Genomic DNA, 222485 nt, shown 5'->3' with positions numbered 1-222485 from the left:
CCGCCAGCGGCATACCGCCGATCAGGATCGCGACATAGTTGAACAGGCGGTAGGCCCAGGCGAATTTGAAGAAGGTGTAGATGAAGATCAGGACCAGGCCGACGCACTTGATCTCCCAGAGGGCAGGGTGCGGACTGAGATCGACCGGAAAGGTCTTGAACACGGCCAGCGCGTCGCTGGTGGAGCGCACCAGTGCAAGCCCGCCGCCGATCGCGATCAGGCTCGAGGAGGCAAAGAAGGCGGTGCCGTTCTGCAGCGACGACATGATCTGCATGTCGACCATCCGCGCCTCGCGCTCGAGCAGGCGCCGGATCCAGACCTCGCGATAGGCATTCATGCGTGCCGACAGGCTGTTGCGCCCATAGGCCGTATGCTCCAGGGTGATCGCATAGACGACCCATTCCAGCGCGAAAAAAGATACCGCGACGATATCGACGGTATAGGAGCCCATCCTGTATTCCTCGTCATGACCGGCGCAGAGCCGCTGCAATGGAGACAGGTTCGGACATGACGTTGAAGCTCGTGATCGGCAACAAGAATTATTCCTCCTGGTCGATGAGGCCCTGGTTGGCGATGCGCGGCTGCAACATCGCTTTCGAGGAAATCTTCGTGCCGATCTATACCGACGACAAAGCCGACAAGGACCGCCTGTTGAGCTTCTCGCCGGCGGGAAAAGTGCCGATCCTGATCGATGGCGACATCACGGTGTGGGATTCGCTCGCGATCATCGAACATCTCGCCGAGCGTTTTCCGGATGCCGGCTTGTGGCCGCAGGGCATTGCAGAGCGCGCGCATGCGCGGGCGATCTCGGCCGAGATGCATTCCGGCTTCGTGCCGCTGCGCAGCGCGTGCGGAATGAATTTGCACCGCCCGGTGCGCGCCATCCAACTCTCGGACGAGGTGAAGGCTAATGTCGCGCGGATCGAGCAGATCTGGAGCGATTGCCGGGCGCAGTATGGGGCCCGCGGGCCGTATCTGTTCGGCGCGTTCTCGGCTGCCGACGCCATGTACGCGCCGGTCGTCCACCGCTTCCGCACCTATGCGATCGATGTCACGCCGCAGACGCGGGCCTATATGGACACGATGATGGCGATGCCGGCCTTCGCGGAATGGACCCGGGACGGGCTTGCGGAAACTCTGCTCATCGCGCGGTTCGAAGACGTCTGACCGCGTCCAGGCCGCGGCTGTCGAACTTTGGTCTGTCGTGTGGTCCTGTTATGATCCTGCTGAAGCGGATGGAGTAAACGGTCATGGGATTTCTCGACGAACTCAGAAACTCGTCAGCCTTTCAAGGCGCCTTGGGACAGCTCGAGGCCGCCGTGCTTCCGGTCGTCCTGAACGAGGTCTTCGGCCAAGGTGGGCAGGGCGGCCTGAACAATATCGTCGCCAAGCTGGAGCAGGCCGGGTTCGGGGCCCAGGTCAAATCCTGGCTCGGCAATGGCCAAAACCTGCCGATTTCGGCCGAGCAGCTGCGCGAGGTGCTTGGCAGCGACACGGTCAAGCAGCTGGCCGCCCGCTACAATATCCCGGTCGACCAGCTCTCCAAGGTGCTGGCCGAGCAGCTGCCGTTGGCCGTGGATCATGCGAGCCCCGACGGGAAGCTTCCCCATACCGCCTGATCCGAACATCCTGCCGGGCCGCTCAGAATGGGCGGAACTCGGGCCGGACGGCCCAGCATCGTGCTGAAAAGGCTACAAAATTGACGCATTCGCCATGGCGGCAATGACTGGCCAGGGCGCGCGCCGACATGCTATAGACGCCTCTATTAAAGAGAGAGCCGATCCACTGCAGCGGGGACCGTTGGCCAGGACCGGCGTTTGAGCAGGAGTGGGCGTTGAAGCACAAGTTTCCCGTCGGATCGACCGTCACCTTCACGGCGAGCAATATCTCACGTCCGGCCGCCACCGGTACCTACGAAATCATCCGCCAGCTCCCGACCGAAGGCGACGACTGCCAATACCGCATCAAGAGCTCGACCGAAGCCTTCGAACGCGTGGCCAGGGAAAGCCAGCTCGCGCAGTCCTAGGCGGCACCGTCTTGGCCGTCAGCGGACCGCAGGTTCCGCCACGAGGCGTCATCGAGCCCGTTGCATCTCGCGCTGCGGGCATGAGCGAGGGGGGAAGAACAGCAAACTGCCGCGATGCCTGCTCGCTCCGCCGCGGAGCGGGGTCTGCCGGATGGGGTGGGGATAGCTGCTCGTTTTGAGATACTCTTGCCGCGCACCGTGCGCGGAATCGGCCTATGGTCGGGCCCGCGGGGGCCATAGACTGAGGTGAGTATTTGGATTTGGCCATTGTTTATCGCTGATCGCGCCCCGCTATCCCGGGCGTAACACTCGCAATCGATCGCCGGCTCGTCTAAGGGACCGTTGCGCATGAACTTGACTCCGCCGACCTCGCTCGACCAGTTATTGAGCTCGCCGGCTTTCCCGATGTGGCTCACTTTGGCCGCAGCGGCGTTTTTCGGCCTGATCGTCCTGGTCACGCTGTTGCGCGCCGAGAAGTCGGTCGCCAATGGAGCGCTGAGCATCATCACTCTGCTCGCGGTCGGCATCGCGGTGGCCTCCACCATGAAAAGCCTGGATGAGAGTGGCCGCGGCGGAACCGGGGAAAATTCCAGCACCGCGTCGGCCGTTGCCATGCTGCCCGCGCTTGCCTGCGTCGAGGACCTCGCCGGCGATCTTGTGCTGTCGAACTGCGAGAAGAACCTGTTCGGGACCGCGGACGCCACCGCCGCTGCCGTGAGCTACGCCGGGTCCATGATCTCGCGCCTGATCGCCTACGGTGATGCCGCCGCTGCCAACAAGGCGATTACTCCCGAGCAGCTCGCGCTGCGGCGGGCGGTCGAACGCGACCGCTACGGCTTGATGGCCTATGTGTTGCTCACCCGCGACCGCTGCACGCCTGCTGACTGCTACGTGTTCCGGCTGTTGACGGATTCCCAGCAGATCGTCAGCAATATGGAGGCGCGCACCTATGAGGGCCTGGTGACGCGCTATGCGTCGCAATGGAACGCCCCCCCGCAAGCCCAGGCGCCGCAGGCGCAACCGGCTGCGTCAGGAGCCTTCGCCGGACTGGTGCCGTCGATGCCGACCGGCAAGCCGACCAACGCGGAGTTCCCAAGCGCGGCCTCGACGCCGCCGGTGAGCATCATGGCCCCCGAGCCGACCGCATCGACGTCGCGCTCTGCAGCGCCTGCAGCGGCCGCTCCGGCGCCGCGTGCGCCACCATCGCCTGCGGTCGCGGCAAGCCATGCCCAGGTGCCGGCGAAGAAGCCTGCGCCACCGAAGCCAAAGCCGCCGGCTGTGGCGCCCGCGCCGCAGGCCGCGCCCGAAGCGGCTGAGCCGTCTGGTAAAGAGTAAGCATCAAAGATCCCATGCCCCTGCATCTGATCAAGCTGGCCGTCGGCTGCGAGTCGGTCAAAGAGTTGAAGCAATGGATCGCCGAGCGGATGCAGGCGGCCAGGAAGAAGGGCCTGCCGGAGCACCACATCCACGTGACCCGGATGACGCCGAAACGGATCGAGGAGATCCTGGCGGGCGGCTCGCTCTATTGGGTGATCAAGGGCGAGATCGCCGCGCGCGAGAAGCTCATCGCGATCGAGCCGTTCCGTGATCGCGACGGCATCGGCCGGTGCCGGCTGGTGATGCAGCCGAAGGTGATGGCCGTGTCGCCGCGGCCGATGCGCCCGTTTCAGGGCTGGCGCTACCTGAAACCGGCCGATGCGCCGCCCGACCTCGGCAAGGCGAGCGCGGACAGCGTCGCGGCGATGCCGGAGCCGATGCGGCGCGAATTGCGCGATCTCGGGCTTCTATAACGGCGACGCCATATCGCGCCCTGCGTGCAGAGCGCAGTCTCAGACCCCGATATTGTCGATCAGCCGGGTCTTTCCGAGCTTGGCAGCCACCAGGATTCGCAACGGTCCATCCTTGAGTTCCTGCTTGGATCCATTCCTGGAGGAGGCGATGGGCGCGAGTGTCTCGGCATGCCGGACTTCGAGGTAGTCGAGCACGAAGCCGGCGTCGGTGATCAGCTCGGCGCCGCCCGCGACGGCCGCTTCGATCCTATTGCCGGCGCGGATCCTGCCCGCGATCTCCTTCATGGTCCGATAGAGCGTGGGCGCGACGCGGCGTTCCTCGGGGGACAGATAGACATTGCGCGATGACATCGCGAGGCCGTCGCGCTCGCGCACGGTGCGCGAGCCGATCACCCTGACGCCGAGGTCGAGGTCGCGGGAGAGCTGGGTCACCACCCGGAGCTGCTGAAAGTCCTTCTCCCCGAACACCGCGACGTCCGGCCGGCACTGGGTGAAGAGCTTGGCGACGACGGTTGCGACGCCTCCGAAGAAATGCGGGCGGAAGCGATCTTCGAGGCCGGCCGATGCCGCGCCCTCCGGGACGATACGGGTCGCGAAGCCGTCCGGATACATCGCCTTGGCGTCGGGGTGCCAGATCGCATCCACCTGCTCGGCGGCGAGCTTCGCCACGTCCTCCTTCCAGGTCCGCGGATAGGAACCGAAGTCCTCAGTTGGTGCGAACTGAGTCGGGTTGACGAAGATCGAGACGACGACCTTGTCGGCGCGCCGCTTCGCCAATCGGACCAGCGACACATGCCCGTCATGGAGCGCTCCCATCGTCGGGACCAATGCGAGGGTCGCTTTCCTCGCGCGCAAGCCGTCGAGTGCGCGACGCAGCGCAGGCATAGTACGGACGATCTGGGGGCTTCGTGACATTTTTGCTCTAATCCGCGGACTGAAGTTGTGAGCTCGTGTGTTCGGTCTTGACCGTTGGAACGCCGACCTTATCAAGGACAATGCAAAGCTACCAAGCGCACTTGAACACGTCTGCTCACTGTCGAACGCCTCTCGCGTCCGGAGACTGATCAGTTGTGGCCGAGATGCCGCGAGCCTCGCGCCTCGCGAGGCGAATTTACATTCCGCACGCATTTCACTTGACCGCGGGCAAGCGTGACTCGAAGATGATCGTGAGGGGTCGGAATATGCTGGTGCAGACGAGCCAGGGGCAATCGGGTTCGGCCCATGTGATTGTCCTCGGTAATGAGAAGGGCGGTTCAGGCAAGTCCACCACCGCTCTGCATATTGCCGTTGCCCTGATGAAGGCGGGCCAGCGCGTCGCCACCATCGATCTCGATTGCCGGCAGCAGAGCTTCACCCGCTACATCAATAACCGCAGCGCCTGGGCACGGCGCACCGGGCTGCCGCTTGAGCTCCCGACCCACTATTGCATCAAGCTCGGCCAGACGATGCAGATCGCCGACAACGAGAACACCGAGTTCCAGCAGTTCATCGAGGCGGTCGGCGCGGTCGAGCACAGCTTCGACTTCATCGTCATCGATACGCCGGGGACCGACAGCTATCTGATGCGGCTGGCGCACTCGATGGCCGACACGCTGGTCACCCCGATCAATGACAGCTTCCTGGATTTCGACGTGCTGGGCACCGTCGATCCCGCGACCTACGCGGTCACAGGTGAAAGCCACTACGCGGAGATGGTCCGCGACGTCAGACGCAAGCGGCGGCAGGTCGACGGCGCGACCACCGACTGGATCGTGGTGCGCAATCGCCTGTCGATGCTGGGATCGCGCAACAAGCAGCTGGTCGCCGAGGGGCTGAAGGAACTGTCGTTCCGGCTGGGCTTCCGCTCGATCGACGGTTTCGCCGAGCGGGTCGTCTACCGTGAGTTCTTTCCGCGCGGCCTGACCGCGCTCGACGATATCGACGAGGCCACGCTCGGGACCCGTCCGAATCTCGGCCATGTGACGGCCCGGGAGGAGGTGACGAGCCTGTTGCGGCAGCTGAAGCTGCCATTGGACGAGCGCGGCCGGCGGCGGGCCGCAAACCGGGCCGAATGGTTCGCCCAGGTCGACAAGCCGCTGGATGTCCACGACATCATCAGCGCCTGAGGGCCTGCTCGCTCTGTTCCTTTGCGTTTCTTGACCGCGAAAGACCGGTAATAATACGGGCCGGGCACCCATGCCTGAAAATTGGCCGATTTGTCGCACCTCAATGCCGGAACGCCAATTTACGTGTTTGGTTCTTTATGGAAAATTTTAGCGCCAGCTTGAACCTGAGCTTCAGATAAGGAACCTCAGAGAGGAGGGCGCGCGTGAATGCTGCACAGCAGTTAGCTGCAGCGCACAACGTTCAGGCGGCCGGGACACAACATTTAGTCTTTCTGTCACAGCGCTGTTGCATATATTAAACACAAGGGACGGCGACAGTAGATAGGGCTGTAGCCACTTCAGGTTGTGGATCCAGAGGGCGAACATGAAGCGTGGAATCATCGTTCTAGTCTCTGCCGGGGTTCTGGCCGTTGCCGGCTATGTGACCGCCAGCAAATGGGCGATCCGGCACGAGACGCTTCGCTTCCATGACGCATCCCGCGAAAACCGCCTGGTGGAGGTGGATATCGCGGTTCGACGCGACAAGGAAATGCAGGCCGACGCTGGAATGATCAAGCTGCCGGTCGCGATCCTCAATCACGGCAATACCGTCAAATTCACCGAATATTCCTTCCTCGCGAACGTCTTTGCCGCGCGAGGCTACATGGCGGTCAGCATCCAGCATGACCTGCCGAGCGATCCGCCGATGGTCACGAAAGTCGGCGAGCTCTATGTCGGCCGCCTGCCGCAGATCCAGCGCGGTGTCGCCAACATCAAATTCGCCGTGGAGCAGATGCGCGAGGTTCAGCCGAATGCCGACTACGACCATCTGACCATCGTCGGGCATTCGATGGGTGGCGATATTACGATGTACTTCGCCAAGCAGTATCCTGACGAGGTGCGCAAGGTGGTGACGCTCGACAATCTGCGCGTCCCCTTCATCACCAACGGCAAGTTCAAGATCCTCTCGTTCCGTTCGAGGGATCCGCAGTTCAAGACCGACCCCGGCGTGCTGCCGAGTGACGACGTCTGCGAGAAGGCCGGGATCACCGTCGTGAAGACCGACTTCCAGCACAACGACATGCGCGACACCGGTCCGGATGAGGCCAAGTCGTCGATCCAGGCCATGCTCGACAAGTTCCTGGCCGATGCCGACAGCTCAAGCGACCTCGCCCCGGTAAAAACCAAGTCGCCGCTGACCGATCCCGGCCCGGTGGCGCCCTATGCACCGACTGCACAAGCGCCGGCGAAACAGCTGACCCACTAGTCGGGGCATTCCGGAGCCCACAGCGCCGTGTTGAACGTCGTGGCGCGGCTGCCCACATTCTGTGCGCAGCTTCGCGAGCGATGATGACGACAGACCCTACCAAGATCCGCCCAGGCGACGTGGCCTCGTCCAATGCGAAGGCCGGTGAAGGCAGCTTGCCAGACCCAGCGCCGTCGAGCGCAGCCTCGATCGCCGATTTCGTCGCCAAGGTACGCGCGATGGCGCCGAATGCCGTGGGCGCGCGTGGCCGTCTCATCTTCGCGCTCGACGCCACGATGAGCCGGCAGCCGACCTGGGATATGGCTTGTGGGTTGCAGGCCGACATGTTTCGCGAGGCCGCCTCGCTTGGCAGCCTCGACATTCGCCTGATCTATTATCGCGGCTTCAACGAATGCCGCGCCACCCGCTGGATTTCCGACAGCGGCGAGCTTGCGCGCCTGATGACCAAGATCGATTGCCGCGGCGGCAATACCCAGATCGGAAAGGTGCTGAGCGAAGCGCGCCGCGACGCCACGGCCTCCGGCGTAAGGGCGCTGGTGTTTGTCGGCGATGCCATGGAAGAGAGCGTCGACGAGCTCTGCACCAAGGCCGGCGAGCTCGGCATCCTCAAAGTTCCGATTTTCATGTTCCAGGAAGGCACCGATGCCGGCGTTGAACAGGCGTTCCGCGAGATCGCGCGGCTGAGTGGCGGAGCCTGGTGCCGGTTCGATCCCGGCGCAGCGGCCCAGTTGCGCGAGCTGCTGCGCGCCGCTGCCGCCTATGCAGCCGGCGGCCGCGAAGCGCTGATGCGGCTCTCAGCGCGGCAGCCCAGCGCGGCGCACCTGCTCGAACAGATGAAATAGCACGCAGGCCCCTGATAGGACGAACGATGCTCGGTTGTGTGCCGGAGGTTCGCGCAATCTCCATCCTGCTTTTTGCCGCGCTGGCGATTATATTCAGTCCATGACCCTGGTCGCAGGCGCTGTCGCCGTCATCACCCTTTATTTGCTGCTGCAGATGTTTCGCGCGGCAAATCCTGCTGCGCTCGCCCGTGCGATCAAGCTCGTCGGCGGGATTCTGTGCCTGGCTGTCGCCGCCTTCACCGGTATTCGCGGTGAATTCGTTGTGGCCATTCCGATCGGGCTGTTCGGCGCCGGCCTGTTGGGCTGGACGCCTTCCGGTCTCGGCGGGTTCGGAAGCCTGTTCGGAATGGGGGCGTCCCGATCTGCAGGCAGCAACAGCTCGCGGGTGCGCTCACAGTTCATCGAGATGATGCTTGATCACGACAGCGGGCAGCTCGCCGGGCGATTCGTCGCCGGTCCGCATGCAGGCCGCTCGCTGGACGATTTCGATCTGCCGCAGCTCGCGGCGATCATCCCGACGCTCGACGTCGACAGCGTCGCGTTACTTGAAGGCTATCTGGACCGCCGGTTTCCCGCTTGGCGTCAACACGCGGAGCGAGATACGGCAGCGGGGCAGGGCCGCGCGGCGTCGAGCGGCAAAATGACGGACGAGGAGGCCTATCAGATCCTTGGCCTGCAGCCGGGGGCGGGACGGGACGAAATCGGGCGCGCCCACCGTGCGCTGATGAAGAAACTGCATCCCGATCAAGGGGGGTCGACGTATCTCGCCGCCAGGGTAAACGAGGCCAAGGATACTCTGCTTCGCACGCATCACGGCTGACTCCGGCAACGCCACTCACGCCACAAGACCGAAACTCCGCTTTCATCGCCTGCTCTGTCGACGCCAGCGGTCGCCCGCCGTTATCAGGCGTGCTCGATCCTTCATGGTGAAAAAGTTCTAGCTGCAATTTCTTGACGAGAGGTTTGCGCCGGCCTCTTGCAGGCGCTCTCGTGGAGAGGCCCAACAAAAAAGGCCCGTGCGTGTGGCGCACGGGCCTCATCAAGGAGATCCTGGTGATCTAGTTATGCACGGTCATGCAGGAGATGTCGGCACGCTTCAGTTTCTTGCAGACCGCTTCGGCCTGATCGCGGTCGAGACCGGCGAAGCGGGCGCGGATCAGGGTCTTGTCGCCCTTTGAGACCGTTTCGGTGAACGGATCGGCCTTGCTGAGCAGGCCCTGAGCCTGGCTGCGCGCGGCTTCGATCCGCTTCTGCGCCTCCGCTTCATTGTCGAGCGCGCCGACCTGAACGATCCAGCCATTGTGGGTCACGGCGGCCTTCGCAGCCACTTCCGGCGCCGGAGCCGCAGAGGCCTGCTGGATCGGTGCCGGGGCTTGCGGTGCGGGTGCGGGTGCGGCATAGGCCATGGCCTGCGACGAGGACGGCGGCAGGCTCGAGGCCGGCAGCACGCCGAGGATGCCGTTGCCGGTGCCGTGCCCAGGCGGCTGCGGTGGCAGGTCGGCACGCTGTGGTTCGGGACGATAGGCATCGCTTCGTGCCGGCTCGACCGCATCGTTGCGCGGCGTCGGCACGGGCGCGACCGGCTGCGGGGCCGCCGAGGCGAGCTTCACCGCACCGGCCTTGACCTGAACCGTCTTCACTCTGACCGGCTTCATCGGCTCCGTGGAGCCGGGAATGATCGACATCGGTTGGCTGTCGATCACGCCCGAAGTCATCGGAGCCGGTTCGGCCTTGGCTTCGGTGCGGACGTCGGCCTTGATGTCGGTCTTGGCCTTGTTGTCCCTGGGCTGCGCCGGCGGCAGGGCCGCGGTCGCCTCCGAGAGGGCTGAGATGATCTTGGTGGCACGGCTCGGGGCGGGAGCCGGCGCATCAGGGGTAGCCGAGGCGAGCTGCATGCCGCCTTGATCGGCGGTGTCGGTCGCGGCGTCGGATCCGCTGCGTTCCGTGACGGCCACAGCCGTCCGCTTGGTTGCAGCCTTGTCGAGGTTCTCGGCGAGCAGGCTGCGCATGATGGCGTCACGCGATCCGCCGCTGCGGCCGCCCAGCACGACGCCGATCAGGAATCGGTTGCCCCGATGCATCGAGGTGACGAGGTTGAAGCCGGAGGCGCGGGTGTAGCCGGTCTTGATGCCATCAACGCCTTCGACGCTGCCGAGGAGGTGATTGTGCCCGGTGATGGTGTGGCCGCGGAAGTTGAAGGCCGTCGTCGAGAAATAATGATAGTAGCGCGGGAAGCGGTCCTGCAGTGCACGGCCGAGGATCGATTGGTCGCGGGCCGAGGTGACCTGTTCGTCGTTCGGCAGGCCGGAGGCGTTGCGATAGACCGTGCGGCTCATGCCGAGCGCATGGGCCTTGCGAGTCATCATCCTGGCGAAATTGTCTTCGTCGCCGCCGATCGCCTCGGCGATCACGACCGCGGCGTCGTTCGCCGAACGCGTGATCAATCCCTTGATCGCATCTTCGACCCTGATGGTCTGGCCGGGCCGAAGACCGAGCTTGGTCGGATCTTGTTCTGAAGCGTGCTCGGAGACGGACATCTCGGTATCGAGCTTCATCTTGCCGGCATCGAGACGCTCGAACAACAGATAGAGCGTCATCATCTTGGTGAGCGAAGCTGGATGCCGCAGCCCGTCGGGATTGGTCGCCGTCAGTGTCGCTCCGGAATTGCCGTCGACGATGATGGAGGCGAAGGAAGGGCTGTAGCTGCCCTCATCATTGCGCGGCGAATGATGCGCAGTGTGATGACGCCGATGGTGCCGACGTGCTTCGGCGCTGTCGGTCGTGAAGACCGCAACGGTCGTGAGCGTGAGTAGCCCGTAGACGCCAACCCGCACCAGGCGCGAGGAAGCCAAGTTTTTGCGAAGCATGAAATCCCCGTCCAATTTCCGACTTGTTCACCGGCTCGTGAGGCGAAATTGTGCCGAACGCTCCCGTGACATTGAGCCTGTCCGGGCTGCCGATTGGCCGGTAAAGATGGCCAGAAATCGAAAGGCCGGACTGAAGTGTTGTTAAGGTGCTGTTTTGGAACAGCTTTGTAGACCTGCCGAACGCCGACAGGGCCATCGGGAAGGTTAGGGCGAGGGGGTTGCCAAAAGATTAAAGAAATCTTGCGGGGATCTCAGGAATATGGCCCCAATGCCCTGAATTGTGCATTGCACAAGAATCTTGCTTTTATTGTGCGCTGCAGGATATATGACAATGCGCCTCAGGAGAGCAAAAGCTTGTCTTGTGAGCGCTTCGGTCAGGGAAAGGGATGCCATGTTTAAGGTCGAAGACTTCCAGAACTACGGCAAGGAGCAGTTCGAAACCGTCGTGAACTCGGCGACGACCGTGCAGAACGGCCTGCATGCGATCGCCACCGCTTACGGCGACTACACCAAGAAATCGTTCGAGGACACCAAGTCCTTCGTCGAGAAACTCTCGGGCGTGAAGTCGCTCGACAAGGTGCTCGAAGCGCAGAGCGAATACGCCAAGTCGGCCTATGAGACCTTCGTCGCCGACTCGCAGAAGATCGCAGGCCTTTATTCGGATCTCGCCAAGCAGGCTTTCAAGCCGCTCGAAGGTTTGGCTGCCAAGTTTACCCCGCCGGCCGCCACGCACTAAGCCGCCCGCGTCATTCGGGGACACCAAAAAGCCCGGCGAATGCCGGGCTTTCTTTTGCCGGTTCTGTCGTGCTGACCGATGTCATGACGCGACACGCAGCTTTGAAATTTCCTCGACGGCGTTCCGCGTGCGTCTGCTGTCTGGATGAACTCGGCGATGATCCGGCAAGGTCGTTGCCGCTCGCGCCATCCTGCAGGAACTCCGCGGTCGTGTAGAGGTGCGAGAAGGGACCGGCCTTCTCGATGCCGGTGCGGTTCTGGGCATCGCAGTCTTTGTCGCGATCAGTGTGAGGCGAAGCCACGACGATGTGGCTGCTCAAGAGCACGGCGCCAAGTGGTCTGTTGTCTTGCAGGTGGTGAGTTGTCTTGAAGGCAAAGCAGGACCGGACCGGTGATGGAATCGGTCACGAGGTGCCCCCCGGGCAGAGGAAGCTGCCGAGATTTCGGGCTGCGCCGTTGGACGGATGGACAAGCCGCCCGAGCAGACTGCTGCGGCGAACCTCAGGAGTCGGCAACTTGCTCGCCAGAACAGGTTCCTCCTCAATTCCCACTGAATCCGCTTTGTAAAATCCGGACGAATTGTTTAACCTCATCGATCATCGCCGAGGTCGGAGAATCGGTACTGGCGGAAGCGCGTTCGATCGCGATGTGCGCTTGCAGCAGACCGGTAACTGACCCATATTCCTGATGTCGGACCGGTCGGCTGGGATAAGGCGATTTGGGAAGCAGGTCCGGGCTGCCAACGTGGCCCCGGCGGGACAAGGTGGGAACCTGTTAGGGATCCCGCAACGGTATCTAACGCGTGTGCCATGTCGCAGCTAACGTCCAGATTTGATCTGTCAAAGCCTCTCCCAGTGCCCAGGATGAGCAGCAACGAGAATCGGCCCAGCGGCAATAACGGCCCCGCCACCTCGGTCATCACCAAGGTCAAGCCGAAGACCAAACGCCCGAACCTTTATCGCGTCCTGATTCTCAACGACGATTACACGCCGATGGAATTCGTCGTTCACGTCTTGGAAAAGTTCTTCAACAAGGACGTTGAGGCGGCGACCAAGATCATGCTCCATGTCCACCATCACGGGATCGGCGAATGCGGTGTCTTCACCTACGAGATCGCTGAGACCAAAGTGACTCAGGTGATGGATTTCGCGCGCAAGCACCAGCATCCGCTGCAATGTGTGATGGAGAAGAAGTAGGAATATCTGGCCGAAATCGGCCCTATCTATCAGGCGACTGAAGCCGGACCAGGCTCAGCCGGCCAATCTCCGGATTTTTGCGGCCTTTTCTCGAGTCGGCCGCGCCTTCACGCCATCGTCTCGCACATGATCGCTCCACGAACGCAGCGGAAGAGCGAAATCTGCCGACGACAAGAGCGATTCAAATCGGCGTCTGCGCCCGCCGTCACACTCGGAACGGGTTTTGCATTAACGATCCGGTGAAAGGGCAATCGGGTGGCTCGACCGGTCTTTTGCCGCACTCGATTATAACTATATTTGACGAAGGTTGTTGTTGCCTGACCGGGCGGCGGCGATCATGATGCCAGGGGGCCATAGAGGACGCGCATGCCGACTTTTTCTCAAAGCCTTGAACAATCCCTGCATCGTGCGCTGGCGATTGCCAACGAGCGTCATCATCAATACGCGACACTGGAACACCTCTTGCTGTCCTTGATCGATGACTCCGATGCAGCGGCCGTGATGCGCGCATGCAGCGTCGATCTCGACAAGCTGCGCGGCAGTCTTGTCAACTATCTCGAAACCGAGTTCGAAAATCTGGTCACGGACGGCAGCGACGACGCCAAGCCGACCGCAGGCTTCCAGCGCGTAATCCAGCGCGCGGTGATTCACGTCCAGTCCTCCGGCCGCGAAGAGGTGACGGGCGCCAACGTGCTGATCGCGATCTTCGCGGAGCGCGAAAGTCATGCCGCGTATTTCCTGCAGGAGCAGGACATGACGCGCTACGACGCCGTCAACTATATCAGCCACGGCATCGCCAAGCGGCCGGGCGTCTCCGAGGCGCGCCCCGTGCGCGGCGTCGACGAGGAGACCGAGAACAAAGGCAGCGAGGACTCCAAGAAGAAGGGCGAGGCGCTGGAAACCTATTGCGTCAACCTCAACAAGAAAGCGCGTGACGGTAAGATCGACCCGGTCATCGGCCGGAACTCCGAGATCAACCGCGCCATCCAGGTGCTGTGCCGCCGCCAGAAGAACAACCCGCTGTTCGTGGGCGAGGCGGGCGTCGGCAAGACCGCGATCGCGGAAGGGCTTGCCAAGCGCATCGTCGACAGTGAAGTGCCGGAAGTGCTGGCGGCCGCGACGGTGTTCTCGCTCGACATGGGCACGCTGCTCGCCGGGACCCGCTATCGCGGCGACTTCGAGGAGCGCCTGAAGCAGGTGCTGAAGGAACTCGAGGCCCATCCGAACGCGATCCTGTTCATCGACGAAATCCACACCGTGATCGGCGCCGGCGCCACTTCTGGCGGCGCGATGGACGCGTCCAACCTGCTGAAGCCGGCGCTGGCCTCCGGCACGATCCGCTGCATGGGCTCCACGACCTACAAGGAGTACCGCCAGCACTTCGAGAAGGACCGCGCACTGGTGCGGCGCTTCCAGAAGATCGACGTCAACGAGCCGTCGGTCGAGGATGCAATCGCGATTCTGAAGGGGCTGAAGCCGTATTTCGAGGATTATCACCGGCTGAAATACACCAACGAGGCGATCGAGGCCGCGGTGCAGCTGTCGTCGCGCTACATCCACGACCGCAAGCTGCCGGACAAGGCGATCGACGTGATCGACGAATCCGGTGCGGCGCAGATGCTGGTGTCCGAGAGCAAGCGCAAGAAGACCATCGGCATCAAGGAAATCGAGACCACGATCGCATCGATGGCGCGGATCCCGCCGAAGAGCGTGTCGAAGGACGATGCCGAAGTGCTCAAGCACCTCGAGCAGACCTTAAAGCGCGTCGTGTTCGGCCAGGACCGAGCGATCGAGTCGCTCTCGGCCTCGATCAAGCTCGCCCGCGCGGGCTTGCGCGAACCCGAGAAGCCGATCGGCTGCTACCTGTTCTCGGGCCCGACCGGCGTCGGCAAGACCGAGGTCGCCAAGCAGCTCGCGGCCACCTTGGGTGTCGAGCTGTTGCGCTTCGACATGTCCGAATACATGGAGCGGCATACGGTGTCGCGCCTGATCGGCGCACCTCCCGGCTATGTCGGCTTTGACCAGGGTGGCCTGTTGACCGACGGCGTCGACCAGCATCCGCATTGCGTGGTGCTGCTCGACGAAATCGAGAAGGCCCATCCCGATCTGTACAATGTGCTGCTGCAGATCATGGATCATGGCCGGCTCACCGATCACAACGGCAAGCAGGTCAACTTCCGCAACGTGATCCTGATCATGACCACGAATGCGGGCGCCGCCGACATGGCCAAGCAGGCGTTCGGCTTCCATCGTTCCAAGCGGGAAGGCGACGACCACGAGGCGATCAACCGCCAGTTCGCGCCGGAATTCCGCAACCGGCTCGATGCGATCGTGTCGTTCGCGCATCTGTCGGTCGACGTGATCGGCATGGTGGTCGAGAAGTTCGTGCTGCAGCTGGAAGCTCAGCTCGCCGACCGCGACGTCACCATCGAGCTGTCGGAGCCGGCCAAGGCCTGGCTGATCCAGCATGGCTATGACGAGCAGATGGGTGCGCGTCCGATGGGCCGCGTGATCCAGGAGCACATCAAGAAGCCGCTGGCGGATGAGGTGCTGTTCGGCAAGCTGAAGGGTGGCGGGCACGTCCGTGTCGTCCTGGTCAAGGACGAGGCCAATCCGGAGCTCGAGAAGATCGGCTTCGAGTTCGTCGAAGGTCCGGTCACGCCGAAGTCGGAGGTGCCGGCGGCCCGCAAGCGGAAGCCGAAGTCCGGCGGATCCGGCGGCGGCTCCAAGGGCCCGGCGTCGAAGGGACCGCTGGTCAAGGTCTGAGCGGCGCCAAGCCCCAGAAGACATCGCACTGCAAGAGGCCGGCCATTGCGCCGGCCTTTTTTGCGTCCGGCGGGTCTATGCGCATTCGACAGGCCTGCCGAGTTGGATCGGTCGCAGCCTCCGCCGGCCGTCGTGTCTACTCGCCCTTCAGCCGCTGGCCCTCCCGCACGCGGACATGCTCGGCGCCCCTGGCACCGACGGGAGACAGGCGGAGCATGCTGAGCATGGCACCGAGCAGCGCGAAGCCCACGCCGGTGGCAAGCGACAGCCGCGTGCCCTCGATGGGACTGACCGCCAGGAACATCGCAACCAGCGCCGCGCCCATGGTCTGGCCCAACAGGCGCGCGGTGCCCAGCATGCCGCTCGCCCCACCAGAACGTTCGCGCGGCGCCGCCGCGATCATGGTGCGGTTGTTCGGGGTCTGGAACAGGCCGAAGCCGAACCCGGCCAGCGCCATGCGCCAGACCACGTCGACCACCGCGGGTTGCGCCGGCAACAGCGCCAGCGCGCCAAGGCCGCAGGCGAACAGAAACAGGCCGACACCGCCGAGTAGACCCGCCGGGAAGCGTTCGACCAGCCGCCCCGAGATCGGCGCGGCGAAGGCAACCGCAATCGGCCAAGGCGTGATCAACAGGCCGATCTGCACCGCGGAATAGCCAAAGTGGCTTTCGAGATAAAACGGGATCGCCACGAAGGCGAGCATCTGTCCGCAGAACGAAGCGATCGAGGTCGCGATCGACAGCGCAAAGATCGGGATGCGCAACAGGTCGAGCGGCAATAGCGGCGAGGCCATGTGGGTCTCGCGGTAGTACAGTGTCACCCCGGAGATGACTGCAACGGCGAACTGGATCGCGCAGGTCAGGAGCGCTTCGCCATGGCCGAGACTGTCGATCGCGGCGATGCCGAAGCCGAAGGTGAGCGCGCTCAAGGCCGCGCTCTGCCAGTCGAACATGTGGGGTGAACGCGGCGTGTGCGGCAGACAACGCGCGCCGAGCGCGAACGTCACAAAGCCGAGCGGCACGTTGATTGCGAACAGATAAGGCCAGGTCCCGACCGAGAGAATGCCGGCCGCGATGGTCGGGCCGACCGCAGCAGAGATCGCAACCACCATGGCATTGATGCCGATGCCGCGGCCCAGCAATGCGTGCGGATAGATGAAGCGCACCAGCGCCGAGTTGACGCTCAGAATGCCGGCCGCGCCAAAGCCCTGCAGGATACGAGCGAGCGTCAGCAACAGCAGCGTATGCGACAGCGCGCAAGCCGCCGAGGCGATGGTGAACAGCACGAGGCCAGCGAGATAGACCCGCCGATAGCCGATGATCTCGCCGAGCGAGGCCAGCGGCAGCAGCGAGATGGTGACGGCGAGTTGGTAGCCGTTGACGATCCAGATCGAGAAGGCCGGGCTCGCGTTGAGATCGCGCGCGATCGTCGGCAGCGCGACATTGGCGATCGCGCCGTCGACCACGGCCATGACGATGCCAAGCGCAATCGTGACGATCGCCCAGCTTCGCTGCGGCAGCGGAAGGCCATCGGGATATTCGAGGGCAGTGGCACTCATCCGTGAAAGGGCTCCAAGGCGCTTTGCCCCTGCGGTATCCGGTGCGGATCGCGACGGGCAACGGACCGAGCAGGCGTCAGTTCCCAGAGCGGGCCCGGCCTCGCGGGGTCATTTCGCCTTCGGCCGGACCTGGATGGCCTTGAGATAGTTGACCACCGCCTCGGCGTCGGCGCGATTGAATTGGAAGGTCGGCATGTCCGGGTGGATCGTCGACAGCCCGGCTTGCAGGCGCTCTGCAAAGTCTTCGTCGTAGAGTTTGTCGTCGCCAAAGCTGCGGAAGGGCGGGGCATCGGGGTGTGGGCTGGTCCCAGTCTGACCCACCGCATGGCATCGACTGCAAAGCGTTTGCAAGAGCGCTTTTCCTCGGCTCTGCTCGCCATCTAGCGCATGGCTGGCGCTGGACGTCATGGCCAGCAGCAAAACGGTGTATCCCGCTCGTCCTATCATGGTCTCATCCGCGTCAGGGCAAAGCGGCGCATCCGATCGATCCCGGCACCGGCCGAATTGTTCAAGGAATCGGCACTTGTCTGACTTTAGCGCGCCGGGCTGCTGCGCCGCCACTGGCGTGGCGACATGCCAAACTGTTCGCGAAAGACACGGCCGAAATGCGAGGCGTCGTTGAAGCCCCAGGCGAAGGCGATTTCGCTGATCTGCCGATGGGTCAGCGCCGGCGCGGCGAGGTCGCGCCGACACACTTTGAGCCGCTCCGACAGCAGGAAGCGCTGGAACGAGAGCTCCTCATCCGAGAACAGATCGTTGACGTAGCGCGCAGACAGCCCGAGCTCGCGCGCGACCACCGGCAGCGAAAGGTCGGGATCGGACAGGCGCGTGCGAACATGCGCCTTGATGCGATAGAGCAGCGCCGCGCGATGGCTGGAGACCGGCAGAGGCTGGGTTTGGAGCCGCTCGGCCAACGTCATGGCCAGCAGGTCGGCAGCCTGGTCGGACAATCGCTCGGCGTGCTCGGCGCCGATGTGATCGGCGCGCTCGCAGAGCCTGACGATGAAATCGTAGACAAGGGGCTGGAGCGGGCTGTCGGCGCCGAAGGTCATTGCCGTCACCGGCTCGGTGGGACCGATTCTGCGCTGCAGCATCTGACGCGGCAGCTTGAACACGATCTGCTTGAACGCGGCGTCGAACTGCAGCTCATAGGGGCGCGTCGTGTCGTAGATCGCGAACTCGCCGGGGCGGATCACCGTGTCGCGGCCATCCTGCACGACGCCGCCGATCCCCTCGCGCCCCAGCGCAACCAGCACGAAGTCTGCATCGGAGCGGGAAATCCGCTGATGGGTGCGGTGAACGCGCTGCTGGTCCGAGCACACTTCGGAACACACGGCCTCGCCGAAAGCCGCATAGGTCACGCTGCCCCGAAAGGCGCTGCCCAGATCGGACCTGCAGTCAAGGCCGACATAGACGTCGCAGACGATGTCTTGCCACATCGCCAGTCGGCGGTGAGCCGGGCTTTGGTCCGTGGTGAACAGGATCGGCATCGGTCCGTCTCCTCCTACACCTGTGTCGATTGGATATCCGGCAATGCAGCAAAACCCGGGCCGGCCGGGCGGTTGGCCGCGGTCGTAGTCGAATTTTCGTTCCCTGCGAGACGAGCGCGAATGACGGCCTGGGTCAATAGTGCGCGCGATCGTGGTGCGGCGGGATGCGCCGCAATTGGCAGCAGGAGCAGCGGCGATGGGTATCGTCTATCCGAAATACAAGGTGGCGGTGGTGCAGGCGGCGCCTGCCTGGCTCGACCTCGACGCCTCGATCCAGAAGACGATCGGGCTGATCGAGGAAGCGGCAGACAAGGGTGCCAAGCTGATCGCGTTCCCGGAGGTCTTCATCCCCGGCTATCCCTGGCACATCTGGATGGACTCGCCGGCCTGGTGCATCGGGCGCGGATTCGTGCAGCGCTATTTCGACAATTCGTTGTCCTATGACAGCCCGCAGGCGGAGGCCCTGCGTGTCGCGGTGCGCAAGGCGAAGCTGACGGCTGTGCTCGGCGTTTCCGAGCGCGACGGTGGCAGCCTCTACATCGCGCAGTGGCTCATCGGCCCTGATGGTGAGACCATTGCGAAGCGCCGCAAACTGCGGCCAACTCATGCCGAGCGCACCGTGTATGGCGAAGGCGACGGCAGCGATCTCGCCGTCCATGCGCGGCAAGACATCGGCCGGTTAGGCGCGCTGTGTTGCTGGGAGCATCTGCAGCCGCTGTCGAAATACGCGATGTATGCCCAGAACGAGCAGGTTCACGTCGCGGCATGGCCGAGTTTCTCGCTCTACGATCCGTTCGCGCCGGCGCTCGGCGCCGAGGTCAACAATGCAGCGTCGCGCATCTATGCGGTGGAAGGCTCGTGCTTCGTGCTGGCACCGTGTGCCACAGTCTCGCAGGCGATGATCGACGAGCTGTGCGATCGCCAGGACAAGCACGCGCTGCTGCATGTCGGCGGAGGTCATGCCGCGATCTTCGGTCCTGACGGCAGTTCGCTCGTCGAGAAGCTGCCGCCCGAGCAGGAAGGCCTGCTGATCGCCGAGATCGACCTCGGCATGATCGGCATCGCCAAGAACGCCGCCGATCCGGCCGGGCACTATTCGCGTCCCGACGTCACGCGGCTGCTGCTCAACAACAAGCCGTTCAGTCGCGTCGAGCATTTCGCGTTGCCGGGCGACCATGTGACGCCGGCCGCTCCGGCCGGCGAGGTTGCAGCCGCCCGGTCTGGCGAAGCCACTTGAGGGGAGGGGATCATGGAGTCCGCGATTCCTCCACATCTGATCACCCCGCGCCGTCGCCATCGCCGTGTGGATGACGATTACAAACCGCCTTACCCGTCGTTCGTCGCCCGCTACAAGCCAGGCGTTGCCCGCGTTGTAATGGCCTATTTCGGCCTGCAATATCGCGGCGAGGCGCCGCCGACGGCGGCCTCCTCGACGTCGGACTTCGTGAAGCTCGTATCGGAGGCGCACGGACCATCGCATTGGGACCATGCGCACTATGTCGATCAGGCCGGATTCGCGAACGAGGTCTTCGTCGCCTATTGGGACGACGTCGCGCGCTTCGACGCGTGGTTCGTGCCGGCGCGCGCCGCCTGGACCGGACCGGGCGTCGACGGTGTCGGCCGATTCATCGAAGTGCTGCGGCCGGCGGTCGACCGCTATGAGACGTTGTTCTCCTCGCTGGGCCGGCCCGAAGGCGTCGCGGTCATTGCCGGGGGGATGAGTGGGGAGGTGCTGGAGCATGCCTATTGGGGCGGAATGCGCGATCGCATCCCGCTGTCTCAGACCGATGAGATGAGGTCATCGGGCAAGCCGACCTTGCTACAGGACGGACCGCGCCTTCGCGTCCTGGCCGCGGACAATCTCTGCGTGATCCGCTCAGGCCAGGACTGGAGCGACACGGACACGGCCGAGCGCCGCATGTATCTGGAAGACGTCGAGCCGGTCCTGCGCGAGGGCATGGATTTCCTGCGCGACGATGGGATCTCGATCGGCTGCTACTCCAATCGTTATATGCGACTGCGGGGACCCGATGGCGCGCTGACCGAGAAGTCCTACGGGCAGAGCTGGTGGCAAAGTCTGTCCGCGCTGGAGCGCTGGGCGGAATCGCATCCGACCCACGTCAGGATCTTCGGAGCGGCGATGAAGTATCTGTCGTCACTCGGTCCGGCCGCGAAGCTTCGGCTCTATCATGAGGTGACGGTCGCGGCCGCTGATGAGCAGTTCTTCGAATATCGCGGCTGTCACCCGAAGACCGGGATGCTCGCCGCGGTCGGCTGACTGGCCAGGGCCGAGACGGAGTGCGCTACCACCGTCCGGTAACCTTTCCATGGACGTAAAGGACGGCGAGGCCGATCGTGACCAGGGTCGAGAAGATCAGGACGATGCGGTCCCAGCGCAGCGGCGTCTCGTCGTCCCTGCTGAAGGTCAGCAGCGCGAACAAGGCTTTGAGAGGTGCGCGGCGCATCGGACCCTTCTCCGTAGAGAATGTTCCAGGAGCGTGAACGCGCCGCGGCCCGGGACGTTCCGACGCGCGGCTTAACCCAGTCGCTGCGTCACGACTCGAACTGCAGATCGAGTCGAGCTTTCTGCCACCCTATCATTTCAACGGGCAGACGCGCGAGCGAGCCGCCGACGCCGTGGCAGCGCTTGCCCCTCAGGTGCCGGCTTCAGGCGCCGCCGCGGGAGGCCTGCGTTGCCGCGCTGGCCGCGCCGGGGCTGCGGCTCTGTGCGGCTGCAGCGTGACGATCACCGGGTTCGGCTTGTGATCGGTGGCCGCGCCGGTCGCGGCATCGACTCCCATCCCGATCAGGCCACCCGCGAGGATATTGCCGGCGAAGCCGGCCGCGCCTGCGGCCGGAATGTCCTTCGTCAGCGGCACGATCTGGGTCTCGTAACCTTCCTTGGCGATCGAGACCGAGATGTCGGCGTTTCGCTTGGCTACGAACGCACAAGGCGTCGTACACGTCATCGGCGCCTCAAGTCCCGAAACGGTCGCTTCCGCGCCGGATGGTGTCGAGGAGATACTGATTGTTTCCGTTGTCCCCCGCGTCACCGACGCACAGCCACCCACCATGGCGCAAAGCGCCAAGCACCACAAAACACGCATTAGTAGTCGTCCCCCAGAACCCCGCAGCAATCAACCGCAACCGAAGCGTGACGGCAAGGGGAAAAGCCCTGCGCTCATGTAGGTTCTTGGGAAAACCTGTTAGCTGTTGCTCTCGCGCAGTCCCTTCGCAATCACCTTCTGCGTATCGAACTCGGCGCGCCGCCGCGACAATTCCTCCGGGCTGAGCAGCGCCGGATTGCTGTAGTCGCGCTTCCAACTCGCGTCACTGCTCCAGCGCAGCGGCGACTGCATGGTGGTCTGCGGGCCGGGCGCGTTTTCCAACAGCTGCAACGCCAGCGCGAGCGTCAGGGCCTGCGAGCCGACATCGTGCGGCTTGCCCGCGGAATTGCCGAGCGGGAAATCCGAAAACAGAAAGCGCGGCACGGCGACATACTCGACGATGTCCTTGGCGCAGCCCATGACGACGGTCGCGATGCCGTTCGCTTCCAGATGCCGCGCCACCAGGCTTACGGTCTGGTGGCAGACCGGACAGTTCGGCACCAGCACGGCGGCATCCACGGCATCCGTCCGGCAGCGCGCCAGGATCTCCGGCGCATCGGTCTCGATGGTGGCACGATGGCTGCGATTGGTCGGTGCGCCGAAAAAGCGCGGTGCGACCTCGCCGACGCGACCCTCGCGCGCGAGCCGAACGAGTTGCGGCAGCGGGAACCAGGTGCCGGAATCCTGGGCGGAGGTGTGAATGCGGTCGTAGGCGATGTGGGAGATGCGCAGATCATGCGGCGCCGACGTATCGCCATCGTAGATGCAATAGAACTTGGCGGCGCCGTTGTACAAAGCGCCGGGTCCCTGATCGCCCTTGGCGGGATCGTAGGGCGCAGCCGTCGTGACGATGGTCACGCGGGATTCACGAAGCGGTTTCTTCAGGGTTTGAAATGGCGCGGATGTGTAGTGCGCCCAGCGATAGGGCGTGTCATAGCCGATCGCGAGGTAGTAGTCGCGGGTGCGCGCCATATAGGGCAGGGGCACATCGTCGTCCGGCGCGAAGCCGAACCGATCGTCGGCGGCGGTCATGCCTGACGTTCCTCCGTGATGTCTCGTCGGCTCGGGTGAAATTGCTGACCCCGGCCCCCGCGTGTCAAGCCGTCGCGTCGAGGAACTTGGGGCCTGCAATTGCTTTGAGGTGGGGAACGCCGACGGGGTTTCGAACCGGTAATTCGACCTTTGCAGATGTACAACGTGATCCGCGTCTTCTGTATCGGCCTTTATCTGGCGTTCATAGCGCCGGCAGACGTGTTTGCTGAAGACGTCGCCAAGCCGCCTGTGGCCGAGCCTCCGCCGTCTCTGTCTTCGCCGCCAGGCTCCGCCGAACCCGCCAAGGACGCAGCGAAACGGGATGCAGCGCAGCCAAAGCCCGGCGCAGCCGCGCCGGATAAGGAGGCCAAGCGTGACGATCCCAAGGAGAGCGATACGCGCGAGGCGATCTGCCTGATGATCGAATCTGCGGCCCGGGCCAACAACCTGCCGCTCGAATTCTTCGCCCGCGTGATCTGGCAGGAGAGCCGCTTCCAGCCGGACGCGGAGGGGCCGGTCACGCGCAGCGGCCGGCGCGCGCAGGGCATTGCGCAGTTCATGCCGGGCACCGCCGACGAGCGGCGGCTGCTCGATCCTTTCGATCCCGTGCAGGCGCTGCCGAAATCGGCCGAGTTCCTGGCCGAGCTGCGCGATCAGTTCGGCAATCTCGGGTTGGCCGCGGCGGCCTATAATGCCGGACCGCGCCGGGTGCAGGACTGGCTCTCGGGCAAGGGGCAGATGCCCTATGAGACCCGCAACTATGTCTCGGCCATCACCGGCGCGACCATCGATGATTGGGCCGCCGCAGGCAAGGGCGGCAAGACGCCGCCGAGCCCGCCGCCGACCTCGTGCCATCAATTGATGGCGCTGCTCAAGCGCGCGCCGAATCCGTTCGTCACCCAGCTCGAGCAGCACGTTGCGCTCGCCGCGGCCAAGCTCTGGGGCGTGCAGCTTGCTGCCGGCTTCGACCGCAACAGGGCGCTTGCGATGTATGCGCGTGCGATCAAGGGTCTTAGCGCGATCATCGGCAATCGCGATCCAAGCCTGCTTTCGTCGGTGATGCGCACGCGCGGCTTCCATCCGTTCTACCAGGTGCGGATCGGCGCCGACACGCGCGGTGAGGCCGACGACCTCTGCAACCGTATCCGCCGCGCCGGCGGAGCCTGCTTCGTGCTGCGCAACAGGGGCGTCTGACCAGCGATCGGTTCACCTGCGCTGACCCTTACGAGCATTGAAAAATAAGATGAATCGAGCGCCGGCGCTGAAATCGGCCAGATGGGCTTGTAAATAGGAGCGTATGCTCCTATTTTGTCCAGATACGAGCATATGCTCTTGAATGAAAAGGATCGTCATCATGAGTGAGGCTGAGTTTCTTGTGAGCGGTGCCACCGGACGCACCGGGGGAGCCGCCGTCGACGAACTGCTCAGGATGGGCAAGCGGGTGCGGGCCTATGTGCGCAAGGACGATGAAAAGGCCGCTGCTCTGCGGTCGCGCGGCGTCGACATCGCGGTCGGTGATTTCACCGATATCGACGACATCCGTGCGGCAATGGAAGGTATCCGGTCGGCCTACTTCCTTCATCCGATCGCGCCGGGAATTATCAGCGCCTCCGCCTATTTCGCGCAGGCTGCGAAGGAGGCAGGCGTCACCGCGATCGTCAACATGTCGCAGATCTCGGCGCGGCGGGAAGCGGCGAGCCATGCGGCGCAGGATCACTGGCTTGCCGAGCGGGTGTTCGATTGGTCGGGTGTCGCGACGACGCATCTGCGTCCCACCTTCTTTGCCGATTGGCTGGTCTATCCACATTGGGGTCGCGAAATCTGGGCCAAGAAGACGATCAGTTTCCCATTCGCAAACGGCCGTCACGCACCCATCGCGAGCGAGGACCAGGGGCGGGTCATCGCGCATATCCTGGCCTCTCCAACAGGTCACGAGGGCAAGATCTACACGCTCCATGGTCCGGTCGAGATGAACCATACGGAGATCGCCGCGGCCATGAGCGAGGTGTTGGGCGCCAAGATCGACTACGCGCCGAGCTCGATCGAGGAATTCAAGCAGAAGATGGAGCAGTCATACAAATTCCCGCCGTTCCTGGTGCAGCACTTGGTCGAAGTTGCCCAGAACTATCGGGATGGCATCTTCGCGGGTACGAACGACAATGTCGAAAGGATCACCGGGACCCCGGCGCTTTCGGTCCAGGCTTTCATCAAGAAGCATCGGAACGTATTCGCGTGATGTGCGCAGCGCGTTCGGACCGTTGACGGAAATCGAGAGGACAGAGAAATGCCGCTGGCCGACCAACCATTGAGGATCGATGCGTGCAACTGCAACGCGGTGAGAAAGGCGAGCCGGCAGATCACGCGATTCTATGATGCTCATCTGGAGCCGACCGGCCTGCGCATCACGCAGTTCCTCATCCTGGCTGCGCTGGCCGAGGTGGGGAGTGCTGCGATCAATCCTCTTGCCGAACGCCTCGACGTCGAACGGACGGCCATGGGCAAGATGGTCGGCCTGCTGGAACGCGACGGCGTAATCAGGCTTCGGCCGTCACCCACTGACGGCCGAAGTCGCCTGATCGAGCTCACTGAAAAAGGACGTCGTCTTCACGCCGAAGCATCGCCTCTCTGGCGTGAAGCCCAGCGGCAGTTCGAGCAACTGAACGGCGCCAGGAATGTCACGGAGCTCCGGCAGGGTTTGAGACAGATGGTCGTCGGCCCTTCCTGAGAGCCGGCGCATCTCTGGCTGACCTGAGCGCGCGGCGCCAGCCGGGACAGCTTTTCGCTTGCGGTGGGCCGGGGCTCGCTTGGTCCGCAGAGTGCCATCGGCATTGGCCGGGAGATTCGACAGGAACGTGGACAAGCGGCCGCCGACCGCCGCAAACCGCGTCGGATGCGATTACCGCAGGGCCGCAGGCGCCGCGCGACGGTTGACGGCACCCGCTCTCCCAGCCTTATGGAAGCATGCAATTGCTTCCCGCTCGCCCGTGACGCTTCCTCCGCTCGATTCCCAACAATGGCATGGCGCGATCCGCGCCTTCGGCTGGGGCTTGCGCGCGACATCGGCGACGATCCTGTCGATGGTGCTGTTCGTCACGTTCATTGGCATCGGCGCGCTCGCCCACGACACCCATTTCAGCATGCTCTGGGCGATCTTGAGCACGGTATTGGTCTGGGCAGGCCCGGCGCAGATCATTCTGGTGACGACGCTCGGATCGGGGCAGACCATCGTACAGTCGGCGATCGCCGTGACCATGAGCGCGATCCGCCTGTTTCCGATGGTGGTGGCGGTGATGCCATTGCTGCGCACGCCCGCGACCAAGCGGCGCCAGCTGGTGCTGGTGGCGCATTTCACGGCGGTGACGCTCTGGGTCGAATGCTACCGCTTCCTGCCGCATGTGCCGCGCGAGCGGCGGATCGCCTTTGTCCATGGCCTCGGCACGGGCTTGATCACGATCGGGCTCGTGGCCACCATCATCGGCTATCTGCTGGCGGCCAATCTCTCGCAGACCTTCGGCGCGGCGGTGCTGCTGCTGACCCCGCTGGCGTTCCTGTTTTCCACCGCGCGCAATTCCAGAGAGCTGGCCGATGTGCTCGCGCTGGCATTGGGGCTCGTCTTCTATCCGGTCGCGGCGCTGCTCAACAGCGGCGTCGACATTCTGGTCAGCGGCGTCGCCGCCGGCACCATCGCCTTCGGCGTCCACAAATGGCGGCAGCGCACGTGAGCGACTTTATCGGGGACTGGCATACGCTGGCGGTGCTGCTGGTCGCAGGCGTGATCCCAAACCAGATCTGGCGCATGCTGGGCCTCTGGCTCGGCGGTGGGCTCGACGAGGGCTCCGACCTGCTGGTCTGGGTCAAGGCCGTGGCAACCGCCATCCTCGCTGGCGTCATCGCGCAGATCCTGGTGCATCCACCGGGCGCGCTGGCAAGCGTGCCGTGGTTCCTCCGCTATGGTGCACTGGCCGCGGGCTTCGCAGCCTTCATGGCGACGCGGCGGTCGATCTTTGCCGGGGTGGTGTGCGGCGAGGTCGTCATGCTCGCGGGCAGATGGTGGCTCGGATAGAGCACGGCTTCCGACATCTCGGGGATAAAGGGCCTGCCAACACTCCTCGATTACAAACGTTCGCAATTGGACGTGCGGCGATATGATGTGAACTCGGAATCGGCGCACTGGGACCATCAGCGGAGTGGGTTCAGCAACGTGGACAAGAAACCGCAGAACACCGTGACATCGATGGATGCGATTACCGCTGATCTCGTGGCTGTGCTGGTCGCGGTGAGCGACGGCAATCCCAAGATCATGACGATCGCGCACGCGAGCGCCTTGCCGAGCGGGCCATTTCAGTTCGCGCACCGTTCGCTGCAGATGGGCCTGCGTGCCTGGGTCGAGGCCCAGACCGGCCGTCCCATCGGCTATGTCGAGCAGCTCTATACCTTCGCCGATCGCGGCCGCACCGGCGATTCCGACGCGCCGCACCGCATCTCGATCAGCTATCTCGGTCTCACCCGCGAGGAGCTGATGCACCACGGATCCGAGGCGCAGTGGTCCTCCTGGTACGATTATTTCCCGTGGGAGGATCACCGCGCCGGGGCGCCTGCACTAATCGCCAAGACCATCGCGCCGAAGCTGCGCACCTGGGCCAAATCGGAGGTCAATTCCGCGCTCCAGAAGCAGCGCTGGCGCCGCGCCGCCATCACCTTCGGGCTCGACAGCCACGACTGGAACGAGGAGCTGGCGCTGCAGCGCTATGAACTGCTGTACGAAGCCTCGCTGATCCCTGAGGCCGTACGGGACAAGGGGGACGGCGAGCCGGTGGTCCCCGGCCGCGCCATGACCGCCGACCACCGCCGGATCCTTGCCACCGGCATTGCCCGCCTGCGCGCCAAGATCAAATACCGGCCGGTCGTGTTCGAGCTGATGCCGGCCGACTTCACCCTGCTGCAACTGCAACGCAGCGTTGAGGCGCTTGCAGGACGGCTGGTGCACAAGCAGAATTTCCGCCGTCTCATCGAGCAGCAGGAACTCGTTGAAGAAACAGGCGCAATCGCCGCCGACACGATCGGCCGTCCGGCCAAGCTGTTCCGCTTCCGCCAGGGCGTGCTGGCCGAACGGGCCGTGATCGGAAGCAAGCTCCCGCTCTCCCGCTCTTGACTTGAATTATGCTCAGGATAAGTATAAGCCATAATATACTCAAGGAGAGTATAAATGGCCATGCTTGAATCAAACGCGCTTGCGCGCACTGCGCCGCTTTATGACCGCGTCAAACGCGTGATCCCGCCGCCGGAATGGGCGACCTTCGCTGATGATGTCGAGGCGATCCTCGCGCTCAAACGCAAGCGCAATGCGGTGGTGCTCGCCCACAACTACCAGACGCCGGAAATCTTTCATGGCGTGGCCGATATCGTCGGCGACAGCCTGTTGCTGGCGCGCGAAGCGACCAAGGTCGATGCCGACATCATCGTGCTCGCCGGCGTGCACTTCATGGCGGAGACGGCCAAGCTGCTCAATCCCGGGAAGAGGGTGCTGATCCCCGACCTCGAGGCCGGCTGCTCGCTGGCGGAATCCATCACCGCGCAGGACGTGCGGCTGATGCGCGAGCGCTATCCGGATGCGCCCGTGGTCGCCTATGTCAACACCTCCACCGCGGTGAAAGCAGAGGCCGACATCTGCTGCACCTCCGGCAACGCGCTTGCCGTCGTGGAGTCGCTCGGCACCGGTCACGTGATCATGCTGCCGGACGAATATCTCGCCCGCAACATCGCTGCGCAAACCAGAGTGAAAATCACGGCCTGGAAGGGCCATTGCGAGGTGCATGAGCGCTTCAACGCCGAGGATGTCCGTGCGCTTCGTGACAATCACCCAGGCATTACGGTGCTGGCGCATCCGGAATGTCCGCCGGAGGTGGTGGCGGAGGCCGATTTTTCCGGGTCAACAGCGGCGATGTCGAGCTTTGTCGACAACAAGCGGCCGGCGCGCGTCGTGCTGCTGACGGAATGCTCGATGAGCGACAACGTCGCAGTGCTGCACCCCGATGTCGAGTTCATCCGGCCCTGCAATCTGTGTCCGCATATGAAGCGGATCACGCTGAAGAACATTCGCCACGCGCTCGAGACCGATCAGCACGAGGTCACGATCGATCCTGAGATTGCCGATCGCGCCCGGCGCTCGGTGGAAAGGATGTTGGCCCTATGAGCATCGATCTCTCTGGGCTGGCTGGACAGCCCGTGATCATCGGCGGCGGTGCCGCCGGCCTGATGACCGCGCTGCAGCTTGCGCCCGAACCCGTGGTGCTGTTGTCGAAGTCGCCGCTCGGCGGGGAAGCCTCGAGCCTGTGGGCGCAAGGCGGCCTCGCCGCGGCCGTGGGTGCGGACGACGACCCTGCGCTGCATCTGCAGGACACGATCGCTGCTGGAGCCGGACTGTGCGACGAGGCTGCCGCCGCGACCATCGTCCAGGCTGCGCCGGCGGCGGTCGACCGCCTCGCGCAGCTCGGGGTCGCCTTCGATCGGCAGCCGGACGGCAGCTGGCGCTTGGGGCTGGAAGCCGCGCACAGCCGTAAGCGGATTGTGCATGCCACCGGCGACGGCACCGGCCGCGAGATCATGCGCGCGCTGATCGCGGCCGTGCGCCGCTGTCCGTCGATTACGCTGCTGGAAGGATTTGAGGCGCGCAGGCTGATCGTCGAGGACAAGGCGATCGCGGGTGTGCTGGCTGCGACGGTCGACGGCCCGGCGATGCTTGCCACCACGCGTGTGGTGATCGCGACCGGCGGCATTGGCGGCCTGTTCCTCGACAGCACCAACCCCAGTGGCTGTTTCGGCCAGGGCCTTGCGCTTGCGGCACGTGCGGGCGCTGAGCTGTCCGACCTCGAATTCGTGCAGTTTCACCCGACGGCTTTCGACGGACCGTCGCGGCCGATGCCGCTGCTGACGGAAGCGATCCGCGGCGACGGCGCGATCCTCATCGACGAAACCGGCGACCGCTTCATGGCGGACGAGCTAGGTGCCGAGCTTGCGCCGCGCGACGTCGTGGCGCGCGCAGTCTGGCGGCACCGCGCGCAAGGACATCGCGTGTTCCTCGATGCGCGCACCAATCCGGGCGCGGATTTCGCCGCGCGCTATCCGGTGATCAGCGCCTTCTGCAGGATGGCCGGCATCGACCCGGCGGTCGACCCGATCCCGGTGCGGCCGGCCGTGCATTACCACATGGGCGGCATCGCCGTGGATCGTGCGGGCCGCAGTACGGTCGAGGGTCTTTGGGCCTGCGGCGAGGTGAGCCGCACCGGGCTGCACGGAGCCAACCGGCTGGCCAGCAATTCGCTGATGGAAGCGATCGTCTGCGCGCAATGGGTGGCGGAGAGCGTCGCCGGCGCGCCGGGCAGCGCCAGCCTACTGCGTGAGTTTCTGGCGCTTCCTGCGGCGCCCGACCCCGTCGCGGTGCGGCCGCTGCTTGCAAAAGGCCTTGGTGTGTTGCGCGATCGCCAATCGATCGCAGACGCCATTCGCAGCCTGCTTCCGCTCGCGGAAGGCGCCGGCGTCGCGGCCGATCCGGCCCTGGTCGGGCTGATGATCGCGGTTGCCGCGCATGGGCGCGCGGAGAGCCGCGGCGCGCATTACCGGACCGATTTTCCGGACACGCTGGCCGTTGCTCGATCGTCCACCTTCACTCTTTCACAGGCGATGGATGCCGTACGGGACATCGTCGACGCCGAATATCCGCTCAGGAGTGTGCTGCCATGACCCTCAATCCGCTCTCACCCTTGCTCTATGAGCCGCTGGTGCGCATGGCTCTGCTCGAGGATCTCGGCCGGGCCGGTGACATCACCACGGATGCGATCGTCCCGGCCGAGCAGGGCGCGTCGCTCGGCTTGAGGGCGCGCCAGCACGGTGTGATCGCGGGGTTGGAGGTCGCGCGCTGCGCGTTTCAGCTGGTCTCACCCGCGGTGCGGATGGAGATCGAACGGCCCGACGGCAGCGTCGTGGCGCCGGGCGACACCATCGCAACCATCAGCGGCCCGGCCCGCGCGCTGCTGACGGGTGAGCGGACCGCGCTCAACTTTCTCTGCCGCCTGAGCGGCGTCGCCACCGCGACCGCCTCGCTTGTCGTGGCGGTGAAGGGAACGCGGGCGCAGATCGTTTGCACCCGCAAGACCACGCCGGGGCTGCGCGCGCTGGAGAAATACGCGGTGCGTGCCGGCGGCGGCGCCAATCATCGCTTTGGCCTCGACGATGCCGTCCTGATCAAGGACAACCATATCGCGGTGGCTGGCGGCATTGGGCCTGCGATCGCGCGCGCAAAGGCCCATGTCGGCCATCTCGTCAAGATCGAGGTCGAGGTCGACACGCTGGCGCAGCTCGAGGAGGCGCTGGCCCTCGGCATCGATGCCGTCCTGCTCGACAACATGACGATCGAGGATCTCAGGCAGGCCGTCGCGATGGTCGGCGGCAAGGCGATCACCGAGGCCTCCGGCCGCGTCACCGCGGCGACCGCGCCCGCGATCGCTGCGACCGGCGTCGACCTGATCTCGGCCGGCTGGATCACGCATTCCTCGGCCGCGCTGGATATCGGGCTGGATCACCTGTGAGGGGCAGCCTCCGAGGAATAAATCGTTTACCTCGTGATCCCCGGATGCCAACATTCGCTGACTTGCTTGCCGAATGGGAGCGAATGTTGGGGGATCACCAGGGTTCGCGCCTGTCTATGGGATCAGCTTCATGACAATCGATACCGATCTCCGTCCGGGCGAAGTGGCCATCGACGCGCCACCGCCGCGCGACGCACAGCTCTATTTCATCGGCCGCATCCGCACGCCCTGGACATCCAGGCTGGAGACGCCGCGGCAGGGCAGCCATGAGGGGCCGGTGTGCCGGCTCGAAATCTTCGAGCCGTGGGTGCCGGCGCTGAAGGGCGTCGATTTCTACACCCATCTCGAGGTGATCTACTGGCTGGACCGCTCGCGCCGCGACCTCGTGCTGCAGAGCCCGAAGCATCACGACGAGAAGACCCGCGGCACCTTCTCGCTGCGCTCGCCGGTGCGGCCCAATCCGATCGGGACCTCGACGGTCAGGTTCGTCGCACTGGAGGGCAATACGGTGCTGGTGCGCGGGCTCGACTGCCTCGACCAGACGCCGCTGTTGGACATCAAGCCGGACCGCTGCGTGTTCTCGCCGCTGTCGCAGCAGCAGGTGATTCGAGGCGAGACAGACTAATTGGCCAACATGCTGTTGCGATTTGTCTTGTTGCGCTCCCATCCCGATACAGGTGTTGAGGAGGGAATATTCCGCGCCGCATACGACCTTCGCGACATGCCAAACACGCATCCTCCAGATCGCGCCATCCCAGCGCGGGATCACCCCTTCAACGCTGCGGCCAATTTCGCCGCGTGCTCTTCCAGCACCTTAGGCTCTTCCTTGCGGCTCGCGGGCGGCAGCAGGGAATCGCCGGTATGGCGGGGCATCACATGCACATGCAGGTGAAACACCACCTGGCCGCCGGCGTGCTCGTTGAACTGCTGGATGGTGATGCCGTCGGCGCTGAACGCGGACTTGGCGGCCCGGGCGATCAGGCGCGTGGCGCGGCCGACGTGGAGATAGTCTTCCTCGGTGATGTCGAGGATGTTGCGGGCAGGGGCCTTCGGGATCACCAGCGTGTGACCGGGCACGCGCGGCATGATGTCGAGGAAGGCCAGTACATGGTCGTTCTCGTAGACCTTGTAGCTGGGGAATTCGCCGCGCAGGATTTTTGCGAACGGATTGTTGGGATCATAGGCGGTCATTGCTGCACCTCGGGGCTCCTCGGACCGGCGTTACTTTCATCGCCATCCGCCAAAGGTCAATAGCGGGTCAGGACGGCTCGTCGACGGCCTTGCGGAATGGTCCGGTTTCCGCGAGCTCGCGGCCGACCTCATCGACATAGGCGCGCTCGCGCTTCAGATAGTCGCCGATAGCCCGGCGCAGGCCACGGTCGGCGATGAAATGCGCGGAATAGGTGGTCTGTGGCAGGTAGCCGCGTGCGATCTTGTGCTCGCCCTGCGCGCCGGCTTCCACGATTCTGAGCCGGCGCTGGATGGCAAAATCGATCGCCTGATAGTAGCAGACCTCGAAATGCAGGAACGGGTGGTGCTCGATCGCACCCCAGTTGCGGCCGAACAGCGTGTCGGAGCCGATGAAGTTGATGGCGCCGGCGATCCAGCGGCCCTCGCGCTTGGCCATGACGAGCAGCACGTCGTCGGCCATGCTCTGGCTGATCAGCGAGAAGAACTTGCGGTTGAGATAGGGCCGGCCCCATTTGCGCGAGCCGGTGTCCATGTAGAAATCGAAGAAGGCGTCCCAGGCCTCTTCGGTGAGGTCCTTGCCGGTCAGCCAATGGATGGTGATGCCATTCGCGAGCGCATCGCGCCGCTCGCGCTTGATCGCCTTGCGATGGCGGGAATTCAAGGTCGCCAGGAAATCGTCGAAGCTCGAAAAACCCTGATTGTGCCAGTGGAACTGCTGGTCGGTGCGCTTGAGGAAACCTTGGCCGGCCAAAAGCTCCCATTCGTGCTCGCGGGCGAAGGTGACATGGACGGAGGAGGCCTCGCTGATCCCGCATAGCGCGATCAGCCCTTGCGCGAGCGTATTGCCGATTTGAGTCCGATCCTCTCCGGCGCGGATCAGGAGCCGTGGGCCGGTTGCCGGCGTGAAGGGAACCGAGACCTGCAGCTTCGGGTAATAGCGGCCACCGGCGCGCTCATAGGCGTCGGCCCAGCCGCGATCGAAGACATATTCGCCTTGCGAATGTGACTTCAGATAGCAGGGAACGACGCCGACGATCCGCTCGTCGACCTTGGCCACCAGATGGCGGGGCGCCCAGCCGGTACGGATGGTGGCGCAGCCGGAGGCTTCGGCCGCCGACAAAAACGCATGCGAAACGAAGGGGTTGTAGGTTTGGCTGAGCGCGCTGCACGAACTGGCCAGAGGCTCCGGTGCCAGCGGATTGGCGCAGGCGTTCCAATCGACCGCCGGGATCTCGCCAATTCCGGGCAGTGCTTCGAGCGTGATCTCAGATGATGCCATCGAACCCTTGGAAGAGGTGGAGGGAATGATCCCCGTCAGCCCCGCCTCCCTAAGATCGTGCATTGCAGCAGCGACTGCAAGGTCGCTCTCATGCTTCCGGCGTAAAGCCTTCGAAGATCATCTGATCCGCGTAGCGCCCGGCAGCCTGGCGCTGCTCCGGGGTGCGAACCGTCCAGGCTAGGAGCGGGCAGCCGAACACGTTGCGGGCGATCCAGGGCGCAGGTGCCGGCAGCTGGTTGACCCAGAAAGCAACGAAATGCGGCCTCGTTTGGAACCCGTGGCGGAGATGCAGCATACTGTCGCGCTGCGCGCGCGTCAGCTTCTCCCAGTAGCCGTCTTCGTAGGTCCGCTGGGCAACGATGCCGCGCGTCAGGTTCGGCATGGTCTCACGCAACGCCAGGACCTGATCGGGATCGAACGACATGCCGACGGCGGGACCGGGGTAGGACGAGAGCACCTCCGCCATCCGCTTCACCAGCCTGCGATCGCCGTTGAAATAGCTTTTCACCTCGATCACCAGCGGCACGCGGCCCGCGACGAGACCGCAGAGATCGGCGAGCGTCATCATCCGCTCATCGGTGTTCTTGAAGGACAGCGCCTTCAGCTCGGCCGCGGTCTTCTCGATGACGTAGCCGGAGCCCTCGGTAAGGCGGCCGAGCTCATGGTCGTGATGCACCATGGCCTCGCCATCGGCGGACAGTTGGATGTCGCATTCGATGGCGAAGTTGCCGGCGACCGCGGCACGCGCCGCGGCCGGCATGTTCTCGACCACGCCGCGAGCGATGTCATGCAGCCCGCGATGGGCGACAGGGCGGGCCGTCAGCCAGTCTGGTGCACGCATATGGCCCGTCCGGTCCCGCGAAGCTCAGGCGATCTCGAAGATGCCTTCGACTTCCACAGCGGCATCTGCCGGCAGCGCGGCCACGCCGACCGTGGTGCGGGCATGGCGGCCCTTATCGCCGAACACCGCGACCATCAGGTCGGAGGCGCCGTTGAGCACCTTCGGCCCATCCAGGAAATCCGGCGCCGAGTTGACGAAGCCGCCGAGCCGGACCACGCGGACGACCTTGTCGAGGTCGCCGATCGCGGCTTTCACCTGGGCCAGCAGGTTGATGGCGCAACCGCGCGCCGCCGCCGCACCGTCCTCGACCGAAACGCCGCCGCCGAGCTTGCCCTTGGCGATCAGCTTGCCGTCGGCGCCGAAGCAGACCTGGCCCGAGACAAACAGCAGATTGCCTGATCGGACGAAGGGGACGTAATTCGCCACCGGCGCCGTGGGCTGGGGCAAGGTGATGCCCTGAGCCACCAAATTCTGTTCAACCGTACCCGCCATGGATATCCCCGTCTGGTCATGAATGGCCGATCCGACGGTCGGATCGGCGGCTTTCTTTGGCGTATCGGACCGTCACTTGCAAGCCGGTGCGGGGAGGCCCCGCTCGGCCGAACGCAGCTGCTGAATTCTGCGGCAATCGCCGGGGTCCACCGGCCCATCTGCTTTGAGCGTTTGCACGTTTACGTGAGACGGCCCCAGTTGCGACGCAATGCCACGATCTCTAATGTGACGATTCTCCGATAGGCCTGGGAAAACTCACATGGCTCGTTCGTTTCGACCGGCGCTCCGTGCGCTCGCTGTTGCCGCAATCGCCATCGGCCCGGCACAGGTTGCGGCCGCAGCACCGTTCCTGCCGCATCAAGCCCTCTATGAGCTGAGCCTGGTCAAGTCGCGCGGATCGAGCCCGATCAACAGCGCGCGCGGCCGCATCCTCTACAATTTCACCGGCAATGCCTGCGAGGGCTACACGTCCGAATTCCGCCAGGTCTCGGAACTCGATGTCGGAGAAGGCAAGGTGACGTTGAGCGACCTGCGCTCGACAGCCTGGGAAGACGGCAGCGGCAAGAGCTACCGGTTCAAGATCGACTCGCGGATGAACGATACCGATTCCAACCCGGTCGACGGCATTGCCGAGCGCACCGGCGACCACATCACGGTCAAGCTGAAGCAGCCGGAGGCCAAGACGTTCACGCTCGACGGCTCGACAGTGTTTCCGACCGAGCAAATCCAGCGCATCATCGCTGCCGCGCGCGAAGGAAAGTCGCTGCTGGAGCTGTCGGTCTATGACGGATCGGACAACGGCGAGAAGGTCTACAACACGCTGACCGTGATCGGACAGCCGATTCACGACGACAAGACGGTCAGCGCCCCCGATCCTGCGACCGCGAGCGAGCAGATGAAGGGCCTGACCCGCTGGCCGGTCACGGTCAGCTATTACGACAGCGAGGCGAAGAAGACCGAAGGCGAGCAGACGCCGATCTATGCGATGTCCTTCGAGCTGTACGAGAACGGCGTCTCGCGTTCGCTCGTGCTCGACTACAATGATTTCGTCATCGCCGGCGCGCTCGGCAAGTTCGACGTCAAGGACGCGAAGGACGAGAAGCCCTGCGGTCATTAGTCCCGCAGCGGCGATCAAAGTCGTCCGGCCGATCACGCAATGCCGAGTTGTGTTCCTTGAAGATTGTTGCTTCGCGTGACGTTGAAGCGATGTGAGCCGTTGCTCTCCTTGTGCGCCGGCAGTCGCTGGCCATTTCCATTGATGAAGATCCGCGTCGTGCGGTCTTCTAAATGACATGGAGAGATGACATGGCAAGGCTCGAACTAATCGTGAGCACAGTGCTGGTCGGAGCTGCGCTCGCTGCGCCGGCAATGGCTCGCGAGCATCATGTGAGACCGTCTCACGCCATGACGGAGGTCCAGGCCAATACTGGCGTGATCCGTTTCCCCGACGGCCGCGTCTGCATCCCGGCGCCGCGGGTCGGGGCGTTTGCCACCGCGCCGTGGACCAACGACGTTCCCTGTGAGCCGTATGGCTACGGCAACTATGGCTACAATTACGGCTACTGACGCCGAGCCCATCAGGTGATGCGCGCCGAAACAGTCCACAACGACGGCTTGAGACTGTTTCGGGCGCGATCATTGCCTCATCGCGCGTCATCCGGCCTTCTCCGGCCCGTCATAGGCGATGCCGCGGATCACGGCGTCCTGGCCGAACTTCTTGCGCAGGGCATCCATGGCGCGCTCGGCTGAGGCCGAGCGGCGGTCGAGCATGTCGCTGTCACCGGCCTCGGACCCCGGGCGCAGCGCGCTGACGCCAGCCCCCATCAGACGGAATGCCGTGCCGTCGGTCTCGCGCGCCAGCATCTCGCGGCAGATCGCAAAGATCTTGCCGGCGAGCTGCGTCGGCGCGGCGATCGATTGCGAGCGGGTCCGTTGCCGGAAGTCCGCGGTCTTCAGCTTCAGCGTGACGGTGCAGCCCGCGAGATTGCTGGCCTTCAGCCGATACGAGACTTTCTCGGCAAGGCGCCACAGCAGCTTCTCCAAAGTGGCGTAATCGCGGATGTCGTCCTCGAACGTGGTCTCGCTGGAAATGCTCTTGGCGCCGCGATCGGCAATCACCTTGCGATCGTCGATGCCACGCGCGAGCCGCCAGAGCCTGCGGCCATCGCTCGGAAACTGCTTCATCAGCTCGATCTCGTCGGCCCGCTGCAGGTCGGCGATGGTGCGAAAGCCGCGTTGCGCCAGCCGCTCCTGCGTCGCCGGCCCCACGCCGAAGATGAAGCCGACCGGCTTGTCGGCGAGCAGCTCGCGGGCGTCCTCCTGGTCCAGCGTGGCAAAGCCGCGGGGCTTGTCGAGATCGGAGGCGATCTTGGCCAGGAATTTGTTGCAGGACAGTCCGACCGAGACCGTGATGCCGATGTTTGCTTCCACTTCGCGGGCAAAGCGCGCCAGCACCTTGGCGGCAATCATGCCGTGAACGCGTTCGGTGCCGGAGAGATCAAGGAACGCCTCGTCGATCGACAGCGGCTCGACCAGCGGCGTCAAAGCCTGCATGGCCTGCCGCACTTCGCGGCCGACCCGGACATATTTCGCCATATCGGGGCGGATCACCACGGCTGACGAGCAGAGCTCCAGCGCCTTGAACATCGGCATCGCCGAGCGCACGCCATAGGTGCGCGCGATGTAGCAGGCTGCGGAGACCACGCCGCGCTTGCCGCCGCCGATGATGACGGGCCGGTCGGCGACCTCAGGGTTGTCGCGCTTTTCCACCGTGGCGTAGAACGCGTCGCAATCGATATGGGCAAGCGCGAGCGCGGGCAGCGCGCGATGCCGGACCAGGCGCGGCGAGCCGCAGGCGGTGCAGCGCCTCGCCTTCGGATCCAGGTCGCTGAGGCAATCCCGGCAGAAGCAGGTCGGTCCGGTCGCCGCGCGCGGCCCTGCATCCGGCGGGGGGGCGCTCACGGCACGTCGCGCTCCCATTTACGGTCCCCCAATACCTCCCGTGCCGCCATGATATTGGTCGGGTGCAGTTTGGAGGCCTCGGCGAAAGCCTTAACGCTAGCGTCGTCTTTCAGGATGAAATCGAGCACATGAGCGAGGAAATTCGGGTCGGCAGCCGACGACCGGAGGGTCTCCGGGCCGATGCCGGTCTCGGCCAGAAAGCGCCCCAGACGCTCGGGGTCGCCGGCCAGGAAAGAAAGGGCCTGAATCGCAACGATTTCAGCAACTTCCCGGGGATTTCGAACAGGCTTTTTCAACGGCCGGTTTGCCTTTCCGTTAACTTCTGGGCTCTACTTTGGGGCAGCCATCATGCCCGAGTCTTCGAAATCTGTTCAAGCAACTGGAAACCATCTCGCCGAAGATGGAAGATCAACTTTAACGGCTTTACGCGAATCTAGGGCGAGTTTGAATTAGATGAAATCGGCGGGCAGGGGTCCGCCGGAGGGCAGTGGGTGTCAGTGATGAGGAGGGACGGATGGGAAAGACCGTCCTGATCGTGGAGGACAACGAGCTTAATATGAAGCTCTTTCGCGATCTGTTGGAAGCGCATGGATACCAGACGTCCGGGACCAGTTCCGGTGTCGAGGCGCTCGACATCGTACGCAAGACGCGCCCCGATCTGATCCTGATGGACATCCAGCTGCCCCAGGTCTCCGGGCTCGAGGTCACGCGCTGGATCAAGGATGACCCGGAATTGCGTTCGATTCCGGTGGTCGCCGTCACGGCATTTGCCATGAAGGGCGATGAGGAGCGTATCCGCGAAGGCGGATGCGAGGCGTATCTTTCAAAACCGATCTCGGTCGGAAAATTCATTGAAACCGTGCGACGCTTTATCGGGTAGGGGAGTTTTCGATGTCCGCGCGTATCCTTGTGGTCGACGACGTCCCGGCCAATGTGAAGCTGTTGGAAGCGCGGCTGTCTGCCGAATATTTCGACGTGCTGACGGCGTCCAACGGCGCGGAGGCGCTGCAGATGTGCCAGCGCGCTGAATGCGATATCATCCTGCTCGACGTGATGATGCCGGACATGGATGGCTTCGAGGTCTGCCGCCGGCTCAAGACGAATCCGGTGACCCATTACATTCCGGTGATCATGGTCACGGCGCTGGACAGTCCGGCGGATCGCGTCCGCGGATTGGAAGCCGGCGCCGACGACTTCCTGACCAAGCCGGTGTCGGACGTCGTGCTGATCGCGCGCGTCAGGTCGTTGACACGGCTGAAGATGATGACCGACGAGCTGCGGATGCGCGCGCTGACCTCGCTCGAGATCGGCGTGCAGGCGCCGGAGCGCGATGCGGTCGCCGATACCGGACGGGGCGGGCGCGTGCTCCTGGTCGACGACCGGCCGTCGTCCTATGAGCGGCTGGCGCCGCTGCTCGCGGCCGAGCATGCCGTCGACGTCGAGCCCAATCCGGCCGAGGCAGTGTTCAATGCAGCCGACGGCAATTACGACCTCGTCATCGTCTCGCTCGATCTCGACAATTTCGACGGCCTGAGGCTCTGCAGCCAGATCCGCTCCTTGGAGCGCACCAGGCATGTGCCGATCCTCGCGGTGACGGACGCCGACAACAACACGCGGCTGTTGCGTGGGCTCGAGATCGGCGTGAACGATTATCTGTTGCGTCCGGTCGACAGGAACGAGCTGCTGGCGCGGGCGCGCACCCAGATCCGTCGTCGCCGCTACACCGACCATCTGCGCGACAATGTGCAGAATTCGATCGAGATGGCGATCACCGATGCGCTGACCTCGCTGCACAATCGCCGCTACATGGAGACGCATCTCGCGACTTTGGCCGAGCAGGCCGCCAGCCGCGGCAAGCCGCTGGCGCTGATGATGCTCGACATCGACTTCTTCAAGGCCATCAACGACACCTATGGTCACGACGCCGGCGACGACGTGCTGCGCGAATTCGCCATGCGGGTGCGCCGGTCGATCCGCGGCATCGATCTCGCCTGCCGCTACGGCGGCGAAGAGTTCGTGATCGTGATGCCCGAGACCGACCTGCATGTCGCCGGCATGGTCGCGGAGCGCCTGCGGCGCTCGATCGCCAACGAACCCTTTTCGGTCCAGAAGGGCGAGACTCGCATCGAGGTCACGGTCTCGATCGGGCTTTCGACGCTCGAGCAGAAGGGCGAGCCGATCGGCGACGTGCTGAAGCGGGCGGACACCGCGCTCTATCGCGCCAAGCATGACGGCCGCAATCGCGTGGTCACGATCGCCCCGCCGAACCAGCCAAGCTTCCTGCCGCAGGTCGCCGGCCGCGGCCGCTGAGGGGCAGGGCGGCCCCAAGGGGCGGCCGCTGCCAGCTCTGTCGTTGATAAATGCGCGCATCTCTCTCCAGATCGTCATTCCGGGCTCGCGCTGCGCGCGCCCCGGAATGACAGTGAGTTTGTTGCACGATCCGCCACAGACATGACCATCCGTCCTCGCCACGCATCCTGCGTCCGAGCTTTGAAATTCATCGCCCATCGAAATGAAGGGCGCAGGGAAGGCCGGGAGCTCGCCGCTCCCATGGCCCGCCTGCAACAAGAAAAGCAGGCGGCAGTCACCACAGGCTCGGCCGAAACATCCCGGCCTTCCCTGCGCGATGGCTTTATGGCTTATACGTGATCTCCCCGGGGACCGGCTTGTTTGCCCCCGTCACCTGCGACACGCCATAAGCATCGTCGCAAGCTTGACACCAGCACCGGGATGCCAGGACCACACGATTTCGCCGTGCGTATCGGTGTTGTTCGCCCGCGCGAGTGATCACGCTGCAACCCGACACGCCCACCGCTTCCCACCCCCACGTTCGTGACGACCGCGATACGCCCCTCCAAGTGAAGCGGGATGCGCATCAGTAGCATGATTTCCGAAAAAGCGAAATAGAAAAATTGCCGAGCCGAAAGCGGGCGAGAGCGATCCGATTGAAAGGGTTTGAGAAATTAGTTTTTCGGTGCCGGAGGTCGACCATCGTCGCTATCTGGCGAACTGCAGACCTGATCGGGGCTCGGTCCGCGAACGGCCAAAAGCGGTTTCCTCAACACGCGATGCACAATGCTAGGGAGCTTGAGTGCCAGACGTGGTGACTGAGAGGGGGCGCTCACAAGGTTGCAATGGCTCGTTTCGTGCCCACCTAACGTCGGTCGAGACGACCGGGGACTCGAATGCCATTCGTCAAACATCGCGGCCAGCGGATTCACTACACCGTGGACGGCGACGGACCTTTGATCGTGCCGCAGCACGGCCTTCTCATGAGCGGCGAAAGTTGGAAACGTGGCGGGATTGTCGATGCGCTCACAGATCGATACCGCGTTGCCTGTGTGGACTCGCTCGGCCATGGAGAGAGCGACAAGCCGTACGAGGCGGCCCTCTATCACCAGAACCAACGCGCTGGCGACATTGTCGCCGTGCTCGACGACCTGGACTGCGAGCGCGTCCACTTGGTCGGGCACTCGATGGGTGCTTGGTTGGCAGTCGGTGTGGCCAAATATTATCCGGAACGCTTGTCTTCACTGGTGTTGGGTGGCTGGGATTTCGTGAACGGTCTTCCTCCGACCAGCAGAGGGCCACTCACCTTCGATGCTTTTATGAAGTTTGCCGGGCGCGTTGCACCTGAGTTGGTTCAGTGGGTTACACCGGCATGCGAGCCCGGCGTGCGCGCGTGTTTTGAAGCGCTCGGCCAACTCGATGATGCGCGCCAAGCCGTAGTGGGCGCGGGTGCCCCGGTGCTGATCTGGGAGGGGCGAGATGATCCCGCTCACGATCAGCGGAAGACGCTTGCTGAGGCTGCAGGACTAGCGTTTCTTTCAACGGCCGGCGATCACCTGGGCATGCTGCTTGTCCATGGGGCCGAGGCTGCGAAGAGTATACGAGCATTCGCGGCGCGCTACAGTCCGTAGGGGCGGATGAGCGAAGCGTGATCCGCCCCTACGATTGTAAAATGGCGGATGACGCTAGCGCCAATCCGACAGACGTGCTGCTAAGCTGCAACAACTCGCCTCCAGGATGCATCCACGCAAACATATCGCTTGATGTTGCGTGCCTGGCGTGGTAACTACATGCCCATGAGCAAATCGGTGCGCATCGTCAACTTCAACCACATGACCGGCTTCGGCTGGGACGTGGAGGGAGTCGTGCGCTAGGAGTTTGACGACACGATCTTCCACCAGGCCCCGCCGGCATCGGACGGGGCCTTTTATTTGGCCACGCTCCATGCCGGCACAACAGCAGGAGCAACCGATGCCACCTCACCAAGCTGACCTCGATGCCGCGACCTTGCGCAATTCAGCGGGGTTCGACGTCGACCTCGCGCCGTCGAAAGCCGCCACGGGCGAGGCTTTGGCGGCGGCGCCTTCCGATACGGCCATCGCGGCGCTGAGAGACGCGTCGTCGGAAAAGAGCGCCGCCGGGCCACCCAGCGCACCGGCGTGGAACGTGCTCAGCCTGCTCGCGCGATACTGGCGTGCGTTTTACGACCGCCGCCGACGCGAGAGATTGCGAGCGACCCTGTACGGCCTGAGTGAGAGGGAGTTGATGGATATCGGGCTGACGCCCGGCGACATCAACTACATCGTTGCTTACAGGGCTTTCGAGAAGCGGAGGGACGGCGCAACCGATCCATGGCTGTCCCGGGGTTTGATGTAGTCCGCAGGGTGGATCAGCTCGTAGCCGACGTCCTGCCGTCGACGCGGGTCCGAGGTTCGGCTTCTGCATCGAGCCTCGAGACCCGCGATCGACGCCCTTCAGCGCCGCCGCCCAACGCGATTGACGCCGCCATTTGCGTTGCCACCGACATTGTGGCGGACCGCAGCTCGCGCCACCGGACGAGGCCTGAGCACGACGCCAGGCCTCGCCACGCAGCCGACGGGGTAGCCGACATACGTGCAGTAGATCACGGCCTTAGCGGGTGCCGGGGTGAGGGTGGCACCTGCAAGCCCCAACAAAATGCTGACGGACATTCCCGCAATCGTTGCGGACTTGATGAAAGAGTCCGTTTGCTGATGCATCGTGATCCTCCTCGTCCCACTTGCGAATATGATTTGAGCCGCGTCGACACGGCCAAACCGAACCTGAGCGCCGCGGGTTGTCCGACGTTGATATGGATCAATGGTGAAGGGCGCCGCGAGGTCCCTTGATCTTGCGCGATCGCTGTGGTAACTAAGTAGCATGATCAACGTCGTGCGCATCGCCAACCGTAAACACATGACCCGCTTCCGCTGGGCCATGGAGGGAGTCGTGCGCTAGGAATTCGACGCAACGATCTTTTCACCAGGCCCCGCCGGCGTCGGACGGGGCCTTTTGTTTGGCCACGCTCCTGCCGGCACAACAGCAGGAGCATCCGATGCCACCCCACCAGCCGAACCTCACACCCGAGACCGGGCGCGATGCCGCACGGCTCGGCCTCGACCTCTCCATCGCGTTGGTGAAAGACGCCACGGATGACGCATTACCAGCGGCGCGCCCCGATGCGTCCATCGCAGCGTTGAGAGACGCTTTGTCCGAAAAAGATGCTGCTGGACCACCGGCCATATCGGCGCAGAGCATCTTGAGTTTGCTCAGGCGAATTTGGCGCGCGTTTCAGGAGCGGCGCCAACGCGAGAGCTTGCGAGCCTGCTTGTACCACCTGAACGACAGGGAACTGATGGATATCGGCCTGACGCGCGGCGAGATCGACTCCATCGGCCCTCACCGAGCGATCGAGAGGCTCAGAGACCGCATGACGTATCCATGGCTGTCCCGGGGCGTGATGTAGCTGACGGCGAGTCACCGCAAATTCTACATACGACAGTCAGAGGGCGGATCAGCGAAGCGTGATCCGCCGCTCTTCGAAGCCGGGTGCGACGTAAATAGACCAATTCCGCTTCTGGTTCAAAGCGAAGGTGGGACGTAGCCATGTTGATTGAGCATGAGGAATTTGACCTAGAGCGTGGACGCATAACGCGCGGCCAGCCGTAGCCGGATAGATGCGAATTCGACGAAGGCAAGGTAGTTTCCCGCAAGCCTGTCGAGGCGGCGAGAGTGACAAGAAGTGTCTTGTATATGCAGGAATTCTCCTTCCGATGTCTGGCTCGCGTCATGACCACGCCCGTCGCGTTCGTCGAATTGGTGTGAGTTACCCTCGCTCATCGGCCCAAGACGTCATCCGCTTTAGCTCGCACATTCGCGTAGCAAGGTCATGATCTTCGTATCGAGATCTCGGGCGACGGCAAGGGCTTCGGAGCTGCCATAGCGCAGCAGATAGCTCTCCATCTTGTCATAAGAGATGTGCACGCCATCGGGACGCTCATCGATCAGCACTGTGACTGGAGCATAGGAGCCAGCATCGGGCACGTGCTTGACCATTTCTTTCATGATCAGCGGATTGCCGATCACAATCCGTATGATCTTGGGTGTCTTGGAGCCGGTTTCGCGACGCAGAATGTCGCCCAAGTCAAATTCAGCGAAGCGCATCAGGCCCGTTCGGCCGAGGCCAGCATGTACGACGCGTTGCAAATCCGGGAAGGATTTCGTCGCCCTGGTCTCCTTGAAGAATTCGGCCATGTCGGGTTGCCCGACCGCCGACTTGAGCGCGGCCACAACTGCATCGAATGATTTTAAGCTCGTGAGGCTGAAACGCTCCACCTCGATTTTAGCGATTGTCATTGGTCCTCCGTAACTACCCTTATGGATCGAGTGCCTTTGATCGCGTCGGAGCGCGCCAGGATTCATGCCGCCGCGGGCTGCGCATCCAGGAAGGTCCGGACGTGGCTGACGAACATCTCGTGGTGCTGAAACAGCGCGCCATGCCCTGAATCGGGATAGAGGACCAACTGGGCGTTGCTTAGTTCCTTGAACATAGCGTAGGCGTTGTTGGCGGGCAGCATGGTGTCGTGGCTGCCGCTGACCACAAGAGCGGGTTGGCGGATGGCGTGCAGAATGGCATGCCCGGGATCAGATGTGGCGCACCAGGTGATCAGCGCCTTGGCCTGCGGATCGGTTACGGCGCTGCCGTTATCAGTGTCCCGATCGTCCTTACGCACTTTCGTCCGCTTCAAGAAGGCCAAGCCGGACGACCGGCTGGCGGACGAATTCGTGAAGAACAGCGGCAGGCGGGGGTCCGGCGCATCGGTTTGGGAAAACGCCTGCTGCAGAACCGCTAGCAGGTGTTCCTCTCCGCCTCTTGGCGCGGTGCCGACGAGGATGAGCTTGCGGACCAGCCGTTCGTGTTCGGCGGCGATCTGTTGGGCGACGCAGCCGCCGAGAGAAAAGCCCAGCAGGTCGACCTCGGAAAGGCCAAGCAGATTGATGAAGGCGACTGCATCCCTCGCCATCGCTGCAATATTGTCAGGCGTTTGGCCAGTCGAGCGACCGACCCCGGCATTGTCGAACGCGATGACCGGGCGATCGGTGGCGAGAGCGTTGACGACCGCGGGATCCCATGAGTCGATGTTGCCCGAGAAGTGCTGCAGGAGAATCAGCGGCGTTCCGGTCGCGGGACCGAGGCGGCGATAAGCGAAGCGAATGCCGTGGCCTTCGACGTAACGGGTCAGCGCCGTTTCCAGCGTAGCGATTTCTTTTCTGGCGATGTCGGGTTGCGTCATTTCATCCTCCGGATGCTTGGCATGAAATAATCGAGTGGGGGGATCAGTGCGGCACAGCGAGTGAGACTTCCGCGGTCCGATGTGTCTGCATTCTCTCGGCATGACCGCTCCCGGCACGAACACGCCGGGAGCGGTACCGTCACTTCGCGAGTGTGGCCTTTTCGATCACCGCCGCGACTGCATCGGCATGAACGACGAGCGAAGCATGACTGCCGGCGACTTCCGTCGTCTGCGCCTTCATCCTGGATGCGAAAAGCTTTTGGGCCTCGGGTGCGATGACCTTGTCCTTGGTGCTGATCACGTAGAACGTTGGCTTGTCGCGCCAGGCGGCCACGTCGACGGGGGCTTCGAACGCAACGTGGTTCAATGGAAGCTGCGAGTTGGCCAGGTGCTCAGCGATTTCCGGAGGAAGGTCAGCCGCGACGGCTGACGGAAAGACCTTCGGATCGATGTACAAATTGCCCTTCGCGTCGGGATGGATCGCATTGCCGCCTTCGGTGGGCGGGCCGGCCTTTGCCAGCGACGCCAGGGATTCACCTATCTCCGGCGCAAAGGCGGAAACATAGACCAGCGCCGACACCTTGGGATCGTTACCGGCTTCCGTGATGACCACGCCACCCCAGGAATGGCCGACGAGAACGGTCTTGCCGTCCTGCTTCGCGAGCGCCTGTTTGGTGGCATCGACGTCAGCAGCAAGAGAGGTGAGCGGATTTTCGACAAGCGTGACGTTGTAACCCTTCTTCGTGAGAATATCGGCAACGGGCTGCCAGCTCGTCTGATCCACGAAAGCGCCGTGCACGAGCACGATGTTGTGGGCCGCGCCCTTGGGCAATTCGGCGGAACGGACGGAGCTGACCAACGTCGTTCCGGCCAGAAGTACGGTGGCTAGTGAGAGGAAGTTATTTAGCATTGAATGTTCCTGTTGGCATGTCGGACGAATACAGTCCGGTGGAATGGACAGGCGTTTCCAGAGAGGTCGCGGTTCTTCCATCTGCTGTTCGCGAAATGGTTGCCGCTCATCGTCGGCCCGCCGAGCCATGACCTATTCCGCGGACCTTCCGGACGATAGAGATCAATCGTCCAGATGTTGTGTCCAATCGTCCACCGGTCTACTGTCGGCGACATGGACATACTCGCCCAAGTGCTCGATCGCATACGTCTCAGCGGGACGCTGCTCTTTCACTTCGAGCTGGGCCATCCCTGGCGTCTTGAGTTGCCGCAGCGTCCCTACGCTCTGTTTCACTATCTCAGCCAGGGCTCAGCGACCCTTGCGGTCGGGCAGGAGCAGGAAATCCAGATGACTGGGGGCGACTTTGTCGTCATCACGCGCGGAGAGCCCCATGTGTTTTATTCGGATCGCCGGGCCGAGCCTTTGCGGATCACGGATATCGATCGATTGTCGCCGCGTCTTGGCTTCGTTCGTCACGGCGGCCGTGCAAAGCCGCTCTCGACCATGCTCTGCGGCAATTTCACGGTGTCGCGGCCCTTGTTTGCCAGCGTGATGGAGTTACTTCCGCCCGTGCTCTTGCTGAAGCCAACGGCGGACAGGGGGTGGCTTGAAGCAATCCTGCGGCGCTTGATTAGCGAGTCCGCGACTGAACGTCCCGGTCAACGCGTCGCGCTTTCACGATTGACGGAAGTGCTCTTTGTCGAGGTGCTCCGAAGCTGGATTGCGTCTCTCAGTCCCGGACAAGGCGGCTGGCTTGGGGCCATCTCTGACCCACATATCGGACCGGCGCTCAAGCTCATTCACGAAAATCCGGAGCTTCCCTGGACCCTGAGCGATCTTGGCCAGCGCGTAGGGCTCGGCCGCTCGGTGTTTTCGGCGCGCTTTACCAAGCTCGTCGGCCAGTCCATGCACCGCTATGTGATCGAACGCCGAATGGCGGAAGCGGCGTTCTTGCTAGAAACCAGCGATGAGCCGATCGCACGTATCGCCAGCAAAGTTGGTTACGAGACAGCGGCGGCGTTTTCGAAGTTATTCCATCGACATCACGGCGTATCGCCTGGCCGGTACCGAATATCCCGTCGCTCTGACGGCGGCGAAAGGCAAGGGGACTTTCAGGGAGCAGCGCTCGCCGATTAGGTTTGTGGCGGCCATCACCGTGCTTTCCGATCCGGCTCGATTTGGCAGCATGCGCGGATGCACAGGCTGAATCGGGCCATGAGTTCAGTTTCCGATGGGCGCTCTTCTTTCCAAGTCAATCCCAGCAAGAACAGGACCCTTGCGACCTCTGCGGCCGTGCAGACGTTGCTTGATTTGAATTCACGGGATTGGGAAAGCGCCTTGGCAATCTTCGCCTGAAACGCGGCCTTGTATCCTTCGACGCCGGTGGCAGAGAGCCGATCGCCGGCCCCGATCACATCGAAGGACTCTGGTGCGAATGTCCTGAGGTGTCGGCCGAACCAGGCGTCCATCGCTCCCATGAGCCTGCCGTGGAGCGTCGCGCCGGGTCTTGCGAGTTCACGATCGACAAGCTCCAGGCCGTCGTCGAGGTATTTCTTCATCGCCTCGCGAAACACCTCTTCCTTGCTGGAGAAGTGCAGATAAAGGCCTTGCTTCGACAGGCCGGCAGCCGCCGCCAGTTCATCCACTGACGTCTTCCTGAAGCCGTAGCGCCCGAAAACGGGCATGACGGCAAGCAGGATCGCATCTCGCCGCAGTGTGGTCTCGGAAGAAGGGTCGCTCATTCCTCCAACTTGGCTGTTTGGCCAATTCAGTCAAGTTTGGTCCGAGGGCTCCCGGACTGACACACATGCCGTGAGCGCCCGCGGACATCCGACGTGGTACGACGGCACGGCCGGCGAGGTGAAGGCGGATGAAATCCGGATCGGAGGACGTCAGGTCGCGCAACCACAGGAGTGGAATCATGCAGGACGCGCCGGACGCGGAAAGCCCGCACATTCTCGCGTTTGCACGCAGCAGCGTCGGACTCGTGCAGGTCAGGGGCGCTCGCGAACGATGGATCGCGCCGGCGCTTCTGCATGATTGTTCGACGGGCATTGAAGAATCGACCTGGACGATCACGCCCGAGACAGTGATAGGCCTCCGTCTTCAGGGCGCGACCGTCGAGGATCACAATCGCAGGGCGGTCCGCACCAGCGGGCCGGGGCGGGATTTCACCCTTCAGCCCCGGGGCGCCCAGACGCGCTATCTGGCGCGCGGGCCCATCAAGTTCGGCCAGGTGTTCTTGCCCGATGCACTGCTCGACAGAGCAGCCGAGGCCGAGAACATGTCTGCGCTTCGCGGCCGGCTTCGCGATGATCTGTCGTTCGTCCCGGAGAAGACGCTGCACATTTTGACGTCCGACTATCTCCGGCGCGCGTTTGACTCGCGCATCCCCGCCACGTCGCTTGAGATGGAAGCTCGCGCGCTTCTACTGGTCGATTGGCTGCTGCGGTTGCATCACTCGCCACATGCCGGAGTGGCATTAGGCACGGGCGGCCTGTCGCCGCGACAGTTGCGCCAGACCTGCGAGTTCATTGTCAAGCAACTCGCGCAAGACATTTGTCTGGATGATCTCGCCGAGTTGACCGGATTGACAGCGAAGCATTTTGCTCGTGCATTCAAACAATCGATGGGCTTGCCGCCGCACCAATACCTGATCGCGCAGCGGATCGAAGCGGCCAAGCGCCATCTGATCAGCGGCGACACCAGTCTCGCCCAGATCGCGCTTGCATGCGGCTTCGCCGATCAAAGCCATTTTACCGCGACGTTTCGGAAAGTGGTCGGCGTCCCGCCCGGTACCTTTCGCCTTGACCACGCGAAATGACGGCTCATCGATCCGGCGGCGCCGCGCCGCACTCAGCCTGCCGTCGAAGATCCTGCGCGGATAATGCTCCACCTTCCGCGTGATCGCGTTCGTCCTCGCCGCCGCTGTTCTCGATTTTGCGTTCCGCGAAAGCAGTACCTGCCTGCAAGGGCGAAGCGTGATCAAAAGCTGCGCCTTTTTCAACAAAGCGGGCGAAATCCAAAAGCCTCCGCGTTTGCAATTCGAATAGCGTTGGGAGCCATGGCGGATCGGCGGAAGCGGCCGTTTGTTTTGGTCGTCGTCCCCGAAACGCCTTTCTCAAGCGAGCTTTCTGAAAGCCCGAGCAAAACCGATGCGCATAACGATGCTACTATCAACTCTTTTCCTTGGAGCAACGGCCATGACCGCGAGTGCAGGGACCAATGTCGCAACAGATCCCGCTCTTGATCCGCAGGTCAGAGCGTTCCTGGTGCAGATCAACAAGGATGCGAGCCCGTTCTGGGAACTGCCCCAGCCGAAGCCGCAGGAGATCCTGAGTGGGCTGCAGAGCCAGACGCCGGTCGACATGTCCGGCGTCACCACGACCGAGCGGACCATCACCCAGGATGGCCGGCGTGTTAAGCTCTACATCGTGACGCCCGCGCACATGACCGGCAAGCCCGGCGTGTTGCTCTTCATCCATGGCGGCGTCTGGATCGCCGGCAACTTCGATAACCACAAGCGGCTGCTGCGCGACCTGGTCGTCGGATCGGGACAGGTGAGCGTGTTCGTCGAGTATACGCCGCTGCCGGCCGCGGTCTATCCGACCCAGCTCGATGAAATCTATGCCGCCCTGGAATGGGTCGCCGCGCATGCCGGCGAGCTTGGCGCCGACGGCAGCCGGATCGCTGTCGCCGGCAATTCAGTGGGCGGCAACATGACCGCGGCGCTGACATTGATGACCAAGGACCGCAAGGGACCGAAGATCAGCTATCAGGTGCTGCTCATTCCGGCGACCGACGCCAGCGTCGATAGCCAATCCTATCTGAGCTATGGCAAGGACCGCTTCCTGGCGCGCGACTTCATGAAATACGGCTGGGATCGCTACGCGCCCGACGCCAAGACCCGGGAGAACCCCTACGTCTCGTCGCTGCGTGCCAGCCTCGCGCAACTGCAAGGCCTGCCGCCGGCGCTCGTCATCACGGCCGAGAATGATCCGCTGCGCGACGAAGGCGAAGCCTATGCGCGCAAGCTCAAGGAGGCCGGGGTGAGCGTCGACGCCGTGCGCTACAACGGCACGATCCACGACTTCGTCCTGCTCAACGCGCTGCGCAATATTCCTTCGACCGAGGCCGCGATCCGGCAAACGGCTGGGCATTCGCAACCATATCGCGGCTGACTGACCGCTGTGATGGGAGAGGGCTGGCGTCGAGCTGGCGTCAACCCTCGAGTCTACGAGAAACAGAAGTCGGGTCGCGTCCCGGCCGAGATGATGAAATCGCAAATGGCAGAAGCCGATCATCGCCTGCTTTGCCGAGGGCTCCAGCAAATCAGGCTGTTTCCACATTGCCGGATCTGTTGTCACTCGTCGCTCCGGCCGTCGCTTCGGGAAAGCGCAGGCTGGCGGTGGTGCCGCCGCCCGGTGTCGAGGTGATGGTGAACTCCCCGCCATGGGCCGCCATAATCTCCTGGACGATCGAGAGGCCGAGGCCGGCGCCGCCTTCGGCGGCGTTGCCGGTCTGGAACGGCTCGATCAATTGGCGCTCATCGCCCGGCGAGAATCCGGCTCCGTCATCGCTGATCGACACGCGGCCGCGGCCGAGCGTCGCCGTGACGCGTTTGGCGCCCCTCGCGTGGATCAAGGCATTGCCGACCAGGTTGGCCAGCGCGCTGCGGACGGCGGCTTCGACCCCTTGCACGACCGTGCCGTCCTCCTCCGATTGCTCCAGCGACAATTCGATCCCGGCATCCAGCGCCGACGGGCTGAAATCGGCAAGCACATCCCGCGTCACATCCGCAAGATCGATCGGCCCCTTTTCAATCGCATGATTTTGCAGCCGTGCCAGGTCCAGCATGGCCGAGACCAGTGACGTGAGCCGACGCATGTCGCGCACCAGCGCGATCCGCAATGGAGGATCGGCGACATCCTCGATCCTGGCACGCAGCAGCGTCAGCGGCGTCCGCAGCTGATGGGCTGCATTGCCGAGGAAGCGGCGCTGCATCTTGATGTAAGCGTTGATCTCGTCGAAGGCGCGGTTCAGCGCCTCGACCAGGGGCTTCAGCTCGATCGGGACCTCATCAAGCGAAATCGATCCCTGCGGTGCCGACGGGTCAATCGCGAGCGCGCGCCGCGTCACGCGATCGATCCCACGCCCCACGAACCGCCCCGACAACCATGCGCCGATCAATACCATCGACGCGAAGGCGAGGGCCACAAGAAACAGGGGGAAGATATTGCGACCGACGAACGACATCAGCATCTGGCCGAAGCGGACCTGCGCTCCACCAACCATCATCACCAGATCGGACGGGCCCCATGGGATCACGGCCAGGCAGAACGTGGAGTTCTGGTCGAGCGTGTTGAGGACCGAGAAGCCAATCGGGCCGCCATAGGGCAGCGAGAACGGCAGCGCCGGCCTGTGCTCACCGCCGAACTCGGTGATCTGCTTCTCGTAGGACACGACATACCAGAGATTGGGGCTGATCGACTTCAGCTGCTCGACGCCACGTGTGGAGCGAATGGTCAGCGCGTGGCCGGGATCGACGACCGCAGCGTCGTAGAGAACACCTGCAGCAACGCGGCACACCACCGGCTCATATTCGCGCAGCTGGGATTGCCAGACGGCAATGGTGATGGTGGCGAGAAAGAGGACCGTTGCGGCGAGGCCGAGCGAGAGCGTAAACGTCCGGGCGATCGATTTCATCGGCTCTGCGCCATCCTGAGCAGATAGCCGATGCCGCGCATGCTGCGGATCTCGACATTGCCGCCGAGCTCGGACAGCTTCTTGCGCAGACGCGAGACCTGCGCCTCCAGCGTGTTGGATTCGATCTCGTCGTCGAAGCCGTAGATCTCCTCGATCAGCGCCGCGCGGGTGACGACGCGGTCGCGCCGCGTCAACAATGTGGCGAGGATCAGGGCTTCGCGCCGTCGCAGCAAGACCTTCTGATCAGCCACGACGGCCTCGTTGCTGTCGAGATGAAGTTCGACGTTTCCGAACGACAATGCCGGCTGAACCCGGAGCCGCGGCCGTCGTAACACGGCCCGCACGCGGGCGATGAACTCATCGGGCTCGAATGGCTTGCCGAGATAGTCGTCCGCTCCGCCGTTGAGGCCCTCGATCACGTCTTCCTTCGCGTCTTTCGCGGTCAGCATGATGATCGCCGGCCGCTCCGGCAGCTGGCTCAATGCCGTGACGATCGCAAGTGCGTCGCCATCGGGCAGCATGCGGTCGACGATCGCCAGATCATATTTGAAGTTCTTCAATGCGTGCCGCGCGTCCGAAACCGATCCGACCGTATCGACCACGCCGTGCAATTGCGTCAGCAAACGACTGACATAGGCGCCGATCTGCGGTTCGTCTTCGATCACGAGGGAGCGCACGATGAGTCTTCCTTGCATCAGGCGATCAATAAAACCACGGCAATAAAACCAGGGATCGTGACACTTGCTCTTTGGCCCGATTGTGGCGCTGGGACTTGGCCGGACAGCTTTCCTTACGCAGCCGGATTAGCGAGCGCAAGCGACAGGCTGATTGGCCGTCTGTCCTGCAGAAAAAGCAATCGGCTTCGGCTCAGGCAATGTTCGGGCAATGTTTGGTGGCCGCGCGCTTGCGTCATTGCTGGACATTGCGGCGGGCAATCTTGGGGCAATATTGGCCGGCGATTTAGGGAGGGCTCGAATCCGTACCAGCTGGCCTCGCCCAAGAGGTCGGCCGTCAAAGGTCCCTTCAATGAAGCATAACGTCGAAGCCGTTCTCCGCATGCTCGCGAGCGGCGCGTGCCGAACTCTCCTCGCCGCAACCGTCAACGCGATGCTGGCCGCTTGTGACCGCGCATCGGCCCAGACCGCATTCACCTTGCCGGCGCCGCCTTTTGAGCTGCCGCTGCTACCGCCGGTGTCCGGCAACTGGACTGTCATGATCGGCGCGGAGGGCCGGTACGGGCCGGCTTTCGAAGGAGCCAACCACAGCCTGTTCAGCCCGGTCCCGATCTTCTCGATCCGGAGGGCGGGCTCGGTGGATCAGTTTCGCAGCCCGCGCGACAACGCAAGCATCGCCCTGATCGATTTCGGCAATCTGCGCGCGGGCCCTGCGGCCAAGTTCGTGCCGTCACGAAAGGCGGGCAACTACGCCGAGCTCAACGGTCTCGGCGATGTCAAGGCCGCGTTCGAGCTCGGCGGCTTCATCGAATATTTTCCTGTCGACTGGTTTCGCGTGCGCAACGAGACCCGTGGGGGCTTTGGCGGCCATCAGGGCGTCGTCGCCGATTTCTCTGCTGACTTCATCGTGCCGGTGACGCGGGCGATCACCGTGTCCGGCGGCCCGCGCTTCACATGGGAAAGCACCAAGGCGGTCTCGCCCTATTACAATGTCGATACCGTTCAAGCGATGGAGAGCGGACTTCCGGTGTTCGATGCCAAGGGCGGTGCACACTCGGTCGGCGCTGGCCTGCAGGTGAAATATCGCATCAATCCGCAGTGGGAGGTGCATTCCTACGTCGAATATGACCGGCTGCTCGGCGACGCCGCAAAAAGCCCGCTGGTGACGGCGCGCGGTTCGGTGAACCAGACCACGGTCGGCCTCGGCGCATCCTATGCCTTTGATTTCAGGATCAGGTGAGGGGACGCGATGCACACCGCCGGTCGATACGCTTGGATGGCGACGGTCATCCTGCTTTGTATGTCGCTCGCCATCCTTCTTGTCCTCGGCAGTGGTGCTCATGCGCTGTTTGAGACACGAGACGAGAAGCTCAAATCGGTCAAGACCGTGGGGATCGTTTCGGCGCTCGGAGATCAATTCACAATGACCAGGGCAGGGCTCACCGGCCTCAACAACAGCTCTCGAAGCGTGCCGATTGCGTCCTGGGGGCTCGATGACCTGATCGTACAACAGGTGGCGGAGGCGCTGAGCATCCGCTTCCAGGTGCAGCCGGTCACCTATTCGCGTGCCGCCTTCGCGGCGATCCAGGACTCGGTGATTCCTGCGGTTGATCTCGTTCGCCGCGATCCGTTCAAGCAGCTCGTTCAGACCGGGATATCTCCACAGAGACTCGACGCCTACATCGTCATCACCAAGGCCAAAGCCAATTTCGGCGGCGGCAACCGGAAGCTGGAGGGCGTGGGCCTGGCCACCTACAGCGCGGTTCTGGAATCGTTCAGCGTGCTCCACGCGCTTTATGAGATCAGAGTTGTCGACGGCAGGACGTTTGACATCATCGAGAAACGGGCAGCCGGGCCGTCCGACGATGCATCGAGTGTCCGCCTCACCGGCCCCAGCCTCGTGATCGATGCCAATGTCGATGAGCCAGACGAGAGGTTGCGTCGGGCGCTCGTTGATCTTCTCGTCCGCAGCCTTCCGAACACGCTGAGCGACATGCACCTGATTGATCAAAAGCGCTAGCGGTCCAGCGCCCACGCAGGCGCTTCAAAAGGCGCTCGGCATCGGTGAACGGCCCGCGCGGACCGTGACCCCCAATGCGTGCCGGGCGGATGCTGAGCACCGGCGCTCTCACCACGCCGTGAGATCACTGACGAGTTGCTTGTCCAGGGAAAGGCTTTCCATGCCACTCGAAAGCAAAACGCCGCTGCGGTCATGGTGTCCACTCCCAGGCAGGTTGCGCTTGTGGTGCAAGAAGTGACCGATCTCGTGCGCCATGACGCCAATGAACGCTTCGCCACGGTCGAACACGGGTGGATTGCCCTGGTCGACAACGACGAATACCTGCTCATCAGGCAGGTATTCCCCAGCCGCCTCATTCGCCATCGCATCATAGTCGCCGACGAGAAAGCACGTGAGATCGGCGCCGCGGCCCTTGAATGGCACGATGTCCTTCCGAAAAGCATCTCGCGAGATTTTTGGCCCCAGAGCTTTTTGGACCGTAATCCACGAGGCCTCGACCGGGGTGAAAAAGATGTTGGTCTGCGCCCCGAATGTCCAGTTCAGCCTGGTGAGGAACCAGGGCACGTCATCCGGCGTCCATTTCGTGGCGTTGATCACTTTGCCCGATTGATCGAGCTGCTTGAGGAATTTGAACGCGATCTTGAAGTCTTTGCGCGGCAGAATGGCAACGTCCAACCTGATCTCTGTGTTGCCGCGCGTCGCTTTGATTTGAGGAATACCGGTACCTTTGGCCGAAACCTTGAGGCCGCGCGCAGAGGCCTCCGGCGGTGCGGTGGCGTACAGCGCGGTACGCAGACGAAGCAACTGATCGTCGCGCTCCTGGCTTTTTTGCTCCCCATAGCGGGTTTTGATGTAGTCCTGTGCGACGCGTTCGACCTGATCGAGGCGCACGTCCTCAACCTGTAGCCGATCGCGATCATACGCCAGGTGGACATCCTTGCTGTCGCGGAGGCAGACCAGGTTGAAGCCTCCCCGCGGAACGGTCATGAAGCTTTGCGCAGCGTACACACCAGATTGCTGCAAGAACTGAACGAAGCTCGCCATGGCTTTCCCCAACCACAATCCACGATGGTGTCGCTCCCGGTCCGTCGCGCCGGAGATAACCACCCGTGACCATTGCTGTCCGGTAAAGCCAGCAGCATAGCGGAAGTCAGCTTTGCGAGCCAATGTGTGGCTCCAACGTGAGCCGACACAAAACAGCCGGCGCGGGAGCGATCCGGGCCGGCTGTCGATCTGTCCGGAGGGATGACGATTAGGCCGCGCGCACGCCCTTGAGGAATTTCTCGACCTCGGCCTTGAGACGGGTCGAGTCCTGCGAGAGCGAGTGGGCTGCGGTCAGCACCTGGGAGGATGCCTTGCCGGTCGCGCTCGCACCCTGGCTGACATCACCGATATTGGTGGCGACCCGCGCGGTGCCGGTGGCGACGTCCTGGACGTTGCGGGAGATCTGCCCGGTGGATGCGCCCTGCTGCTCCACCGCAGCCGCAATGCCGGCCGCGATCTCCGAGATCTGCTTGATGGTGCCGCCGATCCGCTTGATCGAGGCGACCGACGTCTGCGTTGCGCTCTGGATGCCTTCGATCTGCTGGCCGATCTCCTCGGTGGCCTTGGCCGTCTGCGAGGCCAGCGCCTTGACCTCGGAAGCGACCACCGCGAAGCCGCGGCCGGCATCGCCGGCGCGGGCCGCTTCGATGGTCGCGTTCAAGGCCAGAAGATTGGTCTGGGCGGCGATCGAGGTGATCAGCTTGAGCACGTCGCCGATGCGCTCGGCGGTGCGGGAGAGCTCGCTGATGCCGGCGTCGGTCTGCTCGATCTGACGCACCGCTTCCTCGGCAATCCCGGTCGATTCCGTGACCTGACGTCCGATCTCGTTGACGGAGGACGCCATCTCTTCGGTGGCGGAGGCCACGGACTGGACCTTGGTCGAGACCTCGGTCGAAGCGGACGCCACGCTGGTCGACAGCACCTGGGTGTTCTCCGCCGTCTTGCTCAAGGTCGTGGCGGACGCCTCGAGCTCATGCGAGGCCGTGGAGACCTTGTTGATGATCTGCCCGACGGTCGCCTCGAACTCGTCGGCCATCTTGCTGACCAGCTGATGCTGTTCCTGCTTGGCAGCGTCGACATACACCGAGATCGCAAGGTCCATGTCGAGCATGGCTGCGCGGGTGATGGCAGTCTGCAACTGCGCCTTCTTCTCCCGCGCGCCCTGTCCGGCGAACCAGCCCTTCGCCATTTCGGCTTCGATCGCCTTTTGCAGACCGGTCATGATCATCGAATAGCCGGCGATGTACCAGCGCGGTTCGATGCCGAGCCGTTCGTGGGTCTTGCCGATCCGTGTCACCGATTTCACGTAGACGTCGTCGAACTTCGCGCTCGCCAGCGAGGTCCAGTGGTCGATCTGCGCCTGCTTGGCGTGGCGGATCACCGCCTGGTTCGGAAACAGCTTGGCGAGCTGCGGGTATTTGGTGACGTGGGCATAGAACTGGTCGAGGATGCCCGGCAGCACCCGACCGATCAGCGGGCGCAGCTCGCGCAGCGCCTCACGGGTGGTGCGATCGATACCGATGAAATCAAGTCGGGATTGAAGAGTCGTTGCGTCGTTCATCGGGAGCGTCCATGCGGCCAAAGCAATCAGGGGAGCCCATTTCCCGGGCTGCCCATTTGGTACGCGCCAATTGCAAATGTTTGGTTTCCAGTTGGTTACGCGACCGCAGAACGCAGACGCGTCTGCTGCCTGCTGGGGTACCCCGCTCCGGTCCGAAAAACATGCGAAGGTGCCGTCGTCGTGCCTTGGCGCGCATCAATGCCCTCCATGTGACTGTCCATATCTTGGGCGCGGAGCTGCCCGTAATGTAGGCAATTGTCCTCGTGGCGGTTCTGCATCTTCTGAAAACTATTGGTTGCTCATAAGGTTGAATACTCGCTCAAGATGGCATGGATCTTGATTAACTCTTAGCGACAGCACGGAAAATCGCCAGCGCACTCCGGAAAGACCGGCCTGCCATGAGGCTTGTCGCTGCGCATATCGAGCAAACGGACTCTGGCTCCACCAAGCGCCGCGCCGGAACACCTGAGCTGTCTGCCCCAAGCCGAATTCCGCCGAAACACATCGCCCTTGCGGCGACATCGACAGGGTGCGCGGGCCGCCGATGGCCAGCACCGGCGCGCGGGAGACGCTGACGCAGCCAGGAACCGCCGAGAAAATTCGAGACCAAGAACGAGGGACAAGGAGGAAGCAATGACATCAGGAATATGCACGCGCGATCGGCGCGTGCCGCTGCTGGCAATCGTCATCGCGATCGTAGTGTTCGGGTTGCTGTTCACGGGCGTCGCATGGGCCGAGGACGCCGGTCCGCCGGCTTGCGGTGGCAAGATTCTCGAGAAGTGCACGCCAAATTCGGGCGACACCGCCTGGATGCTGACGTCGGTCGCGCTGGTACTGATGATGACGGTGCCCGGCCTCGGGCTGTTCTATGGCGGCATGGTGCGGAAGAAGAACGTCGGCGACACCGTGATGACCAGCTTCGCCGTCACCTGCCTGGTGACGATCATCTTCGCGGCGCTGACCTACAGCATGGCGTTCCGCGCCGGCTCGCCCTTCGTCGGGGGGCTGGACCGGATGTTCCTGAAGGACATCCTGAGCGACATCGGCAAGGGAGGCATCGGCAATCCCAATCCGCTCGCCGCGACGATTCCGGAGAGCGTGTACATCTGCTTCCAGATGACGTTCGCGATCATTACGCCTGCGCTGATCGCCGGCGCCTTCGCCGAGCGCATGAAGTTCTCGGCGATGTTGTGGTTCATCGGCCTGTGGGCGATCCTGGTCTACGCGCCGATCGCGCATTGGGTCTGGGGGCCAGACGGCATCTTCTCATCCGGCAACGACGCGGCCTGGGTGAAGGTGCTCGATTTCGCCGGCGGCACCGTCGTGCACATCAACGCCGGTGTGGCCGGGCTGATGTGCGCGATCATGCTCGGCAAGCGCAGCGACACCGGGCCGGCGCACAATATGGTGCTGACCTTCATCGGCGCCTCGCTGCTGTGGGTCGGCTGGTTCGGCTTCAACGCCGGCTCCGCGGTCACCGCGGGGATGCAGGCCGGCATGGCCATGCTGGTCACGCAGATTGCGACTGCCGTGGCCGGCTTCACCTGGATGCTGGTTGAATGGTCGCTGAAGGGCAAGCCGACGGTGGTCGGCATCTGCTCGGGTGCGGTGGCGGGGCTCGTCGCCATCACGCCGGCCTCCGGCTTCGTCGGTCCGGTGGGCGCCTTCGCGATCGGCGTTGCCGCGGGCGTGGTCTGCTACTGGGGCTGCACCGGGTTGAAGCACATGTTCAGCTATGACGACGCGCTGGACTGTTTCGGCGTGCACGCGGTCGGCGGCATCGTCGGGGCGCTGCTCACCGGCGTGTTTGCGGTCGAGCAGTATGGCGGCACGGCGGGCGCGCTCGAAGGCAATATCGGACAGTTCTTCAATCAGTGCATCGGCGTCGCCACGGTGTTCGTCTACGACGCCGTGATGAGCCTGATTATCCTGTTTGCGCTCAAGATCCTGGTCGGCCTCAGGGTGTCCCAGGACACCGAACGTGAGGGACTCGACCTCGCACTGCACGGGGAGGTGGTGCAATAGTTCGGCAAGGCAACCTGCGCCGACAACCAGGATGGCGGGCGGCGGCTGGTCGGCCGTCGCCCGCCCCAAAAGATCGAGAAGGGTGGAAGCTATCCAGGCACTGGCGCCGCAATGCGGGTGACCGGACAGAGGGAGATGGCGTGATGACCGAGATATTCGCACAAGGAGATCTGCTGCTCGAACGTGTGCCCGACGTGGTACCGTCGGGAACGATCGCGCAAAATGCCGAGGGCGCGGCATTGGTCCTGCTCGAAGGTGAGGCCACCGGCCATTGTCATGCCATCCGCGAGCGCGTGATGATGTTTCGCGACGAGAAGCTTGCGCGAGACATTCCGGCCGGGCTCTATCTCGGCCATGTTAGGATCGCTTCCGCCTATGCGCGGGTCACGCACGACGAGCACGCGCCGCTGACGCTGCCGCGGGGCACCTATCGGATTCGGCGGCAGCGCGAGCTTGGGCCGCGGGATGCGCGCGTCCTCGCCGATTGAGACGCTGAGCGCCGACCAGACGGCGATGCTCGGCCGCTACCGGGCGCGCTGGACCGCGATCCGGCGCTCGACGGAGGCCGCGGATCGCGACGCTGCGGAGGAGGGCGTTCGGCTTGCCTATCGCGCCGTCGGCCTTGAGCCGCCGGCGCACCTTATCTGGTGCGACGGCCCAGTCACCTTGCTCCGGGAGGCGCGGCGACCGTCGCGCGCCGATGGTCCTCACGTCGGCTCGTTCATCGTGGGCCAGCTTCGGCGGCAGACGCTGGCGCAGATCCGGTCGCGGATCGGACGCGGACTCCATGCCTGGATCGAGCGACAGGTGAACCCGGTCGACCCTCTGGTAGCGTCGGCGGTCGATGCCGTCATGCAAGAGACGACAACGGAGAGCGTCTCGTTGCTTGATCAGTTCCGCCGTTCCGAGCCGGTGTCGTTGACGCTCGCCCTTCGCGCACTGTTTAGCTGGCGAGAGGCGAGCGCGATCGGCCAGCAAGACCTCACCTGGCTCGGCCCTTGCGAATATGCCCGCAACGTTCTCGGACTGAGGGACGAGACCGCAGCATTGAGCGGGCTGTTGCAGGTGGCTGCGAATGCGGGCTGGCTGCAGCCGCACCGACAGACCTGCTGGCTCGCGGAGCGGCCGGCGCTGCTCAGGGGTGACGGGCAGGATCGTCTGCATGATGCCGCGGGGCCGGCGCTGCGCTATCCGGACGGCTGGTCGGTTTGGGCGTGGAAGGGTGTCGAGGTCCCCACTTGGATCATCATGCAGCCGGAGCGCATCACGCTGGCCGCGATCGACGAGGAAACCAACGTGCAGCGGCGGCGCTGCATGATCGAGATCATGACGCCGCGCCGCTACATCGCGCTCGGCGGCGCCGCGCGGATCGCCGAGGACGAGACCGGCGTGCTCTGGCGACGGATCTGGCCAGGGACCGATGCGTGGGCCGCGGTCGAGGTCGTCAATGCGACGCCCGAGGTCGACGGCACGCATCGGCACTTCTTCCTCCAGGTGCCGGCAACCATGCGCACGGCCCGCGAAGCGGTGGCCTGGACCTACGGCCTGCGGCCGAGCGCCTATGCGGGGCTCGTCGCACGCACCTAACTTTCGAACCCGGGCCGTCAGCTCCGATAAAATCGCCACATCCGCAGGAAGGTGCGATGGATCTCGTCCGGCGGCTGGTCGAACGGCTCGACGTTCACCCGCACCATGTTGTGATGGTTCATGCGCCAGGGTAGCCGCATCGCCAGCCGATAGGTGGGCTGCTTGCGCCAATCGACCACCAGCGCGCTGCGAAGCGGTGCGTTCAGCACGATCTGCAGCTCGTGCACGGTCGTGGCGCGCTCGGCGATTTCGATGAGGTCGATGCGCTCGATCGCGCGCCAGCGGATCAGGCCGAAGGCCTGGATGAAGATGCCATACTGGTTGGCCCCGATCGTGGGCCGCCCGGTCTCCAGCAGCGGAATGTTGTAGTAGGTGAAGGCGATCGCGCCTGCCGCCAGGAGCAGCCACCAGGTGGCGGCGGTCATCCATGCCGCGACGATGAAGATCGCCGCCAGCGCGGCCGTCATGTAGACCGGGAAATAAGCGTCGTCGCGCCCATAGGCGACCGAGTAACCACCGACATTGCCCTGGTCCAGATGTCCGGCCATTCGAACCTCAGGCCCGGTCCGCATGATCCGGTCAAGTGGACACGGCTTTACCGGAAAGCGCACGCTCAAACAATGAGCAGCGGGCGAGCGCTCGCTCGACAAATAAAAACGGGGCCCAAAGGGCCCCGCGAAAGTCGATAGCAGTCCCGCGTTTGACGCGATCTTCTTACTTGATCTTGGCTTCGCGGAATTCGACGTGCTTGCGCGCGACCGGGTCGTACTTCTTCTTGACCATCTTCTCGGTCATCGTGCGCGAGTTCTTCTTGGCAACATAGTAGAAACCGGTGTCGGCCGAGGACACGAGCTTGACCTTAATGGTGACCGCTTTGGCCATATCGTGAAAACCTTTGGATCGATGGGAGAGGGCGCCGGCCAAAGAGGGGGCGCAGTTGGCGCGCAACCTACCCGCCCAAGCCCCAAAGTCAAGGTTGGGGCGTCAGAATCTTACCCCTCAGCCCGCGAAAAATCGGTTTTTGGGCCGTGGCAGGCCGAGATTCTCCCGCAAAGTCCGTCCCTCATACTCTTTGCGGAAAATCCCCCGGCGCTGCAGTTCCGGCACCACCTTGTCCACGAAATCGGTCAGGCCCTGGGGCAGATACGGGAACATGATGTTGAAGCCGTCGCTGCCGCGGCTCGTCAGCCATTCCTCCATCTGGTCGGCGATGGTCTTGGGCGTGCCGACGAAGGACAGCCCGCCATAGCCGCCGACGCGCTGGGCCAATTGCCGCACCGTGAGGTTGTCGCGCGCGGCCACGTCGACGAGACGTTGGCGGCCGCTCTTGGAGGCATTGGTCTCCGGAATCGGCGGTAACGGTCCGTCCGGATCGAAGCCGGAGGCATCGGTGCCGAGAATCACCGAGAGCGAGGCAATCGCGCTGTCGTAATGGACCCTGCTGTCGAGCAGCGCGCGTTTCTCCTTGGCTTCCTCCACGCTGTCGCCGATCACGACGAAAGCGCCGGGCAGGATCTTCAGGTGCTCCGGATCGCGGCCGACCTTCTCCATCCGCCCCTTGATATCGGCATAGAGTTTCTGGCCGTCGGCCAGGCTGCCGCCACCGGTGAACACCGCCTCGGCGGTTTCGGCCGCAAGCTGCTTGCCGTCCTCGGATGCGCCGGCCTGCACGATCACCGGCCAGCCTTGGACGGGACGGGCGATGTTGAGGGGACCGCGGACCTTCAGATATTTGCCCTTGTGGTCGAGCACATGCATCTTCTCGGGATCGAAGAACAGGCCGCTTTCGACATCGCGCACGAAGGCGTCGTCGGCAAAGGAGTCCCACAGCCCGGTCACGACGTCGTAGAACTCACGCGCGCGCTTGTAGCGCTCGGCGTGCTCCATGTGATCGTCGAGACCGAAGTTCAGCGCGGCGTCCGGATTGGAGGTGGTGACGATATTCCACCCGGCGCGGCCGCCGGAGATGTGGTCGAGCGAGGCGAAGCGGCGGGCGACATGGTAGGGCTCGTCGAACGTGGTCGAGCCGGTCGCAATCAGCCCGATATTCTCGGTCACGGCCGACAACGCCGAGAGCAGCGTGAACGGCTCGAACGAGGTCACGGTGTGGCTCCGCTTGAGCGCATTGATCGGCATGTTCAGGACGGCCAGGTGATCGGCCATGAAGAAGGCGTCGAACTTGCCGGCCTCGAGCTTGCGGATCAGGTCCTTGAGGTGCTGAAAGTTGAAATTGGCGTCCGGCCAGGCTCCAGGATAGCGCCAGGCGGCGGTGTGGATCGAGACCGGGCGCATGAAAGCGCCGAGCTTGAGTTGACGTTGGGCCGATCGACTTGGGGCCATGGCTGTCATCCGCGTGGTTGCTGCCGCAAATAGATGGGAATTGCGCCGACATCAGCCAATCGCCAGGCCGGGTAAGAATTTTGCAATTTGATCGCCCGGCGAAGGAAGTTGTTCGTCGGCGCACGCGTCAGTGGGAATTGAAATGTCCGACAAGCTCACGATTTCGTCAGGCTATCCGTTCGAGGCCATTTTCGGTTATGCCCGCGCGGTTCGCGTCGGCGACCAGGTTTTCGTTTCGGGAACGACGGCACGCGGGGCAGATCTCGAGCGGGATGCCTATCATCAGGCCGCCGGGGCGCTCGCCATTGTCGCGGACGCGCTGACGCAGGCTGGGAGCGGCCTGCACCACGTGGTGCGCACGGTGGTCTACATCACCGACCGAGCCGACATCGACGCCGTCGCGCGGGCGCATGGCGAAGCTTTCGCGGCCATCAGGCCGGCGAGCACGTTGGTGATGGTTGCCGGTCTCACGCCGGCGACGGCGCGAGTCGAGATCGAAGCCACCGCGGTCATTCAGGACTGACCATGGCGTGGTGCTGGCCGCAGCTCCGGACGCAGGGACTCACTTGCCGCGCGCGTGCTCGTCGAATGCGGACAGCACGGCCAGCGTCATCGCGGTGACGCCGGTCTCGATGGTCGGCTTCGGCACCGGAGCGAACAGCGGCGAATGATTCGAGGGCAGCACCGGACCGGTGCCGTCGCGTGCCGAGGCGACACGCTCCGGCTCATAGACGCCGATATTGAAGAACATCGACGGCACGCCGGCGTTGACGAATTCCGAATAGTCCTCACTGGGCGTGCCCGGCGGTGAGGTTCTGAACTTGTCGCCAAAGGCCACCTTCAGCACCTTCTCGGCGGTGGCGACCACGCCCGCGTCGTTGATGACGGCCTTCGCACCTTCGGTGATCTTGATATCGGGCGCAGGCGCATCGGACATCGCCGCGACCGCCTTTGCGGTCCGCTCGATGCCGGCCAGCATCTTGGCGCGCACCTCCGGCTTGAAGGTCCTGATGGTGCCGAGCAGGGTGACGTCATCAGGAATGATGTTCTCGGCGGTGCCGCCATGGACAGCGCCGATGCTGACGACGCCGAATTCGGTCGGGTCCTTCTCACGGCTGATCACGCTCTGCACGTCGACGACGAAGCGGGCCGCCATCATGACCGGATCGATCGTCGCCTGCGGCGTCGCGCCATGCCCGCCGCGGCCGTGGAATTTCACAAACAGGCTGTCGGAGTTCGAGGAGCCGATGCCGACGCGATAGGAAATGCTGCCGAAAGCACCCGGGCCGTCATGCAGGGCGAAGCCGAAATCCGGTTTCGGGAAACGCGTGAACAGCCCGTCCGCGATCATCGCCTTTGCGCCCGATACGATCTCCTCGGCAGGCTGGGCAATGAACATCAAGGTGCCGTGCCATCTGTCCTTCAGCGCAACCAGCGTCTTTGCTGCGCCGGTCCAACTCGCCATGTGAATATCGTGGCCGCAGCTATGCGCGACAAAGGTTTCCCGTCCGCCCCAGATGGTCTTGTCATGGCTGGCATAGGGGAGCCCGGTCTTCTCCTCCATCGGCAGCGCGTCGAGCTCGGTGCGCACCATGATGGTCGGCCCGTCGCCATTCCTGTAGAGCGCGACGAGGCCCGTCTTGCCGACATTCTCGGTGACATCGAAGCCGATCGCGCGCATCTCGGCCGCGAGCTTCGCGGCTGTCTTCACCTCCTGGAAGGCGAGCTCGGGATGGGCGTGGATGTCCTTGTAGAGGGCGTCGAGCGACGGGTAGTCGCGCTCGACCGAGGCTTCGATCGTGGATTTGAGGCCGGCGACATCGAGCTCGGCGCTCGCCTGCGATGCAACGGTGGTGCACAGCGCGGCAGAGGCCAGCAGCGGCAAGAGGATTCGCGTCATGGAAGCGGACTCCGGATGGCAAGTCCATCCTAGTGGAGTATTCAGCCTTCGCCAGCCCTCCGTGAGTTCGCGCCGGTCGATCGGCTCCCTCTCCAAGCGCCCCCCTCGAAACACGACGTCCATGTCGAACCGATCCTGAGATCCGGACGACAAACTGCCTGATTTCAAGGAGGGCTTCATGGCAGGTGCAGCGACGGGTGACATTATTCGCGTAAGATTACCGATCCCTTTGCTGGGCCGGCTACTGGCGTTGCCGCTGATTGCGGCCGGCGCTTATCTGCTGTGGAACGTGGCGCTTGGTCTTAGCGAGGTGCTGGCAAGCCCTGGCGATGCCAGAGACGAGTGGGCGGGAATCGCCGTCTTTGCCGCTCTTGGGGTCGCCGTCATCATTCCGGGCCTCCTTGTTGCGACCTTTCGCGGCTTCGTCACCGCGTGCCCCGGCGCCGGCGAAGTCGTCATCACCAAGGCTTTTGGGCCGTTGCATGTCAGGCGTGCGCGCCGGCTGTCGAACTACAACCTGATCAGCATCACCGATGACGGCGATGTCAACGCGACCATGTATGAGGTCAATCTGTGTGGCGGCAAAGGCGTCGAGCCGCTGAATCTGCGGAGCTTCGCGTCCCGCGAAGAGGCCAACGCGTTGGCGCAACAGCTCGCGATCGCGCTCAAAATTCCAGCCAAGGACTATGTCGGCACCGAACCCGATGATGACGACGCCGATGGCTGATCAGGCCAGCACGTCCCGATGCATCCTGCCGCCATAGAAATGGAAGAACGGCACCGGCGCGTCATGCTGTAGCGGACCGGTCGCGAGCCGCTTCTCTAGCTCGTTCAGCACATTCTTGGTCATCGGGTGCAGATCCGCGAGCGGTTTTGAACCGAGTTCGACCCACACCAGCTCGACCAGTTCGGCGTCCGGATGCACCACGCCGTCGACACGATGCGTGATCGCCGACGCATCGGCCGTGAAGAAACGGGTGTCAAAACGCTTGATGCGGCCGGGCGGGGTGATAGCGCGTGCGATCAGGAACAGGCTGGACGGATCGGGCAACAGGCCGGCTGCGCTGAACGGCGACCAAGGTCCTTGAAGCCGGCCATCGAGCTCGGAGACCTGACCTTCGACCTTGCGCCCAAGACACAGCCCGGTTTCCTCACAGGCTTCGCGGATCGCAGCGATCGCCAGTGATTTGGCGCGCGAGGCTGATGTCTGTGGCCGACCTTTGAACAGGTTGGCCTCGAGCGCCTCGGGCATCGGTGCGGCCACAGGGATCCGATGGTCGGTCTTCTCGACCCGGCCCCCGGGAAAGACGAACTTGCCGGGCATGAACACGACCTTGTCGTGGCGCTTGCCGACCAGGACCTTCGGCACAGTGCCGCCGCGATCGATCAGGATCAGGGTCGCCGCATCCCTCGGCTTGGTATAGGGATGGTGATCCGCTTCCTTCTGCTCCGGCTTCGCCGAAGCTGCGGCCTCTGCCCCCTCCGTCATTTCATCCCCTTCAGTCTTTTTTTCTTGATCATACCGGCGGAATGCCTTCGGCGGGATTGTCGTCGAAGCCATGCATGTGCAAGGCCCATTGCAGGCCCACGACCGCGCCCTTGACCGGCTGGAGCAGCGCCAGCGAAGCGAACAGCGTCAGCGGCAGATAGATCGAAAGCTGCAGCGCGACCGGCGGCGAATAATTGGTCTCGATATAGAGTGCGAGCGGCACCACGATATGGCCGACGATCACGATCACGAGATAGGCGGGCAAGTCGTCCGCCCGGTGGCCCGAGAAATCCTGGCCGCATTTGTCGCAAGCGTCGGCGACCTTCAGGAACGCGCGAAACAGCTTGCCTTCGCCGCAGCGCGGGCAGCGGCCGCGACAGCCGCGCTTCATCGCGCTCCAGAGGTCGCGCTTCTCGGCGAGACCCGCTTCGCGGGTCCAGGTTGTCGCCGCTGAATTCTGCGGGCGCCCGCTGGTCGGCGTCGTGCTCATGGCGTCCATGACTTGCCTTTCTTCGATGTGCCGGACTTGCGTTTGGTCGTCAGGTTCGCGCTTTTCTCACCGCGTTTGTTGCGGGCGGCCTTCGCACGCTTCGACGCTTTGTCCTTGGTCTTTTTCGCTTTGGGCTTCGGCTTGCCCCTGACGCTTTCGCGCGCATGGGGAGTGTCGCGCCGCCGTTGGCGCGGGACCAGCACATCGGCTTCGGTCAACAGCTCGAAGCGCAAGGCGCCCGCCACAGGCTGAGCTTCTACCAGACGCACGTCGACGACGTCACCGAGCCGGTGCATGGCACCACTGCGTTGGCCGATCAACGCATGACGGGTTTCGTCGTAGTCGTAATATTCCGTGCCGAGCGTGCGGATCGGCACCAGGCCGTCGGCGCCGGTATCGTCGAGCTTGATGAAGAGACCGGCGCGGGTGACGCCAGAGATGCGCCCCTGGAAGGTCGCGCCGATCCGGTCGGCCAGATGATGGGCGATCAGGCGATCGGCCGTCTCGCGCTCGGCCTTCATGGCGCGGCGCTCGGTCACCGAAATCTGCGCGGCGATTTCGGCCAGATTGTCCGCCGTTTCGCTGTCGGACAGGGCGCCGTCGCCCAGGGCCAGCGCCCGGATCAGGCCGCGGTGGACGACTAGGTCGGCGTAGCGGCGGATCGGCGAGGTGAAATGCGCGTAGCGGCGCAGATTGAGGCCGAAATGCCCATAATTCTCCGCCGAATATTCGGCTTGCGCCTGCGACCGCAGCACGACCTCATTGACCAGCTGCTCATAGTCCTGGCCGGCGACCAAGGTCAGGACACGGTTGAACAGCGAGGGCCGCAGCGCGCCGGACTTGGCGAACGGCACGTCGAGCGTCTTCAGGAATTCCTGCAGCGCGTGGACCTTCTCCACCGTGGGCTCATCGTGCACGCGGTAGATCAGCGGCAGCGCCTTCTTCTCCAGCATCTCCGCGGCTGCGACATTGGCGAGGATCATGAACTCCTCGATCAGCCGATGCGCATCCAGCCGTTCAGGCACGACAACGCGGTCGACGGTGCCGTCCGCCTTCAACAGGATCTTGCGCTCGGGGAGATCGAGGTCGAGCGGATCGCGCGCATCGCGGCCGCGCTTGGCGACCTCATAGGCGGCATAAAGCGGCTTCAGAATAGGCTCGAGCAAGGGGCCGGTGATGTCGTCAGGCTTGCCGTCGACCGCCGCCTGCGCCTGCGCATAAGCGAGCTTCGCCGCCGAGCGCATGAGGACGCGATGAAAGGAGTGCGAGCGCTTGCGCCCGTCGGCGCCGAGCACGATCCGCACCGCCAGCGCCCCTCGCGGCTCACCCGGCACCAGCGAGCAGAGATTGTTGGAGATCCGCTCGGGCAGCATCGGCACGACGCGATCCGGGAAATACACCGAATTGCCGCGCCGAAGCGCATCGCGATCGAGCGGCGAGCCGGGCCGCACATAGTAGGCAACGTCGGCGATCGCGACATGGACGATGTAGCCGCCCTTGTTGTCGGGAGCGGGATCAGGCTCGGCATGAACAGCGTCGTCATGATCCTTGGCATCGGGCGGATCGATGGTGACGAGCGGCAGCTCGCGCCAGTCCTCGCGTCCCCTTAACGTCGCGGGCTCCGCTTCTTCCGCCTCCTGCAGGGCTGCGGATGAGAAATCGAGCGGGATCTCGTGCGCATGGATTGCGATCAGGCTGATCGCCTTTTCGCTCGCGATCGAGCCGTAGCGTTCCTTGACGCGGCCGGCGGGCAGGCCGAAGCCGCGTCCGCGGAGCAGGTCGACGCTGACGAGATCGCCGTCCTTGGCCTCGCGGCTGTCGGCGGGCGCAATGCTGAGCTCGCGGCCAGCCTGCTTCTTGTCCACCGGGATCAGCCGTCCGCCGCCACCGGGCTGCGCGCGGAAGATGCCGAGCACGCGGTGCTTCGCATGGTCGAGCACCTTGATGACGCGGCCGCGATAGGCCACCCCGTCGGCGCTCTCGATCGGGTCGACCCGCACCAAGGCGCGATCACCGACGCCGGCGGTCGCACCGGGGCGGGCATGGCGCGGGGTATGGATACGGATGCGCGGCGGTTCGGACTGTTCGGCCTCGTCCCACTCGGCCGGTGTTGCGATCAGTTCGCCGTCGCTGTCGCGGCCGGTGATATCGGCGATGAGCGTCGCGGGCAGGGCGGCGGTCTCAGTGATCTTGCGGCGGCCGCTCTTCTTGACGGCACCCTCGTCGACGAGGTCGCGGAGAATCCGCTTCAGCTCGGCGCGATCGGCGTTCTTAAGGCCGAATTCGCGCGCAATTTCCTTAGTGCCAACCTTGCCCGGGTTGGCGCGGATGAAGGCGACGATGGCCTCCCGCGCTGGGAAGCCGATGTCGCGCTTTTGGGTCATTTTCTCATCCGCGGGCCTTGCCGGCGCACTTCTTCGCAGGCGCTTTCGGAGCGGAGGACGGTTTCGCCGAGGTCTTGGCGGCCTTTCCGACCGGCGCACGCGCCTTGCTGGTGGAGTCTGATTTCGGCTTGGCTGCAGCCTTCTTGACCGCAGCTTTCTTGGCGGGCTTCGGCGTGTCGCCGTCATCCCCCTCGGCTTCGGCCTCAGCCTTGGTCTCAACCTTAGCCTTGGTTTTGGTCTTGGCGCCGGCCTTGCCGGCTGCCTTGGCAGGCTTTGCCGCCTTGGCCTTTTTCGCCTTGCCGCCGCCCTTCGCGGCGCGCTCATCCAGGAGCGCAATCGCTTCCGGCAGCGTGATCGTATCCTTGTCCTTGTCGCTGGGAATCGTGGCGTTGACGCCGCCCGCAGTGACATAGGCGCCGTAACGTCCGCTCTTCACCGCGACCGCACCAAGCGAGGGATGGTCGCCCAGCGCCTTGCCGGGATCAGCGCCGAAGCGCTTGCTCGGGCCCTTGGCGACCTTCTCGGCGATCAGCGTCACGGCGCGGTTGAGGCCGACGTCGAACACTTCGTCGCCGGCTTCCAGGCTCGCATAGGTCTTGTCATGGCGCACGAACGGCCCGAAGCGGCCGATGCCGGCCGTGATCGGCAGGCCCGTTTCCGGGTGCCTTCCGATCTCCCGCGGCAGCGACAGCAATTTCAACGCCAGCTCGAGGTCGACGTCCGAGGGCTGGGTGCCCTTCGGAATGCCGGCGCGCTTGGGCTTCTCGCCCTCGGCATAATCCTTCTGCTCGCCGAGCTGGATATAGGGGCCGAAGCGGCCGGCCTTGATGGTGACGTCGAGCCCGGACTCCGGGTCCTGTCCCAGCACGCGATCGGCGGCGGCCTCGCTGTCGGCCGCCAGCGGCCGCGTGTAACGGCATTCCGGATAGTTCGAGCAGCCGACAAAGGCGCCGAACTTGCCGGCCTTCAGGTTCAGCCGTCCAGTGCCGCAGGTCGGACATTGCCTGACGTCGCCGCCATCGGCGCGCGGCGGATAGATGTGCGGGCCCAACATCTCGTCGAGCACATCCAGCACCTGCGCGACGCGCAGGTCCTTGATGTCGTCGACCGCGCCGATGAAGTCGCGCCAGAAATCCTTCAGCACCTGCTGCCAGGAGATCTCGTTGTTGGATATGCGGTCGAGCTGCTCCTCGAGATCGGCGGTGAAGTCGTATTCGACATAGCGGCGGAAGAAGTTCTCCAGGAAGGCGACGACGACGCGGCCCTTGTCCTCGCCGTGTAGACGCTTCTTCTCCAGCTTCACATAGCCGCGGTCCTTCAACACCTGCAGAATCGAGGCGTAGGTCGAGGGCCGGCCGATGCCGAGCTCCTCCATCCGCTTGACCAGAGAGGCTTCCGAGAACCGCGGCGGCGGCTCGGTGAAATGCTGGGTCACGGACAGATCCTGCCGCTTCAGCGGCTCGCCCTGACTCATGTGGGGCAGGCGGCGGCTATCCTCATCCTCCTCGTCGTCGCGGCCTTCCTGGTACAGCGCAAGGAAGCCGTCGAACTTGACCACCTGGCCGGTGGCGCGCAGCTCCAGCGTGCGGGAGCCGGCCTTGGCCGTGATGTCGATCGTGGTGCGTTCGAGCTCGGCCGATTCCATTTGGCTGGCGATGGTACGGGTCCAGATCAGCTCATAGAGCTTGGCCTGGTCGTCATCGAGCCGGCGGCGCAGCTCGGCCGGCCGCCGCGACAGATCGGTCGGGCGGATGGCTTCGTGCGCTTCCTGCGCGTTCTTGGCCTTGGTCTGGTACTGGCGCGGGCTGTCCGGCACATAGGCGTTGCCATAGATCTCGCCGATCACCTTGCGGGCCTGCGTGATCGCCTCGGGCGCGATCTGCACGCCGTCGGTTCGCATATAAGTAATGAGACCGGTGGTCTCGCCGCCGATATCGATGCCCTCATAGAGCCGCTGGGCGATGCGCATGGTGTGCGCCGGCGCGAAGCCGAGCTTGCGGCTCGCCTCCTGCTGCAGGGTCGAGGTGGTGAAGGGGGCCTGCGGATTGCGGCGCGCCGGCTTGGCATCGACGGTCGTGACCGTGAAGCTTGCGGCCTGCAGCGCTTTCTTGAAGTCTTCGGCTTCCGCGCCGGTGCCGATGTCGAGCCGCTGGATCTTCTTGCCATCGGCGCCGACCAGGCGCGCCTCGAAGCTGTCGCCGCGGGGCGTGGCCAGCGTCGCGATCAGCGACCAATATTCACGGGGAACGAATTTCTCGATCTCGAGCTCGCGGTCACAGACCAGCCGCAACGCGACCGACTGGACGCGACCCGCCGAGCGGGCGCCCGGCAGCTTGCGCCACAACACCGGCGACAAAGTGAAGCCGACCAGATAGTCCAGCGCGCGGCGCGCCATATAGGCGTCGACCAGTGCGCCGTCGATCTGGCGCGGATGCTTCATCGCCTCCGAGACCGCCTGCTTGGTGATGGCGTTGAAGACCACACGCTCGATCTTCTGATCCTTGAGCGCGCGCTTTTCCTTCAGCACCTCCAGGACGTGCCAGGAGATCGCCTCGCCCTCGCGATCAGGGTCGGTGGCCAGGATCAGCCGGTCCGCCCCCTTCAGCGACTTGGCAATCTCGTTGAGCCGGCCGGCGGCCTTGGGATCCACCTCCCAGATCATTCGGAAATTATGGTCCGGATCGACCGATCCATTTTTCGCCGGGAGGTCGCGAACATGGCCAAACGAGGCTAGAACCTCATAGGAGGAGCCCAAATATTTATTGATCGTCTTGGCTTTCGCCGGCGACTCCACAATGACGATATTCATGTAGTTCCAGTGGCTTACGGGAAAGATTGAAGCCAATTTCGCGGATTCGCCAAAGGCCTCGTTGACCCGAACATGGGTGGTGAGACGGTTCCTGTCAAATCGAACGATGTTGAAAGTGGAGGCGAGAACGCCCACGACGTATAAAGAGGGTTGCAGAGAACCGCCCTGGAGTTGCACTCTTTTGAAGAGTATTTTTGCTAGATACTCGAATTTGGATCAATTTTTTGACAAAGCCAGCGCGAAAGCGAAAGTCGTCATCCCCGGGGGCCGGACGGCGCTCCTCATCTTATGACGACTCGGACGAGATAGGCGTGGACGAGGCAGTCGCATTCATTGCGACGACGACGGCGAGCCTGGCGCGCATGGCTCGCCGCCATCAGCTCGGCATGCTCGATTACCTCTTACGCATGGCCCATCTCGAGGCTGAGGAGCACGCGCGGCTGCGCAATGGCCGCAAGCCGTCCTGACGGTTGGGGTGTCCTTCAGCCGGTGCGGGGCCGCAACGTGGTGTCGGCAGGATCGAGCAATCGTCCGTCCTGCGCGCAAAGCGCAAGCTTTTGCACGGGCCGTCCTGTCTCGCGATCCACCAGAATCGTCGCGATCTCCTCCGGCCGTTGGTCAAATTCCTCGCTCCATTGCCTCAAAGCGACGAGAATCGGAAACAGCCCGCGGCCCTTCGGCGTGAGCACGTATTCGCGATAGGCGCTGCCGTCGGATGCCGGCTTGGTGGTCAGGATGCCGCGATCCACCAGCGCACGGAGCCGGATGGTCAGGATGTTCTTGGCCAGGCCCAGGCTGCGCTGGAACTCGCCGAAGCGACGACGGCCGACGAAGGCGTCGCGGATGATGAGAAGCGACCACCAATCTCCAATCGCATCCAGCGACCGGGCGACCGGGCAGCCATTGCCCTCAAGGCTCGTGCGTTTGACCATGACGCCGCTTTCTCCAGACCCAAGCGCTCGCTGCCGTTCCAGCAAGCGGACGCTCATCACGATATTGTGGTTGCATTATTAAACCGCAAGGCCTAGATGGCTCAAGCAGTTTAATAATGCAACCAGATGGAGCCGAGAATGAGACTGGCGAACAAGACCGCGTTGATTACCGGCGGGAGCAGCGGACTTGGGCTGGCCACGGCCAGACGATTTATCGAGGAAGGCGCGCGGGTGGCGATCACCGGTCGCGATGCTGATCGGCTCGCGGCCGCTGCCAAGCAGCTTGGCTCTCGCGCGCTCGCCCTGGTAGCCGATGCGACCGACATCGCTGCCACCGAGGAGGCCATCGCCACGGCGGCGGCTCAATTCGGCAGGCTCGATATCGTGTTCGCCAATGCCGGCATCCCCGGTCAGACTCCGCTTGGTGGAACCAAGCTTGAAACCTTCGAGCAGGTGATCAGGACCAATCTCACCGGCGTCTTCTTCACGGTCCAGGCGGCGCTGCCTTATCTGAGCGACGGCGCCTCGATCATTCTCAACGGCTCGGTGATTTCGGCGCTCGGCCATCCGGGCTATGCCGCCTATGCGGCGAGCAAGGCCGGCGTGCGCGCGATCGCGCGGGTGCTGGTGTCGGAGCTCTCACCGCGCGGGATCAGGGTCAATGTGGTCGCGCCCGGCGCGATCCGGACACCGATCTGGGGCGCGGCGATCGCCACTCCCGAAGCCGAGAAGGCGTTCGAAGCGCGGATCGCGCGCTCGACACCGCTCGGCCATATCGGTGAGCCCGAGCACGTCGCCAACACCGTGCTGTTTCTCGCCTCCGACGAAGCCGCGCACATCCAGGGCCAGGAGCTCTTTGTCGATGGCGGCGCGAGCGCCGCGCCGGCCGGCGCGCCGATCTACCGCGGCTGATCGGAATTACCGCAGGCTCCGCTCGGTGTGCACGCCCGCGTGCACATTGAGCTTTCCTTTGCTGAATTTGCGTCTCACTTGAACCTTTATCGCGATTGCACCGACCCCCGAGCAGGCTGGGATATTTGACGCATGAATATTTCGGAGAGTTGCTATGGCAAAGGCCGCTCGCGTGTCTGCTTCAATGCCCGTATCCGCCGCGGTCTCAAACCAGGCGGCGGCCGCGCGATCCGATTGGGATAGTCTGCTTTCGATTTTGCTTTTTTCCGCCTTCGGTCTCTTGGTCTCGCTCGGCCTGTTATTGCTCGGAGCGCCTCTGATCTGGGACTGACGCACTGACCGAATTGATTTGTCGTCGGCAATGGACTGGCTGCCGCCTCGGCGAAGCGGCAGCCAGGGTGCTCACGCCGCCTGCAGACTGCCTGCAGCCTCAAGCGCGCTCTTGACGGCTTTCTCGCGGTGCTCGGGCCCGACCTGGATGCCGTCGGCGGCGATGAACTCCAGATCCTTGACCCCGATGAAGCCGAACACGGCGCGCAGATAGGTCTCGAGGTGCTCGAGTGCCGCCATCGGCGTATCCGCGCCGTAATAGCCGCCGCGCGACACGGCGATGATGACGCGCTTGCCGCCGGCGAGACCCTCCGGGCCGTTCGGGCCGTAGCTGAAGGTCTTGCCGCGGACCGCGATGCGATCGATCCAGGCCTTGAGCTGGCTCGGGATCGAGAAATTGTACATGGGGGCGCCGATCACGACGATGTCGGCGGCGAGGAATTCCTCGAGCACGGCCTGTCCCGTCGCAAGGTCTTGCGCGATGGCCGGGTCAGTGGGCGCCGTGCCCTGAGCTGCTGCCAGATGTGCACCCGACAGGTGAGACAGGGGCGCCGTGGCGAGGTCACGGTATGTGGTTTGAAGGCCGGGAACCGCCTGCTGAAGCCGTTCGGCGATCGCAGCCGATACCTGCCGGCTGACGGAATAGGGGCCGAGTACGCTGGAATCGATGTGGAGGAGCTTTGTCATTGCAGTCACCTTGGTGTAGGTTGGTCGGTATAGGTTTGTAACCGACGCTATATGCGTGACTGCTCGCGAACCGCACAAGAACGCACAATTTTGAAACCCGGGCACATCCGTGAAACCTGCGAACATCCAAGTTCCTGCTGATTCACCGTCACCGGACCACCATGACTGCCGCGGCGTCGCCCCGATCCTGGCGCGGGTTGGCGACAAATGGAGCGTGTTCGTCATCATGATGCTGGGTGACGGGCCAAAGCGCTTCAATGAGCTCAAGCGGCTGGTCGGCGGCATCTCGCAGCGGATGCTGACATTGACCTTGCGCGGCCTGGAGCGCGACGGGCTGGTGACGCGGACCGTGTTTCCGACCATCCCGCCGCGCGTCGACTACGAGCTCACCGATCTCGGGCGAGGCTTATTGGGTCCGGTCAAGGCGCTCGGAGAATGGGCGATCGCGCACCGCGACCGGATCGAGGACGCGCGTCTGCGATTCGATCTGCGCAACGACGGGCAGTAAAGCACCGCCTGAGCGGGGCGATCCTAGCTTAGTGACACCAGCCCGCCGCCATGACGTTCGAGCCGGCCGGCGAGTTCAAGCTCGAGCAGCACCGTGCGCAGCACGGCAGGCGCGAGCCCGCTGATCCGGATCAGGTCGTCGATCGAAACCGGTGTTGGCCCCAGCAGGGCGACGATCTGATCCCGGTCATAGCTCTCCGGATCCGGCGCGAACGGCTCCTCCTCGTCTTCGCGCAAGGGCAGCTGCAGCGGTCGGCCCATGATCGGCGCCACCGCGCGGATGATGTCGGCGGCTTCGGTGACCAGCGTCGCACCCTGCTTGATCAGGTCATTGGTGCCGGCCGCGCGCGGATCGAGCGGCGAGCCCGGCACGGCGAACACCTCGCGGCCCTGTTCGGCCGCCATCCGCGCGGTGATCAGCGAGCCCGAGCGGTGCGCCGCCTCGACCACGATGACGCCCAGCGCAGAGCCGGAGATCAGCCGGTTGCGGCGCGGGAAGTCGCGCGCACGCGGCTCATGACCCAGAGGCATTTCGGAGATCGCCGCGCCATGTCCGGTGACGATGGCTGCAAGCAGGTCCTCATGCTCCGGCGGATAGATGCAGTCGTGACCGCCGGCGAGCACCGCGATGGTGCCGCCCGCCAGGCTGGCGCGGTGCGCCGCCTGGTCGATGCCGCGCGCAAGCCCGGAAATGATGACGAAGCCGGCGTCACTGAGCTCGCGCGCCAGCTGGCCGGCAAATTTCAGTCCTGCGGCTGAGGCATTGCGCGAGCCGACAATGCCAATCAGCGGCCGCATCAGGCTGTCGATGTCGCCGCGGATGCCGAGCAGAGGCGGCGCATCGTCGAGCGTCGCGAGCCGTGGCGGGTAGCCAGCCTCTCCGGGTGCGAGCAGGCTGATGCCGAGCTTGCGGCTGGCCGCAAGCTCGCGCCTGGCGTCATCAGCACTGCAGATCCGCGCCGACGCCCGAGCACCGCCGCGGCGCGCCAGATCCGGCAGCCGCTCCAGTGCAGCCCGCGCGCTGCCGAAATGAAGCAGCAGCGAGCGAAAGGTGCGCGGGCCGACATTGTCGGAGCGGATCAGCCGAAGACGGTCGAGCCGCTCGGCCTCGCTGATTTCGGTAATCGTGCTGACTGCATCCACGCCTGCGTCTCCGGTTGGCTCCAGCATGGAACAACCGGCGCGCGTGGGGAAGGGGGATCGCGCGACGAGCGCGCTACGCCAATCCTGGAGTTAGGCCAACACCTCGGTCAAGGCATCCGTCGACGGGAACGCCGGGCGCTTCTCCTGGGTGACCAGCGTGGTGCCGTTCGGCGCCTGGTGCAGCCAGCGGTCGCAGGCGTCGCGGCCGCGCTGATGCAACATGGCGATGAAGCTGCGCCCGAGATCGGCGGTGCTGCGCTGGGCGAGACCTTCGATCTCGTCTTCCGCGGCGAGGCGATGAACACGCGGCGGATGCAGGCCGTCATTGCGGGCCCATTCCAGCGCCGCAAGCTCGGCATTGAGCACGGCATTGGCGGTGATCTGGTCGAGCCGCCGGTCGATCGCGGCCGACGTCACCGGGATGTAGTTGTCGCGCGCCGGCGTCACCTGCACCACCAGCAGGTCGGCGGCGCTGGATTCGTGCGCCACGCTCACGACCGGAGGATTGGCCCCGTAGCCGCCGTCCCAATAGGCATCACCGTCGATGTCGACGGCGCAGTGGACCTGGGGCGGACAGCTCGACGCCAGCAGCACGTCCGGGGTGATGTCGGCATTGCGGAACAGTTGGTTGCTGCCGTCGCGGACCCGCGTCGCTGCGATCAAGAGCCGCGGTGCGGCTGCGCTCTGCAGCGCGTCGAAATTGATGGACCCTGCAAGCAGGTCGCGCAGCGGATCGAGGTCGAGCGGATTGAAACGTCCGGCACGCAGATGCGGGCCGAACGAGACCGAGGCGCTGGCCGGCGAGAAGCCGCCGAGCAGCATGACCGAGCGGAACGAGGCTTCGCTGGTCATGCGATTCCAGAACTGTGCGAGCAGTTGGCGCGCGCCCTCGCGACCGCCTTCGGCAAGGCCGCTGGCGAGCAGCGCAGCGTTGATCGCACCGGCGCTGGCGCCGCTGATCGTGTCGAAATCGCAGGCCGGCTCTTCCAACAGGCGCTCCAGCACGCCCCAGGCGAAGGCTGACAACGTGCCGCCGCCCTGCAGCGCCAGCGAGAGCTTGCGTGGCGGCCAGACGCGCGGCGGCGGCGGGAGCGGCGGCGTCGCGATGGTCTCGGCCAGCGACGCGGCCGCAGGTTTCACCTCGGTCACAGCAGGCGTTTCAATCGCGGCAGGCTTTGGCTCCGCCGCAGGCGCAGGCTTTGCACCCGTCGCCAGAATCATCTCGGCGACGACAGTCGTCTCCGGCTGCGATGGTTTCACAACCGGCGGCGGCGCGCTGACGGTGGCAGCAGGCTCTGTCACCTGTGGCGCAGCTGTCGTCGTGTCCTCCGTCGACCAGATCTGCGCGGCCGAGAGGAGTGCGCTGGCGCTGGAGCGAATGGGGGCCGCCTGCTGCGGCACCGGCTCCTGCTGGATTGGATCACCCTGCGATGAACCGCCGGAATTGCTCTTGCGTAACCACATGGAATCAGAATGGCAGGCCTTGCTGATTCCCACCAGAGTCTCGCGCGATCTTGAAGCAGGAACGACGGCAAGTGTTGCTGCGCTGCCGCGGCAAATAAGGCCGAAAGTTGCGCGCTCCCCGTAGGAATGCGGGTGCTATTTTTTGGCGCCGATCTTGCTCTCGGTGCCCGCCCGCAGCCGCTTGATGTTCTCGCGATGCATGTAGATCAGAAGCAGCGTCAGAAGCGTGAACAGCAGAGCCAGTGCCGCATGGCCAAAGGCCCACAGCATGATCGGTGTCAGCACGCTGGCGACCAGCGCCGCCAGCGACGAGTAGCGGAACGCAAAGGCGGTGGCGAGCCAGACCAGGCAGAAGAAGATCGCGCCGGGCCAGAACAGGCCGAGCAGGATGCCGATATAGACCGCAACGCCCTTGCCGCCACGAAACTTCAGCCAAACCGGGAACAGATGGCCGAGGAAGGCGCCGAAGCCGGCTACCATCGCCGCGCTGGGGCCGCCGAAATAGCCTGAGATCACCACCGCCGCGGTGCCCTTCAGCGCATCGCCAAGCAGCGTGGCCGCCGCAAGCCCCTTGCGCCCGGTGCGCAGCACGTTGGTGGCGCCGATATTGCCGGAGCCGATGGTGCGCAGGTCTTGTGTTCCGGCCAGCCTGGTCAGGACCAGCCCGAACGGGATCGAGCCCAGGAGGTAGCCGATGACGAGGGCGATGGGGAGAAAGGCCTCAGGTCCCATGACACGTTACTCCGTTGCCCGCCCGCCGCGTCAGACGTGTTCGTACACGGTGCGGCCGCCGACGATGGTGCGCACCGCGCGTCCCGTGAACCGCGCCTCGTCGAACGGCGTGTTCTTGCACAAGGACTTCAGATCGGCCGGATCGAGCACCCAGGGCACGTCCGGATCGATCACCACGATATCAGCCGGCGCGCCCGCGCGCAGGGTTCCGCCGGGCAGGCCCAACAACTCGGCCGGACGCGTCGACATCGCGCGGATCAGGGCCGTCCAGGTCAGCTCGCCATTGTGCACGAGACGCAAGGCCGCCGGCAGCATGGTCTCCAGCCCGATTGCGCCGCTTGCGGCTTCCGCGAACGGCAGCCGCTTCACCTCGACGTCCTGCGGATTGTGGTCGGACATGATGACGTCGATCAGACCGGAGGCCAGCGCCTCGACCAACGCCCGACGGTCCATTTCGGTCCGCAGCGGTGGCGATAGCTTGAGGAACGTGCGGTAGGGGCCGATATCGTTCTCGTTCAACGTGACATGGTTGATCGAGACCGAAGCGCTGACGGCGAGCCCTGCATCGCGCGCCCGCTTGAGCACGTCGAGCGAGTCGCTCGAACTCAAGGACCCCGCGTGGTAGCGGCCGCGTGTCAGCGCGACCAGGCGTATGTCGCGTTCCAGGATCACCGCTTCCGCCGCTGCCGGAATGCCGGCGAGGCCAAGGCGCGAGGCGAATTCGCCCTCGTTCATCACGCCTTCGCCGACCAGGTCGGGGTCCTCAGCGTGATGCACGATCAACGCGTCGAAATCGCGCGCATAGGCCAGCGCACGCCGCATCACCAGCGCGTTGGTGACGCTGGACTCGCCGTTGGAAAAGGCCACCGCGCCGGCCGCCTTCAACAGGCCGATCTCGGTCATTTCCTCGCCGCGCAGGCCCTTGGTCAGCGCCGCCATCGGCTGGATGTTGACGATCGCGGTGTCGCGGGCACGGCGCAGCACGAAATCGACGGTTGCCGAATTGTCGATCACCGGCTCAGTGCCGGGCTGGCAGATGATGGTGGTGATGCCGCCGGTCGCCGCGGCCTGGCTGGCGCTGGCGAAGGTTTCGCGGTGCACGTAGCCGGGCTCGCCGACGAAGGCGCACATGTCGATCAGGCCGGGCGCGACGATCTTGCCAGCGCAGTTCACGACATCGGTGCCCTCGGGCACGCCGGCGGCACCGATGCCGCGTTTGAGATCACGGATCACGCCGTCGGCGATGAGCACATCGCCGAGACCATCGAAATCGCGTGACGGATCGATCACGCGGGCGTTGGCGAGCAGGATCGGGCGACGTTCGGTCAGCATGGCGTTTCGTCCGATTGAGCTTTTCACGCGTTGGGCAGGTTGCGGGCGAGCGCTTCCAGCACCGCCATGCGCACTGCCACGCCCATTTCCACCTGTTCCCGGATCAAGGATTGTGCGCCGTCGGCGACGATCGAGTCGATCTCCACGCCGCGGTTCATGGGGCCGGGATGCATCACCAGCGCGTCGGGCTTGGCGTAGGCGAGCTTGCGCTGGTCCAGCCCGAAATACTGGAAATATTCCGACGAGGACGGCACGAACGAGCCGTTCATGCGCTCGCGCTGCAGCCGCAGCATCATCACGATATCGGCACCGTTCAGTCCCTCGCGCATGTCGCGCGCGACCTCGACGCCCATCCGCTCGATGCCGGACGGCAGCAGCGTGGAGGGCGCCACGACACGGACCCGCGCGCCCATGGTGTTGAGCAACAGGATGTTCGAGCGCGCCACGCGCGAATGCAGCACGTCGCCGCAGATCGCGACGACGAGACCTTCGATGCGGCCCTTGTTGCGGCGGATGGTGAGCGCGTCCAAGAGCGCCTGCGTCGGATGCTCATGCGCGCCGTCACCGGCATTGATCACGGAGCCGTCAACCTTGCGCGCCAGCAGTTCCACCGCGCCGGAAGCGTGGTGACGCACCACCAGGATGTCCGGATGCATCGCGTTCAAGGTGACCGCGGTGTCCATCAGGGTCTCGCCCTTGCGCATGGACGAGGACGACACCGACATGTTCATGACGTCGGCGCCGAGGCGCTTGCCCGCGATCTCGAACGAGGATTGGGTCCGCGTCGAGGACTCGAAGAACAGGTTGACCTGGGTGCGGCCGCGCAGCACGGTGCGCTTCTTGTCGACCTGCCGGTTCAGCTCGACATATTCCTCGGAGAGATCGAGGAGACCGGTGATGTCGCCAGCGGAAAGGCCCTCGATTCCCAGCAAATGCCGGTGTCCGAGGACGAAAGTGGATTTCGATGAGGATGTCATTAAAGCCAGAGCTATAGGGGCGGTTTCCCCGGGGAGCAAGGGCGAATGCCGCGGTTCCGAGTTATCCCCCGTTCGGTCGGTTCGCCGCCCGATCGGTTCGGCGGCGGCGCTCCTGATCGCTGGCGTCATCGCTGCTCCCGCCGTCGCGCTGCCCGCCGACTTTGTCTATCTGCACAATATCGATCCCACCATCATCCAGGACATCCGCTATGCCGGAAGTAACAATTTCGTCGGGCGGCCGCTCCGGGGCTATGAAGCCGGCGAATGCATCGTGATGTCAGAGGTCGCGCGGCGGCTCAAGGCGATCCAGGATGAGCTGCGGCCGCGCAAATTATCGCTGAAGATGCTCGATTGTTACCGGCCGTCGCGCGCTGTCGCCGAGATGATGGCCTGGGCGCAGAACGGCGTCGAGACCGCGGCCGAGCGCAGGTATAATCCGGCCCTGGCGAGGGCCGATTTGTTCCGCCTTGGCTATATTGCCAGCCATTCCGGCCACTCCACCGGGGCCGCGCTCGACGTCACGCTGGTCGATCTCGCGGCCGACAATTCGGCCGTTTTCGATCCGAGCAAGGCCTATGCGGACTGCATCGCGCCGGCGGCGCAGCGCGCGCCCGAAGGCAGCATCGACATGGGCACCGGTTATGACTGTTCCGATGTGAAGGCACATACCGCGGCCAACGGTATCACGCCCGCGCAACGCCGCTGGCGCAATGAGCTGGTTGCCATCATGGCGCGGCAAGGCTTTGTGAACTATGCCAAGGAGTGGTGGCACTTTTCGCTGCCGGGCGCGGGCGCGATTGCCTATGATTTTCCGATTCAGCCGCGCCACAAATGATCTACCTTTAGGACACGGCCATGACCCAGCCTGCATTCGCGACCCACGAGGTCTTCAACCAGTCGCCGCCGTTCGAGGATGTCGATCTGTATACGGCCGACCAGCCGCTGGTCGCGGCGGTGAAGGCCAATGGCGGTGCAGGCGTCGAGCTGGAGCTGTCGGAGTTCGGACGTCATTGGGGCTCGGCTGCGATGGCCGAGCGTGGCCGGCTCGCCAATGAGAACACGCCGAAGCTGCGGACCTATGATTCCAAGGGCTTTCGCCGCGACGTCGTCGAGTTTCATCCGACCTATCACGAGATGATGGCGCAGTCGGCGCACGCCGGCCTGCACAACTCGACCTGGGCGGCTGACGGGCGGCCGGCCAGCCCACCGTCCGAGGTGGTGCGCGCGGCGAAGTTCTATATCGCCTCGCAAGTCGAGAGCGGTCATCTCTGCCCGATCACGATGACGCGCGCCGCCGTCGCCGCGCTCGCGTCTCAGCCCGACTTGCTGGGCAAGACCATGCCGGTGATCGCGACCCGCAGCTACGATCCGAGCTTCGCACCGTGGTGGGGCAAGCGCGGCATGACGCTCGGCATGGGCATGACAGAGAAGCAGGGCGGCACCGACGTGCGCTCGAACATGACGCGCGCCGAGCGCACGAGCGACGGTTACCGCATCACCGGGCACAAATGGTTCATGTCGGCACCGATGTGTGATGCCTTCCTGGTGCTGGCACAGGCGGATGAAGGCTTGACGTGCTTCTTCATGCCACGCTTCGCGCCCGACGGCTCCGTCAATGCGATCCAATTCCAGCGGTTGAAGGACAAGCTCGGCAACCGCTCCAATGCGTCGTCCGAAGTCGAGTTCGTCGGCGCCTATGCCGAACGTGTCGGCGATGAGGGCAAGGGCATCAGAACCATCATCCAGATGGTGCAGCTGACGCGGCAGGATTGCGCGATCTCCTCTGCCGGCCTGATGCGCTCGGGGCTCGCACATGCGCTGCATCACGCACGCTATCGCAGCGTGTTCCAGAAGCATCTCGCCGACCAGCCGCTGATGCAGTCGGTGCTTTCGGACATGGCGCTGCATGTCGAGGCAAGCGTCGCGCTGGTGATGCGGCTGTGCCGCGCCTTCGATCGTGCGCCCCTTGATACGAAAGAGGCGGCCTATATGCGGCTGCTGACGCCGGCCATCAAATATTGGGTGTGTAAGAGCGCGCCTGCGTTTTTGTACGAGGCCATGGAGTGCCTCGGCGGCAATGGCTATGTCGAGGACGGCATTCTGGCGCGGCATTTCCGGGAGTCGCCGGTGAACGCGATCTGGGAAGGCTCGGGCAATGTGATGTGCCTCGACGTGCTGCGGGCGCTCGCGCGGGAAGCTGAAGCCGCTTCTGCGATCCTCATGTCGCTTGCTGCGGAGACCAAGGGATTGCCCGGCGCCGCCGAGACCGTCGCCTTCATCGGGCAGGCTTTCCGCCGGCCCGACAGCGAGCGCGTGGCGCGGCTCGCGGTGGAGAAGCTCGGGCTGCTCGCGGCCAGCGCCGCGCTGAACGAGGTCATGCCTGATCATGCCGAGCTGTTTGGGGCGACGCGTCTCGCCTCGGTCCATCTGAGCATGTACGGCGCGGTCGATCTCAAGCCCGCCGACATCCGTACGCTGCTGGAGCGTGCGCTGCCGTGATCAACCCGCCTGAAAGCGCTGTCATGGATTCACTCACTCCCGCCAATGAGCCCGTCATCGTCGGTCATCCTGACCGTCCGCCGCGCACGCTCGGCTTCTGGCTGACCGCGCTGTGGGGCATCGCGATCTTCGTCGCGTTGTTCGCGGGGCAGGTGGCCGTGGTGGGCTATTTCCTGCTGCTGCATGATGGCCCGATCGACAGCAGCGCGTTGATCCAGGTTGCGAGCCGCGGGCTCACGCTCTCGCTGTCGGTGATCATGGGCCTGCCGGCGGTGCTGATCGCGGTCTATCTGGCGGTCCGGCACACGCGCACGCGATTCGTCGACTATCTCGCGCTGCGCTGGACCTCCTGGACCTATGTCTGGATCGGCATTGTCGGCATGATCGTGATCGTCATGGGCTGGGACCTGATGTCGCGCGTGACGGGGCGCGAGGTCACGCCCGGCTTCATGCTGGACGTCCTGAAAACGGCGCAAGTGGACGGCACGGTCTGGCTGCTCGTGATCGCCTTCTGCGTCGCCGCGCCGATCTCGGAGGAATTGTTCGCCCGCGGCTTCCTCTATCGCGGCTGGTCGGAAACAGGCCTCGGCGTGCCGGGCGCGATCGTGCTGTCATCGCTGGTCTGGACCGCACTGCACATGCAATACAACTGGTACTTCTTCCTCGAAGTTTTCGCGCTCGGCCTGTGGTTCGGATATCTGCGCTATCGCAGCCATTCCACGCTGGTGACGATCGTGCTGCATGGGCTGAACAATTTCGCGGCGGTGGTGCAGACCATGTGGCTCGCGAGCGGAAACGGTTAATTAAGAGATCCCGAAGCCTGTCGTTGCTTAGCTCGGCCATTCACGCCAGGATCGATCGAAACCGGCGGGGGTCATCATGAGCGACGCTGTTTGCGCACCGAAGGCGCCGCGCACTTGGTACTTTTTCGGCACATTGGGTTTTGGACTGCTAGCCTGTCTGGCGTTCAGTTTCGGGGGGCTCCTGACATTTGCGCTGTTGATCGTCGTGCATCACGTGCCGCCAACAGTTCAATATGAGGAGCTGCTCGACCAGGGATACTGGCAGTCAGCCGCTATGCTCGGCGGATTCCCTTGCGGGCTTGCGGTCATATGGCTCGCCGTCCGGCTCGCGCGGCAGCAGTTCTCCGAATATCTCGCTCTGATATGGCCCGAGCGCAACGAGCTCATTCTTGCTCTGCTCGTCATGTTCATTGTTCTCAATGCGCTGGGCCTGACCGAGAATTTGCTCCACGAGACGGACGCCGGCCTTGTCGCGGAATACCGCGGCGCGAGCAGTGGTCCACCCATGCAGTTCTTTCTTTATTTGGTGACAGGCTGCCTTGGAGCCCCGATCTTTGAGGAATTTGTGTTCCGAGGCTTTCTGTTTCGCGGCTGGTCGGTATCTTTTCTGCGGCCCGCAGGCGCTATTGTCCTGAGCTCGGCGTTATGGGCCGCGGGCCACATCCAATACGACTGGTTCGGGGTCTTCGAGATTTTCGTTTCAGGCCTTGTGCTCGGCTTTTTTCGTTACCGCAGCGGCTCGACCATGCTGGCAATGGTCATGCATTCCGCAAACAATCTTTATGCCCTTTTTTCGATCGGCCTGATGACCTAGCCGGTTGCGACCAGCGCGACGAAGAGCGGCATCGTCACCGCCGCCAGCGCGGTCTGCAGCGTGATGATCTGCGCCAGCAGCGGCGCGTCGCCGCCCATCTGCCGGGCCAATACATAGGCGCTGGGCGAGGTCGGCACTGCGGACGCGACCGCGACGATGACGAGGCTGGGGCCTGATAGTCCGAACCAGACTGCAAGTGCGAGAGCGAGCGCCGGCATTACCACGAGCTTGAGCACCACACCGACCGTCGCCGCGGTGCCGGCGCGCCACAATCCCTCGAAATGCAGCCCGGCGCCGGTGACGAGCAGGCCGATGGCCAGTGACGCCTGCGCCAGCGCGTCGGCGACGTCATGCCACAGCTTCGGCAGCGGGACGTGCAGGACATTGAGCAGAAGCCCGATCGCGCAGGCCCAGATCAATGGGTTGCGGAGGACGGTGGCCGCGATCTCGCCAAACGAGCGCTTTCCAGGCGAGGCGCAGGAGGCAAGCACGGCAACGCTGAAGACGTTGACCATCGGGATGATTGCGACCATCGCCACCGAGGCCAGCGCCAGGCCGGTGGCGCCATACAGGCTGCTGGAGACGCCGAGCGCGACATAGGTCTGCCAGCGCGTGGCGCCCTGAAAGATCGAGCTGAAGGCGGGACCGTCGATCGAAAGACGCGTCAGCAGCGGCCTGAGCGCCAGGCAGAGCAGGGACATGGCGAGCGCGGCGAGGAACAGCGCGCCACCGACGCCCGCGACCGGGACCTTGCTGAGGTCGGCCTTCACCAGCGTCTGCACCAGGAGCGCTGGAAACAGGACATAATAGGTCAGCCGTTCCAGGCCGTGCCATTGCGTGTCGAGCCGCATCAGGCTGTGCTTGAGCACCAGCCCGAGCACGATCAGCAGGAATACCGGCAGCAGGGCCGCGATCACCACGCCCATCGGCTATTGCCCAGACTGCCGCAGCTTGGCGAGCCGGTCGAGCGCGCCCTGCAGGATGAAGATCGCGGCATGGGTGTCGATCACCTCGGCGCGCCGGGCCCGGCTCACATCCATCCCGATCAGTTCGCGCTCGACCGCTGCGGTCGAGAGCCGCTCGTCCCACAGGCCAATCGGCAGCTCGGTGAGGCCGGCGAGATTGCGAGCGAAGGCGCGGGTCGATTGCGCGCGCGGCCCCTCGCTGCCATCCATGTTGATCGGCAGACCCAGCACGATACCGACCGCCTTGCGCTCAGTGGCGAGCGCCAGCAGCCGCGCGGCATCGGCCTTGAAGGCCTTGCGCTGGATCGTCTCCACGCCCGTGGCGAGCTTTCGGTCCGGATCGGACACCGCAACGCCAATGGTCTTGGTGCCGAGATCGAGGCCGATCAACGCACCACGCTCGGGCCAGTGGCTTGCGGCTTCGACGAGGGGGAGAATGGGAGCGGGCATGGCAATGCGCTTAACACGCGCCATGCCCGCAAGGCAAAGTCCTCGCCAGGGAATGCACGTGGACAGTGGACACGAGATAGCGTCAAGCTCAGGCCGCGATCTCGCTCTCTTCGCTCTCGAGACTGGAGATGAATGCCGCCAGCGCACTGGGGTGATGCAGGCTGCGTCGGTAAACAAACAACGTCTCGACGTGCGCGAACTGCGGCTCCAGTGCAAGGATGCTGATCTCTCTGGCAAGCTCGCTGCGTTCGACCACCGTGCGCGGCAGCAGCGCCACGCCCATCCCGGCCGCGACACAGCCGATCATGCCATCGAGCGTTCCCAGTTCGCAGCGCGCGGCCGATGGCCAACCGAGCGTTGCGAACAGGTTCTCCAGCCGGTGACGGTAGGTGCAGCCGACCCTGAAAACCAGCGCGGTCGGTCCTGATTCCGCCGTACCCGCGCGTAAAGAGGCGAGGCTGTCGAAACGCTGCGCCGTGATCAATACCAATTCCTCGCGGAAAGCGGTGATGCCCGTCAGTTCGGCATGGTCGATCGGGCTGGTCACGAAGGCACCGTCGAGCGAGCCTTCAAGCACGGCGGTCGCGAGTTCGGCCGTGGTGGCGGTGCGTAGCGTCAAGCTGACCGCCGGAAAGCGGCGATGGAAGCTTGCGAGCACGGCAGGCAGCCGCACCGCGGCGGTAGTCTCCATCGAGCCGATCGCAAGCGGCCCCTTGGCGTCGCCATCGTCGCGCGCCGCCAGCAGCGCCTCGCGCGATAATGCCGCCATCCGTTGCGCGTACGGCAGCAGGCGGCGACCGGCACCCGTCAGCGTCATGCCGCGGCTGTGACGTTCGAATAACGCCGTGCCGATCTCGGCCTCCAGCGCCTTGATGCGCTGGGTCACGTTGGACTGCACCGTGTTGAGCGCTTCGGCTGCGCGCGTGATACCGCCGGTACGCGCCACCGCCGCAAAGGTCATGAGGTCGGAGAGTTCCACGATCAGGTTCGTTTCGATTTCATGATGTCTGAGTTCTCAAGTATTCATTTCCAGAGAATGCTAGCGCGACCTAGTCTTGGCGTCCAGCGCAGGAGGACGCACATGCCGCTGGCGACACCGCTGACCACGAAGCTTGGAGTCCGCAATCCGATCCTGTCGGCGCCGATGGACATCGTGGCGGGCTCAAGGCTGGTGCGCGCGGTCAGCAGTGCGGGTGGGTTCGGCATTCTCGGCGGCGGCTATGGTGATCGAAGCTGGCTGGAACGGGAGATCGCGAAGCTGAAGGGGTTCTCCGCGCCCTTCGGCATCGGCTTCATCACCTGGTCGCTCGCGACGCAACCCGAACTGCTCGACCTCGCGATTGCCGCGCGTCCGCGGGCCATCATGTTGTCCTTCGGCGATCCCGGGCCGTTCGCGGCCGCAATCAAGGCGACAGGGACGCTGCTGATCTGCCAGGTCCAGGACGAGACGATGGCAACCCAGGCGCTCGATGCCGGTGCTGACATTCTGATCGCGCAAGGGACGGAGGCTGGCGGCCACGGCGCATCGCGGACCACGCTCGACATCGTGCCGGCGATCGTCGATCTCGCAGCCGGCCGGGTGCCGGTGGTTGCCGCCGGCGGCATTGCCGACGGCCGCGGCCTTGCGGCGATGCTCATGCTGGGCGCAAGCGGCGTGCTGCTTGGCACCCGCTTCTATGCGAGCCAGGAGGCCGATGGTGCTGATGAGGCCAAGCGACGGATCTGCGCAGCCAGGTCCGGCGAGACCATCCGCAGCATCATCTTCGATCTCTCGCGCAACATCACCTGGCCGGCTCCGTTCACCGGGCGTTGTCTGCTCAACGATCACGCGCGCCGCTGGATGGGGCGCGAAATCGAGCTCTTACAGCAAAGGAGCGTGATCGTGCCTGACTATATGGCGGCACGCGCCTCCGCCAATTTTGATGTCGCCGCGGTCATCGCAGGCGAGGCGGTCGGCTTGATCCATGATATCCCACCGGCCGCCGAGATCGTCGCCCGCATGGCTGACGAGACCGATCAAATCCTGCAAGGGCGTCGGAATTCTTCGCTCACCGCAGCCGAGTAGCATCAAGGAGCAGAGCATGTGGCCCGACCGCCGTCTCCTCGACCTCTTCAAGACCGAGCATCCGATCGTGCTGGCGCCGATGGCCGGCGTGATGGACGCCGAACTGGTGATCGCGGTCGCCGAAGGCGGCGGGCTCGGCTCGCTGCCTTGCGCAATGCTCACCGCCGAGAAGGCGCGCGAGCAGGTCAACATCATCCGCCAGCGCGTCGCAGCTCCAATCAACATGAACTTCTTCTGTCACCAGGCGGTCGAGCCGGATCCGGCCCGTGAGGCCGGGTGGAGGCAGCGGCTGACGCCGTACTACCAGGAGCTCGGGCTTGACTCGGCCGCACCGGTCAATGCCGCCAACCGCGCGCCGTTCGATGCCGCGATGTGCGCTGTTGTCGAGGAGCTGAAGCCGGAGGTCATAAGTTTTCATTTCGGCTTGCCGGAGCCGGCGCTGCTCAAGCGCGTCAAGGCCGCCGGCGCGCTGGTGCTGGCGTCGGCGACGGTGGTACGCGAGGCGGTGTGGCTCGAACAGAACGGTGCCGACGTCATCATCGCGCAAGGCGCCGACGCCGGCGGCCATCGCGGCATGTTCCTGACCGACAAGCTGGCCGAACAGGTCGGCACCTTCGCGCTGGTCCCGCAAGTGGTCGATGCGGTGAAGCTCCCGGTGATCGCGGCCGGCGGCATCGCCGATGGACGTGGCATTGCGGCCGCCTTTGCACTCGGCGCCTCCGGCGTGCAGATCGGCAGCGCCTATCTGCGTTGCCCGGAGTCCAAGGTGATCGCGCCGGCGCGCGCCGCGCTGGCCCAGGCGAGCGACGAATCGACCGTCATCACCAATGTGATGACGGGGCGGCTCGCGCGCGGCGTCGCCAACCGCGTCATGCGCGAGGTCGGCCCCATTTCGCCGGATGCGCCGGCCTTTCCGCATGCGGCCACGGCGCTGGCTCCCTTGAAGACGGCGGCCGAAAAGCTGGGGAAGGTCGATTTTACCAATCTCTGGGCCGGGCAGGCGCTGCCGCTCGGCCGTGAGCTCCCGGCGGCGGAATTGACGCGCAAATTGGCTCATGACGCGCAGGCGCGGTTGCGCCTCATGGCAGGCTGACGGACAGCCTCTCCTCTGCTGCCTTGATGTTGACGCTGCCGCGCGCGGCCCGCGCGGTTGCAGCGCGAAAGCGGCCTCTGCTATACGAGCGGGCTCGTATCCCCGTTCGAGGCCCTTATATAATGTCCGTCGATGCCGCCACCGTCCGCCGTATTGCCCAACTGGCGCGGATCGCTGTTTCCGAAGCAGAGGTTCCGCATCTGCAGGGTGAATTGAACGCCATGCTGGCGTTTGTCGAGCAGCTCTCGGAGGTCAATATCGACGGCGTCGAGCCGATGACCTCGGTGACGCCGATGGAGATGAAAAAGCGGCAGGACGTGGTGACCGACGGCGAGATCGCCGACGACATCGTCAAGAACGCGCCGACGACCGAAAACCATTTCTTTCTGGTGCCGAAAGTCGTGGAATAGCCGCAACGCCGTAACGAACCGACGAGCCAAACCCATGTGTCTGCTCTGCGACGACGAAAAGGCCTACCAGGCCTATATGAATTACCTCGACGCGATGGAGCGGCAGGGCAAGGCCGCCGATCCCGACAAGGCGGTCGATGCCGTGCTCGATGTGCTTCAGGCCCAGGTCAATGCTGAGACCAACGCCCGCGCGAAGCAGGACGATCCCGCCAACGACAAGACGCTTTCTCCATTCTTCTGCAGCCCGATCAATAAATGACCGATTTGACTTCGCTGACGCTCGCCGAGGCCCGCAAGGGTCTCGCGGCCAAGACTTTCACCTCGCTCGAGCTCACCGACGCCCATCTGAAGGCGATGGAAGAGGCGCGCGCACTCAACGCCTTCGTGCTGGAGACGCCGGATGCGGCGCGTGCGATGGCGCAAGAGGCCGACGCCAAGATCGCGAAAGGTGACGGCGGCCCGCTCGCCGGCATCCCGCTCGGGATCAAGGATCTGTTCGCGACCAAGGACGTGCGCACCACCGCCTGCTCGAAGATCCTCGGTAATTTCGTGCCGACCTATGAATCGACCATCACCTCGCAGCTCTGGCGCGACGGCGCCGTGATGCTCGGCAAGCTCAACAATGACGAGTTCGCGATGGGCTCGTCGAACGAGACCTCGTGCTTTGGCCCGGTCGGCAATCCCTGGCGGCGGGAAGGATCGAACACCACGCTGGTGCCCGGCGGCTCGTCCGGTGGCTCGGCGTCCGCGGTGGCGGCGCTGCTCTGCATGGGCGCGACCGCGACCGATACCGGCGGCTCGATCCGCCAGCCGGCGGCCTTCACCGCGACCGTCGGCATCAAGCCGACCTATGGCCGCTGCTCGCGCTGGGGCATCGTCGCCTTTGCCTCGTCGCTCGACCAGGCCGGGCCGATTGCGCGCTCGACCCGCGATGCCGCGATCCTGTTGCGCTCGATGGCCGGCCACGATCCGAAGGACACCACCTCGGTCGATCGCGAGGTGCCGGACTACGAGGCCGCGATCGGCAGATCCGTGAGGGGCATGAAGATCGGCATCCCCAAGGAGTATCGCCTCGACGGCATGCCGGCCGAGATCGAGAAGCTCTGGAGCGAAGGCGCGGCCTGGCTGAAAGCGGCTGGCGCCGAGCTGGTCGAGGTGTCGCTGCCGCACACCAAATACGCGCTGCCGGCCTATTACATCGTGGCGCCGGCAGAGGCCTCGTCCAATCTCGCACGCTACGACGGCGTGCGCTATGGCTTGCGCGTGCCCGGGCGCTCGATCGGAGAATTGTACGAGAACACCCGCGCCGAAGGTTTTGGGGCCGAGGTGCGCCGCCGCGTCATGATCGGCACCTATGTGCTGTCGGCCGGTTATTACGACGCCTATTATCTGCGTGCGCAGAAGGTCCGCACCCTCATCAAGAAGGATTTCGAGGACTGCTTCGCCAAGGGCATCCATGCGATCCTCACCCCGGCGACACCGTCGGCCGCCTTCGGCATCGGCGAGAAGGGCGGCGCCGATCCGATCGAGATGTATCTCAATGACATCTTCACGGTGACCGTGAACATGGCCGGTCTGCCCGGCATCGCGGTGCCTGCCGGCAAGGACAGCCAGGGTCTGCCGCTTGGCCTGCAGCTGATCGGCCGCCCGTTCGATGAGGAGACGCTGTTCTCGCTTGGTGAGGTGATCGAGCAGGCGGCGGGACGCTTCACGCCGGTCCGGTGGTGGTAGACCTCGCGCAATTCAAGGCCAGCCTCGCGGGCGACGCGCCCGCGTCTGACGTTACGCCGCCGCTTGCCGGACTCTGGTGGGCGGCGAAGGGCGATTGGGATCGCGCGCACAAGATCGTCCAGGACGAGCCGACGCGCGAGGCCGCCTGGGTGCACGCGCATCTGCATCGGATCGAAGGCGATCTCGGCAATGCATCCTACTGGTACCGGCAGGCCGGACAGCCGGTCGCAAAGGATGCGCTGGACGTGGAATGGGAGCGGATCACATCCGCACTGCTTGGGAGTTAGAGAGCCATGACGGCAACCAGCGGCAAGCTGATCAAGGGCGCAACCGGCGACTGGGAGGTCGTGATCGGCATGGAGATCCATGCCCAGGTCACCTCGAAGTCGAAGCTGTTCTCCGGCGCCTCGACCGCGTTCGGCGGCGATCCCAATACCCATGTCTCGCTGGTCGACGCGGCGATGCCAGGCATGTTGCCTGTCATCAACGAGGAATGCGTCCGCCAGGCGGTGCGCACCGGGCTCGGGCTGAACGCCAAGATCAATTTGCGCTCGGTGTTCGACCGCAAGAACTATTTCTACCCCGACCTGCCGCAGGGTTACCAGATCAGCCAATACAAGTCGCCGGTCGTGGGCGAGGGCGAGGTGACCGTCGAGCTCGAGGGCGGCAGGACCGCCACGATCGGCATCGAGCGTCTGCACCTTGAACAGGATGCAGGTAAGTTGCTGCACGACCAATCGCCCTCGATGTCTTTCGTCGATCTCAACCGCTCAGGCGTGGCGCTGATGGAGATCGTCTCCAAGCCCGACATCCGCGATGCCGAGCAGGCCAAGGCCTACGTCACCAAGCTGCGCTCGATCCTGCGCTACCTCGGCACCTGCGATGGCGACATGGAGAAGGGTTCCTTGCGCGCCGACGTCAATGTCTCCGTGCGCAAGCCGGGCGGACCGCTCGGCACCCGCTGCGAGATCAAGAACATGAACTCGATCAACTTTATCGGCCAGGCGATCGAGCACGAGGCGCGGCGCCAGATCGAGATCATCGAGGACGGCGGGGTGATCGAGCAGGAAACGCGGCTGTTCGACCCCAACAAGGGCGAGACGCGTTCGATGCGCTCCAAGGAAGAGGCGCATGACTACCGGTATTTCCCTGATCCCGACCTGTTGCCGCTCGAGTTCTCGCAGTCCTTCGTGGATGAGCTGAAGGCGCATCTGCCAGAGCTGCCGGACCAGAAGAGGGCGCGCTTCATCGCCGATTTCGGGCTGTCGGCCTATGATGCGAGCGTGCTGGTGGCGGAACGGGAGAGCGCAGCCTTCTATGAAACCGTGCTCTCGGAGCTTGCCGACCGCGCCCGCGACGGCAAGCTCGCCGCCAATTGGGTGATCAACGAGCTGTTCGGCCGGCTCAACAAGGAAGGCCGCGACATTTCCGCCTCGCCGGTCTCGGCCGGCCAGCTCGCCGATATCATCGCGCTGATCGGCGAGGGCACGATCTCCGGCAAGATCGCCAAGGACCTGTTCGAGATCGTCTGGACCGAAGGCGGCGATCCGCGCGCCCTCGTCGAACAGCGCGGCATGAAGCAAGTGACCGATCTCGGCGCGATCGAGAGGGTGGTCGACGAGATCATCGCCGCCAATCCCGACAAGGTCGCCCAAGCGCAGGCCAAGCCGCAGCTGGTCGGCTGGTTCGTCGGCCAGGTGATGAAGTCCTCCGGCGGCAAGGCCAATCCGCAGGCCGTCAACGATCTGCTCAAGAGCAAGCTCGGCATCTGAAACGACGGCACGGGAAGCGGATGCACGTTCGCTTCCTGTCTGCCGGGACGTCGCGATGCGAACGTTAACCCCCCAAGCTCCACCGCGTCGAAGGGCCGGCTAGCGTTCCTCCGAACGCCAACGCCCGTGCACGCGCCTCCCTGATGGGATGCGAATGCCGGCGTCGAATGACGACGTCGTCTTCGTTCCAACGCCTCGCGTGCGTTGCGCCTCGCGTCGTTGCGGCTCGCGTTTTGCGAATCGCTCGTGCGCGATTCGCAAAAAAGCCACCTTTGATGAGCCCCGGATCAAGTCCGGATCGAGCGCGCGACCCTATCAACGAAAATTTTTTTCGTTGCCAAAATTTCCCGACTCGACGTTCGGGCGCGGCTTCCTTCGGCTGAGTCTCTTGATTGCGACGCCGTTGCGCGCGGTGTCGCGGCTTCAGCAGGGCTTGCAGAAAATGCCTGCAGTAAAGGCCTTTCCTGCGCTCTTTATTAGTTCGATGATTTTGCATTCGCGTGCGGCCCGCGTCATCGACCGCGTTGCTCGTCCGCTCGTCTCGCGAACTGCGTCGCGCGCGCGCGCGTTCGCGTGTCAACACTTCCTTAAGCCGGAAGCTGTTTTTTTCTTTGCGTTGGTGTATTCGGGAAGGAGTGCATCTCGATTCCCGAGTGCACGCAGCGACTAAGCCATCTCACATCGGAGGGCAACATGGCGAAGAAAGCGAAGAAGGCGAAGAAGGCAGTGAAGAAGACTGCGAAGACCGCGGCGAAGAAGACCGCGAAGAAGACCAAGAAGGTCGCCAAGAAGAAGTAAATCTCGCGGTCATCGCGAGATGAGCCGGCAGCTTGATGCCGGCGCGTCGTTGGAACGTCCGGCCTGGTTGCTCGTTATGAGTGGTTCAGGCCATTAAGGTCCACGACGAAGAGGGTGTCGGCGAGACATCAGGTCGACGGCCGGATCGAACTTTCGAAAGCCTCGTCGCTTCGGCAAGCCGGTCCGGTAGAAGAAACGAGTTTTCTTCGTTCGGTGCAGATCCGCGTTTCGGTCTGCAATCTCATGGATGGCCTCGCGGCTCAGCCGCGTGGCCTCCAAGTGATCTGGTCCTGACGTGTTCGCCGACGCCCTCGTGTTTTTTGCAGCCGCGCTGTCGGCGTGCTCCCTTTCCTTTATCTTTGTCTCTCCGTCCGGTCGCACGCGGTCGCTTGCGCCTCCCAAGACTCGCCGGCGCGCGTCACGCTGCCATCCGCGATGGTTACCAGTCTGCCAACCGGCAGTGTCGATCGGCCGCCGCGCGCATCTGAAAATTCCAATCAGATCAAAGTGTTCGATGGCTGGCGCAGAACTCCGCCGTGCCGCGCATTCAGATCCCGTTCAGCACGATGCTTAAACTGCCTTTCAAACTTGATCGGTCATGCTCCGCCCATAAGCCGGCAAACGGCATGGGGATGAGCTGGGCGACCAGCTCAGCGTTGAACAGTGGACGGGAGCCGCGCGCTCGATGGCGCGACGCCTCCGAAACGGAGAGCGACAATGTTTCAAGGACTACTCAATCTCGAGGATGCGACCGCGGTCGAGCAGGCAGCCGACGGTAATGTGCTGTTCGAGCTCGCCATGCTGCATGCGAGCGGCCGGCTGGGTCCGGTCGACCTGATCGCTGCGCATAAATGGTTCAATCTCGCCGCGTTGAAGGGCCGGAGCGATGCGATCACGATGCGACGCGAGATCGCCGAGCAGATGTCGGCCGCTGAGATCGCGCAGGCTCTGCGCGAAGCCCGCACCTGGATGACCGCGCACTGACGGGGACTCGGTTTCCAACCGCTGCCCGCCATCGCCGATGATCGGACCTCGACACGCCGCACGTGCGACCAGCGGGTGCGGCTTTGGGGGTCTCCGTGTTGTTCCGTCGTCGTCTCGACACCTGCGTGCAGGTGAGCGCTCTCGCAGGCCGCCCTCAAATGACCTATCTGTCGTTCGATGCGAGTGGCGGTACCGAGGTCGCGCGGATGGGGCAAGTCAAAGGCCGGGAATTGATCGACTGTCACGATTGCGGGGAGCTTGTCTCCTTCTCCGCCGTGGCTTGCCCGCATTGCGGCTCGACCGAACCTTCCGGCCCGTACATTCAGAACACGCGCGAACGCCGTAAGCTGCGCGCCGAGGCAACCAACGACCGCAGGCTCCTGACGATCACGCTGGTCTGCTGCGGCATCGGCATCCTGTATGGCGCGGTGATGGGGCCGGGCGGCGTTGCATCCGTCTGGGGCAGCCTGATCTATGGTTTCATCGGCGCCGTCATCGGCGTGCCCGCTGCCTTCATTGTCAATGTGACGCGAACGCTGTTCGACTGATGTCGCGCTTGGCGTGGTGGACGGCGCCAACGCGTCAAGCGTAGCGCCTGGCCAGGGCGACACAGAGGACAACGAGACCTGTCGTCAGGATCATGGTCCAGGCCACAGGCTCGCCGAGCAGCAGACCGGCCAGTGCGAGGCCGAAGAACGGCTGCAGCAGTTGCAGCTGGCCGACGCTGGCGGTGCCGCCGACGGCAAGCCCGCGATACCAGAACATGAAGCCGATCAGCGAGCTGAACACCGAGACATAAGCGAGCCCGGTCCATGCGCCGCCATTGATCGTGTCCCAGGAGGCGGGCAGGGCGGCGATGGCGAGTGCGAGCGTGATCGGCAGCGAAAGCAGCAGCGCCCATGACATCACCTGCCAGCCGCCAAGACGGCGCGACAGCTTGGCGCCCTCGGCGTAGCCCAATCCGCACAGCAGGATCGCTGCCAGCATCAAGAGATCGCCGGAGACGGATGTCCTGTCGTCGCCGGCGAGCGCGAAACCCATCACGACAGCGCTGCCGAGCACAGCGAACGGCCAGAACATCCAATTCGGTCGCTCGCCGCCGCGCAGCACACCAAAGATCGCCGTCGATAGCGGCAACAGGCCGATGAAGATGATCGAGTGCGCCGACGTGATGTGTTGAAGCGCGAGTGCAGTCAGGAGCGGGAAGCCGATGACGACGCCGGTCGCGACGATCGCGAGCGAGGCGATATCGCGCCGCGCCGGTCTTGTTGGCTGAAGCCATCGCAGCATCATTGCGCCCAGCAAGCCTGCGATGACGGCGCGCGCCGATGTCAGGAACAGGGGTGAGAAGCCGGCAACGGCGACGCGCGTCGCCGGCAGCGAGGCGCTGAAAATGATGACCCCGAGGAGCCCATCCCGCCAGCCGTCCGTAGTGCTCGTCATCTCGTCGCCTCGCCTGTTCCAAGACGATCCTGCGGTCTCTCGGCTGGCGCGACCAGCCACAATTCAATACAATCTGGCAAAACTGTATTGATATGGATTCCCATACAATTGAATAAGCGCATGGACAGGCCTGGGCGAGGCGGAACGCGGACGCTCGAGGTGATGAAGGTGATCCGCGCCCGTGTCGCGGCCCGCACGCTTGGTGCCGGCGATCGCCTGCCGTCGGTCCGCCGCTTTGCCGCGACCATGGGCATCTCGCCGTCGACCGTGGTCGAGGCTTATGAGCGCTTGGCCGCGGAAGGATTGATCCGCGCCCGCCGCGGCTCCGGCTTCTATGTCTCGGCGACCGCAGCGGCGCTGCCGCTGCTGCTTGCCGAAGCGGAGCCCCGTCGCGATCGTGCGGTCGATCCGTTCTGGGTCTCGCGGCAATCGCTCGAGGCGGAGCCCAACGCTCTGATGCCCGGCTGCGGCTGGCTGCCGGCGGAGTTGATGCCGAGCATGCTGTTGCGCCGGGCGCTTCGGACCGTTGCGCGCGCCGAGGATGCGCTGCTCGTCGACTACGGCGGCACGCGCGGCTCGCTGGCGCTCCGCCGATTGCTGCTGGCCCGCTTTGCCGAAGAGGGGCTCGACGTTGCGGCCAACCAGTTGCTGCTAACTGGATCCGGCACGCAGGCGATCGATCTGATCTGCCGCTTCCTGCTTCGGCCCGGCGATACGGTCCTGGTCGACGATCCCTGCTACTTCAATTTCAGGGCGCTGCTGCGTGCGCATCAGGTGACGATCATCGGCGTGCCCTACACGTCATCGGGGCCCGACATCACGCGTTTCGAAGCGATTCTTGCGGCCGAACGGCCGCGGCTCTACGTCACCAACTCAGCCCTGCATAACCCCACCGGCGCAACGCTGTCGCTATCGACGGCGCATCGGCTGCTGATCGCCGCTGCCGCGCATGAGCTGACGATCGTCGAGGACGACATCTTCGCGGATTTCGAGCCGGAGCCTTCGCCGCGGCTCGCCGCGCTCGACGGCCTCAACCGGGTGATCCGGATCGGCAGCTTTTCCAAGACGCTCTCTGCATCGGTGCGCTGTGGCTATATCGCCGCCAGGGCGGACTGGGTCGAGGGACTGGTCGATCTTCAGCTCGCAACCAGTTTCGGCGGCCCGAGCCCGGTCGCGACAGCCGTGATCGCCGACGTGCTGGCCGGCGGCGGCTATCGCAAGCACATGGATGAGTTGCGGCGGAAGCTTGCGCGGGCGATGCGCGACACGACGCGCGCATTGCAGGCGCTCGGGATCGAGCCCTGGCTGATGCCGCGCGGCGGCTTTCATCTCTGGTGCCGTTTACCGGAAGGATGCGACTCCGCGGCCTTGGCCAGAACGGCACTCGCTGAGGACGTCGTGCTCGCTCCCGGCAATGTCTTCAGCGTGTCGCAGACCGCTGCTGGCTTCCTTCGCGTCAACGTGACGCAATCCGGCAATCCGCGCATCTGGGACGTCATGCGCCACGCGATGGCGAAGGCCGCGTGCCGGGGAGGAGAGGCGGAACCCGAGCCGGCTGATCTGCGCTCAAGTTTTCGTTGAGTGACAAGCGACGAACCGAGCGTTCTCCTGTGCATTGGATGTCCTGATCACTCGAGCAGCGGAAGGCGCACAGATGGACTATGTTCCCCTCGGTCACTCCGGCATGAAGGTCTCGCGCTACATTTTGGGCACGCTGACCTTTGCGGGCACCCACGGCTTCGAAGCCTTGGGCAATCTCGACGTTGCCAATGCCAGACGGCTGGTGGACATGGCCATCGATGCCGGCGTCAACGCATTCGACACCGCCAATCTCTACTCGAAGGGCGATGCGGAAAAGGTGCTCGGCGCGGCGCTGGCGGGCAAGCGGGACAAGGTGCTCGTGTTCAGCAAAGGGCGTTCGGAAGTCGAGGAGGGGCCGAATGGCGGCGGTGCCTCGCGCGTCCATCTCACGCGCCAACTCGATGGCACGCTCGCGCGGCTCAACACCGACTGGCTCGATCTCTATTTCATCCACCAGTGGGACGGCGTGACGCCGATCGAGGAGACGGTCGAGACCATGTCCGGCTTCGTGAAGGCCGGGAAGATCCGCTACTGGGGCATCTCCAACTACAGCGGCTGGTCGCTGGCGAAGACAGCCATGATCGCGAAACAGCCGGGCCTGGTCCCGCCGGTCGCGCATCAGATCTATTACACGCCGGAGGCGCGGGAGGCCGAATATGAGCTGATCCCGGCCGGTGAAGAGTTCGGCATCGGCGCGATGATCTGGAGCCCGCTCGGCCAAGGGCTGTTCGGCGGCAAGGTGAAGGCCGACGGCGCCGCGCCGCAAGGGACGCGCCAGGGCGCAGAAGGCTGGAAGGAGCCGTTCGTCTCCGACTGGGATCGCTTCGCCCGGGTGCTGAAGGCCATCGAGCACGTCGCCGCCGAAACCGGGCGGTCCGTCCCGCAGGTGACGCTGGCCTGGCTGCGCGACCGTCCGGGCATCAACTCGATCGTGCTGGGCGCGCGCACCGCTGAGCAGCTCGCGGACAATCTTGCCTCCGATGACCTGACGCTTTCGCCCGAGCAGGCTGCGCGCATCGAGGTGGCCGGCCGTCCGCACCCGCTTTATCCATTCTGGCACCGCGCCATGTGGGGCATGGATCGGCCCACCCCGTCGGAGCGCGTCTATCTCGAAGGTCATCGCCAGACGGTTGGGATGTAAGATACGGGAGCCAAGCGGCAAATGGCGAAGTTGCGCCCTTTGCCGCTCGCTCGGCCTTAGGAAATCGACTCGTCCACAATCTGCCGCTTGCGGCGCGGCGCGGCCTCGGGCATACCGACCACAGCCGGAGACGTGGCCGAGTGGCTGAAGGCGGCGGTTTGCTAAACCGTTATAGGGTTGTAAAGCCCTATCGAGGGTTCGAATCCCTCCGTCTCCGCCATTTCCCCCGCTTCAACAAATCCCGGTTCGGCAAGGCGGCTGGAAGGCATTGAAGCCCCGAGCCCTTGTCGGCCTGACGGGAAGCCCCAAACGCCGTGCCGGCAGGGCCGGTGCCACTACGGGCCGAGCTTAGTCTTTCGGTAGCCCCTCAACTTGAATGAGTGTCGCTGCGACGTTTGCCGTCAAGCAGGCTGAAGCCTCTCTGATGTCGCAAATGCTCTGGCAAATCCCGTCTATCGAGCCGGTCAAGGGCCCGCGATTCTCGCCGCAAATCAGCCGCGGGAGCGGCCGGAATGCTTTCGATTGAGGGCTGGGGCGAACGGTGCCTTTGGTGCGTTCAGCGCGGTGGCCTTCCGGGTTGATTGGCGTTGCAGGATAAAAGCAAGCAAAAACAAAAACTTGCGAAGCGCTCTGACCGTGATGGGCGAGTGTTATTAATGCAACACCCCTCCAGAAACCGGCCGCTTTGCCTTCACTGTGGCGGTTCCTTTGTTGCGTGTGCAATGTGCTTCGGTAATTCTGACCTTGCGACGGAGGGGGGCATCCCTGCGTCGTCCCGTTTTAGTCGTTCGCTCAAGTGCTCGCGGTCACGCGGGTTTCCGAGTGCGCGATGCGGCTGAGCGACGGGTCGAAGGGGACCAGGGTACGAGATTCCAAGGGTGTTCACACCCAGCGGAGGCGGAACCTTCCCTGACTGAGCAACTTGGAGGTTTAACATATGAACGTGATGAAGAGCCTTGTCCTGGGCTCGGCAGCTGCTTTGCTTGCCGCAGCCACCGGGGCGCAGGCGGCCGACCTTCCGATCAAGGCCAAGGCGGTCGAGTATGTGAAGGTCTGCTCGCTCTACGGCGCTGGTTTCTACTACATTCCCGGCACCGACACCTGCATCAAGCTGGGCGGCTATCTGCGTGTGGACGCTCTCGCCCACACCAACGGCGACTACAACGCTGCCTATGCCGGCTCGCCCGGCGCCAACAACCGCCTGACCAACTACTACCAGGCCCGTTCGCGTGAAGACTTCAACGTCGACACGCGCACCGCGACCGAATATGGCGTGGTCCGTACCTACGCCGACGTGGTCTTCACCTGGACCTCGGGCACCTATGGTGGCTCGGGCAACGGTTCGACCTTCTACTCGACCGGTGCGGCCAACACGGCCAACCTGACCTCGGTCAACGGTCTGAGCAATGACGGCATCGCCGGCGGCTCGCTCGGTGTCTACTACGCCTTCATCCAGTTCGCCGGCTTCACGATGGGTAAGGCCGTGTCGCAGTTCGACGCGCCCTGGACCAACTATCCCGGCAACAACTTCGACCAGCTGGTCGGCGGCGGCGGCACTGTCACCGGCGTGAACCAGTTCACCTACACCGCTGATTTCGGCCAGGGCATCACGGCGGCGATCTCGGTGCAGGACCAGGCGCTGTACCAGACCACCAACCTCTGGAACACCTCGCTCTCGACGGCCGGCGGCGTGCTGACCGGCTCCTACGGCGGCAACGCCTTCGGTGGCACGGTGGCTCCGGACATCATCGGCATGGTCCGTGTCGACCAGGCCTGGGGTCTGTTCCAGGCGTCGTTCGCGGCGCATGACAACCACACCGCCTACTACGGTGCGACCGAGACCTCCGGTCATCCGGGCGACAAGTGGGGTTGGGCTGGTCAGCTGGCTCTGTCGATCAAGAACATCCCGACGGGACCTGGCGACACCATCAACGTCCAGGGCGTCTACACCAACGGTGCTAGCCGCTACAACTTCCAGAGCTTGGCGCAGACCTCGTACGCGATGTACGGCAGCAGCGGCAACGCCTATCAGAGCCTCGGCATTGCTGGCGTGTCGGACGGTGTGTTTGGCGTCGGCACGGGCGTGGAGCTGACCACCACCTACGGTTTCCGCGGTGCGTTCACGCACAATTGGGATCCGTACTGGAACACGGCGCTGTACGGTGCCTGGGCGGCTGTTCGTTATGACAATACTGCCAAGGGTCTGATCTGCACGAGCCCGGGCTTTGTTGCTCTCGGCATCACCGGTGCGGGCTGCAACCCCGACTTCAACATCGGGCAGGTCGGTTTGATCACGCGCTGGACCCCGGTCAAGAACCTGACCTTCTCGGCGGACGTGACCTACAGCCATCTCGACCAGAAGTTCTCGGGCGTGATCGCAGCTCCGGCGGTCAACGCGGTTGCCAAGCCGGCCGCTGCCTACGAGCTGAAGGACCAGGACACGGTGAGCTTGCTGCTGCGCGCTCAGCGTAACTTCTGATCCCGATCTTTCGATCATCTCGATCCAGGAGCCCCCGGCAGGTGACTGCCGGGGGCTTTTTTTGGTGCGGAATCGGGCGGGACCGGGCCGGCATGAAGGCATGCCAAGGGCATCAATGGCCCATTCGGTGCCGCAAGCTTGAGCATCGTCGCAGCCGACGCAAACGAGCGCCAAAGATCTTGAGCTGCGCCGAGCAATGTGTTGGCATGAAACGAGTTTTGGTCTTTATTTCATCCGCAATGCGCTGCAGGATGGAGGGCGCGACAAAAGCGTTGATGGGGGCGCTTGCAAGCAACGGATGTGGGAGGACGATGTTCGAATTAGTTCCGGCGACGCCATCCCTTTCGGGATCGCAATCAGCGTACATCGTTCGGAATTTGATTCTCGCCACGCTTCCAGAGGCAGATTTCGCGCTGCTCCGTCCTCATCTGCGCCGCGTCTCGTTGCGGCGAAACGACATTCTGCATGATGCATTTCGCTGCCCGGACGCGGTTTATTTTGTCGAGAGTGGCCTGATCTCGCGCGTCGTCCGCAGCCCGAAAGACGGCGCGGTCGAAGTCGCGAATGTCGGCCGTTGCGGGTTCATCGGTGTCTCGGTCGTGCTCGGCACGATGATCGCGATTCAGCGCACGGTGGTGCTCGTTCCCGGGCAGGCGCTCGGGATCGAGGCGGAAACGCTGCGCGGGCTGATGGTGGAGCGTCCCTCCATCAAGGAGCATCTGCTCAAATACGTCCAGGTGCTGATGGCCCTCAAGGCGCAGATTGCGATGTGCAACGCCAAGCATGAGCTGTCGGAGCGGCTCGCGCGTTGGCTTCTGCTCGCCCATGACATGATCGAGAGCGATGTGCTGCCGGTCACGCATGGTCTGCTCGCCGACGCTTTGGGCGTCCGCCGGCCGGGTGTGTCTGTGGCGTTGGCTCAGCTCGAAGCGCAGGGCATTGTGGCGCGGACGCGCGGCGCGCTTCGCATCCTGGACCTGGATGGATTACGGCGCTCCGGCTGCGAGTGTCATCAGGTGGTCAGGGACCGTTTCCGGCCATTCAGCGGCATGCCGGATCACCAGCACTCTCTCTGACGGCGATCGCGATCGCGCAAAGCCTGATCGAAGAGCCCGGGCCGCGTAAATTGCCGGCCACTGGGGCGGATCCACTTCATCATCCTGCCTGCCGGAATTGCGGAATCCGAACGGGAATCCGCAGCTTTGCGCGATGTGGTGTGGCCAAATTGTCTCAAAGAGCTTTTGGCTGTCGACAGGCCGCTCATTTCTCAAAATAGATATTGAAAATAGATGAGCTACTAAGCTAATTAATAAGCGTGTCGCCGCTCATCGAAGAGTGGCCTGCAAAGGAGACACACCCTTTTTAGTGTTAAACCTCCGAAACCTCCAGCGATGCCCCGCTGGAGGTTTCTCGGCTTTTGGAGCCGGAACACTTGTCGCGGGAAGCAGAGAGTCTTCCGAATCGGCCCGTTGGGCGAATCCCTGGACGTTGGGGCAGAAAAGCGTGATGCCGCCGCGCGCTTGGTTGGATCGGCGACCCGTATCTTATGTTGTGTATCGTGTATTGCGGGTCTCGCGCGCAGATTGTGTGAGGTATTCTGTTACGCGTGTAGGGCGGTCGGTCTGATAGCGTACCAAAAAAGCCCGGCCGGTCTTATCCGGTTCTCTTGACGACGATTTACCCGCTCAGCCACTCTATGGACAAACATAAGTTCATTGTGGGGAACCGCCTAACGTGAAAGTGATCTTGCCAATGCGGTCGGAAAACTTTCTGAACCAGACGTCAAGCCCTTGGCCGGGAAGGGAAGATCTTTCCGACGAGCTCAATCGGCTCCTGGGTAGCTTGCCGGACGGGGGTTCGGATATCGCCGAATGTCTGGCGACGGCGCGCCGGATCGACGTCGACGACGAGGATTCCTGGTGTCGGGAATGGACCAGGCTCGGCGATCATGCCCGCTTTGTGGCGGAAACCTCGGCCACCTGCGGTTTGGACTCCGCCCAGAATTACTGGCTGCGTGCGATCAATTATTACGAGGCCGCGGCCTTCCCGTTCACGAGTTCGGACAGCCGGCAACAGACGGTGCTCGCGCGCATGCGCGCCTGCGGCAGTGCTTTTCTGCGCTGCGCCGACCCGAAGGGCGCCGTGGTGACCATCCCCTGGCGCGCCGACTATCCGCTGCAGGGCTATTTCCTGCCGTCGCGCGGTGAGGCCGGCAAAGCAGCGACGGTGGTCTGTTTTGTCGAACCGGGGCGGCGCAAGGAAGCCGCCTTGTTGAAGCTCGCCGGACACGCCATCGCACGCGGTCTGTCGCTGCTGGTGGTCGATCTGCTCGGGGTTGAAACGGCAAGTCGGTTCGACGACATCGTCGGCAGCCGCGATCTCGAATCGGCGGTCGCGAGCGTGATGGACTACGTCTCTGAACGCGAGGACGTCGACGAGACCCGAATCGCTGTTCTCGCCGAGGACTGGGGATCCTCATTCGTGGCCCGCGGCATCGCCTTGGATCAGCGCTATGCGGTGGCGGTCTGCGATGCAGGCCTGTGGGACATGCATGAGCGCGCTTTCCTGGCCCGCCGGTCCGCGTCTGGTCATGGCGGCCTGGTGTCGACCATCGGGACGAGCAGGGTGGCCCGCCACATCATGTGTCCGGTCCTGATCGCCATGCACGAGCAAGGCTGGCTGTGCCCAAAGCAAGCCACCAAGCTGGTAGCGCAGATGAAGCGCGAGCACCCGGACATTACGTTGAAGATCTTGTCCGGTGAGCAAAGCTCGGCCGACGCGTCCGCGGCTGCCAACGAGTTCATCTTCGACTGGATCGCGATGCGCCTCGGCAGCAGCACCGGGCTGCGCAGCTGATCGCGCGCCTGGCAACGCCGAGACACCGCAGAGGCCAACCTTGCGATGCAAATGTTGGCTTCTGCCCCTAGATCGGCTTCTGACCGCTAGATGCCGAGCGCGACCTTCATGCAGGCTTTCTCGATTCGGCCCTTCAGGGCCGCGAGCTTGTCGGTGAAGGCGACGAGCTCCTGCTCCTCGAATTCCTCGAAGATGAAGTCGTGGATGTCGTCCTGCTGCGCGGCAAGGGTGGCGAGCTGCTTGTAGGTCTTGTCGGTGAGCGACATCCGCACCACACGCGCATCTTCCGGTGCCGGCTTGCGGCGCATGAAGCCCTTCTTCTCGAGAAGCTTCGATTGCGTCGTGACGAAAGAGGAGTCGACGTGCAGCATCTTGGCGACCGCATTCACGGGAACACCGTCGCCCTTGTCCAGGTCGGAGATCGCCATCAGGATCATCCATTGCGGTCCGCTGATACCGAGGGCCTTGGCCCAGAAGTACCGTAGCTCTTCCAGATGGACGCTGATGGATGCGATTTCCCAGGTGAGTCTGCGAACCGCATCCTGATTCTTGCGGGAAAATACCGGCCGTTGGGACGGCTCAGCCTGTTCTGACGGGTCGTCTTTGGATTTGCTGATGAGCGCCATAGCTCGCGATGTTCCGATTTCACCCGCTAGCCTAATTAAAAAAAATCCATAACGAAATCACTTATCTAGGAGCACGCCGTTGGTCAGCCATGCACCGCAGCATCGCACCGCCAATGTGGCTGTCGAGACACACTGTCGCCTCATTCAATTATCTGACCTAGTAAATGATTTTAATTCTGCGTCTGCGAAGGCATAGTCGTGGCGACGGTGGGGAGACTACTCGATCATCCCGTGACGGAGGCTTCGCTGAAGTCCGGTCGTGTGGCTGCAGCGGGTAGGGCGAAATGGCGCCAGCGGCTGAGCGCCGGGTCGATGGGGGATCAGGGTACGATTCCGAGGGGCTCAGATCTCCGCGGAATCCCTGGCCGAAAATAGCTTGGAGATTGGACTATGAACGTGATGAAGAGCCTCGTGATGGGCTCGGCAGCCGCTTTGCTTGCCGCGACCGCCGGGGCGCAGGCCGCTGACCTTCCGATCAAGGCCAAGGCGGTCGAATATGTGAAAGTGTGCTCGCTCTACGGCGCCGGTTTCTACTACATCCCCGGCACCGATACCTGCATCAAGCTCGGCGGCTATCTGCGCGTTGAGACCTCGTTCAACAGCGGTGGCGAGTACAACAGCGCCGTGACCAGCGTCTCCGCCGCCAAGAACCGCCTGAGCAACTACTACTTCACCCGTTCCCGCGAAAAATTGAACGTCGATACGCGGACGGCGACCGAGTACGGCGTGGTCCGCACCTATTTCGAGGGGGTCTTCACCTGGACCACCGATAACTACACGGGCAATGCCAACGGCAACGGTTCGACGGTCTATTCCCAGATCGGTGGCGGCACCGGTGTCGCCGGCGCTTCCGCGCCGAACAATGCCAATGCGGGCGCGATCGCAGGCGGTACGCTCGGCGTGTACTATGCCTTCATCCAGTTCGCCGGCTTCACCATGGGCAAGGCCACCTCGCAGTTCGACGCGCCTTGGAGCAACTATCCGGGCAACAACTTCGACGGCCTGTGGGGCGGCAGCGGTTCGGACACCGGTGTGAACCAGTTCAGCTACACCGCCGATTTCGGCCAGGGCATCACGGCCTCGTTCTCGGCGCAGGATCCGACCGCCTATTTCCAGACCAATATCTGGAACACGGCTCTGTCGTCCACCAGCGGTGTGCTCGGCGGCGCCTATGGCGGCGGTGCGTTCGGCGGCACCCGCTCGCCCGATCTCGTCGCAATGGTCCGTGTCGATCAGGCCTGGGGCCTGTTCCAGGCGTCGTTCGCGGCGCATGACAACCACGCTGCCTATTATGGTGCGAACGAGACCACCGGTCATCCCGGCGACAAATGGGGCTGGGCTGGTCAACTGGCTCTGTCGATCAAGAACATCCCGACCGGAGCTGGCGACACCATCAACGTTCAGGGCGTCTACACCAACGGTGCGACGCGCTACAACGATCAGAGCCTGGCTCCGACCTCGATGTTCCTCTACGGCGGCACCAGCAATCCGCTGGCCTATCAGAGCATCGCGTTCGCTGGTCCGTCTGATGCGGTCTACAGCAGTGCGGGGGGTGGCACCGGCCTTGAGCTGACCACCAGCTATGGCATGCGTGGCGCCTACACCCACAACTGGAATCCGTATTGGAACACGGCGATCTACGGTTCGTGGGCGGCGGTCCGCTACAGCAACACGGCCAAGGGCTTGATCTGCGCCAGCCCCGGCGTCACCGGGCTTGGCATTGCACTTGCCAACTGCAATCCGGACTTCAACATCTCGAGCTTGGGCCTGATCACGCGTTGGACCCCGGTCAAGAACCTGACCTTCTCGGGCGAAGTGACCTGGACCAATATCGACCAGAAGTTCTCTGGTCTTGCCGCGGCCCCGGCCATAGCGTCGACTCTCAAGCCGGCTGCCTTCTATGAGCTCAAGGACCAGAACACGGTCTCTCTGCTGCTGCGCGCTCAACGCAACTTCTGATCCTGATTCTTGGATCCAATCCACGAACCCCCGGCAGGCGACTGCCGGGGGTTTTTTGATGCGCTTGCACTTGTGTCAAGGCGCTGCCGCCCCGTGCAAAGAGCGCCTGTAAATCCGGATTCTGGCGCGGCTTCGAATTTTCGAAGTTGCGCCGAGGCGTGCACGGGCAGACGGGTCTGAACTTCAAGTTCGAACCCGCACTCGGCTTGCCTTGGGGGCTGGGACCACCAGGAGCGAAGCGATTCGGGGGACGCATCTTCTCGCGCCGACATCCTACGCGATTGCAAATCAAGCATCGGCCGTCCTTACGCGGCGAAAGAGCCGTTTGGGAGAATAATGTTACGTCGAATTTGGTGGGGGAGGGCCGCCCCCCCTGGTCGAGGTCGGCGATCGCCAACAGAATCATCCATCTCGGTCCGATCAGCGGATATCCAAAAGCCCGATGCCGAGAGCCTGATACCGGCAGCCTTGGTCCGGACGCAGCGTAGCTCTGGCGGGTGCACGCTGATGGGCTCGATTCCGCCGGTGAGTCTCGTGGGCCGCGCCCTGATTCTTGGGGGAAACTACGGACCGGCAGGACGGCTCAGTCTGTTCCGAGAGGGGAGCCCGGGCGGTTGATGCGTGTGCGCTGGCACACAAGGTGTCGATTTCACGCGCTGACGTGGTCCGAGAAGAATCCCTCGCGAAATCAGTTATCTAGGGGATCGTCATCGATCGGTCATGCGCCGCAGCATCACGCATTTCGGTGTTGCTGGCAGGACACATCGTTCGTTCATTCAATTGCCTGACCCAATAAACTATTTTGATTACCGAATGAGCGAAGGCATAGTTCCCCGTGACGGTGGGGGGTTACTCGATCGTCCCGTGACAGAGGTTTCGCTGAAGTCCCTCGCGTTGATGCGGGTGTGTCCGATGGCGCGAAGCGGATGAAGCGGTTTTTCGGGATGGGAAAGGCCGGGTCGTCCTGGGGGATCTTGGTCCAGGCCTTTCTCTAGAGAGCAACTTGGAGGTTAACATGAAGACGGTTAAGAGCCTTATCCTCGGCTCAGCGGCGGCCCTGGTCGCCATGGGTGGGGCTCAGGCAGCCGACCTTCCAATCAAGGCCAAAGCGGTCGAGTATGTGAAGGTTTGCTCCCTGTATGGTGCGGGCTTCTACTACATCCCCGGCACCGATACCTGCATCAAGCTCGGCGGCTATCTGCGCGTTGAAACGTCGCTGAATGCCACCGGTCTGTACAACAGCAACTTCGCCGGCGTTCAGGGTGCGAACAACCGCCTGAGCAACTACTACTTCACCCGCTCCCGCGAAGACCTCAACATCGACACGCGCACCGCGACCGAATACGGCGTGGTCCGCACGTTCTTCGATGCGACCTTCAGCTGGACCACCGACACCTACTCGGGCAACAACAACGGCAACGGTTCGACGGTCTACTCGCAGATCGGCGGCGGCACGGGGGTTGGCGGTGCTTCCGCGCCGAACAACGCCAATGCGGGCGCGATCGCCGGCGGTACGCTCGGCGTGTACTACGCCTTCATCCAGTTCGCCGGCTTCACGATGGGTAAAGCGGTGTCGCAGTTCGACACGCCTTGGCAGAACTATCCGGGCAACAACTACGACGGTCTCGTTGGCGGCGGCGGCACGGTCACTGGTGTGAACCAGTTCACCTACACCGCTGACTTCGGCCAGGGCATCTCGGCCTCGATCTCGGCCGTTGACCCGACCGCTTACTACCAGAGCAATCTGTACAACGTGAGCGGCATTTCGGCCGCTGGTATCCAAGGCGGCGGCTACGGCCTCAACTCCTTCGGCGGCACGCGGTCGCCCGACATCCAGGCGATGGTCCGTGTTGACCAGGCTTGGGGTCTGTTCCAGGCGTCGTTCGCGGCGCATGACAACCATGCCGCGTACTACACCGTGCCCGCGCCGAACGAGACCGCTGGCCATCCGGCTGACAAGTGGGGCTGGGCTGCGCAGTTGGCCTTGTCGATCAAGAACATCCCGACTGGCCCCGGCGATACCATCAACATCCAGGGTGTCTACACCGACGGTGCGACCAGGTATAACTTCCAGAGCCTGGCGGTGCAGAACTACGCCATGTTCGGCGGTACCGGCCTGCCGGGTGCCTATCAGAGCCTGGGCATCGGCGTTGCTTCCGACGGAGTGTTCGCCAACGGAACCAACATCTCCACGGTTCAGACCTGGGGCTTCCGCGGCGCCTACACCCACAACTGGGATGCCTACTGGAACACCGCGATCTACGGTGCTTACGGTCAGGTCAAGTACGGCAATGGCGGTGCGACTCTGGTCTGCGGCGCGATCGCTGCCCTGGGTGCGGCGACCGCCGGCATCACCAATTGCAACCCGGACTTCAACCTTGCCCAGGTTGGCATCATCACCCGCTGGACTCCGGTCAAGAACCTGACGTTCTCGGCTGATCTCACCTACGCCAACCTCGACCAGAAGTACTCGGGCACGGTTGTGTTGCCTGCGGCGGCGAGCCTGCTGAAGCCGGGTGGCGTCGCCTACGAGCTGAAGGACCAGAACACGGTCAGCCTGCTCCTCCGCGCTCAGCGCAACTTCTGATCCCGATCATCTGATCACGGATCGACAGACCCCCGGCGGGAAACCGCCGGGGGTTTTTGTTGCGTCGCACTCGCCTGAGTTTTTCCAGTCACACTGCAAGACAAAGTCGCGATCTCAACGCGCTTTCGCCACGTCGGTTTTTGCCGAACTTGGGGCGAGAAAAAGTCGCCCAGTCTGAAGGGAACTCTTGATCCGCTCAAAGCTGTTTCGAGAGACACGGCATCGAGCGCACCGGAATAGAGCAGCTCGTATGCCGACAAAACCAGCCTCGCCATCGGGCCCGTCGACGATTCGGGAGCCTTGATAGTCCCGCCCTGTTTTGAGCCCGTGAGACTGCGCGGCTGTGCTGGCCGCGCTTTGGTACGGCAAGGACACCACGAATTTTCTGGACATATCGGCGTCCATGCTCGGGCGAGATCTTGACCCTGCACGACACGATCGCTCCCGGCGCCATTTCGCGGTGTCACGATAATGGTCGGAGAAAACACCAAAATGGCCGCGCGATCGTTCCAACTGAAACCATAACTGCCTTCACTGTACGGCTCTGGACGACCGGTCGGGCATGGCCGGGCGGAGATACTCCGCATTCTGACTAAGAGCGACTTGGAGGTTAACAATGAAAAGGGTGAAGGGCCTAATCTTAGGCTCAGGGGCAGCTATGCTCGCAGTTAGCTTGGCTCAGGCAGCCGATCTGCCGATCAAGGCCAAGCCGGTCGAGTATGTGAAAGTCTGCTCGTTGTACGGTGCGGGGTTCTTCTACATTCCGGGAACCGACACTTGCATCAAGCTTGGTGGCTATTTGCGCGTCGAAACCGCATTCGCCACCAATGCGATGTTTCAGAACGCGACCAACGGCGTTGCCGGCGCGAATAATCGTCTCAGCAACTACTACACGAGCCGCGCCCGCACGGACCTGAACATCGACACCCGTACCGCGACCGAATATGGCGTGGTCCGTACCTACTTCGAAGGTGTCTTTCAATGGACCACCGGCACCTATGCCGGGGCGGGCAACGGCTCGACGTTCTACAACACCGGTGCGGCCAACACTGCCGGCCTGACCACAGTGAACGGTCTTTCCACCGACGGCATCGCCGGCGGCACGCTCGGCGTCTTCTACGCCTTCATCCAGTTCGCCGGCTTCACGATGGGTAAGGCCGTGTCGCAGTTCGACGCACCCTGGACCAACTATCCCGGCAACAACTTCGACGGTCTGACCGGCGGCGGCGGCACGGTCACCGGTGTCAATCAGCTGACCTATACTGCGGACTTCGGCCAGGGCATCACGGCTTCGATCTCGGCGCAGGATCCGTCGCTCTACACTCAGTCGAACCTCTGGAACACGTCGCTGCAGACGCCCGCCGGCGTCATCACCGGCGCTTATGGCGGCAACGCCTTCGGCGGCACCACCGCTCCCGACATCGTCGGCATGGTTCGTTTGGACCAGGCCTGGGGATTGGTGCAGGCCTCCGTGGCCGCGCATGACAACCACGCTGCCTATTACGGCGTGAACCAGACCACGGGCCATCCCGGCGACAAATGGGGCTTCGCCGGGCAACTGGCGCTGTCGATCAAGAACATTCCGACCGGCCCCGGCGATACCCTGAACGTCCAGGGCGTCTATACCAACGGTGCCAGCCGCTACAACTTCCAGAGCCTCGCGCCGATCAACTACGCGATGTACGGCAACAGCAATGTGGCTGGCACCTTCCAGAGCCTCGGCTTTGCGGGCGTGTCTGACGCCGTCTTCGCCAACGGAACCCAGCAGCAGCTGACGACGACCTACGGCTTCCGGGGCGCCTTCACCCACAATTGGGATCCGTTCTGGAACACCGCGGTCTACGGCTCCTGGAGTGCCGTGAGATACAACGCCACGGCCAAGGGGTTGATCTGCGCCGGTGCTGGGTTTGTCGAGCTTGGCATCACGCCGGCGAACTGCAATCCGGACTTCAACATCTCGACCCTCGGTTTGATCACGCGCTGGACACCGGTCAAGAACCTGACCTTCTCGGCCGACGTGGCCTGGACCCGCTTGGATCAGAAATTCACGGGGAACGCGACCGCTCCGGCCGCCGCCGCCATCGCCAAGCCGGCGACGGTCTACCAGCTCAAGGACCAGGACTCGGTCTCGCTTCTGGTCCGGGCCCAGCGCAACTTCTAGCAGGCGAGTAAGAGTAGCGAATAGCGAGCAGGGAGTGGCGAATAGGTTGACAGAAGACCGAAATCTTCTGTCTTCCTGTTCGCTGTTCGCTGTTCGCTGTTCGCTGTTCGCTGTTCGCTGTTCGCTGTTCGCTGTTCGCTGTTCGCTGTTCGCTGTTCGCTGTTCGCTATTCCACAACAGCGCCGCGATGCAGGTCGGCCTCGATCTGCAGCCGTGAGCCGCCGCCGAAGCGGGCGCGATAGACCTGCAGGTTCTCCATCACCCGCTGCACGTAGTTGCGGGTCTCCGAGAAGGGGATCAGTTCGACCCAGTCGACTGCGTCGACCTTGGGATCGCGTGGATCGCCGTACCGATCGACCCACTTCTTCAGGCTGCCGCGACCGGCATTGTAGGCCGCAAACGTCATGATGTAGGAGCCGCGATAATCCTCCAGCAGGCCGCCGAGCTCGGCCGCGCCCAGCTGCGCATTGTAGACCGAATCGGTCTTCATCCGGTTGAGGTCGAAGCCGACGCCGGCGCGTTTGCAGACGTAGCGCGCGGCGTCAGGGGTCACCTGCATCAAACCGTAGGCCTGTGCCGGGGACACCACGGCCGGATTGAACGCGCTTTCCTGGCGCGCGATCGAAAAGATCACGCTCTGCTCGACCTCGGGGCCGATCGCGCGGAACGCCGGGATGCCGTTGACGGGATAGGCATAGTGGTCGAACGGCAGGCCGCGATTGAGCGCGGCCTTGCCGACCAGCAGCATGGCGCGGGCATCGCCTTGGCGCGCCGCGGTCTCGGCTAGGCCCACGAGCGCCTCGGGATCGCCATTATCGCCCATGTCGGCAAAGATCGGCACCGCAAGCTCGCCTTCATCGAGCTCATAGAGCAGCTGAACCGCGCGCACGATCTCGAGCCGCTCGACACCACGGCCGCGGCCGCTCGGGGCCGGATTGAGGGCAAGCTGCGGCAGTCCGAGCTTGGCCCGTGCCAGCTGGCCGTAATAGCTGGTCGATTGCTCGGCGGCAGCGGTGTAGGCGGCGCGGGCGTCCTGCATGTGGCCCATCGCTTCGGCCGCGCGGCCTTGCCAGTAACCGGCGCGGGCGAGCGTGGTCGGGTTGACGCTGCCGGCGCCGATGCGCGCGAAATGCTGGGCGGCGGTTGCGGGGTCATTGAGGAAGCGCAGCGCGATCCAGCCGGCCGTGAACTCCTGCTCGGTCTTGTAGATGTCGCGGGTTGGCAGCGCAGCATCGCGGGCGATCAGATAGGCCTCGCGATATTGCTCGGCATCGATCATCTTGCGCGACAATAGCCGGCGCTCGATCCACCACTCGTCGAGATTATAGAGGCGGCCGGGGTCCTTGGGGGCGCTCAGCATCAGCTGAGCGGCCTCGTCGAACTTCTCTTCGCGGCGCAGGAGCTGGATCTTGCTGAACAGATAGCCGGTATCGCCGTGCAACTCGCGTGGCACTTCCTCAAGCAGAGCGCGGCTGTTCGGCGCCTTGCGGTAGGACGCGATTCGCGCTTTCGCCAAGGCCACATAGCCCGGTCCGAGCCGCTTGGCGGCGCGCAACGCGGCCTCGTGCTCGCTGCCATAGAGCAGCGTGTCCATCCGCGCCTTGTGATCACCGCCGGTCAGCAACGCGCCGAACTGGTCGAGCACGTTGTTCTCGGTCTCCTCCGACATCGCGTCGTTGCGCCAGGCTTCTCGCACCAGCCGCTCGGCATTGGCGCGGTCGCCGCGATTGAGCAGCACGCGCGCCAGCGCAAAACGCCCCTTCGCCGAGATCGGCGATTCGGTCTCGAACCAGGACCAGACCACCGCGTCCTCGCGCTTGTCGTCCCAGAGCGCGGCCTCCAGCCGGCGCCGCAGGAACGTCTGCGACGGCCAGCTCGGGTTGGCCGCAAGGAAGGCGCGGTAACGTTCGACGGTCGCGTTGTTGTTGTCGCTGCGCAGGATGACCCATTCGGCAAGCTTGCGCGCCACCGGATCGGAAATCGCGGCTTCGACCTGAGTGGCGTCATCAGGCTTGTGCTTGCGGACCAGCTCGATCACGTTCTCGAGCGCGTCCTTATCGGACTGTGAGGTCGACGAGGTTGCCGCGACGGCAGCCGGCGTCACCGGTTTGCGCGGTGGGGGCAGGGCGGCGTGCTGGCGCGCCGCCGGCGGGAGGCTTGCGGTCGCCGCCGGCGGCGCACCCTTTGCCATTTTATGGCTGTCGGCCGCCGCCGCAGCTTTGGGCTCGGACTTGGCCTTGGTTCCTTCGGTTGCGCTTGTCTTGGCGCTCGTCTTGGCGCTCGTCTTGGCGGTGGTATTGGTAGTGGCCTTGGCAGTGGTGTTAGGACCTGCGCCGCGCGCGATCGGCCGCACCTTTGGCATCGGGACGTTGGACGGGGGAACCTTGTCGTTCGCCCCGGCGGCACCGTCGAAAGCGGCCAGGCCAAACAGAAGGCTCAGGCTGGCCACCAGGGCGGTCGATCGCAATGCGGCTGCGCGGGCAAAATAGGGCACGGCGTTCCTTTGCGGTGGATGACTTCGACCCCACTCCTGCCGTCTCGACCTGACGTTCTCCGGGCACCCCTCCGGGCGGCAGTGCCCGGGCCTTCTCCGCGGCTCGCACACGGCCGCGACGTCAGATCGGCGGTACTGTCTTTGGTCTATCGAAAAGGTGAACAAACACTAAATGTACCGCTTACAATTGCACTCTGCGCCAGGAGCACGGCGAAATCACGACCGTTAGGGGGCGGAATGCCCGTCCTCAGGGCAGCTGTCCGGTCGGTGGGACTTTCGTCGGGTGTTTGGACCCGGTATGAAGGGCGTTTTCGTGGGAAGGCCACAACTGGGATCGGGGAGGGAGTTTCATGGCAGCCAAGACGAATTTCCGGGGCTCTTTCACCGCGCTGGTGACGCCCTTCAAGAACGGCTCTGTGGATGAGGCCGCCTTCCGCAGCCTGGTGAGCTGGCAGATCGAGGAGGGCACCCACGGTCTGGTGCCGGTTGGAACCACCGGGGAGAGCCCCACGCTGAGCCATGACGAGCACAAGCAGGTGGTCGAATGGTGCATTGACGAGGCGAAGGGGCGGGTGCCGGTGATCGCCGGCGCGGGCTCCAACTCGACCAAGGAGGCGGTCGAACTCGCCCAGCATGCGGAACAGGCCGGTGCCGACGCGGTGCTGGTGGTGACGCCCTATTACAACAAGCCGACCCAGGAAGGCCTGTATCAGCACTTCAAGGCCATCAATGATGCGATCGGCATTCCGATCATCATCTACAACATCCCGCCGCGCTCAGTGATCGACATGTCGGTCGACACCATGAAGCGGCTCTACGAGCTGAAGAACATCGCCGGCGTCAAGGATGCCACCGCCAGCATGGTGCGGGTCTCGCAGCAGCGCGCGGCGATCGGCGAGGAGTTCAACCAGCTCTCGGGTGAGGACGCGACCATCATCGGCTATATGGCGCATGGCGGCCATGGCTGCATTTCCGTGACCTCCAATGTGGCGCCCCGGCTGTGCTCGGAATTCCATACCGCCTGGCAGAAGGGCGACCTCACCACCGCGCTGAAGATCCACGACAAGCTGATGCCGCTGCACACCAACCTCTTCATCGAATCCAATCCGGCGCCGATCAAATATGCGCTGTCGCTGCTCGGCAAGCTCGAGGAGAAGCTGCGATTGCCGATGGTGCCGGTGTCGGAGCCCACGCGGCGTGCGGTGCGCGAGGCGATGGTGCATGCCGGCCTGATCAACTGAGTGCAGTCCGGGCTGCGGGGCCCGGCGCCAGAGCGAGGGGGGATGAGCATGTTGAAGGAGTTTCGTGAGTTTGCGATGAAGGGCAATGTCGTCGACCTCGCGGTCGGCGTCATTATCGGCGCGGCCTTCGGCGCCATCGTCAATTCGCTGGTTGGCGACGTCATCATGCCGCTCATCGGCGCCGTCACCGGCGGGCTCGATTTCTCGAACTACTTCATTCCGCTGTCCGCAAAGGTCGATGCGACCAACCTGGCCGATGCCAAGAAACAGGGCGCGGTGCTGGCCTATGGGCAATTCCTCACGCTCACCCTGAACTTCCTGATCATCGCCTTCGTGCTGTTCATTGTCATTCGCCTCATGAACCAGTTGAAGCGGCTGCAGGAAACCGAGCCGGCCGCGGCCCCGAAGCCGTCGCGCGAGGTCGAACTGCTGACCGAAATTCGCGACCTCCTGAAGAAGGCCTGACGTGGCTGAAAAGAAAGAACGCGACATCAAGGTCGTCGCCGAGAACCGCAAGGCGCGGTTCAACTATGCGATCGAGGATACGATCGAGGCGGGCCTTGCGCTGACCGGCACCGAAGTGAAGTCGATCCGCAGCGGCAAGTCGACGATCGCCGAATCCTATGCCGATAGCCGCGACGGCGAGATCTGGCTCATCAATGCCAACATCCCGGAGTATCTGCAGGCGAATCGCTTCAATCACGAGCCGAAGCGGCCGCGCAAGCTCTTGTTGCATCGCAAGCAGATCAACAAGCTGCTGGGCGCGGTCGACCGCGAGGGCATGACGCTGATCCCGTTGAAACTGTATTTCAACGAGCGCGGCCGCGCCAAGCTGCTGCTTGCGGTGGCCAAGGGCAAGAAGCTGCATGACAAGCGCGAGAGCGAGAAGAAGCGCGATTGGGGCCGGGAGAAAGGGCGCCTGTTGCGCGCCCGTGGATAAGTGGATGGCCGGAAGGATCCGATGAATCAGAAAAACCTGCTCGATGTCGACTGGAGCAAGATTCCGGCGCCGACGGATGACGGCGCCGCGGATCATCTGGTCGGCATGATCATCCCTCCGGTCAGGCTGCGCGCAACCGACGATACGTTGGTGACGATCTCGGAGCTCTCGGGGCGGACGGTGATTTTCGCCTATCCGCGCACCGGCGAACCCGGCAAGGTGGCGCTGGTCGAGGATTGGGACATGATTCCGGGGGCCCGCGGGTGCACCCCGCACACCTGCGCGTTCCGCGATCTGTTCGGCGAGCTCAAAGCCGCCGGTGCCGCTTACGTGTTCGGGCTATCGACCCAGAGCAATGCCTATCAGACCGAGATGGCGTCCCGCCTGCATTTGCCGTTTCCGGTGTTGTCGGACGAGAAGCTCGAACTGACCGAGGCGCTGCACCTGCCGACCATGGAAATCGCGGGGCTGACCATGATCAAGCGGCTGGCGCTGATCGTCGACGATGCCCGGATCACCCACGTGTTCTATCCGGTGTTTCCGCCCGACCGAAATGCCGCCGAGGTCCTGGCGTGGCTGAATGAGAACCGCGCCGAAGGCGGATCAGCCTGATCGGCTGACCCTTGATCGCGCGACGTCGCCGACGCGTTCATGAGAGCGCGAGCTTCTCGCATCGTCCGGAGTGGCCGGATTGTAGACCTCCATGCTGAGGTCTGGCCGGCCGGCCACCGAAAGCAACCTTGGCTTGCTAGCCCAGATCAGCCTTCACCCGCGCGAACACGGCGTGAAACATCTCGGTCGTGAGCACGCCGGTGTTCGTGTTGTAACGCGAACAGTGATAGCTGTCGTAGAGCTTGAGATGTCCTGCCTGGTGTACGGCACCGTGAGCAAAGGGGGCTGCCGCGCTGCGCAGGCCGAGTGTCTTCAAAAGCGTATCATGTGCAATACGGCCGAGCGCCACGATGCCCCGCAGGTGCGGCATCGCGGCAATCGTCGCGTTAAGAAACGTCCGGCATTGATTGATCTCGGCCGGCAGCGGTTTGTTCTGCGGCGGCACGCAGCGCACCGCATTGCTGATCCGGCAGTCGACCAGCGTCAATCCGTCATCGGGCCGCGCCTCGTAGCGGCCCTTGGCGAAGCCGTATTTCAACAGCGTGCCGTACAATAGATCGCCGGCATAGTCGCCGGTGAACGGACGGCCGGTGCGGTTGGCTCCCTGCAGTCCCGGCGCGAGGCCCACGATCAGAAGCCGCGCGTCGGCCTCGCCGAACGACGGCACCGGCGCGTTGAACCAGGACGGCTCGCGCGCCCGCTGCGCATTGCGGAAATCCGCAAGGCGCGGGCAGAGCGGGCAGTCGCGATCGGGAATGCTCGGAGACAGGGTGGCTGGCGCGGCGTTGGCGCCGCCCGTAAGCGCGCTCTTAGTCGTCAAAATCGTCGTCATTGTTGCGCGGTGCCACGGTGGTCGTCCGCTGCAGGAATTGCGGGGAATGGTGACGAGGTTCACGCGGGGCCGGGCGCTCGGACGGATCGCGGCCGAGCTTGGACTGCAACTCGACGAGGTCGGTGAAGACGTCGGCCTGGCGGCGCAGCTCGTCGGCAATCATCGGCGGCTGGCTGGAAATCGTGGAGATCACGGTGACGCGGACGCCACGGCGCTGCATGGCTTCAACCAGCGAGCGGAAATCGCCGTCGCCCGAGAACAGCACCATCTGGTCGATATGCTCGGCAAGCTCCATGGCGTCGACGGCAAGCTCGATGTCCATGTTGCCCTTGACCTTGCGCCGGCCGCTCGCGTCGATGAACTCCTTCGTTGCCTTGGTCACGACCGTGTAACCGTTGTAGTCGAGCCAATCGATCAACGGACGGATCGACGAGTACTCCTGATCTTCAATGATCGCGGTGTAGTAGAAGGCGCGCAGCAACGTGCCGCGGCTTTGGAATTCCTTGAGCAGGCGCTTGTAGTCGATGTCGAAACCGAGCGTCTTGGCAGTTGCATATAGGTTGGCGCCGTCAATGAAGAGCGCAATCTTGTTGGTAGAAGATGACATTCAGTTTCTCGCGTTCAGTTAGACTTCTGTTTTTGGCGCAGCTCGCGCTGGCCGCGCATTTCCATTTTCGGGCACTGCCAAGGTACCGCCAATGCTCGAGCGGACCCTTCTGGTATAACGCTCGCGCAAACAGGAGTAGTCAGGGCAACAAAGCCCGCACTTCTGACGGCGCAATGAAGCGTTTTCTTGGCCGAAGCCACATTCTGCGGACCCGGAGACCTGGCTGGGAGGGTGCCGGAATCCGGTACTTCTAGCCTGTTACCGAGACCGGACGCCAGAACGGCCTTGCGCGAAGCGGTCAGTCTCTATAACTAGCCATAGATAATCAGCCAATTAAGCACACAAAAGACCGGAGCGACAATCGATGGCGCGCGTCACCGTGGAAGATTGTATTGATAAGGTGGACAATCGATTCGACCTTGTCCTGCTCGCGGCGCATCGCGCCCGTATGATCTCGTCAGGATCACAACTCACGATTGATCGAGATAACGACAAGAATCCTGTCGTAGCACTCCGGGAGATTGCGGATTCGTCGATTTCTCCCGAGGATTTGAAGGAAGAGCTGGTGCACTCGCTGCAGAAGTTCGTCGAGGTCGACGAGCCGGAGCCGGACACCGTGCCGCTGATCGGCTCGGCCGGCGCCAGCGTCGATGCCGACGACACCGAGGTGGCGGTCGAGCGGATGACCGAAGAGGAGCTCCTGAAGGGCCTCGAAGGTCTGGCTCCGCCGGAGCAGCAGCCCGAAGAGGACGAGTGACGCCTGCTGCGGCGCCACCCCGGGCAAAGCCCTCCAAGTAACTTATGTGAATTGTGAAGGCCCGGACCCCGTCCGGGCCTTTGCATTTGATTGTGCTTTCGTGGTTACCATATGCCCTGCAAGGGCGCCGAAATGGTTCGCACGCCCCCAGCTCCCAACAGACGGCGTGGTTTAAGGCTTCTCCCATGGCGGTTTCGCGCCCGAGTCCTCCTCCGACGCAGGCTGCGGCCGATTCGGCCGCGCTGGCGACGCCGGTGGCCGTCCCGGCCAAGCCGCCGAAGCCTCGGTCCCGGATGATGCGACAATACGACCTGGTCGAGCGCGTCCGGTCGTATAACCCTGACACCAACGAGGATCTGCTCAACCGCGCCTATGTCTACGCGATGAAGGCGCATGGGTCGCAGACCCGCGCCTCGGGCGATCCCTATTTCACCCATCCGCTCGAAGTGGCGGCGATCCTGACTGACCTCAAGCTCGACGACGCGACGATCGTCGCGGCGCTGCTGCACGACACGATCGAGGACACCGAGGCGACGCGCGCCGAGATCGATCATTTGTTCGGCCCCGAGATCGGCGCCCTGGTGGAAGGGTTAACCAAGCTGAAGCGGCTGGAACTGGTCTCGCGCGAGGCCAAGCAGGCCGAGAACCTGCGTAAGCTGCTGCTGGCGATCGCCGACGATGTGCGTGTGCTTCTGGTAAAGCTCGCGGACAGATTGCATAACATGCGAACCCTCGAGTTCGTACCGGAGGCGTCGCGGCGGCGTATCGCCGAGGAAACGCTCGACATCTACGCGCCGCTCGCGGGACGGATGGGCATGCAGGAGATGCGCGAGGAGCTGGAGGACCTGTCCTTCCGCACGCTCGATCCGGACGCCTATAGGGTCGTGATGCAGCGGCTCGACGCGCTGACCGATCGCAATCTCGACCTGATCGGGGAGATCGAGAGCCAGCTCGCCAAGAAATTCCGCGACAACGGATTGACGGCGCGCGTCAGCGGCCGGCGCAAGAAACCATTCTCCATCTGGACCAAGATGGAACGCAAATCGATCGGCTTCGAGCAGCTCTCCGACATCTTCGGTTTCCGCGTCATCATGCCCGACGTCGAATCCTGCTACCGCGCGCTTGGCATCGTCCATACGACTTGGCCGGTCGTGCCCGGTCGCTTCAAGGATTATATCTCGACGCCGAAGCAGAACGACTATCGCTCGATCCACACCACCGTGATCGGCCCCGGCAAGCAGCGTGTCGAGCTGCAGATCCGAACCCAGGAGATGGATCAGATCGCCGAGCTCGGCATCGCCGCCCATGCCTTCTACAAGGACGACGTCGGCTCGCCCACGGAACTCCTGAAGCGCGAATCAAACGCGTTTGCGTGGTTGCGCCACACCATCGGCATCCTCTCGGAGAGCGCCAATCCGGAGGAGTTTCTCGAACACACCAAGCTCGAGCTGTTTCACGATCAGGTGTTCTGCTTCACGCCGAAGGGCAAGCTGATCGCGCTGCCGCGCCACGCCAATGTGATCGATTTCGCCTACGCCGTGCATACCGATGTCGGCAACAGCGCGGTCGGCTGCAAGATCAACGGCAAGTTCGCGCCCTTGTCGTCGGAGCTGCAGAACGGCGACGAGGTCGAGGTGCTGACGTCGGAGGCGCAGTCGGCGCCGCCCTCGGCCTGGGAATCGCTTGCGGCGACGGGCAAGGCGCGTGCGGCGATCCGCCGCGCAACCCGCACGGCGGTCCGCGATCAGTATGCCGGGCTTGGCCGGCGCATTGTCGAGCGCCTGTTCGAGCGCACCAAACTTGAATATGCCGACGACAAGCTGAAGGGGGCGCTGCCGCGGCTTGCGCGCGCCTCGATCGAGGACGTGATGGCGGCGGTCGGACGCGGCGAGATCAAGGCCTCCGACGTCGCGCGTGCGATGTACCCCGACTACAAGGAAGAGCGCGTGGTGCGCTACGGCGCCAAGAAAGGGCAGGCCGCGGTCGCGAAGCCGGCCACCGAACCGCCGCGCCCCCCGTCGGCGATCCCGATCCGCGGCATCAATTCCGGCCTGCCGGTGAAGTTCGCGCCGAACGGCGGCGCAGTGCCGGGTGACCGCATCGTCGGCATCGTCACTCCCGGCGAGGGCATCACGATCTACCCGATCCAGTCGCCGGCGCTGAAGGATTTCGAGGAGGAGCCGGAACGCTGGCTCGACGTGCGCTGGGATGTCGACGAGACCACGCCGCAGCGTTTTCCGGCGCGGATCCGGGTCGAGAATGTCAACGAGCCCGGCAGCCTCGCCCAGGTCGCTACCGTGATCGCCGAGCATGACGGCAACATCGACAATATCAGCATGAGCCGCCGTTCGCCTGATTTCACCGAGCTTACGATCGATCTCGAGGTCTACGACCTCAAGCATCTGTCCGCCATCATCAACCAGCTGCGCGCCAAGACCATCGTGGCCAGGGTCGACCGGGTCAATGGCTGAGCTGTCGTCGTGCTGCGTGATCGGTTAGAGCTGTTCCGGCCGTTTCTCAGAAGTGTCAGCGAGCCCCGCCATGTCCCAAGCACCGAAGCTGCGCCTCGGCGTCAATGTCGATCATATCGCCACCCTGCGCAACGCCAGGGGCGGCCGCAATCCGGACCCGGTGCGCGCGGCGAAGCTGGCGATCGAGGCGGGCGCCGATGGCATTACGGCCCATCTGCGCGAGGATCGTCGGCACATCCGTGACGAGGACATGGCGCGGCTGAAGGCCGAGATCGACAGGCCGCTCAATTTCGAGATGGCGGCCACCGACGAGATGCTGCGGATCGCGCTTGCCACCAAGCCGCATGCCTGCTGCCTGGTGCCGGAGCGGCGCGAGGAACTCACCACCGAGGGTGGACTGGACGTGGTCGGCCAGCACAATGCGCTGGCGCCGGTCATCGCCCGCTTGAACGATGCCGGCATCCGGGTCTCGCTGTTCATCGCGGCCGACCCGCGCCAGATCGAGATGGCGGCGAAGCTGCGTGCCCCGGTGGTCGAGATCCATACCGGCGCTTGGTGCGATGCGGTCACGGACGGGCACAAGGAGAAGGCGGAAGCCGAGTGGCAGCGCATCATCAAGGGTGCCGCGCTGGCCTATTCGGCCGGGCTCGAGGTCCATGCCGGTCACGGCTTGGACTACGACACCGCAGAGCGGATCGCCGCCTTGCCGGAGATCGTCGAGCTGAACATCGGCTACTTCATGATCGGGGAGGCACTGTTCGTGGGCCTGGCCGACACCGTGGGGGCGATGCGGGCGGCGATGGATCGCGGCCGCGGCGCTTGAGGACATCCGGCCCATGATCATCGGCATCGGTTCCGACCTGATCGATATCCGCCGCGTCGCCAAGGTGATCGAGCGCCATGGCGAGCGGTTCCTGGATCGCGTCTTCACGGCAGCTGAGCGCGCCAAGGCCGAGCGGCGCGCCAAGAACGAGAAGATGGTGGTCGCCACCTATGCCAAGCGGTTCGCGGCCAAGGAGGCCTGTTCCAAGGCACTCGGCACCGGGATCCGGCACGGGGTCTGGTGGCGCGACATGGGCGTCGTCAACCTGCCCGGGGGCCGGCCGACCATGCTGCTCACCGGAGGGGCACTGGCGCGGCTGAAGGCACTGACCCCGCAGGGACATGAGGCGAGGATTGACCTGTCGATCACCGACGATTGGCCGCTTGCCCAGGCGTTCGTCATAATTTCGGCCGACCGCACCGACACATCCTGAGGTTTTCGGTCGCGATCCCCCGTAAAACAAAAAACACCATATCTGTCAGTGCCTTATAAGGTTTTGATGCGGTGATTGATTGCGCCCGGGATCACAAACGTCTAGAACCAGCACGGATCGATTTGAGGCTTAGCCAAGGGCGAATTCAGGTTCACGCCGGAGTTGGCCTAAATCATCAGAATCAGGACAGAATTCCCTCAAGCTGCGAGCCGATCAAGCTGTTCGCGGGAGGGCGTTCTGCCGCGGCGCGGGCGAATCACGAAATGGATTCGTCAAAGGGACAGTGAAAGAGCGATGAGCGTGACATCCGGCACCAAGACTGAGAGCGGCCTCGGCGAAACTGTTCGCGTCGTTGTTCATGCGCTCCTGATTGCGCTCGTGATCCGTACCTTCCTGTTTCAGCCCTTCAACATCCCGTCGGGATCGATGAAGGCGACGCTCCTCGTGGGCGACTACCTGTTCGTCTCGAAATATTCCTATGGCTACAGCCACTACTCGATTCCGATGTCGCCGCCCTTGTTCACCGGACGCATCTTCGGCTCCGAGCCGAATCGCGGCGACGTTGTCGTGTTTCGACTGCCCAAGGACGATACCACCGACTACATCAAGCGCGTGATCGGCCTGCCCGGCGATCACATCCAGATGCGGGACGGGCTGCTCTACATCAACGACAAGCCAGTCCAGCGCGAACGGCTCAGCGACTTCATCGGCGAGGATCCTTGCGGCTCCGACGCGACCGCACGGGTGAAGCGCTGGAAGGAGACACTGCCGAACGGCGTCAGCTATGAGACGCTGGATTGCGTCGACAATGGTTTTTACGACAATACCGCGGTCTATACCGTGCCGCCCGGGCATTTCTTCATGATGGGCGACAACCGCGACAATTCGACCGACAGCCGTGTGCTCTCGGCGGTGGGCTACGTGCCCTTCGAGAATATCGTCGGCCGCGCCCAGATGATCTTTTTCTCCATTGCTGAAGGCGACCATGCCTGGGCGTTCTGGCGCTGGCCGGTGGCGGTGCGCTGGAATCGCCTGTTCAAAATCGTGCGATGATCGACGACAAACCCGACATCCAGACCACGCAGGCGGCCGCAGCCCCCAGCCCCGAGCCTGATCCCGGCAGTTCCGGCTTGACGCCTGTTGCGGCGCCGAAGGCAAAGCGCAGCCGCACCGGCACCAAGGGGGCAGCCAAGGCGGCTGAGAAGGCGACCACCGCGGCGATCGAGGCGCGCATCGGTCATCAGTTCAAGGATTCCTCGCTGCTGACCACGGCCTTTACCCACGTCTCCGCGCTGAAATCCTCCAAGAAGCGCGGCGACAGCTATCAGCGGCTGGAATTCCTCGGCGATCACGTGCTCGGGTTGATCGTGTCCGACATGCTCTATCGCTCCTTTCCGAATGCGGACGAGGGCGAACTGTCGAAACGGCTCGCCGATCTCGTGCGCAAGGAGAGCTGCGCTGACGTGGCGAAGTCGCTCGGCCTGCTCGACGACATCAAGCTTGGCGCGGTTGGCGCTGGCGCCGGCGCGCGGTTGCGCAAATCCGTGCTCGGCGACGTCTGCGAGGCTGTGATCGGCGCCATCTTTCTCGATGGCGGCTATGCGGCGGCGGCCGGCTTCGTCGAGCGCAACTGGACCGAGCGTATGAACAAGCCCCGGCGGCCGTTGCGCGATCCCAAGACCGTTTTGCAAGAATGGGCGCAGGGCAAGGGCCTGCCGACGCCGGTCTATCGCGAGGTCGAGCGCACCGGCCCGCATCATGATCCGCAGTTCCGCGTTGCGGTCGACCTGCCAGGCATGGAGTCGGCGGAAGGGGTGGGGGGCTCGAAGCGGGCGGCGGAGAAGGTTGCGGCCTCCGTGATGATCGCGCGCGAAGGTGTCAGCGGCGGCAGCAATGACGGATGATCCGATGGCGGACAGCGCGCCGCCGGCCGAGACCCGCTGCGGCTTCGTCGCGCTGATCGGCGCGCCCAATGTCGGCAAATCGACCCTGGTGAACGCCCTGGTCGGCTCCAAGGTCACGATCGTCTCGCGCAAGGTGCAGACCACGCGCGCGCTGATCCGCGGCATCGTGATCGAAGGCTATTCGCAGATCATCCTGGTCGACACCCCCGGCATCTTCGCGCCAAAGCGGCGGCTCGACCGCGCCATGGTGACGACCGCCTGGAGCGGTGCCCACGACGCCGACCTTGTCTGCGTGCTGTTGGATGCCAAGAAGGGCCTCGACGACGAGGCCGAGGCGATCCTGACCAGGGCGGCCTCCGTTGCGCATGAGAAGATCCTGGTCGTCAACAAGGTCGACCTGGTGCCGCGCGAGAAGCTGTTGGCGCTGGTCGCCGCCGCCAATGAGCGCCTGCCGTTTGCGCGCACTTATCTGATCTCGGCGCTGTCGGGCGACGGCGTCGACGATCTGCGCCGGGCCTTGGCCGCGATGGTCCCGCCCGGACCGTTCCATTATCCCGAAGACCAGATGTCGGATGCGCCGATGCGCCAGCTCGCGGCCGAGATCACCCGGGAGAAGATCTATCAACAGCTGCACCAGGAGCTGCCCTATCAGTCCACGGTCGAGACCGACAGCTGGACCGAGCGCAAGGACGGCTCGATCCGGATCGAGCAGACGATCTTTGTCGAGCGGGAAAGCCAGCGCAAGATCGTGCTGGGCAAGGGCGGCGCCACCATCAAGTCGATCGGGGCGGAGGCGCGCAAGGAGCTCGCCGACATCACCGGCGCGCCGGTGCATCTGTTCCTGTTCGTCAAGGTGCGTGAGAACTGGGGCGACGATCCCGACCGCTACCGCGAGATGGGGCTCGAATTCCCCAAGGAATAATGATGAACCTGCCTCGCAACGTGCTCTGGTTTGAAGTCCTGCTCTACATCTCGCTGATGCTGGATGCGTTGTCGGTCGCGGTGCAGGATCGGACGCCGACGGCCGAGATCACCGATGCGATGATCATGGTGCAGACCATTCTCAACGCCGCGCTCATCCTGCTCATGGTCTACTTCGTTTATCTTGCAGCGCAGCGGCGCAAGAACTGGCCGCGTTGGGTGCTGCTCGCAGCGCTCCTGTTGTCGGCCTACTCGCTGGTCCTCGTGATCGGGGACAAGGGGATGACGCTGGACGCCGGCATCGAGGTCATTTCCTGTGCGCTGACCACGATTGGGCTTTATTATTCGTTCACCGGCGATGCGAAGGGCTGGTTTATCGCGTGAGGCGCTGTGTCCGGTGTCTCAGATTGGGCTGCGCTGATGGCGACGATCTCGGGTGAGGGGGGACAGGTCTCACGACCGGCGGCGAGCAAGCGCCTGCTCTCACCCCCAGCCCTCTCAGCGCGAGCGAAGCTCGTCGTGGTCCCGTAAGAACGGGGGAGAGGGAGCGCACCGTGTTCTGCGCGGCAGCGCGTCCTGGATAGGTTGGACGGCGATGGAATGGACCGATGATGGCATCGTGCTGGGCGTGCGACGGCACGGCGAATCCGCCGCCGTCGTCGAGCTCCTGACGCGCGAGCACGGTCGACATCTCGGTCTGGTGCGTGGGGCGAGCGGCGCACGCATGCGTCCCGTACTGCAGCCCGGCAACACCGTGCGGGCGGTGTGGCGGGCGCGGCTCGACGAGCATCTCGGCATGTATGCGATCGAGGGGCTGTCCTTGCGCGCTGCGGCGCTGATCGCAGCGTCGCACGGCGTCTACGGCATCACCCATCTGGCGGCGCTGGCGCGGCTGTTGCCGGAGCGCGATCCGCATGAAGACATCTACGAGCGGCTTGTGCTTACGCTCGACGATTTCACCGACGCCAGAGGTGCGGCGGCCCACATCGTCCGGTTCGAGCTTGCCATCCTGGCCGAGCTCGGCTTCGGGCTCGATCTCGACTCCTGCGCGGCGACCGGCGAAACCACCGACCTGGTCTATGTGTCGCCGAAATCGGGCGGTGCGGTGTCGCGGGCGGCCGGCGAACCCTGGCGCGATCGCTTGCTGCCGTTGCCGGCTTTCCTGCGCGACGGCGACGCGACGTCGGAGGGTTGGACGGACCAGGACCTCCTGGATGGTTTTCGGCTGACCGGGCTGTTCCTGTTGCGCCACGTGCTGGAGCCGCGTGGCCAGGCCCATTCCGACGCGCGTGCCGGCTTCATCAATGCGCTGACGCGAATGAGCCGGCCGCCGGCTCCGGCGGCCGCGAACAACAATCCGGATTGAGCCCCGCGTCTCAGCGCGCATGCTGCTGGTGATCTGGATCACAGGCCCTTCATCGATCGCGGTGTAACCTGCCGCGCGGCGCATCGGCCTACGGTGCGGCTGCGATACCTGAGGGGAGGGACCGACGATGCCGCTGAAGAATTATGCGCTGCTGAAGGGACGCCCGATCAACAACCGCCTCGCAACCGGCGCCAGTCCGCACTACCAGGTCCTGATCTCGGCCGACGGCACGCTGTACCGGATCGCCATCAATGTCCGCTCGCAGGACGGCAGCGAGGTCGAATTCTTGGTCCGATCGCACTTCGAACATCCGATCGTCGACGGTTTGAAGCAGTTCGGCGAAGGCCTGCATGAGGTCCAGAGCAAACCGGGCGGCGTTGCGCTCGACTTCATCCGCGCCAATCTGATGCAGCCCTGGGAGCTGAAGCCGCTGCCGATGTCGGCCGCGGGACCCGACAACGATCTCAACGAAAAGATCGATTCCTACGTTCAGCGCGCGATGTCGGACGAGGAGGCCTTGATCTACGCCTTCGGCGACACCTGGGGTCCGGAGGAGAAGGCCGACCGGTTCTTCGGCTTCAGGCCGGGCCGCGGCATTCACGACATTCATTTCAACCAGGGCAACCCGCCGGGCTCGCATGACCAGGATAACGGCCCCTGGCAGGACGGCGGACTGATCTTCGAATTTCCCGCCCAGCAGCAATGGGTCGCAATCTTCCTCAAATTCCAGAGCCAGGCCTGGCATTCGGATGATGACAGCGGCGGAGTGATCCTGCCAAAGGACAGCGATCATCCGAACGCGCCGCATACGCCGCCATCGCGCGACCAGATTCCGCCGTTCGACGTGCCGGACGGGCTGGTGCGGATCATCGCGGCCTATGTCAATGATGTCAGGACGCCCGAGCGCGAGACCGTGACCCTGCTCAACACCGCCGATGTCGAGGTCGATCTCGATGGCTGGCAGATCAAGGACAAGCACAAGAACGCCATGACGCTCTCGGGCAAGATCGCCGCCGGTGCGACCATGGTGGTGCCGATCGCAGCACCCGTCGCGCTGTCGAACAAGGGCGGGATCATCACCCTGTTGAACGCCTCAGGGGTGAAGGTCCACGGCGTGTTCTACACGCGCGAGCAGGCGGCGCAGCCGGGCCGGACCATTCCGTTCCAGTTCTAAGCCTGCGAAGCGAGGATCAACGCGATGGCTAATCCTGCGAACGGCCATTGCTATCGGCCGCCGCCGATCGTCGAACTCGGAATGCGGTCGCCTCGATTGTCAGCGCATTGCGGATTTGATCGATCACCCAGCCATAGTCGCGTCGGTCGTCCTGTCTGAACAGACGCGCTGTCGGGTACCAGGGTGAATCTGCGCGGCCGAGCAGCCAGCGATAGTCCGGGCGGTACGGCAACAGAATCCACACCGGGCGTCCAAGGCCGCCGGCGAGGTGGGCCACGCTCGTGTCCACGGTCACCACAATGTCTAGACATGACATCAGCGCAGCGGTGTCGTCGAAGTCTGACAGGCGCTCCGTCATGTCGACGATATCCAGCCCGGCAAGGACCTCCTTGTCGGCCGCGCGCGGATCTTTCTGCAGGCTGACGAACTGCACATCGATGTCCAGGAGCTTTGCCAGCAATCGCAGCGGCACGGACCTGTTGCGATCGTTGCCGTGCCCCGGATTGCCGGACCAGACCAGCCCGACACGAAGCCTGTCGTGAGCACCCAGCCGGCTCTCCCACTGCGCTCTAAGGGCGTCGAGTGGAGCCGGCAGATAGGGGATAGCAGCGGGGATCGTGTCGAGGCTGGTCTTGAATGCCAGCGGCAGGCTGGACATCGCGCAATGCACATCGAAGCTCGGCAAAGCCGCGGTGGATTTCGGAACGCACGCGGCAACACCGGAGAGTCTGGATAGTAACGCGCAGGCGGGCTCCTGGACCGCGAGGATGACTTTCGCTCCGAGCTCGGCGACGAGGGGCACATAGCGGGCGAATTGGAAGGCGTCTCCGATCCCCTCATCGGCGAAAATGAGGATCGTCTTGCCCTGAAGCGGCCCGGTGCCCAGCCACTGCGGCTGCGGGAAATTCGGAGCGGCCATGCCGAGCCCGGTTGTCCACCTGATCTCGCGACCGGCCCAGCCTGCGGCAAAATTCCCGGTCAGCATATCGAGCAGCGCCACGTTCCAGATCGTGATCGGATCATCAGGCGCGATTGCTTTGGCCTGGTCGTAGCAGGCCATCGCCTCGTCGAGCCTCAGACAATCGGCCAGCAGATCCGCCTTGTTCAGCAGGGCCACAAGGTAGTCCGGCCGGAGCGAGAGAGCCCGCTCAAAGCACGTCAGCGCCTCGTCGTACCGGCCGAGCCGGTGCAACACCCAGCCGAGATTGTTATGCGTATCGACGTTGGTCGGATCGAGCAGCTGCGACCGCAAGCCGTCGGCCGCTGCGTCGTCCAGCCGCCCGAGATTTTGCAGGACCAGCGCGCGCATGTGAAGCGCGTCGGCCTGCTCCGGGCTTGCCTCCAAGGATGCGTTGAAAAACCCCAGAGCCTCGGCAAAGCGGCTCTGCCGGTAGAGGAGCAGCCCGGCCATATTGGCTGCATCGACGCATTGCGCCGACAAGCTCAACGCCTGCTGCAGGCTCAAGAGCGCTTCGTCCGGACGATCCATCTCCGCGAGAACCGCTCCGAGATTCTTCCAATGCAGCGCGTTCTCGGGTTCAAGCGATGCGGCCTTGTCGAAGGCCTTCAGCGCGTCCTCGAGCCGTCCTGCCCCGAGCAGCGCCAGTCCCAGACTTGAGACATAGCCGGCTTTGGGATCTGATGAGATGGCGCCTGCAATCCAGGCGATGGCGTGATCATGCTGTCCGAGCTGCAGCGACAGCAGCCCCATCAGGTGCATGCTGTCAGTGTGATTGGGGTCGATGGCCAGAGCCTGCTCGCAGCACCGCTGGGCTTCAAGGAGGCGTGCCGCCTGCAGATGGGCCAAGCCGGCCGCATGAAGGGCAGCCGGCGTGGAGGGGCCGGACTCTTGGGACGTCTTCTTCGATCCGCGGGCGGCGGCCCGACGTTCACGACGGCTCATCGGCGCATTCTTCCTGATCCTCAACGCCTAGCTGATTCTCCGACGCGGCAGCAAACGTGACGGATTGCGGCAATCGGAACCATCTTTCGCATCAGACCGCCCGCCCGCACTTGCTTCGGTGACCCCAGGCAGCCGCCGGGCAGCTCCTGATCGGAACTCAAGATTCGCCGCACTGGCGCGGTACATGGGTGACGTGTACTCATTCCGCCGGCTGGTCGGCACGGCGCCGAGAGCCCAGGGCAGCCGCGCTGCGGCCGGTCGGCCGTGATGTGGAGGAGTGTGGCCATGGGATTGCTCGTCGACGGCCAATGGCACGACGTCTGGTACGACACCGGGGCGACCGGCGGCCGCTTCGTGCGCAAGGATTCGGCCTATCGCAACTTCGTCACCGCGGACGGCGGCGCTGGCCCGACTGGCACCGGCGGCTTCAAGGCGGAAGCCGGGCGCTATCACCTCTATGTCAGCCTGGCCTGTCCCTGGGCGCACCGCACCTTGATCATGCGGGTCCTGAAGGGGCTTAACGAGATGATCTCAGTCTCGGTGGTCAACTGGCTGATGGTCGAGCAGGGCTGGACCTTCGCCGACGGTCCCGGCGTCGTCGCCGATGACGTCAACCATGCGCACTTCCTCTACCAGGTCTACACCGCGGCCGATCCGCGCTATTCCGGTCGGGTCACCGTTCCCGTGCTGTGGGACAAGGAGCGGCGCACCATCGTCAACAACGAGTCCTCCGAGATCATCCGGATGCTGAACTCGGCGTTCGACGGCATCGGAGCGACCCCGGGCGACTACTATCCGGAAGCCCTGCGCGGCGAGATCGACGCGATCAATGCGCGGGTCTACGACACGCTCAACAACGGCGTCTACAAATGCGGCTTCGCGACCACGCAAGGCGCCTATGAGGAGGCGATCGCGCCGCTGTTCGCCACGCTCGACTGGCTGGAGGAGAGGCTGTCGGCCCGTCGGTTCCTGCTCGGCGACCGCCTGACGGAAGCGGATATCAGGCTGTTCACCACGCTGATCCGCTTCGATGCGGTCTATGTCGGCCACTTCAAATGCAACATCCGCCGTATCGCCGACTATCCGCATCTTTCGGCCTATACACGCGATCTCTACCAGTGGCCCGGCATCGCCGGGACGGTGAATTTCGAGCACATCAAGCATCACTATTACGAGAGCCACCGCACCATCAATCCGACCGGGATCGTCCCGATCGGGCCGCTGCAGGATTTCACCTTGCCGCCTGGGCGAGAGCGGCCGGCGATCCGGAAAGCTTGAGCGCCATCGCTCTCTGGTTACCTCCCAAAATCTTTTGCGGGTCATGTCGATCTGGCCCACCCCCGTTCGTCTTTGAGACATCACGGATGGAGAACCGGCATGAAGATCTACTGGATCAAGGCTCAGGCGCCGAGACGAGTTTTGGCGCTGGTCAAGCATCTCGGTGCGCAGGCGGAGTTCATCGAGACCAGCCGCGCGTTGAAAACACCGGAGTTTGCCGCGCTCAACCCCAACATGAAGGCGCCGGTGCTGGTCGATGACGACCTCGTGCTGTGGGAGTCCAACGCGATCATGGCCCATCTCTGCATCCGCGAAAGCTGCGACATGTGGCCGGCCCGCGATCCGCAGGAGCAGGTCGAGGTGATCCGCTGGCTGTCCTGGAACGACTGTCATTGGGCGCCCGCAGTCGGGCCGTTCTATTTCGAGCACATCGTCAAGCGGACGTTCGGCTTCGGCACGCCTGACCGCGCGGCGCTGGTCGGGAAGGTGCCCAACCTGAAGACGTTCGCGGCCGTGCTCGACGGTCATTTGCGGTCGCGTACCCATGTCGCCTGCGACCGCCTCACCATTGCGGATTTCGCGCTGGCCTCGATGGCGACCGACTGGCGTGACGCCGAGATGCCGCTCGAAGCGTTTCCGAACGTTGTCCGCTGGCTCGACAATCTGATGCGCCTGCCGGCCTGGGCCGATCCTTGGCCGCAAGCGCAATCGGCTGCGGCCTGAGACGAGCGACGACTTCTCTCGCAAAGGCGAAGTTCGCCGAGAGCTGGCCTAGACCCGCGGCATGATCTGCAGCTCGAGCAGCGCCAGCCGCTGCATGTTGGCCACGTTGCGCTCGCCTGCCTTGGCGGCGCGCAGCACCGCCTCGGCGAGCAGCGTGACATGGGTTGAACTGACCGGCTCCGGCAATGCGGCTACCGCCGCACCGAGCGCCTCCGTCATCAGCGCGATCACCTCAGGAGAGAAAGCAGCGTCGGAAAAGTTCTTCATCGTACGAAGTCCGCATTCCAGCATGGACCGCGACCGGACCCTGCTGGCGCGAACCTGGCTCGCGCGACAAACAGCAATGGCCGTCGTCAGCCCGTCAACGGCGATAACGCAATACGACCCGCAGGAGTGAGAACCCGCGAGCGCGATGCAGGTTCCCCCCGTGGATTTACGGTCGGCGCGCTGCGCGCGGCAGCTCAAGGGCAGGGGCTGTCTTGGTTCACTGCGCGGACGGCGGTGGGAATCGGAGCTCGACTACCAGTCCGGGAGCATTGTCGCGCAGCGAGATCTCGGCGCCGTGCAGATGCGCCACTGCGGCGGCGAGGCTCAAGCCCAGCCCGTTGCCCGGCGTGTAACGGCTTCGCTCGAGCCGGTAGAAGCGCTTGAACACCTGGTCGTGCTGGTCCGCAGGGATGCCGGGGCCGTTGTCGGCGATCGCGATCACTGCTGCACCATCGCTGGTCGTGCAGGTCACCGTCACCTGGCCGTGCGCGCGGCCGTGCTTGACGGCGTTGTCGACGAGATTGGCAATGGCATCGAACAGGAGGTCGCGGTCGCCGGTGACCTTCACCTCGCGGTCTCCAGCAAGGCCGAGCCGCGTCGCGACCTGCTCGGCCGCGGCGTCGTAGAGCTCGACGACTTCGCCTGCGATGTCGACCAGGTTCAGTTCGCGGAACGCCCCCTTGCGCGCCCTGGTCTCGATCTCCGAGATCCGCGTGATGGAGGTGAACATGCCGAGCACCGCGTCGAGATCGGCGATGGTGTCGCCGATCAGCGTCGCATCGGTCTCGTTGTTGCGTGGGGCATGATAGGCCTTCTCGAGCCGCCCGCGCATGCGCGTGAGCGGCGTGCGCAAATCGTGCGCGACATTGTCGCCGACCTGCTTGACCTCGCTCATCAATGTCTCGATGCGGTCCAGCATCTGATTGAGATTCTCCGCGACCCGATCCCATTCGTCATGGCTGCCGCGCAGCGGAATGCGCTGGTCGAGGCCGGAGAGCATGATGGCGCGGCTGGTGGCGTTGATCTGTTCGATCCGACCCACCGTGCGCCGCGTCACCAGCACGGCGGCGACGGCAGCCAGCACCAACAGCAGCCCCGTCGCCGTGATCATCGCGAGCGCGATCGTCCTTGTGAAGCTGTCGTGATCGCCGATATCGCCGACCCGGCTGTGCACATAGGCCAGCGTCCCGAAATAGACATAGGCGATCATCGCTCCGACGATCACGCCGAAAATCCCGATCGCGATCAGCGCCAGGCGGAACGTCGACGAGCGGAGTGTCTTAGCCAGGAGCACGGAGGCAGTACCCGACGCCGCGGATGGTGTGGATCAACGGATAGGCCTGGCTGTCGTCGACCTTGCGTCTGACACGACCGACATAGACGTCGATGATGTTGGTGGAGGGATCGAAATGCAGGTCCCAGACGTGCTGCAGTAGCATCGCGCGGGAGACGACGCGGCCCTCGTTGCGGACGAGGTATTCGAGCAGCTGGAATTCGCGCGGCAACAGCGGGATCTTCTTGCCGCGCCGGCTGGCGCTGCGCAGGATCAGGTCGATGGCGAGATCGCCGACGCGCAGGATCGTCTCCTTGGCGATGGTTTCGCTGCGGCGGCCGAGCGCCTCCAGCCGCGCGAGCAATTCGACGAATGAGAACGGCTTGACCAGATAGTCGTCGCCGCCGGCGCGCAAGCCCCGCACGCGGTCGTCGACCTCGCCGAGCGCGGAGATGATCAGGAACGGCGCGGCAACGCCATCGTCGCGCAGCTCCCGCATCACCGCGAGGCCGTCGACATCGGGAAGCATGCGGTCGATGGTGATGACGGCATAGTCGCGTTCGTTGCCGCGGCTGAGCGCCTCCCGGCCGGTTGCGGCAAGATCGACCTCGTAGCCGGAGGCTGTGAGCTCTTCGACGAGCTGCCCGGCGGTCTCCTGATCGTCCTCGACGACGAGAATGCGACGGTGACCTCCAGTCATGGTTCAACTCCGCGCGGCGGCCGCAGCTGGAGCATGATCCGGAAAAGTGTCATGCGGATTTCCCTCGCGACAAACGCGGAACGCGTTTGCGCGGAGATCATGCTCAATCAAAAATTTGGAGCGCGACGGCAATTCGACCGATCCATCGCGCTCTGGTGTCCCGGCTCTGACGTTCGTGTCACTTGTCGCAAACAGGTATGCGAACGTCAGAACCGAAGGATACCAATATAGTCGCGCTGCGCTAGTACCAGGTGTTTCCGCACGCATTGATCCATTGCCAGCCCCAGGGCGTCCAGCTGCGCTGCCAGCAGCCGTCGTAATAGCCATAGCCGGCGTACAGGAATGGCGCGCCGAAGAAGGCAAAACGGCGGTGGTGGTGGAAGAAGAAGGCGTGACGGCCGATAAAGTGCCCGCCATGCCAGCCCGCGCCGCCGAAGCGGGGTGCGAAGGCAGCATGCGCTCCCATCGGCCCGCCGGCAAAGCGAGCGCCCCCGAAACGTGCGCCACCGAAAGCCGGTCCGCCAAAATGCGCGCCGCCCATGCCGCCCACGTGCATGCCGCCGCCGCCGCCGAAATGGCCACCGCCGAAGCCGCCGCCAAAACCGCCGCCATGGCCGCCACCGCCACCAAAGCCGCCGCCGCCACCACCACGGGCGAGAACGGGCGAGGCGATCGCGAGTGAAGCGGCGAACGCCGCCGCGACGATACCGGTGAGAAGCCTGTTGGTCATCGGAACATCCTCCATACCATGCGGCGATAGTCGCGCCGCCCGAGGAGGACCAGATGAGGCGCCGGCAGCCTCTGCTTCAACTTACAAATGTGCCAGTTTCTGACAGGGAAGTTAGGAATGCGCGGCACGCGATGTCGTGAACGCGACGCGCTGACATCGTTTGACTGAGATCGCATCCAATTGCGATGTCCCGCGCTGGTGTGAAGCGGACCGGCTGTCCAAATGCGCTTTCTTCTCGTCACATTCATGCCCCGCCGGCTTGGCGTCAGCCAGCCCCCGGTCTTTGCTGCGCCCTCTACTTGTTAGAGGGAGATCGAAATTGATAGCTCGGATGCGAACGGTTGCGAGAATGACGGCGTGAGACGGATGGGACGAAGCCACATATTCAGTGTCGTCCCGGGCGTAGACCCGGGACCCATATCCGCAGGCCGACGTCTTTGTACGGCACGGAGTACGGCCTGCGCCACAAACTCCTCCCTGGGATTATGGATCCTCGCTTTCGCGGGGATGACAGTGGAGAATGTGGCGCCGCCGGTGTGATGGCTACGTGCTTATCCCTTGATGAACGCCAAGAGATCGGCGTTGATCACGTCGGCATGGGTGGTGGCCATGCCGTGCGGGAAGCCCGGATAGGTCTTCAAGGTGCCGTGCTTCAACAGCTTGATGCCGATCTTGGCGGAATCGTCGATCGGCACGATCTGGTCGTCCTCGCCATGCATCAAGAACACCGGGACGTCGATCGCCTTGAGGTCCTCGGTGAAGTCGGTCTCGGAGAAGGCCTTGATGCAGTCGTAATGTGCCTTGGTGCTGCCCATCATGGCCTGCCGCCACCAGTTGCGGATCACGCCTTCCGACACTTTCGCGCCGGCCCGGTTGAAGCCGTAGAACGGTCCGGCCGGGATATCCAGGAAGAACTGGGCGCGGTTGGCGGCGAGCGCCGCGCGAAAGCCGTCGAACACGTCCAGCGGGAGGCCGCCGGGGTTCTTGTCGGACTTCACCATGATCGGCGGCACAGCGCCGAGCAAAGCGGCCTTGGCGACGCGGCCCTTGCCGTGGCGCGCGACATAGTGGGCGACCTCGCCGCCACCGGTGGAGTGACCGACATGAATAGCATCTTTCAGGTCGAGCTTCTGGACCAGCGCGGCGACGTCGGCTGCGTAAGTGTCCATCTCGTTGCCGTGCTCGGTCTGGCTGGAGCGGCCATGGCCGCGGCGATCATGGGCGATGACCCGAAAGCCCTGGTGCAGGAAGAACAGCATCTGGGTGTCCCAGTCGTCGGCCGAGAGCGGCCAGCCATGATGAAACACGATGGGCTGGCCGGTGCCCCAATCTTTGTAGAAAATCTGCGTGCCGTCGGATGTCGTTACGAATCCTGAGCTCATGGGGACTTGCCTTTCTTCCTTGTTTAAGTGCCGCTTTAAAGGAGCGGGGTATCACGCTTGCGCTCGCCTCAGCATTTAACAATGGCAAGGACGACGCGGCTGCCAACCTAGCTGACATCAGTGACATTCTCAGCAACAGACACGCGATTGAGGCGTCATGCCACGATCAGGAAATGGTTACGAGAGATTCAAATTATGGCCGTCATGCATTCGTGGTCGCGTTGATCGAGCGGTGGCTGACGAGGCCGGACTTGCACGTTCCGAATGCAGGACTGTCCGGCCACGAGCGAATCTTGAGCAAATGGACAAAGTGATTGCGCCCTTGCTGGACTCGATGCGGCAGTTGCGCCGGCTCACCTCGCCAGCGGGGCGCGCGCCAGGGTGGGGGCGCGGGGGTAGACTCCGGCCAGCGATGTCAGCAATTTGGGCGCAGGCTGATTCGGGACTTCGAGGCCGCGCGCGGCCGGAAGCGGCGCCCACCGGCCGCTTTTCCAGGTCCGAAACAGCGGCGCGCGACATTGCACCGTGCCGCCCGATCGCCTAAAGCGTGGTCCAAAGTTGATCAAGAATGCTCATTCGATGAGCTAACCCACTGAAAGCGTAGAGCTAATGGGCAAGACCCTGATTCCGCCGGAACCGGCCGAGATCCACGACGTGGCGCTGCGCGAGGCGCTCGAGGAGCGCTATCTCAACTACGCGCTCTCCACCATCATGCACCGGGCGCTGCCTGACGCGCGCGACGGCCTCAAGCCCGTGCACCGGCGCATCCTCTATGGCATGCGGCTGTTGCGGCTGGATCCCGGCACCGCCTTCAAGAAATCCGCGAAGATCGTCGGCGACGTGATGGGTTCGTTCCATCCGCACGGCGACCAGGCGATCTACGACGCGATGGTGCGGCTCGCGCAGGATTTCTCCTCGCGCTATCCGCTGGTCGACGGCCAGGGTAATTTCGGCAATATCGACGGCGATAACGCGGCTGCCTACCGCTACACCGAAGCGCGCATGACCGATGTCGCGCGGCTCCTGCTCGACGGCATCGACGAGGACGGCGTCGAGTTCCGCCCGAACTATGACGGCCAATCCAAGGAACCGGTGGTCTTGCCCGGCGGCTTCCCGAACCTGCTCGCCAACGGCGCGCAGGGCATCGCGGTCGGCATGGCCACCTCGATCCCGCCGCACAACGCTGCTGAGCTTTGCGACGCCGCCCTGCATCTGATCGAGAAGCCGGAAGCCAAGTCGCGCGCGCTGCTCCGCTGGGTCAAGGGTCCGGACTTCCCGACCGGCGGCATCGTCATCGATTCCAAGGAAGCGATCACGGAGGCCTACACCACCGGTCGTGGCTCGTTCCGCGTTCGCGCCAGATGGAAGCAGGAAGAGGGCTCCCGCGGCACCTGGGTCGTGGTCGTCACAGAGATTCCTTATCTGGTGCAGAAGTCGCGGCTGATCGAGAAGATCGCCGACCTTCTGAACGAGAAGAAGCTGCCGCTGGTCGGCGACATCAGGGACGAGTCGGCCGAGGACGTCCGCCTCGTCATCGAGCCGAAATCGAAGAACGTCGATCCCGAGCTGATGATGGAATCGCTGTTCCGGCTCACCGAGCTCGAGAACAAGATCCCGCTCAATCTCAACGTTCTGGTGAAGGGCAAGATCCCCAAGGTGCTGGGGCTCGCCGAATGCCTGCGCGAATGGCTCGACCATCTGCGCGACGTGCTGCTGCGGCGGTCGAACTATCGCAAGAAGCAGATCGAGAACCGGCTGGAGATCCTCGGCGGCTACCTGATCGCGTATCTCAACATCGACGAGGTGATCCGGATCATCCGCACCGAGGACGAGCCGAAGCCGGTGTTGATGAAGCGGTTCAAGCTCACCGAGGTGCAGGCGGACGCCATCCTCAACATGCGCCTGCGCTCCTTGCGCAAGCTCGAGGAGATGGAGATCCGCACCGAGGACAAGGATCTCCGCAAGGAGCTGAAGGGCATCAATTCGCTGCTGGCCTCCGAGGCCGAGCAGTGGGCCAAGGTCGGCGAGCAGGTCAAGACCGTGCGCGAGATGTTCGGGCCGAAGACCCCGCTCGGCAAGCGCCGCACCAATTTCGCCGACGCGCCCGAGCATGACCTTGCCGCGATCGAGGAGGCGTTCGTCGAGCGCGAGCCCGTCACGGTCGTCGTTTCGGAAAAGGGCTGGGTGCGCACGCTCAAGGGCCATGTGGAGGATCTCTCCAATCTGGCGTTCAAGACCGACGACCAACTCGGCCAGGCCTTCTTTGCCGAGACCACCTCCAAGGTGCTGCTGTTCGCCAGCAACGGCAAGTTCTACTCGCTCGACGTCGGCAAGCTGCCGGGCGGCCGCGGCCATGGCGAACCGATCCGCATGTTCATCGATCTCGATCAGGACGCCTCGATCGTTTCGATGTTCGTCAACAAGGGCGGCCGCAAATTCCTGGTGGCGAGCTCCGATGGCCAGGGCTTCGTCGTCACCGAGGATGACTGCGTCGGCACCACCCGCAAGGGCAAGCAGGTGCTGAACGTGTCGGCGCCGGCGGAAGCGCGCGCGATCACCACCGTGGCCGGCGACCAGGTCGCCGTGATCGGCACCAACCACAAGATGGTGATCTTCCCGCTCGACCAGGTGCCCGAGATGGCGCGCGGCCGCGGCGTGCGACTGCAGAAATACACCAGCGCCCAGCTGTCGGACGTCGCGACCTTCGATCAGAAGGAGGGTCTTGGCTGGAAGGATTCGTCCGGTCGCGACCAGGGCCTGAGCTGGAAGGAGCTCGCCGATTATCGCGGCAACCGCGCCGATGCCGGGCGGATCGCGCAGGGCCTGCCGAAGTCGAACAAGTTCAACCGGCCGATCGAGTAGTCGTAATAGTATTCGTTCGGACGCCGTCTATATACGAGCTTGCAGCCGCCCCGGGGGCGGCCGCAAGCGGAAGGCAGACGGATGGCGCATTCTCATTTTGATGGTCATGATCATGCGCACGATCATGACCATTCTCACACCCACGGCCATGCCGGGCACAATCACGCACCGGCCAGCTTCGGTGCGGCATTCGCCATCGGGGTCGCGCTCAACACCGGCTTCGTGGTCGTCGAGTTCATCTTCGGCTATGCCGCGCATTCGCTGGCGCTGATCTCGGACGCCGTCCACAATCTGTCCGACGTGATGTCGTTGCTGCTGGCCTGGGGCGCAATGTGGCTATCCGGCAAGCAGCCGACCGAGCGGCACACCTATGGTTATCGGCGCGCTTCGATCCTGGCCGCGCTCGTCAATGCGGGCCTGCTGCTCGCGGTGGTCGGGGGCATCGCGGTCGAGGCGGTCGACCGGCTGCAGACGCCGGCGCCGGTCGCCGGCGCGACCGTGCTCTGGGTCGCCGGCATCGGCATCATCATCAACGGCGCCACCGCGCTCTTGTTCATGCGCGGCCGCCATAGCGACCTCAACATCCGCGGCGCCTATCTGCATATGGCCGCGGATGCCGGTGTGTCCCTGGGCGTCGTGCTGGCGGGTCTCGTCACGCTGCTGACCGGCTGGCTCTGGGTCGATCCGATCGTGAGCCTCGGCATTGCCCTCGTGATCCTCGTCAGCAGCTGGGAGCTGGCGCGCGACAGCGTCAACCTGGCGTTGGACGCGGTGCCGCGCGACATCGTGCTTGGCGCGGTGCGCGACTATCTGGCAGGGCTCGATGGCGTGAGCGAGGTCCACGACCTGCACATATGGGCGATGAGCACCAGTGAGACCGCACTGACGGCCCATCTGGTCCGGCCCGGTGGCACCGACGATGCCTTCCTGCACCGGGTCTGTGCGGAACTGACACACCGCTTCAACATCCAGCATCCGACCCTGCAGGTCGAGATCGACGGCTGCGCCTGCAAACTCGCGCCGGCGCACGTGGTGTGAGCGATGGCTCGGGTCGCAAGCTGGGGCAGACTGGTTATGCGATCGGGGCAGTCACCGTGATCAGCAGGTCCGCGCTGCCAGCCGGCGCGGCATCGAATTCCCGGCCGCGTCGTGATAATGTCAGAGATCGTGTCTGTAGTCGTTGCCGGATGCTGCCGCCGGGAGCAGGGCGCACGCAGACGTCGGCTTTAGGAGAACGGAATGCCATCACGTGCGGATCAATGGGCGCATGATCACGTGTTTCTCGGGGCCCAGCACGAGCGCAATGAGCGCCGCACCTGGTTCGTGGTCGCAATCACGCTTGTGATGATGATCGGCGAGATCGTCGCCGGCTCCCTGTTCGGCTCGATGGCGCTGCTCGCCGACGGCTGGCACATGGGGACCCACGCGGCGGCGCTCGGAATTGCGGGGCTCGCCTACCTCTTCGCGCGTCGCTATGCACGCAATCCGTCCTTCACCTTCGGGACCGGCAAGTTCGGCGAGCTTGCCGCCTTTTCCAGCGCCATCATCCTGCTGCTGATCGCTATCCAGGTGGCCTACGAAAGCGCGCTACGCCTGATCAACCCGGTTCCGATCGCCTATGGCGAAGCGGTGGCAGTGGCGGCGCTGGGGTTGATCGTCAATCTCGCCAGCGCCTGGCTGCTCGGTGACTCCCACGACCATCACCATCATGGCCACAGCCACGATCATGCTCACGACCATGACCATGATGACGATCATGATGATCACGATCACGGTCATGATCATCATCGCCACCATCATGCTCACCATCACGACAACAACCTGCGCGCGGCCTATGTCCATGTGCTGGCGGATGCGGCGACTTCGGTGCTCGCGATCGCCGCCCTCCTGGTCGGCATGTATTCGGGCTGGGCCTGGGCGGATGCCGCCGTCGGCCTGATCGGCAGCTTCGTGATTGCGAGCTGGGCCTATGGGCTGATCCGCGATGCCGGCTCCGTGCTGCTCGACGTCAATGCCGACCGGCGGCTCGAGGCCACCATCCGGGCGCGGCTCGAGGCCGGCGGCGACCGCGTCACGGATCTGCATCTGTGGCAGGTCGGTCCGGGACATCGGGCGGTCGTTGTCTCGCTCGTGTCGGGCAACCCGCTGGCGCCCGCAACCTACAAGCAGCGCCTCAGGGATCTGGCGACGCTGAGCCATGTCACGGTGGAAGTCGAGCACGGGCGGTCGTCCTAGAAACCGAATGACAGACAAAGACAGAAAATGGACAGCTCCGACCGTCTCGCGCTGAACAATTGGATCATCGGCCAGAGCCTCACCGGCATGGCCGAGAACGACCTGTTGCGCGGCTTTTGCGAGCGCTGCTGCGAGGCGGGCATCGAGCTGTCGCGTGCCATGACCTTCATCGATACCCTGCACCCGATTTTCGAAGGCCGAGGCTTCCGCTGGAACGACACGCCGACCAACGAACGTGACAGTTTCGAATACGGCTCGAGCAATGAGGGCGAGGCGGCGCAGAACTGGCGGCGATCGACCTTTCACTACATGCTCGAGAAGGGGCACGACGAGTTCAGCATCGACCTGACCAATTGCGCCCATCTCGACTTCGGCATGATCCATGACCTTGCGCAAAAAGGTCATCAGCACTTCCTGGCCTTCGTGCATCGCTTCGGCGAGGCCGGCACGCTGGGCCAGATGGACTGCTTCTACTCTTATTGGCTGACCCGCCGCGATGGCGGCTTCACCGAGATGCAGATCGCGGCGCTGCGTGATCTGGTGCCGCTCTTGGCTCTCGCGATCAAGTCGGCCCAGCAGGTCGATATTGTACGAACACTGGGGCGCGTTTATCTGGGACGCGATGCCTCGGAGCAGGTGCTGCGCGGCCGGATCTCGCGCGGTGTCACCGAACGCATCAATGCGGTGCTCTGGTTCTCCGACCTGCGCGGCTCGACCGCGATCTCGGAAAGCATCTCGCCGGACGAGATCATCCCGCTGCTCAACGACTATGCGGAGGCCTCGATCACGGCGATTCATGACGCCGGCGGCGATGTGCTAAAGCTGATCGGCGATGGCGTGCTGGCGATCTTTACCGGGAGCGATATTGCCGAAGCGCGCCGCGCCGCCCTTCGCGCCGAGCACCGGTTTCGCCTCAATATCAGCGCGCTCAACGCGCGCCGGGCCCAGGAGGGGCGGCCGGTGACATCGGCCTATGTCGGGCTGCATGTCGGAGAGGTGTTTTACGGCAATATCGGCAGCGAGGACCGGCTCGACTTCACCGTGGTGGGGCCAGCCGTGAACGAGGTGAGCCGCATCGCTTCGATGTGCCGGTCGATCGATCGCGAACTCCTGGCCTCGGCGGAATTCTGCGACGGTCTCGATGAGGAAGGTCGACCCTATCTGGTCTCGACCGGGCGCTATGCGCTGCGGGGCATCGGACGCGCCCAGGACCTCTATACGCTCGATCCGGAGATCGCTGCGAGCGAGGCGGTAGCCCGCCGCTACGAAGCCTATCTCGAGGCTGACGCGGCTTATGCTTGAGCCATATCAATGCCGGCCATCGCCGACTCTGCCCAGCATCATCTGCTGGGAGATGACACCATGTATACGCATATTCTATTGCCGACCGATGGTTCCGACTTGTCCAAGGCAGCGATGAAGCACGGCATCGCGCTCGCCAAGGCGACGGGCGCAAAGATCACGGCGCTCGTGGTCTCGACGCCGCTGCAGTCGCTGGTCGTGGACCCTTCCGCCGCGACCAAGGCGCTGGCGCAGTACAAGGCTTTGGTCGCCGAGCAGACCGCGAAATACCTGGATCATGTCAAGGAAGACGCCGAGCGCATGGGCGTCGCCTGCACCACGCTCAGCGTCGAGCACGACAAGCCATACGAAGCGATCGTGGATACCGCGCGCGACCACGGCTGCGATCTGGTGGTGATGGCCTCGCATGGTCTGCGCGGCGTCTCGGCGATCCTGGGCAGCGAGACGCTCAAGGTGCTAACGCATTCGACCGTTCCGATCCTGGTCTATCGCTAGAGCATGGTCCGGAAAGTGCGAAGCGGTTTTCCCTCGCGACAAACGCGGAAACGCGTTTGCGCGGAGATCATGCTCAATCCCGGCCTAGAGCGCGATCTCATCGCGCTCTAGGCCGGCTGCATCTCCGGCTGGCGTGCGAGCGTCACGGCGGGCGAGGTCAGGATCACCAGGGCCTGCAAGCCGAAAATGAGTGCGACGAGATAGAGGCAGACCTCCGCCCCATAGGTGCCGCCGATCACGGCGCCGAGCAGCGATCCCAGCGGGCGCGCGCCATAGCTCAAGATGTTGATGGCGGAGACGCGTCCGAGCAGGTTCGCCGGCGTCACCGACTGGCGCAGCGTCGTGGTCGAGATCACCCACAGGATGGGGCCGGCGCCGAGCAGGAAGAAACTCACGCCGGCCAGCCACGCCGAGGGGATCACAGTGGTCAGCGCCATGATCAGCGCCGCGACAAAGCCGGCCACCGGACCCAGCCCGATCACGGTGCCGAACGGCAGCCGTCGCATGATCCGGGTGGCGAGGAGGGCGCCCATGACCATGCCGGCTCCGAACATCGAGAGCACGGTGCCGACGCCGGTCGCCGCCAGCCCCAAACGATGCACGGCGTAGGGCACGAACACGGCCAGGAGCAGAAAGTGCGCAGTGTTGAAAATGAACTGGGTGACGAACACCGGGCGCAACAGCGGATGGCGCAGAACGAAGGCGGCGCCTTCCTCGATGTCCTGTCGTGGGTGCCGCTGGGGTACCGGCGCGCGGGCCGGCTCGTCGATGCCGGCGAGGCAGCCGACGGCGGCGATGGACAGTACTGCGGCGCAGGCGAAGGCGGGTGCGGCTCCGATCCAGCCCACCAGCATGCCGCCAAGCGCAGGCCCCGAGGCAAAGGCGATCGTCCGGGCAAGCTCGATGCGCGCATTGGCTGCGGGCAACAGCGCCGGTGTCACCAGCGAGGGGACCAGCGCCGGCGCCGCGACGCTGAAGACCACCGTGCCGCAGACGGCCGTGAAGCCGAGTCCTGCGAGCAGAGGCAGCGTGATGCCGCCGAGCAAGATCGCGAGGACGATGGTGAGCAGGGCAAGCGCGCGCAACGCCTCGGCCGAGGCCATGAGGACGCGCCGCGAGCAGCGGTCCGCCAGCAGCCCGGCGGGAATCGCGAATAGAATGAACGGGGCGGTGAGGGCGGTCTGCAACAGGCCGGACTGCCCCTCGCCGATGCCGAGCAGGAGCACGGCCACGATGGGGGCGGCAGCCAACGCAATCTGTTCAGCCGATTGGGCCGCAAGGTTGGACCAGGCCAGGCGATTGAACGTCGCAGGCAGTGAAGGCGCGTCGGAACGGGACATAGCGGAATCCGGAGGTGAAGTTACCTCGGTATTGTCGCGATCCCGGCTGCTCGCGCCCACCCGCTTTCCGACTTGCTGCTTTGACTTGCCGTATTCCGATTTGCCGGTTCCAACTTGGCCCTCAGAGACCGCCGGGTCGCCGCAGCAGGTCTCACGACAGACATCCGGCCAGCGGACGCTGACAGCTGCTCGGAACGGATGCTTTCAGATGCAGTTGCAAATCAGTTGCATTAAAAGCAATCCTGGTTCAAGATAACATCATGGACGCACGCTCGTCAGATTTTTCGCAAGCGCATCGGGTCGCGGGACCCGATGGCGGGCCGCTGGCGCATGGATGGCGGGGCGACCGCGGAGCTCCGTCTTTGGGGGAGCTGTTCGGGTCGGTGCGGACCGTTGCCAAGGGATCGCTGTGGCGCAAGCTGCTGGCGTTTCTCGGTCCCGGCTACCTGGTCGCCGTCGGCTATATGGACCCTGGGAACTGGGCGACCTCGCTCGCTGGCGGCTCCAAGTTCGGTTACGCGCTGTTGTCGGTTGCGCTGCTGTCGAACCTGATGGCGATCGTGCTGCAGTCGCTCTGCAGCCGCCTTGGGGTGGCGACCGGCCGCGATCTCGCGCAGGCCTGCCGCGATTCGACCCCGCGCTGGGTCTCGATTCCGCTGTGGCTGTCAGCGGAGATCGCGATCACCGCGACCGATCTTGCCGAGGTGATCGGTACCGCGATTGGTCTTGGTCTGTTGTTCGGCATTCCGCTTGGCGTTGGGGTCTGCATCACGGCGCTAGACGTTTTTCTGATCCTCGCCTTGCAGGCGTTCGGCTTCCGCTGGATCGAGGCCTTTGTCGTCGCGCTGTTAGGGATCATCGCCGCTTGTTTCGCGGTCCAGATCGCCATGGCCGATCCGGATTGGGGCGCCGTGCTGAAAGGTTTCGTGCCGACCCGGCAGCTCCTGGCCAATTCCGAGATGCTCTATCTTGCGCTGGGCATTCTCGGCGCCACCGTGATGCCGCACAATCTCTACCTCCATTCGGGTCTGGTGCAGACCCGCGGCTACGGTGACAGTGCGGAGGAAAAGCGCGAAGCGATCACGCTGTCGACGATCGATTCCTCGATCGCGCTCTGCCTTGCGCTGACCATCAATGCCTCGATCCTGATCCTGGCCGCCGCCACCTTCCATAAGAGCGGGCAGCTGGAGGTGGCCGAACTGGACCAGGCACATTCGTTCCTGGCGCCGCTGCTCGGTTCGACCCTGGCGCCGAGCCTGTTTGCCATTGCGCTGCTCTGCTGCGGCCTGAACTCGACGATCACCGCGACCTTGTCCGGCCAGATCGTGATGGAAGGCTTTCTCAACTGGCGGATCGCGCCATGGCTGCGGCGCCTGATCACGCGGATGATCGCGATCGTGCCGGCTGTCGTGGTCACGATCTGGGCCGGCGAGAGGGCGACCGGTCACCTCCTGATCCTGAGCCAGGTCGTGCTCAGCCTGCAGCTGCCATTCGCGATCGTGCCGCTGGTCCTGATCACGGCGAGCCGCACCAAGATGGGCGCTTTCGTCGCGCCGCGCTGGTTGACTGCGATCGCGACCGTGATCGCGGTCGCGATCATCGCGCTGAATGCGAAGCTGGTGTGGGACTATGTGAGCTGAAGAGGCGATGACGCAGAGGGAATAGCGAACAGGGGAAGATCGCTTTTCTATTCGCTCCTCGCTTCGTTAGTCCTGCGGCTCCGGCGCCGTGCGGCCCTCCGCATCGATGCGCAGCCAGCCGGCCGCTGCCAGCCGCTGCTGCGGCAGATAGCGGCTCTTGTAGTCCATCTTCTTGGAGCCCTCGATCCAATAGCCCAGATAGACATAGGGCAGGCCCTGCCGTCGTGCGCGGGCGATGTGGTCGAGGATCATGAAGGTGCCGAGCGAACGGGTTGTCTCCGACGGATCAAAGAACGAATAGACCATGGACAGCCCGTCGCTGAGCACGTCCGTGAGCGCCGCCGCGACGAGCTCGCCGCCGCGCCCGTTGGGGCCGTTGCTCAGGTTGCGGCGTCGATACTCGATGATGCGGGTCTCGACATGGCTGTCTTCGACCATCATGGCGTAGTCCAGCACCGTCATGTCGGCCATGCCGCCATGTCTGTGCCGCTGGTCGAGATAGCCGCGGAAGATCGAATATTGTTCTGAGGTCGGCACCGCGCTGCGCTGCTCTCCAACCAGATCGGCATTGCGGGCCATGATCTTGCGGAAATTGCGCGACGGCCGGAACTCGTTGGCGATCACCCGCACCGAGACGCAGGCTCGGCACTGGTCGCAGGCCGGGCGATAGGCGATCGACTGGCTGCGCCGAAAGCCGCCATGCGTGAGCAGGTCGTTGAGATCGGTGGCCTTGTCGCCGACCAGATGCGTGAAAACCTTGCGCTCCTGCCGCCCTGGGAGATACGGGCAGGGCGAGGGCGCGGTCAGGTAGAATTGCGGGGTATCACGCGAGTGCTGGGTCAAGGATGCTCATCAGCCTCCGAAGCGATGATGCACAGAATTGCGCTCCGGACGCTGCCGGTCAATCGGTTTGATCATTCAATAGGTGCGGGCAGGCTCAACGAGTTGCGAACGGACCGAGGTGTTGACCACCACGGTTCCCAATACGAAGTCGTGCAACAGCCGGCGGCGGCTGTTGAAGAGACCGATCAGAAGCACAAAGGGCGATAGCACCGAGATCGAGATCCAGAAGCACACCGCGTGCACGGCACCGAGCACAAAGTAGCCTGGTGCGCCGTACCAGGTGCGCAACTCAAGGTCCATCAGCCGCATGCCGATCGTGGCCGAATGCGGTCCGCCGATGGTGCTGCCGTAATAGACCAGCGCCCAGATCACCGACGCCGGTGACACCAGCCAGAACAGCACCCAGCCGAGGCCGAGCGTGATCAGACCGAAGACTGCAATGAAGATCACGGCCAGGATCACGGGAATTGCGAGGACGACCAGATCGATGAGGAACGCGACCATGCGCCGCAGCGCCACGCCACGAAACAGCTCCGGCTGTCGATAGGGATCGTAGGCGTGCGGTCGCACGCCCGGTCCGCCGCTGCTCCAGCCGCTATTGTCCGAGCCCATATAGGCCATGGATGCCTCCTCCCGATTGGCAAGCAGGACATGGGAACCGCCGCCGTTGTTGCAAGGGGCTGCGCGGCAACCGGTGATGGCAATATTCCGGCGATTCCACGGCCGCGCCAGGATGACCCAGCGGCAGCTGCCTGTCTCTTCGGTCGTGAACTACGAATTCTGCTGGCGCAGCTTCTCCGCTGCCTGCGGGGCGAAATAGGTCAGCACGCCATCGGCGCCGGCCCGCTTGAAAGCCACCAGGCTTTCCATCATCGCGCGCTCGCCGTCGATCCAGCCATTGTTCGCGGCCGCCGCGATCATCGCGTATTCGCCGGAGACCTGGTAAGCGAAGGTCGGCATTCCGAACGTGTCCTTCACCCGCCGGATGACATCCAGATAGGGCAGGCCCGGCTTCACCATCACCATGTCGGCGCCTTCGGCGATGTCGAGCTCGACCTCGCGCAAGGCTTCGTCGGAATTGGCGCTGTCCATCTGGTAGGTGCGCTTGTCGCCGCTCAAGGTCTTGGCCGAGCCGATCGCGTCGCGGAACGGGCCATAGAAGGCGGAGGCATATTTCGCCGCATACGCCATGATCTGCACGTCCTGGAAACCGGCCTGATCGAGCGCCTGCCGGATCGCGCCGACGCGTCCGTCCATCATGTCCGACGGCGCGATGATGTCGCAGCCGGCCTCGGCCTGTACCAGCGCCTGCCGGACCAGGACGGCCACGGTCTCGTCGTTGAGGATGCGGCCATCCTTGATCAGCCCGTCATGGCCGTGGCTGGTGAACGGGTCGAGCGCGACGTCGCAGAGCACGCCGATCTCCGGGAACTCCGCCTTGATGGCGCGCACCGCCTGGCAGACCAGATTGTCGGGGTTGCAGGCCTCGGAGCCGTGTTCGTCGCGCAGCGACGGATCGGTGTAGGGGAACAGCGCAAGGCAGGGGATGTTCAGCCTGACCGCGCGTTCAGCGTCGCGAACGATCTCATCGACGCTCAGCCGGTCAACGCCGGGCATCGAGGCGACCGTGGTCCGCGTCTTCTCGCCCTCGACCACGAACAGCGGCCAGATCAGATCGTCCGTCGTCAGCACGTTTTCGCGCACCAGCCGACGCGCCCATTCGGCCTTGCGGTTGCGACGCGGACGGATCGTCAGATCGAGAGCAGGGGCCGCTGTGGTTGCCACGCCGCGCGCAACGTCGCGCATTTCGATCGGACGCCCGAATTTGATCGCCATTGGGGTTTGGCTCCTTGAGGAGGCCGCTGGGCCGGCTGATTTGACTTGTTGTAATTCCAATATTCTGTAGCACTTCGCTCCTGCGCCGTCACTTGAGCTGGCGCAAGCCGCCCATTTGATTTTGGCGCAGCAGCTCACCAAAAATTGCCGTCCTGGCAGTCGATCAAGGTGCCATACGAGGATCATTGCGCGATGATGCGGGGTCTTGATGCCTGAAATACCTACGGCGCGCGATCTGCCGCGCGACGGCGCCATGGGCGCCATGTCGGTTGCGGCGCTGTCGTCGGAACGCATGGAGAGTGACGAGAACGTCTGGACGCGGCGGCTCGTGCTGTTCCTGCGGGTGATGGCGATGCTGTCGATCGCCAAGGGCCTCTACCACTGGGCGCAGGTGACGGGCTTCATCGGTGGCGAGGATGAAGCGTTCGAGAACCAGCCGATGGCCTGGCAGGCGGCCACGGTCTACTTTGCCGTGATCGAGCTGGTTGCGGCGGTCGGGCTCTGGCTCGCAACGCCATGGGGTGCGGTGGTCTGGTTGACGACCGTGGTGTCGATGGCGGTGATCGAGTTGATGTTCCCCGGGATCTATGGCGGCAGCCTGATCGTGGTCGGGGTCGAGGCCGTGATGCTGGCGGCCTATCTCGTCCTGGCCTGGATGGCGGCGCGGGAGCGTCCGCCATAGCCCCGTTTCCGACACGGCCGTGTTAAGGGCGTCGGCATCGTGAGGTTGCGCGCAACGATTTTTGCCTCTCGATCTTTTCTATACGTTGCGGGTAACGTTTCGAACACCTTAAAGCCGTTTGCCACAGCTGTTACGCGCTCCTTAGCGCGGCGCGAGGCACCTGTTTTGGAATGTGACAGGGGGTGAGACAAAGCGCGAACATCGCGCGGTCACCGTCAACGGGATATTGCAAAAAGCCCTTGAATCGCAGGCTTAAAGGAGGATTCACTCTCTTAAATTCATTCCGTATTTATGCTCTTGTTTAAGCCGATCTTCAAATCGGCCCCCTTAAGCTCGTTTTATCAGGCGGGACAAAAGTTTCGTCGAATAAGTCGACAAAAACGACTACAGGGGAAGTGTCATGATGAAAGCCGTCGCAACGGCTGTGGAGACTGAGCGCGCGCCCGGCCAGGGCACCGTGCAGTCGCTTTATCTGGAAGCCTTGACCTTGGTGGAGCGGCTGCATCGCCGCCTGCTCGACGTCATCAAGGATGAGTTCGATCGCCGCGGCCGTTCAGACATCAACTCGGTTCAGGCGCTCCTGCTCTACAACATCGGCGACAAGGAGTTGACCGCCGGTGAGCTGCGTACCCGGGGCTATTATCTCGGGTCCAACGTTTCCTACAATTTGAAGAAGCTGGTCGAGCTGGGCTTCCTCGATCATCAGCGCTCGCGCGTTGATCGTCGCTCGGTCCGCATCCGGCTGACGCCGCAGGGCCAGGAGATCCGCAAGATCGTCGAGGCGCTGTATCAGAAGCACGTGAAGACGGTGGAGCAGGTGGGTGGCATCTCCAACGAGGAGTTCGCCACGCTCAACAAATCGCTGCACCGGCTCGAGCGCTTCTGGACCGACCAGATCCTGTATCGTCTCTGATCGCAGCTCCATCGACAAGGCTGAACCGGCGTAAAGAACCGGAAGGCTGAGCTTCGCACCTGACATATCCCGACGCGCCGGCCCGTCTCGCGAGCCGGCGCTTTTGTTTTCGCGCCCGCAAAAACACCCGTTCCTCATTGGAACCACATCGCCTGATCCGGCTTATCATTCGTGCCGGAGGATGGGTGATGCTGGTCGAACGTGGCAGTCAGGTGATGAGCGTGGAGGTGGTGAGCGATGCCTATGCCATCGCTGCGAACTACCTGCGTCGCTCGGGCGCCATGCCTGACACGTTTCAGCCGAACGACCGCCTGGTCGATATCATCGTCCACCTGTTTCAACGCGGCGAGTTCAACAAGCTCAGGCTCGCCAACAAGGCGATCGCAACGTTCGAGGCTGCGACGCCGCGTGAGTGAAGGGGACATCATGGAAGCTGCCATCGATCGGATCATGCACACCTATGACCTGCTGGCGAATCGTTCCGCCGCAGCGAGCGAAGAGGCGCGGCGCAAGGTGGCTGATTATGTGAAGACGCTGTTCGAGGCGGGCGAGCGCGACCCGCACCGGCTGACCGTGTGCGGCCTGACCTATCTGCGACAGCTCGAGGGCCGGGTCGATCCGGTGAAGGCGGGTTATACCGGGCTTTAACCTGAGCCATCGCGTAAAGCGGTTGCGTTGCCACCAAGACAACCTGTATGAAGCGACCGCTTCATACAGGTTCTTGTTTTGGGGAGCATGATGCTGGGGCTGTCGCGCGTGTTCTACATTCCGCTGTTGCTCATCGCGACCTGCTCCCAGAACGAATCGCCGCCTGTCGATGCGGTTGCTGCCGCCGCCCCGCAGGCGCCGGTGCTGGTGGAAAATCCCACCAAGGTCGGCGAATGCGCGGAGCGAACGATCGCTGAGATCGCGGACTTCTCCGGTGAGAAGCTTTCGCGGAAGCCGATCAAGAAGGGCGTGATCGATCCCGGCAGCTACGTTCGTTACACCAACAAGGATACGCAGGTGTCGCACGAATGGGACGCGGCGCTCGCCCATTCGAAGGTGGGCGACAAGGTTCGGTTCTGCCTCGTCTCGATTCCGAAGGATTGTCCGCCCGGCGACAACCGCGGTCGCGTGTACGAAACCACGAATCTGAGGACCAACGGGGTCTGGACGATGCAGGACGACCCGCATATGTGCGGTGGGGCCTGAGACGACAGGCCGGATCGGCGCTCGCGCTGAAGGGGCTTTCAGCCTGCCGCCGTCCACCATATCTGGCATAAATTGGCGGTCTGACCGCAAGTGCTTGGCCTGACACCCGCGCTGTGGTAATGGCCAGGGGTTCTTTCCGACCGCGTCCAAGAAACCGACCGCAATCCGCTAAAGGCTTGCGGCCGTGGAGATATTTCGCCGATGACAACCTCCAGCGCCAAGCCCTCATCCGCCCTCGATTCCTTCTTCACCGCCCCGCTCGCCGAGGCCGATCCGGAGATCGCCGCCGCCATCAAGGGCGAACTCGGCCGCCAGCGCCATGAGATCGAGCTGATCGCCTCGGAAAACATTGTCAGCCGGGCGGTGCTGGAAGCGCAGGGCTCGGTCATGACCAACAAATATGCCGAGGGGTATCCGGGCGCGCGTTACTACGGCGGTTGCGAATGGGTCGATGTCGCCGAGAACCTCGCGATCGACCGCGCCAAGAAGCTGTTTGGCGCCAACTTCGCCAATGTGCAGCCGAACTCCGGCAGCCAGATGAACCAGGCGGTGTTTCTGGCGCTGCTGCAGCCCGGCGACACCTTCATGGGCCTCGACCTCGCGGCCGGCGGTCACCTGACCCATGGCTCGCCGGTCAACATGTCCGGCAAATGGTTCAAGGCCTCGCACTACACGGTGCGGCGCGAGGACCAGCTGATCGACATGGATGCGGTCGCCAAGCAGGCGGAAGAGGTGAAGCCGAAGCTGATCATCGCCGGCGGCAGCGCCTATTCGCGCCCCTGGGATTTCAAGCGCTTCCGTGAGATCGCAGACAGCGTCGGCGCCTATTTCCTGGTCGACATGGCCCATTTCGCTGGTCTCGTGGCCGGCGGCGCCCATGCCTCGCCGGTGCCCCATGCGCACGTCACCACCACCACGACGCACAAGTCGCTGCGCGGCCCGCGCGGCGGCCTGATCCTGTGGAATGACGAGCAGCTGACCAAGAAGCTGAACTCCGCGATCTTCCCGGGCCTGCAGGGTGGTCCGCTGATGCATGTGATTGCGGCCAAGGCGGTGGCCTTCGCGGAAGCGCTGCGGCCGGAGTTCAAGGTCTATGCCCGAAACATCGTTGAGAATGCCAAGGCGCTGGCCGAAGCCCTGCGTGGTCACGGGTTCGACATCGTGTCCGGCGGCACCGACAATCACCTGATGCTGGTCGATCTCAGGCCGAAGGGGCTGAAGGGTAACATCTCGGAGAAGGCGCTGGTCCGCGCCGGCATCACCTGCAACAAGAACGGCATCCCGTTCGATCCGGAAAAGCCGTTCGTCACCTCCGGGCTGCGTCTGGGCACGCCGGCCACCACGACCCGCGGCTTCGGCGTCGCCGAGTTCAAGCAGGTCGCCGGCATGATCGCCGAGGTGCTCAATGCGCTCGCGCAGGCTCCGGACGGCAGTGCGCCGCTGGTCGAAGCCGCCGTGAAGGAGAAGGTGAAGGCGCTGACCGATCGTTTCCCGATCTATCAGTAAGGCAAAAACCTAAATGCGCTGCCCGAGCTGCAACAGTCTCGATACGCAGGTGAAGGATTCCCGTCCCACCGAGGATTCCGCCGTGATCCGGCGGCGACGGGTCTGCGTCTCCTGCAATTTCCGCTTCACCACCTTCGAGCGCGTGCAGCTGCGTGAACTCACCGTGATCAAGCGCAACGGTCGCCGTGTGCCGTTCGATCGCGACAAGCTGATGCGCTCGGTGCAGATCTCCCTGCGCAAGCGTCCGGTCGACCCGGAGCGGGTGGAGAAGACGGTCTCGGCGATCGTGCGCGAGCTCGAGAGCGGTGGCGAGTCCGAGGTGTCGTCGGAGGCGATCGGCGAGATCGTGATGGAGCATCTGCGCCAGCTCGACGACGTCGCCTATGTCCGCTTCGCCTCGGTCTATCGCAACTTTCGCGAAGCCAAGGATTTCGAGGCCGTGCTCGGCGAGCTCTCCTCGGAGGAGGACGCGCCGCGGCTTGCGCCGGTCCGCAAATGATCTTCCGCGTGCTGGTCGATCAGGTCGGCGAGAAGCTCCGCGCGCAGAAGGAAGCCGATCGCCGTTTCATGCAGCTGGCGCTGTCGCTTGGCCGTCGCGGGCTGGGGCGGACCTGGCCGAATCCGGCTGTCGGCGCCGTCGTGGTCAAGGATGGCGTGATCGTCGGCCGCGGCTGGACCCAGCCGGGCGGGCGTCCGCATGCCGAGCCCGAGGCGCTCAGGCGCGCGGGCGAAGCCGCGAAGGGCGCGACACTCTATGTGACGCTCGAGCCATGCTCGCATCACGGCAAGTCGCCGCCCTGTGTGGATGCGGTGATGGCGTCCGGCATCGCGCGCGTGGTGTCCGCGATCGAGGATCCCAATCCGCAAGTCGCAGGGCAGGGGCACGCCAAGCTGCGGGCCGCGGGTATCCAGGTCGAGGTTGGGCTGTGTTCGGCTGATGCCGCGCGCGACCACGCCGGCCATTTCCGCCGCGTCCGGGACGGTCGCCCGCATATCATCCTCAAGCTTGCGGTGTCTGCCGACGACAAGATCGGCGCGGCCGGCCACAAGCCGGTTGCGATCACTGGCGAGGCGGCGAGAACACGCGTCCATTTGTTGCGCGCGCAATGCGATGCGATCCTGGTCGGCATCGGCACCGTGCTGGCGGATGATCCGCTGCTGACCTGCCGGCTGCCGGGGATGGCAAGCCGCTCGCCGGTGCGGGTGGTGCTGGACACGGCGCTGCGCATTCCGGGAGACAGTCGGCTGGTGCAATCGGCGCGAGCGACCCCGCTCTGGCTGGTCTGCGCCGAAACGGCCGAAGCCGCGGCGGTAACCCGGCTCGGCGCAGCCGGCGCACAGGTGATCCGGATGCCGCCATGTCCGTCACCGGGACTGGATCTGCCGGCCGTGCTGCAGGCATTGAGCGCGCACGGCATCACCCGGCTGATGGTCGAGGGCGGCAGCCGCATCGCGTCGCATTTCGTTGCCAGCGGGTTCGTCGACGAAATCTGGCTTTTCCGCGGACCCGATGTCATTGGCGAAGGCGGCATCGCTGCGCTGGACGCATTGCCGCTGGCCGCAATCACGCAGTCGTCGGCCTATCGCGTTCGTGCTAGCGACACGCTCGACACCGACACCCTCTCGATCTACGAGCGCGCGTAAATGTTTACCGGCATTGTCACCGATATCGGCGAGATCGAAAGTCTGACGCCGACGGCGCAAGGGCAGCTGCATCGCTTGCGCATCGCCTGCCATTACGATCGTGCTACCATTGCAGATGGCGCATCGATCGCCAATAATGGCGTCTGCCTGACCGTTGTGCAGTCGGGCATCGCCAACGGCAAAACCTGGTTCGAGGTCGACGCCGCCGCGGAGACGCTCGCCCTCACCACGGCCAAGGGATGGAAAGCCGGCACCCGGCTGAACCTGGAGCGCGCGCTGAAGATCGGCGACGAGCTCGGCGGCCACATCGTTGCCGGCCATGTCGATGGGATCGCAACCATTGTCAGCCGTGAGGACCTGCCGGACATGGCGCGCTTCACGCTGAAGACCACGCGCGAGCTGGCGCGCTTCATCGCGCCGAAGGGCTCGGTGACGCTCGACGGCGTCTCGCTGACGATCAACACGGTGGAGGATGTGACCTTCTCGGTGCTGATCATCCCGCATACGCTCGAGGTGACGACCTTGTCGTCCTGGCAGGCGGGGACCGAGGTCAATATCGAGGTCGACCTGATGGCGCGCTACGCGGCGCGCCTGACGGATATGAAATAGGTCAGCCGTCATGCCCGACCTGGTGCCGGGCATCCACGACTTGCTTTTCGCAGCACGAACGTTGTGGCAGGGCCCGTCCCGGCCATCACGGTGCAGCGCTGGTTTCGGGACTTGGCGAGCGAAGCCGCGACGACTACAAACGCCACCCACATTCGTTGACGATCAACAGTGATGTTGTACGTCGACGTCAAGAACGGATTGAACCGATGGCAGACGCGCGGCGCGCCCCATTGAAGGACCAGAACGACATTTCCGGCGCTCGTGCGCTGATCGTCGAGGCGCGATTCTATGACGACATTCAGGATGCGTTGCTCGAAGGCGCGCTCGCCGAGCTGAAGGCGGCCGGAGTGACGCATGACGTGATCACGGTTCCTGGCGCGCTGGAGATTCCGGCGGCGATCGCGATTGCGCTGGATGCAGCCGAGAGCCACGGCAAGCCCTATGATGCGGCGATTGCGCTCGGCTGCGTGATCCGCGGCGATACCATCCATTTCGAGATCGTTTCCAACGAATCCTCGCGCGCGCTGATGGATCTCGCGGTCGACAGACGGCTGCCGCTCGGCAATGGCATCCTCACCGTCAACACCGAGGCGCAGGCGTGGGCCCGGGCGCGCGCCTCCGAGCTCAACAAGGGCGGCGACGCGGCGCGCGCGGCGCTCGCGATGCTGCGCATCAAGCGCCGTCTTGCGAAGGGTTGATCGATGGCCGAGATCAGGAACAGGTCCAAAGCGCCCGACCGCAAGGCCAATCGCCGCGGCGCAGCCCGACTTGCCGCGGTGCAGGCGCTCTACCAGATGGATATCGCCGGCGCCGGGCTCAACGACATTTTCGCGGAATATGAGAGCCATTGGATCGGCAGCGAAGTCGAGGGCGAGCAATATCTGCCGGCGGAAGCGGCCTTCTTCCGTGACATCGTCTCCGGCGTGGTGCGCGATCAGAAGAAGATCGATCCGGTGCTCGACGAAGCGCTGTCGCGCGGCTGGCCGCTGAAGCGGATCGAGGCGATCCTGCGCGCGGTGCTGCGCGCCGGCGCCTATGAGCTCGAACATCGCAAGGACATTCCGGCCCGCGTCGTAGTCTCGGAATATGTCGACGTCGCCCACGCTTTCGTCGAGCGCGACGAGACCGGCATGGTCAATGCCGTGCTCGATCAGCTCGCGCGACAATATCGCAGCGACGAGTTGGATCAGAAGTAGTTCGATGTGTGCGGGCCGATCACAACAAACTCGGATTGGCTCCGGACCACAGCTCGGTCGGCATTACCGGTGTCATCACCCGCGAAGGCGGGTGATCCAGTATTCCAGAGGCGTTCGAGGGACACGGAGAGGCTGCGGCGCACTGGATCGCCCGGTCAAGCCGGGCGATGACAGCGTGGCGTCGGGACCAAGCCGATGACCAATGACACCCCCTCCGGCGAAGACTCCCTCATCGCGCGGTATTTCAAGCCGCTGGCGACCGATCCCGGCGCGTTCGGCCTCGTCGACGACGCTGCGATCATCAAGGCCGAGGGCTGTGACATCGTGGTCAAGACCGACGCCATCGTCGAAGGCGTCCACTATCTGCCCGATGATCCGCCTGAGGGAATCGCCAAGAAGGCGCTGCGAGTCAATCTCTCCGACCTTGCCGCGAAGGGCGCGACTCCGGCCGGCTTTGTGCTGACGCTGGCGCTGCGCAAGGCCGATGAGTCCTGGCTCAGCGCCTTTGCGCGCGGCCTCGGCGAGGATGCGGTGAGCTTCGGTTGCCCGCTGCTGGGCGGCGACACCGTGTCGACGCCCGGTCCGGTGATGATCTCGATCGCCGCCTGGGGGCGGGTGCCCGCGGGACGCATGGTGCATCGCTTTGGCGCGAACCCCGGTGACCGCATCATGGTCACCGGCACGATCGGCGATGCCGTGCTCGGGCTCGAAGTGCTCAAGGGCGGCCCGGCCGCCACAGCCCTGGCGGGCGATCCCGCTGCGCGCGAGCTGCTGATCGGCCGTTATCGCGTGCCCCAGCCCCGCAACGCCTTAGCGGCTTGCATCCGGGATTTCGCGACCGCGTCCATGGACGTGTCCGACGGCCTCGCCGGGGATCTCGCCAAGCTGTGTGCCGCCTCCAAGGTCAGCGCCGAAGTTGACGTGTCACGTATCCCGACATCGCCGGTCGCCGCGATGCTGCTGTCCCGCGGCGCCGCCGACATCGCGGCCATGATCTCCGGCGGCGACGACTATGAAATCCTGTGCACAGTTCCTGCTGTGAAGCGCGAGGCTTTCCTGGCCGAGGCCGGGCAGGCCGGCGTTGCGGTCGCGGAGATCGGAACCATCGCTGCGGGCGCTGGCCGTCCTCGCTTTCTGGACGGGCAGGGCGCCGAGATCAGTTTGACGCGCCTGTCCTTCAGCCACTTCTGAGACCCATTCGCGCCTGCACATGCCGACGAAAGGTTGACCGATTTTACAGCGGTTCAGCTCTCGCGGCGTTGCGCCATGATGGCGATTTTGGCAAGGTCGGGGCCGTTTGAGGAACCTCCCCGCAAGTGGGAGGCCTATATGGGGCGCGTGCGTCGCACAATCGTGACGTGCGTGGGTATGAGCTGAAAGCAGAAAGCCGAGGAAACTACATGTCAGCATTATGGGTGATCGTGCTCTGCGGAGCGCTCGCGGTCGTCTACGCGATCTGGGCCACATCGTCGGTCCTGAAGGCGGACGCCGGGAATGCGCGAATGCAGGAAATTGCGGCCGCGGTGCGCGAGGGCGCACAGGCCTATCTGCGCCGCCAGTACACGACGATTGCGTTCGTCGGCGTCGTGATCTTTCTGCTTCTGGCCTACTTCCTCGGCCCCCTGGTCGCGGTCGGCTTTGCGATCGGCGCGGTGCTCTCGGGCGTCGCCGGCTTCATCGGCATGAACGTCTCGGTCCGCGCCAACGTCCGCACCGCGCAGGCGGCAACGACCTCGCTCGCCGGCGGGCTCGAGCTTGCGTTCAAATCCGGTGCCATCACCGGGCTTCTGGTCGCCGGCCTCGCGCTGTTGGGCGTGACTCTTTACTTCCTGGTCCTGACCCAGTTCTTGAACCTCCCGCCCGACAGCCGGACGGTGGTCGATGCGCTGGTCGCGCTCGGCTTCGGCGCGTCGCTGATCTCGATCTTCGCCCGTCTCGGCGGCGGCATCTTCACCAAGGGCGCCGATGTCGGCGGCGACCTTGTCGGCAAGGTCGAGGCCGGCATCCCGGAGGACGATCCGCGCAACCCCGCCACCATCGCGGACAATGTCGGCGACAATGTCGGCGACTGCGCCGGCATGGCCGCCGACCTGTTCGAGACTTACGCCGTGACCGCGGTCGCCACCATGGTGCTGGCTGCGATCTTCTTCGCCAAGACGCCGCACCTCGCCAACATGATGACGCTGCCGCTGGCGATCGGCGGCATCTGCATCATCACCTCGATCGTCGGGACCTTCTTCGTCAAGCTCGGCCCGAGCCAGTCGATCATGGGCGCGCTGTACAAGGGCCTGATCGCGACCGGCGTGCTGTCGCTGGTCGGCGTGGCGCTTGTGATCTCCTGGCTGGTCGGTTTCGGCAAGATCGAGGGCGCCGAGTACACCGGCATGGCGCTGTTCGCCTGCGGCGTCGTCGGTCTTGTGGTCACCGGCCTGATCATCTGGATCACCGAATACTACACCGGCACCGACTTCCGCCCGGTGAAGTCGATTGCAGCGGCGTCCGTGACCGGTCACGGCACCAACGTGATCCAGGGCCTTGCGATCTCGATGGAGGCCACCGCGCTGCCCGCGATCGTGATCATTGCCGGCATCCTGGTCACCTATAGCCTCGCCGGCCTGTTCGGCATCGCGATCGCCACGGCTACGATGCTGTCGCTCGCCGGCATGATCGTGGCGCTCGACGCCTTCGGCCCGGTGACTGACAATGCCGGCGGCATTGCCGAGATGGCGGGATTGCCGAAGGATGTCCGCAAATCCACTGACGCGCTGGACGCGGTCGGCAACACCACCAAGGCGGTCACCAAGGGTTACGCGATCGGCTCGGCCGGCCTCGGCGCGCTGGTGCTGTTTGCAGCCTACAATCAGGACCTGCAGTTCTTCATCGCGGACTCCGCGCATCATCCCTATTTCGCAGGAATCAAACCGGACTTCTCGCTGAACAACCCTTACGTGGTGGTGGGCCTGCTGTTCGGCGGCCTCCTACCTTACCTGTTCGGCGCGATGGGCATGACGGCCGTGGGCCGTGCGGCGGGCGCGATCGTGGAAGAGGTGCGCCGGCAATTCCGCGAAAAGCCCGGCATCATGCAGGGCACCGACAAGCCGGATTACGGCAAGGCCGTGGACCTTCTGACCAGGGCCGCGATCAAGGAAATGATTATCCCCTCGCTGCTTCCGGTGCTGTCACCGATCGTCGTCTATTTCCTGATCTATGCGATCGCGGGTGGCGGTCCGGCCGGCAAGTCGGCGGCGTTCTCGGCCGTTGGCGCGATGCTGCTCGGCGTCATCGTCACCGGCCTGTTCGTGGCAATCTCGATGACCTCCGGCGGTGGCGCCTGGGACAACGCCAAGAAGTACATCGAGGACGGCCATTTTGGCGGCAAGGGGTCGGACGCCCATAAGTCGGCGGTGACCGGCGACACCGTCGGTGATCCCTACAAGGACACGGCGGGTCCTGCGGTGAACCCGATGATCAAGATCACCAATATCGTCGCGCTGCTGCTGCTCGCGATTCTGGCGCACTGAGGTTCAGCGCATACAAAACGACAAGCCCCGCGGCGTGAGCCGCGGGGTTTTTGTTTCCCACCCGTCATTCCGGGGCGCGCGTCAGCGAGAACCCCGAATCTCGAGATCCCGGATTCGAGGCCGCCGGCCTCGCTTCGGGATGACGGCGCTTACGCGCCGTCAGTTGAAGCTGAGAAGCTTGAACAGCGGCGTCAGGTAGCTGAGCTCCTGGCCCGAGGTCGGCGTGGTGCGGCTGATGAAGTCGAAGATCTTGCCGTCCTTCAGTCCGTAATTGGCCAGCCGGCGAACCTGGCGGTTCTTGTCGAAATAGACCGCGATCACCCGCTGGTCGACCACCTTCTGGTTCATGAAGGCGACCGGGCGCTCGGCCCGCTGGGAGATGTAATAGAACACCTCGCCATCCAGCGTGGCCACCGTCGATGGCGTGCCCATCACGATCAGCACCTGGTCCTGGCTCGCGCCGATCGGGATCTGCTCCAGCGCTCCCGGCGGCAGGATATAGCCCTTCTGGAACTGCTCGCCGGTGCAGGCGCCGAGTGCGAGGCAGGTCAGCGCGATGGCGCCGGCCGTGCGCAGACGGGTGCTCAGGCCGCGGGAGAGCGTGCGGGCAGTCATTCGCATTGTCTGGGTCATCTTGTTCAAGAACGGATCCCGTCCCCTTGCGTCGGGACCGGCGTTGACGTACCGGGCGAGCCGGTGGATTGCAACAGATCTGCGCAACCGGGCGAGACACGGAACCGTCGATGCTTTGGCCGTTCAACCATGTCAGGAAACCCCGGCTGTCCCCGCGGGCGACCATTGAGCCGATCTATGGCATGATCGTGGCACAGACCCGAGACCCCTTGTTTTATAGACACTTGGATGTGCCGGATACGGTCGACGGCCGGTTTGATCTGCTGATTCTGCACCTCTGGCTGGTGCTGCGGCGGCTGCGCACCGCTGCAGATGGAACGGCGCTGTCGCAGGTCCTTTTCGACCATTTCTGCGACGATATGGACGCCAATCTGCGCGAAATGGGCGTCGGCGACCTCGCCGTGCCCCGCCGCATGCGGGCCTTCGGCGAAGCGTTTTACGGTCGGACCGCAGCCTACGATCTGGCCTGGCAGGATGGCGAGGCGCAACTGGCGGACGCCTTGCAGAAGAATATCTTGAACGGGAAGCAACCCGACAGCGCACTCCGCCTTGCGTCCTATGCGAGCAGGGCGGCGGCAAGCCTGGCAGCAGTTGACGATACGACGCTGTTGCGGGCCGCCTGGGCCTTTCCCGCACCGCTTGAGCAGGATTCAATGAGATGAGCCGGAGAGACAAAGAGGCGTCCCGTGACGCGATTCGCGATCCCGTTGCCAATCCATGGCGCGCGCCGCCGGTGATCGTGGCGCAGATTCCGGAAGCTGGGCTGCATCGGGAGATCGAGGCCGACCAGGCGACGCGCGAGGGCATCGCCGGGATCGCCGATCTGCCCGAGGTGATCTCAGCGCATGCCTCCTTCGATGTCACGCTCAAGCGCGACGGCAAGGTTCATGTCGAAGGCCGGGTCCAGGCGCGAGTCGGCCAGATCTGCGTGGTTACGCTCGATCCGATCGAGAGCGAGATCGACGAACCGATCGACCAGATGTTCGCGCCGCCGGAGCAGATCCCCGAGCTGTCGGATATGTCCGAGGATGATGGCGAAGGTGACGCTGACGTGCCCGATCCGCCGGAGCCGATCGTGAACGGCCAGATCGACCTCGCGCGTCTCGCGACCGACGCCCTGTTCCTCGGCATCGACCCCTATCCGCGTAAGCCGGGCGCCGTGTTCGAGCAGGCCGTTGCTGCAGATGATCCGCAGGATCATCCGTTCGCGGCACTGAAGTCGCTCAAACCCGGCAACGGGCAGGGCGGGACCGGTCCGCAGGGATCCGAGGCGCGGTCCGAAGGGACGTCGAAGGGGAAATTGGAGGGCGATTGACATCGTTTTGCGCACAAGGTGTTTGTGCGGATGCTTTGCCAAGGAATCTCGTGAAGCAGTCATAACGTGTTGAACGCATTTGCGGAATCGCCATGGCTGCCGGCCGCCGACCGCGTGAGGGCGGAAAATCGTCTGCGGTCAAGAGGTTGTTTCGGCATCGGGAGACGCTATTGTCCGCCCGGGCCGGGTGACAATCTTCTGCCCGGATGGGTGCGGGCCTCTCCACTGCCGCGGCGTTCATTCACGAGGCTCGTTTAAGAGATCAGGTTTCCGGGACGTCATGCCGCAAAAGGTTCGAATCGCGCTGGACGCCATGGGCGGGGACGTCGGCGCGGCCGTCGTGATTCCCGGTGCAGCGGCCTCGCTGGCCCGTCATCCCGACAGCCAGTTCCTGCTGTTCGGCGACAGCGCAAAAATCGCCGCTGAACTCGACCGCCAGCCGGCGCTGAAGGCCGCCTCACGCGTCATCCACACCGACGTCTCTGTCAGCAATGATGCCAAGCCGAGCCAGGCGCTGCGGCGCGGCCGCAAGACCTCCTCGATGTGGCTGGCGATCGAGGCCGTGAAGAAGGGCGAGGCGGATGTTGCGGTCTCGGCCGGCAACACCGGCGCGCTGGTCGCCATGGCGCGGTTCTGCCTGCGCACGCTGGCCGGCATCGACCGGCCGGCGCTGGCGGCGATCTGGCCGACCATGCGCGGCGAATCCGTGGTGCTCGATCTCGGCGCCACCATCGGCGGCGACGCACAGCATCTGGTGGCGCTTGCGGTCATGGGCGCTGCGATGGCGAGCGTGCTGTTCAACAAGCCGCGGCCGAGCGTGGGACTCCTCAATATCGGGGTCGAGGAGATGAAGGGGCACGAGGAGATTCGCGAGGCGGCGGAAATGCTGCGCGCGATGAACCTGTCGCAGCTCGATTATATCGGCTTTGTCGAGGGCGACGGCATCGGCAAGGGCGCGGCAGACGTGGTCGTCACCGAAGGCTTCAGCGGCAACATCGCGCTGAAAGCTGCGGAGGGAACCGCGCGCCAGATCACGCAATATCTGCGCACTGAGATCGCGCGCACCTGGCGCGCGCAAATCGGTTATTTGCTCGCGCGCAACGCGTTCCGCGCGCTGCGCGACCGCCTGGACCCCAGCAGATCGAACGGCAGCGTGCTGCTCGGGCTGAACGGCATCGTGGTCAAGAGCCATGGCGGAACCGATGCCGAGGGCTTTGCCTCAGCAGTCAATGTTGGCTATGAGATGGCCCGCTACGATCTCCTGACCAAGATCAATCAAACACTCAATCGCGACGGCGGTGCGTTGGCCTCCGTACCGACCGACCAGGAGCCTGTCTCGTGATCAAACGTTCGGTGGTGCTCGGCTGTGGTTCTTACCTGCCGCAGCGGCTGGTGACCAATGCCGAACTGGCAAACCGCATCGACACCTCGGACGAGTGGATTGTTCAGCGTACCGGAATTCGCCAGCGCCATATCGCCGCCGATGGCGAGTTCACCTCGCATCTGGCGATCAATGCTGCGCGTGCCGCGCTCCGCTCAGCCGACATCGATCCGCAGTCGATCGAGTTGATCGTGCTGGCGACATCGACGCCCGACAACACGTTTCCGGCCACTGCGGTTGCAGTTCAGAACGGGCTCGGCATCACCCATGGCGCGGCGTTCGATCTGCAGGCGGTCTGTTCCGGCTTCGTCTTCGCGCTCGCCACCGCCGATAACTTCCTGCGCACCGGCGCGTATAAGCGGGCGCTGGTGATCGGAGCCGAGACCTTCTCGCGCATTCTCGACTGGAACGACCGCGGCACCTGTGTGCTGTTCGGCGACGGCGCCGGTGCGCTGGTGTTGGAAGCGCAGGATCTGCCGGGAACGTCGGCCGACCGCGGCGTGCTGACCACGCATCTGCGCTCCGACGGCCGCCACAAGTCGAAGCTCTATGTCGATGGCGGCCCGTCCTCGACGCAGACCGTTGGACATCTGCGCATGGAAGGGCGGGAGGTATTCAAGCATGCCGTCGGCATGATCACCGACGTGATCGTCGATGCGTTCAATGCCACCAGCCTCACCGCCGAGGACATCAACTGGTTCGTGCCGCATCAGGCCAACAAGCGAATCATCGATGCTTCCGCGCACAAGCTGCACATCGCACCCGAGAAGGTGGTGCTGACGGTTGACCGGCACGGCAATACCTCGGCGGCCTCGATTCCGCTCGCGCTCGACGTTGCGGTGAAGGACGGCCGCATCAAGAAAGGCGACCTGGTGTTGCTGGAAGCGATGGGCGGGGGCTTCACCTGGGGCTCGGCGCTGGTGCGCTGGTAGCCGGATTGGCCCGCTAAACCCGTCGAATGTACCGCTTTTTAGCTGCGGCGAGCTTTACGCCGCTGTTGACCATTGCCCCTTAACCTCTTAATTTCGTGGCAAAATTATTCGCCGAGACTTGGGGCGGGCGATGTCGGGCACCGGAAAAACAGTTACACGCGTTGATCTCTGCGAGGCCGTCTACCAGAAGGTGGGCCTATCGCGCACGGAATCGTCGGCCTTCGTCGAGCTGGTGCTGAAGGAGATCACTGATTGCCTGGAGCGGGGCGAGACAGTGAAACTGTCCTCGTTCGGCTCCTTTATGGTGCGCAAGAAGGGGCAGCGCATCGGACGCAACCCGAAGACCGGAACCGAGGTTCCGATCTCGCCGCGCCGGGTCATGGTGTTCAAGCCGTCAGCGATCCTCAAGCAGCGCATCAACGGCCATGCCGGCGGCAAGATGAACGGCGAGCTTCAGCCGGAGCAGGTCAGCGCCGAGCCCGAATAGCGCCGCATGCGGGTTGTACCGCATGACATGGACTCATCACTTGGGCTGAACGCCGAGTCCGAATCGCCCGAATCTGAGTCATAGTCGAGTAAGCATATCTCTTGTCAGCACGGTCGAAGGGGAACGGGCATTTGGACAAGGCGCCGGATGCTTTTCGAACGATCAGCGAGGTCGCGCAGGAGCTCGACATCCCGCAGCACGTGCTGCGGTTTTGGGAGACCCGGTTCGCCCAGATCAAGCCGATGAAGCGGAGCGGGGGCCGGCGCTATTACCGGCCCGACGATGTCGACCTGCTCAAGGGCATCCGCCGGTTGCTCTACGGCGAGGGCTATACCATCCGCGGCGTGCAGCGGATCCTCAAGGAGCACGGCATCAAATCGGTCCAGGGGCTTGCCGATGCCTCCGCTGCGGTCTCGTTCGGCGCGATCGAGGAGACCCTCGGCCAGGCGCTGATGGAGACCGACCATCCCGAGGAGGAGCCGGAGGACGAAACCGCCGAGGATGAGGACCAGGAAGCCTCCGAGGACGAGGGCATCGACTTCCGCTTCGTCGAGGCTGACGACGACATTCTCGACACCTTCCGGATCGGCGCACCCCCGGCCCGGGCCGGCATGAAGGCGGAGGACCGCGAGCGGCTCGAAGGCGTGCTCAAGGAATTGCTCGACTGCCGCCAGCTGCTCGAACGCGCGCTGAAGGACGGCTAGGCCGAGCTCGGTCCAGCCATCCTCAGCTGCGCCCCGCGATCAAGGCGATACCGCCACATCGATGAGGCGACGGGCCACCTTTCCGCCTCCAAGCCGCTACGCCGCGAACAACAACCTCAACGCGCATGTTGCGGGCCCGATACAGAAATTGCGGCGACCGAATGCTACTTATTTTGCACAGTGTTTCTGTGTGGGATGAATTTAGTTATGCGTCGCTTCCTCTCTGCCGCCATGCTGGCGGCACTCTCCACAACCTCGTCCGCCTTCGCCGCCGACCTTGCAGTGAAGGCGCCACGGATGGCCCCGCCGGTCGAGACCTTCTCCTGGACCGGTTGTTATGTCGGCGGTCATATCGGCGCCGCGATCAGCCAGGACCGCACCACCAACGTCTTCGGGCAGGTCAATAACTTCAGCTCGACCGGCTTCGTGGGTGGCGGCCAGGTCGGCTGCGACTATCAATTCGCGCCCAACTGGGTCATTGGCGCCGAGGGGCGCGCCGCCTGGTCGAGCCTCAAGAGCACTCACGCCTCTTCGGTGACGAATCTGGGTACCGGCCTGATGGTGCCGGCGCAGTTCAGCCTCGGCAACGACTTCCTGGCGTCGGCGACGGCGCGACTCGGCTACAGCTTTGCGCCGGCCTGGCTGATCTACGGACGGGGCGGTGCGGCCTGGACCCGCGAAAAGGTCACCGACGCGTTCACGATCCCCGGAGGCCCGGCGGTCGCGCCGACCGCGAGCAGCACGCGCACCGGTTGGACCGTCGGTGGTGGCGCCGAGTGGATCTTCGCGCCGCATTGGTCGACGAACCTGGAATACAACTATTACGATTTCGGCAGTCACACGACGACCTTGGTCGACGCCGCCAGAAACGTGACCGTCTCCGGCATGAATCTGCGGGACCAGATCCACACCGTCACGGTCGGGGTGAACTATCGCTTCTGAACACTCAAGCGGGCGGCTTGTCGGTCACCGTTGGTAACGGTGGTCTGGCAGGAACCAGACTGTGCAGCGGGCTTCGGCTCGCTGCTACGCGAGGAGGTCTGATCTGGGCCATCGGCGAGCGATACGCCCAGAGCAGAGCTTTGGACAAATCTCGTCCAAGGACGGACGCCGCTACGGCGAACCCTGTCCTGGGCATTGATTTTATTAAGAAAATGGTCGGAGCGGCGGGATTCGAACCCACGACCCCTAGTCCCCCAGACTAGTGCGCTAACCGGGCTGCGCCACGCTCCGATGCCGTTCCTCTAACCCTGATCCGGGCGCGGCGCAAGACGCGGCACAAGGCGCGACACAAGAGCTGGGCTTGCGCGTTCCACGGGGCAGCAAGCAAAGCCCGCTGCGGGACAGGCTCCCGGCCACCTTCGTCCAAGCTGGCCCGCCCGACAACTTTCCCTGGACCGGCTGATCGGCAAAGCAATCGTGGTCGGCTCGTTCTTAGGTCCGTCTCCGGAATCCTGGCGGGGGGAAATGACCCGGCCGTCATGCCTGCTTGCGGACTCGCGTAAGCCGGTTTTTCCGAAGCGGCGACATGTCCCGCGGTACACCGGACCAAAGGGCAATTGAGCCCGGCCAGCCTTGCTATTGAATGCGGAGTAGCGGCCGGAGCGATAGCTGCGCCGACCGTGCGGGAGAATGATCGCGCCGGCCCGGCTTCGATCTGAACGTCGTTGCTGGCGAAAACGACGGAGGAAAATCCCATGAAACAGATCAGTCTGGGAAGAGCGACCGTTGCAACGTCTGCTTTCGCAGCCGCAATGCTGTTGTCATTCAACTGGTCCGAACCGGGTGGCGTCTCGCTGTCGGTCGATCACGCGCAGGCGCGCATCGGTCGACCGTTGACGCCGCTGAGCGGTGCTGGCGTGGCACGGCGCAATTATCGGCGTTCCGTCTACGGCACCGGCGTGGTCGGCGCAGGGCTCGGCGCCGCGGCGATCGGTACCGCTGCCGCGGTTGGCGCCGCGACGTCGCCCTATTGGGGCGGGGACCCGTACTACAGAGGCCAAGGCTATTACGCGGGTGGTCCTTACGACCGGCAGACGGCATGGGATGGCACTTATTATCATGAGGAGCCCGGGAGCGAGCCGTACCACCATGACAACGTGTGGGGCGCGCGGGCTGCCTATGTCGCTCCGGTGGCCGCAACCGCGACAAATTGGGCGCTGATGCCGGCATATCACGCTCATGGTCCCTGGTACGGGTATGGCGGATGGGACGCTTACAAGGCGCGCAACGGGATTGTCTGTGATCCCGGTACGACGGTCAAAGCCGCCGATGGCCTGACGTATCTCTGTCAGTAGATGTAGAGCAGGCGAAAGAGGTGATCAGCCGGTCACCTCTTTCCGGCCTCTCCGCCCCGGAGGAATTTTGCCAGCGCGCTCGTCATCGGCCGTCACAGACTCGACATGTGACTGGTAGCACGACCTCTTGTTCGCGGCTTCAGCCCCTTCGCGGATCGTTCACGACGGAGGCGAAGTGGCTTCCTTTTCCTGTTCCCGCAAGATCGATATGCTCACCAGAAACACCCAGAGCGGGAACACCAGCAGACTCCAGTCGAAATAATAGCTTCCGACGATGAGCACGAATGCGATGACGTATCCACCGATCGCCAGCCAGCGCGGCGTCAAATGCGTATAGAGCGCGATCGTCGATGTCGTGATCATGAACACCGAGGCCGTTTTCACCAGATAGATATTGATCATCGCATATGCCAGCCCGCGTCCGAGATGAAAGGCGGCAGAGCGTTCCAGGGCTTCGGGAGCCGCGCGAAATGCAGTGATGATTGCGCCGAACACCGCGGCCGCGGCAAACAGCATGGCCAGCAGCAGAAAAGCACTTCCCAGGAAGACTGTCGCAAAGAACCGGTCCTCGCGCGATCCAAGGCGGTCGCGAAGTACGCCCACAAACCAGAGGAAGGCGATCCCGGCGAACGGCACGAGGTTCATGGCGGGCGTCACATATGTCAATCCGCCTTGAAGCCAGGCTCCCGGCTCGAAGGGGTCACCGGGTATCGAGAGCCGCAGCAGCCCAAATACCAGGAATAGCAACACCGAAAACAAGATGCCGGCGACGGCCGCAGCGCGCGGCGTTCGCAAATGGGCGTGGGTGAGGCCGACCTTGTTGTCATCCATTGCCTGTCTCCGGACCCATCTGACCGCTGCTGGGAGCGCAATGGGAGTGCACGTGTCGTGCAATCCCGGAGCCTTGATCTATGTCAACGGGATTGCCGACGCGCGCCAGCATGGCTTCTCCGCGGCCGTAGCGCCGGCCCTCCGCGACGCGATTGGCTTTGCACATTCGCCCGCGAATGCGGCGGAGCACGGCCCCTCATTTCAATCCGGACAGCTTAATTAGCTCGGGCCGGAAATCGTGCGTACTCCATCCGCAGTTTGTTCGAGCCATATCGTCGTCGTTTCAGATCATATGATGCGCGAAGTTTTTATCCAAATGGCGGTGCGCGAGATTGTCAGTCAATTAGATCAGAAAACTAATAAGTAATCAGAATCTCTGATGAAGTTGCATCATTTTGTTGATGCGCGTTCCGATATTAGTTTGTCGCTCGGAAGTTCCGTACTGCGCGTTAACCTATGCATGACGGCTGCCATATTTTCGCCATCTCGAATTTCTTAAAGCCCGAATAGCGGATTTATTCCGCGGGCTAAGCCGCAGACGTCTGATCGTCTTTTTCGAACGGCTCCATTTCTGATCGCGTGTCGCGATAGTTTCCCTCAACAGCACGAAGGATATTCGTATGCGTAAGCTCGTAGCTGCCACGGCAATGCTTTGCGTATTTGCATCAGGCGCTGAAGCGAGAACTCATCATCGGCATTCTCATCATAGGCACTATGCGTCTGGACATGGTTACTCGGGCCGCCCTGCCGCGTGGTGCGGCTGGTACATGCGTAGTCAAGTCGGCAGCGATCCGGGGCCGCAGTACAACCTCGCCATTTCCTGGGCGCGCTATGGCGTCAATGCAGGCGGTCCCTCGGTCGGAGCGATCGTGGTGTGGCGCCACCACGTCGGACAGATCGTCGGCCAGGAGAACGGGCAATGGATCGTGCGCAGCGGAAATGACGGCCATGCTGTCCGCACCCGTGCCAGATCCCTCGCCGGTGCCGTCGCTTTCCGGCGCGCCTACGCGATGATGTAGTGCGGGGTTCTGCAGGGGCATTTGGGCTCTGAGCTGAACTGGGCTCGGTGTGTCTGGACAGGACGGCCGTGACAAGCGCCCCTTGCCGCAGCACTGCTGCACGACGAACAACAATGGGCTCGTGTTCCTTCGATGCCAATATTTGCTGAAGCCAACAAAAGGGGCGAATGTTGGCGTCGGAACACGAGCGTCGAGCCGGGAGATCATGATCCGCTGCGAGAGTGTGGCGGTCATCTCTCTCGGAAAACAGGTTGATAGTTCGATTGCGTCTGATGCGAAGAACGGCTTCAGCTACGGTTTGCTTGACCGGCGCTGATGACCTTCCAGTCGCAACCGTTGCGCTCTCAAGCGCTTCGTCTCTTCATCGAGCGCGGCGATCTCGTCGTCGATCCGGTCAGCCTTGTCCTTCCGCGCGTCCGATTCACGGATTTTGTTGAGCGCCTTCTCGACGGACAATTTGGTTGTCTTAGCCATGTCGACCTCTCCCGCTGGTCACGGCCACGATCGATTGTCCGGCGCATTTGCGTCCTCGTCTGCGGCCTCAGCTTGATCCAGATCAAGGCAAGTTGGATGCTTGACGAGACGGCCGGCAAGGCAATTGATCGCGATCAAGACAAACAACGAAGACGCCGAAGCGGTTACCTCGCGTCCGCGCGCGCCGATTTGCCCCCGAGGACGATGGCGCGAAGTTCCAAAATTGAGGATGGTTTCCGTCTGGGGATGCGGGCCTAACGACGGGACTCCAGTGCGAGGGGGTATGACCAAATTGGAGGACATCATCGACCAGCTGAGCACGCGCGCGGACGATTGCGACCTCCTGGCGCTGCTCGCAGCGACCGACCACGCGCGACGGTATAACGCCGAACTGGCGCGCGAACTGCGTGACGTGGTCTTGGCGCTCAGGCGTGAACTGGGTCAGCGTCAGACCCCGATTCTCCGGCCGGAATTTCAGGTCGGGTCGTAAGCCCAACGCCCGCTCCCCATCTTTTCAAACCCGCTTCCGCCTGATACGGCGACTATCGTACTTTTCTGCACGTTTCAGCACCGATGGCAGCCATGGATAGTGCCCCCGACACCTCGTTCGGCCATTTCGAGAATGCAGATCAGATCGCGTTCTGGAATGGCGCGGGCGGGCAGCGCTGGGTCGAGCGGCAGGCGGCGCTGGACCACATGCTGGCGCCGGTCCAGGAGATGCTGATCGCGCGTGCTGAGATCCAGCCAGGCGAGCGCGTGCTCGACATTGGCTGCGGCTGCGGCGCGACCATGATCGCGGCGGCCGAAAAGGTCGGCGGAGGCGGGCAGGTTGTCGGGGTCGACGTATCGGCGCCGATGCTGGTGCGGGCCAATGATCTCGCGCCCGCCGAGGCGCCCGTCACCTTCGTGCAGGGCGACGCGATGGTGCATCACTTCAACGCGGCCAGCGCCGACCTCGTGACGTCACGTCTCGGTGTGATGTATTTCGCCGATCCCGTCCGCAGCTTTCTCAACATTCGCACCGCGCTGCGCTCCGAAGGCCGGATCGCCTTCGCCTGCTGGGGCGAACTGCGCGACAATCCGTGGGCGCTGGAGCCGCTGCAGGCGGCTTACGAGCATGTGCCGAAGCTGCCGGGTCTGCGGCCACATGCGCCTGACGATTTCGCCTTTGCCGAGCGCGACTGGGTCGAACATGTGCTGACCGAAGCGGGCCTGCGCCGTGTCAGGTTCGAGCGCTGCGATCTCTCGCTCGACATCGGTGGGGACGGCGGGCTCGACGGGGCTGCGGCCACGGCGCTTGCGATCGGCCCGGCAAGCCGCGCCGTCGCCGGCCAGGCGGATGCGGTCGCGGTGGTAACGGGGGCGGTCCGATCGGCGCTGGCGCGCTACGCCAAGGGCGGGGCGGTGACGGTGCCGGCCGCTTTCTGGATTGTGACCGCGGTCGATCCGTAAAAGTCGCCGACCAGCCGGAACCAGCAGGCCTCCGACGCTGTTGGCGTGGGGCGCATGGGAATGTGGGCTCGCTGTACGGGGGCCGTTGAACCTTTTCGCTTTCCGCGCGCACCAACTGGGAGTTCGGTTCTTATTGAGCCGGTTTCCCAGGAAATTTCAGGTCGGCATCGGGGTTGAACCCGATGCCGGGGCTATTGTCAGGAGGCGCGTTATGGTCCTCAAAGCTTTGAAGATTTCGTTATCCGTCGTGGCCGCGGCAACCTCGGTGATCTCGCTGTTTGCCGTGAGCTGGGTCGGCTTGGCGCTGCTGGGCTACTGAGCCTTCATTGGAGCGAGACCCGCACAACGCCGGCATTCATCATACCAAGCGCGCGTGCGGCGCTGATCGAGAGATCAATCACCCGCCCGCGCACGAACGGTCCGCGGTCATTGACGCGGCACTGGATCGAGCGACCACTATGCGACACTGTGACCACGCTGCCCATCGGGCGTGTCCGATGGGCACAGGTCATCTCGCCGTGATGACCGCGACCGCCATAGTATGATGCAAGGCCTGACTCGGCTTGCGCAGAACCCATTGCGCCGAGCAGGCCAGCCGCAACCAGAGTGACTCTCCTCAAGGAAACCTCCAGAGTTGCTGCCCCGCGCTAGAGGTCACAGCAACTCTGGCGTCATCTTGACTGTTCCAAGTCCTAAATGTGGTCGGATCACGGCGCAATCGCGGCCGCAGAAATTACGCGAAGGCTTTCTCCACGGTGTCGAGCAGCACGCGGAAGGATTTGTCGTGGCGCGTGATCGGCGGAATCGCGCGCATGATATCGAGCAACTGATAGACCGCCATCTGCGCCGCGCGCACTGAATATTCCACCGTGAATACGACATCGTCCGGGATCTCGACGAACTGGCTGACGAAGGCGAGGTTCTTGGAGTTCGCCGGTACCGGCAGCGGACGGTCGCTTTTTTCGCGCGGCATGAACATGCTGGTGATGTAGGGCAGGCGGCAGGGCACGCAGGTGGCGTTCTCGAACACCGACATGTCGAAGTTCAAATGCCCGCACAGTTCTTTCAGGATGTCGGCGCCGCCGCAATCGGCCATCGCTTTGGGGACGAAATTGCCGATGCGGTCGGGATGCAGCGCATAGCCCCAGAACACCTGGACATCCCCAGGCTGATCTAGGAAGTGCGGCTGGTGATAGAGCACGATCGACATCAGCCAGTTGGACTCAGTGAAGGTGATGAGCCCGCCGGTGCCGGCCTCGTTGCCGCTGAAGGCCTGCATGGCATCGAAGAAGCGGGGATTCCGGCAGGTGACGGTGAAAGATTCCCAGCAGGATTCCGGGATCGATGCGTTGAACGAAGCAGGATTGCCGAACTCCGGCCGGCCGGCTGCGATCGTCTCCCACAGTGTCCAGCCCTGGCTGTCCTGCTTGGTCAGCCGCGGTGGCGGAGCATCATGGGTGCCGAGGCTCGTCGCATCCGTCATCGAGCCGTTCTGGAAGAATACGAGGTCGCGATCGCCGAGGTCGACCGTGCTGATCTTGTCGGCCTCCTTGAGCGTCAGCTGTTTCACGCAGTGCTTGCCGGCATCGGTGACGATCGCGACGTCGGTCACGTCGACGCCGCCGACCAGCTTGACGCCATGGTCCTCCAGCCATGTTGTCAACGGCTTCACGATCGCATCGTACTGATTGAACACGGTGCGCTTGACGCCGGCCAAGGTCTCGATGCGCGGAAACTCGTTCATGAAGCGGTGCAGATAGCGCTTGAACTCGACCGCGCTGTGCCAGGGCTGGAAGGCGAAGGTCGTCTGCCACATGTACCAGAAATTCGTGGTGAAGAACGGCGGCGACAGCCAGTCGGTGATGCGGGACTTGCCGAGCTTGTCCTCCGAAGCCTCGGTGAGCCGTACGAGCTCGAGCCGGTCCTGCATGGTGAAGCCCATGGTGGAGACGTCGACCTTGTGGCGGTTCTTGTCGACCAGGCGCGCCTGCGAATGCGCGACATGGACTTTGTTGAACGCGATCGTCTCGTCGCGGATCGTCTTGCTCGGATCGCTGGCGCCGGGAATGGTCGAGAGCAGATCCCAGGTGCATTCGTAATGGTCCGTGGTCAGCATGCGGCCGCCGCGCAGCGAGTAGGAGCCGTCAGGAAGCGCCGCACCGTCGAGGCTGCCGCCGAACGGCAGATGCTTCTCGAAGATCGTGATGTCGCGCCCGTCGATGCCGCCGTCGCGGATCAGGAATGCCGCGCCAGCGAGTGCGCCGATGCCGCTGCCGATGAAATAGGCCTTCATATCGTTCACCCGGTCTTATCAAGCTGGCACCGGGGTAACAGCGGACGGGAACGCGACAACTGATCCAGGTCAATCACGCCCGCGTCACACGCGCACGTGATTCGCGCGAGACGGCCGCTCAATGTCCCGCCATGTGCCGGCCGATCTCGGTCAGATCGGCATCGCTGGCGCGGGTCTCGTAGACCAGCCGGCCGTGGAACATCACGACGAGGCGGTCGGACAGTTCGAGCAGTTCGTCGAGATCCTCGCTGACGAGCAGCACGGCCGCGCCGCGGTTGCGTGCGGCCATGATCTCGGCGTGGATCTGCGCGACCGCCGCGAAGTCAAGGCCGAAGCAGGGATTGGCGGCGATCAGCACCTCGACGTCATGGCCGAGCTCGCGCGCCAGCACGGCGCGCTGCACATTGCCGCCGGACAGCGCCGCGATCGGCGTCTCCGGCGTGCGGGTCTTGATCTTGTAGCGCGCGATCTTCTCGCGGGCGTTGGCGCGAAACGCCGTGCGGCTGAGCCACCAGCTGCTGCGCGCAAACGGTGCGCGGTCGAACTCGCGCAGCGCAATGTTGTCCGCCACGCTCATGCCGCCGACACAGGCATTCTTCAGGGGCTCTTCCGGCAACAGCGACATCTTGTGCCGGCGCATCTCCTCGCGCTGCGCGTGATAGGCCTCGCCGGAGACGCGGATCGCGCCGCTGTCGGCCTCGCGCTGGCCGGCCAGCACCTCGACCAGCTGGCGCTGGCCGTTGCCGGAGACGCCGGCGATGCCGACGATCTCGCCGGCGCGCACCGCAAGCGACAGGTCACTGACGGCGATCTCGCCGGCATCGTCGCGCGCGCAGATGCTGTCGAGCTCAAGCCTGATGGTGCCGGCCTCGCCGGTGCGCGCCGGCTGCACGGTGAGCTGCTCGGCGCCGATCATCATCCGCGCCATGTCGTCGGGCGTGAGCTCGCTGACGGGCCCGCGGCCGGCCAGCTTGCCGCGGCGGAGGATCGTGACCTCATCCGCGAAAGCCATCACCTCGCGGAATTTGTGGGTGATCATCAGGATGGTGAGATCGCCGGCCTGAACCATGGCCTTGAGCATGCCGAGCACCTCGTCGGCTTCGCCGGGGGTGAGCACCGAGGTCGGCTCGTCCAGGATCAGGAAACGGCGCTTCAGATACAGCTGCTTGAGGATCTCGCATTTCTGCCGCTCGCCGGCGGAGATGTCAGCGACCTTGGCGTTCAACGGCACCTGGAACGGCATCTTCGACAGGAAGAACGCGAGCTCATCGCGCTCCTTGGTCCAGTCGACCACCGCAGGCACGTGATCGCGCGCGAGCACCAGGTTCTCGGCGACGGTCATCGCGGGCACCAGGGTGAAATGCTGATAGACCATGCCGAGCCCGAGCGCATGCGCGTCCTTCGGGTTGTGAACCGCGCGCTCGCGGCCGCCGATCAGCACCGCGCCTTCGGTCGGGTGGTAATAGCCCATGATGCATTTGACGAGCGTCGACTTGCCGGCGCCGTTCTCGCCGAGCAAGGCGTGGAACGAGCCGGGCCTCACCTTCAATTCGACATTGTCGAGCGCGGTGAAGTCGCCGAAGCGCATCGTCATCGCGACGGCCTCGACGCCGATCGGCGGATCGGCTCTCACGACAGCGCCTCGATCAGCGCGGTCGAGGTCGCGACCGCGCCGAACACGCCGCCCTGCATCTTGATCATCTTCAGCGCGTGATCATGGTTGCTCTTGTCGGTGGCGCCGCAGCAGTCCGACAGCAGCACGCATTCGAAGCCGCGGTCGTTGGCTTCGCGCATGGTGGTGTGGACGCAGACATCGGTGGTGATGCCGGTCAGGACGATATTGTCGATGCCGCGCAGGCGCAGGATCAGCTCGAGATCGGTGGCGCAGAACGAGCCCTTGCCGGGCTTGTCGATGATCACCTCGCCGGATAGCGGCGCGAGGTCCGGGATGATCTCCCAGCCCGGCTCGCCGCGCACCAGGATGCGGCCGCAGGGGCCGGGATCGCCGATGCCGGCGCCGATCTGCCGCGAGCGCCAGCGCTTGTTGGCGGGGAGATCGGAAAGGTCAGGGCGGTGGCCTTCGCGAGTATGGATGATATGGAAGCCCTGTGCGCGCATCACCGTGAGCAGCGTCTTGATCGGCTCGATCGGCGCACGCGTCAGCGACAGGTCATAGCCCATCTTGTCGACATAGCCGCCGACACCGCAGAAATCGGTCTGCATGTCGATCACGATCAGTGCGGTATTGTCGGGGCGCAGCTCGCCATTGTAGGGCCAAGCATAGGGTTCGGAGCGGATGGTGCGCGTGGCCATGGGCGTCCTCTTCGGGTCGTCAGCGGGTGATCGACAGTTCGGCCGGCGCGCCGCTCAAGGTGCGCTTCGGTGAGCAGGTGATGATCATGATCAGCAAAGTCAGGATGTAGGGCGCGGCGTTGAACAGGTGATAGCCGGAGGTGACGCCGACCGATTGCAGCGCGGGCCCGAGTGCTGCGGCGCCGCCGAAGGCCAGCGACGCCCAAAGGCACAGCAGGGGATCCCAGCGTGCGAAGATCACCAGCGCAACCGCGGTGATGCCTTGCCCCGACGACAGGCCCTCATTCCAGCTGCCGGGATAGAACAGCGACAGGAACGAGCCGCCGATGCCGGCGAGGAAGCCGCCGGCCATGGTGGCGCGCAGGCGGATCAAGAGCACCGAATGGCCCATCGCGCGCGCCGCATCCGCGCTCTCGCCGGCGGTGCGGATCAGGAGGCCCCAGCGCGTGGTGCGGAAGGCCCAGAACAGGAGCGGCGCCAGCGCGACGCCGATCAGGAACAGCACGTTGATGCGCAGTGCCGCGCGCAGCTGCGGGATGTCGCTCCACCAGCCGAAATCGATCGCCGGCAGCCGTGCCGCCGTGGGCTCGATCAGCGGCTTGCCGAGATAGAAGGCGAGCCCGGTGCCGAACAGCATCAGCGCAATACCGACCGCGATGTCGTTGACCCGAGGCAGCGAGCAGATGCCGGCGTGCAGCGCGCCGAACAGCGCGCCGGTGAGGCCGGCGGCGAGCACGCCCAGCCATGGCGAACCCGAGAGATAGGAGATGCCGTAGGCGCTCATCGCGCCCATCACGAGCGTGCCTTCGAGACCGAGATTGATGCGGCCCGAGCGCTCGGTGATGCATTCGCCGAGGCTCACAAAGAGAAAGGGTGTGGAGACGCGGATGGCGCCGCCGAGCACCGCGAGCGGAACGGTCCAGAGGCCGATCGAGCCGTCTGCCATCAGGATTTTCCTTTCAGGAAACCGATGCGGCCGTAGAGCGCATCGCTCGCCAGCACGAACACGAAGATGATGCCCTGCAGCACCAGCACCGACGCGTCGGGCAGGCCGAGGCGGCGCTGCAGCAGCCCGCCGGAGGCGCCGATGCCGCCGAGCAAGATGGCCACCGGAATGATCGCGAGCGGATTCTGCCGGGCCAGGAACGCCACCAGGATGCCGGTGAAGCCGTAGCCGACCGCGAGGTTGGCGTTGGTGCGCCCCTGCACCGCTGCGACCTCGACCATGCCGGCGAGCCCGGCGCAGCTGCCGGCGAGAAAGCAGATGGTCAGGATCAGTTGGCCCACGGAGAGGCCGACGATCTTGGCGGCGCGGATGTTGCCGCCGGCGACGCGCGCGGCGAAACCGAAGGTCGTGTGATAGATCAGCACGTAGGCGGCAAGCGCAGCGACCAGCCCGAACACAAGGCCCCAATGCACGTCGGTGCCGGGAATGGAGCCGATCATGTTGGCGGCGCCGATCTCGCGCGTCGAGGGCTTGTTGAGGCTGGCGGGATCGCGCATCGCGCCTTCGACGAGGTGGTTGAGGACGGCAAGCGCGATGTAGACCAGCAGCAGGCTGGAGATGGTTTCATTGACCCCGCGATAATGGCGCAAGCCGCCGGCCAGCATGATCCAGAGCCCGCCGCCGGCCATGCCGGCAACGACCATCGCGACCTGCACGACCAGCGGCGGCATGCTCTGCAGCGCCAGCGCCGCCGAGGTCGCGGCCAGCGCGCCGATCAGAAGCGCGCCTTCGCCGCCGATGATCACCATGCCGAGCTGCGCCGGAAGCGCGGTGCACAGCGCGGTGAGGATGAGAGGGGCGGCGCGCGTCAGCGTGTTCTGCCAGGAGAACCAGGTGCCGAACGCGCCGTAATACATGTACCAATAGAGATCGAGCGGGCTCTTGCCGAACAGCGCGACGAAGCCGCCGAAGGCGATGAGCGCGGCGGCCAGCGCCGCGCCCGGAATGAGGACATATTCGATCGATGCGCCGTAGCGCTGCAGAAAGCCGGGATCGGCGGCCGGCGCGACGACGGCCGCGTCCAACGGATCGGCCGTCTCCGAGGTCATGAGGTGGCTCCGAGCACGCCCTCGACCAGATAGTCCATCTTCTCGAGCTCGGGATCCTTCTGGCCGCGATCGATGCCGGCAGCGATCACGGTATTGCCCTTGTTGTCCTTGATCGGGCCTTTGAAGATCGTGTAGCCGTCGGCCATGAACTTGGCCTTGATCTCGTCGGCGTGCTTCTTCGCCTCGTCCGAGACCGCTTCGCCGTAAGGCGAGACCTTGACGATCTCTTCCTTCAGCCCGCCGCGATAGAAGTTCGGAATGCTCTCGCCGGCGGCCAGCATCTTGACGAATTTTGGATAGAGCGCCTCCCAATTCCATTCGGCGCCGGTGAGATAGGCCTTGGGCGCCAAGGGCGACTGGTTGACGTGATAGCCGCAGACGAAGGCGCCGCGGCGCGCCGCGTTCTCGACCATCGTCTTGGGCCCGTCGACATGGCAGGTCAGAACGTCGACGCCCTGATCGATCAGGCTGTTGGTCGCCTCGGCCTCCTTGACCGGCATCGACCAGTCGCCGGTGAAGATCACCTGGGTGGTGGCCTTCGGGTTGGCGAGGCGCGCGCCGAGCGTGAAGGCGTTGATGTTGCGCAAGACCTGTGGGATCGGCTTGGCCGCGACGAAGCCGAGCTTGCCGCTCTTGGTGGTGTAGCCCGCGACGATGCCGGAGATGTATTGCGCCTCGTCGATATAGCCGAAATAGGAGCCGGCGTTTTTCGGGTCCTTGTCGGTCCAGAGGCCGCCGCAGTGCTCGAAGTGCAGCTTCGGGTACTTGTTGGCCATCTTGATCATGTGCGGATTGTAGTAGCCGAACGAGGTCGGGAAGAGCAGGGTGGCGCCGTCGAGATTGATCATGGACTCGATGGTCTTCTCCACCGCGTCCGTCTCCGGCACCTTCTCTTCCTCGATCACCTTCAGTCCGGGCAGCTTCTTCAGCGCCGCCGCGCCTTGCGCATGCGCCTGGTTGTAGCCGTAGTCGTCGCGCGAGCCGACATAGATGAAGCCGATCGTCGTCTCCGCCGCGAAGGCCGGCTTTGAGCCTGCGGCTGCGCTCAACCCGAGCGCCGCGCCACCCTGCAACAGATGCCGCCGTGAAATCCCGCCAAAGTCCATGGTGTGCTCCCCTCGCGGACCGCGCGTCCGCTGCTGTCTCGGCTTCACCGCGTCAAGCGGAGCCTCGTGAAGAGCTTTCGCAAGCTTCGTGCCAGCGCCGCTTTACTGAGCACAAATTTGTAAGCCATTGAAAAGATGGCGTTGTTCAAGTGGAGAAAGTCAGTGCTCGTCTGCGAGCGGCAGATCGAAAGACTAAAAAATCACCAATGAATGATCATTGTATGCAAGATGGTGCGGAGGCGAGCGGCTGTTGCGCTCACCAGTCAGGCCAGCGTGATGAGCCCTGCGAAACCGCCCGGGCGGCGTGCAGCGGGGGCAGGGCGGTCTTGGGAACGGCAGGCAATTCAACGATTTGTTCGGGGGGCACCCACGAAGGAAAGTAACCATGAGACTAACCACGATAGGACTCACAGCCGCCCTGATGGTCGCGAGCGGCGCGGCAATGGCGCAGAGCACCGGAGCGGCCGGCACCGGTTCCACAGCCGGCGGCTCGGCGGGCGTCGGAACAGGGTCTGTCACCGGCGGCGCGACCACGCCGGCAACGCCGGGCACGACCACGGGCCTCGGCGCCGGCAACCCCAACTACAATGCCGGCGGCGCGGCGGCCGCCGCCAACAGCACGCTCAATCCGTCCGGTAACAGTTTGATCAATCCATCCCCGAGCGGGTCGACGCTGACCCCGAATGGGCCCGCCGGCGGCACCACCGGCCGCTGAGAAAATCCGTAACAGTCACGCCCTGCCGGCCCTGGTGCAGTCAGCACCGGGGCCGTTTCATTTTCCGGGACGGCGTTCAGATGCCGAGCAGCCACACCGCCACGATGGTGCCGAGCACCGCGATGCCGCTGATTGTCCATCCGGTGATGTAGGCCCCGTCATCCGCGGCGGCCCCGCCGTCCGGGGCAGGGCGGTCCACCATCTGATCCTGCCAATGCGCCATGCGAGCCTCCTGCACGCCTGTTTTTGGCTGTTGAGTGAGTCGCGTGTCCCGGCAAACAGGTTCAATGGCCGGGCGGGCAGGCGAGCGGCATCATCTTTGGCGATGCTGGAAAAAGGTCTTAAGTCTGGGGTATCGCAGTAACGGGACGACAGAGAAGGACGTGCGCTCATGAAGGATTTTGCAGGTAAGACCGCCGTCGTCACCGGCGGGGGCGCGGGCATGGGTCGCGAGCTCGCGCGCCAGCTCGTGGCCGAAGGCTGCAATGTCGCGATCTGCGACGTCTCGGCGGAGTCGATGGTCGAGAGCAAGCGTCTGTGCGAGGCGGAAATGCTGCCGCAGGGCTTGCGCGTGACCACGCATATCGTCGATGTCGCCGTCGAGGATCAGCTCAAGCGCTTTCGCGACGAGGTGGCCGCGCAGCACGCGACCGACAAGATCCATCTCTTGTTCAACAACGCCGGAATCGGCGGCGGCGGCAGCCTGTTCACCAACAGCCGCGAGCAGTGGGAACGCACCTTCAACATCTCCTGGGGTGGGGTGTATTTCGGCGTGCGCACCTTCCTGCCGATGCTGATGCGGGCGGAGGAGGCGCACATCATCAACACCTCCAGCGTCAATGGTTTCTGGGCCTCGGTCGGCACCGGGGTGGCGCACACCGCCTATAGTGCGGCGAAATTCGCCGTCAAAGGCTTCACCGAGGCGCTGATCAACGATCTCCGCCTCAACGCGCCGCATATCAAATGTTCGGTGGTGATGCCCGGGCACATCGGCACCGCGATCGTGTCGAACTCGCGCAAGGTCCAGAGCGGAACGGATTCGGACCGCCTGAGCGAGACGGAACTCCTGCAGGCGCGGCAGCGCATGAAGGGGATCGGCATCGATGTCGATACGATGTCCGATGAGGATGTGCAGGCAGCCGCCGCCGAGCGCGCGCGCAGATTCATGGAGGATGCGCCGACGACTGCCGCCCAGGCAGCCAGGATCATCCTGGACGGCGTCAAGACCGAGCAGTGGCGGATCCTGGTCGGTGAGGACGCAAAGCTCTTGGACCTGCGGGTCCGGCAGTCGCCGGAAGAAGCCTACGAGCCCGAATTCTTCCAGCGCTTCGTGCAAGAGGTCGGCTGGCGGCTGGGGTAGGCGACGGCGAGACCCACGATGCGGAAGATAGTTACACCGTTGCTGCACGGCGCCATCGACTGGGCCCTCCCCCCTTGCGGGAGAGGGCTACACTGACACCAGCGTCATGCTCACTCGGGTGAGGGGTTTGTCTCCATAGCCACCGTCTCTGCTGAGAGACACCCCTCGCCCGGCAGCCTTCGGCTGCCACCTCTCCAGCAAGGGGAGAGGGTGCGCTGTCTCCTCGGCGCGAGTGAGGTTCGTAACCAATTGATCCGCGAGTTCCACCCTTATCGCGACGAGGCGACGCGATAGGCCATGCGGGTGTGGCCGGCGCAATAGGGCAGGCCTTCCACCGGCGTCGAGCCGCAGAAGCAGAAATCGTCCGCCCCGGGTGTCGAGATCGGCCAGCGGCAACGCTCCTTGGACAGCTCGAACAGCGAGCAGCCCTTTTCGACCGGAACGACAATCTCCTCCAGAGCAGTCACCTGCATCGGCTCGGACTGCACCGCCTTCAGGATCCGCCGGCGCAGCTTGGGCACCGGGCGCGGGCGGGCGCCGTCCTTGGCCGCTTCGCCACGCACCATGCGGCGCGTGTCGCCACCATTGTCGCGCACCAGCGCCAAGCGCGAGATCTTGCCGATCACCGCATTGCGGCTGACGCCAATCTCGGCGGCGATTTCGCGGCAGGTCAGCCCGGCCTCAAAATGCTGTTTCAGGAGCTGGATTCGTTCCTCGGTCCAGGTGGAAGGTGCAGTGGGTCGGTCGGCGGGCATATTCTATGGTTCCAAGTTGGATCCGTGCTGGATCGTCCGGGCCGTCGCGTGCCGCCGAAACTTCTCGCTTGAAACGCCTCCGCTTACGCCCTGCCGTTGTCGCGGATCGACAAGAGCCCGTCCTTGATGGCGAGCCTGATGCCTTCTTCGATCAACGTTCTGCAGACACCTGGAACGCTGGTGCCGTGGGTGCCCTGCTTCACGAGCTTCTCGAGGTAGCCAATGGTCGCCAGGGCCAGGGTTACGGGAATACGGTCAGTCTCGGCTTTTTCCGTGGCCATGCCTAAAAGCTAGTCCGTATCCGGTGTACAGAAAAGTAACTTTTTAGACTCTATTAGGATTCCGATAAGTTGTACAGCCACTTGCATGAAAAGGGGTTAAGCTATTGAATTTAAAGAAAATATGGAGAATCTGGCGTTTCCCCGCGGGACTCGTCAAACGTGCAGAACGCAGTCAACACCGGCAGCTGTGGCAGGGTCGCCATAGCCCTCGGATTCGGCCTTTCGGAGTCGCTCAGAGCCGTCCGCCTGCCGGGCCCGCGGTCTCGCCAGCCCCATAGGGACGTCGGTACTTGGGCAAGCAGATCGGGCACGCCGAGGTGCCCGGCGGACGAATCACCTCGACCTTTCCACGCGCGCGCCCCTTCGGGGAGAGGGCAGATCAGGCCAAAATGGTCTGCGCCGAAAAATTCATTTCACGTGACCGTTCAACGCGATCAGCCGGCCAAGACCGACCGGCGGAAATATTTTTATTTCGTTTTTTCAGAAATGTGCTTAGCTAGCCCCATCCTGCCTCATCGATGAGGGGCGTATCGCGATCGTCACGAGACGTGGAGTGCGGGATGCGGTGGACGTGATGCGGCGTGCGCGGGTCTTGGCTTGCGCGGACGAGCGGTGTGTCACGGACGGCGAAGGCGTGTGGTCCTGGCGTCTCGGTGCTGACGTCAAGTTGGCGACGATGCTTGCGCATCGCGCGGATGACGGGGGCAATCAAGCCGATCCCCGGGGAGAGCGCGCAGGAAACCGTTAAAACCATCGCGCAGGGAAGGCCGGGTGTTTTCGGCCGTACCTGTGGTAACCGCCGCGTGCATTTTCTTTCGCACGCGGGCCATGGGTGCCGGCCTGGCATCCGGCCTTCCCTGCGCCCTCGTTATCGCGAGGGTGATGTGATGAGCAGAGCTCGGCGCGAAAGCGGCGCGAGGATGAGAACGTGTGCCTCTGAGAGCTCGATCATCGATCGCCAAACTCGGACGTCATCCCCGCGAAGGCGGGGATCCAGTACGCCGCGGCTTATCGAGAAACAACGACTGTCTCTGGAATACTGGATCGCCCGGCTGAACCGGGCGATGACAGCGGGGCTGATTGCTGCACTTTGCTCAAATCGTCCGCTCGAACGGAAATCGCTCCAGCAGAGGAGCGATCCCAGCAATCGTGCCTCAATACCTTGCCGGCACGTACATCTCCGGCGGGATCTGTTCGCGATGATAGCTGGGGTCGCGGATGCGGTCGGGCAGCACGACCGGCTCGTGGGGCACTTCGCCATAGGGCACCTGGCTCAACAGATGCGAGATGCAGTTGAGCCGCGCGCGCTTCTTGTCGACCGCCTCGACCACCCACCACGGCGCCTCCGGAATATGGGTCCGGTTCAGCATGTCTTCCTTGGCCTTGGTGTACAGCTCCCAGCGGCTGCGCGACTGCACGTCCATCGGGCTCAGCTTCCACTGCTTGAGCGGATCATGGATGCGCATCAGGAAGCGGAATTGCTGCTCCTCGTCGGTGATCGAGAACCAGTATTTGATCAGGATGATGCCGGAGCGCACCAGCATGCGCTCGAACTCGGGCACCGAGCGGAAGAACTCCTCGACCTGGTCCTCGGTGCAGAAGCCCATCACGCGCTCGACGCCGGCGCGGTTGTACCAGGAGCGGTCGAACAGCACGATCTCGCCGCCGGCCGGCAGATGCGAGACATAGCGCTGGAAGTACCATTGCGTGCGCTCGCGCTCGCTGGGCGCGGGCAGGGCGGCGACGCGGCAGACGCGCGGATTGAGCCGTTGCGTGATGCGCTTGATGACGCCGCCTTTGCCGGCGGAGTCGCGGCCCTCGAACACGACGACGACCTTGAGCCTGTTGTGCTGGACCCAATCCTGCAGCTTCACCAGCTCGCCCTGCAGGCGGAACAGCTCCCGAAAATAGACCTGGCGGTCCAGGGTGTCGCGCGCCTCATGAGTGAGCTCGAGCTGCTTGAACTGGTCGAGCTGGCTGTCCTCCAGCTCCAGCTCGAGTTCTTCGTCGAGGCTGTCCCTGAAATCCTCGTCGATCAGCGCGCGCAAAGCTTTATCGCGGCTGGCGTCGGTCTGGCTCATCCGTGCAATCCCTGTCTCAGGTTCGGCCCGGCAAAATGCCTCACCGCCTTTGACAGGGATATGACACCTCGCCGTGGCCGGGTCACCGCGACCTCAGCCGTGCACCACGGACTTGGCGATCATGCAATGGATGCCTTTGGAGCCGTTGACGGTCTGGGTCACGCGCAGGTCGGCGGCCAGGCTGCAGAGCGTGTAGGCGTCCTCGCGCGACAGGTTGCGCTTCTCTCCGAGCAGCACGATCATGTCGCGCAATGCACGCACCACGCATTGATCGAGATCGGGGTCCATCGCCATCGTCATGTAGTGGGTCGCGGTCTCGGCACGGGGATAGTCGAGCTCGATGTCCTTGCGCACGGTGAGCCGGAAGCGTCCCTGCAGCGCGGTCTCGATCGCGGTGACGCAGACCTCGCCGTCGCCCTGCACGCCGTGGCCGTCGCCGCAGGAAAACAGCGCGCCCGGCACGAACACCGGCAGGTACAGCTTGGCGCCGGCGCCGAGCTCCTTGTTGTCGAGATTGCCGCCCATCGCGCGCGGGATCAGCGAGGTGATGCGGCCCCAGGCCGGCGGCGGCGCCACGCCCATCACGCCGAAGAACGGCGCCAGCGGCAGCTCCAGGCCCCAGGGCAGCTTTCCGACCATACGCGCCCGGTCGAGCGGGATATTGAGCAGGCGGCTCTCGTGGAAATCGTCGGGCAGGGTGCCGGCAAGCGGACGAATCAGATTGTAGCCCCAGTCCTGCCGAAGCTGCACGTCGAGGATATCGACCTCCAGGACGTCGCCGACCTCGGCGCCATCAACTGCGATCGGGCCGGTCAGGATGTGGCCGGGCACCATGCGCTCGCTCCTCGCGTGGACCTCGAACAGCTCCGGCGGGACGTCGAACTTGGTTCTGTCCGGCACCACGTCGGGACCGCCGCTGATGGTGTCGATCGTCACCTCGTCGCCGCTTTCGATCGTCAGCACCGGCTTCAGTCTGGCTTCGAAGAAGCCCCAATGACAGGTTTCGGGGCTGGAATGCAGATGATGGTGGGCCATGACGATGTCGCGCCTCTTTGGTTCGGCTCGGGAAGCTTTCAGCCTCCATCCATAGCAAATTGCATCCGCACTGCAGATAGCCGGATACGCGGGGCACGGCTGTCGTGTAAGAGGGCATCGCCGAACAAGCGCGGCGCACGCGGAGTGTGGGATGTTCTTTGTCTTGTCGAAAACCGTCGGCACGATGCTGCTGCCGACCAACTTCCTGCTCGAACTGGGTCTGATCGCTGCGCTTCTTTTGGCGACGCGCTGGGCCAAATGGGGCCGCAGGTTGTTCGTTTTCACGATCCTGCTGCTCGCGATCTGCGCGTTCTCGCCGCTCGGCAACTATCTTCTGTATCCGCTGGAGAGCCGGTTTCCGAAATGGGACGACAGCAAAGGTGCGCCGGACGGCATCGTCGTGCTGGGCGGGCCGATCGATGCGGATATCTCGGTGATCCACAACACCCCGATCACGCGTGCGGCCGCCGACCGCATCATCGCCGCGGCTGTATTGGCGCGCCGCTATCCGAATGCGCGCGTGCTGTTTACCGGCGGCAGCGCAAATCTGATCTCGAACGATGCGAAGGAGGGCGACTTCGCCTCGGAGATCCTGACCAGCCTCGGCGTACCGAAGGAGCGGCTGATCATCGAGCGGCTGTCGCGCAACACCTACGAGAACGCCATCTTCTCCAAGCAGCTGGTGACGCCGAAGCCGGGCGAGCATTGGCTGCTTGTGACCTCGGCCTATCACATGCCGCGCTCGGTCGGGCTGTTCCGCAAGGCGGGCTTTCCGGTCGAGCCCTATCCGGTCGACTGGCGGGTCGGCCACTGGGACGATCTGTTCAGCTTCGAGAACATCGCGCTGGTCGGATTGGGCCGCACCGATGTCGCCGTGCGCGAATGGCTGGGTCTGGTTGCCTATCGGCTGCGCGGTCGCACCGATCAGCTGCTGCCGGGGCCGGACCGAAGCTAGGCTCTCCTGAACGCCACTGTGCGCTTTTCGAGCTCGGCGCGCACTGTTTGCACGACGGGCGCGTAGCTGCGGCTCTCATCCTGCCGGAACAGCCGCGCGGTCGGGTACCACGGGCTGTCCTCGCGATCGCGCAGCCAGCGCCAGTCGGCGATGTACGGCAGCATGATCCAGGTCGGCTTCCCGAGGGTCGCTGCGAGATGCGCGACGCTGGTGCAGACGGTGACGACGAGGTCAAGACAGGAGATCAGCGCAGCCGTGTCGACGAAGTCGGCGAGTCCTGCGCCGACGTCGTGGATCTCGCGTCGTTGGATCAGCAGCGCTTTGTCATCGGGCCGAACGTCCTTCTGCAGGCTGACGAAATCGGCGTCGAGGTCGAGCAGCGGCAACAGCATCTGCAGCGGCATCGAGCGGTTGCGGTCGTTGCCCTGGTGCGGATTGCCGGCCCAGACGAGACCGACGCGCAGGCGGTCATAGCGGCCGAGCCGCTGCTCCCACGTCGCGATCCGGTCCGCCGGCAGTGGCGGCAGGTAGTTCGGCGAGGGAATCGTCTCCAGCGTGGTGCCGAAGGCGAGCGGCAGGCTCATCACCGGACAATGCATGTCGAAGGCGGGCCGCGGCTCAGGCGACCACGGAATGCATTGTGCGACGCCCTCGACACCGGACAGCAGCGGGCACAGCGCCTCGCGCACGACGAGGATCACTTTCGCCCCGCGCGCCGCCACCATCGGCAGATAGCGCGCGAACTGAATGGTGTCGCCAAAACCTTCATCCTCTTCGATCAGGATAGTCTTGCCCGCGATGTCCTCCTGTCCCAGCCATTTCGGCTGGGCGAAGCGCGGATAGTCGAGCGAGAAATCCGGCATGTTCCAGCGTGCTTCGCGGCGCGCCCAGCCGGATTTGAAATCGCCGCACTGCAGCTCGACATGGGCCAGCTGCCAGGCCGCTTTGGCGTTATCAGGCGCAAGCTGCAGGATGCGGCGATAGACGTCGCCCGCGTCTTCGAAACGAAGCAGTTGCAGCAGTGCAAAGCCCTTGTTGAGCAGCACCTCGATATAATCCGGCCGCGCGTTCAGCGCCTTGTCGAACCATGTGATGCCTTCCTCGTAACGGCCGAGCCAGACCAGCGCATCACCAAGATTGTTGCAGATGATGGGATCGTCCGGCTCGAGCTCCTGCGCGCGCGTGAGGTCGGCGAGAGACTCGTCGTAGCGTTTCAGCTTGCGCAGGCTTCGCGCGCGTGCCTGCAGGGTCGGCGCATGGTCCGGTCTGATGTCGAGGCAGAGATCGAACTGCCGCAGCGCCTCCTCGAAGCGCTTCTCCTGGTGCAGCAGGAGGCCGCTTTGCAGCGCCGCCTCCCAATGCCGCGGATTCAGCCTCAACACCTGCTGATAGCCCAACAGCGCATCGTCGGACCGCTTCAGCGACAGCAGCACGCCACTGAGATGCTTCCACAGCTCGGCATCGTCAGGCTTGAGCTGAATGGCCTTGTCGAACACGCTGAGCGCATCGTCGAACCGGCCCATCTGCTTCAGCGTGAAGCCGAGGCTGGTGAGATAATCGACTTTCGGCTGTTGCCGGATGGCGCGCGACAACCATTCGACCGCGTGGTCGTATTGTCGCATCTGCAGCGACACCAGGCCCATCAGATACAGGCTGTCGGCATGGCCCGGATCGGTCGCAAGCGCCTGCTGGCAGCACATTTGGGCATCAAGGAAGCGGCCGGCGCTCAAATGCTGCAGGCCGGTTTCATAGAGCGCCTGGGTTGCGGACGATTGTGGCGGCGACGGCTGCGGGTTGGGACCGGCCGTTGTGCCCTTGGCGGCATTCTTCCGGTCGCTGCGGCTCATCGATGGCCCCTGTCTGAGGATCAGAAATTCATAAGCGATTCTAGAGACATCGAGAAGGATCATGATACGGCATGCGAGCGCGGACCGCAGAATTACTGGCTTCGGCAGACGCAAGCGTCTAACAAGCGCGCGGACGTCGAACGAGGGCATCGCACGATCAGACGATGCAGCAGGGAGGGAGTGCCACATGCAACAGCCGAACGCGACCGACAGGCTCGACCTGGCCGGCATGGTGGCCGACCTCAATAGCCTGCTGCGGCTGAAGACCACGGTCGTGGGCATCAAGATGTTCGCCCGCGTCGAAGATATGGAGGCGGTCGAGAAGATCCGCCGTCCCTCTGCGGTCCATACGACGGACCAGATCGTCAGCATGGCTTCGCGGCTCGGCTGGACGGTCGGCATCACCGGCGACGATCTCGTCGGCGCGCAGTGTCGCGCCGTGATCGGGCTCGGCCCGCAGGACGAGACCTGGCGCACCGGCGCCAACTATGTCGGGGTGTGGCACGGCACGCCCGAGGATGCGCGCAAGCGCCAGGAGGCGCTGGACGTGGTTCCGTTCGGCCGTTATCAGGCGATGGCGGTGAGCCCGCTCGCCAGCGGACGCCTCAATCCGCCGGACATCTGCCTGGTCTACGCGACGCCGGGCCAGATGATCATCCTGATCAACGGTCTGCAATATGTGGGCTACAAGAAGTTCGAATGGGGTGTGGTCGGCGAGACCGCTTGCGCGGATTCCTGGGGGCGGGCGCTGAAGACCGGTGAACCCAGCCTGTCTCTGCCGTGCTTTGCCGAGCGGCGCTATGGCGGCGTGCCGGATGAGGAGATGTTGATGGCGTTGAGCCCTGGGGATCTTGCCAAGGCGATCGCCGGCATGAAGCAGCTCGCCAAGAACGGCTTGCGCTATCCGATCGCGCCTTACGGCATCCAGAATGACGTTCGCGCCGGCATGAGCGTGTCGTATGGAAAGAAATAGGAATGGCGTGCGTCATTGCGAGCGAAGCGAAGCAATCCACAACTGACGCACTGATTGCAGGAATGAAGCTATGAAGTCTTCGTCGAAATTCGACATCGTCGTCTATGGCGCCACCGGTTTTACCGGCCAGCTCGTCGCCGAATACCTTGCCTCGGATTATCGGGACGGCGGATTGAAGTGGGCGATGGCCGGCCGCAGCCGCGACAAGCTCGCCTCCGTCCGCGACGCGATCGGCGCGCACGCCGACACTCCGCTGATCGTGGCCGACTCGAGTGATCCCGCCTCCATTCGTGCGATGGTCGATCAGACCAATCTCGTGCTGACCACGGTCGGCCCCTATCAGCTCTACGGTGCCGATGTGCTCGCCGCCTGCGTGGCATCGGGCACCGACTATGTCGATCTCTGCGGCGAGCCGCTGTGGATGCACCAGATGATCGAGAAGCATCAGGCGGAAGCGGAAAAGACCGGTGCGTGCGTCCTGTTCTCCTGCGGCTTCGACTCGGTGCCATTCGAACTCGGCGTATTTTTCGTGCAGGAGCAGGCGAGAAAGGTGCTGGGCGCGCCGGCGGCCCGGGTCAAGGGCCGCATCCGCGGCATGAGCGGCTCGCTCTCGGGCGGCACGGCGGCCAGCGCCAAGGCGACAGCCACAGCGTTGACCAATGATCTGAGCCTGGTTGCGATCATGAAGGATCCGTTCGCGCTGACGCCCGGCTTCAAGGGGCCGAAGCAGCCGCCAGGCAACAGGCCGCTCTACGAAGAGGATTTCCAGTCCTGGGCCGCGCCGTTTGCAATGGCGCTGGTCAATACGCGCAACGTCCATCGCTCCAACATGCTGATGGGCTTTCCCTATGGTCAGGACTTCGTCTACGACGAGATGGTGCTGACCGGCGACGGCGAGCAGGGCCAGGCCAACGCCAAGCTGGTGATGGCGGCCAACGCAGAGAAGACCGGCCCGAATGCGCCCAAGGTGGGCGAGGGGCCGTCGAAGGAGAAGCGCGACAACGGGTATTTCGACCTGCTGTACGTTGCTGTCGGTGCGGACGGGCGGCGGGCTGCCGCGACCGTGAAGGGCAAGGGCGATCCCGGTTATGGCTTGACGGCCAAGATGATCTCGGAATGCGCGATGTGTCTGTTGCGTGATGCGCCGGAGGTGAAAGGTGGCTTCTGGACCCCGGGCGCGGCGATGGGCGAGCGACTGATCAAGCGGCTGGTGGCGAAGGCCGACCTGACATTCGAGGTCGAGGGCTGACGTGAACCGCTACGCTTTGCGAGGGACGATCACAGCTGATGGTCTCTCGCTCCTATAAGATTGGGCGGCGACGAACATGCCCCACATAGTGCCGAGCATCATGAAGAAATGACGCCAATGGTCGGTGTCGATGATGAAGCTCTCGCCGACGGTGCCGACGAAGGCCGCGAAGATCGCGATATAGGTGCGCTGCCAGGGCACGTGGATAAAAGTGTGGCGAAAGCCGAGGATCACGGTGATGAAGACCAGGGTCGGATAGCAGATGCCTGACAACCAGCCGCCGGACATGAAGGCATTCAGATAGGAGTTGTGGGTGTCTTCGGGAAAGTAGTTGTGAAACTGGAGCGGCCCAATGCCGAAGGGCAAATCGAGCGCCATGGCGGCGCCGAGAATGTGCCGGCCGAACCGCCCGAAGCGGCCTTCGTCGTAGCTCTGGTCGAAGCTCGCTCTTTGCCGGAACATGTCGGCAATGGAATCAAACGACAAGAGCACGGCAATCAGCAGCACGGCAGCGAGCGCGGCGACGAGCGTCATGATGATGATGCGCGAGCGTTCGCCGCGCGACCGGCTGGTGAGCACCATCAGGCTTAGCATGAAGGCGGCGGTCAGGATCAGGCCGCCCCAGGCCGCACGCGAGAACGCTAGCAGGATGGCGAGCGCAATGACCCCAAGCGCAACGGTGCCGCGCAATGCCTTGGCAAGATGCGCGGTGACGACATTCTGCAAAGCGAACAGCGCGGGCAGGATCAGATAGGCGCCAAGCACGTTCGGATCTTTGAACGTGCCGCGGGCGCGTCCATAGAGCGTCAGGAGATCATAGCCGCCGGGCACGAGGTGGAAATAGCCGGCGACGCCTCCGAGCGCGGCGATGACGCCGCCGACCACGAGACCTCGGCGCAGCATGTCGAGGCGAGCGGCGGTATCCTCGGCGCAGACCAGCGCGAAGAACACCACCGTCACGGCCATGTACCAGGAGGTCGCGATCCAGCTTGCCACAGTGGATTCGCCGAAGAGGGGGATGGCGCTGATCGTGTAGCCGAGATTGACCAGGAACAGCAGGAGGAGCAGCGGCACCAGAACCAGCCTGAGCCGGACGCCCGTGGCGACGAAGACGGACGCCGCTGCCAGCGTCATCAGTTCATAAGGGCTTGGCTCAATGAAGACGATCGCACTGGAGGCGCCGACCATCCAGATGAGCGCGCGCTGCAGCGTGACGATGCCGGGAGGAACTGCCGGTCGGGACGCGAACTCTCCGGCTGTCGCCGCATACGCCATCACACACTCACAACGCGACCTCGAACCGCGGATCGGACGAGATGCCGATCAGCGCGAGATCCGGCCTCAATACGCGTTCTCGCTCTTGGTCATCAGCGCGACCGGTGTCTTCAGCAGGATGTAGACGTCGAACAGCACCGACCAGTTCTCGATGTAATAGAGATCGAATTCGACGCGCTTCTGGATCTTTTCTTCGTTATCGATTTCGCCGCGCCAGCCGTTGATCTGCGCCCATCCGGTGATACCCGGCTTGACCCGGTGGCGGGCGAAATAGCCGTCGACGGCCTCGTCGAACAGGCGGTTCTGAAGTTTGCCCTGAACGGCGTGCGGGCGCGGCCCCACCAGCGACAGGTTGCCCTTGAACACGACGTTGAACAGCTGCGGCAGCTCGTCGAGGCTGGTCTTGCGGATGATACGGCCGACCCGGGTCACGCGCGGGTCGTTCTTGGTGACGACCTTCGAGGCCGTCGGATCGGCCTGATGATGGTACAGCGAACGGAATTTGAATACATCGATCCGCTCGTTGTTGAAGCCAAAACGCTTCTGCCGAAACAAAACTGGACCGGGGCTGTCGAGCATGATCGCGATCGCGACCAGCGCCATGACAGGCAAAGCGAGCAGCAGGACGAGGCCGCCGACCAGACGATCGAACAGCCATTTCATCACGAGGTCCCAATCGGTGATCGGTGCCTCGAACATGTCGAGCGTCGGCACCTCGCCGAGATAGGAATAAGAGCGGGGACGAAAGCGCAGCTTGTTGGTATGCGCCGAGAGCCGGATGTCGACCGGCAACACCCAGAGCTTCTTCAGCATGTCCAGGATGCGCGTCTCAGCCGAGATCGGCAACGCGAACAGCACAAGATCGACGCGGGTGCGGCGCGCGAATTCGAGGATGTCGTCGACCTTGCCGAGCTTGGCAGCGCCGGCGCAGGTGTCCAGTGCGCGGCTGTCGTTGCGGTCGTCGAACACGCCGAGGATCTCGATGTCGGAATCCTCCTGGTTCGTGAGGGCGCGGACCAGCTCTTCGCCGCTCTCATCGGCGCCGACGATGATGGTGCGCCGGTCGAGCCGGCCTTCCCGCGCCCATCCGCGGATCAGGCCGCGCAGAAACACGCGGGCAGCAATCAGTGCGGCAAGGCCCGTGAAAAAGAATGCCGCGAGCCACAGGCGCGAGACCTCGCTGCCCAGCTTGGCGAAGAAGGAAATGCCGATGAACAGCAGAAAGACGAAGGAATAAGACGAGATCATCCGCGTCATCTGCCGCACCTGACCCCGGAAGACCTGGATCTGGTAAATGTCCGCTGCCTGGAAGCAGATCACGGTGGTCGCGGCTACGCCGAAGATGGCTGCAAGATATTCCCAGTGAAAGCCGCTCAGCGGGACGACGTAGCTGAGATAGATCACGCTGCCGACGACACCGAGCAGAAAGAAGTCGGCGATGCGCACCACGCCCGCGATCACGATCGGCGAATAGGCGCGACGGACTTTCTGGTTGGCGACTGCAAGCGCTGCGGGCGTCAAGCGGCGCCGGCGTTCGACGCCAGGAACGCCGGTCGAGGTGGTGGGGGCGGCGGTTGCCGCAGCATTCAACATCGAGCGTGCGTTAATGGGGTCCACAGTCGTACCAGCCCGAAAAGGTTTTTCGTGATGTATGCGCAATCAAGGCATGAGGGAAATCCCCATGCTCCGGGTTAGGCGGCAATTCGGAAGAATCTGTTAGCAGTGGTAAACGTAGTCAGGTCTTGGTAAATGCTTCGCGATAGCCTGCCAGCACTCCTTCAACCATCGCGTTTTTCGAGAAATGCTGGAAAATGCGCTCTCGCAGTGCCTGGGCACGCTTTCGCACTGTATCTTGATCCTCCAGCGCCGCCTCGATCGCATCCGCCATCGCGCCGACGTTGTTCGGCGCAAACAGAGCATCGCCATAGGGACCGTAAATCTCGGGAATGCCGCCGACCTTGGCGGCAATCATCGGGACCCCCGCTGCGCCCGCCTCGATCACCACGTAAGGCATCGAGTCGCCGCGCGACGGAACGACAAGAAGGCGTCCTTGCGAGAAACCGTAGCGCGCCTTGACATGGCCGATGAAGCGGACCGCTTGAGCAAGGCCGAGCTTTTCGACTTGGGCCTTAAGCTGCTCCATCTCCTCGCCGTCACCGGCGAGCGTCAACGTCAACGGCTTACCTTCGGCATGGAGGCGGGCGAGTGCATCCACAAGGATGTCGGCGCCTTTGATGGCCCTGAACTCGCCGACATAGACGATGTCGGTTGCATCGCCGGCCTTGGCGACCGGGTCGAATTCACCTGCGGTGACGCCGTTGAAGACGCAGCGCACGAGCCCCTTCGGCGCACCGATCGTGCGCTGATAGGTGTCCCGTGCAAAAATGCTTTCAAACAAGAAGAGGTCGGTGCGATTCATCAGCGCCCGTTCAAGGCGAGCATAGAGCGCGCCTTTCACAGTGTTGAGCGGGTAGTGCAGGGAACCGCCGTGCGGGGTGTAGACTCGAATCGTTCCGGGCCGGCGCGCAAGCATGCGGAGAAAGGCGCCTGCCTTCGCGCCATGGCCGTGCAGCACTTCCGGGCTCAGGTCGCCGATGAGCCGGTTGAACTTGGCAAAAGCGGCGACGTCGCTTGGTCGTGGCTCGCGATGAATTGCGATGCGATGGACGCCGAGCTTGAGGCGAGGGGCGATCTCGGCGAGCGCCTGATTGGCGCGGTCGCCGCCCGTGAGACTGTCTGCAATGATGCCGACTTCGTGGCCGCGATCGACCTGGCCGTTGGCGAGGTCCAGAATGTGACGAAAAATGCCGCCGACTGGCGCGCGGACCGCATGGAGAATACGAAATCGTCGCTCGGACATGGGCATCGTCACACTTGGTCCGACACGTCGCATCGCGCCGAGCGCATGCAAGTTCGCATACCCGGCAGCGGGCGGAAAAAGGAGGCGACGGCGCGTTTCATTGCGGCAGGCATCGACAAGTCCAGATTTCGATAAGGCTTTTATGGTTAACGAAGCGTAATGGCCTCAACGAACGCAACCGATTTTCCACGATGATGAAGGAGCGACGTTACCGGCACCGGAGGGCGGCGTAGAGTACCATCTCGACGGCGTGTCTTCCCACATCGTGTTGGTTCTGGTTCCGATTAACCCGGTAGCAACCTTAATGGAGTGTAATTCTACCACGTAGAGTGGCGATGTGGCGTTGGCTTCGCGGGAGTGAGCGATGCGTTTGGCGTTTTGGCGTACCGGCAAAGATAAGGCGCAAGCCGCCGAGACCCGGGCTGCCGAGAAGATCACGCGATCCGCACAGGAGTCAGGCGTGCCGAGCGGCGATCTCGATTTGCGGCTACTTGGCCGCGCCCTGGCGCGCAAGCGCCTCTTCATCATCGTTCCGACTTTGCTCGCCTTGGCCCTTTCGATCTTTGCCGTCAATTCCGTGACGCCGCGCTACAAGTCCGAGTCGCGGATCCTGATCGACGGGCGCGAAAACGTATTCTTGCGCCCCAACAGCGAACGCAACGAAGAGCGGACCGCGCTCGATCCCGAGGCGGTGACCAGCCAGGTTCAGCTCGTGCTGTCGCGTGACCTGGCGCGTGAGATCATCAAGAACAACAAGCTTGCCGAACTGCCTGAGTTCGATCCGGTGCTGCGTGGCGTGTCGCCGCTGAAATCGGTGGCCGCTATGATCGGACTTGTGCGCGACCCGCTGTCCATGACCCCCGAAGAGCGGGTGATGGACGCCTATTACGAGCGTCTGACCGTCTATGCAGTCGACAAGTCGCGCGTCATCGTCGTCGAGTTTCAGTCGCAGGATCCCGAGCTTGCGGCGCGCGTCGCCAACGCGGTCGCCGAGGGCTATCTGGTCCTGCAGCAGAATGCGCGGCAGAATCAGGCCAAGACGGCGAGCCAATGGCTGGCTGGCGAGATCCAAAACCTGCGCAAGAAGGTCGAAGAGGCGGAATCGAGGGTCGAAGACTTCCGTGCCAAGTCGAATTCTTTCATGGGCACCAACAACACCTCGCTGTCCAACCAGCAGATGGGTGAGGTCAACACCCAGCTCAACAATGCCCGCGCCTTGAAATCGGATGCCGAGACCAAGGCACGGCTGATCCGCGAGATGCTGCAGGGCGGGCAGCCGATCGAGGCATCGGAGGTACTCAACTCCGAGCTGATGCGGCGCCTGTCAGAGCAGCGCGTGAATCTCCGCGCGCAGCTGGCAGAGCAGTCGTCGACGCTGCTCGACAACCACCCACGCATCAAGGAACTGAAAGCGCAACTGGCCGATCTCGACCGCCAGATCCGCGATGAGGCCGGGAAGATCTCGCGCTCGCTCGATAGCGATGCGCGAATTGCTGCCGGGCGGGTCCAGGAGCTGAGCCAGAGCTTGGACCAGGCGAAAAAGCAGGCGTCCTCGACCAATGGCCAGGACGTCCAGCTGCGGGCGCTGGAGCGGGAAGCGAAGGCGCAACGTGATCTGCTGGAATCGTATCTTGCAAAATATCGCGAAGCGAACACCCGCGAAAGCATCGACACCGCACCGGCGGAAGGACGGATCATTTCGCGTGCCATCGTGTCCAATACCCCGGCGTATCCGAAGAAGCTGCCGATCGTGCTGATCGCCACGTTGGCGACCTTGATGCTGACATCCGGCCTTGTGATCACCGGCGAATTGCTGCGCATCACGATGCCGTCAGGCGCTGCCGCTCCAGCCGCTCCAACGGTGCAGGCCGCCGTCATTGCGCGAATCGAGCCGATGATGATGACGGCCGCATCGGTGATGCCGCCCGCAGCCCCGGTTCCTCCGCCGGCGCCTGCATTGAAGATAGAGGTCGCACCTGCTGCGGCTCCCGCGGCCATCGAGCCCGCGCCTGAATTCAGCGAGGCCGAGAAGCTGGCCACCGACCTGCTCGGCGCCGCCGAAGGCGCTCGCAAGGTCACCATGCTCGGCACGGCCCCGGGCGAGGCGATTACTGCAACAGCGATGGCGCTGGCCCGTGCCATGGCCATGCGGGCGCGGGTGGTGCTGGTCGACCTCGCCGGATCGTCGGAGGTCATCGCAGCCGCCTCCGTCGATCCGGTCGCGCCCGGTCTGACCGAGCTGATGAGCGGCGCGGCCTCGTTCTCCAGCATCATCACCAAGGATCGGTCGTCCAAACTCCACCTCGTCAGCGCCGGCCGCGGAGACCGCACCGAACTGCAGTCGCCGCGCCTGATGCTCGCCATCGACGCCTTGCAGCGGGCTTACGACCATGTGCTGCTCGACGCCGGCAATGCCGCCAACCTGTCGGTCGAACTGCTGGCATCCGGCGCGCGCGCGGTGGTGGTGCCGGATGCCGGACTGTCCAGCGAAAGCCGCAGCCGGATGCGGGAGCAGCTGCTGGCGGTGGGCTTCGCCGCCGTCACCATGCTGGACAAGCCGATCGAAGCTCCGGCCGCCGGCTACAAGGGCAAGCGCGGCGTCGCCGCATGATCTGTGGCGCTCAGCGCAACGCGCCGCGAAGCCGTTGCGCGAGACCGAACAGCGCCGGGTTGTGTTTGACCAGATGCTTGCCGCGATGCAGGCCCGATAGCGCCATTGCCGCGAGCCAGCCGCGCGCGCTCAACGGAATGAAGCTATCGAAGATCGGCTCATCGTCCTTGCAGAACATCCGCTTATAGTCGTCCGTACCGATGCCGAGATCGAGGCGGCGATAGCCCTCTGCGGCACAATGATCGATGATGTCGCGCATCAGGATCAGCCCGGGGCTCCAGCGTGCATGCTCAGAGAGCGTGTAGGTGTTGAACATCATCGAAAAACGCTCGCCGTCGGCAACGCCGGCAAACAGCGCGATGATCTCCTCGTCGCAGTCCAGCGCATGGATCTCGATGGCGCGGCGGCCTGAAGCGAGGCGCGCTGTGCAGGCTTCGCGGACGAACGCTTCGATGCCAGGCTCGGCAAAGACATTCGGCAGCTTCTGCTCGGCCATCCGGATCGGCTTCACCTTGAAGAACCAGTCGAGCAGGCGGGCGATTTCGGCATCGGTCTCCGCGATGAGATAACGGTAGCCTGGGAGCGCCTGCAGCTTCTTCTCCTTGGCTTTCAGCTTGCGGCGGAACGAATTCGAGACGAGCGCGGTCGGGTCGGCGCCGGGCGGCATTGTCAGCACGGGGCAGCCATTGGCGGACGGCTGATACGGCAACAGCGCGAGCGGATTGGCCTGATCGCGCCAGCGCATGGGCTGCTGCGTCAAAGCCAGCACATCGACGACGTCCCGCTCGTGCAAGCCGTTGAGAAGATCATCGAGATCGCCCGCGGTCGCCGATGCGGCGAAGGCGCGGTCCCACAGGCCCATATTGAAGCTCGTGTGCTTGCCGCCCATGAAGCCGGCCACGCGCGCGCCGCAGACATGCCGCAACGCGAGCGGCAAGAGCAGCAGCGGCCGCTGTTGCGCATCCCACGCGACGATGACGAGCGGTGTCGCGTTATGCTGGGCGGCGGCGTGGCGCTGCCAAGCCTGAAGGAAGTCGAAACGCTGATAGGGGGTGGACAGGCCCGACATCTCGAGCGCGCGCCAGATCGGCTCAGCGGCTGCGAGGTCGGACAGGATGTCGACGCGCGTGATGCCTGACGTCAGCGGCTGCGCCTCGGCCGTCGGGCTCTCGATCACGGCCGCCATGGTCATCGCACAACCTATTGTTCGGGGAGTTTTGATGTTTCCACGTCGGCCGACCTTTGCAAAGAAGTGTCAACAAAAGGTAATAACAACAGGCAAACCTCGAGAGAGGACACACGGGAAGATCTTGGTCCGACGCCGGCGCGCCAAAAAGCACCCAGATCCATATGACTGAAACAATGACACGGTTGCGCCGCTTTCAATCCTGATCAGGTGGGCGTGGAGACATTCGATTCAAGTGGCCGCATCATGAGGGCGTTGGGATTTGTCGTCAGACGTTAGCTGGCTCTCGAGCCTCAAGCTCGAACTGGCCTATTTTTCCGGCCGCGCTCTGTGGGCCTCTCGCGCAGCCGGCGGCGCCGGAGTCATTCTGCGCTTCGAACGGGTCAGGCCGCGGTCTCGCGACGCCTTTCAGCCGCTGAAATCGCGCGAGATCACGCCGCTCCTTCTGGAGCGCATCATCCGCGCGCTGAAGCGTTGGGGCTATGACATCGTTTCCATCGACGAGGCCTGCGAGCGGGCGGTGCGGCTCGCGGGCCCGCGGCGCTTCGCCTGCCTGACCTTTGACGGCGCCTCCAAAGACGTGATGACCCATGCCTACCCGGTGCTCGCGCGCCACGAGCTGCCATTTGCGGTATATGTGCCGACTGCGTACCCGGACGGGCTGGGGGAACCCTGGTGGTTCGCATTGGAGGCGATGATTGCCCGCGAGGCGCGGATCAGTCTGGTGATCGACGGACGGGTGCAGCGCTTCACCGTCTTCAAGCCGGCCGAGAAACGCGAGCTCTTCACCTATCTCGCAGGCTGGCTGCGCAGCCTGCCGCCGGCCGAGCTCTCGGCTGCCTTGAAAGACCTCTGTACCCGCCATTCGGTCGATCTTGCCGCACTCTCGCGCGCCGCCGCGATGGACTGGGCCGATATCACCAGACTCGCCGCGGACCCCAGGGTCACGATCGGCAGCGCCACCGTGCATTATCCGGTGCTGTCCAACATGAAGGACAGCGACGCCTGGCGCGAGATCGCGATGGGCAAGGCGGTGCTGGAGACCGCCCTTCGACGTCCGGTCCGGCATCTCGCATTTCCTTTCGGCGAGCAAACGTCGTTTCGCCGGGCCCATGTCGTGATGGCGGAGGAGGCGGGCTTCGTCAGCGCCGTCTCGGCCATTTCCGGCGTCGTGCAGATCGAAGGCCGCACCAATCTCCACGTGCTGCCGCGGATCGCCTGGGATGGGCGCTCGCGCTCGCTGCGGGCGCTGCGCGTGCTGATGTCGGGGGCGACCTTCCCGCCGGTGGCGCCGACGCCGCATGCCAAGATTCAGGTCGAGGACGATTAGGCTTTGGGAGCGTTCGCGTCCGGGCGCAGCATCCAGCTCACGATCGGCATTGCCGGTAGCACCCAGCCCATCCCGACCACGATGTAATAGATCCATTGCAGCGTGCCGGAATTGGCGATCACCGGAAACTGCGCCATCACCATGCCCATCATCGACCAGACGAAGGCGAGCACGAGAAGCGCGATGGCGCCGAAGAATTTGCGGGTGCGGATGGTCATGACGCGATTGTAAGGGAGGGGCGGGCGAGCGCGGCTTGCGCGCGATGTCGCCGGGATTATAAGGGCTTGTCAGCCCCGGTTCAATCGAGCGTTCAACCTCCATGGCCACGGTTTCCCGCACCCAAGACCTCGCCGCGATCCGCCTCTGGCTCATCATCGTGGCCGGCCTGATCGCGCTGATGGTGCTGGTCGGCGGCGCCACGCGGCTCACCGAATCCGGGCTGTCGATCGTGGAATGGAAGCCGGTCACGGGCACCTTGCCGCCCCTGACCGAGCAGGCGTGGACCGATGCGTTCGAGGGCTACAAGGCGATTCCGCAATACCAGCAGATGAACGCCGGGATGACGCTGTCGGAATTCAAGACCATCTTCTGGTGGGAATGGAGCCACCGGCTGCTCGGCCGTGTCATCGGCATGGTGTACCTGCTGCCGTTCCTCTGGTTCCTGTGGCGTGGCGCGGTCTGGGGTCCGCTCGGGCGGCGGCTGTGGCTGATCTTCGGTCTCGGCGCGCTGCAGGGCGCGGTCGGCTGGTGGATGGTCGCTTCGGGCCTCGTCGAGCGCACGGAAGTGTCGCAGGTCAGGCTCGCCACGCATCTCGTGCTCGCGCTGCTGATCTATGCCGCCATCGTCTGGACCTTGCGCCGGCTCAGGCCGGGCGCGGAGAGCGAGGCACCGGCACGGCTGCGCCGGACTGCGAACCTGCTCGTCGTCGTCACCTTCGTGCAGCTCTATTTCGGCGCGCTGGTCGCGGGCCTGCGCGCAGGTCGCATCTACAATACGTGGCCCCTGATCGATGGCAGCTTCATTCCAGACGGCGCGTCGCTGTGGTTCGAGAGCCCGTGGTGGCGCAATCTGTTCGACAACCGCCTGACGGTGCAATTCGAGCATCGCATGACGGCCTATGCGCTGCTGCTCCTCGCCGCATTTCACGCCTTCGACATGATGCGCGCGGGCGCGGGCCGCGCGGCGATCCGCGGCGCGCACCGGCTGCTCGCGGCCGTGCTCGCGCAGGCCGTGCTCGGCATCGCGACGCTGCTGATGGTGGTGCCGATCCATCTCGCGCTGACGCATCAGGCGGTCGCCATCGTGGTGCTGACCTTGGCGGTGCTGCAGGCCGAGCAGCTCGCGCCGCGACGGATGCCGGTCCCGGTGCCCGAGGACGCCGTGCCGGTCGGGCAGCCGGGGTAGTAGGGACGCGAGCTCTTCCAAGGCAGCTTCGTCGCTTCGCTCCTCGCAATGACGTTGAAGCATACGTTCTCATCCTCGCGCAGCTTTCGCGCCGAGCTCTGCTCATCACATCACCCTCGCGATAACGAGGGCGCAGGGAAGGCCGGATGCCTGGCCGGCACCCATGGCCCGCGTGCGAAAGAAAATGCACGCGGCGGTTACCACAGGTACGGCCGAAAACACCCGGCCTTCCCCGCGCGATGGTTTTAACGGTTTCCTGCGCGCTCTCCCCGGGGATCGGCTTGATTGCCCCCGTCATCCGCGCGACGCGCAAGCGTCGTCGCAAACTTAGCGTCAGCACCGAGACGCCAGGACCACACGCCTTCGCCGTCCGTGACACGCCGCTCGTCCGCGCAAACAAGCTGCGCACGCCGCATCACGTCCACCGCATTCCTGCCCCACGCAACTGACGATCCGGATGCGCCCCTCGAGTGAACAAGAACAAAAAGGGAACATAAGCTGATTTGCCGAAATTGGCAAGCTCTTCTTTCGATTTGGTAACTTATATGGTACCATATGGGCGAGGTCAGAGAGTATCTTTCTGAAAAAGGCACGAGTCCGTTCGGGCGGTGGTTTGACGATCTCGACCCACAGGCTGCAGCGATTGTGACCATTGCGATTGGCCGGTTGGCCGAGGGTAATACGTCGAACGTCAAATCAATCGGTGAGGTGCAGCCGAGTTGCGGATCGATCGCGGACCTGGCTACCGGGTTTATTTTGGATGGCACGGCAGCGCGTTGGTGATTCTTCTGGACGCCGGCACCAAGCCGCCGGCAGCAGAGCGACATCGAGGCTGCCTTGAAGCGGTGGCGCGATTACAAGCGGCGAACGGCGGGCGAAAGGGCTTGAAAATGCCATTGACAAGGGACTTCCGCGAAACCGTGCAGGCCCGTGCCGCACGCGATCCTGCGTTCCGGGAGGCGATGTTTCAGGAAGCTGTGGAATCCTTGCTGAGCGGCGATCTCGATGGCGGCCGCGCAGCCCTTCGCAGCTACATCAATGCGACGATCGGATTCGAGAAACTGAGTTTGGCGCTCGGCCGGCCGCAGAAGAGCCTGATGCGCATGTTCGGACCATCGGGCAACCCCACGGCAGAAAACTTGCTTGGTGTGATTGGCGCGCTGCAGGCTGAGACGGGTGTGCATCTCGAAGTTCGCGCTGTCGCGGCGGAGTGACAGTTGGCAGTGGTCGAGGCATCCCTGACTGCGCGGCGCCAGGTCCCGCGGTGAAGGAGGGAGCTCTGAGGTGATCTGCCCGCAAGACAAAAGTGAGCTATCGCAAGACCGACATGGACGCGGTCTCGTATAATCCGGCTTGGACCAAGGCGACGACGGCGCGTTCCAAATCGTTCGATGAGACCTTTCCGGACCTCGCGCGGCGTGCGCGCGGACCGCAGAAGGCGCCGACCAAAACGCAGATCACACTGCGGCTCGATGCGCACGTCGTCGATCATTTCAAGGCCACCGGGCAGGGCTAGCAGACGCGGATCAATGAGGCACTGAAGAAGGCCGCGGGGCTTTAGGGGTCGAGCACCAACTTGTACGCCCGTTCCGCGCGCAAGCCAGCGCTGCTCTACGAGCCGCCGTTCACCGGCATCGCGACGATCGGGCCGGAGCATCTGTTCGCGGAGAGCAAGGTGGTCAAGCTGTTCGAGACCATCAAGGCGAGCAACGAAAGCGCGGTCGTACGGGAATATTTTGAAGGCGCCACGCGCATCGGGGGCGTGAGTTTCGATTTGGGCTGCGGATTCAATAACGCGCAGCTATAGCCCGATTGACGCAAGCTGAACGAGCCTCTCGTAGCGCGTCGCTACTCGACGACATTTCGCTCGTTGAACCGTCCCGTGACCTTCCTACCCGAGCGACTTGTTCGGCAGCATCGGCTTGATGGCAGTCCATTCATAGTTGGTGAGTTCGTAGCGCAAAATTCCCGCCCCCAGTTTGGGATATTGAATCACGGTGCGGCTGGCTGTGCGCAAAGCTCCTTGCCAAGAGTCCCGCTGCGGCGCTCATGCGGAAGCAGACATCAACCAGCCGACAATCCGACCGAAACCGTCGAAAATGACCATAGGAGACAGCCACTACGAGATCGGATAAAGTCGAAATTAGGCAGGGAAGCCACATTCAATTCATATGAGGCTGCAATGTCGATTTGCAAAACCTTTGTTTGTTCTATTCTTGCTCTGATCCTCTTGGCTCTTGGCAGCACGACCACCACGGCCGATGAAGTCAAGCGAATATCTGTCAGCGGCTACGAGCTTGCTTATGTTGAGGAGGGGCAGGGTGAGCCGGTCATCTTTGTTCATGGTGGCTTGCAAGATTATCGCATGTGGAGCGAACAGCTTCCGAAATTTGCGGCCCACTATCGCGCCATAGCCTACAGTCGCCGCAATAACTATCCGAACGTGGTGAGCCCGGAAGGAACGCCGGACAGCGCGGCGGATGTGCACGGCGAAGATCTCGCCGCCTTCGCACGCGCACTCGGTTTCTCCAAGATCAGGGTCGTAGCGCATTCATCGGGCGCACACGCCGCGCTTTTTTTCGCAGCGACACACCCAGATATGGTTGTTAGCCTCGCGCTCAATGAGCCGCCCGCAATGGGCATCCTAAACGGCGTGCCCAACGGAACGGACATTTTGAAGGAGTTTGTTGGAAAGCAGGCGCCCGCCAGAGAGGCTTTCAAGGCCGGCGATGTGCAGCGAGGCATCCCTATGATCGTGGATGGTATCGGCGGTCCGGGAGCCTACGAGCGTCGGTCAGACGCCCACAAGAGGATGAACTTCGACAACGTCGCTTCGTATCAGGCGGATGCGACCACGAAACGGCCGCGACCGGTTTTCACCTGCGACATGGCCAAGAAAATCACTGCCCCCACGCTCTTGTCCAATGCCGAACGAAGTCCTCCTGTGTTTCACCTGGTCATAGATCAGTTGGAACGTTGCTTGCCCAATCGCGAGAGAGTTGAGATCGCCGCAAGCTCGCATACTGTTCCACGGGAAAATCCCGACGCGTACGATCAAGCCGTCCTTGCCTTCATGGAGAAACACTAGCGTCACGTTTGCCCCGCTGCGGTGCAAGACGGAGGCGGCCCTTCGCCACATAAAGCGCTGCCAGACGGCGTCGGTCGGTAACAGGGCTCGCGGACCTAGCCTTCGTCGCACCAGGCCGCCGGATTTATGGGTACGCGGCCCAGCCGCGAACGGTGTCGCACGATGTTGCGATTACAGCTGTTCGCGCGGCTGAAATTTGCACGATCTGTGATCTGCGTGGGGGCAGAGGTGGTATCTGCAAGCCGATCGTTTCGATGCGAGCCTGTCGGCTCAGCAATACCCATACACCCCGCACGCATAGGGCAGGCGCCAGATGTAGCTGGGATAGCCTCCGCCGCCGTAATAAGGACCCTGATAGTCGTAGGAGAAGGCGCGGCCGTAATAGCCCGGCAGTTCCTGACGGCCGAGCAGCAGCGGGGTCGAGGGTGTCATCGGCGAGATCAGCGTCTCGTCCTGTTCGACCACGACCGGAGGGGGTGGGGGGGCCTTCACCGCCCTGCGCGCCTTGTAATGCACGTTCGGCAAATCGGCGGCGAGCGTCGCGCCATTCACGGCGACGGCCGCCAGCAAGATGAGGATCACAATCGATCGCATCGGTCGTCTCCCGCGCGGTGAGTCCGTATGGGCGGGGAGAATGGGTCGCGTATGGTTAACGAATGGTGACCGGGCTCTGCCGGCATCTAGGTGATCCGCGGGCTAACGAGCTTCGAGTTTCGTCCGAGCTGCCCGACGACGCCTGAGCCGTCCCGGCGAACTCGCCTCATACCCTTTCCCTCCCCCAGGCGGCGGGCTTATCGGATATAACGAGGGATCTCGGGGCCTCATGGTTCGAGACGCGCCGCAAGCGGCGCTCCTCACCATGAGGGCCTAGAGTCTTGATGAGGGGCTAGAGTCTTCCCGCGAGACAAGTCCTCATCCTGAGGAGCCCGCCAAGGGGCGGGCGTCTCGAAGGATGGCAGCGAAGATGCCGGTGGAGCGATTGCTTGCCAGGAGCTCGCCTCTACGCGCTCAGCGCCTGTTCGAGATCGGCGATCAGGTCTTCCTTGTCCTCGATGCCGACGGAGAGCCGGACGATGTCGGGGCCGGCGCCGGCCCTGATCTTGGCGGCGTCGTCGAGCTGGCTGTGCGTGGTCGAGGCCGGGTGGATCACCAGCGAGCGGGTGTCGCCGACATTGGCGAGATGCGAGAACAGCTTCAGGTTCGATACCAGCCTGACGCCGGCGTCGTAGCCGCCCTTCAGCGAGAAGGTGAAGACCGCGCCGGCGCCCTTCGGGCAATATTTGCGCGCCAGGTTATGGCCCTTGTCCTCCGGCAGGCCGGCATAGCTCACCGACGCCACCGCCGGATGGCGGTTGAGATATTCGGCGACCGCTTTGGCATTGTCGCAATGCTTCTGCATGCGCAGCGGCAAGGTCTCGATGCCCGTGAGGATCAGGAAGGCGTTGAAGGGCGACAGCGCAGGTCCCAGATCACGCAGGCCCAGCACGCGGCAGGCGATCGCGAAGGCGAAATTGCCGAACGTCTCCTGAAGCCTGATGCCGTGATATTCGGGGCGCGGCTCGCTCAGCATCGGATATTTGTTGCCCGCCGCCCAGTCGAAGGTGCCGGCATCGACGATGACGCCGCCGATCGAGTTGCCGTGGCCGCCGAGAAACTTGGTCAGCGAGTGCACGACGATGTCGGCGCCATGATCGATCGGGCGAATGAGGTAGGGCGTCGCCAGCGTGTTGTCGACGATCAGCGGCACGCCGGCATTGCGAGCGACCTGTGCGATCGCCTCGATGTCGGTGACGGTGCCGCCGGGATTGGCCAGCGACTCGATGAAGATCGCCTTGGTGCGCGGGCTGACTGCGGCCTCAAAAGTCTTGATGTCGTCGGTATCCGCCCACACCACGTTCCAGCCGAAGCTCTTGAACGAATGCGTGAACTGGTTGATCGAGCCGCCATAGAGCTTTCGCGCGGCGATGAACTCGTCGCCCGGCCTGAGCAGCTGATGCAGCGCGATCACCTGGGCGGCATGGCCCGAGGCGACCGCGAGCGCCGCGGTGCCGCCTTCGAGCGCGGCGACGCGCTCCTCCAGCACCGCATTGGTCGGATTGCCGATGCGCGTATAGATATTGCCGAACGCCTGCAGCCCGAACAGCGAGGCGGCGTGGTCGGCGTCATTAAAGACAAAGGACGTGGTCTGATAAATCGGCGTGGCGCGCGCGCCCGTGGTCGGGTCAGGCTGGGCGCCGGCATGAATGGCAAGGGTGGAAAATCCCGGAGTACGGTCGGTCATTCTGCTTCCTTCACCTTGAGAGCCCGCCGCTTGAAATTCGGCGGCATGCGCGGCGCGTGGCGGTCGGGCGATGTTGGTGGCCGGCGGCGGTATCGTCGCTCCGTCCTTCCGCGCGGGACAATTGCGTCAGGGTGAGGCGCCGTCAAGGCGCGCTGCAACGATGGGTCGGATTTGAAATGCGCTGCTATGTCGCACGATCCGCGCGACACGTTCTTTTCGTCAATTCCTTAACTTGGCTCGTTCCTGTTCTTCGCAGCGCGATCGGACGCCGATGTCGCGGCACCGCCGAGGCTCGTGCGATTGAGTGACAATCGCATGCCTTGGGTCGGGATCGGCGCGCGCTTGGAGCTGATGGTGCGCGAGTTCACGCCCATCCAGGAAATCTCCGACGACAGCCGGCCATATTCGATCTTGGGACAGCGGTTCATGACGACCTTGAGGCCTGCGGCTTCCGCCTTCGCGGCCGCCTCATCATCGCGGGCACCGAGCTGCATCCAGATCACCTTCGGCAGCGGCGAGAGTGCGAGGGCTTCGTCGACCACCGGCATGATGTGCGCCGAGCTGCGGAAGATGTCGACCATGTCGATCGGACGGCCGATGTCGGCGAGCTTCGCCACGAACGGGCGGCCCATCAGGCTCTTGCCGACATGGCCGGGATTGACTGGGATCATGTCATAGCCGCGCTGCACCAGATATTTGAACGCGAAGAAGCTCGGCCTGATCTCGGAGGGCGATGCACCGACCATGGCGATCACCTTCACGCCATTGAGGATGCTTCGGATGTAGTCGTCATCGTAGCTGTCGTGATTCATAATGTGCGATTCTGTTAGTTGGTGTCATTCCGGGATGCGCCGTAAGGCGCAGGCCCGGAATCCATACTTCCGATCGTGGTTATGGATTCCGGGCTCGCGCCTCACGGGCGCCCCGGAATGACGAAAGGAAGGCGCATGCGAGATCACTCATCCCGCCAGGTCGGTGCGCGCTTCTCGATGAAGGCGCCGATGCCTTCCTCGGCGTCGCGGGCCAGCATGTTCTCGGTCATCACTTCTGCCGCATAACGATAGGCATCGGCAAGGCTCATCTCGGCCTGGCGATAGAACGCCTCCTTGCCGAGCTTGACCGTATAGGCGGATTTGCGCGCCACCTGCTGCGCCAGCGCGATCGCGGCGTCGCGCTCACCGCCGGCCGGCACCACGCGGTTGACCAGGCCGATCTCGCGGGCGCGCGCGGCCGAGACCGGCTCGCCGGTGAGCAGCATCTCCATCGCCTGCTTGCGCGGCACGTTGCGCGACAGCGCCACCATCGGCGTCGAGCAGAACAGCCCGATATCGACGCCTGGCGTGGCGAAGCTCGCCTGCTCCGATGCCACGGCGAGATCGCAGCTTGCCACGAGCTGGCAGCCGGCTGCGGTGGCAATGCCCTGCACGGCGGCGACCACCGGCTTGGGCAGATGCACGATCGCCTGCATCATCGCGCTGCAGGCGTTCATCAGAGTAGCGAAATAGGCGCGGCCGCGGTCAGCGCCGGTCCGATGGGCGGTGAGCTCCTTGAGGTCATGGCCTGCGCAGAAGGCCGGGCCGTTGGCCGCGATCACCACCGCGCGCACCGCTGTGTCGGTGCTGATCTCGGCGAGCGTCGCATGCAGGCGCGCGATCAGATCCTCGGACAGGCTGTTGCGCTGCGCCGGGCGGTTCAGGGTCAGCACCGCGACATTGCCGGCGATCTCGCGCAAGAGGATCGCGCCTGAGGTGGCGGGCGCAGCGGCGGCATCGCGAGCGGCTTGAGCAGGCATCGGAATTCCCTGTGGCGTCGATCGGAAGCTAATGTAACAGAAGGCCGATAGACAGAGCAGGGGGGGCACATGGCGGATGCGAAGATGAGCGTAGCGGAACTCGAAGCGTTCCTGCACGCGGAATTCCCGCAAGCCTTCACTCTGGACGGGGACATCCAAATCGAAGAGGCCGACGGCGACAGCTGCCGGCTGCGCCAGCGCTTCCATCACCGGATGCTGCGCCCGGGCGGCACCGTATCCGGACCGACGCTGATGGCGCTGGCCGACTTCGCGATGTACGTCGTGCTGCTGTCGGCGATCGGGCCCGTCGGCCTCGCGGTCACCACCAATCTCAACATCAATTTCCTGCGCAAGGGCGCAGCCGGTGAGGATGTGCTGGCCGTGGCCAAGCTCCTGAAGCTCGGCAAGCGGCTCGCGGTGGGTGAAGTGACGCTGCTCTCAGGCGATTCGCCCGACCCGATCGCCCACGTCACCGCGACCTATTCCATTCCGAACACGTGATGTTTTTGCAGGTATTATTGAACCATATTTATAACCTATTGATATGTATTGTGTATTTTTCTCGATTGGACGTTGACGATGGCGCGCGGCTTCTCTAGAACCTGCGGCCAAGTCGGCGCTGATCATTGCGCCGCGATCTCCCTGTCACGGATAGTTCTCATGAAAACCTTTTCGGCCAAGCCCGCCGAGGTGCAGAAGAAGTGGGTCGTGATCGACGCCAAGGGTCTGGTGGTCGGCCGTCTCGCCTCGCTGGTCGCCATGCGGCTGCGCGGCAAGCACCTCCCGACCTATACGCCTCATGTCGATTGCGGCGACAACGTCATCATCATCAATGCAGCGCACGCGGTGCTCACCGGCCGCAAGCGCGAGCAGAAGGTCTATTACAAGCACACCGGCTATGTCGGTCACGTCAAGGAGCGCACCGCGCGCCAGATCCTCGAGGGGCGTTTCCCCGAGCGCGTGCTGGAGAAGGCGGTCGAGCGCATGATCCCGCGCGGACCGCTCGGCCGGGTGCAGATGGGCAATCTGCGCGTCTATGGCGGCCCTGATCATCCGCACGAGGCGCAGAACCCCGAGAAGATCGACATCGCCAAGTTGAACCGCAAGAACACGAGGGCTGCATAAGATGGCCGAAAGCATCCAGTCTCTCGATCAGCTGTCGCAGCTGAAGGGCGCCGTCGGCACCACCGCTGCTGACGCTCCGAAATACGAGAAGAAGATCGACAAATACGGCCGCGCCTATGCCACCGGCAAGCGCAAGGACGCGGTCGCCCGCGTCTGGATCAAGCCGGGCTCCGGCAAGGTCACCGTCAACACCCGCGACATCGAGATCTACTTCGCCCGTCCGGTGCTGCGCATGATGATCCAGCAGCCGCTGGTCGCTGCCGCCCGCGCCGGCCAGTACGACGTGATCTGCACGGTCGCCGGCGGCGGGCTCTCGGGCCAGGCCGGCGCGGTGCGCCACGGCCTCTCCAAGGCACTGACCAATTTCGAGCCGGAGCTGCGCAGTGTGCTCAAGAAGGGCGGCTTCCTGACCCGCGACTCCCGCGTGGTCGAGCGCAAGAAGTACGGCAAGGCCAAGGCCCGCCGGTCCTTCCAGTTCTCCAAGCGCTGATCGGGATACCATTCGCCGCGGTTGCGCGGCGCTGCTCAACGGGCGCTCCTTGCGGAGCGCCCGTTTTGTTTTGAACCCTGTTTGTCGTTTTTTATCGAACAAATTGCCGTCGAGTTGAGCCGGATTTTTCGCGAAAAGTTGGCTTCGCGCGCAAACCTCTTTCGAACAGACCGCCCGGTAGTTTGGATCGCGGAAAGGCTCCGCTAACCGAACATTGCGCTGCAGTAGCAACCGAGGAAGATGATGGCGCTGGACAGCCTCACGCTTTATATCGTGGCCACGATGGTTGCGGCCCTGCTCGGGGTCATGCTGCTGTTCTTCGGCCGCGAGCAGAACATCGCGGCATTGCGCTGGTGGGGCGCGGCCTATGTGCTCGGCTCGGTGTCGGTCGCACTGTGGACCGTGATCGGCGACCGCTTCGGCGAGGTGGTGCCGATGCTGTTGAGCGCGGTCGGCCTGATCGCCTCGGCGATGGTCTGGAACGCCGCACGCGTGTTTCACGGCAAGCCTCCGAGCCTCGCCGGCCTCGTGCTCGGCGCGGTCGTCTGGATCGCGAGCGGCATGCTGCTCGATCCGGCGGCGCATACCCAACGTCTCACCATCGGGGCCAGTCTGGTCGTGATCTATGCGACGCTGACGGCTGCGCAATTGTGGCAGGAGCGCCGCGCCAGCCTGCAGCGACGCTGGCCGGCGGTGCTGGTACCGGCCCTGCACGGCTTCGTGCTGATGCTGCCGATCCTGCTCGGCCACGTCCTGCGCGACGCCAATGGCGCATTCTCGACCGCCTGGGTCACCATCTTCTCGATCGAGCTCGTGCTTTATGCGGTCGGCACCGTCTTCATCATCTTCATGCTGGTCAATGAGCGGGTGGTCAGCGCGCATAAGCGCGCCGCCTCGATCGATCCGCTGACGAGTCTGCTCAACCGCCGCGGCTTTGCCGACGCCTGCGCGCGGCTGATCGAGCGCGAGGCGCGCGAGGGCCGGCCGGTGACGGTGCTGATCTTCGACATCGATCATTTCAAGTCGATCAACGACCGGTTCGGCCATCCTGCAGGCGACGAGGTCCTCAAACTGTTCGCAACGGTCGTGGTCAACAATCTGCGCATCACCGATCTCTCGGGGCGGATCGGCGGTGAGGAGTTCGCAGCACTTTTGCCCTGTACGCTCGAAGAAGGCGTCGTGGCCGCCGAGCGGGTGCGCGAGGCGTTCGCGGCGTCCGGCATCGTCTGCGACGAGGGGCCGGTCGACACCACGGTCTCGACCGGCGTCGCCGGCGGTCCCGCCGGCACCGAGCTCGAAGTGCTGCTCGCGGCGGCCGACACCGCGCTCTACAAGGCCAAGCGCACCGGCCGCAACCGCGTCGAAACGGCGTCCGAATTGCCGCTGTCGCTCGATCGCTTCCGCCGGCAACGGGCAGCGCTATCCACCCCGGTGCAGCCGGATCAGCTGATCGCGCCGACGTGAAGCCTTGTCAGCGTTGCGGTAAGGTCTGATTAACCAGCGCTGCCCCATGCTCGCCGTCATGATCGGAGCCCAAGCCCAATCTCAAGACCATTCTGCGCTCACCTCGCTCGAGGCGGAGGCCACCGCCGCGCGCAGCGGCTTTGCCTGCCTGTTCTCCAGCGCGGATGAATTTGAGCAGGCGCTCATCGTGCGCCGCCGCGCCGAGGGCCGCTATCGCCAGCCGTTCCGGCACTGGCCCGTGCTCATGTTCGTCGGCTGCGCGATCATCGTGGCCGGCGCGGTGTTGCTGTTCCATCCGTAACCGGAAGTATCGGCCGGCGGAGCGATCATGTGCACGCCCGGCCTTTTGCTTGCGCCTGCACTGCGTTACACACGCCTCCTGAATTCACGGAGGCAAAGCAAGATGATCACCGAAATCGCCCAGATCGAGGTCAAGCCCGGCTCGGAGAAGGATTTCGAGGCCGCGGTGGCGAAGGCGCGGCCTCTGTTCCTGCGCGCCAAGGGCGCCAAGGGCGTCGAGCTGCACAAGTCGATCGAGAAGCCGCAGCGCTACCGGCTGATGGTGAAATGGGAGACGCTGGAAAACCACACCGTGGATTTCCGCGGCTCGGAGGACTTCACCGCCTGGCGCGCGCTGGTCGGGCCGTATTTCGCGAGCCCGCCGGAGGTCGAGCATACCGAGACCGTGGTGACCTCGGCCGAATAGATCAGATCGCGGCGGCCGGGTCCTCGGCCGCGCGATCGGTCTTGAAATAGTCGATCATGACCTTGGCGATCGCGAGCAGCGGCAGCGCCAGGGTCAGCCCCCAGATGCCGAACACGATGCCGAGCAGGATCTGGAACGCAAACAGCGTCGCGGGCGGAATGTCGAGCGCCTGGCGCTGGATCAACGGCGTCAGCACGTAGCTCTCCATCGCGTGCACGCCGAGGAACAAGACCGCGGCGCTGGCCGCGGCCACCCAGCCCGAGGCGAGGCTCGCCAACACCACGATCAGGCCGGCGACGATGGCGCCGACCGTCGGCACGAACGCAAGCAGTCCGGCCTGGATGCCGAGGATGAATGCGCTCTGGATGCCGATGATGGTCAGTCCGATCCAGGTGACCAGGAATACCGCGAACATCGTGATGATCTGGGCGATGAGCCAGCGCTCCAGCGTGTCGCTGATGCGGTCGACGATCACGGTGGCCTCGTCGCGATATTTCGCAGGCGCCAGGAACAGGAGCCCGTGGCGATAGACCGACGGCTGCGCGGCGAAGGCGAGGCCGAGGAACAGCACGATGAAGATGTTGCCGACGGCGCTGATGGTGCCGAGCAGAAGCTTCAACGTCTGGCTCACGATCGCGCCGCCGCTCGAGGCCAGCGCGCTGGGCGAGGGCAGTCCGCCCGGCAGTCCGTGGGACTGCGATGCGGCGGGGGCCGTTCCTTCCGAGGCCGAGGATGCCGTATTGCTGAAGTCGAAATAGCTGGTGTCGATGCCGTGGCTGTCGAGGAATGCCTTCACATTGCCGAGCTGGGACTTGATGGTGTCGCTCAGCACCTTGGCCTGATCGGCGATGGTGGCGCCGAACAGGAACACGACGCCGGCGAGCAGCAGCGCCAAGGTCACGCAGACCATCATGAGCCTGATGGCGTGCGGCCAGGGCAGCACGTAGCCGAGCCGGCTGGTCATCGCGTTCAGCGCGACGCCGAGCAGCATGCCGGCGAACATCAGGAAGATCGCGGCGGAATAATACCAGGTGAATGCGAGAGCCGCGATGCACAGCACCACGCCGATGCCGCCGACGGCGATCGCCCAGGCCATGTCGCTGCGGGCCTGCAGGCGCGGTTCGGGCGGAACGAGCATGGAGCTTCCTTCTCAAGGGGTGCTTGCAGAGATGGGCGAAAACCGGGTCCGGATCAAGCGGCATGGCCGCGCCGGTTTGCCGCGACTGCTGCAGGTTGCCCTGAAACGGCATTGCCGTTCCGCGCGTTCAGGTGTTGATCGGGCGCCGCGACGCAGGCATGATTTGTGCTTCTTTCGGGAGAAACGGATCAAGGATAATGAAACGTCCGGTGGTCGGCGTCATCGGCAACGCCCATCGCATCGAGAACAGGTTTGCGGTTCAGATGGTCGGCGAGCGCAATCTGAGCGCCGTGGCCGAGGTGTCGGGCGCATTGCCGCTGATGTTCGCTGGCCGGCCTGAGGTCACCGACATCGGCGCGCTGCTCGATATCGTCGACGGTATCGTGCTGACGGGCGCCCGCGCCAATGTGCATCCGAGCCGCTTCAACACCGAACCGAGTTTGAAGCACGAACCCTATGACATCAGTCGCGACGAGGTCGCCCTCAAGCTTTCGGAAGCCTGCGTGGCGCGCGGCATCCCGCTGTTCGGCATCTGCCGCGGCCTACAGGAGATGAACGTCGCCTTCGGTGGCTCGCTGCACCCGGAGATTCGTGAAATTCCGGGTCGGATGAATCACCGCATGCCGCGGCTCGAGAACGGCGAGATCCATCCCGATCCGACCGTCATCTTCGCCGATCGGCACGAGGTGAAGCTGACGCCGGGCGGCGCGTTCGCGACGATCCTCGGCTGCGACACCATCAAGGTCAATTCGCTGCACGGGCAGGGCATCCTGCAGCCGGGCGCGCGCGTGGTGATCGAGGGCATCGCCGAAGACGGCACCATCGAGGCGATCCGAATTGCGGATGCGCCGAGCTTTGCGCTCGGCGTGCAATGGCATGCCGAATATGATCCGCAGAAGAACCCGATCAACCGCAAGCTGTTCGAGGCGTTCGGCGCGTCGCTACGGGGCTATTCCAGCACTGCTGCTTGAGATGAGGCGCAGTCACAAGCCGCCTCGTTGGCGCGTCACGTTTCGTCCATTCGTCCGGTGAGCTGTGAATCGATCAGCGCGTTGGCGGCCCAGGAAGCCGCGGCGGCAGGCCCCTTGCGGCCGCCGAGGGTCTGGCTGCTCGCATAGGCGCCGTCGACGATCAGAAACAGCGCGTCAGCCAGCCGCGCGGCATCGCGGACCCCGATCGCCGCGACCAGGTCTTTGAGACGATCTCGCATTCGTTGCTTGTTGGCGGCTGCGATCCTGTGTCCTGGATGCGAGGAATCGGGAAATTCGGCTGCGTAATTGATGAACGGGCAGCCGCGATATCCTGGCGTCGTCGTACGATCAGCGATGGTGTCGATGAGAGCCGTGAGCTGCGCGCGGGGATGTCCTGCCTGCTTCGCCAGCAGCCGGTCGAGCATGCGCCAATACGTCTCGTTACGATCTTCAAGATAGGCAACGATCAGATCGTCCTTCGACTCGAAGTTCCGATAGAGCGTGATCTTCGAAACGCCGGCCTGCTTGACGATCGTCTCCACGCCGACCGAGCGGATGCTCTCGTTATAGAACAGCTCAGCGGCCGCATCGAACACGCGCTCGCCGGCGCGCTTGTCGCCTGCACCTTTTTCCGTCCGCGCCGTTGGCTGCCTCACGGTCTCTCCATCGCTTGACATGTTACCGACCGGTTCGTAACATAGCAAAAGTCGGCGCTGGGGTGAACGGTTTTCGTCCAAGATTGGGGAGGCGTTGCGCGATGAAGTATTTCTTCCTGGAGGGAGAGCATCTCGTTCCCTTCGAGCAGCGCGATCCGGATATGATCGCAGCGCATCGCCGGTTTCTGCAAAAGGGTTACGACGAGGGCCGCTTCCTGCTGAGCGGGCCCAGCATTCCGCCGACCGGCGGCGTGCTGATTGCGCGCGCTCAATCGCGCGAGCAACTCGACGAATTCCTGGCGGAGGAGCCGTTTTGCAGGGCGAAGCTGATGCGCTTTTGCAGGGTCATCGAGTTCGACCCGGTGCAGCATCAGCCCGTTCTTGCCGCGTGGTTTGACGCCATCTGAGCCTGGCGGGCGATCGTAGCGATCCGGATTGCGGAGATGTCAGGCTTTGCGCTCTGCGGGCCGGAGGCGCCGAAACGCGATCCGCAGACCAATCGATCTGGAAGCAGGTTGGGGCGGCCTGGCGCGGGCCCCGTCAGCTGGACCAGCCCCTCAGCAGCTTCGTTGGCGAACTACACTTGCTACATCATAGCTGATCTGAAATCGACCTTCCTTGCGCGTCATTCCGGGCTCGTGCATTCGCGGGTCCGGAATGACGGCGGGGAGATGCTCAGTAAGACCGTCCACCTTACGAGCTAAGAGCATCCCCTCACGGCTTCGCCAGATGCCAGGCGCCGTTGAAGAAGCCGTCGCCGGTGACGTCGCCAGCCTTCTGGTCCTTGGCGAACGTATAGAGCGGCTTGCCCTTGTAGGCCCACTGTTTGGAGCCGTCGTCGCGGGTGATGATGGTGTAGCCGCCGCCCGGTTGATCGCTTGCGCTCGCCTTCAAGACCGGCCAGTTTGTGGCGCATGGTCCGTTGCAGGCCGACTTGCCTTCGCTGTCCTTGTCGAAGGTGTAGAGCGACATGCCGCTGACGTCGGTCAGGATCTCGCCCTTTGCGCTGCTGCTGGTCTTGGTCGGAGGTGCCGCGTTCGCAGTTGCGATCGCGGCGAGCGAGGTTGCCGCAACAAGCAAACTCATCGTTGAAAGCCGGGTCATATCAATGTCCTCGTGAAAAGTGATCGCAGAGATAAAAACGCCCAGCGAGGGTTTCTATTCCGTGGCAGCACGTTCTTTTCTGGCGCCGACCGCGCAGTACGCCACGCCGTCATGCGGCAGGGCCGTCCGGAACCGGCCACGAGCGCGATGTTTGAAGGAATGTCTCAGTTACAAATGTGCCCAGGAGCCGAGAAAAGTCCCGATGCGGAAGGCCCGAGCCGGCGCGGCTTGCTGGTGATACCTGATGTCCGCCATCCTGTGTGACGGCCGGTCGGCATCGATCGGAGCCGCTATCATGTAGCCCATCAATCTGCTGCACATTCCTTGAGTTGCTGCCGAAGCCATTGATGCCCCTGGTCGTTATTGAACCTGGCATGCCAGGTCGCGTGCAGCGTAAAGGGTCGGGTATCAAAAGGAAGGCGCAAAGACCGCAGCGCATTGCTGTAACGACTGAGAAATCGCTGCGGAAGCGTACAGACGAGATCGGTCGATTGCAGCAGCAGGGGCACGACGCTGTAATGCTGCACTGAAACGGCGACATGGCGTCGCTTCCCGCTCGCGGCCAGGATTTCGTCGATGAAACCACGAAATCCGCCGCCGTCGCCTGATACGATGACGTGCTCCAATCGCGCATATTCGTTCAACGAAGGCGGCCGCAATCCGCGCGGGTGATTCTTGCGCTGCGCCATCATGAAGTTCTCTTCGAACAGCGGCTGGCTGGGCATGTTGTTCGGCACGACGTTCTTGGAAACCAGTGCGACGTCGATCTCGCCGGATTCGAGTTGATCGTTCAACTTCGTGAAGTCGATCGATCGGAAGGCGAGCCGGATGCCGGACAGGCCGCGATTCCGGGTCAGCGCGACAAGTCGCGATCCCATGATGGCGGTCGCATTGTCGTTTGCACCGACAGTAAACGTCCGCTCCGAGTGCTTTGGATCGAAGGCCGACGGCTTGCTCACGACGTCTTCGAGGTGTTGCAGCGCCAGCCTCAGAGGTTCCTTGAGCTCAGTGCCCCGCGGGGTCAGGACCATGCCTTTCCCCGATGCGGCGGGTGTCAGCAGCGGGTCGCCGAAGACATCGCGCAGCCTGGCCAACTGAGCCGACAGCGCCGGCTGGCTGATGCCAAGCCGCGAGGCAGCGCGAGTGATGTTCTTTTCGTCGAGCATCGCGCGAAGCGACACCAGCAAAGGCAGGTCATGTCCCTTGATATCCATGAAGGTTATACCTGGTATCCTTTATATCGATTTCAATTATCTCACGCGAGTGGGCACCAAAGCAAGCCGGGCTAACCCTGGCTGCGAAAATGGCCATTCATTGTGGGGATTTTTGATGAGCGAGCGTGCTGCCGCCGGTACGGCGGAATCCACCGCCGAATTGCAACGGAAGGTGATGATCGCCGCCACTGCCGGCACCGTGATCGAGTGGTACGACTTCTTCATGTACATCTCGGTGGCCTCAGCCATCTCGACGAATTTCTTCTCCAATGACAATCCGGTTTGGGCCAACGTCTTCGCGCTCCTGACCTTCGGTACGGGCTATCTGGTTCGGCCGTTCGGCGCGCTGGTGTTTGGCCGTATCGGCGACATGATCGGGCGTAAGCACACCTTCCTTACCACCATCCTGATGATGGGATTTGCGACCGTCGCCGTCGGTCTGGTGCCGACCTATGCCACGATCGGTCTGTGGGCGCCCTCGATCTTGATCTTCCTGAGAATGATCCAGGGCCTGGCGCTTGGTGGTGAGTATGGCGGCGCCGCCACCTACACCGCGGAGCATGCTCCGCAAGGCCGCCGCGGCTGGTTGACGTCGTGGCTGCAGACCTCCGCCCCGATCGGTTTCACGGCGTCGATGCTGTTCGTGTACGTCATGCGCTCCAGCATGACGCCCGAGGCATTCAACGGTTGGGGCTGGCGCGTCCTGTTCATCAGTTCGGTGGTCCCGCTTGCGGCGTCGGTCTGGATCCGCCTCAAGCTGCAGGAATCGCCGCTGTTTCTCAAAATGAAGCAGGAAGGGACGCTCTCGAAGTCCCCGATCTACGACACGCTCCGGGCGTGGCCGAATCTGAAGCGCATCCTGATTGCGATGTTTGCGATGGTGGTGCCGCAGAGCGTGCTGCTGGTCGGCGCGCAGATCTATTCGCTCGTGTTCCTCACCGGCGCCGCGAAGGTGGATGCGCAGATCGCAAATCTACTGGTTGGGGCGGCCCTGATGCTGACGCTGCCGGCGATAATCTTCTTCGGTTGGTTGAGCGATCGCTACGGCACGAAGATCTTCATTCTGGCGGCGTGCGTGATCGGCACGTTCACCTACCTCCCGCTCTACAAGGCGCTCACCTTCTACGCCAACCCGGCGCTCTATAACGCACAGGCCACCGTGCCGGTGACCGTCGCGGCCGATCCATCGGAGTGCTCCTTCCAGTTCAATCCGGTCGGAACGGCGAGATTCACCAGCGGTTGCGATATCGCCAAGAATGCCTTGATCCGGTTCGGCGCGCCCTATTCGAACAAGGCGGAAGCCAAAGGAACGGTCGCGACCGTATTCGTCGGCTCGAAGGCGATCCCGCTTGGCCTGGCGGGACAGGCGCCGAACGCGGCGGCCTTCTCGGCGAATCTGAAGCAGGCGCTCGAGCAGGCCGGCTATCCCAGCCGTGCCGATACGAGCGCGATGAATTTCGGCATGATCATTATGATCCTGTCGGCGCTCAGCATCGTTGCTGGCATGATCTTCGGTCCGTTGGCGTCGGCGATGACCGATCTGTTCCCGCCGCAGGTTCGCTACACGTCGGTGTCGTTCAGCTATCACGTCGGCAACGGGTATTTCGGGGGACTTCTGCCGGCCATCGCGACCGCCCTGCAGATCGCAACCGGCGATCTCTACGCCGGCCTGTACTACGTGATTATCGTCTCAGCGATCTCGTTCTCCATCGGGTTGTTCTGCCTCCGCTCCATGCCGTCCACGGCGACGATCTCGTCGGCTGCAACCGTGGCGGCGGCCTGATCGTAGTCGAGCATCATCCTCAATGGCACATGAACAAGAAATGGCACACGAGCAGTAAGGTGTTCTCGAATGACAACGACCCACAACATCGGCAGTATCGCCATTCAACAGGTCACTGAAATGAGAGGTCCGGGCTTCACCCCGGACTTCCTCTTCCCCGATTGGGATCAGTCGGTCCTGGACAAGCACAAGGCGCTGATGATTCCGAATTGCTTCGATCCGGCACAGGGCCGCTTCATCGCGAGTATTCACACATGGCTGCTGAAGACCAAGCATCATACGATTTTGATCGATAGCTGCGCCGGCAACGACAAGAACCGTCCGATGCTGCCGCGCTTTCATCAGCTAAACCTGCCGTTCCTCGATCGGTTGGCGGAAGCGGGCGTCCCGCCCGAGTCGGTCGATTATGTCTGCTGCACGCATTTGCACGCCGATCATTGCGGCTGGAACACGCGGCTCCTCGACGGCCGCTGGGTGCCGACTTTCCCGAACGCCAAATACGTGTTCTCCAAGGCCGAGTACGATCATTGGTCGGGCCCGGCCGGCAAGGAAGGCTTCTCCGCTGGTGTCTTCGAGGACAGCGTTCTTCCGGTGATCCAGAGCGGGCAAGCCGAGATCGTCGATGGCGAAGCTGCGATCGGTAACGGTCTCACCTTCCGTCCGACGCCGGGCCACAGCCCCGGTCACGTCGCCATCCAACTCACTGATGGCGGACAGAAGGCCATCTTCAGCGGTGACATCATGCATCAGCCGCTGCAGGTTTATCGCCCGGACTGGAACAGCACGTTCTGCGAGCACAAGGAGCACGCGCGAGCATCGCGTCGCTGGCTTCTCGAGCAGGCTGCGGAAGATCGCGCGACCGTTTTCAGCGCTCATTTTGCCAACACCTCCGCCGGTTACGTCACGCGTCGCGGCGACGAGTTCGATTGGCGGTTCGTCTAACTTGGGGGACAGAGAGATGCATAAATCGATCACCGATGCCATCATCACCGAAGAGATGAGGATCCCAAGCGACACCGCTGGGATCGAACTCTTTGTCCGCAATAAGCGCAGCTCCGATCTGGTTCAGTTCTCGGCCGACAAGACCGTTCTGTTCGTGGCAGGATCGACCTATCCGGCATCGACCTCGTTCGACCTTCGCCTCGATGGTCTGTCCTGGATGGATCATCTGGCCCACAAGGGTTACGACGTCTATCTCGTCGACGTCCGCGGCTATGGTCGATCGACCCGACCGGCGGAAATGGAAGCGCCGGCGCCGGACAATCAGCCGATCGTCCGCACGCCCGTCGCGGTGCGCGACGTCGCCAGCGCGGCTGCGTTCGTCCGATCGCGTCGTGAGCTTGACAAGATCAACCTGATCGGCTGGTCGTGGGGCACGACCCTGATGTCGCGCTACACGTCAGAGAATGCCGCGCACGTCAACAAGCTCATTCTGATCGCGCCTCAGTGGCTGCGGACGACGCCGAGTGCCGCCGATGCCGGTGGTCCGCTCGGTGCCTATCGCATCGTCGAGCGGTCGGCCACCAAGGACCGCTGGTTGAACGGCGTTCCGGAAGACAAGAAGGATACGATTCTGCCGGCTGCCTGGTTCGAGGCATGGGCAGAGGCGACGTTTGCCGATACGGGCATTGGCCCGGACAAATTGCGCGCGCCGAACGGAACAGTTCAGGACAGCCGCGAATGTTGGGCGTCCGGCAAGCCGCTTTACGACCCCGCTCTGCTCACCGTGCCGGTCTTGATCGTCCACGCCGATTGGGACCGTGACTGCCCGATCGATATGGCGCAGACGGTGTTCAGCAAGCTCTCGGCTGCGCCTTATCGCCGATGGGTCGAGATCGGCGAAGGCACGCATTCGGTGTTCATGGAGAAGAACCGCTGGCAGGTGTTCGATGC

General features: G+C 63.8%; 226 protein-coding genes, 2 tRNA genes and 1 pseudogene (2 of these 229 cut by a window edge). 139 read left to right on the top strand and 90 right to left on the bottom strand.

Annotated features, from left to right (window positions below; all coding sequences use genetic code 11):
• A protein-coding gene (locus ACQR1W_RS29180) for a DUF599 domain-containing protein (RefSeq protein WP_008967953.1) crosses the window boundary here: on the bottom strand, positions 1-451 show its 5' portion. It extends 227 nt beyond the left edge of the window; only the first 451 of its 678 coding nucleotides appear in the window; the start codon lies at positions 449-451; its stop codon lies off the left edge, out of view.
• A 56-nt stretch (positions 452-507) separates the two neighbouring features.
• On the opposite strand from ACQR1W_RS29180, the gene ACQR1W_RS29175 reads away from it, so the two are divergent.
• From ACQR1W_RS29175 to ACQR1W_RS29155, 5 genes are all read left to right on the top strand, one after another.
• The gene (locus ACQR1W_RS29175) at positions 508-1167 is read left to right on the top strand and encodes a glutathione S-transferase family protein (RefSeq protein ID WP_434854014.1); all 660 of its coding nucleotides are present in this window, start codon (positions 508-510) and stop codon (positions 1165-1167) included.
• Between the two features lie 83 nt (positions 1168-1250).
• On the top strand, positions 1251-1619 hold the full coding sequence (locus ACQR1W_RS29170; protein WP_434854013.1) for a YidB family protein: 369 nt from the start codon (positions 1251-1253) through the stop codon (positions 1617-1619).
• Positions 1620-1834: 215 nt separating this feature from the next.
• Entirely contained in the window at positions 1835-2026 is a 192-nt protein-coding gene (locus tag ACQR1W_RS29165) for a hypothetical protein (protein WP_434854012.1), read from the top strand.
• A 348-nt stretch (positions 2027-2374) separates the two neighbouring features.
• Entirely contained in the window at positions 2375-3361 is a 987-nt protein-coding gene (locus tag ACQR1W_RS29160) for a hypothetical protein (RefSeq protein WP_434854011.1), read from the top strand.
• A 14-nt stretch (positions 3362-3375) separates the two neighbouring features.
• Positions 3376-3816 carry a DUF1489 family protein gene (locus ACQR1W_RS29155; protein ID WP_008967947.1) on the top strand — a complete coding sequence of 147 codons (441 nt, stop codon included), beginning with the start codon at positions 3376-3378 and terminating at the stop codon, positions 3814-3816.
• Positions 3817-3855: 39 nt separating this feature from the next.
• Here the strand turns inward: ACQR1W_RS29155 and panC are convergent, their stop codons facing one another.
• On the bottom strand, positions 3856-4731 hold the full coding sequence (panC, locus tag ACQR1W_RS29150; protein WP_434854010.1) for a pantoate--beta-alanine ligase: 876 nt from the start codon (positions 4729-4731) through the stop codon (positions 3856-3858).
• Positions 4732-4997: 266 nt separating this feature from the next.
• On the opposite strand from panC, the gene ACQR1W_RS29145 reads away from it, so the two are divergent.
• The 4 genes from ACQR1W_RS29145 to ACQR1W_RS29130 all read left to right on the top strand — a co-directional run bounded on the left by ACQR1W_RS29145 (position 4998) and on the right by ACQR1W_RS29130 (position 8829).
• Positions 4998-5921 (top strand): division plane positioning ATPase MipZ, encoded by a 924-nt coding sequence (locus tag ACQR1W_RS29145; protein WP_434854009.1) that lies wholly within the window; start codon positions 4998-5000, stop codon positions 5919-5921.
• Between the two features lie 364 nt (positions 5922-6285).
• Entirely contained in the window at positions 6286-7167 is an 882-nt protein-coding gene (locus ACQR1W_RS29140) for an alpha/beta fold hydrolase (RefSeq protein ID WP_434854008.1), read from the top strand.
• Between the two features lie 83 nt (positions 7168-7250).
• On the top strand, positions 7251-8009 hold the full coding sequence (locus ACQR1W_RS29135; protein ID WP_434854007.1) for a VWA domain-containing protein: 759 nt from the start codon (positions 7251-7253) through the stop codon (positions 8007-8009).
• A gap of 100 nt (positions 8010-8109) precedes the next feature.
• The gene (locus tag ACQR1W_RS29130; protein WP_434854006.1) at positions 8110-8829 is read left to right on the top strand and encodes a DnaJ domain-containing protein; all 720 of its coding nucleotides are present in this window, start codon (positions 8110-8112) and stop codon (positions 8827-8829) included.
• A gap of 238 nt (positions 8830-9067) precedes the next feature.
• Here the strand turns inward: ACQR1W_RS29130 and ACQR1W_RS29125 are convergent, their stop codons facing one another.
• The gene (locus ACQR1W_RS29125; protein ID WP_434854005.1) at positions 9068-10876 is read right to left on the bottom strand and encodes a serine hydrolase; all 1809 of its coding nucleotides are present in this window, start codon (positions 10874-10876) and stop codon (positions 9068-9070) included.
• 391 nt (positions 10877-11267) lie between these two features.
• Here ACQR1W_RS29125 and ACQR1W_RS29120 point away from each other — a divergent pair, with 391 nt between their 5' ends.
• Complete coding sequence (locus tag ACQR1W_RS29120) at positions 11268-11612, top strand: phasin family protein (RefSeq protein ID WP_008967938.1); 345 nt, start codon at positions 11268-11270, stop codon at positions 11610-11612.
• Between the two features lie 10 nt (positions 11613-11622).
• On the opposite strand, the gene ACQR1W_RS29115 is transcribed toward ACQR1W_RS29120, so the two are convergent.
• A complete protein-coding gene (locus ACQR1W_RS29115) occupies positions 11623-11931 on the bottom strand; it encodes a hypothetical protein (protein WP_434854004.1) in 309 nt (102 codons plus the stop codon).
• A gap of 543 nt (positions 11932-12474) precedes the next feature.
• On the opposite strand from ACQR1W_RS29115, the gene clpS reads away from it, so the two are divergent.
• Positions 12475-12807, top strand: coding sequence for an ATP-dependent Clp protease adapter ClpS (gene clpS / locus ACQR1W_RS29110; protein ID WP_008967937.1), 333 nt, complete (start codon positions 12475-12477; stop codon positions 12805-12807).
• Positions 12808-13173: 366 nt separating this feature from the next.
• Positions 13174-15573 (top strand): ATP-dependent Clp protease ATP-binding subunit ClpA, encoded by a 2400-nt coding sequence (gene clpA / locus ACQR1W_RS29105; RefSeq protein ID WP_008967936.1) that lies wholly within the window; start codon positions 13174-13176, stop codon positions 15571-15573.
• A 136-nt stretch (positions 15574-15709) separates the two neighbouring features.
• On the opposite strand, the gene ACQR1W_RS29100 is transcribed toward clpA, so the two are convergent.
• The 3 genes from ACQR1W_RS29100 to ACQR1W_RS29090 all read right to left on the bottom strand — a co-directional run bounded on the left by ACQR1W_RS29100 (position 15710) and on the right by ACQR1W_RS29090 (position 18621).
• Positions 15710-17131 (bottom strand): MFS transporter, encoded by a 1422-nt coding sequence (locus ACQR1W_RS29100; RefSeq protein WP_434854003.1) that lies wholly within the window; start codon positions 17129-17131, stop codon positions 15710-15712.
• 108 nt (positions 17132-17239) lie between these two features.
• A complete protein-coding gene (locus tag ACQR1W_RS29095; protein ID WP_434854002.1) occupies positions 17240-17578 on the bottom strand; it encodes a c-type cytochrome in 339 nt (112 codons plus the stop codon).
• A gap of 86 nt (positions 17579-17664) precedes the next feature.
• Positions 17665-18621, bottom strand: coding sequence for a helix-turn-helix domain-containing protein (locus ACQR1W_RS29090; protein ID WP_434854001.1), 957 nt, complete (start codon positions 18619-18621; stop codon positions 17665-17667).
• Positions 18622-18817: 196 nt separating this feature from the next.
• Here ACQR1W_RS29090 and ACQR1W_RS29085 point away from each other — a divergent pair, with 196 nt between their 5' ends.
• Positions 18818-19858 carry a carbon-nitrogen hydrolase family protein gene (locus ACQR1W_RS29085; protein WP_434854000.1) on the top strand — a complete coding sequence of 347 codons (1041 nt, stop codon included), beginning with the start codon at positions 18818-18820 and terminating at the stop codon, positions 19856-19858.
• Positions 19859-19870: 12 nt separating this feature from the next.
• Entirely contained in the window at positions 19871-20899 is a 1029-nt protein-coding gene (locus ACQR1W_RS29080) for a phenylacetaldoxime dehydratase family protein (protein ID WP_434853999.1), read from the top strand.
• Positions 20900-20924: 25 nt separating this feature from the next.
• Here ACQR1W_RS29080 and ACQR1W_RS29075 read toward each other — a convergent pair whose 3' ends face one another.
• From ACQR1W_RS29075 to ACQR1W_RS29065, 3 genes are all read right to left on the bottom strand, one after another.
• A complete protein-coding gene (locus ACQR1W_RS29075; protein ID WP_434853998.1) occupies positions 20925-21086 on the bottom strand; it encodes a hypothetical protein in 162 nt (53 codons plus the stop codon).
• A gap of 189 nt (positions 21087-21275) precedes the next feature.
• Positions 21276-21728, bottom strand: a complete 453-nt coding sequence (locus ACQR1W_RS29070; RefSeq protein WP_434853997.1) for a PEGA domain-containing protein — start codon at positions 21726-21728, stop codon at positions 21276-21278.
• Positions 21729-21827: 99 nt separating this feature from the next.
• The gene (locus ACQR1W_RS29065; RefSeq protein ID WP_434853996.1) at positions 21828-22760 is read right to left on the bottom strand and encodes a glycine reductase; all 933 of its coding nucleotides are present in this window, start codon (positions 22758-22760) and stop codon (positions 21828-21830) included.
• A gap of 156 nt (positions 22761-22916) precedes the next feature.
• On the opposite strand from ACQR1W_RS29065, the gene ACQR1W_RS29060 reads away from it, so the two are divergent.
• The 10 genes from ACQR1W_RS29060 to tsaA all read left to right on the top strand — a co-directional run bounded on the left by ACQR1W_RS29060 (position 22917) and on the right by tsaA (position 31970).
• Positions 22917-23954 carry a transglycosylase SLT domain-containing protein gene (locus ACQR1W_RS29060; RefSeq protein ID WP_434853995.1) on the top strand — a complete coding sequence of 346 codons (1038 nt, stop codon included), beginning with the start codon at positions 22917-22919 and terminating at the stop codon, positions 23952-23954.
• A gap of 160 nt (positions 23955-24114) precedes the next feature.
• Entirely contained in the window at positions 24115-24996 is an 882-nt protein-coding gene (locus ACQR1W_RS29055; RefSeq protein ID WP_434853994.1) for an NmrA family NAD(P)-binding protein, read from the top strand.
• Between the two features lie 48 nt (positions 24997-25044).
• The gene (locus ACQR1W_RS29050; protein ID WP_434853993.1) at positions 25045-25485 is read left to right on the top strand and encodes a MarR family winged helix-turn-helix transcriptional regulator; all 441 of its coding nucleotides are present in this window, start codon (positions 25045-25047) and stop codon (positions 25483-25485) included.
• A gap of 259 nt (positions 25486-25744) precedes the next feature.
• Positions 25745-26482 (top strand): AzlC family ABC transporter permease, encoded by a 738-nt coding sequence (locus tag ACQR1W_RS29045; RefSeq protein ID WP_434853992.1) that lies wholly within the window; start codon positions 25745-25747, stop codon positions 26480-26482.
• Positions 26479-26823 carry an AzlD domain-containing protein gene (locus ACQR1W_RS29040; RefSeq protein ID WP_434853991.1) on the top strand — a complete coding sequence of 115 codons (345 nt, stop codon included), beginning with the start codon at positions 26479-26481 and terminating at the stop codon, positions 26821-26823. Before ACQR1W_RS29045 ends, ACQR1W_RS29040 begins: the two co-directional genes overlap by 4 nt.
• 171 nt (positions 26824-26994) lie before the next feature.
• Entirely contained in the window at positions 26995-27912 is a 918-nt protein-coding gene (locus ACQR1W_RS29035; RefSeq protein ID WP_434854044.1) for an NUDIX hydrolase, read from the top strand.
• Between the two features lie 54 nt (positions 27913-27966).
• Positions 27967-28953 (top strand): quinolinate synthase NadA, encoded by a 987-nt coding sequence (nadA, locus tag ACQR1W_RS29030; protein ID WP_434853990.1) that lies wholly within the window; start codon positions 27967-27969, stop codon positions 28951-28953.
• Positions 28950-30500: an L-aspartate oxidase gene (locus tag ACQR1W_RS29025; RefSeq protein ID WP_434853989.1), complete on the top strand. Its 1551-nt coding sequence runs from the start codon at positions 28950-28952 to the stop codon at positions 30498-30500. Before nadA ends, ACQR1W_RS29025 begins: the two co-directional genes overlap by 4 nt.
• Entirely contained in the window at positions 30497-31345 is an 849-nt protein-coding gene (gene nadC, locus ACQR1W_RS29020; protein ID WP_434853988.1) for a carboxylating nicotinate-nucleotide diphosphorylase, read from the top strand. The genes ACQR1W_RS29025 and nadC overlap by 4 nt, the downstream gene beginning before the upstream one ends.
• A 130-nt stretch (positions 31346-31475) precedes the next feature.
• The gene (gene tsaA / locus ACQR1W_RS29015) at positions 31476-31970 is read left to right on the top strand and encodes a tRNA (N6-threonylcarbamoyladenosine(37)-N6)-methyltransferase TrmO (RefSeq protein WP_434853987.1); all 495 of its coding nucleotides are present in this window, start codon (positions 31476-31478) and stop codon (positions 31968-31970) included.
• 140 nt (positions 31971-32110) lie between these two features.
• On the opposite strand, the gene ACQR1W_RS29010 is transcribed toward tsaA, so the two are convergent.
• The 4 genes from ACQR1W_RS29010 to ACQR1W_RS28995 form a co-directional block, all read right to left on the bottom strand.
• Positions 32111-32536 (bottom strand): HIT family protein, encoded by a 426-nt coding sequence (locus ACQR1W_RS29010; RefSeq protein ID WP_434853986.1) that lies wholly within the window; start codon positions 32534-32536, stop codon positions 32111-32113.
• A gap of 67 nt (positions 32537-32603) precedes the next feature.
• Positions 32604-33815, bottom strand: coding sequence for a GNAT family N-acetyltransferase (locus ACQR1W_RS29005; protein ID WP_434853985.1), 1212 nt, complete (start codon positions 33813-33815; stop codon positions 32604-32606).
• Between the two features lie 88 nt (positions 33816-33903).
• The gene (locus ACQR1W_RS29000; RefSeq protein ID WP_434853984.1) at positions 33904-34656 is read right to left on the bottom strand and encodes a glycerophosphodiester phosphodiesterase; all 753 of its coding nucleotides are present in this window, start codon (positions 34654-34656) and stop codon (positions 33904-33906) included.
• Between the two features lie 24 nt (positions 34657-34680).
• Complete coding sequence (locus ACQR1W_RS28995) at positions 34681-35148, bottom strand: RidA family protein (protein ID WP_434853983.1); 468 nt, start codon at positions 35146-35148, stop codon at positions 34681-34683.
• Between the two features lie 259 nt (positions 35149-35407).
• On the opposite strand from ACQR1W_RS28995, the gene ACQR1W_RS28990 reads away from it, so the two are divergent.
• Complete coding sequence (locus ACQR1W_RS28990) at positions 35408-36265, top strand: cell envelope integrity EipB family protein (protein WP_434853982.1); 858 nt, start codon at positions 35408-35410, stop codon at positions 36263-36265.
• 188 nt (positions 36266-36453) lie between these two features.
• Positions 36454-36714 carry a hypothetical protein gene (locus ACQR1W_RS28985; protein ID WP_434853981.1) on the top strand — a complete coding sequence of 87 codons (261 nt, stop codon included), beginning with the start codon at positions 36454-36456 and terminating at the stop codon, positions 36712-36714.
• An 87-nt stretch (positions 36715-36801) separates the two neighbouring features.
• On the opposite strand, the gene ACQR1W_RS28980 is transcribed toward ACQR1W_RS28985, so the two are convergent.
• Both ACQR1W_RS28980 and ACQR1W_RS28975 read right to left on the bottom strand, forming a co-directional pair.
• A complete protein-coding gene (locus ACQR1W_RS28980; protein ID WP_434853980.1) occupies positions 36802-38127 on the bottom strand; it encodes a DNA polymerase IV in 1326 nt (441 codons plus the stop codon).
• Positions 38106-38405: a DUF3572 domain-containing protein gene (locus ACQR1W_RS28975; protein ID WP_434853979.1), complete on the bottom strand. Its 300-nt coding sequence runs from the start codon at positions 38403-38405 to the stop codon at positions 38106-38108. Before ACQR1W_RS28975 ends, ACQR1W_RS28980 begins: the two co-directional genes overlap by 22 nt.
• A gap of 218 nt (positions 38406-38623) precedes the next feature.
• On the opposite strand from ACQR1W_RS28975, the gene ACQR1W_RS28970 reads away from it, so the two are divergent.
• From ACQR1W_RS28970 to ACQR1W_RS28950, 5 genes are all read left to right on the top strand, one after another.
• Complete coding sequence (locus tag ACQR1W_RS28970) at positions 38624-38989, top strand: response regulator (RefSeq protein WP_008967908.1); 366 nt, start codon at positions 38624-38626, stop codon at positions 38987-38989.
• An 11-nt stretch (positions 38990-39000) separates the two neighbouring features.
• Positions 39001-40419 carry a PleD family two-component system response regulator gene (locus tag ACQR1W_RS28965; RefSeq protein WP_434853978.1) on the top strand — a complete coding sequence of 473 codons (1419 nt, stop codon included), beginning with the start codon at positions 39001-39003 and terminating at the stop codon, positions 40417-40419.
• Between the two features lie 141 nt (positions 40420-40560).
• A complete protein-coding gene (locus ACQR1W_RS28960) occupies positions 40561-40758 on the top strand; it encodes a hypothetical protein (RefSeq protein WP_434853977.1) in 198 nt (65 codons plus the stop codon).
• 536 nt (positions 40759-41294) lie between these two features.
• Positions 41295-42029: an alpha/beta fold hydrolase gene (locus ACQR1W_RS28955; RefSeq protein WP_434853976.1), complete on the top strand. Its 735-nt coding sequence runs from the start codon at positions 41295-41297 to the stop codon at positions 42027-42029.
• A 313-nt stretch (positions 42030-42342) separates the two neighbouring features.
• Positions 42343-42774 (top strand): DUF1127 domain-containing protein, encoded by a 432-nt coding sequence (locus ACQR1W_RS28950; RefSeq protein ID WP_434853975.1) that lies wholly within the window; start codon positions 42343-42345, stop codon positions 42772-42774.
• A gap of 98 nt (positions 42775-42872) precedes the next feature.
• Here ACQR1W_RS28950 and ACQR1W_RS28945 read toward each other — a convergent pair whose 3' ends face one another.
• Complete coding sequence (locus ACQR1W_RS28945; RefSeq protein WP_434853974.1) at positions 42873-43136, bottom strand: hypothetical protein; 264 nt, start codon at positions 43134-43136, stop codon at positions 42873-42875.
• A 296-nt stretch (positions 43137-43432) separates the two neighbouring features.
• Here ACQR1W_RS28945 and ACQR1W_RS28940 point away from each other — a divergent pair, with 296 nt between their 5' ends.
• Complete coding sequence (locus ACQR1W_RS28940; RefSeq protein ID WP_434853973.1) at positions 43433-43882, top strand: DUF1127 domain-containing protein; 450 nt, start codon at positions 43433-43435, stop codon at positions 43880-43882.
• A gap of 167 nt (positions 43883-44049) precedes the next feature.
• On the opposite strand, the pseudogene ACQR1W_RS28935 reads toward ACQR1W_RS28940, so the two are convergent.
• From ACQR1W_RS28935 to ACQR1W_RS28920, 4 genes and pseudogenes are all read right to left on the bottom strand, one after another.
• Positions 44050-44142, bottom strand: a pseudogene (locus ACQR1W_RS28935) (IS5/IS1182 family transposase); the annotation flags it as partial.
• A gap of 135 nt (positions 44143-44277) precedes the next feature.
• On the bottom strand, positions 44278-44772 hold the full coding sequence (locus ACQR1W_RS28930) for a DUF302 domain-containing protein (RefSeq protein ID WP_434853972.1): 495 nt from the start codon (positions 44770-44772) through the stop codon (positions 44278-44280).
• A gap of 62 nt (positions 44773-44834) precedes the next feature.
• Positions 44835-45710 (bottom strand): alpha/beta fold hydrolase, encoded by an 876-nt coding sequence (locus ACQR1W_RS28925; protein ID WP_434853971.1) that lies wholly within the window; start codon positions 45708-45710, stop codon positions 44835-44837.
• Positions 45711-45849: 139 nt separating this feature from the next.
• Positions 45850-46620, bottom strand: a complete 771-nt coding sequence (locus tag ACQR1W_RS28920; RefSeq protein ID WP_434854043.1) for an alpha/beta hydrolase — start codon at positions 46618-46620, stop codon at positions 45850-45852.
• A gap of 213 nt (positions 46621-46833) precedes the next feature.
• On the opposite strand from ACQR1W_RS28920, the gene ACQR1W_RS28915 reads away from it, so the two are divergent.
• Positions 46834-47796 carry a cupin domain-containing protein gene (locus ACQR1W_RS28915; protein ID WP_434853970.1) on the top strand — a complete coding sequence of 321 codons (963 nt, stop codon included), beginning with the start codon at positions 46834-46836 and terminating at the stop codon, positions 47794-47796.
• Between the two features lie 14 nt (positions 47797-47810).
• Here the strand turns inward: ACQR1W_RS28915 and ACQR1W_RS28910 are convergent, their stop codons facing one another.
• Positions 47811-48401, bottom strand: coding sequence for a TetR/AcrR family transcriptional regulator (locus tag ACQR1W_RS28910; protein ID WP_434853969.1), 591 nt, complete (start codon positions 48399-48401; stop codon positions 47811-47813).
• A 179-nt stretch (positions 48402-48580) separates the two neighbouring features.
• Between ACQR1W_RS28910 and ACQR1W_RS28905 the strand changes: the two genes are divergently transcribed.
• Complete coding sequence (locus ACQR1W_RS28905; RefSeq protein WP_434853968.1) at positions 48581-49483, top strand: helix-turn-helix transcriptional regulator; 903 nt, start codon at positions 48581-48583, stop codon at positions 49481-49483.
• Between the two features lie 4 nt (positions 49484-49487).
• On the opposite strand, the gene ACQR1W_RS28900 is transcribed toward ACQR1W_RS28905, so the two are convergent.
• Positions 49488-49784 carry a hypothetical protein gene (locus ACQR1W_RS28900; RefSeq protein WP_434853967.1) on the bottom strand — a complete coding sequence of 99 codons (297 nt, stop codon included), beginning with the start codon at positions 49782-49784 and terminating at the stop codon, positions 49488-49490.
• A gap of 78 nt (positions 49785-49862) precedes the next feature.
• Here ACQR1W_RS28900 and ACQR1W_RS28895 point away from each other — a divergent pair, with 78 nt between their 5' ends.
• On the top strand, positions 49863-50840 hold the full coding sequence (locus ACQR1W_RS28895) for an alpha/beta hydrolase (protein ID WP_434853966.1): 978 nt from the start codon (positions 49863-49865) through the stop codon (positions 50838-50840).
• Between the two features lie 151 nt (positions 50841-50991).
• On the opposite strand, the gene ACQR1W_RS28890 is transcribed toward ACQR1W_RS28895, so the two are convergent.
• Positions 50992-52365, bottom strand: a complete 1374-nt coding sequence (locus ACQR1W_RS28890; protein WP_434853965.1) for a sensor histidine kinase — start codon at positions 52363-52365, stop codon at positions 50992-50994.
• Positions 52362-53042 carry a response regulator transcription factor gene (locus ACQR1W_RS28885; RefSeq protein ID WP_434853964.1) on the bottom strand — a complete coding sequence of 227 codons (681 nt, stop codon included), beginning with the start codon at positions 53040-53042 and terminating at the stop codon, positions 52362-52364. Before ACQR1W_RS28885 ends, ACQR1W_RS28890 begins: the two co-directional genes overlap by 4 nt.
• 349 nt (positions 53043-53391) lie before the next feature.
• Between ACQR1W_RS28885 and ACQR1W_RS28880 the strand changes: the two genes are divergently transcribed.
• Both ACQR1W_RS28880 and ACQR1W_RS28875 read left to right on the top strand, forming a co-directional pair.
• Positions 53392-54279: a MipA/OmpV family protein gene (locus tag ACQR1W_RS28880; RefSeq protein ID WP_434853963.1), complete on the top strand. Its 888-nt coding sequence runs from the start codon at positions 53392-53394 to the stop codon at positions 54277-54279.
• A 36-nt stretch (positions 54280-54315) separates the two neighbouring features.
• The gene (locus tag ACQR1W_RS28875; RefSeq protein WP_434853962.1) at positions 54316-55059 is read left to right on the top strand and encodes a hypothetical protein; all 744 of its coding nucleotides are present in this window, start codon (positions 54316-54318) and stop codon (positions 55057-55059) included.
• Positions 55060-55167: 108 nt separating this feature from the next.
• Here ACQR1W_RS28875 and ACQR1W_RS28870 read toward each other — a convergent pair whose 3' ends face one another.
• Together ACQR1W_RS28870 and ACQR1W_RS28865 are read right to left on the bottom strand one after the other, a co-directional pair.
• Positions 55168-56226 carry a hypothetical protein gene (locus ACQR1W_RS28870; protein ID WP_434853961.1) on the bottom strand — a complete coding sequence of 353 codons (1059 nt, stop codon included), beginning with the start codon at positions 56224-56226 and terminating at the stop codon, positions 55168-55170.
• Between the two features lie 85 nt (positions 56227-56311).
• Complete coding sequence (locus ACQR1W_RS28865; RefSeq protein ID WP_434853960.1) at positions 56312-57664, bottom strand: protoglobin domain-containing protein; 1353 nt, start codon at positions 57662-57664, stop codon at positions 56312-56314.
• 633 nt (positions 57665-58297) lie between these two features.
• Here ACQR1W_RS28865 and ACQR1W_RS28860 point away from each other — a divergent pair.
• From ACQR1W_RS28860 to ACQR1W_RS28850, 3 genes are all read left to right on the top strand, one after another.
• Entirely contained in the window at positions 58298-59689 is a 1392-nt protein-coding gene (locus ACQR1W_RS28860) for an ammonium transporter (RefSeq protein ID WP_434853959.1), read from the top strand.
• 143 nt (positions 59690-59832) lie between these two features.
• The gene (locus tag ACQR1W_RS28855) at positions 59833-60177 is read left to right on the top strand and encodes a hypothetical protein (RefSeq protein WP_434853958.1); all 345 of its coding nucleotides are present in this window, start codon (positions 59833-59835) and stop codon (positions 60175-60177) included.
• Complete coding sequence (locus ACQR1W_RS28850; RefSeq protein WP_434853957.1) at positions 60155-61276, top strand: DUF6745 domain-containing protein; 1122 nt, start codon at positions 60155-60157, stop codon at positions 61274-61276. The genes ACQR1W_RS28855 and ACQR1W_RS28850 overlap by 23 nt, the downstream gene beginning before the upstream one ends.
• Before the next feature lie 17 nt (positions 61277-61293).
• On the opposite strand, the gene ACQR1W_RS28845 is transcribed toward ACQR1W_RS28850, so the two are convergent.
• From ACQR1W_RS28845 to ACQR1W_RS28835, 3 genes are all read right to left on the bottom strand, one after another.
• A complete protein-coding gene (locus ACQR1W_RS28845) occupies positions 61294-61824 on the bottom strand; it encodes a hypothetical protein (RefSeq protein ID WP_434853956.1) in 531 nt (176 codons plus the stop codon).
• A gap of 166 nt (positions 61825-61990) precedes the next feature.
• A complete protein-coding gene (gene rpmG, locus ACQR1W_RS28840; protein WP_008960778.1) occupies positions 61991-62158 on the bottom strand; it encodes a 50S ribosomal protein L33 in 168 nt (55 codons plus the stop codon).
• A gap of 117 nt (positions 62159-62275) precedes the next feature.
• On the bottom strand, positions 62276-63616 hold the full coding sequence (locus tag ACQR1W_RS28835) for an LLM class flavin-dependent oxidoreductase (RefSeq protein ID WP_434853955.1): 1341 nt from the start codon (positions 63614-63616) through the stop codon (positions 62276-62278).
• A gap of 142 nt (positions 63617-63758) precedes the next feature.
• On the opposite strand from ACQR1W_RS28835, the gene ACQR1W_RS28830 reads away from it, so the two are divergent.
• Positions 63759-64139 (top strand): RidA family protein, encoded by a 381-nt coding sequence (locus ACQR1W_RS28830; RefSeq protein WP_434853954.1) that lies wholly within the window; start codon positions 63759-63761, stop codon positions 64137-64139.
• Positions 64140-64178: 39 nt separating this feature from the next.
• On the opposite strand, the gene ACQR1W_RS28825 is transcribed toward ACQR1W_RS28830, so the two are convergent.
• Positions 64179-65516, bottom strand: coding sequence for an amidohydrolase (locus ACQR1W_RS28825; protein WP_434853953.1), 1338 nt, complete (start codon positions 65514-65516; stop codon positions 64179-64181).
• Between the two features lie 178 nt (positions 65517-65694).
• On the opposite strand from ACQR1W_RS28825, the gene ACQR1W_RS28820 reads away from it, so the two are divergent.
• On the top strand, positions 65695-66243 hold the full coding sequence (locus ACQR1W_RS28820; protein ID WP_434853952.1) for a hypothetical protein: 549 nt from the start codon (positions 65695-65697) through the stop codon (positions 66241-66243).
• Here ACQR1W_RS28820 and ACQR1W_RS28815 read toward each other — a convergent pair whose 3' ends face one another.
• Genes ACQR1W_RS28815 through topA form a run of 4 tightly spaced genes read right to left on the bottom strand, consistent with a single transcriptional unit; the run spans position 66244 to position 72688 of the window.
• Positions 66244-67005: an NUDIX hydrolase gene (locus ACQR1W_RS28815; protein WP_434853951.1), complete on the bottom strand. Its 762-nt coding sequence runs from the start codon at positions 67003-67005 to the stop codon at positions 66244-66246.
• A gap of 28 nt (positions 67006-67033) precedes the next feature.
• Entirely contained in the window at positions 67034-67495 is a 462-nt protein-coding gene (locus ACQR1W_RS28810; protein WP_434854042.1) for a DUF983 domain-containing protein, read from the bottom strand.
• Positions 67492-69879 carry a ribonuclease R gene (rnr, locus tag ACQR1W_RS28805; protein ID WP_434853950.1) on the bottom strand — a complete coding sequence of 796 codons (2388 nt, stop codon included), beginning with the start codon at positions 69877-69879 and terminating at the stop codon, positions 67492-67494. Before rnr ends, ACQR1W_RS28810 begins: the two co-directional genes overlap by 4 nt.
• A 4-nt stretch (positions 69880-69883) precedes the next feature.
• Positions 69884-72688, bottom strand: coding sequence for a type I DNA topoisomerase (gene topA, locus ACQR1W_RS28800; RefSeq protein ID WP_434853949.1), 2805 nt, complete (start codon positions 72686-72688; stop codon positions 69884-69886).
• 311 nt (positions 72689-72999) lie between these two features.
• Between topA and ACQR1W_RS28795 the strand changes: the two genes are divergently transcribed.
• Positions 73000-73155 (top strand): hypothetical protein, encoded by a 156-nt coding sequence (locus ACQR1W_RS28795; RefSeq protein ID WP_434853948.1) that lies wholly within the window; start codon positions 73000-73002, stop codon positions 73153-73155.
• Between the two features lie 15 nt (positions 73156-73170).
• Here ACQR1W_RS28795 and ACQR1W_RS28790 read toward each other — a convergent pair whose 3' ends face one another.
• Complete coding sequence (locus ACQR1W_RS28790) at positions 73171-73620, bottom strand: winged helix-turn-helix transcriptional regulator (RefSeq protein WP_434853947.1); 450 nt, start codon at positions 73618-73620, stop codon at positions 73171-73173.
• A 138-nt stretch (positions 73621-73758) separates the two neighbouring features.
• On the opposite strand from ACQR1W_RS28790, the gene ACQR1W_RS28785 reads away from it, so the two are divergent.
• Positions 73759-74532: an SDR family oxidoreductase gene (locus ACQR1W_RS28785; RefSeq protein ID WP_434853946.1), complete on the top strand. Its 774-nt coding sequence runs from the start codon at positions 73759-73761 to the stop codon at positions 74530-74532.
• A gap of 402 nt (positions 74533-74934) precedes the next feature.
• Here ACQR1W_RS28785 and ACQR1W_RS28780 read toward each other — a convergent pair whose 3' ends face one another.
• Positions 74935-75549 (bottom strand): FMN-dependent NADH-azoreductase, encoded by a 615-nt coding sequence (locus tag ACQR1W_RS28780; RefSeq protein WP_434853945.1) that lies wholly within the window; start codon positions 75547-75549, stop codon positions 74935-74937.
• 109 nt (positions 75550-75658) lie between these two features.
• Here ACQR1W_RS28780 and ACQR1W_RS28775 point away from each other — a divergent pair, with 109 nt between their 5' ends.
• Complete coding sequence (locus ACQR1W_RS28775; RefSeq protein ID WP_434853944.1) at positions 75659-76057, top strand: winged helix-turn-helix transcriptional regulator; 399 nt, start codon at positions 75659-75661, stop codon at positions 76055-76057.
• Positions 76058-76080: 23 nt separating this feature from the next.
• Here the strand turns inward: ACQR1W_RS28775 and dprA are convergent, their stop codons facing one another.
• From dprA to ACQR1W_RS28750, 5 genes are all read right to left on the bottom strand, one after another.
• Positions 76081-77226 (bottom strand): DNA-processing protein DprA, encoded by a 1146-nt coding sequence (gene dprA / locus ACQR1W_RS28770; RefSeq protein ID WP_434853943.1) that lies wholly within the window; start codon positions 77224-77226, stop codon positions 76081-76083.
• A gap of 63 nt (positions 77227-77289) precedes the next feature.
• Positions 77290-78663 carry a patatin-like phospholipase family protein gene (locus tag ACQR1W_RS28765; RefSeq protein ID WP_434854041.1) on the bottom strand — a complete coding sequence of 458 codons (1374 nt, stop codon included), beginning with the start codon at positions 78661-78663 and terminating at the stop codon, positions 77290-77292.
• A 135-nt stretch (positions 78664-78798) separates the two neighbouring features.
• Complete coding sequence (gene plsY, locus ACQR1W_RS28760; RefSeq protein WP_434853942.1) at positions 78799-79395, bottom strand: glycerol-3-phosphate 1-O-acyltransferase PlsY; 597 nt, start codon at positions 79393-79395, stop codon at positions 78799-78801.
• 30 nt (positions 79396-79425) lie between these two features.
• The gene (locus tag ACQR1W_RS28755; RefSeq protein WP_008967059.1) at positions 79426-80727 is read right to left on the bottom strand and encodes a dihydroorotase; all 1302 of its coding nucleotides are present in this window, start codon (positions 80725-80727) and stop codon (positions 79426-79428) included.
• A gap of 23 nt (positions 80728-80750) precedes the next feature.
• On the bottom strand, positions 80751-81704 hold the full coding sequence (locus ACQR1W_RS28750; RefSeq protein ID WP_008967058.1) for an aspartate carbamoyltransferase catalytic subunit: 954 nt from the start codon (positions 81702-81704) through the stop codon (positions 80751-80753).
• On the opposite strand from ACQR1W_RS28750, the gene ACQR1W_RS28745 reads away from it, so the two are divergent.
• The 4 genes from ACQR1W_RS28745 (at position 81682) to ACQR1W_RS28730 (ending at position 85820) form a co-directional block, all read left to right on the top strand.
• On the top strand, positions 81682-82539 hold the full coding sequence (locus ACQR1W_RS28745) for a M15 family metallopeptidase (RefSeq protein WP_434853941.1): 858 nt from the start codon (positions 81682-81684) through the stop codon (positions 82537-82539). The genes ACQR1W_RS28750 and ACQR1W_RS28745 overlap by 23 nt on opposite strands.
• Positions 82540-82559: 20 nt before the next feature.
• Positions 82560-84203 carry an acyl-CoA dehydrogenase family protein gene (locus ACQR1W_RS28740; RefSeq protein ID WP_434853940.1) on the top strand — a complete coding sequence of 548 codons (1644 nt, stop codon included), beginning with the start codon at positions 82560-82562 and terminating at the stop codon, positions 84201-84203.
• A gap of 23 nt (positions 84204-84226) precedes the next feature.
• Positions 84227-85006 carry a CPBP family intramembrane glutamic endopeptidase gene (locus ACQR1W_RS28735; protein WP_434853939.1) on the top strand — a complete coding sequence of 260 codons (780 nt, stop codon included), beginning with the start codon at positions 84227-84229 and terminating at the stop codon, positions 85004-85006.
• 205 nt (positions 85007-85211) lie between these two features.
• Positions 85212-85820 carry a CPBP family intramembrane glutamic endopeptidase gene (locus ACQR1W_RS28730; RefSeq protein WP_434854040.1) on the top strand — a complete coding sequence of 203 codons (609 nt, stop codon included), beginning with the start codon at positions 85212-85214 and terminating at the stop codon, positions 85818-85820.
• On the opposite strand, the gene ACQR1W_RS28725 is transcribed toward ACQR1W_RS28730, so the two are convergent.
• From ACQR1W_RS28725 to ACQR1W_RS28715, 3 genes are all read right to left on the bottom strand, one after another.
• Positions 85817-86746, bottom strand: coding sequence for an AEC family transporter (locus tag ACQR1W_RS28725; RefSeq protein ID WP_434853938.1), 930 nt, complete (start codon positions 86744-86746; stop codon positions 85817-85819). The two genes, ACQR1W_RS28730 and ACQR1W_RS28725, sit on opposite strands and share 4 nt — an antisense overlap.
• 3 nt (positions 86747-86749) lie before the next feature.
• Positions 86750-87235 (bottom strand): Holliday junction resolvase RuvX, encoded by a 486-nt coding sequence (gene ruvX / locus ACQR1W_RS28720; RefSeq protein ID WP_434853937.1) that lies wholly within the window; start codon positions 87233-87235, stop codon positions 86750-86752.
• 88 nt (positions 87236-87323) lie between these two features.
• Positions 87324-88214 (bottom strand): LysR family transcriptional regulator, encoded by an 891-nt coding sequence (locus ACQR1W_RS28715; RefSeq protein WP_434853936.1) that lies wholly within the window; start codon positions 88212-88214, stop codon positions 87324-87326.
• Positions 88215-88316: 102 nt separating this feature from the next.
• Here ACQR1W_RS28715 and ACQR1W_RS28710 point away from each other — a divergent pair, with 102 nt between their 5' ends.
• The 10 genes from ACQR1W_RS28710 (at position 88317) to ACQR1W_RS28665 (ending at position 96636) form a co-directional block, all read left to right on the top strand.
• Positions 88317-89300 carry an NAD(P)H-dependent flavin oxidoreductase gene (locus tag ACQR1W_RS28710; RefSeq protein WP_434853935.1) on the top strand — a complete coding sequence of 328 codons (984 nt, stop codon included), beginning with the start codon at positions 88317-88319 and terminating at the stop codon, positions 89298-89300.
• A gap of 16 nt (positions 89301-89316) precedes the next feature.
• Positions 89317-90393: an NAD(P)H-dependent flavin oxidoreductase gene (locus tag ACQR1W_RS28705; RefSeq protein WP_434853934.1), complete on the top strand. Its 1077-nt coding sequence runs from the start codon at positions 89317-89319 to the stop codon at positions 90391-90393.
• Positions 90394-90515: 122 nt separating this feature from the next.
• Positions 90516-90803 carry an Asp-tRNA(Asn)/Glu-tRNA(Gln) amidotransferase subunit GatC gene (gatC, locus tag ACQR1W_RS28700; protein ID WP_434854039.1) on the top strand — a complete coding sequence of 96 codons (288 nt, stop codon included), beginning with the start codon at positions 90516-90518 and terminating at the stop codon, positions 90801-90803.
• A 34-nt stretch (positions 90804-90837) separates the two neighbouring features.
• A complete protein-coding gene (locus ACQR1W_RS28695; RefSeq protein WP_434853933.1) occupies positions 90838-91062 on the top strand; it encodes a hypothetical protein in 225 nt (74 codons plus the stop codon).
• Positions 91059-92534 (top strand): Asp-tRNA(Asn)/Glu-tRNA(Gln) amidotransferase subunit GatA, encoded by a 1476-nt coding sequence (gene gatA / locus ACQR1W_RS28690; RefSeq protein ID WP_434853932.1) that lies wholly within the window; start codon positions 91059-91061, stop codon positions 92532-92534. The genes ACQR1W_RS28695 and gatA overlap by 4 nt, the downstream gene beginning before the upstream one ends.
• Positions 92525-92821 carry a hypothetical protein gene (locus ACQR1W_RS28685; protein WP_434853931.1) on the top strand — a complete coding sequence of 99 codons (297 nt, stop codon included), beginning with the start codon at positions 92525-92527 and terminating at the stop codon, positions 92819-92821. The genes gatA and ACQR1W_RS28685 overlap by 10 nt, the downstream gene beginning before the upstream one ends.
• Before the next feature lie 6 nt (positions 92822-92827).
• Positions 92828-94306, top strand: a complete 1479-nt coding sequence (gene gatB, locus ACQR1W_RS28680; RefSeq protein ID WP_434853930.1) for an Asp-tRNA(Asn)/Glu-tRNA(Gln) amidotransferase subunit GatB — start codon at positions 92828-92830, stop codon at positions 94304-94306.
• Positions 94307-94460: 154 nt separating this feature from the next.
• Positions 94461-94976: a hypothetical protein gene (locus ACQR1W_RS28675; RefSeq protein ID WP_434853929.1), complete on the top strand. Its 516-nt coding sequence runs from the start codon at positions 94461-94463 to the stop codon at positions 94974-94976.
• 845 nt (positions 94977-95821) lie between these two features.
• Positions 95822-96088 carry a hypothetical protein gene (locus ACQR1W_RS28670; RefSeq protein WP_434853928.1) on the top strand — a complete coding sequence of 89 codons (267 nt, stop codon included), beginning with the start codon at positions 95822-95824 and terminating at the stop codon, positions 96086-96088.
• A gap of 95 nt (positions 96089-96183) precedes the next feature.
• Positions 96184-96636: a hypothetical protein gene (locus ACQR1W_RS28665; protein WP_434853927.1), complete on the top strand. Its 453-nt coding sequence runs from the start codon at positions 96184-96186 to the stop codon at positions 96634-96636.
• 34 nt (positions 96637-96670) lie between these two features.
• On the opposite strand, the gene ACQR1W_RS28660 is transcribed toward ACQR1W_RS28665, so the two are convergent.
• Positions 96671-97531, bottom strand: coding sequence for a DMT family transporter (locus tag ACQR1W_RS28660; protein WP_434853926.1), 861 nt, complete (start codon positions 97529-97531; stop codon positions 96671-96673).
• Between the two features lie 120 nt (positions 97532-97651).
• On the opposite strand from ACQR1W_RS28660, the gene ACQR1W_RS28655 reads away from it, so the two are divergent.
• The 6 genes from ACQR1W_RS28655 (at position 97652) to ACQR1W_RS28630 (ending at position 105588) form a co-directional block, all read left to right on the top strand.
• On the top strand, positions 97652-99112 hold the full coding sequence (locus tag ACQR1W_RS28655) for a PLP-dependent aminotransferase family protein (RefSeq protein WP_434853925.1): 1461 nt from the start codon (positions 97652-97654) through the stop codon (positions 99110-99112).
• 73 nt (positions 99113-99185) lie between these two features.
• Positions 99186-100253 carry an aldo/keto reductase gene (locus tag ACQR1W_RS28650; protein WP_434853924.1) on the top strand — a complete coding sequence of 356 codons (1068 nt, stop codon included), beginning with the start codon at positions 99186-99188 and terminating at the stop codon, positions 100251-100253.
• A 126-nt stretch (positions 100254-100379) separates the two neighbouring features.
• Positions 100380-100473: transfer RNA gene (locus ACQR1W_RS28645), tRNA-Ser, on the top strand.
• Between the two features lie 717 nt (positions 100474-101190).
• The gene (locus tag ACQR1W_RS28640; RefSeq protein WP_434853923.1) at positions 101191-102732 is read left to right on the top strand and encodes a porin; all 1542 of its coding nucleotides are present in this window, start codon (positions 101191-101193) and stop codon (positions 102730-102732) included.
• Positions 102733-103043: 311 nt separating this feature from the next.
• Positions 103044-103808, top strand: a complete 765-nt coding sequence (locus ACQR1W_RS28635) for a Crp/Fnr family transcriptional regulator (protein ID WP_008971395.1) — start codon at positions 103044-103046, stop codon at positions 103806-103808.
• 658 nt (positions 103809-104466) lie between these two features.
• Positions 104467-105588: an alpha/beta hydrolase family protein gene (locus ACQR1W_RS28630; protein WP_434853922.1), complete on the top strand. Its 1122-nt coding sequence runs from the start codon at positions 104467-104469 to the stop codon at positions 105586-105588.
• Positions 105589-105674: 86 nt separating this feature from the next.
• Here ACQR1W_RS28630 and ACQR1W_RS28625 read toward each other — a convergent pair whose 3' ends face one another.
• Positions 105675-106214, bottom strand: a complete 540-nt coding sequence (locus tag ACQR1W_RS28625) for a MarR family winged helix-turn-helix transcriptional regulator (RefSeq protein WP_434853921.1) — start codon at positions 106212-106214, stop codon at positions 105675-105677.
• A 390-nt stretch (positions 106215-106604) separates the two neighbouring features.
• Here ACQR1W_RS28625 and ACQR1W_RS28620 point away from each other — a divergent pair, with 390 nt between their 5' ends.
• From ACQR1W_RS28620 to ACQR1W_RS28610, 3 genes are all read left to right on the top strand, one after another.
• Positions 106605-108173: a porin gene (locus tag ACQR1W_RS28620; RefSeq protein WP_434853920.1), complete on the top strand. Its 1569-nt coding sequence runs from the start codon at positions 106605-106607 to the stop codon at positions 108171-108173.
• A 1015-nt stretch (positions 108174-109188) separates the two neighbouring features.
• Positions 109189-110760: a porin gene (locus ACQR1W_RS28615; protein ID WP_434853919.1), complete on the top strand. Its 1572-nt coding sequence runs from the start codon at positions 109189-109191 to the stop codon at positions 110758-110760.
• A gap of 616 nt (positions 110761-111376) precedes the next feature.
• A complete protein-coding gene (locus ACQR1W_RS28610; protein ID WP_035982488.1) occupies positions 111377-112921 on the top strand; it encodes a porin in 1545 nt (514 codons plus the stop codon).
• Between the two features lie 166 nt (positions 112922-113087).
• Here the strand turns inward: ACQR1W_RS28610 and ACQR1W_RS28605 are convergent, their stop codons facing one another.
• The gene (locus ACQR1W_RS28605) at positions 113088-115415 is read right to left on the bottom strand and encodes a transglycosylase SLT domain-containing protein (RefSeq protein WP_434853918.1); all 2328 of its coding nucleotides are present in this window, start codon (positions 115413-115415) and stop codon (positions 113088-113090) included.
• A 350-nt stretch (positions 115416-115765) separates the two neighbouring features.
• On the opposite strand from ACQR1W_RS28605, the gene dapA reads away from it, so the two are divergent.
• From dapA to ACQR1W_RS28585, 4 genes are read left to right on the top strand one after another with little or no spacing between them, the layout of a single operon-like run.
• Entirely contained in the window at positions 115766-116656 is an 891-nt protein-coding gene (dapA, locus tag ACQR1W_RS28600) for a 4-hydroxy-tetrahydrodipicolinate synthase (protein WP_434853917.1), read from the top strand.
• A gap of 48 nt (positions 116657-116704) precedes the next feature.
• A complete protein-coding gene (gene mscL, locus ACQR1W_RS28595) occupies positions 116705-117121 on the top strand; it encodes a large conductance mechanosensitive channel protein MscL (protein WP_434854038.1) in 417 nt (138 codons plus the stop codon).
• Position 117122: 1 nt separating this feature from the next.
• Positions 117123-117596 carry an SsrA-binding protein SmpB gene (smpB, locus tag ACQR1W_RS28590; RefSeq protein ID WP_008971383.1) on the top strand — a complete coding sequence of 158 codons (474 nt, stop codon included), beginning with the start codon at positions 117123-117125 and terminating at the stop codon, positions 117594-117596.
• Positions 117597-117617: 21 nt separating this feature from the next.
• Positions 117618-118208, top strand: coding sequence for a peroxiredoxin (locus tag ACQR1W_RS28585; RefSeq protein ID WP_434853916.1), 591 nt, complete (start codon positions 117618-117620; stop codon positions 118206-118208).
• Between the two features lie 136 nt (positions 118209-118344).
• On the opposite strand, the gene ACQR1W_RS28580 is transcribed toward ACQR1W_RS28585, so the two are convergent.
• Together ACQR1W_RS28580 and ACQR1W_RS28575 are read right to left on the bottom strand one after the other, a co-directional pair.
• Positions 118345-119040 carry a uracil-DNA glycosylase gene (locus ACQR1W_RS28580; protein ID WP_434853915.1) on the bottom strand — a complete coding sequence of 232 codons (696 nt, stop codon included), beginning with the start codon at positions 119038-119040 and terminating at the stop codon, positions 118345-118347.
• A complete protein-coding gene (locus ACQR1W_RS28575; RefSeq protein ID WP_008971380.1) occupies positions 119018-119647 on the bottom strand; it encodes an NYN domain-containing protein in 630 nt (209 codons plus the stop codon). The genes ACQR1W_RS28580 and ACQR1W_RS28575 overlap by 23 nt, the downstream gene beginning before the upstream one ends.
• Positions 119648-120011: 364 nt before the next feature.
• On the opposite strand from ACQR1W_RS28575, the gene rpoZ reads away from it, so the two are divergent.
• From rpoZ to ACQR1W_RS28525, 10 genes are all read left to right on the top strand, one after another.
• Positions 120012-120404 carry a DNA-directed RNA polymerase subunit omega gene (gene rpoZ, locus ACQR1W_RS28570; protein WP_008971379.1) on the top strand — a complete coding sequence of 131 codons (393 nt, stop codon included), beginning with the start codon at positions 120012-120014 and terminating at the stop codon, positions 120402-120404.
• 185 nt (positions 120405-120589) lie between these two features.
• Positions 120590-122875, top strand: a complete 2286-nt coding sequence (locus ACQR1W_RS28565) for a RelA/SpoT family protein (protein WP_434853914.1) — start codon at positions 120590-120592, stop codon at positions 122873-122875.
• A gap of 70 nt (positions 122876-122945) precedes the next feature.
• Positions 122946-123698: a pyridoxine 5'-phosphate synthase gene (locus tag ACQR1W_RS28560; RefSeq protein ID WP_434853913.1), complete on the top strand. Its 753-nt coding sequence runs from the start codon at positions 122946-122948 to the stop codon at positions 123696-123698.
• A gap of 13 nt (positions 123699-123711) precedes the next feature.
• Entirely contained in the window at positions 123712-124131 is a 420-nt protein-coding gene (gene acpS, locus ACQR1W_RS28555) for a holo-ACP synthase (protein ID WP_434853912.1), read from the top strand.
• Between the two features lie 294 nt (positions 124132-124425).
• Complete coding sequence (gene lepB / locus ACQR1W_RS28550) at positions 124426-125184, top strand: signal peptidase I (RefSeq protein WP_008971375.1); 759 nt, start codon at positions 124426-124428, stop codon at positions 125182-125184.
• Positions 125181-126035: a ribonuclease III gene (gene rnc / locus ACQR1W_RS28545; RefSeq protein WP_434853911.1), complete on the top strand. Its 855-nt coding sequence runs from the start codon at positions 125181-125183 to the stop codon at positions 126033-126035. The genes lepB and rnc overlap by 4 nt, the downstream gene beginning before the upstream one ends.
• Before the next feature lie 4 nt (positions 126036-126039).
• The gene (gene era / locus ACQR1W_RS28540; RefSeq protein ID WP_434853910.1) at positions 126040-126957 is read left to right on the top strand and encodes a GTPase Era; all 918 of its coding nucleotides are present in this window, start codon (positions 126040-126042) and stop codon (positions 126955-126957) included.
• Between the two features lie 2 nt (positions 126958-126959).
• Positions 126960-127340 carry a hypothetical protein gene (locus tag ACQR1W_RS28535; protein ID WP_008971372.1) on the top strand — a complete coding sequence of 127 codons (381 nt, stop codon included), beginning with the start codon at positions 126960-126962 and terminating at the stop codon, positions 127338-127340.
• 211 nt (positions 127341-127551) lie between these two features.
• A complete protein-coding gene (recO, locus tag ACQR1W_RS28530; protein WP_434853909.1) occupies positions 127552-128322 on the top strand; it encodes a DNA repair protein RecO in 771 nt (256 codons plus the stop codon).
• A gap of 127 nt (positions 128323-128449) precedes the next feature.
• A complete protein-coding gene (locus ACQR1W_RS28525) occupies positions 128450-129496 on the top strand; it encodes a DUF2278 family protein (protein WP_434853908.1) in 1047 nt (348 codons plus the stop codon).
• A gap of 28 nt (positions 129497-129524) precedes the next feature.
• Here ACQR1W_RS28525 and ACQR1W_RS28520 read toward each other — a convergent pair whose 3' ends face one another.
• Positions 129525-131399: a tetratricopeptide repeat protein gene (locus tag ACQR1W_RS28520; protein WP_434853907.1), complete on the bottom strand. Its 1875-nt coding sequence runs from the start codon at positions 131397-131399 to the stop codon at positions 129525-129527.
• A gap of 285 nt (positions 131400-131684) precedes the next feature.
• Between ACQR1W_RS28520 and ACQR1W_RS28515 the strand changes: the two genes are divergently transcribed.
• Both ACQR1W_RS28515 and ACQR1W_RS28510 read left to right on the top strand, forming a co-directional pair.
• Positions 131685-132677 carry a glutathione S-transferase family protein gene (locus ACQR1W_RS28515; protein ID WP_434853906.1) on the top strand — a complete coding sequence of 331 codons (993 nt, stop codon included), beginning with the start codon at positions 131685-131687 and terminating at the stop codon, positions 132675-132677.
• A gap of 99 nt (positions 132678-132776) precedes the next feature.
• Positions 132777-133400, top strand: coding sequence for a glutathione S-transferase family protein (locus ACQR1W_RS28510; protein ID WP_434853905.1), 624 nt, complete (start codon positions 132777-132779; stop codon positions 133398-133400).
• Between the two features lie 48 nt (positions 133401-133448).
• On the opposite strand, the gene ACQR1W_RS28505 is transcribed toward ACQR1W_RS28510, so the two are convergent.
• From ACQR1W_RS28505 to ACQR1W_RS28485, 5 genes are all read right to left on the bottom strand, one after another.
• The gene (locus tag ACQR1W_RS28505; RefSeq protein ID WP_008971366.1) at positions 133449-133667 is read right to left on the bottom strand and encodes a hypothetical protein; all 219 of its coding nucleotides are present in this window, start codon (positions 133665-133667) and stop codon (positions 133449-133451) included.
• A 217-nt stretch (positions 133668-133884) separates the two neighbouring features.
• Positions 133885-134961: a sensor histidine kinase gene (locus ACQR1W_RS28500; protein WP_434853904.1), complete on the bottom strand. Its 1077-nt coding sequence runs from the start codon at positions 134959-134961 to the stop codon at positions 133885-133887.
• A complete protein-coding gene (locus tag ACQR1W_RS28495; RefSeq protein ID WP_434853903.1) occupies positions 134948-135640 on the bottom strand; it encodes a response regulator transcription factor in 693 nt (230 codons plus the stop codon). The genes ACQR1W_RS28500 and ACQR1W_RS28495 overlap by 14 nt, the downstream gene beginning before the upstream one ends.
• Positions 135641-135881: 241 nt before the next feature.
• Positions 135882-136370 (bottom strand): hypothetical protein, encoded by a 489-nt coding sequence (locus ACQR1W_RS28490; RefSeq protein ID WP_434853902.1) that lies wholly within the window; start codon positions 136368-136370, stop codon positions 135882-135884.
• Positions 136371-136921: 551 nt separating this feature from the next.
• Positions 136922-137752, bottom strand: coding sequence for an alpha/beta fold hydrolase (locus ACQR1W_RS28485; protein WP_434853901.1), 831 nt, complete (start codon positions 137750-137752; stop codon positions 136922-136924).
• Positions 137753-138361: 609 nt separating this feature from the next.
• On the opposite strand from ACQR1W_RS28485, the gene parC reads away from it, so the two are divergent.
• The 5 genes from parC to ACQR1W_RS28460 all read left to right on the top strand — a co-directional run bounded on the left by parC (position 138362) and on the right by ACQR1W_RS28460 (position 144646).
• Positions 138362-140614, top strand: a complete 2253-nt coding sequence (gene parC / locus ACQR1W_RS28480) for a DNA topoisomerase IV subunit A (RefSeq protein ID WP_434853900.1) — start codon at positions 138362-138364, stop codon at positions 140612-140614.
• A gap of 81 nt (positions 140615-140695) precedes the next feature.
• Positions 140696-141652 (top strand): cation diffusion facilitator family transporter, encoded by a 957-nt coding sequence (locus ACQR1W_RS28475; protein WP_434853899.1) that lies wholly within the window; start codon positions 140696-140698, stop codon positions 141650-141652.
• Positions 141653-141853: 201 nt separating this feature from the next.
• Positions 141854-142849, top strand: coding sequence for a CDF family Co(II)/Ni(II) efflux transporter DmeF (gene dmeF / locus ACQR1W_RS28470; RefSeq protein WP_434853898.1), 996 nt, complete (start codon positions 141854-141856; stop codon positions 142847-142849).
• A gap of 27 nt (positions 142850-142876) precedes the next feature.
• Positions 142877-144151: an adenylate/guanylate cyclase domain-containing protein gene (locus ACQR1W_RS28465; protein ID WP_434853897.1), complete on the top strand. Its 1275-nt coding sequence runs from the start codon at positions 142877-142879 to the stop codon at positions 144149-144151.
• Between the two features lie 60 nt (positions 144152-144211).
• Positions 144212-144646: a universal stress protein gene (locus ACQR1W_RS28460; RefSeq protein ID WP_434853896.1), complete on the top strand. Its 435-nt coding sequence runs from the start codon at positions 144212-144214 to the stop codon at positions 144644-144646.
• A gap of 107 nt (positions 144647-144753) precedes the next feature.
• Here the strand turns inward: ACQR1W_RS28460 and ACQR1W_RS28455 are convergent, their stop codons facing one another.
• Positions 144754-145986: an MFS transporter gene (locus ACQR1W_RS28455; RefSeq protein ID WP_434853895.1), complete on the bottom strand. Its 1233-nt coding sequence runs from the start codon at positions 145984-145986 to the stop codon at positions 144754-144756.
• Between the two features lie 260 nt (positions 145987-146246).
• Between ACQR1W_RS28455 and ACQR1W_RS28450 the strand changes: the two genes are divergently transcribed.
• Positions 146247-147626, top strand: a complete 1380-nt coding sequence (locus tag ACQR1W_RS28450) for an Nramp family divalent metal transporter (protein ID WP_434853894.1) — start codon at positions 146247-146249, stop codon at positions 147624-147626.
• A 66-nt stretch (positions 147627-147692) separates the two neighbouring features.
• On the opposite strand, the gene ACQR1W_RS28445 is transcribed toward ACQR1W_RS28450, so the two are convergent.
• The 3 genes from ACQR1W_RS28445 to hemB all read right to left on the bottom strand — a co-directional run bounded on the left by ACQR1W_RS28445 (position 147693) and on the right by hemB (position 150305).
• Entirely contained in the window at positions 147693-148469 is a 777-nt protein-coding gene (locus ACQR1W_RS28445; protein WP_434853893.1) for an arginyltransferase, read from the bottom strand.
• Between the two features lie 75 nt (positions 148470-148544).
• Positions 148545-149090 carry an RDD family protein gene (locus ACQR1W_RS28440; RefSeq protein ID WP_434853892.1) on the bottom strand — a complete coding sequence of 182 codons (546 nt, stop codon included), beginning with the start codon at positions 149088-149090 and terminating at the stop codon, positions 148545-148547.
• A gap of 150 nt (positions 149091-149240) precedes the next feature.
• Entirely contained in the window at positions 149241-150305 is a 1065-nt protein-coding gene (gene hemB, locus ACQR1W_RS28435; RefSeq protein WP_434853891.1) for a porphobilinogen synthase, read from the bottom strand.
• A 208-nt stretch (positions 150306-150513) separates the two neighbouring features.
• Between hemB and ACQR1W_RS28430 the strand changes: the two genes are divergently transcribed.
• The 13 genes from ACQR1W_RS28430 to ACQR1W_RS28370 all read left to right on the top strand — a co-directional run bounded on the left by ACQR1W_RS28430 (position 150514) and on the right by ACQR1W_RS28370 (position 161570).
• Positions 150514-150987, top strand: coding sequence for a DUF6163 family protein (locus tag ACQR1W_RS28430; RefSeq protein WP_434853890.1), 474 nt, complete (start codon positions 150514-150516; stop codon positions 150985-150987).
• Positions 150988-151387: 400 nt separating this feature from the next.
• Entirely contained in the window at positions 151388-151900 is a 513-nt protein-coding gene (ldtR, locus tag ACQR1W_RS28425; protein ID WP_008969902.1) for a transcriptional regulator LdtR, read from the top strand.
• Between the two features lie 188 nt (positions 151901-152088).
• On the top strand, positions 152089-152316 hold the full coding sequence (locus ACQR1W_RS28420; RefSeq protein ID WP_008969901.1) for a hypothetical protein: 228 nt from the start codon (positions 152089-152091) through the stop codon (positions 152314-152316).
• A gap of 10 nt (positions 152317-152326) precedes the next feature.
• Positions 152327-152548, top strand: a complete 222-nt coding sequence (locus ACQR1W_RS28415; RefSeq protein ID WP_008969900.1) for a hypothetical protein — start codon at positions 152327-152329, stop codon at positions 152546-152548.
• Positions 152549-152638: 90 nt separating this feature from the next.
• The gene (locus tag ACQR1W_RS28410) at positions 152639-153094 is read left to right on the top strand and encodes a hypothetical protein (RefSeq protein WP_434853889.1); all 456 of its coding nucleotides are present in this window, start codon (positions 152639-152641) and stop codon (positions 153092-153094) included.
• A gap of 201 nt (positions 153095-153295) precedes the next feature.
• Positions 153296-154600, top strand: a complete 1305-nt coding sequence (glyA, locus tag ACQR1W_RS28405; protein WP_434853888.1) for a serine hydroxymethyltransferase — start codon at positions 153296-153298, stop codon at positions 154598-154600.
• A 13-nt stretch (positions 154601-154613) separates the two neighbouring features.
• Positions 154614-155099, top strand: a complete 486-nt coding sequence (gene nrdR / locus ACQR1W_RS28400; protein WP_008969897.1) for a transcriptional regulator NrdR — start codon at positions 154614-154616, stop codon at positions 155097-155099.
• A complete protein-coding gene (gene ribD / locus ACQR1W_RS28395; protein ID WP_434853887.1) occupies positions 155096-156244 on the top strand; it encodes a bifunctional diaminohydroxyphosphoribosylaminopyrimidine deaminase/5-amino-6-(5-phosphoribosylamino)uracil reductase RibD in 1149 nt (382 codons plus the stop codon). Before nrdR ends, ribD begins: the two co-directional genes overlap by 4 nt.
• Positions 156245-156853, top strand: a complete 609-nt coding sequence (locus tag ACQR1W_RS28390) for a riboflavin synthase (protein ID WP_434853886.1) — start codon at positions 156245-156247, stop codon at positions 156851-156853.
• A gap of 206 nt (positions 156854-157059) precedes the next feature.
• Positions 157060-157551 carry a 6,7-dimethyl-8-ribityllumazine synthase gene (gene ribH, locus ACQR1W_RS28385; RefSeq protein WP_434853885.1) on the top strand — a complete coding sequence of 164 codons (492 nt, stop codon included), beginning with the start codon at positions 157060-157062 and terminating at the stop codon, positions 157549-157551.
• A 3-nt stretch (positions 157552-157554) separates the two neighbouring features.
• On the top strand, positions 157555-158049 hold the full coding sequence (gene nusB / locus ACQR1W_RS28380; RefSeq protein WP_008969893.1) for a transcription antitermination factor NusB: 495 nt from the start codon (positions 157555-157557) through the stop codon (positions 158047-158049).
• 195 nt (positions 158050-158244) lie between these two features.
• Positions 158245-159240: a thiamine-phosphate kinase gene (gene thiL / locus ACQR1W_RS28375; RefSeq protein WP_434853884.1), complete on the top strand. Its 996-nt coding sequence runs from the start codon at positions 158245-158247 to the stop codon at positions 159238-159240.
• A gap of 209 nt (positions 159241-159449) precedes the next feature.
• A complete protein-coding gene (locus tag ACQR1W_RS28370; protein WP_434853883.1) occupies positions 159450-161570 on the top strand; it encodes a sodium-translocating pyrophosphatase in 2121 nt (706 codons plus the stop codon).
• 159 nt (positions 161571-161729) lie between these two features.
• Here ACQR1W_RS28370 and ACQR1W_RS28365 read toward each other — a convergent pair whose 3' ends face one another.
• Entirely contained in the window at positions 161730-162191 is a 462-nt protein-coding gene (locus tag ACQR1W_RS28365; protein WP_008969890.1) for an outer membrane protein assembly factor BamE, read from the bottom strand.
• A 122-nt stretch (positions 162192-162313) separates the two neighbouring features.
• On the opposite strand from ACQR1W_RS28365, the gene ACQR1W_RS28360 reads away from it, so the two are divergent.
• From ACQR1W_RS28360 to ACQR1W_RS28330, 7 genes are all read left to right on the top strand, one after another.
• On the top strand, positions 162314-162865 hold the full coding sequence (locus tag ACQR1W_RS28360) for a ubiquinol-cytochrome C chaperone family protein (RefSeq protein ID WP_434853882.1): 552 nt from the start codon (positions 162314-162316) through the stop codon (positions 162863-162865).
• Positions 162862-163518, top strand: a complete 657-nt coding sequence (locus ACQR1W_RS28355; protein ID WP_434853881.1) for a YceD family protein — start codon at positions 162862-162864, stop codon at positions 163516-163518. The genes ACQR1W_RS28360 and ACQR1W_RS28355 overlap by 4 nt, the downstream gene beginning before the upstream one ends.
• Before the next feature lie 280 nt (positions 163519-163798).
• Positions 163799-164860: a phosphate acyltransferase PlsX gene (plsX, locus tag ACQR1W_RS28350; protein WP_434853880.1), complete on the top strand. Its 1062-nt coding sequence runs from the start codon at positions 163799-163801 to the stop codon at positions 164858-164860.
• Complete coding sequence (locus tag ACQR1W_RS28345) at positions 164857-165831, top strand: beta-ketoacyl-ACP synthase III (RefSeq protein ID WP_008969886.1); 975 nt, start codon at positions 164857-164859, stop codon at positions 165829-165831. Before plsX ends, ACQR1W_RS28345 begins: the two co-directional genes overlap by 4 nt.
• 130 nt (positions 165832-165961) lie before the next feature.
• Positions 165962-166318: an integration host factor subunit alpha gene (locus ACQR1W_RS28340; protein WP_008969885.1), complete on the top strand. Its 357-nt coding sequence runs from the start codon at positions 165962-165964 to the stop codon at positions 166316-166318.
• A 131-nt stretch (positions 166319-166449) separates the two neighbouring features.
• The gene (locus ACQR1W_RS28335) at positions 166450-167022 is read left to right on the top strand and encodes a MerR family transcriptional regulator (protein ID WP_008969884.1); all 573 of its coding nucleotides are present in this window, start codon (positions 166450-166452) and stop codon (positions 167020-167022) included.
• 207 nt (positions 167023-167229) lie between these two features.
• On the top strand, positions 167230-167964 hold the full coding sequence (locus ACQR1W_RS28330; protein ID WP_434853879.1) for an outer membrane protein: 735 nt from the start codon (positions 167230-167232) through the stop codon (positions 167962-167964).
• Between the two features lie 213 nt (positions 167965-168177).
• Here the strand turns inward: ACQR1W_RS28330 and ACQR1W_RS28325 are convergent.
• Positions 168178-168255: transfer RNA gene (locus tag ACQR1W_RS28325), tRNA-Pro, on the bottom strand.
• Between the two features lie 464 nt (positions 168256-168719).
• On the opposite strand from ACQR1W_RS28325, the gene ACQR1W_RS28320 reads away from it, so the two are divergent.
• Positions 168720-169319, top strand: coding sequence for a hypothetical protein (locus ACQR1W_RS28320; RefSeq protein WP_434853878.1), 600 nt, complete (start codon positions 168720-168722; stop codon positions 169317-169319).
• 159 nt (positions 169320-169478) lie between these two features.
• On the opposite strand, the gene ACQR1W_RS28315 is transcribed toward ACQR1W_RS28320, so the two are convergent.
• Positions 169479-170150 carry a hypothetical protein gene (locus ACQR1W_RS28315; RefSeq protein ID WP_434853877.1) on the bottom strand — a complete coding sequence of 224 codons (672 nt, stop codon included), beginning with the start codon at positions 170148-170150 and terminating at the stop codon, positions 169479-169481.
• Between the two features lie 767 nt (positions 170151-170917).
• Between ACQR1W_RS28315 and ACQR1W_RS28310 the strand changes: the two genes are divergently transcribed.
• The 4 genes from ACQR1W_RS28310 (at position 170918) to ACQR1W_RS28295 (ending at position 173095) form a co-directional block, all read left to right on the top strand.
• Entirely contained in the window at positions 170918-171169 is a 252-nt protein-coding gene (locus ACQR1W_RS28310) for a hypothetical protein (protein ID WP_434853876.1), read from the top strand.
• A gap of 315 nt (positions 171170-171484) precedes the next feature.
• Positions 171485-171901, top strand: a complete 417-nt coding sequence (locus tag ACQR1W_RS28305) for a hypothetical protein (protein ID WP_434853875.1) — start codon at positions 171485-171487, stop codon at positions 171899-171901.
• Positions 171902-171926: 25 nt separating this feature from the next.
• Entirely contained in the window at positions 171927-172133 is a 207-nt protein-coding gene (locus tag ACQR1W_RS28300; protein WP_035981810.1) for a hypothetical protein, read from the top strand.
• A 92-nt stretch (positions 172134-172225) separates the two neighbouring features.
• The gene (locus ACQR1W_RS28295; RefSeq protein WP_434853874.1) at positions 172226-173095 is read left to right on the top strand and encodes a class I SAM-dependent methyltransferase; all 870 of its coding nucleotides are present in this window, start codon (positions 172226-172228) and stop codon (positions 173093-173095) included.
• A 323-nt stretch (positions 173096-173418) separates the two neighbouring features.
• Here the strand turns inward: ACQR1W_RS28295 and ACQR1W_RS28290 are convergent, their stop codons facing one another.
• The 7 genes from ACQR1W_RS28290 to ACQR1W_RS28260 all read right to left on the bottom strand — a co-directional run bounded on the left by ACQR1W_RS28290 (position 173419) and on the right by ACQR1W_RS28260 (position 180862).
• On the bottom strand, positions 173419-173673 hold the full coding sequence (locus ACQR1W_RS28290) for a septal ring lytic transglycosylase RlpA family protein (RefSeq protein ID WP_434854037.1): 255 nt from the start codon (positions 173671-173673) through the stop codon (positions 173419-173421).
• Between the two features lie 155 nt (positions 173674-173828).
• Positions 173829-175388, bottom strand: coding sequence for an oleate hydratase (locus ACQR1W_RS28285; protein ID WP_434854036.1), 1560 nt, complete (start codon positions 175386-175388; stop codon positions 173829-173831).
• Positions 175389-175506: 118 nt separating this feature from the next.
• A complete protein-coding gene (locus ACQR1W_RS28280) occupies positions 175507-176982 on the bottom strand; it encodes an ABC transporter ATP-binding protein (protein WP_434854035.1) in 1476 nt (491 codons plus the stop codon).
• 35 nt (positions 176983-177017) lie between these two features.
• Positions 177018-177701: a biuret amidohydrolase gene (gene biuH / locus ACQR1W_RS28275; RefSeq protein WP_434853873.1), complete on the bottom strand. Its 684-nt coding sequence runs from the start codon at positions 177699-177701 to the stop codon at positions 177018-177020.
• A gap of 19 nt (positions 177702-177720) precedes the next feature.
• Positions 177721-178647, bottom strand: coding sequence for an ABC transporter permease (locus tag ACQR1W_RS28270; RefSeq protein WP_434853872.1), 927 nt, complete (start codon positions 178645-178647; stop codon positions 177721-177723).
• A complete protein-coding gene (locus ACQR1W_RS28265; protein WP_434853871.1) occupies positions 178647-179756 on the bottom strand; it encodes an ABC transporter permease in 1110 nt (369 codons plus the stop codon). Before ACQR1W_RS28265 ends, ACQR1W_RS28270 begins: the two co-directional genes overlap by 1 nt.
• On the bottom strand, positions 179753-180862 hold the full coding sequence (locus tag ACQR1W_RS28260; protein ID WP_434853870.1) for a BMP family ABC transporter substrate-binding protein: 1110 nt from the start codon (positions 180860-180862) through the stop codon (positions 179753-179755). Before ACQR1W_RS28260 ends, ACQR1W_RS28265 begins: the two co-directional genes overlap by 4 nt.
• Positions 180863-181247: 385 nt before the next feature.
• Here ACQR1W_RS28260 and ACQR1W_RS28255 point away from each other — a divergent pair, with 385 nt between their 5' ends.
• Positions 181248-181577 carry a hypothetical protein gene (locus tag ACQR1W_RS28255; RefSeq protein WP_434853869.1) on the top strand — a complete coding sequence of 110 codons (330 nt, stop codon included), beginning with the start codon at positions 181248-181250 and terminating at the stop codon, positions 181575-181577.
• Between the two features lie 76 nt (positions 181578-181653).
• Here ACQR1W_RS28255 and ACQR1W_RS28250 read toward each other — a convergent pair whose 3' ends face one another.
• Positions 181654-181800, bottom strand: coding sequence for a hypothetical protein (locus ACQR1W_RS28250; protein ID WP_434853868.1), 147 nt, complete (start codon positions 181798-181800; stop codon positions 181654-181656).
• A gap of 168 nt (positions 181801-181968) precedes the next feature.
• Here ACQR1W_RS28250 and ACQR1W_RS28245 point away from each other — a divergent pair, with 168 nt between their 5' ends.
• Complete coding sequence (locus tag ACQR1W_RS28245) at positions 181969-182937, top strand: SDR family NAD(P)-dependent oxidoreductase (protein ID WP_035981808.1); 969 nt, start codon at positions 181969-181971, stop codon at positions 182935-182937.
• A 269-nt stretch (positions 182938-183206) separates the two neighbouring features.
• On the opposite strand, the gene ACQR1W_RS28240 is transcribed toward ACQR1W_RS28245, so the two are convergent.
• The 4 genes from ACQR1W_RS28240 to ACQR1W_RS28225 all read right to left on the bottom strand — a co-directional run bounded on the left by ACQR1W_RS28240 (position 183207) and on the right by ACQR1W_RS28225 (position 187089).
• Complete coding sequence (locus tag ACQR1W_RS28240; RefSeq protein WP_008969861.1) at positions 183207-183692, bottom strand: GcrA family cell cycle regulator; 486 nt, start codon at positions 183690-183692, stop codon at positions 183207-183209.
• A gap of 83 nt (positions 183693-183775) precedes the next feature.
• Positions 183776-183973, bottom strand: coding sequence for a hypothetical protein (locus tag ACQR1W_RS28235; RefSeq protein WP_006614936.1), 198 nt, complete (start codon positions 183971-183973; stop codon positions 183776-183778).
• Positions 183974-185127: 1154 nt separating this feature from the next.
• Complete coding sequence (gene ppk2 / locus ACQR1W_RS28230; RefSeq protein ID WP_434853867.1) at positions 185128-186054, bottom strand: polyphosphate kinase 2; 927 nt, start codon at positions 186052-186054, stop codon at positions 185128-185130.
• A gap of 93 nt (positions 186055-186147) precedes the next feature.
• Positions 186148-187089 (bottom strand): acetamidase/formamidase family protein, encoded by a 942-nt coding sequence (locus ACQR1W_RS28225; RefSeq protein ID WP_434853866.1) that lies wholly within the window; start codon positions 187087-187089, stop codon positions 186148-186150.
• Between the two features lie 151 nt (positions 187090-187240).
• Between ACQR1W_RS28225 and ACQR1W_RS28220 the strand changes: the two genes are divergently transcribed.
• Positions 187241-188044, top strand: a complete 804-nt coding sequence (locus ACQR1W_RS28220; protein WP_434853865.1) for a YdcF family protein — start codon at positions 187241-187243, stop codon at positions 188042-188044.
• Here the strand turns inward: ACQR1W_RS28220 and ACQR1W_RS28215 are convergent.
• On the bottom strand, positions 188041-189891 hold the full coding sequence (locus ACQR1W_RS28215) for a tetratricopeptide repeat protein (RefSeq protein WP_434853864.1): 1851 nt from the start codon (positions 189889-189891) through the stop codon (positions 188041-188043). The genes ACQR1W_RS28220 and ACQR1W_RS28215 overlap by 4 nt on opposite strands.
• Positions 189892-190078: 187 nt before the next feature.
• On the opposite strand from ACQR1W_RS28215, the gene ACQR1W_RS28210 reads away from it, so the two are divergent.
• On the top strand, positions 190079-190864 hold the full coding sequence (locus ACQR1W_RS28210; protein WP_434853863.1) for a DUF169 domain-containing protein: 786 nt from the start codon (positions 190079-190081) through the stop codon (positions 190862-190864).
• A gap of 70 nt (positions 190865-190934) precedes the next feature.
• On the top strand, positions 190935-192113 hold the full coding sequence (locus ACQR1W_RS28205; protein ID WP_434853862.1) for a saccharopine dehydrogenase family protein: 1179 nt from the start codon (positions 190935-190937) through the stop codon (positions 192111-192113).
• Positions 192114-192122: 9 nt separating this feature from the next.
• On the opposite strand, the gene ACQR1W_RS28200 is transcribed toward ACQR1W_RS28205, so the two are convergent.
• The 3 genes from ACQR1W_RS28200 to ACQR1W_RS28190 all read right to left on the bottom strand — a co-directional run bounded on the left by ACQR1W_RS28200 (position 192123) and on the right by ACQR1W_RS28190 (position 196254).
• A complete protein-coding gene (locus ACQR1W_RS28200; protein WP_434853861.1) occupies positions 192123-193388 on the bottom strand; it encodes an O-antigen ligase family protein in 1266 nt (421 codons plus the stop codon).
• A gap of 66 nt (positions 193389-193454) precedes the next feature.
• Positions 193455-194981 carry an undecaprenyl-phosphate glucose phosphotransferase gene (locus ACQR1W_RS28195; RefSeq protein ID WP_434853860.1) on the bottom strand — a complete coding sequence of 509 codons (1527 nt, stop codon included), beginning with the start codon at positions 194979-194981 and terminating at the stop codon, positions 193455-193457.
• A 142-nt stretch (positions 194982-195123) separates the two neighbouring features.
• Positions 195124-196254 (bottom strand): glycosyltransferase family 4 protein, encoded by a 1131-nt coding sequence (locus ACQR1W_RS28190; RefSeq protein ID WP_434853859.1) that lies wholly within the window; start codon positions 196252-196254, stop codon positions 195124-195126.
• 358 nt (positions 196255-196612) lie between these two features.
• Between ACQR1W_RS28190 and ACQR1W_RS28185 the strand changes: the two genes are divergently transcribed.
• Entirely contained in the window at positions 196613-198859 is a 2247-nt protein-coding gene (locus tag ACQR1W_RS28185) for a GumC family protein (RefSeq protein WP_434853858.1), read from the top strand.
• Between the two features lie 10 nt (positions 198860-198869).
• On the opposite strand, the gene ACQR1W_RS28180 is transcribed toward ACQR1W_RS28185, so the two are convergent.
• Complete coding sequence (locus ACQR1W_RS28180) at positions 198870-200051, bottom strand: GNAT family N-acetyltransferase (protein WP_434853857.1); 1182 nt, start codon at positions 200049-200051, stop codon at positions 198870-198872.
• Between the two features lie 256 nt (positions 200052-200307).
• Between ACQR1W_RS28180 and ACQR1W_RS28175 the strand changes: the two genes are divergently transcribed.
• On the top strand, positions 200308-201375 hold the full coding sequence (locus tag ACQR1W_RS28175) for a polysaccharide deacetylase family protein (RefSeq protein ID WP_434853856.1): 1068 nt from the start codon (positions 200308-200310) through the stop codon (positions 201373-201375).
• Here the strand turns inward: ACQR1W_RS28175 and ACQR1W_RS28170 are convergent.
• Entirely contained in the window at positions 201372-201593 is a 222-nt protein-coding gene (locus tag ACQR1W_RS28170; protein ID WP_434853855.1) for a DUF2842 domain-containing protein, read from the bottom strand. The genes ACQR1W_RS28175 and ACQR1W_RS28170 overlap by 4 nt on opposite strands.
• Before the next feature lie 101 nt (positions 201594-201694).
• Here ACQR1W_RS28170 and ACQR1W_RS28165 point away from each other — a divergent pair, with 101 nt between their 5' ends.
• The 5 genes from ACQR1W_RS28165 (at position 201695) to ACQR1W_RS28145 (ending at position 204587) form a co-directional block, all read left to right on the top strand.
• The gene (locus ACQR1W_RS28165) at positions 201695-202780 is read left to right on the top strand and encodes a COX15/CtaA family protein (protein ID WP_434853854.1); all 1086 of its coding nucleotides are present in this window, start codon (positions 201695-201697) and stop codon (positions 202778-202780) included.
• A 555-nt stretch (positions 202781-203335) separates the two neighbouring features.
• Complete coding sequence (locus tag ACQR1W_RS28160) at positions 203336-203563, top strand: hypothetical protein (RefSeq protein ID WP_434853853.1); 228 nt, start codon at positions 203336-203338, stop codon at positions 203561-203563.
• A 107-nt stretch (positions 203564-203670) separates the two neighbouring features.
• Complete coding sequence (locus tag ACQR1W_RS28155) at positions 203671-203994, top strand: transcriptional regulator (RefSeq protein ID WP_434854034.1); 324 nt, start codon at positions 203671-203673, stop codon at positions 203992-203994.
• A gap of 92 nt (positions 203995-204086) precedes the next feature.
• Positions 204087-204296 (top strand): BrnA antitoxin family protein, encoded by a 210-nt coding sequence (locus tag ACQR1W_RS28150; RefSeq protein WP_434853852.1) that lies wholly within the window; start codon positions 204087-204089, stop codon positions 204294-204296.
• A 60-nt stretch (positions 204297-204356) separates the two neighbouring features.
• Positions 204357-204587 (top strand): hypothetical protein, encoded by a 231-nt coding sequence (locus ACQR1W_RS28145; RefSeq protein ID WP_434853851.1) that lies wholly within the window; start codon positions 204357-204359, stop codon positions 204585-204587.
• Positions 204588-204671: 84 nt separating this feature from the next.
• On the opposite strand, the gene ACQR1W_RS28140 is transcribed toward ACQR1W_RS28145, so the two are convergent.
• Entirely contained in the window at positions 204672-204797 is a 126-nt protein-coding gene (locus ACQR1W_RS28140) for a hypothetical protein (RefSeq protein ID WP_434853850.1), read from the bottom strand.
• A gap of 165 nt (positions 204798-204962) precedes the next feature.
• Between ACQR1W_RS28140 and ACQR1W_RS28135 the strand changes: the two genes are divergently transcribed.
• Positions 204963-205868 carry an alpha/beta fold hydrolase gene (locus ACQR1W_RS28135; RefSeq protein WP_434853849.1) on the top strand — a complete coding sequence of 302 codons (906 nt, stop codon included), beginning with the start codon at positions 204963-204965 and terminating at the stop codon, positions 205866-205868.
• Between the two features lie 270 nt (positions 205869-206138).
• Here the strand turns inward: ACQR1W_RS28135 and ACQR1W_RS28130 are convergent, their stop codons facing one another.
• The 4 genes from ACQR1W_RS28130 to ACQR1W_RS28115 all read right to left on the bottom strand — a co-directional run bounded on the left by ACQR1W_RS28130 (position 206139) and on the right by ACQR1W_RS28115 (position 209941).
• On the bottom strand, positions 206139-206462 hold the full coding sequence (locus ACQR1W_RS28130) for a hypothetical protein (protein ID WP_434853848.1): 324 nt from the start codon (positions 206460-206462) through the stop codon (positions 206139-206141).
• Positions 206463-206868: 406 nt separating this feature from the next.
• Positions 206869-208149, bottom strand: coding sequence for an O-acetylhomoserine aminocarboxypropyltransferase (locus ACQR1W_RS28125; protein ID WP_434853847.1), 1281 nt, complete (start codon positions 208147-208149; stop codon positions 206869-206871).
• 227 nt (positions 208150-208376) lie between these two features.
• Positions 208377-208961: a CoA-binding protein gene (locus tag ACQR1W_RS28120; RefSeq protein WP_434853846.1), complete on the bottom strand. Its 585-nt coding sequence runs from the start codon at positions 208959-208961 to the stop codon at positions 208377-208379.
• A 143-nt stretch (positions 208962-209104) separates the two neighbouring features.
• Positions 209105-209941 (bottom strand): enoyl-CoA hydratase, encoded by an 837-nt coding sequence (locus ACQR1W_RS28115; protein WP_434853845.1) that lies wholly within the window; start codon positions 209939-209941, stop codon positions 209105-209107.
• A gap of 69 nt (positions 209942-210010) precedes the next feature.
• Here ACQR1W_RS28115 and ACQR1W_RS28110 point away from each other — a divergent pair, with 69 nt between their 5' ends.
• From ACQR1W_RS28110 to ACQR1W_RS28085, 6 genes are all read left to right on the top strand, one after another.
• On the top strand, positions 210011-210442 hold the full coding sequence (locus ACQR1W_RS28110) for a PaaI family thioesterase (protein WP_434853844.1): 432 nt from the start codon (positions 210011-210013) through the stop codon (positions 210440-210442).
• Positions 210443-210601: 159 nt separating this feature from the next.
• Positions 210602-211066: a 50S ribosomal protein L13 gene (gene rplM, locus ACQR1W_RS28105; protein WP_434853843.1), complete on the top strand. Its 465-nt coding sequence runs from the start codon at positions 210602-210604 to the stop codon at positions 211064-211066.
• Position 211067: 1 nt separating this feature from the next.
• Entirely contained in the window at positions 211068-211556 is a 489-nt protein-coding gene (gene rpsI / locus ACQR1W_RS28100; RefSeq protein ID WP_008969724.1) for a 30S ribosomal protein S9, read from the top strand.
• Positions 211557-211799: 243 nt separating this feature from the next.
• Positions 211800-213020, top strand: a complete 1221-nt coding sequence (locus ACQR1W_RS28095; protein ID WP_434853842.1) for a diguanylate cyclase — start codon at positions 211800-211802, stop codon at positions 213018-213020.
• A 46-nt stretch (positions 213021-213066) separates the two neighbouring features.
• On the top strand, positions 213067-213321 hold the full coding sequence (locus ACQR1W_RS28090) for a hypothetical protein (protein WP_434853841.1): 255 nt from the start codon (positions 213067-213069) through the stop codon (positions 213319-213321).
• Between the two features lie 102 nt (positions 213322-213423).
• Entirely contained in the window at positions 213424-213726 is a 303-nt protein-coding gene (locus tag ACQR1W_RS28085) for an antibiotic biosynthesis monooxygenase family protein (RefSeq protein WP_008969727.1), read from the top strand.
• Between the two features lies 1 nt (position 213727).
• Here ACQR1W_RS28085 and ACQR1W_RS28080 read toward each other — a convergent pair whose 3' ends face one another.
• Positions 213728-214864, bottom strand: coding sequence for an AI-2E family transporter (locus tag ACQR1W_RS28080; RefSeq protein WP_434853840.1), 1137 nt, complete (start codon positions 214862-214864; stop codon positions 213728-213730).
• 197 nt (positions 214865-215061) lie between these two features.
• Between ACQR1W_RS28080 and ACQR1W_RS28075 the strand changes: the two genes are divergently transcribed.
• The gene (locus tag ACQR1W_RS28075; protein WP_434853839.1) at positions 215062-215835 is read left to right on the top strand and encodes a gamma-glutamyl-gamma-aminobutyrate hydrolase family protein; all 774 of its coding nucleotides are present in this window, start codon (positions 215062-215064) and stop codon (positions 215833-215835) included.
• Positions 215836-215870: 35 nt separating this feature from the next.
• Here ACQR1W_RS28075 and ACQR1W_RS28070 read toward each other — a convergent pair whose 3' ends face one another.
• A complete protein-coding gene (locus ACQR1W_RS28070) occupies positions 215871-216491 on the bottom strand; it encodes a TetR/AcrR family transcriptional regulator (protein ID WP_434853838.1) in 621 nt (206 codons plus the stop codon).
• A 101-nt stretch (positions 216492-216592) separates the two neighbouring features.
• Between ACQR1W_RS28070 and ACQR1W_RS28065 the strand changes: the two genes are divergently transcribed.
• Positions 216593-216898 carry a YciI family protein gene (locus ACQR1W_RS28065; protein ID WP_434853837.1) on the top strand — a complete coding sequence of 102 codons (306 nt, stop codon included), beginning with the start codon at positions 216593-216595 and terminating at the stop codon, positions 216896-216898.
• 307 nt (positions 216899-217205) lie between these two features.
• Here the strand turns inward: ACQR1W_RS28065 and ACQR1W_RS28060 are convergent, their stop codons facing one another.
• Positions 217206-217595 carry a COG4315 family predicted lipoprotein gene (locus ACQR1W_RS28060; protein WP_434853836.1) on the bottom strand — a complete coding sequence of 130 codons (390 nt, stop codon included), beginning with the start codon at positions 217593-217595 and terminating at the stop codon, positions 217206-217208.
• Positions 217596-217900: 305 nt separating this feature from the next.
• The gene (locus ACQR1W_RS28055) at positions 217901-218809 is read right to left on the bottom strand and encodes a LysR family transcriptional regulator (protein WP_434853835.1); all 909 of its coding nucleotides are present in this window, start codon (positions 218807-218809) and stop codon (positions 217901-217903) included.
• A gap of 115 nt (positions 218810-218924) precedes the next feature.
• Here ACQR1W_RS28055 and ACQR1W_RS28050 point away from each other — a divergent pair, with 115 nt between their 5' ends.
• From ACQR1W_RS28050 to ACQR1W_RS28040, 3 genes are all read left to right on the top strand, one after another.
• Positions 218925-220592 carry an MFS transporter gene (locus ACQR1W_RS28050; protein WP_434853834.1) on the top strand — a complete coding sequence of 556 codons (1668 nt, stop codon included), beginning with the start codon at positions 218925-218927 and terminating at the stop codon, positions 220590-220592.
• A 69-nt stretch (positions 220593-220661) separates the two neighbouring features.
• Entirely contained in the window at positions 220662-221534 is an 873-nt protein-coding gene (locus ACQR1W_RS28045) for an MBL fold metallo-hydrolase (RefSeq protein ID WP_434853833.1), read from the top strand.
• 16 nt (positions 221535-221550) lie between these two features.
• A protein-coding gene (locus tag ACQR1W_RS28040) for an alpha/beta hydrolase (RefSeq protein WP_434853832.1) crosses the window boundary here: on the top strand, positions 221551-222485 show its 5' portion. Its footprint extends 37 nt past the window's final position; only the first 935 of its 972 coding nucleotides appear in the window; its start codon is at positions 221551-221553; its stop codon lies off the right edge, out of view.

This window comes from Bradyrhizobium sp. HKCCYLS1011 (assembly GCF_051167795.1).
Classification (GTDB): Bacteria; Pseudomonadota; Alphaproteobacteria; order Rhizobiales; family Xanthobacteraceae; genus Bradyrhizobium.
This window is presented reverse-complemented; position numbering and strand designations above follow the sequence as displayed.

Excerpts from the sequence above, each read along its gene's own strand:
- ACQR1W_RS29175 (WP_434854014.1), top strand. The coding sequence starts at position 508 with ATGACGTTGAAGCTCGTGATCGGCAACAAGAATTATTCCTCCTGGTCG.
- ACQR1W_RS29170 (WP_434854013.1), top strand. The coding sequence starts at position 1,251 with ATGGGATTTCTCGACGAACTCAGAAACTCGTCAGCCTTTCAAGGCGCC.
- ACQR1W_RS29160 (WP_434854011.1), top strand. The coding sequence starts at position 2,375 with ATGAACTTGACTCCGCCGACCTCGCTCGACCAGTTATTGAGCTCGCCG.
- ACQR1W_RS29155 (WP_008967947.1), top strand. The coding sequence starts at position 3,376 with ATGCCCCTGCATCTGATCAAGCTGGCCGTCGGCTGCGAGTCGGTCAAA.
- panC (WP_434854010.1), bottom strand. The coding sequence starts at position 4,731 with ATGTCACGAAGCCCCCAGATCGTCCGTACTATGCCTGCGCTGCGTCGC.
- ACQR1W_RS29145 (WP_434854009.1), top strand. The coding sequence starts at position 4,998 with ATGCTGGTGCAGACGAGCCAGGGGCAATCGGGTTCGGCCCATGTGATT.
- ACQR1W_RS29140 (WP_434854008.1), top strand. The coding sequence starts at position 6,286 with ATGAAGCGTGGAATCATCGTTCTAGTCTCTGCCGGGGTTCTGGCCGTT.
- ACQR1W_RS29135 (WP_434854007.1), top strand. The coding sequence starts at position 7,251 with ATGACGACAGACCCTACCAAGATCCGCCCAGGCGACGTGGCCTCGTCC.
- ACQR1W_RS29130 (WP_434854006.1), top strand. The coding sequence starts at position 8,110 with ATGACCCTGGTCGCAGGCGCTGTCGCCGTCATCACCCTTTATTTGCTG.
- ACQR1W_RS29125 (WP_434854005.1), bottom strand. The coding sequence starts at position 10,876 with ATGCTTCGCAAAAACTTGGCTTCCTCGCGCCTGGTGCGGGTTGGCGTC.
- ACQR1W_RS29120 (WP_008967938.1), top strand. The coding sequence starts at position 11,268 with ATGTTTAAGGTCGAAGACTTCCAGAACTACGGCAAGGAGCAGTTCGAA.
- clpS (WP_008967937.1), top strand. The coding sequence starts at position 12,475 with ATGAGCAGCAACGAGAATCGGCCCAGCGGCAATAACGGCCCCGCCACC.
- clpA (WP_008967936.1), top strand. The coding sequence starts at position 13,174 with ATGCCGACTTTTTCTCAAAGCCTTGAACAATCCCTGCATCGTGCGCTG.
- ACQR1W_RS29100 (WP_434854003.1), bottom strand. The coding sequence starts at position 17,131 with ATGAGTGCCACTGCCCTCGAATATCCCGATGGCCTTCCGCTGCCGCAG.
- ACQR1W_RS29095 (WP_434854002.1), bottom strand. The coding sequence starts at position 17,578 with ATGATAGGACGAGCGGGATACACCGTTTTGCTGCTGGCCATGACGTCC.
- ACQR1W_RS29090 (WP_434854001.1), bottom strand. The coding sequence starts at position 18,621 with ATGCCGATCCTGTTCACCACGGACCAAAGCCCGGCTCACCGCCGACTG.
- ACQR1W_RS29085 (WP_434854000.1), top strand. The coding sequence starts at position 18,818 with ATGGGTATCGTCTATCCGAAATACAAGGTGGCGGTGGTGCAGGCGGCG.
- ACQR1W_RS29080 (WP_434853999.1), top strand. The coding sequence starts at position 19,871 with ATGGAGTCCGCGATTCCTCCACATCTGATCACCCCGCGCCGTCGCCAT.
- ACQR1W_RS29075 (WP_434853998.1), bottom strand. The coding sequence starts at position 21,086 with ATGCGCCGCGCACCTCTCAAAGCCTTGTTCGCGCTGCTGACCTTCAGC.
- ACQR1W_RS29070 (WP_434853997.1), bottom strand. The coding sequence starts at position 21,728 with ATGCGTGTTTTGTGGTGCTTGGCGCTTTGCGCCATGGTGGGTGGCTGT.
- ACQR1W_RS29065 (WP_434853996.1), bottom strand. The coding sequence starts at position 22,760 with ATGACCGCCGCCGACGATCGGTTCGGCTTCGCGCCGGACGACGATGTG.
- ACQR1W_RS29060 (WP_434853995.1), top strand. The coding sequence starts at position 22,917 with ATGTACAACGTGATCCGCGTCTTCTGTATCGGCCTTTATCTGGCGTTC.
- ACQR1W_RS29055 (WP_434853994.1), top strand. The coding sequence starts at position 24,115 with ATGAGTGAGGCTGAGTTTCTTGTGAGCGGTGCCACCGGACGCACCGGG.
- ACQR1W_RS29050 (WP_434853993.1), top strand. The coding sequence starts at position 25,045 with ATGCCGCTGGCCGACCAACCATTGAGGATCGATGCGTGCAACTGCAAC.
- ACQR1W_RS29035 (WP_434854044.1), top strand. The coding sequence starts at position 26,995 with ATGGATGCGATTACCGCTGATCTCGTGGCTGTGCTGGTCGCGGTGAGC.
- nadA (WP_434853990.1), top strand. The coding sequence starts at position 27,967 with ATGGCCATGCTTGAATCAAACGCGCTTGCGCGCACTGCGCCGCTTTAT.
- ACQR1W_RS29025 (WP_434853989.1), top strand. The coding sequence starts at position 28,950 with ATGAGCATCGATCTCTCTGGGCTGGCTGGACAGCCCGTGATCATCGGC.
- nadC (WP_434853988.1), top strand. The coding sequence starts at position 30,497 with ATGACCCTCAATCCGCTCTCACCCTTGCTCTATGAGCCGCTGGTGCGC.
- tsaA (WP_434853987.1), top strand. The coding sequence starts at position 31,476 with ATGACAATCGATACCGATCTCCGTCCGGGCGAAGTGGCCATCGACGCG.
- ACQR1W_RS29010 (WP_434853986.1), bottom strand. The coding sequence starts at position 32,536 with ATGACCGCCTATGATCCCAACAATCCGTTCGCAAAAATCCTGCGCGGC.
- ACQR1W_RS29005 (WP_434853985.1), bottom strand. The coding sequence starts at position 33,815 with ATGGCATCATCTGAGATCACGCTCGAAGCACTGCCCGGAATTGGCGAG.
- ACQR1W_RS29000 (WP_434853984.1), bottom strand. The coding sequence starts at position 34,656 with ATGCGTGCACCAGACTGGCTGACGGCCCGCCCTGTCGCCCATCGCGGG.
- ACQR1W_RS28995 (WP_434853983.1), bottom strand. The coding sequence starts at position 35,148 with ATGGCGGGTACGGTTGAACAGAATTTGGTGGCTCAGGGCATCACCTTG.
- ACQR1W_RS28990 (WP_434853982.1), top strand. The coding sequence starts at position 35,408 with ATGGCTCGTTCGTTTCGACCGGCGCTCCGTGCGCTCGCTGTTGCCGCA.
- ACQR1W_RS28985 (WP_434853981.1), top strand. The coding sequence starts at position 36,454 with ATGGCAAGGCTCGAACTAATCGTGAGCACAGTGCTGGTCGGAGCTGCG.
- ACQR1W_RS28980 (WP_434853980.1), bottom strand. The coding sequence starts at position 38,127 with ATGGGAGCGCGACGTGCCGTGAGCGCCCCCCCGCCGGATGCAGGGCCG.
- ACQR1W_RS28970 (WP_008967908.1), top strand. The coding sequence starts at position 38,624 with ATGGGAAAGACCGTCCTGATCGTGGAGGACAACGAGCTTAATATGAAG.
- ACQR1W_RS28965 (WP_434853978.1), top strand. The coding sequence starts at position 39,001 with ATGTCCGCGCGTATCCTTGTGGTCGACGACGTCCCGGCCAATGTGAAG.
- ACQR1W_RS28960 (WP_434853977.1), top strand. The coding sequence starts at position 40,561 with ATGACCATCCGTCCTCGCCACGCATCCTGCGTCCGAGCTTTGAAATTC.
- ACQR1W_RS28955 (WP_434853976.1), top strand. The coding sequence starts at position 41,295 with ATGCCATTCGTCAAACATCGCGGCCAGCGGATTCACTACACCGTGGAC.
- ACQR1W_RS28950 (WP_434853975.1), top strand. The coding sequence starts at position 42,343 with ATGCCGGCACAACAGCAGGAGCAACCGATGCCACCTCACCAAGCTGAC.
- ACQR1W_RS28945 (WP_434853974.1), bottom strand. The coding sequence starts at position 43,136 with ATGCATCAGCAAACGGACTCTTTCATCAAGTCCGCAACGATTGCGGGA.
- ACQR1W_RS28930 (WP_434853972.1), bottom strand. The coding sequence starts at position 44,772 with ATGACAATCGCTAAAATCGAGGTGGAGCGTTTCAGCCTCACGAGCTTA.
- ACQR1W_RS28925 (WP_434853971.1), bottom strand. The coding sequence starts at position 45,710 with ATGACGCAACCCGACATCGCCAGAAAAGAAATCGCTACGCTGGAAACG.
- ACQR1W_RS28920 (WP_434854043.1), bottom strand. The coding sequence starts at position 46,620 with ATGCTAAATAACTTCCTCTCACTAGCCACCGTACTTCTGGCCGGAACG.
- ACQR1W_RS28915 (WP_434853970.1), top strand. The coding sequence starts at position 46,834 with ATGGACATACTCGCCCAAGTGCTCGATCGCATACGTCTCAGCGGGACG.
- ACQR1W_RS28910 (WP_434853969.1), bottom strand. The coding sequence starts at position 48,401 with ATGAGCGACCCTTCTTCCGAGACCACACTGCGGCGAGATGCGATCCTG.
- ACQR1W_RS28905 (WP_434853968.1), top strand. The coding sequence starts at position 48,581 with ATGCAGGACGCGCCGGACGCGGAAAGCCCGCACATTCTCGCGTTTGCA.
- ACQR1W_RS28895 (WP_434853966.1), top strand. The coding sequence starts at position 49,863 with ATGACCGCGAGTGCAGGGACCAATGTCGCAACAGATCCCGCTCTTGAT.
- ACQR1W_RS28890 (WP_434853965.1), bottom strand. The coding sequence starts at position 52,365 with ATGAAATCGATCGCCCGGACGTTTACGCTCTCGCTCGGCCTCGCCGCA.
- ACQR1W_RS28880 (WP_434853963.1), top strand. The coding sequence starts at position 53,392 with ATGAAGCATAACGTCGAAGCCGTTCTCCGCATGCTCGCGAGCGGCGCG.
- ACQR1W_RS28875 (WP_434853962.1), top strand. The coding sequence starts at position 54,316 with ATGGCGACGGTCATCCTGCTTTGTATGTCGCTCGCCATCCTTCTTGTC.
- ACQR1W_RS28865 (WP_434853960.1), bottom strand. The coding sequence starts at position 57,664 with ATGAACGACGCAACGACTCTTCAATCCCGACTTGATTTCATCGGTATC.
- ACQR1W_RS28860 (WP_434853959.1), top strand. The coding sequence starts at position 58,298 with ATGACATCAGGAATATGCACGCGCGATCGGCGCGTGCCGCTGCTGGCA.
- ACQR1W_RS28855 (WP_434853958.1), top strand. The coding sequence starts at position 59,833 with ATGACCGAGATATTCGCACAAGGAGATCTGCTGCTCGAACGTGTGCCC.
- ACQR1W_RS28850 (WP_434853957.1), top strand. The coding sequence starts at position 60,155 with ATGCGCGCGTCCTCGCCGATTGAGACGCTGAGCGCCGACCAGACGGCG.
- ACQR1W_RS28845 (WP_434853956.1), bottom strand. The coding sequence starts at position 61,824 with ATGGCCGGACATCTGGACCAGGGCAATGTCGGTGGTTACTCGGTCGCC.
- rpmG (WP_008960778.1), bottom strand. The coding sequence starts at position 62,158 with ATGGCCAAAGCGGTCACCATTAAGGTCAAGCTCGTGTCCTCGGCCGAC.
- ACQR1W_RS28835 (WP_434853955.1), bottom strand. The coding sequence starts at position 63,616 with ATGGCCCCAAGTCGATCGGCCCAACGTCAACTCAAGCTCGGCGCTTTC.
- ACQR1W_RS28830 (WP_434853954.1), top strand. The coding sequence starts at position 63,759 with ATGTCCGACAAGCTCACGATTTCGTCAGGCTATCCGTTCGAGGCCATT.
- ACQR1W_RS28825 (WP_434853953.1), bottom strand. The coding sequence starts at position 65,516 with ATGACGCGAATCCTCTTGCCGCTGCTGGCCTCTGCCGCGCTGTGCACC.
- ACQR1W_RS28820 (WP_434853952.1), top strand. The coding sequence starts at position 65,695 with ATGGCAGGTGCAGCGACGGGTGACATTATTCGCGTAAGATTACCGATC.
- ACQR1W_RS28815 (WP_434853951.1), bottom strand. The coding sequence starts at position 67,005 with ATGACGGAGGGGGCAGAGGCCGCAGCTTCGGCGAAGCCGGAGCAGAAG.
- ACQR1W_RS28810 (WP_434854042.1), bottom strand. The coding sequence starts at position 67,495 with ATGAGCACGACGCCGACCAGCGGGCGCCCGCAGAATTCAGCGGCGACA.
- rnr (WP_434853950.1), bottom strand. The coding sequence starts at position 69,879 with ATGACCCAAAAGCGCGACATCGGCTTCCCAGCGCGGGAGGCCATCGTC.
- topA (WP_434853949.1), bottom strand. The coding sequence starts at position 72,688 with ATGAATATCGTCATTGTGGAGTCGCCGGCGAAAGCCAAGACGATCAAT.
- ACQR1W_RS28790 (WP_434853947.1), bottom strand. The coding sequence starts at position 73,620 with ATGGTCAAACGCACGAGCCTTGAGGGCAATGGCTGCCCGGTCGCCCGG.
- ACQR1W_RS28785 (WP_434853946.1), top strand. The coding sequence starts at position 73,759 with ATGAGACTGGCGAACAAGACCGCGTTGATTACCGGCGGGAGCAGCGGA.
- ACQR1W_RS28780 (WP_434853945.1), bottom strand. The coding sequence starts at position 75,549 with ATGACAAAGCTCCTCCACATCGATTCCAGCGTACTCGGCCCCTATTCC.
- dprA (WP_434853943.1), bottom strand. The coding sequence starts at position 77,226 with ATGCTGGAGCCAACCGGAGACGCAGGCGTGGATGCAGTCAGCACGATT.
- ACQR1W_RS28765 (WP_434854041.1), bottom strand. The coding sequence starts at position 78,663 with ATGTGGTTACGCAAGAGCAATTCCGGCGGTTCATCGCAGGGTGATCCA.
- plsY (WP_434853942.1), bottom strand. The coding sequence starts at position 79,395 with ATGGGACCTGAGGCCTTTCTCCCCATCGCCCTCGTCATCGGCTACCTC.
- ACQR1W_RS28755 (WP_008967059.1), bottom strand. The coding sequence starts at position 80,727 with ATGCTGACCGAACGTCGCCCGATCCTGCTCGCCAACGCCCGCGTGATC.
- ACQR1W_RS28750 (WP_008967058.1), bottom strand. The coding sequence starts at position 81,704 with ATGACATCCTCATCGAAATCCACTTTCGTCCTCGGACACCGGCATTTG.
- ACQR1W_RS28740 (WP_434853940.1), top strand. The coding sequence starts at position 82,560 with ATGACCCAGCCTGCATTCGCGACCCACGAGGTCTTCAACCAGTCGCCG.
- ACQR1W_RS28735 (WP_434853939.1), top strand. The coding sequence starts at position 84,227 with ATGGATTCACTCACTCCCGCCAATGAGCCCGTCATCGTCGGTCATCCT.
- ACQR1W_RS28725 (WP_434853938.1), bottom strand. The coding sequence starts at position 86,746 with ATGGGCGTGGTGATCGCGGCCCTGCTGCCGGTATTCCTGCTGATCGTG.
- ruvX (WP_434853937.1), bottom strand. The coding sequence starts at position 87,235 with ATGCCCGCTCCCATTCTCCCCCTCGTCGAAGCCGCAAGCCACTGGCCC.
- ACQR1W_RS28710 (WP_434853935.1), top strand. The coding sequence starts at position 88,317 with ATGCCGCTGGCGACACCGCTGACCACGAAGCTTGGAGTCCGCAATCCG.
- ACQR1W_RS28705 (WP_434853934.1), top strand. The coding sequence starts at position 89,317 with ATGTGGCCCGACCGCCGTCTCCTCGACCTCTTCAAGACCGAGCATCCG.
- gatC (WP_434854039.1), top strand. The coding sequence starts at position 90,516 with ATGTCCGTCGATGCCGCCACCGTCCGCCGTATTGCCCAACTGGCGCGG.
- ACQR1W_RS28695 (WP_434853933.1), top strand. The coding sequence starts at position 90,838 with ATGTGTCTGCTCTGCGACGACGAAAAGGCCTACCAGGCCTATATGAAT.
- gatA (WP_434853932.1), top strand. The coding sequence starts at position 91,059 with ATGACCGATTTGACTTCGCTGACGCTCGCCGAGGCCCGCAAGGGTCTC.
- gatB (WP_434853930.1), top strand. The coding sequence starts at position 92,828 with ATGACGGCAACCAGCGGCAAGCTGATCAAGGGCGCAACCGGCGACTGG.
- ACQR1W_RS28675 (WP_434853929.1), top strand. The coding sequence starts at position 94,461 with ATGCCGGCGTCGAATGACGACGTCGTCTTCGTTCCAACGCCTCGCGTG.
- ACQR1W_RS28670 (WP_434853928.1), top strand. The coding sequence starts at position 95,822 with ATGTTTCAAGGACTACTCAATCTCGAGGATGCGACCGCGGTCGAGCAG.
- ACQR1W_RS28660 (WP_434853926.1), bottom strand. The coding sequence starts at position 97,531 with ATGACGAGCACTACGGACGGCTGGCGGGATGGGCTCCTCGGGGTCATC.
- ACQR1W_RS28655 (WP_434853925.1), top strand. The coding sequence starts at position 97,652 with ATGGACAGGCCTGGGCGAGGCGGAACGCGGACGCTCGAGGTGATGAAG.
- ACQR1W_RS28650 (WP_434853924.1), top strand. The coding sequence starts at position 99,186 with ATGGACTATGTTCCCCTCGGTCACTCCGGCATGAAGGTCTCGCGCTAC.
- ACQR1W_RS28640 (WP_434853923.1), top strand. The coding sequence starts at position 101,191 with ATGAACGTGATGAAGAGCCTTGTCCTGGGCTCGGCAGCTGCTTTGCTT.
- ACQR1W_RS28635 (WP_008971395.1), top strand. The coding sequence starts at position 103,044 with ATGTTCGAATTAGTTCCGGCGACGCCATCCCTTTCGGGATCGCAATCA.
- ACQR1W_RS28625 (WP_434853921.1), bottom strand. The coding sequence starts at position 106,214 with ATGGCGCTCATCAGCAAATCCAAAGACGACCCGTCAGAACAGGCTGAG.
- ACQR1W_RS28620 (WP_434853920.1), top strand. The coding sequence starts at position 106,605 with ATGAACGTGATGAAGAGCCTCGTGATGGGCTCGGCAGCCGCTTTGCTT.
- ACQR1W_RS28615 (WP_434853919.1), top strand. The coding sequence starts at position 109,189 with ATGAAGACGGTTAAGAGCCTTATCCTCGGCTCAGCGGCGGCCCTGGTC.
- ACQR1W_RS28610 (WP_035982488.1), top strand. The coding sequence starts at position 111,377 with ATGAAAAGGGTGAAGGGCCTAATCTTAGGCTCAGGGGCAGCTATGCTC.
- dapA (WP_434853917.1), top strand. The coding sequence starts at position 115,766 with ATGGCAGCCAAGACGAATTTCCGGGGCTCTTTCACCGCGCTGGTGACG.
- mscL (WP_434854038.1), top strand. The coding sequence starts at position 116,705 with ATGTTGAAGGAGTTTCGTGAGTTTGCGATGAAGGGCAATGTCGTCGAC.
- ACQR1W_RS28585 (WP_434853916.1), top strand. The coding sequence starts at position 117,618 with ATGAATCAGAAAAACCTGCTCGATGTCGACTGGAGCAAGATTCCGGCG.
- ACQR1W_RS28580 (WP_434853915.1), bottom strand. The coding sequence starts at position 119,040 with ATGACGACGATTTTGACGACTAAGAGCGCGCTTACGGGCGGCGCCAAC.
- ACQR1W_RS28575 (WP_008971380.1), bottom strand. The coding sequence starts at position 119,647 with ATGTCATCTTCTACCAACAAGATTGCGCTCTTCATTGACGGCGCCAAC.
- rpoZ (WP_008971379.1), top strand. The coding sequence starts at position 120,012 with ATGGCGCGCGTCACCGTGGAAGATTGTATTGATAAGGTGGACAATCGA.
- ACQR1W_RS28565 (WP_434853914.1), top strand. The coding sequence starts at position 120,590 with ATGGCGGTTTCGCGCCCGAGTCCTCCTCCGACGCAGGCTGCGGCCGAT.
- ACQR1W_RS28560 (WP_434853913.1), top strand. The coding sequence starts at position 122,946 with ATGTCCCAAGCACCGAAGCTGCGCCTCGGCGTCAATGTCGATCATATC.
- acpS (WP_434853912.1), top strand. The coding sequence starts at position 123,712 with ATGATCATCGGCATCGGTTCCGACCTGATCGATATCCGCCGCGTCGCC.
- lepB (WP_008971375.1), top strand. The coding sequence starts at position 124,426 with ATGAGCGTGACATCCGGCACCAAGACTGAGAGCGGCCTCGGCGAAACT.
- rnc (WP_434853911.1), top strand. The coding sequence starts at position 125,181 with ATGATCGACGACAAACCCGACATCCAGACCACGCAGGCGGCCGCAGCC.
- era (WP_434853910.1), top strand. The coding sequence starts at position 126,040 with ATGGCGGACAGCGCGCCGCCGGCCGAGACCCGCTGCGGCTTCGTCGCG.
- ACQR1W_RS28535 (WP_008971372.1), top strand. The coding sequence starts at position 126,960 with ATGAACCTGCCTCGCAACGTGCTCTGGTTTGAAGTCCTGCTCTACATC.
- recO (WP_434853909.1), top strand. The coding sequence starts at position 127,552 with ATGGAATGGACCGATGATGGCATCGTGCTGGGCGTGCGACGGCACGGC.
- ACQR1W_RS28525 (WP_434853908.1), top strand. The coding sequence starts at position 128,450 with ATGCCGCTGAAGAATTATGCGCTGCTGAAGGGACGCCCGATCAACAAC.
- ACQR1W_RS28520 (WP_434853907.1), bottom strand. The coding sequence starts at position 131,399 with ATGAGCCGTCGTGAACGTCGGGCCGCCGCCCGCGGATCGAAGAAGACG.
- ACQR1W_RS28515 (WP_434853906.1), top strand. The coding sequence starts at position 131,685 with ATGGGATTGCTCGTCGACGGCCAATGGCACGACGTCTGGTACGACACC.
- ACQR1W_RS28510 (WP_434853905.1), top strand. The coding sequence starts at position 132,777 with ATGAAGATCTACTGGATCAAGGCTCAGGCGCCGAGACGAGTTTTGGCG.
- ACQR1W_RS28505 (WP_008971366.1), bottom strand. The coding sequence starts at position 133,667 with ATGAAGAACTTTTCCGACGCTGCTTTCTCTCCTGAGGTGATCGCGCTG.
- ACQR1W_RS28495 (WP_434853903.1), bottom strand. The coding sequence starts at position 135,640 with ATGACTGGAGGTCACCGTCGCATTCTCGTCGTCGAGGACGATCAGGAG.
- ACQR1W_RS28490 (WP_434853902.1), bottom strand. The coding sequence starts at position 136,370 with ATGACCAACAGGCTTCTCACCGGTATCGTCGCGGCGGCGTTCGCCGCT.
- ACQR1W_RS28485 (WP_434853901.1), bottom strand. The coding sequence starts at position 137,752 with ATGAGCTCAGGATTCGTAACGACATCCGACGGCACGCAGATTTTCTAC.
- parC (WP_434853900.1), top strand. The coding sequence starts at position 138,362 with ATGGGCAAGACCCTGATTCCGCCGGAACCGGCCGAGATCCACGACGTG.
- ACQR1W_RS28475 (WP_434853899.1), top strand. The coding sequence starts at position 140,696 with ATGGCGCATTCTCATTTTGATGGTCATGATCATGCGCACGATCATGAC.
- dmeF (WP_434853898.1), top strand. The coding sequence starts at position 141,854 with ATGCCATCACGTGCGGATCAATGGGCGCATGATCACGTGTTTCTCGGG.
- ACQR1W_RS28465 (WP_434853897.1), top strand. The coding sequence starts at position 142,877 with ATGGACAGCTCCGACCGTCTCGCGCTGAACAATTGGATCATCGGCCAG.
- ACQR1W_RS28460 (WP_434853896.1), top strand. The coding sequence starts at position 144,212 with ATGTATACGCATATTCTATTGCCGACCGATGGTTCCGACTTGTCCAAG.
- ACQR1W_RS28455 (WP_434853895.1), bottom strand. The coding sequence starts at position 145,986 with ATGTCCCGTTCCGACGCGCCTTCACTGCCTGCGACGTTCAATCGCCTG.
- ACQR1W_RS28450 (WP_434853894.1), top strand. The coding sequence starts at position 146,247 with ATGGACGCACGCTCGTCAGATTTTTCGCAAGCGCATCGGGTCGCGGGA.
- ACQR1W_RS28440 (WP_434853892.1), bottom strand. The coding sequence starts at position 149,090 with ATGGCCTATATGGGCTCGGACAATAGCGGCTGGAGCAGCGGCGGACCG.
- hemB (WP_434853891.1), bottom strand. The coding sequence starts at position 150,305 with ATGGCGATCAAATTCGGGCGTCCGATCGAAATGCGCGACGTTGCGCGC.
- ACQR1W_RS28430 (WP_434853890.1), top strand. The coding sequence starts at position 150,514 with ATGCCTGAAATACCTACGGCGCGCGATCTGCCGCGCGACGGCGCCATG.
- ldtR (WP_008969902.1), top strand. The coding sequence starts at position 151,388 with ATGATGAAAGCCGTCGCAACGGCTGTGGAGACTGAGCGCGCGCCCGGC.
- ACQR1W_RS28420 (WP_008969901.1), top strand. The coding sequence starts at position 152,089 with ATGCTGGTCGAACGTGGCAGTCAGGTGATGAGCGTGGAGGTGGTGAGC.
- ACQR1W_RS28415 (WP_008969900.1), top strand. The coding sequence starts at position 152,327 with ATGGAAGCTGCCATCGATCGGATCATGCACACCTATGACCTGCTGGCG.
- ACQR1W_RS28410 (WP_434853889.1), top strand. The coding sequence starts at position 152,639 with ATGCTGGGGCTGTCGCGCGTGTTCTACATTCCGCTGTTGCTCATCGCG.
- glyA (WP_434853888.1), top strand. The coding sequence starts at position 153,296 with ATGACAACCTCCAGCGCCAAGCCCTCATCCGCCCTCGATTCCTTCTTC.
- nrdR (WP_008969897.1), top strand. The coding sequence starts at position 154,614 with ATGCGCTGCCCGAGCTGCAACAGTCTCGATACGCAGGTGAAGGATTCC.
- ribD (WP_434853887.1), top strand. The coding sequence starts at position 155,096 with ATGATCTTCCGCGTGCTGGTCGATCAGGTCGGCGAGAAGCTCCGCGCG.
- ACQR1W_RS28390 (WP_434853886.1), top strand. The coding sequence starts at position 156,245 with ATGTTTACCGGCATTGTCACCGATATCGGCGAGATCGAAAGTCTGACG.
- ribH (WP_434853885.1), top strand. The coding sequence starts at position 157,060 with ATGGCAGACGCGCGGCGCGCCCCATTGAAGGACCAGAACGACATTTCC.
- nusB (WP_008969893.1), top strand. The coding sequence starts at position 157,555 with ATGGCCGAGATCAGGAACAGGTCCAAAGCGCCCGACCGCAAGGCCAAT.
- thiL (WP_434853884.1), top strand. The coding sequence starts at position 158,245 with ATGACCAATGACACCCCCTCCGGCGAAGACTCCCTCATCGCGCGGTAT.
- ACQR1W_RS28370 (WP_434853883.1), top strand. The coding sequence starts at position 159,450 with ATGTCAGCATTATGGGTGATCGTGCTCTGCGGAGCGCTCGCGGTCGTC.
- ACQR1W_RS28365 (WP_008969890.1), bottom strand. The coding sequence starts at position 162,191 with ATGCGAATGACTGCCCGCACGCTCTCCCGCGGCCTGAGCACCCGTCTG.
- ACQR1W_RS28360 (WP_434853882.1), top strand. The coding sequence starts at position 162,314 with ATGCTTTGGCCGTTCAACCATGTCAGGAAACCCCGGCTGTCCCCGCGG.
- ACQR1W_RS28355 (WP_434853881.1), top strand. The coding sequence starts at position 162,862 with ATGAGCCGGAGAGACAAAGAGGCGTCCCGTGACGCGATTCGCGATCCC.
- plsX (WP_434853880.1), top strand. The coding sequence starts at position 163,799 with ATGCCGCAAAAGGTTCGAATCGCGCTGGACGCCATGGGCGGGGACGTC.
- ACQR1W_RS28340 (WP_008969885.1), top strand. The coding sequence starts at position 165,962 with ATGTCGGGCACCGGAAAAACAGTTACACGCGTTGATCTCTGCGAGGCC.
- ACQR1W_RS28330 (WP_434853879.1), top strand. The coding sequence starts at position 167,230 with ATGCGTCGCTTCCTCTCTGCCGCCATGCTGGCGGCACTCTCCACAACC.
- ACQR1W_RS28320 (WP_434853878.1), top strand. The coding sequence starts at position 168,720 with ATGAAACAGATCAGTCTGGGAAGAGCGACCGTTGCAACGTCTGCTTTC.
- ACQR1W_RS28315 (WP_434853877.1), bottom strand. The coding sequence starts at position 170,150 with ATGGATGACAACAAGGTCGGCCTCACCCACGCCCATTTGCGAACGCCG.
- ACQR1W_RS28310 (WP_434853876.1), top strand. The coding sequence starts at position 170,918 with ATGCGTAGTCAAGTCGGCAGCGATCCGGGGCCGCAGTACAACCTCGCC.
- ACQR1W_RS28305 (WP_434853875.1), top strand. The coding sequence starts at position 171,485 with ATGACCTTCCAGTCGCAACCGTTGCGCTCTCAAGCGCTTCGTCTCTTC.
- ACQR1W_RS28300 (WP_035981810.1), top strand. The coding sequence starts at position 171,927 with ATGACCAAATTGGAGGACATCATCGACCAGCTGAGCACGCGCGCGGAC.
- ACQR1W_RS28295 (WP_434853874.1), top strand. The coding sequence starts at position 172,226 with ATGGATAGTGCCCCCGACACCTCGTTCGGCCATTTCGAGAATGCAGAT.
- ACQR1W_RS28290 (WP_434854037.1), bottom strand. The coding sequence starts at position 173,673 with ATGGGTTCTGCGCAAGCCGAGTCAGGCCTTGCATCATACTATGGCGGT.
- ACQR1W_RS28285 (WP_434854036.1), bottom strand. The coding sequence starts at position 175,388 with ATGAAGGCCTATTTCATCGGCAGCGGCATCGGCGCACTCGCTGGCGCG.
- ACQR1W_RS28280 (WP_434854035.1), bottom strand. The coding sequence starts at position 176,982 with ATGACGATGCGCTTCGGCGACTTCACCGCGCTCGACAATGTCGAATTG.
- biuH (WP_434853873.1), bottom strand. The coding sequence starts at position 177,701 with ATGGCCACGCGCACCATCCGCTCCGAACCCTATGCTTGGCCCTACAAT.
- ACQR1W_RS28270 (WP_434853872.1), bottom strand. The coding sequence starts at position 178,647 with ATGGCAGACGGCTCGATCGGCCTCTGGACCGTTCCGCTCGCGGTGCTC.
- ACQR1W_RS28265 (WP_434853871.1), bottom strand. The coding sequence starts at position 179,756 with ATGACCTCGGAGACGGCCGATCCGTTGGACGCGGCCGTCGTCGCGCCG.
- ACQR1W_RS28260 (WP_434853870.1), bottom strand. The coding sequence starts at position 180,862 with ATGGACTTTGGCGGGATTTCACGGCGGCATCTGTTGCAGGGTGGCGCG.
- ACQR1W_RS28255 (WP_434853869.1), top strand. The coding sequence starts at position 181,248 with ATGAGACTAACCACGATAGGACTCACAGCCGCCCTGATGGTCGCGAGC.
- ACQR1W_RS28250 (WP_434853868.1), bottom strand. The coding sequence starts at position 181,800 with ATGGCGCATTGGCAGGATCAGATGGTGGACCGCCCTGCCCCGGACGGC.
- ACQR1W_RS28245 (WP_035981808.1), top strand. The coding sequence starts at position 181,969 with ATGAAGGATTTTGCAGGTAAGACCGCCGTCGTCACCGGCGGGGGCGCG.
- ACQR1W_RS28240 (WP_008969861.1), bottom strand. The coding sequence starts at position 183,692 with ATGCCCGCCGACCGACCCACTGCACCTTCCACCTGGACCGAGGAACGA.
- ACQR1W_RS28235 (WP_006614936.1), bottom strand. The coding sequence starts at position 183,973 with ATGGCCACGGAAAAAGCCGAGACTGACCGTATTCCCGTAACCCTGGCC.
- ppk2 (WP_434853867.1), bottom strand. The coding sequence starts at position 186,054 with ATGAGCCAGACCGACGCCAGCCGCGATAAAGCTTTGCGCGCGCTGATC.
- ACQR1W_RS28225 (WP_434853866.1), bottom strand. The coding sequence starts at position 187,089 with ATGGCCCACCATCATCTGCATTCCAGCCCCGAAACCTGTCATTGGGGC.
- ACQR1W_RS28220 (WP_434853865.1), top strand. The coding sequence starts at position 187,241 with ATGTTCTTTGTCTTGTCGAAAACCGTCGGCACGATGCTGCTGCCGACC.
- ACQR1W_RS28215 (WP_434853864.1), bottom strand. The coding sequence starts at position 189,891 with ATGAGCCGCAGCGACCGGAAGAATGCCGCCAAGGGCACAACGGCCGGT.
- ACQR1W_RS28210 (WP_434853863.1), top strand. The coding sequence starts at position 190,079 with ATGCAACAGCCGAACGCGACCGACAGGCTCGACCTGGCCGGCATGGTG.
- ACQR1W_RS28205 (WP_434853862.1), top strand. The coding sequence starts at position 190,935 with ATGAAGTCTTCGTCGAAATTCGACATCGTCGTCTATGGCGCCACCGGT.
- ACQR1W_RS28200 (WP_434853861.1), bottom strand. The coding sequence starts at position 193,388 with ATGGCGTATGCGGCGACAGCCGGAGAGTTCGCGTCCCGACCGGCAGTT.
- ACQR1W_RS28195 (WP_434853860.1), bottom strand. The coding sequence starts at position 194,981 with ATGTTGAATGCTGCGGCAACCGCCGCCCCCACCACCTCGACCGGCGTT.
- ACQR1W_RS28190 (WP_434853859.1), bottom strand. The coding sequence starts at position 196,254 with ATGCCCATGTCCGAGCGACGATTTCGTATTCTCCATGCGGTCCGCGCG.
- ACQR1W_RS28185 (WP_434853858.1), top strand. The coding sequence starts at position 196,613 with ATGCGTTTGGCGTTTTGGCGTACCGGCAAAGATAAGGCGCAAGCCGCC.
- ACQR1W_RS28180 (WP_434853857.1), bottom strand. The coding sequence starts at position 200,051 with ATGACCATGGCGGCCGTGATCGAGAGCCCGACGGCCGAGGCGCAGCCG.
- ACQR1W_RS28170 (WP_434853855.1), bottom strand. The coding sequence starts at position 201,593 with ATGACCATCCGCACCCGCAAATTCTTCGGCGCCATCGCGCTTCTCGTG.
- ACQR1W_RS28165 (WP_434853854.1), top strand. The coding sequence starts at position 201,695 with ATGGCCACGGTTTCCCGCACCCAAGACCTCGCCGCGATCCGCCTCTGG.
- ACQR1W_RS28160 (WP_434853853.1), top strand. The coding sequence starts at position 203,336 with ATGGGCGAGGTCAGAGAGTATCTTTCTGAAAAAGGCACGAGTCCGTTC.
- ACQR1W_RS28155 (WP_434854034.1), top strand. The coding sequence starts at position 203,671 with ATGCCATTGACAAGGGACTTCCGCGAAACCGTGCAGGCCCGTGCCGCA.
- ACQR1W_RS28135 (WP_434853849.1), top strand. The coding sequence starts at position 204,963 with ATGTCGATTTGCAAAACCTTTGTTTGTTCTATTCTTGCTCTGATCCTC.
- ACQR1W_RS28130 (WP_434853848.1), bottom strand. The coding sequence starts at position 206,462 with ATGCGATCGATTGTGATCCTCATCTTGCTGGCGGCCGTCGCCGTGAAT.
- ACQR1W_RS28125 (WP_434853847.1), bottom strand. The coding sequence starts at position 208,149 with ATGACCGACCGTACTCCGGGATTTTCCACCCTTGCCATTCATGCCGGC.
- ACQR1W_RS28120 (WP_434853846.1), bottom strand. The coding sequence starts at position 208,961 with ATGAATCACGACAGCTACGATGACGACTACATCCGAAGCATCCTCAAT.
- ACQR1W_RS28115 (WP_434853845.1), bottom strand. The coding sequence starts at position 209,941 with ATGCCTGCTCAAGCCGCTCGCGATGCCGCCGCTGCGCCCGCCACCTCA.
- ACQR1W_RS28110 (WP_434853844.1), top strand. The coding sequence starts at position 210,011 with ATGGCGGATGCGAAGATGAGCGTAGCGGAACTCGAAGCGTTCCTGCAC.
- rplM (WP_434853843.1), top strand. The coding sequence starts at position 210,602 with ATGAAAACCTTTTCGGCCAAGCCCGCCGAGGTGCAGAAGAAGTGGGTC.
- rpsI (WP_008969724.1), top strand. The coding sequence starts at position 211,068 with ATGGCCGAAAGCATCCAGTCTCTCGATCAGCTGTCGCAGCTGAAGGGC.
- ACQR1W_RS28095 (WP_434853842.1), top strand. The coding sequence starts at position 211,800 with ATGGCGCTGGACAGCCTCACGCTTTATATCGTGGCCACGATGGTTGCG.
- ACQR1W_RS28090 (WP_434853841.1), top strand. The coding sequence starts at position 213,067 with ATGCTCGCCGTCATGATCGGAGCCCAAGCCCAATCTCAAGACCATTCT.
- ACQR1W_RS28085 (WP_008969727.1), top strand. The coding sequence starts at position 213,424 with ATGATCACCGAAATCGCCCAGATCGAGGTCAAGCCCGGCTCGGAGAAG.
- ACQR1W_RS28080 (WP_434853840.1), bottom strand. The coding sequence starts at position 214,864 with ATGCTCGTTCCGCCCGAACCGCGCCTGCAGGCCCGCAGCGACATGGCC.
- ACQR1W_RS28075 (WP_434853839.1), top strand. The coding sequence starts at position 215,062 with ATGAAACGTCCGGTGGTCGGCGTCATCGGCAACGCCCATCGCATCGAG.
- ACQR1W_RS28065 (WP_434853837.1), top strand. The coding sequence starts at position 216,593 with ATGAAGTATTTCTTCCTGGAGGGAGAGCATCTCGTTCCCTTCGAGCAG.
- ACQR1W_RS28060 (WP_434853836.1), bottom strand. The coding sequence starts at position 217,595 with ATGACCCGGCTTTCAACGATGAGTTTGCTTGTTGCGGCAACCTCGCTC.
- ACQR1W_RS28055 (WP_434853835.1), bottom strand. The coding sequence starts at position 218,809 with ATGGATATCAAGGGACATGACCTGCCTTTGCTGGTGTCGCTTCGCGCG.
- ACQR1W_RS28050 (WP_434853834.1), top strand. The coding sequence starts at position 218,925 with ATGAGCGAGCGTGCTGCCGCCGGTACGGCGGAATCCACCGCCGAATTG.
- ACQR1W_RS28045 (WP_434853833.1), top strand. The coding sequence starts at position 220,662 with ATGACAACGACCCACAACATCGGCAGTATCGCCATTCAACAGGTCACT.